This is a genomic window from Streptococcus suis (assembly GCF_002960425.1).
Lineage (GTDB): Bacteria > Bacillota > Bacilli > Lactobacillales > Streptococcaceae > Streptococcus > Streptococcus suis_S.
In genome coordinates, this window is sequence record NZ_POIZ01000052.1 from 1 (window position 1) to 225,335 (window position 225,335).

The 225,335-nt window shown below is 42.5% G+C and carries 206 protein-coding genes, 2 tRNA genes and 9 pseudogenes; 175 read left to right on the forward strand and 42 right to left on the reverse strand.

Features of this window, described 5'->3' with window-relative positions; genetic code table 11:
* The first annotated feature begins 149 nt into the window (after positions 1-149).
* The 10 genes from C1G57_RS06960 to C1G57_RS07005 all read left to right on the forward strand — a co-directional run bounded on the left by C1G57_RS06960 (position 150) and on the right by C1G57_RS07005 (position 11,126).
* Entirely contained in the window at positions 150-932 is a 783-nt protein-coding gene (locus tag C1G57_RS06960) for a TatD family hydrolase (protein ID WP_074391591.1), read from the forward strand.
* Positions 916-1,485, forward strand: coding sequence for a ribonuclease M5 (gene rnmV / locus C1G57_RS06965; protein ID WP_105114310.1), 570 nt, complete (start codon positions 916-918; stop codon positions 1,483-1,485). The genes C1G57_RS06960 and rnmV overlap by 17 nt, the downstream gene beginning before the upstream one ends.
* Positions 1,478-1,846: a hypothetical protein gene (locus C1G57_RS06970; protein WP_105114311.1), complete on the forward strand. Its 369-nt coding sequence runs from the start codon at positions 1,478-1,480 to the stop codon at positions 1,844-1,846. Before rnmV ends, C1G57_RS06970 begins: the two co-directional genes overlap by 8 nt.
* A 4-nt stretch (positions 1,847-1,850) precedes the next feature.
* Positions 1,851-2,306, forward strand: a complete 456-nt coding sequence (locus C1G57_RS06975; protein WP_105114312.1) for an 8-oxo-dGTP diphosphatase — start codon at positions 1,851-1,853, stop codon at positions 2,304-2,306.
* Between the two features lie 87 nt (positions 2,307-2,393).
* Positions 2,394-3,797, forward strand: coding sequence for an SseB family protein (locus C1G57_RS06980; protein ID WP_238595258.1), 1,404 nt, complete (start codon positions 2,394-2,396; stop codon positions 3,795-3,797).
* A gap of 1 nt (position 3,798) precedes the next feature.
* Positions 3,799-4,134, forward strand: a complete 336-nt coding sequence (locus C1G57_RS06985; protein WP_105114313.1) for a hypothetical protein — start codon at positions 3,799-3,801, stop codon at positions 4,132-4,134.
* Positions 4,131-5,003 carry a 16S rRNA (adenine(1518)-N(6)/adenine(1519)-N(6))-dimethyltransferase RsmA gene (gene rsmA, locus C1G57_RS06990; RefSeq protein WP_002939007.1) on the forward strand — a complete coding sequence of 291 codons (873 nt, stop codon included), beginning with the start codon at positions 4,131-4,133 and terminating at the stop codon, positions 5,001-5,003. The genes C1G57_RS06985 and rsmA overlap by 4 nt, the downstream gene beginning before the upstream one ends.
* Before the next feature lie 202 nt (positions 5,004-5,205).
* On the forward strand, positions 5,206-6,936 hold the full coding sequence (locus tag C1G57_RS06995; protein ID WP_161941124.1) for a hypothetical protein: 1,731 nt from the start codon (positions 5,206-5,208) through the stop codon (positions 6,934-6,936).
* A gap of 12 nt (positions 6,937-6,948) precedes the next feature.
* On the forward strand, positions 6,949-9,393 hold the full coding sequence (locus C1G57_RS07000; RefSeq protein ID WP_105114315.1) for an LTA synthase family protein: 2,445 nt from the start codon (positions 6,949-6,951) through the stop codon (positions 9,391-9,393).
* A 140-nt stretch (positions 9,394-9,533) separates the two neighbouring features.
* Positions 9,534-11,126 (forward strand): ATP-binding cassette domain-containing protein, encoded by a 1,593-nt coding sequence (locus C1G57_RS07005; protein ID WP_105114316.1) that lies wholly within the window; start codon positions 9,534-9,536, stop codon positions 11,124-11,126.
* Positions 11,127-11,176: 50 nt separating this feature from the next.
* Here C1G57_RS07005 and C1G57_RS07010 read toward each other — a convergent pair.
* Positions 11,177-11,258: transfer RNA gene (locus tag C1G57_RS07010), tRNA-Leu, on the reverse strand.
* Between the two features lie 321 nt (positions 11,259-11,579).
* On the opposite strand from C1G57_RS07010, the gene rsgA reads away from it, so the two are divergent.
* The 19 genes and pseudogenes from rsgA (at position 11,580) to C1G57_RS11670 (ending at position 25,234) form a co-directional block, all read left to right on the forward strand.
* Positions 11,580-12,455 carry a ribosome small subunit-dependent GTPase A gene (gene rsgA, locus C1G57_RS07015; RefSeq protein ID WP_044770919.1) on the forward strand — a complete coding sequence of 292 codons (876 nt, stop codon included), beginning with the start codon at positions 11,580-11,582 and terminating at the stop codon, positions 12,453-12,455.
* A gap of 14 nt (positions 12,456-12,469) precedes the next feature.
* The gene (gene rpe, locus C1G57_RS07020) at positions 12,470-13,129 is read left to right on the forward strand and encodes a ribulose-phosphate 3-epimerase (RefSeq protein ID WP_105114317.1); all 660 of its coding nucleotides are present in this window, start codon (positions 12,470-12,472) and stop codon (positions 13,127-13,129) included.
* A complete protein-coding gene (locus C1G57_RS07025; RefSeq protein ID WP_105114318.1) occupies positions 13,122-13,754 on the forward strand; it encodes a thiamine diphosphokinase in 633 nt (210 codons plus the stop codon). Before rpe ends, C1G57_RS07025 begins: the two co-directional genes overlap by 8 nt.
* Positions 13,755-14,993, forward strand: coding sequence for a DNA recombination protein RmuC (locus tag C1G57_RS07030; protein WP_105114319.1), 1,239 nt, complete (start codon positions 13,755-13,757; stop codon positions 14,991-14,993).
* Positions 14,983-15,924 (forward strand): 3'-5' exoribonuclease YhaM family protein, encoded by a 942-nt coding sequence (locus C1G57_RS07035; protein ID WP_105114320.1) that lies wholly within the window; start codon positions 14,983-14,985, stop codon positions 15,922-15,924. Before C1G57_RS07030 ends, C1G57_RS07035 begins: the two co-directional genes overlap by 11 nt.
* Positions 15,924-16,790, forward strand: coding sequence for an aminoglycoside phosphotransferase family protein (locus C1G57_RS07040; protein ID WP_105114321.1), 867 nt, complete (start codon positions 15,924-15,926; stop codon positions 16,788-16,790). Before C1G57_RS07035 ends, C1G57_RS07040 begins: the two co-directional genes overlap by 1 nt.
* A 122-nt stretch (positions 16,791-16,912) precedes the next feature.
* A complete protein-coding gene (locus tag C1G57_RS07045) occupies positions 16,913-17,182 on the forward strand; it encodes a hypothetical protein (protein WP_105114322.1) in 270 nt (89 codons plus the stop codon).
* Entirely contained in the window at positions 17,169-17,693 is a 525-nt protein-coding gene (locus C1G57_RS07050; RefSeq protein ID WP_105114323.1) for a thiol-disulfide isomerase, read from the forward strand. The genes C1G57_RS07045 and C1G57_RS07050 overlap by 14 nt, the downstream gene beginning before the upstream one ends.
* Before the next feature lie 81 nt (positions 17,694-17,774).
* Positions 17,775-18,326 (forward strand): hypothetical protein, encoded by a 552-nt coding sequence (locus tag C1G57_RS07055; RefSeq protein ID WP_105114324.1) that lies wholly within the window; start codon positions 17,775-17,777, stop codon positions 18,324-18,326.
* A gap of 3 nt (positions 18,327-18,329) precedes the next feature.
* Complete coding sequence (locus tag C1G57_RS07060) at positions 18,330-18,866, forward strand: hypothetical protein (RefSeq protein ID WP_105114325.1); 537 nt, start codon at positions 18,330-18,332, stop codon at positions 18,864-18,866.
* A 3-nt stretch (positions 18,867-18,869) separates the two neighbouring features.
* Positions 18,870-19,421 carry a hypothetical protein gene (locus tag C1G57_RS07065; RefSeq protein WP_238595278.1) on the forward strand — a complete coding sequence of 184 codons (552 nt, stop codon included), beginning with the start codon at positions 18,870-18,872 and terminating at the stop codon, positions 19,419-19,421.
* 216 nt (positions 19,422-19,637) lie between these two features.
* Positions 19,638-20,450 carry a pur operon repressor gene (gene purR / locus C1G57_RS07070; RefSeq protein WP_044674726.1) on the forward strand — a complete coding sequence of 271 codons (813 nt, stop codon included), beginning with the start codon at positions 19,638-19,640 and terminating at the stop codon, positions 20,448-20,450.
* 190 nt (positions 20,451-20,640) lie between these two features.
* On the forward strand, positions 20,641-21,486 hold the full coding sequence (locus C1G57_RS07075) for a hypothetical protein (RefSeq protein WP_105114326.1): 846 nt from the start codon (positions 20,641-20,643) through the stop codon (positions 21,484-21,486).
* Positions 21,487-21,574: 88 nt separating this feature from the next.
* A complete protein-coding gene (locus C1G57_RS07080; protein ID WP_105114327.1) occupies positions 21,575-22,405 on the forward strand; it encodes a hypothetical protein in 831 nt (276 codons plus the stop codon).
* Between the two features lie 130 nt (positions 22,406-22,535).
* The gene (locus C1G57_RS07085) at positions 22,536-23,198 is read left to right on the forward strand and encodes a hypothetical protein (RefSeq protein WP_105114328.1); all 663 of its coding nucleotides are present in this window, start codon (positions 22,536-22,538) and stop codon (positions 23,196-23,198) included.
* 73 nt (positions 23,199-23,271) lie between these two features.
* Complete coding sequence (locus tag C1G57_RS07090) at positions 23,272-23,511, forward strand: DUF4176 domain-containing protein (protein ID WP_238595279.1); 240 nt, start codon at positions 23,272-23,274, stop codon at positions 23,509-23,511.
* Positions 23,512-23,854: 343 nt separating this feature from the next.
* Positions 23,855-24,142, forward strand: a pseudogene (locus C1G57_RS07095) (cell division protein FtsK); the annotation flags it as partial.
* A gap of 68 nt (positions 24,143-24,210) precedes the next feature.
* Positions 24,211-24,660, forward strand: coding sequence for a hypothetical protein (locus tag C1G57_RS07100; protein ID WP_105114329.1), 450 nt, complete (start codon positions 24,211-24,213; stop codon positions 24,658-24,660).
* Positions 24,657-25,234 (forward strand): annotated as a pseudogene (locus C1G57_RS11670) (DUF6572 domain-containing protein). The gene C1G57_RS07100 and the pseudogene C1G57_RS11670 overlap by 4 nt, the downstream one beginning before the upstream one ends.
* Before the next feature lie 116 nt (positions 25,235-25,350).
* On the opposite strand, the gene C1G57_RS07110 reads toward C1G57_RS11670, so the two are convergent.
* Both C1G57_RS07110 and C1G57_RS07115 read right to left on the reverse strand, forming a co-directional pair.
* Positions 25,351-26,220 (reverse strand): RluA family pseudouridine synthase, encoded by an 870-nt coding sequence (locus C1G57_RS07110; protein ID WP_105114330.1) that lies wholly within the window; start codon positions 26,218-26,220, stop codon positions 25,351-25,353.
* 1 nt (position 26,221) lies between these two features.
* Entirely contained in the window at positions 26,222-27,190 is a 969-nt protein-coding gene (locus C1G57_RS07115) for an NAD(P)/FAD-dependent oxidoreductase (protein ID WP_105114331.1), read from the reverse strand.
* A gap of 217 nt (positions 27,191-27,407) precedes the next feature.
* Here C1G57_RS07115 and pbp2a point away from each other — a divergent pair, with 217 nt between their 5' ends.
* The 4 genes from pbp2a to nusG all read left to right on the forward strand — a co-directional run bounded on the left by pbp2a (position 27,408) and on the right by nusG (position 30,628).
* The gene (gene pbp2a, locus C1G57_RS07120; protein WP_105114479.1) at positions 27,408-29,606 is read left to right on the forward strand and encodes a penicillin-binding protein PBP2A; all 2,199 of its coding nucleotides are present in this window, start codon (positions 27,408-27,410) and stop codon (positions 29,604-29,606) included.
* A gap of 33 nt (positions 29,607-29,639) precedes the next feature.
* Positions 29,640-29,792 (forward strand): 50S ribosomal protein L33, encoded by a 153-nt coding sequence (rpmG, locus tag C1G57_RS07125; RefSeq protein WP_002940258.1) that lies wholly within the window; start codon positions 29,640-29,642, stop codon positions 29,790-29,792.
* 9 nt (positions 29,793-29,801) lie between these two features.
* Positions 29,802-29,978: a preprotein translocase subunit SecE gene (gene secE / locus C1G57_RS07130; protein WP_105114332.1), complete on the forward strand. Its 177-nt coding sequence runs from the start codon at positions 29,802-29,804 to the stop codon at positions 29,976-29,978.
* 110 nt (positions 29,979-30,088) lie between these two features.
* A complete protein-coding gene (nusG, locus tag C1G57_RS07135) occupies positions 30,089-30,628 on the forward strand; it encodes a transcription termination/antitermination protein NusG (RefSeq protein WP_002940254.1) in 540 nt (179 codons plus the stop codon).
* Positions 30,629-31,206: 578 nt separating this feature from the next.
* Here the strand turns inward: nusG and C1G57_RS07150 are convergent.
* Positions 31,207-31,277: transfer RNA gene (locus tag C1G57_RS07150), tRNA-Cys, on the reverse strand.
* Between the two features lie 182 nt (positions 31,278-31,459).
* Between C1G57_RS07150 and C1G57_RS07155 the strand changes: the two genes are divergently transcribed.
* The 4 genes from C1G57_RS07155 (at position 31,460) to tsf (ending at position 35,780) form a co-directional block, all read left to right on the forward strand.
* On the forward strand, positions 31,460-32,584 hold the full coding sequence (locus tag C1G57_RS07155; RefSeq protein ID WP_105114334.1) for a DUF6287 domain-containing protein: 1,125 nt from the start codon (positions 31,460-31,462) through the stop codon (positions 32,582-32,584).
* A 20-nt stretch (positions 32,585-32,604) separates the two neighbouring features.
* On the forward strand, positions 32,605-33,603 hold the full coding sequence (locus C1G57_RS07160; protein WP_105114335.1) for a DUF4767 domain-containing protein: 999 nt from the start codon (positions 32,605-32,607) through the stop codon (positions 33,601-33,603).
* A 201-nt stretch (positions 33,604-33,804) separates the two neighbouring features.
* Entirely contained in the window at positions 33,805-34,581 is a 777-nt protein-coding gene (gene rpsB / locus C1G57_RS07165) for a 30S ribosomal protein S2 (protein ID WP_012775356.1), read from the forward strand.
* Positions 34,582-34,739: 158 nt separating this feature from the next.
* Positions 34,740-35,780 (forward strand): translation elongation factor Ts, encoded by a 1,041-nt coding sequence (gene tsf / locus C1G57_RS07170; RefSeq protein ID WP_105114336.1) that lies wholly within the window; start codon positions 34,740-34,742, stop codon positions 35,778-35,780.
* Between the two features lie 97 nt (positions 35,781-35,877).
* On the opposite strand, the gene C1G57_RS07175 is transcribed toward tsf, so the two are convergent.
* Positions 35,878-36,636, reverse strand: a complete 759-nt coding sequence (locus C1G57_RS07175) for a GNAT family acetyltransferase (RefSeq protein ID WP_105114337.1) — start codon at positions 36,634-36,636, stop codon at positions 35,878-35,880.
* Positions 36,636-36,974, reverse strand: a complete 339-nt coding sequence (locus C1G57_RS07180) for a thioredoxin domain-containing protein (protein WP_105114338.1) — start codon at positions 36,972-36,974, stop codon at positions 36,636-36,638. The genes C1G57_RS07175 and C1G57_RS07180 overlap by 1 nt, the downstream gene beginning before the upstream one ends.
* Positions 36,975-37,256: 282 nt before the next feature.
* On the opposite strand from C1G57_RS07180, the gene C1G57_RS07185 reads away from it, so the two are divergent.
* From C1G57_RS07185 to C1G57_RS07210, 6 genes are all read left to right on the forward strand, one after another.
* Entirely contained in the window at positions 37,257-37,715 is a 459-nt protein-coding gene (locus C1G57_RS07185) for a CtsR family transcriptional regulator (protein WP_105114339.1), read from the forward strand.
* Positions 37,716-37,719: 4 nt separating this feature from the next.
* Entirely contained in the window at positions 37,720-40,170 is a 2,451-nt protein-coding gene (locus C1G57_RS07190) for an ATP-dependent Clp protease ATP-binding subunit (RefSeq protein ID WP_105114340.1), read from the forward strand.
* A 95-nt stretch (positions 40,171-40,265) separates the two neighbouring features.
* Complete coding sequence (locus C1G57_RS07195; RefSeq protein ID WP_105114341.1) at positions 40,266-40,757, forward strand: adenylyltransferase/cytidyltransferase family protein; 492 nt, start codon at positions 40,266-40,268, stop codon at positions 40,755-40,757.
* A gap of 198 nt (positions 40,758-40,955) precedes the next feature.
* Positions 40,956-41,339, forward strand: a complete 384-nt coding sequence (locus C1G57_RS07200) for a hypothetical protein (RefSeq protein WP_105114342.1) — start codon at positions 40,956-40,958, stop codon at positions 41,337-41,339.
* An 18-nt stretch (positions 41,340-41,357) separates the two neighbouring features.
* The gene (locus C1G57_RS07205; protein ID WP_105109046.1) at positions 41,358-41,591 is read left to right on the forward strand and encodes a hypothetical protein; all 234 of its coding nucleotides are present in this window, start codon (positions 41,358-41,360) and stop codon (positions 41,589-41,591) included.
* Positions 41,588-41,830 (forward strand): hypothetical protein, encoded by a 243-nt coding sequence (locus tag C1G57_RS07210; RefSeq protein ID WP_105114343.1) that lies wholly within the window; start codon positions 41,588-41,590, stop codon positions 41,828-41,830. Before C1G57_RS07205 ends, C1G57_RS07210 begins: the two co-directional genes overlap by 4 nt.
* A 104-nt stretch (positions 41,831-41,934) precedes the next feature.
* On the opposite strand, the gene dusB is transcribed toward C1G57_RS07210, so the two are convergent.
* From dusB to gshAB, 3 genes are all read right to left on the reverse strand, one after another.
* Entirely contained in the window at positions 41,935-42,939 is a 1,005-nt protein-coding gene (gene dusB, locus C1G57_RS07215) for a tRNA dihydrouridine synthase DusB (protein WP_105114344.1), read from the reverse strand.
* Positions 42,932-43,798, reverse strand: coding sequence for an Hsp33 family molecular chaperone HslO (hslO, locus tag C1G57_RS07220; protein ID WP_013730589.1), 867 nt, complete (start codon positions 43,796-43,798; stop codon positions 42,932-42,934). Before hslO ends, dusB begins: the two co-directional genes overlap by 8 nt.
* Before the next feature lie 78 nt (positions 43,799-43,876).
* Positions 43,877-46,108, reverse strand: coding sequence for a bifunctional glutamate--cysteine ligase GshA/glutathione synthetase GshB (gene gshAB, locus C1G57_RS07225; protein ID WP_105114345.1), 2,232 nt, complete (start codon positions 46,106-46,108; stop codon positions 43,877-43,879).
* A gap of 363 nt (positions 46,109-46,471) precedes the next feature.
* Between gshAB and C1G57_RS07230 the strand changes: the two genes are divergently transcribed.
* The 6 genes from C1G57_RS07230 (at position 46,472) to C1G57_RS07255 (ending at position 53,418) form a co-directional block, all read left to right on the forward strand.
* Positions 46,472-47,764: an adenylosuccinate synthase gene (locus C1G57_RS07230; RefSeq protein WP_105114346.1), complete on the forward strand. Its 1,293-nt coding sequence runs from the start codon at positions 46,472-46,474 to the stop codon at positions 47,762-47,764.
* 109 nt (positions 47,765-47,873) lie between these two features.
* Positions 47,874-48,194, forward strand: coding sequence for a preprotein translocase subunit YajC (gene yajC / locus C1G57_RS07235; RefSeq protein WP_105114347.1), 321 nt, complete (start codon positions 47,874-47,876; stop codon positions 48,192-48,194).
* A gap of 158 nt (positions 48,195-48,352) precedes the next feature.
* Complete coding sequence (locus C1G57_RS07240; protein WP_105114348.1) at positions 48,353-49,108, forward strand: isoprenyl transferase; 756 nt, start codon at positions 48,353-48,355, stop codon at positions 49,106-49,108.
* A gap of 21 nt (positions 49,109-49,129) precedes the next feature.
* Entirely contained in the window at positions 49,130-49,924 is a 795-nt protein-coding gene (locus C1G57_RS07245; RefSeq protein WP_161941129.1) for a phosphatidate cytidylyltransferase, read from the forward strand.
* 9 nt (positions 49,925-49,933) lie between these two features.
* Positions 49,934-51,193 (forward strand): RIP metalloprotease RseP, encoded by a 1,260-nt coding sequence (gene rseP / locus C1G57_RS07250; RefSeq protein ID WP_105114350.1) that lies wholly within the window; start codon positions 49,934-49,936, stop codon positions 51,191-51,193.
* 371 nt (positions 51,194-51,564) lie between these two features.
* Positions 51,565-53,418, forward strand: coding sequence for a proline--tRNA ligase (locus C1G57_RS07255; protein ID WP_105114351.1), 1,854 nt, complete (start codon positions 51,565-51,567; stop codon positions 53,416-53,418).
* Between the two features lie 156 nt (positions 53,419-53,574).
* Here the strand turns inward: C1G57_RS07255 and gdhA are convergent, their stop codons facing one another.
* Positions 53,575-54,921, reverse strand: coding sequence for an NADP-specific glutamate dehydrogenase (gene gdhA, locus C1G57_RS07260; RefSeq protein WP_105114352.1), 1,347 nt, complete (start codon positions 54,919-54,921; stop codon positions 53,575-53,577).
* A gap of 213 nt (positions 54,922-55,134) precedes the next feature.
* Here gdhA and C1G57_RS07265 point away from each other — a divergent pair, with 213 nt between their 5' ends.
* Together C1G57_RS07265 and C1G57_RS07270 are read left to right on the forward strand one after the other, a co-directional pair.
* Positions 55,135-56,070, forward strand: coding sequence for a dihydroorotate oxidase (locus C1G57_RS07265; RefSeq protein ID WP_105114353.1), 936 nt, complete (start codon positions 55,135-55,137; stop codon positions 56,068-56,070).
* A gap of 87 nt (positions 56,071-56,157) precedes the next feature.
* Positions 56,158-57,411, forward strand: a complete 1,254-nt coding sequence (locus C1G57_RS07270) for a CapA family protein (RefSeq protein ID WP_105114354.1) — start codon at positions 56,158-56,160, stop codon at positions 57,409-57,411.
* Between the two features lie 348 nt (positions 57,412-57,759).
* Here the strand turns inward: C1G57_RS07270 and C1G57_RS07275 are convergent.
* Positions 57,760-57,999: pseudogene (locus C1G57_RS07275) on the reverse strand (transposase); the annotation flags it as partial.
* A 112-nt stretch (positions 58,000-58,111) separates the two neighbouring features.
* The gene (locus tag C1G57_RS07280; RefSeq protein WP_105114355.1) at positions 58,112-58,978 is read right to left on the reverse strand and encodes a helix-turn-helix domain-containing protein; all 867 of its coding nucleotides are present in this window, start codon (positions 58,976-58,978) and stop codon (positions 58,112-58,114) included.
* 486 nt (positions 58,979-59,464) lie between these two features.
* Between C1G57_RS07280 and C1G57_RS07285 the strand changes: the two genes are divergently transcribed.
* From C1G57_RS07285 to C1G57_RS07310, 6 genes and pseudogenes are all read left to right on the forward strand, one after another.
* Positions 59,465-60,400, forward strand: a complete 936-nt coding sequence (locus tag C1G57_RS07285; RefSeq protein ID WP_105114356.1) for an ABC transporter ATP-binding protein — start codon at positions 59,465-59,467, stop codon at positions 60,398-60,400.
* Entirely contained in the window at positions 60,393-61,133 is a 741-nt protein-coding gene (locus tag C1G57_RS07290) for an ABC transporter permease (protein WP_105114357.1), read from the forward strand. The genes C1G57_RS07285 and C1G57_RS07290 overlap by 8 nt, the downstream gene beginning before the upstream one ends.
* Positions 61,134-61,862 (forward strand): ABC transporter permease, encoded by a 729-nt coding sequence (locus C1G57_RS07295; RefSeq protein ID WP_105114358.1) that lies wholly within the window; start codon positions 61,134-61,136, stop codon positions 61,860-61,862.
* Positions 61,863-62,242: 380 nt separating this feature from the next.
* Positions 62,243-62,743 carry a type III toxin-antitoxin system ToxN/AbiQ family toxin gene (locus C1G57_RS07300; protein WP_238595280.1) on the forward strand — a complete coding sequence of 167 codons (501 nt, stop codon included), beginning with the start codon at positions 62,243-62,245 and terminating at the stop codon, positions 62,741-62,743.
* 73 nt (positions 62,744-62,816) lie between these two features.
* Positions 62,817-63,065 (forward strand): annotated as a pseudogene (locus tag C1G57_RS07305) (peptidoglycan-binding protein LysM); the annotation flags it as partial.
* 147 nt (positions 63,066-63,212) lie between these two features.
* Positions 63,213-64,037 (forward strand): Cof-type HAD-IIB family hydrolase, encoded by an 825-nt coding sequence (locus tag C1G57_RS07310; RefSeq protein ID WP_105114360.1) that lies wholly within the window; start codon positions 63,213-63,215, stop codon positions 64,035-64,037.
* Between the two features lie 46 nt (positions 64,038-64,083).
* Here C1G57_RS07310 and C1G57_RS07315 read toward each other — a convergent pair whose 3' ends face one another.
* The 4 genes from C1G57_RS07315 to C1G57_RS07330 all read right to left on the reverse strand — a co-directional run bounded on the left by C1G57_RS07315 (position 64,084) and on the right by C1G57_RS07330 (position 67,235).
* Positions 64,084-64,866, reverse strand: coding sequence for an ABC transporter permease (locus C1G57_RS07315; protein ID WP_105114361.1), 783 nt, complete (start codon positions 64,864-64,866; stop codon positions 64,084-64,086).
* Between the two features lies 1 nt (position 64,867).
* The gene (locus C1G57_RS07320) at positions 64,868-65,647 is read right to left on the reverse strand and encodes an ABC transporter permease (RefSeq protein ID WP_105114362.1); all 780 of its coding nucleotides are present in this window, start codon (positions 65,645-65,647) and stop codon (positions 64,868-64,870) included.
* Positions 65,640-66,623 (reverse strand): ABC transporter ATP-binding protein, encoded by a 984-nt coding sequence (locus C1G57_RS07325; RefSeq protein ID WP_105114363.1) that lies wholly within the window; start codon positions 66,621-66,623, stop codon positions 65,640-65,642. Before C1G57_RS07325 ends, C1G57_RS07320 begins: the two co-directional genes overlap by 8 nt.
* A gap of 81 nt (positions 66,624-66,704) precedes the next feature.
* Complete coding sequence (locus tag C1G57_RS07330; RefSeq protein WP_105112879.1) at positions 66,705-67,235, reverse strand: TetR/AcrR family transcriptional regulator; 531 nt, start codon at positions 67,233-67,235, stop codon at positions 66,705-66,707.
* 125 nt (positions 67,236-67,360) lie between these two features.
* On the opposite strand from C1G57_RS07330, the gene C1G57_RS07335 reads away from it, so the two are divergent.
* Entirely contained in the window at positions 67,361-69,820 is a 2,460-nt protein-coding gene (locus tag C1G57_RS07335; protein ID WP_105114364.1) for a YhgE/Pip domain-containing protein, read from the forward strand.
* Between the two features lie 43 nt (positions 69,821-69,863).
* Here C1G57_RS07335 and C1G57_RS07340 read toward each other — a convergent pair whose 3' ends face one another.
* From C1G57_RS07340 to C1G57_RS07355, 4 genes are all read right to left on the reverse strand, one after another.
* On the reverse strand, positions 69,864-70,922 hold the full coding sequence (locus tag C1G57_RS07340; protein WP_105114365.1) for a DUF4097 family beta strand repeat-containing protein: 1,059 nt from the start codon (positions 70,920-70,922) through the stop codon (positions 69,864-69,866).
* On the reverse strand, positions 70,919-71,674 hold the full coding sequence (locus C1G57_RS07345) for a DUF1700 domain-containing protein (protein WP_105114366.1): 756 nt from the start codon (positions 71,672-71,674) through the stop codon (positions 70,919-70,921). The genes C1G57_RS07340 and C1G57_RS07345 overlap by 4 nt, the downstream gene beginning before the upstream one ends.
* Complete coding sequence (locus C1G57_RS07350) at positions 71,661-71,987, reverse strand: PadR family transcriptional regulator (protein WP_105114367.1); 327 nt, start codon at positions 71,985-71,987, stop codon at positions 71,661-71,663. Before C1G57_RS07350 ends, C1G57_RS07345 begins: the two co-directional genes overlap by 14 nt.
* Positions 71,988-72,168: 181 nt before the next feature.
* Entirely contained in the window at positions 72,169-72,975 is an 807-nt protein-coding gene (locus C1G57_RS07355; protein ID WP_105114368.1) for a formate/nitrite transporter family protein, read from the reverse strand.
* Between the two features lie 276 nt (positions 72,976-73,251).
* On the opposite strand from C1G57_RS07355, the gene C1G57_RS07360 reads away from it, so the two are divergent.
* Together C1G57_RS07360 and C1G57_RS07365 are read left to right on the forward strand one after the other, a co-directional pair.
* Positions 73,252-74,784 carry a helicase HerA-like domain-containing protein gene (locus C1G57_RS07360; protein WP_105114369.1) on the forward strand — a complete coding sequence of 511 codons (1,533 nt, stop codon included), beginning with the start codon at positions 73,252-73,254 and terminating at the stop codon, positions 74,782-74,784.
* A gap of 112 nt (positions 74,785-74,896) precedes the next feature.
* Complete coding sequence (locus tag C1G57_RS07365) at positions 74,897-75,502, forward strand: NUDIX hydrolase (protein WP_105114370.1); 606 nt, start codon at positions 74,897-74,899, stop codon at positions 75,500-75,502.
* A 475-nt stretch (positions 75,503-75,977) separates the two neighbouring features.
* On the opposite strand, the pseudogene C1G57_RS07370 reads toward C1G57_RS07365, so the two are convergent.
* Positions 75,978-76,745 (reverse strand): annotated as a pseudogene (locus C1G57_RS07370) (tyrosine-type recombinase/integrase); the annotation flags it as partial.
* Between the two features lie 473 nt (positions 76,746-77,218).
* Between C1G57_RS07370 and pezA the strand changes: the two are divergent.
* The 14 genes from pezA to C1G57_RS07445 all read left to right on the forward strand — a co-directional run bounded on the left by pezA (position 77,219) and on the right by C1G57_RS07445 (position 89,641).
* Entirely contained in the window at positions 77,219-77,695 is a 477-nt protein-coding gene (gene pezA / locus C1G57_RS07375; protein ID WP_105114371.1) for a type II toxin-antitoxin system antitoxin PezA, read from the forward strand.
* Positions 77,695-78,471, forward strand: coding sequence for a type II toxin-antitoxin system toxin PezT (gene pezT / locus C1G57_RS07380; protein WP_105114372.1), 777 nt, complete (start codon positions 77,695-77,697; stop codon positions 78,469-78,471). The genes pezA and pezT overlap by 1 nt, the downstream gene beginning before the upstream one ends.
* Before the next feature lie 125 nt (positions 78,472-78,596).
* A complete protein-coding gene (locus tag C1G57_RS07385) occupies positions 78,597-78,872 on the forward strand; it encodes a hypothetical protein (protein WP_238142261.1) in 276 nt (91 codons plus the stop codon).
* A gap of 163 nt (positions 78,873-79,035) precedes the next feature.
* A complete protein-coding gene (locus tag C1G57_RS07390; protein WP_105114373.1) occupies positions 79,036-79,803 on the forward strand; it encodes a DeoR/GlpR family DNA-binding transcription regulator in 768 nt (255 codons plus the stop codon).
* Between the two features lie 205 nt (positions 79,804-80,008).
* Entirely contained in the window at positions 80,009-80,431 is a 423-nt protein-coding gene (gene lacA / locus C1G57_RS07400) for a galactose-6-phosphate isomerase subunit LacA (protein ID WP_105114374.1), read from the forward strand.
* A gap of 26 nt (positions 80,432-80,457) precedes the next feature.
* Positions 80,458-80,973 (forward strand): galactose-6-phosphate isomerase subunit LacB, encoded by a 516-nt coding sequence (gene lacB, locus C1G57_RS07405; protein ID WP_105114375.1) that lies wholly within the window; start codon positions 80,458-80,460, stop codon positions 80,971-80,973.
* A gap of 9 nt (positions 80,974-80,982) precedes the next feature.
* The gene (locus C1G57_RS07410; RefSeq protein ID WP_105114376.1) at positions 80,983-81,915 is read left to right on the forward strand and encodes a tagatose-6-phosphate kinase; all 933 of its coding nucleotides are present in this window, start codon (positions 80,983-80,985) and stop codon (positions 81,913-81,915) included.
* Position 81,916: 1 nt separating this feature from the next.
* A complete protein-coding gene (gene lacD, locus C1G57_RS07415) occupies positions 81,917-82,906 on the forward strand; it encodes a tagatose-bisphosphate aldolase (RefSeq protein ID WP_105114377.1) in 990 nt (329 codons plus the stop codon).
* Between the two features lie 176 nt (positions 82,907-83,082).
* On the forward strand, positions 83,083-83,916 hold the full coding sequence (locus C1G57_RS07420) for a PRD domain-containing protein (protein ID WP_105114378.1): 834 nt from the start codon (positions 83,083-83,085) through the stop codon (positions 83,914-83,916).
* A gap of 238 nt (positions 83,917-84,154) precedes the next feature.
* Positions 84,155-84,472, forward strand: a complete 318-nt coding sequence (locus tag C1G57_RS07425; protein WP_003048451.1) for a PTS lactose/cellobiose transporter subunit IIA — start codon at positions 84,155-84,157, stop codon at positions 84,470-84,472.
* The gene (locus tag C1G57_RS07430; RefSeq protein ID WP_105114379.1) at positions 84,472-86,151 is read left to right on the forward strand and encodes a lactose-specific PTS transporter subunit EIIC; all 1,680 of its coding nucleotides are present in this window, start codon (positions 84,472-84,474) and stop codon (positions 86,149-86,151) included. Before C1G57_RS07425 ends, C1G57_RS07430 begins: the two co-directional genes overlap by 1 nt.
* Before the next feature lie 234 nt (positions 86,152-86,385).
* Positions 86,386-87,792: a 6-phospho-beta-galactosidase gene (gene lacG, locus C1G57_RS07435; RefSeq protein WP_105114380.1), complete on the forward strand. Its 1,407-nt coding sequence runs from the start codon at positions 86,386-86,388 to the stop codon at positions 87,790-87,792.
* A gap of 64 nt (positions 87,793-87,856) precedes the next feature.
* Complete coding sequence (locus C1G57_RS07440; RefSeq protein WP_105114381.1) at positions 87,857-88,750, forward strand: aldose 1-epimerase family protein; 894 nt, start codon at positions 87,857-87,859, stop codon at positions 88,748-88,750.
* 51 nt (positions 88,751-88,801) lie between these two features.
* Positions 88,802-89,641 carry a metallophosphoesterase gene (locus C1G57_RS07445; RefSeq protein ID WP_105114382.1) on the forward strand — a complete coding sequence of 280 codons (840 nt, stop codon included), beginning with the start codon at positions 88,802-88,804 and terminating at the stop codon, positions 89,639-89,641.
* A gap of 194 nt (positions 89,642-89,835) precedes the next feature.
* On the opposite strand, the gene rpmG (C1G57_RS07450) is transcribed toward C1G57_RS07445, so the two are convergent.
* Entirely contained in the window at positions 89,836-89,985 is a 150-nt protein-coding gene (gene rpmG / locus C1G57_RS07450; protein WP_002262412.1) for a 50S ribosomal protein L33, read from the reverse strand.
* Positions 89,986-90,000: 15 nt separating this feature from the next.
* Complete coding sequence (gene rpmF / locus C1G57_RS07455) at positions 90,001-90,183, reverse strand: 50S ribosomal protein L32 (RefSeq protein ID WP_002937589.1); 183 nt, start codon at positions 90,181-90,183, stop codon at positions 90,001-90,003.
* 286 nt (positions 90,184-90,469) lie between these two features.
* On the opposite strand from rpmF, the gene C1G57_RS07460 reads away from it, so the two are divergent.
* Entirely contained in the window at positions 90,470-91,171 is a 702-nt protein-coding gene (locus C1G57_RS07460; RefSeq protein ID WP_105114383.1) for a hypothetical protein, read from the forward strand.
* A gap of 113 nt (positions 91,172-91,284) precedes the next feature.
* A complete protein-coding gene (gene hisS / locus C1G57_RS07465; protein WP_105114384.1) occupies positions 91,285-92,565 on the forward strand; it encodes a histidine--tRNA ligase in 1,281 nt (426 codons plus the stop codon).
* A gap of 276 nt (positions 92,566-92,841) precedes the next feature.
* On the opposite strand, the gene adhP is transcribed toward hisS, so the two are convergent.
* Entirely contained in the window at positions 92,842-93,867 is a 1,026-nt protein-coding gene (adhP, locus tag C1G57_RS07470; protein WP_105114385.1) for an alcohol dehydrogenase AdhP, read from the reverse strand.
* Positions 93,868-94,309: 442 nt separating this feature from the next.
* Here adhP and adhE point away from each other — a divergent pair, with 442 nt between their 5' ends.
* The 11 genes from adhE (at position 94,310) to fni (ending at position 107,791) form a co-directional block, all read left to right on the forward strand.
* Positions 94,310-96,961 carry a bifunctional acetaldehyde-CoA/alcohol dehydrogenase gene (gene adhE / locus C1G57_RS07475; RefSeq protein WP_105114386.1) on the forward strand — a complete coding sequence of 884 codons (2,652 nt, stop codon included), beginning with the start codon at positions 94,310-94,312 and terminating at the stop codon, positions 96,959-96,961.
* A gap of 424 nt (positions 96,962-97,385) precedes the next feature.
* Positions 97,386-98,870: a threonine synthase gene (gene thrC / locus C1G57_RS07480; protein WP_105114387.1), complete on the forward strand. Its 1,485-nt coding sequence runs from the start codon at positions 97,386-97,388 to the stop codon at positions 98,868-98,870.
* A 127-nt stretch (positions 98,871-98,997) separates the two neighbouring features.
* Positions 98,998-99,378: an ATP-binding cassette domain-containing protein gene (locus C1G57_RS07490; RefSeq protein ID WP_330847172.1), complete on the forward strand. Its 381-nt coding sequence runs from the start codon at positions 98,998-99,000 to the stop codon at positions 99,376-99,378.
* The gene (locus C1G57_RS07495) at positions 99,379-99,972 is read left to right on the forward strand and encodes an MptD family putative ECF transporter S component (protein ID WP_105114388.1); all 594 of its coding nucleotides are present in this window, start codon (positions 99,379-99,381) and stop codon (positions 99,970-99,972) included. It begins immediately after the preceding gene.
* Positions 99,969-100,628, forward strand: coding sequence for an energy-coupling factor transporter transmembrane component T (locus tag C1G57_RS07500; RefSeq protein ID WP_105114389.1), 660 nt, complete (start codon positions 99,969-99,971; stop codon positions 100,626-100,628). Before C1G57_RS07495 ends, C1G57_RS07500 begins: the two co-directional genes overlap by 4 nt.
* The gene (locus C1G57_RS07505) at positions 100,592-102,028 is read left to right on the forward strand and encodes an ABC transporter ATP-binding protein (protein ID WP_105114390.1); all 1,437 of its coding nucleotides are present in this window, start codon (positions 100,592-100,594) and stop codon (positions 102,026-102,028) included. Before C1G57_RS07500 ends, C1G57_RS07505 begins: the two co-directional genes overlap by 37 nt.
* Positions 102,025-103,302, forward strand: coding sequence for an MATE family efflux transporter (locus C1G57_RS07510; protein ID WP_105114391.1), 1,278 nt, complete (start codon positions 102,025-102,027; stop codon positions 103,300-103,302). Before C1G57_RS07505 ends, C1G57_RS07510 begins: the two co-directional genes overlap by 4 nt.
* A gap of 346 nt (positions 103,303-103,648) precedes the next feature.
* Entirely contained in the window at positions 103,649-104,584 is a 936-nt protein-coding gene (gene mvk, locus C1G57_RS07515; RefSeq protein ID WP_105114392.1) for a mevalonate kinase, read from the forward strand.
* Positions 104,577-105,602 (forward strand): diphosphomevalonate decarboxylase, encoded by a 1,026-nt coding sequence (mvaD, locus tag C1G57_RS07520; RefSeq protein ID WP_105114393.1) that lies wholly within the window; start codon positions 104,577-104,579, stop codon positions 105,600-105,602. The genes mvk and mvaD overlap by 8 nt, the downstream gene beginning before the upstream one ends.
* Position 105,603: 1 nt before the next feature.
* Entirely contained in the window at positions 105,604-106,683 is a 1,080-nt protein-coding gene (locus C1G57_RS07525) for a phosphomevalonate kinase (protein WP_105114394.1), read from the forward strand.
* Positions 106,684-106,693: 10 nt separating this feature from the next.
* Positions 106,694-107,791, forward strand: a complete 1,098-nt coding sequence (gene fni / locus C1G57_RS07530; RefSeq protein ID WP_105114395.1) for a type 2 isopentenyl-diphosphate Delta-isomerase — start codon at positions 106,694-106,696, stop codon at positions 107,789-107,791.
* 142 nt (positions 107,792-107,933) lie between these two features.
* On the opposite strand, the gene C1G57_RS07535 is transcribed toward fni, so the two are convergent.
* Both C1G57_RS07535 and C1G57_RS07540 read right to left on the reverse strand, forming a co-directional pair.
* Entirely contained in the window at positions 107,934-109,682 is a 1,749-nt protein-coding gene (locus C1G57_RS07535) for an ABC transporter ATP-binding protein (RefSeq protein WP_105114480.1), read from the reverse strand.
* A complete protein-coding gene (locus C1G57_RS07540) occupies positions 109,672-111,414 on the reverse strand; it encodes an ABC transporter ATP-binding protein (RefSeq protein ID WP_105114396.1) in 1,743 nt (580 codons plus the stop codon). The genes C1G57_RS07535 and C1G57_RS07540 overlap by 11 nt, the downstream gene beginning before the upstream one ends.
* Positions 111,415-111,668: 254 nt before the next feature.
* Between C1G57_RS07540 and C1G57_RS07545 the strand changes: the two genes are divergently transcribed.
* The 3 genes from C1G57_RS07545 to C1G57_RS07555 all read left to right on the forward strand — a co-directional run bounded on the left by C1G57_RS07545 (position 111,669) and on the right by C1G57_RS07555 (position 114,054).
* Positions 111,669-111,935 carry an ACT domain-containing protein gene (locus C1G57_RS07545; protein WP_105114397.1) on the forward strand — a complete coding sequence of 89 codons (267 nt, stop codon included), beginning with the start codon at positions 111,669-111,671 and terminating at the stop codon, positions 111,933-111,935.
* A gap of 11 nt (positions 111,936-111,946) precedes the next feature.
* Positions 111,947-113,284, forward strand: a complete 1,338-nt coding sequence (locus tag C1G57_RS07550) for a PFL family protein (protein ID WP_044669365.1) — start codon at positions 111,947-111,949, stop codon at positions 113,282-113,284.
* Positions 113,285-113,358: 74 nt separating this feature from the next.
* A complete protein-coding gene (locus C1G57_RS07555) occupies positions 113,359-114,054 on the forward strand; it encodes a histidine phosphatase family protein (RefSeq protein WP_105114398.1) in 696 nt (231 codons plus the stop codon).
* A gap of 78 nt (positions 114,055-114,132) precedes the next feature.
* Here C1G57_RS07555 and C1G57_RS07560 read toward each other — a convergent pair whose 3' ends face one another.
* Both C1G57_RS07560 and C1G57_RS07565 read right to left on the reverse strand, forming a co-directional pair.
* Positions 114,133-114,825 (reverse strand): ABC transporter permease, encoded by a 693-nt coding sequence (locus C1G57_RS07560; protein ID WP_105114399.1) that lies wholly within the window; start codon positions 114,823-114,825, stop codon positions 114,133-114,135.
* Entirely contained in the window at positions 114,809-115,705 is an 897-nt protein-coding gene (locus tag C1G57_RS07565) for an ATP-binding cassette domain-containing protein (RefSeq protein ID WP_105114400.1), read from the reverse strand. The genes C1G57_RS07560 and C1G57_RS07565 overlap by 17 nt, the downstream gene beginning before the upstream one ends.
* Positions 115,706-115,804: 99 nt before the next feature.
* Here C1G57_RS07565 and C1G57_RS07570 point away from each other — a divergent pair, with 99 nt between their 5' ends.
* From C1G57_RS07570 to C1G57_RS07600, 7 genes are all read left to right on the forward strand, one after another.
* Positions 115,805-116,665: an Rgg/GadR/MutR family transcriptional regulator gene (locus C1G57_RS07570; RefSeq protein WP_105114401.1), complete on the forward strand. Its 861-nt coding sequence runs from the start codon at positions 115,805-115,807 to the stop codon at positions 116,663-116,665.
* 254 nt (positions 116,666-116,919) lie between these two features.
* Entirely contained in the window at positions 116,920-117,183 is a 264-nt protein-coding gene (locus C1G57_RS07575; RefSeq protein ID WP_029187635.1) for a hypothetical protein, read from the forward strand.
* 192 nt (positions 117,184-117,375) lie between these two features.
* Positions 117,376-118,056: an IS6-like element IS1216 family transposase gene (locus tag C1G57_RS07580; RefSeq protein WP_161941131.1), complete on the forward strand. Its 681-nt coding sequence runs from the start codon at positions 117,376-117,378 to the stop codon at positions 118,054-118,056.
* A 264-nt stretch (positions 118,057-118,320) separates the two neighbouring features.
* Positions 118,321-118,611 carry a helix-turn-helix domain-containing protein gene (locus C1G57_RS07585; RefSeq protein WP_105108082.1) on the forward strand — a complete coding sequence of 97 codons (291 nt, stop codon included), beginning with the start codon at positions 118,321-118,323 and terminating at the stop codon, positions 118,609-118,611.
* A gap of 330 nt (positions 118,612-118,941) precedes the next feature.
* Positions 118,942-120,909 carry an ABC-F type ribosomal protection protein OptrA gene (gene optrA, locus C1G57_RS07595; protein ID WP_105114403.1) on the forward strand — a complete coding sequence of 656 codons (1,968 nt, stop codon included), beginning with the start codon at positions 118,942-118,944 and terminating at the stop codon, positions 120,907-120,909.
* Positions 120,910-121,172: 263 nt separating this feature from the next.
* Positions 121,173-121,307: a hypothetical protein gene (locus tag C1G57_RS11515; protein ID WP_002415371.1), complete on the forward strand. Its 135-nt coding sequence runs from the start codon at positions 121,173-121,175 to the stop codon at positions 121,305-121,307.
* Between the two features lie 531 nt (positions 121,308-121,838).
* Positions 121,839-122,201: an EFR1 family ferrodoxin gene (locus C1G57_RS07600; RefSeq protein ID WP_024378353.1), complete on the forward strand. Its 363-nt coding sequence runs from the start codon at positions 121,839-121,841 to the stop codon at positions 122,199-122,201.
* Positions 122,202-122,325: 124 nt separating this feature from the next.
* Here C1G57_RS07600 and C1G57_RS07605 read toward each other — a convergent pair.
* Positions 122,326-122,754: pseudogene (locus tag C1G57_RS07605) on the reverse strand (rRNA adenine N-6-methyltransferase family protein); the annotation flags it as partial.
* A 71-nt stretch (positions 122,755-122,825) separates the two neighbouring features.
* On the opposite strand from C1G57_RS07605, the gene C1G57_RS07610 reads away from it, so the two are divergent.
* The 24 genes from C1G57_RS07610 to C1G57_RS07720 all read left to right on the forward strand — a co-directional run bounded on the left by C1G57_RS07610 (position 122,826) and on the right by C1G57_RS07720 (position 152,666).
* Positions 122,826-123,506, forward strand: a complete 681-nt coding sequence (locus C1G57_RS07610) for an IS6-like element IS1216 family transposase (RefSeq protein ID WP_161941131.1) — start codon at positions 122,826-122,828, stop codon at positions 123,504-123,506.
* Entirely contained in the window at positions 123,485-123,820 is a 336-nt protein-coding gene (locus tag C1G57_RS07615) for a PadR family transcriptional regulator (RefSeq protein ID WP_419579855.1), read from the forward strand. Before C1G57_RS07610 ends, C1G57_RS07615 begins: the two co-directional genes overlap by 22 nt.
* Positions 123,807-124,307 carry a DUF2812 domain-containing protein gene (locus C1G57_RS07620; protein ID WP_079270503.1) on the forward strand — a complete coding sequence of 167 codons (501 nt, stop codon included), beginning with the start codon at positions 123,807-123,809 and terminating at the stop codon, positions 124,305-124,307. Before C1G57_RS07615 ends, C1G57_RS07620 begins: the two co-directional genes overlap by 14 nt.
* Before the next feature lie 266 nt (positions 124,308-124,573).
* Positions 124,574-125,608, forward strand: a complete 1,035-nt coding sequence (hrcA, locus tag C1G57_RS07625; protein WP_105114405.1) for a heat-inducible transcriptional repressor HrcA — start codon at positions 124,574-124,576, stop codon at positions 125,606-125,608.
* A 12-nt stretch (positions 125,609-125,620) separates the two neighbouring features.
* Entirely contained in the window at positions 125,621-126,133 is a 513-nt protein-coding gene (gene grpE, locus C1G57_RS07630) for a nucleotide exchange factor GrpE (RefSeq protein WP_002943082.1), read from the forward strand.
* Positions 126,134-126,565, forward strand: coding sequence for a GNAT family N-acetyltransferase (locus C1G57_RS07635; RefSeq protein WP_105114406.1), 432 nt, complete (start codon positions 126,134-126,136; stop codon positions 126,563-126,565).
* 223 nt (positions 126,566-126,788) lie between these two features.
* Complete coding sequence (gene dnaK / locus C1G57_RS07640; protein WP_105114407.1) at positions 126,789-128,612, forward strand: molecular chaperone DnaK; 1,824 nt, start codon at positions 126,789-126,791, stop codon at positions 128,610-128,612.
* Positions 128,613-129,018: 406 nt separating this feature from the next.
* Positions 129,019-129,654: a DJ-1/PfpI family protein gene (locus C1G57_RS07645; protein ID WP_105114408.1), complete on the forward strand. Its 636-nt coding sequence runs from the start codon at positions 129,019-129,021 to the stop codon at positions 129,652-129,654.
* A gap of 308 nt (positions 129,655-129,962) precedes the next feature.
* Positions 129,963-131,099, forward strand: a complete 1,137-nt coding sequence (gene dnaJ, locus C1G57_RS07650; RefSeq protein WP_105114409.1) for a molecular chaperone DnaJ — start codon at positions 129,963-129,965, stop codon at positions 131,097-131,099.
* 93 nt (positions 131,100-131,192) lie between these two features.
* Complete coding sequence (locus C1G57_RS07655; RefSeq protein ID WP_105114410.1) at positions 131,193-132,641, forward strand: amidase; 1,449 nt, start codon at positions 131,193-131,195, stop codon at positions 132,639-132,641.
* A 125-nt stretch (positions 132,642-132,766) separates the two neighbouring features.
* Positions 132,767-133,648 (forward strand): transporter substrate-binding domain-containing protein, encoded by an 882-nt coding sequence (locus C1G57_RS07660; RefSeq protein ID WP_105114411.1) that lies wholly within the window; start codon positions 132,767-132,769, stop codon positions 133,646-133,648.
* Positions 133,649-133,707: 59 nt separating this feature from the next.
* Positions 133,708-134,379 (forward strand): amino acid ABC transporter permease, encoded by a 672-nt coding sequence (locus C1G57_RS07665; RefSeq protein ID WP_105114412.1) that lies wholly within the window; start codon positions 133,708-133,710, stop codon positions 134,377-134,379.
* A gap of 140 nt (positions 134,380-134,519) precedes the next feature.
* Entirely contained in the window at positions 134,520-134,969 is a 450-nt protein-coding gene (locus C1G57_RS07670) for a pyridoxamine 5'-phosphate oxidase family protein (protein ID WP_105114413.1), read from the forward strand.
* A 97-nt stretch (positions 134,970-135,066) separates the two neighbouring features.
* A complete protein-coding gene (locus C1G57_RS07675) occupies positions 135,067-136,074 on the forward strand; it encodes a sugar transferase (protein WP_193434483.1) in 1,008 nt (335 codons plus the stop codon).
* A 461-nt stretch (positions 136,075-136,535) separates the two neighbouring features.
* The gene (locus C1G57_RS11595) at positions 136,536-141,824 is read left to right on the forward strand and encodes a MucBP domain-containing protein (protein WP_105114414.1); all 5,289 of its coding nucleotides are present in this window, start codon (positions 136,536-136,538) and stop codon (positions 141,822-141,824) included.
* A 167-nt stretch (positions 141,825-141,991) separates the two neighbouring features.
* The gene (secY2, locus tag C1G57_RS07685) at positions 141,992-143,197 is read left to right on the forward strand and encodes an accessory Sec system protein translocase subunit SecY2 (protein WP_105114415.1); all 1,206 of its coding nucleotides are present in this window, start codon (positions 141,992-141,994) and stop codon (positions 143,195-143,197) included.
* 11 nt (positions 143,198-143,208) lie between these two features.
* Positions 143,209-144,771, forward strand: a complete 1,563-nt coding sequence (gene asp1, locus C1G57_RS07690) for an accessory Sec system protein Asp1 (RefSeq protein ID WP_105114416.1) — start codon at positions 143,209-143,211, stop codon at positions 144,769-144,771.
* Positions 144,771-146,339 (forward strand): accessory Sec system protein Asp2, encoded by a 1,569-nt coding sequence (gene asp2 / locus C1G57_RS07695; protein WP_105114417.1) that lies wholly within the window; start codon positions 144,771-144,773, stop codon positions 146,337-146,339. The genes asp1 and asp2 overlap by 1 nt, the downstream gene beginning before the upstream one ends.
* Before the next feature lie 14 nt (positions 146,340-146,353).
* Positions 146,354-146,899 (forward strand): accessory Sec system protein Asp3, encoded by a 546-nt coding sequence (asp3, locus tag C1G57_RS07700; protein WP_153045615.1) that lies wholly within the window; start codon positions 146,354-146,356, stop codon positions 146,897-146,899.
* Positions 146,896-149,283, forward strand: a complete 2,388-nt coding sequence (gene secA2, locus C1G57_RS07705; protein WP_105114419.1) for an accessory Sec system translocase SecA2 — start codon at positions 146,896-146,898, stop codon at positions 149,281-149,283. Before asp3 ends, secA2 begins: the two co-directional genes overlap by 4 nt.
* An 11-nt stretch (positions 149,284-149,294) precedes the next feature.
* A complete protein-coding gene (gene gtfA / locus C1G57_RS07710; protein ID WP_105114420.1) occupies positions 149,295-150,800 on the forward strand; it encodes an accessory Sec system glycosyltransferase GtfA in 1,506 nt (501 codons plus the stop codon).
* On the forward strand, positions 150,797-152,113 hold the full coding sequence (gtfB, locus tag C1G57_RS07715) for an accessory Sec system glycosylation chaperone GtfB (RefSeq protein WP_105114421.1): 1,317 nt from the start codon (positions 150,797-150,799) through the stop codon (positions 152,111-152,113). Before gtfA ends, gtfB begins: the two co-directional genes overlap by 4 nt.
* Before the next feature lie 5 nt (positions 152,114-152,118).
* Complete coding sequence (locus C1G57_RS11130) at positions 152,119-152,295, forward strand: hypothetical protein (protein ID WP_161941127.1); 177 nt, start codon at positions 152,119-152,121, stop codon at positions 152,293-152,295.
* A gap of 29 nt (positions 152,296-152,324) precedes the next feature.
* Positions 152,325-152,666 (forward strand): metal-sulfur cluster assembly factor, encoded by a 342-nt coding sequence (locus tag C1G57_RS07720; RefSeq protein ID WP_105114422.1) that lies wholly within the window; start codon positions 152,325-152,327, stop codon positions 152,664-152,666.
* Between the two features lie 27 nt (positions 152,667-152,693).
* Here C1G57_RS07720 and C1G57_RS07725 read toward each other — a convergent pair whose 3' ends face one another.
* The 5 genes from C1G57_RS07725 to C1G57_RS07745 form a co-directional block, all read right to left on the reverse strand.
* On the reverse strand, positions 152,694-153,080 hold the full coding sequence (locus C1G57_RS07725) for a DUF6176 family protein (RefSeq protein ID WP_105114423.1): 387 nt from the start codon (positions 153,078-153,080) through the stop codon (positions 152,694-152,696).
* Between the two features lie 49 nt (positions 153,081-153,129).
* Positions 153,130-154,845, reverse strand: coding sequence for a dihydroxy-acid dehydratase (gene ilvD / locus C1G57_RS07730; protein ID WP_105114424.1), 1,716 nt, complete (start codon positions 154,843-154,845; stop codon positions 153,130-153,132).
* Between the two features lie 160 nt (positions 154,846-155,005).
* On the reverse strand, positions 155,006-155,428 hold the full coding sequence (locus C1G57_RS07735) for a hypothetical protein (protein WP_105114425.1): 423 nt from the start codon (positions 155,426-155,428) through the stop codon (positions 155,006-155,008).
* Positions 155,403-156,347 carry a phosphodiester glycosidase family protein gene (locus C1G57_RS07740; RefSeq protein ID WP_105114426.1) on the reverse strand — a complete coding sequence of 315 codons (945 nt, stop codon included), beginning with the start codon at positions 156,345-156,347 and terminating at the stop codon, positions 155,403-155,405. Before C1G57_RS07740 ends, C1G57_RS07735 begins: the two co-directional genes overlap by 26 nt.
* The gene (locus C1G57_RS07745; RefSeq protein ID WP_105114427.1) at positions 156,334-157,386 is read right to left on the reverse strand and encodes a bifunctional glycosyltransferase family 2/GtrA family protein; all 1,053 of its coding nucleotides are present in this window, start codon (positions 157,384-157,386) and stop codon (positions 156,334-156,336) included. The genes C1G57_RS07740 and C1G57_RS07745 overlap by 14 nt, the downstream gene beginning before the upstream one ends.
* Positions 157,387-157,611: 225 nt before the next feature.
* Between C1G57_RS07745 and C1G57_RS07750 the strand changes: the two genes are divergently transcribed.
* The 6 genes from C1G57_RS07750 (at position 157,612) to C1G57_RS07775 (ending at position 164,229) form a co-directional block, all read left to right on the forward strand.
* Positions 157,612-159,315, forward strand: a complete 1,704-nt coding sequence (locus tag C1G57_RS07750) for an acetolactate synthase large subunit (protein WP_105114428.1) — start codon at positions 157,612-157,614, stop codon at positions 159,313-159,315.
* Positions 159,308-159,784 carry an acetolactate synthase small subunit gene (gene ilvN / locus C1G57_RS07755; protein WP_105114429.1) on the forward strand — a complete coding sequence of 159 codons (477 nt, stop codon included), beginning with the start codon at positions 159,308-159,310 and terminating at the stop codon, positions 159,782-159,784. The genes C1G57_RS07750 and ilvN overlap by 8 nt, the downstream gene beginning before the upstream one ends.
* Positions 159,785-159,975: 191 nt before the next feature.
* A complete protein-coding gene (ilvC, locus tag C1G57_RS07760) occupies positions 159,976-160,998 on the forward strand; it encodes a ketol-acid reductoisomerase (protein WP_105114430.1) in 1,023 nt (340 codons plus the stop codon).
* A 772-nt stretch (positions 160,999-161,770) separates the two neighbouring features.
* On the forward strand, positions 161,771-163,021 hold the full coding sequence (gene ilvA, locus C1G57_RS07765; RefSeq protein ID WP_105114431.1) for a threonine ammonia-lyase IlvA: 1,251 nt from the start codon (positions 161,771-161,773) through the stop codon (positions 163,019-163,021).
* Between the two features lie 27 nt (positions 163,022-163,048).
* Complete coding sequence (locus C1G57_RS07770) at positions 163,049-163,936, forward strand: SPFH domain-containing protein (protein ID WP_161941132.1); 888 nt, start codon at positions 163,049-163,051, stop codon at positions 163,934-163,936.
* An 83-nt stretch (positions 163,937-164,019) separates the two neighbouring features.
* Positions 164,020-164,229 (forward strand): hypothetical protein, encoded by a 210-nt coding sequence (locus tag C1G57_RS07775; RefSeq protein ID WP_009910800.1) that lies wholly within the window; start codon positions 164,020-164,022, stop codon positions 164,227-164,229.
* 119 nt (positions 164,230-164,348) lie between these two features.
* On the opposite strand, the gene C1G57_RS07780 is transcribed toward C1G57_RS07775, so the two are convergent.
* Positions 164,349-165,092 (reverse strand): amino acid ABC transporter ATP-binding protein, encoded by a 744-nt coding sequence (locus tag C1G57_RS07780; RefSeq protein WP_105114433.1) that lies wholly within the window; start codon positions 165,090-165,092, stop codon positions 164,349-164,351.
* Positions 165,085-166,650, reverse strand: coding sequence for an ABC transporter substrate-binding protein/permease (locus tag C1G57_RS07785; RefSeq protein WP_105114434.1), 1,566 nt, complete (start codon positions 166,648-166,650; stop codon positions 165,085-165,087). Before C1G57_RS07785 ends, C1G57_RS07780 begins: the two co-directional genes overlap by 8 nt.
* 127 nt (positions 166,651-166,777) lie before the next feature.
* On the opposite strand from C1G57_RS07785, the gene C1G57_RS07790 reads away from it, so the two are divergent.
* The 8 genes from C1G57_RS07790 (at position 166,778) to sufB (ending at position 175,029) form a co-directional block, all read left to right on the forward strand.
* The gene (locus C1G57_RS07790) at positions 166,778-167,614 is read left to right on the forward strand and encodes an undecaprenyl-diphosphate phosphatase (protein WP_105114435.1); all 837 of its coding nucleotides are present in this window, start codon (positions 166,778-166,780) and stop codon (positions 167,612-167,614) included.
* Positions 167,615-167,739: 125 nt separating this feature from the next.
* On the forward strand, positions 167,740-168,462 hold the full coding sequence (gene mecA, locus C1G57_RS07795; protein WP_105114436.1) for an adaptor protein MecA: 723 nt from the start codon (positions 167,740-167,742) through the stop codon (positions 168,460-168,462).
* The gene (locus tag C1G57_RS07800) at positions 168,459-169,646 is read left to right on the forward strand and encodes a glycosyltransferase family 4 protein (RefSeq protein WP_105114437.1); all 1,188 of its coding nucleotides are present in this window, start codon (positions 168,459-168,461) and stop codon (positions 169,644-169,646) included. The genes mecA and C1G57_RS07800 overlap by 4 nt, the downstream gene beginning before the upstream one ends.
* A gap of 79 nt (positions 169,647-169,725) precedes the next feature.
* A complete protein-coding gene (gene sufC / locus C1G57_RS07805) occupies positions 169,726-170,499 on the forward strand; it encodes a Fe-S cluster assembly ATPase SufC (RefSeq protein ID WP_002938165.1) in 774 nt (257 codons plus the stop codon).
* Positions 170,500-170,515: 16 nt separating this feature from the next.
* Complete coding sequence (gene sufD, locus C1G57_RS07810) at positions 170,516-171,778, forward strand: Fe-S cluster assembly protein SufD (protein WP_105114482.1); 1,263 nt, start codon at positions 170,516-170,518, stop codon at positions 171,776-171,778.
* 3 nt (positions 171,779-171,781) lie between these two features.
* Positions 171,782-173,005, forward strand: coding sequence for a cysteine desulfurase (locus tag C1G57_RS07815; RefSeq protein ID WP_105114438.1), 1,224 nt, complete (start codon positions 171,782-171,784; stop codon positions 173,003-173,005).
* Complete coding sequence (sufU, locus tag C1G57_RS07820) at positions 172,992-173,432, forward strand: Fe-S cluster assembly sulfur transfer protein SufU (RefSeq protein WP_105114439.1); 441 nt, start codon at positions 172,992-172,994, stop codon at positions 173,430-173,432. Before C1G57_RS07815 ends, sufU begins: the two co-directional genes overlap by 14 nt.
* Before the next feature lie 181 nt (positions 173,433-173,613).
* Positions 173,614-175,029: a Fe-S cluster assembly protein SufB gene (gene sufB / locus C1G57_RS07825; protein ID WP_002938151.1), complete on the forward strand. Its 1,416-nt coding sequence runs from the start codon at positions 173,614-173,616 to the stop codon at positions 175,027-175,029.
* A 1,284-nt stretch (positions 175,030-176,313) separates the two neighbouring features.
* Here sufB and pbp3 read toward each other — a convergent pair.
* Positions 176,314-177,573 (reverse strand): D-alanyl-D-alanine carboxypeptidase PBP3, encoded by a 1,260-nt coding sequence (gene pbp3 / locus C1G57_RS07830; RefSeq protein ID WP_105114440.1) that lies wholly within the window; start codon positions 177,571-177,573, stop codon positions 176,314-176,316.
* A 213-nt stretch (positions 177,574-177,786) separates the two neighbouring features.
* On the opposite strand from pbp3, the gene C1G57_RS07835 reads away from it, so the two are divergent.
* The 10 genes from C1G57_RS07835 to C1G57_RS07880 all read left to right on the forward strand — a co-directional run bounded on the left by C1G57_RS07835 (position 177,787) and on the right by C1G57_RS07880 (position 188,069).
* Positions 177,787-179,580 (forward strand): oligopeptide ABC transporter substrate-binding protein, encoded by a 1,794-nt coding sequence (locus C1G57_RS07835; protein ID WP_105114441.1) that lies wholly within the window; start codon positions 177,787-177,789, stop codon positions 179,578-179,580.
* Between the two features lie 221 nt (positions 179,581-179,801).
* Entirely contained in the window at positions 179,802-180,800 is a 999-nt protein-coding gene (locus tag C1G57_RS07840) for an ABC transporter ATP-binding protein (RefSeq protein WP_105114442.1), read from the forward strand.
* Positions 180,801-180,803: 3 nt separating this feature from the next.
* Positions 180,804-181,745: an ATP-binding cassette domain-containing protein gene (locus C1G57_RS07845; protein ID WP_105114443.1), complete on the forward strand. Its 942-nt coding sequence runs from the start codon at positions 180,804-180,806 to the stop codon at positions 181,743-181,745.
* Between the two features lies 1 nt (position 181,746).
* Complete coding sequence (gene opp4B / locus C1G57_RS07850) at positions 181,747-182,703, forward strand: oligopeptide ABC transporter permease (protein WP_044753831.1); 957 nt, start codon at positions 181,747-181,749, stop codon at positions 182,701-182,703.
* Between the two features lie 13 nt (positions 182,704-182,716).
* Positions 182,717-183,619: an ABC transporter permease gene (locus C1G57_RS07855; protein ID WP_044753830.1), complete on the forward strand. Its 903-nt coding sequence runs from the start codon at positions 182,717-182,719 to the stop codon at positions 183,617-183,619.
* A gap of 126 nt (positions 183,620-183,745) precedes the next feature.
* On the forward strand, positions 183,746-184,111 hold the full coding sequence (locus tag C1G57_RS07860) for an Asp23/Gls24 family envelope stress response protein (RefSeq protein WP_002939192.1): 366 nt from the start codon (positions 183,746-183,748) through the stop codon (positions 184,109-184,111).
* A 2-nt stretch (positions 184,112-184,113) separates the two neighbouring features.
* Positions 184,114-185,778, forward strand: coding sequence for a DAK2 domain-containing protein (locus tag C1G57_RS07865; RefSeq protein WP_105114444.1), 1,665 nt, complete (start codon positions 184,114-184,116; stop codon positions 185,776-185,778).
* 101 nt (positions 185,779-185,879) lie between these two features.
* Positions 185,880-186,320, forward strand: coding sequence for a tRNA (adenosine(37)-N6)-threonylcarbamoyltransferase complex ATPase subunit type 1 TsaE (gene tsaE / locus C1G57_RS07870; protein ID WP_105114445.1), 441 nt, complete (start codon positions 185,880-185,882; stop codon positions 186,318-186,320).
* Positions 186,313-186,840 (forward strand): GNAT family N-acetyltransferase, encoded by a 528-nt coding sequence (locus tag C1G57_RS07875; protein ID WP_105114446.1) that lies wholly within the window; start codon positions 186,313-186,315, stop codon positions 186,838-186,840. Before tsaE ends, C1G57_RS07875 begins: the two co-directional genes overlap by 8 nt.
* On the forward strand, positions 186,837-188,069 hold the full coding sequence (locus C1G57_RS07880) for an LCP family protein (protein ID WP_105114447.1): 1,233 nt from the start codon (positions 186,837-186,839) through the stop codon (positions 188,067-188,069). The genes C1G57_RS07875 and C1G57_RS07880 overlap by 4 nt, the downstream gene beginning before the upstream one ends.
* Positions 188,070-188,109: 40 nt before the next feature.
* Here the strand turns inward: C1G57_RS07880 and C1G57_RS07885 are convergent, their stop codons facing one another.
* Positions 188,110-188,403: a chemotaxis protein gene (locus tag C1G57_RS07885; protein ID WP_105114448.1), complete on the reverse strand. Its 294-nt coding sequence runs from the start codon at positions 188,401-188,403 to the stop codon at positions 188,110-188,112.
* A 1-nt stretch (position 188,404) separates the two neighbouring features.
* Positions 188,405-188,818 (reverse strand): HIT family protein, encoded by a 414-nt coding sequence (locus C1G57_RS07890; protein WP_105114449.1) that lies wholly within the window; start codon positions 188,816-188,818, stop codon positions 188,405-188,407.
* 61 nt (positions 188,819-188,879) lie between these two features.
* Here C1G57_RS07890 and C1G57_RS07895 point away from each other — a divergent pair, with 61 nt between their 5' ends.
* From C1G57_RS07895 to C1G57_RS07950, 13 genes and pseudogenes are all read left to right on the forward strand, one after another.
* Complete coding sequence (locus C1G57_RS07895; RefSeq protein WP_105114450.1) at positions 188,880-189,614, forward strand: ABC transporter ATP-binding protein; 735 nt, start codon at positions 188,880-188,882, stop codon at positions 189,612-189,614.
* Positions 189,611-190,648: an ABC transporter permease gene (locus tag C1G57_RS07900; RefSeq protein ID WP_105114451.1), complete on the forward strand. Its 1,038-nt coding sequence runs from the start codon at positions 189,611-189,613 to the stop codon at positions 190,646-190,648. The genes C1G57_RS07895 and C1G57_RS07900 overlap by 4 nt, the downstream gene beginning before the upstream one ends.
* A gap of 53 nt (positions 190,649-190,701) precedes the next feature.
* Positions 190,702-191,496, forward strand: a complete 795-nt coding sequence (ccrZ, locus tag C1G57_RS07905) for a cell cycle regulator CcrZ (protein ID WP_105114452.1) — start codon at positions 190,702-190,704, stop codon at positions 191,494-191,496.
* On the forward strand, positions 191,493-192,128 hold the full coding sequence (gene trmB / locus C1G57_RS07910) for a tRNA (guanosine(46)-N7)-methyltransferase TrmB (RefSeq protein WP_105114453.1): 636 nt from the start codon (positions 191,493-191,495) through the stop codon (positions 192,126-192,128). Before ccrZ ends, trmB begins: the two co-directional genes overlap by 4 nt.
* 214 nt (positions 192,129-192,342) lie before the next feature.
* The gene (rimP, locus tag C1G57_RS07915; protein WP_105114454.1) at positions 192,343-192,813 is read left to right on the forward strand and encodes a ribosome maturation factor RimP; all 471 of its coding nucleotides are present in this window, start codon (positions 192,343-192,345) and stop codon (positions 192,811-192,813) included.
* A 39-nt stretch (positions 192,814-192,852) separates the two neighbouring features.
* Entirely contained in the window at positions 192,853-194,007 is a 1,155-nt protein-coding gene (gene nusA / locus C1G57_RS07920) for a transcription termination factor NusA (protein ID WP_105114455.1), read from the forward strand.
* A gap of 16 nt (positions 194,008-194,023) precedes the next feature.
* A complete protein-coding gene (rnpM, locus tag C1G57_RS07925) occupies positions 194,024-194,320 on the forward strand; it encodes an RNase P modulator RnpM (RefSeq protein ID WP_105114456.1) in 297 nt (98 codons plus the stop codon).
* Positions 194,277-194,615, forward strand: a complete 339-nt coding sequence (locus tag C1G57_RS07930; RefSeq protein ID WP_105114457.1) for a YlxQ-related RNA-binding protein — start codon at positions 194,277-194,279, stop codon at positions 194,613-194,615. Before rnpM ends, C1G57_RS07930 begins: the two co-directional genes overlap by 44 nt.
* Positions 194,616-194,632: 17 nt before the next feature.
* Positions 194,633-194,996: pseudogene (locus C1G57_RS11675) on the forward strand (translation initiation factor IF-2 N-terminal domain-containing protein); the annotation flags it as partial.
* Between the two features lie 215 nt (positions 194,997-195,211).
* Positions 195,212-197,422: pseudogene (infB, locus tag C1G57_RS07935) on the forward strand (translation initiation factor IF-2); the annotation flags it as partial.
* 130 nt (positions 197,423-197,552) lie between these two features.
* The gene (gene rbfA / locus C1G57_RS07940; RefSeq protein ID WP_024379497.1) at positions 197,553-197,906 is read left to right on the forward strand and encodes a 30S ribosome-binding factor RbfA; all 354 of its coding nucleotides are present in this window, start codon (positions 197,553-197,555) and stop codon (positions 197,904-197,906) included.
* Positions 197,907-198,119: 213 nt separating this feature from the next.
* Complete coding sequence (locus C1G57_RS07945; protein WP_105114459.1) at positions 198,120-198,815, forward strand: colicin release lysis protein; 696 nt, start codon at positions 198,120-198,122, stop codon at positions 198,813-198,815.
* Positions 198,816-198,981: 166 nt separating this feature from the next.
* The gene (locus tag C1G57_RS07950) at positions 198,982-200,121 is read left to right on the forward strand and encodes a carbohydrate-binding domain-containing protein (protein WP_105114460.1); all 1,140 of its coding nucleotides are present in this window, start codon (positions 198,982-198,984) and stop codon (positions 200,119-200,121) included.
* Between the two features lie 36 nt (positions 200,122-200,157).
* Here C1G57_RS07950 and C1G57_RS07955 read toward each other — a convergent pair whose 3' ends face one another.
* Entirely contained in the window at positions 200,158-200,817 is a 660-nt protein-coding gene (locus C1G57_RS07955; RefSeq protein WP_105114461.1) for a trimeric intracellular cation channel family protein, read from the reverse strand.
* A gap of 232 nt (positions 200,818-201,049) precedes the next feature.
* Between C1G57_RS07955 and C1G57_RS07960 the strand changes: the two genes are divergently transcribed.
* From C1G57_RS07960 to C1G57_RS07995, 8 genes and pseudogenes are all read left to right on the forward strand, one after another.
* Positions 201,050-202,018, forward strand: a complete 969-nt coding sequence (locus C1G57_RS07960; protein ID WP_029187403.1) for a thiamine pyrophosphate-dependent dehydrogenase E1 component subunit alpha — start codon at positions 201,050-201,052, stop codon at positions 202,016-202,018.
* 52 nt (positions 202,019-202,070) lie between these two features.
* The gene (locus C1G57_RS07965; protein ID WP_002942393.1) at positions 202,071-203,066 is read left to right on the forward strand and encodes an alpha-ketoacid dehydrogenase subunit beta; all 996 of its coding nucleotides are present in this window, start codon (positions 202,071-202,073) and stop codon (positions 203,064-203,066) included.
* Between the two features lie 217 nt (positions 203,067-203,283).
* Complete coding sequence (locus C1G57_RS07970; RefSeq protein ID WP_105114462.1) at positions 203,284-204,672, forward strand: dihydrolipoamide acetyltransferase; 1,389 nt, start codon at positions 203,284-203,286, stop codon at positions 204,670-204,672.
* A gap of 196 nt (positions 204,673-204,868) precedes the next feature.
* Complete coding sequence (gene lpdA / locus C1G57_RS07975; RefSeq protein WP_105114463.1) at positions 204,869-206,629, forward strand: dihydrolipoyl dehydrogenase; 1,761 nt, start codon at positions 204,869-204,871, stop codon at positions 206,627-206,629.
* A gap of 140 nt (positions 206,630-206,769) precedes the next feature.
* Complete coding sequence (locus tag C1G57_RS07980) at positions 206,770-207,609, forward strand: HAD family hydrolase (RefSeq protein WP_105114464.1); 840 nt, start codon at positions 206,770-206,772, stop codon at positions 207,607-207,609.
* A 188-nt stretch (positions 207,610-207,797) separates the two neighbouring features.
* On the forward strand, positions 207,798-208,631 hold the full coding sequence (gene licT, locus C1G57_RS07985) for a BglG family transcription antiterminator LicT (protein ID WP_105114465.1): 834 nt from the start codon (positions 207,798-207,800) through the stop codon (positions 208,629-208,631).
* A gap of 198 nt (positions 208,632-208,829) precedes the next feature.
* Positions 208,830-210,739 (forward strand): annotated as a pseudogene (locus tag C1G57_RS07990) (beta-glucoside-specific PTS transporter subunit IIABC).
* A 191-nt stretch (positions 210,740-210,930) separates the two neighbouring features.
* On the forward strand, positions 210,931-212,616 hold the full coding sequence (locus tag C1G57_RS07995) for a carboxylesterase family protein (RefSeq protein WP_105114466.1): 1,686 nt from the start codon (positions 210,931-210,933) through the stop codon (positions 212,614-212,616).
* 126 nt (positions 212,617-212,742) lie between these two features.
* On the opposite strand, the gene C1G57_RS08000 is transcribed toward C1G57_RS07995, so the two are convergent.
* Positions 212,743-213,072 (reverse strand): putative quinol monooxygenase, encoded by a 330-nt coding sequence (locus tag C1G57_RS08000; protein ID WP_419579767.1) that lies wholly within the window; start codon positions 213,070-213,072, stop codon positions 212,743-212,745.
* A gap of 249 nt (positions 213,073-213,321) precedes the next feature.
* On the reverse strand, positions 213,322-214,236 hold the full coding sequence (locus tag C1G57_RS08005; RefSeq protein WP_105114468.1) for an AraC family transcriptional regulator: 915 nt from the start codon (positions 214,234-214,236) through the stop codon (positions 213,322-213,324).
* A gap of 110 nt (positions 214,237-214,346) precedes the next feature.
* Here C1G57_RS08005 and C1G57_RS08010 point away from each other — a divergent pair, with 110 nt between their 5' ends.
* From C1G57_RS08010 to alr, 9 genes are all read left to right on the forward strand, one after another.
* A complete protein-coding gene (locus tag C1G57_RS08010) occupies positions 214,347-215,831 on the forward strand; it encodes a family 1 glycosylhydrolase (protein WP_105114469.1) in 1,485 nt (494 codons plus the stop codon).
* Positions 215,832-215,875: 44 nt separating this feature from the next.
* On the forward strand, positions 215,876-216,259 hold the full coding sequence (locus tag C1G57_RS08015) for a VOC family protein (protein WP_044689260.1): 384 nt from the start codon (positions 215,876-215,878) through the stop codon (positions 216,257-216,259).
* A gap of 12 nt (positions 216,260-216,271) precedes the next feature.
* The gene (locus C1G57_RS08020) at positions 216,272-217,741 is read left to right on the forward strand and encodes a glycoside hydrolase family 1 protein (RefSeq protein WP_105114470.1); all 1,470 of its coding nucleotides are present in this window, start codon (positions 216,272-216,274) and stop codon (positions 217,739-217,741) included.
* An 8-nt stretch (positions 217,742-217,749) separates the two neighbouring features.
* On the forward strand, positions 217,750-218,349 hold the full coding sequence (locus C1G57_RS08025; protein ID WP_105114471.1) for a histidine phosphatase family protein: 600 nt from the start codon (positions 217,750-217,752) through the stop codon (positions 218,347-218,349).
* Between the two features lie 13 nt (positions 218,350-218,362).
* Positions 218,363-219,799: a 6-phospho-beta-glucosidase gene (locus tag C1G57_RS08030; protein ID WP_105114472.1), complete on the forward strand. Its 1,437-nt coding sequence runs from the start codon at positions 218,363-218,365 to the stop codon at positions 219,797-219,799.
* Between the two features lie 83 nt (positions 219,800-219,882).
* Positions 219,883-220,872, forward strand: a complete 990-nt coding sequence (locus tag C1G57_RS08035) for a lipoate--protein ligase (RefSeq protein ID WP_105114473.1) — start codon at positions 219,883-219,885, stop codon at positions 220,870-220,872.
* Between the two features lie 152 nt (positions 220,873-221,024).
* Positions 221,025-223,550 carry a preprotein translocase subunit SecA gene (gene secA, locus C1G57_RS08040; protein ID WP_105114474.1) on the forward strand — a complete coding sequence of 842 codons (2,526 nt, stop codon included), beginning with the start codon at positions 221,025-221,027 and terminating at the stop codon, positions 223,548-223,550.
* A gap of 79 nt (positions 223,551-223,629) precedes the next feature.
* A complete protein-coding gene (gene acpS, locus C1G57_RS08045) occupies positions 223,630-223,989 on the forward strand; it encodes a holo-ACP synthase (RefSeq protein ID WP_105114475.1) in 360 nt (119 codons plus the stop codon).
* Complete coding sequence (alr, locus tag C1G57_RS08050) at positions 223,982-225,124, forward strand: alanine racemase (protein WP_105114476.1); 1,143 nt, start codon at positions 223,982-223,984, stop codon at positions 225,122-225,124. Before acpS ends, alr begins: the two co-directional genes overlap by 8 nt.
* Positions 225,125-225,335: the final 211 nt, after the last annotated feature.

Consider the following 225,335-nt stretch of genomic DNA (forward strand, 5'->3'; position numbering starts at 1 on the left):
TCTAATGTGAGTTTCGTCGCTTTTCATTATAGGGCATATGGGACTTTTTTCTATACTCAAAAAGGCTCCATAATCTCTACAGTGGATTTACCCACTACAGAAATTATAGAGCCGGAAAAGAATGGCTTGAAATATGGTACAATAGAATCATGATACAGATATTTGATACCCACACCCACCTCAACGTTGAGCAGTTTGACGGTCGGGTCCAAGAGGAATTAGACTTTGCCAAGGAAATGGGGGTCACCCTCCACAATGTGGTCGGTTTTGACCGAGCAACCATTGACAAGGCTATGGAACTGGCTGACCAGCATCCTGAAATTTATCTGACATTGGGCTGGCATCCGACAGAGGCTGGCACCTATGACGAGGAAGTAGAAAGCTACTTGCTTGAGGCACTCAAACATCCTAAGGTCATTGCCCTGGGGGAGATTGGGCTGGACTACTACTGGATGACGGCGGACAAGGAAACCCAGGCTCGTGTTTTCAAGCGACAGATGGAGTTGGCCAAGCAGTTGGATTTGCCCTTTGTGGTTCATACTCGCGATGCCTTGGAAGATACTTACCAGATCATCAAGGAAGTCGGTGTTGGTCCGCGCGGAGGCATCATGCATTCCTTCTCTGGCACGCTGGAGGAGGCTCAGGCCTTTATGGACTTGGGTATGCACATCTCCTTCTCGGGAGTGGTGACCTTCAAGAAAGCCGTCGAACTTCAGGAAGCGGCGCAAGCATTGCCCCTAGAAAAAATCCTGGTCGAGACGGATGCACCTTATCTGGCTCCAGTTCCCAAGCGTGGTCGGGAAAATCGCACCGGCTACACCAGATATGTGGTGGATATGCTGGCCCAGCTTCGCAACCAGTCGGTCGAAGAAGTGGCGAAAGCGACCTACGAGAATGCAAGGAGCTTGTTCAGAATTGACTCAGAAAATTAAGATACAAGAAGTCCTCGTTGTTGAAGGCAAGGACGATACAGCAAACCTCAAACGGTTTTACGAGGTGGATACCTACGAAACCAGAGGCTCTGCTATATCAGACGATGACTTGGAACGCATCGAGAAACTCCATGACCTGCGTGGCGTCATTGTCTTTACTGACCCGGACTACAATGGGGAGCGGATTCGGAAGATGATTATGCAGGCCATTCCCACGGTCAAACACGCCTTTTTACAGCGGGACGAGGCTAGGCCCCAGTCCAAAACAAAAGGGCGGTCCTTGGGCATTGAGCACGCCAGCTTTGAGGACTTGGAAAAAGCCCTCGCAGGCCTGCGTGGTTACTACGATGATGAAAATAACTTTGACATCACCAAGTCAGATCTGATGCGCCTAGGCTTGCTTATGGGCGGAGACAGTCGCAAGCGGAGGGAGTATCTGGGAGAAAAGCTCCGCATCGGCTACTGCAACGGCAAGCAACTGCTCAAACGCTTGGAGCTGTTTGGGATTGGTCTGGCGGAAGTTGAGGAGGCAATGGAGAGCTATCATGGATAGGGTCTACGCTGTTAAGTGCTTGGTAAAAAACGAGTTTGAGCCTACTTATGAGAATTACTCATCTTATGAAGAAGTGACCTACTTGCTGCCTGCTAATGTTCTTGTTTGGGAGGATGAGCAGGTTGATAAGAATAAACTAGCAGCCTATTTGCGTGGTCTAGTTGAAGATGGCTATGTCAATGCGGATGGTATTTGGAAGCAGAGCCGTTTGTTTCATATTGCTGGTCTGCAAGAAATGGACGACAGGGTAGAGTTTGATGGACCGGCTGTAGAAGTTTATCGCTGGTTTTACACTTTTGAACGCTCCGTGGCAGAGGAAGAATTTTTGAATATCTATTACTTTGATGATCTGGGGAGATAGGGCAATGTCTAGACGAGAGCAAATCATCCTAACCAATATGTGTATGATTACAGACGGTCAGCAGGTATTGGTCCAGAATAGGAAGTCAGAGAAGTGGCCGGGAGTCACGTTTCCGGGTGGCCATGTCGAACGTGGCGAGAGTATTATTTCCTCTGTCATTCGTGAGGTCAAAGAAGAAACGGGCTTGACTGTATTCAACCTCGAACTCTGTGGCATTCAAAACTGGACGGACCCTACTGACCACTATCGTTATCTAGTATTTTGCTACAAAACCAGCCATTTTTCAGGAGTTCTCCAATCTTCTGATGAGGGAGAAGTCTTTTGGATTGATCGTGCGGACCTGAAGAATGTTCAGCTGGCAGACGGTTTTGAAGCTATGTTGGAAATCTTTGAACAGCCACAGCTGACGGAGAATTTTTTCTGGTTTGAAGACGGTGAGTGGAAGGTGGAGAATCGATAATGAAAAATAGCTGGAAATGGCAGTTACTGTGAGGGAGTTGAGTCTTATTTCAGAATTGAGTGAGATGTTAAATCTGGAGGATGGAAGATGGGATTATTTGATTTTTGGAAAAAGAATAAAGATGAGATGACAGAAGTGACAACAGCTACCCAGCAGCCAGTTGCTTTTGGTGTAGAAGCAGTCTTTAACTTGCAAGATTCTGAGAGTGTCATATTAGCAGGTCAGGCTTACGGTACAATAAAGGTTGGTGATAGGCTTACTTTTGTTAAGGGCAGCCGGGAACATACTGTACTAATCAAGGGGATTGAGAAATCTCAAATTTCTATGCAAGTCTTGACGAATCAAAAAGGTAGCTTGAGAGTAGCTCTGCCTGATAAAGAGTTTGCCAAAACAGGGTTAGTCCTGTATAATGCTGTTGCTAGCGTTGACTTTAAAGAAGAAGCTTATCTCAGAGCGTTAGCTGATGGTTTTATTGGCTTTCAAGAGGCAATTTTAAAACCCGAGGATATTCAGAAAGCCAGCTTAGCTGATGTTGCTGAATTGGTAGGGCTATTTATTGATTACTGTAGAAGAAACGACAAACTTTTCTCAGTAGAGGAAATTGACGAGAATCTTCAAAAAATCAAAACATTGAAAGATATTGTCAGAGACAAACTTTTAGTAGCTGATAGGATCTATGTTCTCCAATCGACACGAACCGGAGAAGCTCACCTCCATTCTGAAACCTTCCAAAGAGAAGATGGCTCATTCCTTTGTACAGATCCGTTGATACAGATTGTAGATGAGGAACGCTACGACTATGTAATGACAAAATTAACAGAAGCTAAACGGACTGATGTGACTTTACGAAAGGTTGAAAAAGGGGAAGATGGTGAAGGAATTACCAACGCTTTAGGAACTGAATTTTACCTAAATGGAGCACTTGGAGTTTTTATTGAGTCCAAAGATACAGTAGTCTGGGCGAAAGAGTTGGTTCCAAAACCCGATTTTAGTGGAATTCCAGAAATTCAAGTACCAGTAACCAATCCCAATATAGTCCGTTGGTTACTCCTGATGGGGCAGATGGGGAAACCTGAGACGAAAGATGAAGAATTGGTTTACGGGCTTTATTATGGATTTTTGTCCAGAGAAATACCAAGAGCTACCTTCCTCATTCCCATGCAGCATGATAAACATTTTTTAGAGAGATTAGATGGGAAAGAGGAGTTTACCTTTAAACAAGGATCGAAGTTTAATCTTCCGACTAGAAAAGGGAAAGAGAATCGGGAGGCTATCTCAATCTTTACAGATTGGAAGCGTCTGAGGATGGTATTTGATGAGGATTGGGATGCGATGCTTGAACCTGCTGGAAGTATGATTTCAATCTTTGACTACATTATCAATGGAACTGAGTACCATGAAGCGGGTTGTTATGTTAGTCAAGAATCTTTCGAGACCATGAAAAAAGTGAGCGAAAAGTTTGATGATTACCACGTAGAAGATGGAGAATAAAATGAAAATACAAGTAGATAGGACTTCCGTCTGTATGGGTGACGATGTTTTGCCACATTCTGGCGAAATTGACATCCCTAGTGACATTACTGTAACTGGTTTAATCAAATTTTTAGAAGCTAAGACCTATTTACCGAGTATCAGAGGAAATAATGTTGTTTGGCAAATTCTAAATAATGGTAGCGAAGTAGCTGCTTACTTTACAAAAAATCACCTGATTACAAATGCTAACCTTTCTTTGAAAAGTATGATTGATAAATCCGGCAATAATTTTTTATTTTTTAAATACTATACAAGTCCAGAGAGTTATCGGGCAAGAAAAGAGAAACACACATGAGAATTGCAGACAAAAACGTTACTCGTGCCGTCCTGGAACGCCACGGGTTTACCTTTAAGAAATCCTTCGGTCAGAACTTTTTGACCGATACCAATATTTTACAGAAAATTGTGGACACGGCAGAGATTGACCAGAATGTCAATGTCATCGAAATCGGTCCTGGAATCGGAGCCTTGACTGAGTTTTTGGCGGAAAATGCCGCCGAAGTCATGGCTTTTGAGATTGACGACCGCCTGATTCCGATTTTGGCGGACACCTTGGGTCGCTTTGACAATGTGACCGTGGTCAACCAAGACATCTTGAAGACCGACCTGCAGACCCAGATTCAGAATTTCAAGAATCCTGACCTGCCCATCAAGGTTGTGGCCAACCTGCCCTACTACATCACCACCCCTATCCTCATGCACCTGATTGAGAGCAAGATTCCCTTCAGTGAGTTCGTGGTCATGATGCAGCGGGAGGTAGCCGACCGCATTTCTGCCGAGCCAAACACCAAGGCCTACGGTAGCCTGTCCATTGCGGTCCAGTACTACATGACTGCCAAAGTGGCCTTCATCGTGCCTCGTACCGTCTTTGTGCCCGCACCAAACGTGGACTCCGCCATTCTCAAAATGGTCCGTCGCGAGCAACCCTTGGTCAGCGTCAAGGACGAAGATTTCTTCTTCCGGGTGTCCAAGGCCAGCTTTGTTCACCGCCGCAAGACCTTGTGGAACAACCTGACCAACCATTTTGGCAAGTCCGAAGAGGTCAAGGACAAGCTGACGCAGGCACTTGGCATGGCAGAGCTGGAAGCCAGTGTGCGTGGAGAAGCACTTTCCATGGCTGACTTCGCGCGTCTATCTGACAGCCTCCAGGAAGTTGGTTTATAAGTAGGTATTGATTGTGGTGAAATCTGCGATCAATATTTATTTTAATGGAAAATTGTTTTCCTGTTTGCCTTGTTCGTTGACAGTGGGTGGAAAGCTTGCTATACTGAAATGTGACTAACTTTTGAAAAATATTGTCTGCAAATTGGCAGAATATTTACAAAAACAAGAGAGGGTTTCCCTCTTTTTTTATGAAGGTATCTATATGTTAAAAACTATGCTGAAAAAGCATCCCCATTTAGTAGCCCTAGGCCTATTTGTGGGCTTTTCTTTATTATTATTGGTTCCCCACTTGCTAACTAAGGGCATGGTGACAGGTGCGGACTTGATTTTCCACTACAATCGTTTCTATGATGCGGCTATGCAGATGAAGGAGGGCAATTTCTCCTATATTATCAGTTTGTATGGCTACCAGCAGTCAGGACGGATTGTCAATGCTCTCTATGGGCCTTATTTTGCCTATTTACAGGGGGTGCTAGTTCTTTTTAGTGGAACCTGGTTCCGCTATCAGATTTTATCCAATCTTCTCTTGGGAACTCTGAGTGCCACCTCCCTCTATCTCCTCATGCGTGAGGTCAAGGTCAAGTATGCTCACTCCATCCTATTATCCATGTTCTTTGTGACCACCTATTCCATTCAATATTGGTGGGCAACCCAAGGATTTACCAGCTGGGGAGTGGCTCTTTTTCCGCTTTGTTTAATCCCTGCAGTCCGTTTCTTGCAGACAAAAAAAGTCCCCATTTTCCTTATGGCAGGTGCAGTAGGGATTATGTTACAGGTCCATATGCTATCGACCTTATTCTTGGTCATTGCCTATGGTATTCTCTTTTTCATTGGTTGGTGGAAATCAGACCAAAAAATGAAGATTATTGGACAAGTAGCCCTTTCGGTAGGGATTTTCCTGCTCCTAACCATCAATATCTGGTTGCCACTGGTTTATATCAACGCGACCAACAGTTTGGTTCCTCCATTTGTAAATAAGAAATTCGTTCAAAATACTGTCACATGGCTGAAAACAGCCTTTCTCTACTATCCCTATCCCTTGCCAATTTTCTTTGGGACCTATCTCTATTTTGTAGTGAAAAATTGGAAGAAACAATCGCTGGTTCTAGCTGGTCTTGCTCTGACCTACGCAGTATTTTTAATCTTGTCAACCAACCTTTTCCCTTGGCAATTAGTAGCTGGCAAGGGGATCGACTTAGTTGAGTTGATCCAATTTCCTTTCCGCTTCTTCCTATATGCCAATGCCTTGTTGTTAGGAGTGGTAGGGCTACAAGTATCTGGCTTGTCAGAAAAAATGCAGAAAATATTTTCTGGTTTGACTGTTATTTCTTTGTTTGTTTCGGTTGGTTTTCTCTGGAATGAAAGTTATAAGGAAATCAAAGGACATTACTATAGCGATACCTTCCTACAAAAACGAATTCATACGACTCTGTACGGTACAACGGAAGAGTTACAGGCTTCATTTCATTCTAAAGACTTGGGCGAATTTATCCACATTGCTCAGAAATCCACGCCTGACTATGTACCAGATTTATCAGAAAAGACGGGACATCTGACCAATGAAGAGTCGGACAATACCTATTTTACCTATCGTGACCAAGTGATTTTACCAAATCAAGAATTTACCAAAGAAGTTGATGGTAATCAGCTGGTGGTGACTTGGACGGCGTCAGAAGCAAAAGAGACTGCGGTACCAGTTATTGTCTACCAAGACAGTCAGCTTGTTTTGAATAATACCGTTTTAGATAGAGAAGATATGATGCTTTCCGATATCGGTGTGCCAACGGTTACCAGCCAACCGGGCCAGAATACCCTAGTCCTATCCTACAAACAACAATGGTGGTTACTTCCTGTTATCGCGATTAGCTTGACTGGATGGCTAGTCTGGTCGATGTGCTACATATTTATTTACAGAAAATCAAACCTTTCCTAAGAGAGAAATGTTATGAAACAAATCAATCCCAAGGCAAGCAAGCAATTTATTCTGGTTATGATTATGACCGTTTTGCTGGCGATGGGTCGGGCTCTATTGCTAAGTGGAGTATCTTTCCCGCTCTGGTTTATCCCCCTGCCCTTACTTGCCTATCTTATTTTTACCTTTTATGTATTGGTCTTGCTTGATACATATGAGAAGTTTGTAAAGACCAAAACCTTTGCCAAGTATGTCGGCTATTTTCTAGGCTTTCTATATCTTGTCAATCTGGTCTATCGGCTCAACGCCAAGAAGTATCAGCCCTGGAATATTTTCCGTAATAATCTCTTTCAGTTTGAACTGCTTTTGATGGTGCTTCTGCCTATCCTGTTGGCATTCTTATGGCGGAAGAATGCAGGAATCAGAGAAAAATTAAGTAAGTGGTCGGCCAGTCATCTGGTGCCAGATAGCTATTTGCTCTTGACCAGCTTACTTTCTCTCAGTCCACTAGCTATATCTTATTGGAAAGATAGCCATTATGAGAGTTTGGTTGAAAATGGCTCCTATGTGGAATTTTTTAGTCAGACACCCTTGTTTGCACCCATTCATTTTATAGGGATCTACATTTTTCTTCGCTATTTTCATAAGGCATTTGTAGAGTTTAAGGCAAATCGGACCAATGTCCACAGTATGCTCTTTATCAGCTTGGCACTGGCTACGCTATCGCATATTGGTTATCAGGCTTCTATGGCTGGGGGAACGGGTTCATATTTCACCCGTCACCTCTTTCCGGGTGCTATCGTCTTTCAAATTGCCTGCCTCTTTTTCCTCAACATCATCATTAGTCTAGTCATCAACCGTCAAATCTTGTCGGTTGCTGTCATTGCTGGTCTAAATGTGACCTTGATAGCGGCTAATTTCCTCAAATTCCGCTATCGTTCGGAGCCATTGACACCCAATGATTTCAAGTGGGTCGGGAACTTGGGGATGATTCTCAGCTTTATCAGTCTGCGTGTTGTGCTCATATCGCTATTCTTTTTAGTTCTTCTGTTCTTTCTTTATCGGAAAATTCACAAGAACTACTTCCAAGGAAGGATTGTCGCTTCTATCTGGAAACGGCTGGCAGGGATTTCAGTCATTGTGTCCTTGATTTTGGGAATGGGTTGGGCGATTCGCAATGAAAAAGACCATAAGATTGCTGGCTGGATACCTATTCTTTCTCAGGTCAATAACTGGCGTAACGTAGACTGGAAGGGCTATGCCTTTGTGGCTCGTTATCGCACTCTTTCATTCCTCTGGTTGCAACAGCTCAGCAAGACCAGCATGGAAATGCCTGAAAATTACTCTGAAAAAACTATGAAGGCGATTGTGAAGAAATACACCGCCCTGGCCGAGGAGATCAATGCGGAACGGACAGGTCAAGTGACTGACCAGACGGTTATCTACATTCTTAGTGAGAGTTTGGCTGATCCACGTCGGATTCCTGGTGTGAGCCTTAGTCAAAATGTCCTTCCAAATATCGAGTACATCATGAGCCAGACCACCAGTGGACTGATGAAGAGTGACCACTATGGCGGTGGTACAGCTAATATCGAGTTTCAGGTCTACAGTGGTTTGCCCTTCTACAATTACAACTCATCCATTTCGTCCGTCTATCTGGATGTGGCGCCGAATATGAAGAAATTGCCAAGTATCAGTGACCTCTATCCAGCAGATAATCGTGTCGCTATTCACCCCTACTACGATACTAGTTACAATCGTAATTCAATCTATAAGCAGTTGGGAATTGAGCAGTTTTACACTCTGAATAGTGCCGCTTATCCTCTGACAGTGACGGCTGAAGATTATCAGGGGAATTTTGTCAGTGATAAAAAGACCTATGACTTGATTTTGGAGCAGGTTCGTTCTACAGACAATAAATTTGTGTCTGCCATTACCATGCAGAACCATGTGCAGTGGAATTCCCTAGAGCCAGCTAGTATTACGGCTTCGGGTGAGGGCTTCACGGCTGAGGAAAATGAAAACCTCAATAGCTATGTTCGTCTTCTATCCTTTACGGACCAGGCGACCAGGGATTTCCTAGACCAGCTTAAGACCTTGAATAAAAAAGTGACAGTCGTCTTTTACGGTGACCACCTGCCAGGTCTCTATCCAGAGTCTGCCTTTGCGACGGACCCAAGTCTGCAATATAAGACCGACTATTTCGTTTGGAGTAATTTTGAAACGGAAGACTACCATTATGATTTGGTCAATTCTAGCGACATGAATGCACTGATGCTGGAGACGACCAATAACAAGGTCAGTCCTTACTATGCTTTATTAACAGAAGTGCTCCACAAGGACCGTGTAGGGCAGGCTGAGCGGGATGCGACAGTCGCAGAAGAACTCAAACTGGTCCAATATGACCTATCCACAGGAAAAGGCTACCTTTTGAAATACAAAGACTTTTTCAAGGTGGCGACTGAAACGACAGAATAAAGACAGGACCAAGTCAGAATGCTGGCTTGGTTTGTTTTATGTGAAAAAGGACACAAAAGACAAAAACATGATATAATAATAGCAAGATTTTAAACAATCAGAACCCTGTTGTCCTAAATTGAATGTAGGGGTAAAAGAACATGAAAAAAATCATCTATCAATTGAGGTTTGTTATTGCCGTTCAGTTGGTTTTCCATATCTTATATAGTTTGACCAATGTCGTTTTGCCGGAGTTAAATAAGTATCTTTTTGACCATGTTTTTCAGATGGGCTGGAGAGGGCTTGTCTGGCTCTTGTTGGCCTACGCTTTGACCATCATTGCCAATTCAGTCTTTCAGTACATTTCCCAGGTTTATGAGTGGAAGGTATCTCAGGGCTTCTATGTCAAGGCTAAAAAAGGCCTGGCAAACAGCTTGTTATCACAGCCTTTATCCAAATTTTCAGAGAAGAATGTTTCTGCCTATCTGTCCATTTTTGACAATGATTTGGAAACCATTGAGGAGAGTTATCTAAGTCCTCTTATGGACATTATTCGCTCTAGCTTGAGCATGGTCATCTATGCGGTTTCCCTCTTTCTCTTTGTTCACCCCCTGGTTGCGGTTGGGATTATTCTGTCGTCTGCCTTGGCGGTCTTCATTCCCAAGTGGATTTCTGGTCCTCTTTCACAGCGTCAACGGGTATTTTTACAGAGTTTGGAAAGTTATTTTCAGGTGGTGATGGACCTCTTTTCTGCTAAGAACCGTGTTAATACCGAAACTTTCGGCTCCATCAGCCGTGTCCATCATCAGTCAGTGGAAGAAAGTGAGCAAGCCCGTTTTCACTTTGGGCAATTCAAAACCCTGGCTAATGTCGTCAATGGATTTTCCATGTTTTTGGTGCAATTAACAGCTTTTGGCTTGGTCGGCTACCTCTTGCTACAAAATGAGTTGACCATTGGAGCTGCCATTGCGACTTTTAGCTATGTTGAAAATTTCATCTATCCCATGAAATACATCCTCTTGGATGTCAATTATATCCATTCGACTAAGGAAACGGTTGCCAACCTAGAAGACTATCTTGCTGGTCAGGTCTTGTCTGAGCAAGTGCCAAGCTATCCCAATGTGACAGCCTTGGAAGTGAAAGATGTAGCTTATCATGTGGGAGAATTAGCGGTAGCAGATGTTTCCTATCGGTTTGACAAGGGAAAAAAGTATGCCATCATTGGTCCGTCAGCCAGCGGAAAATCCACTTTTCTACGAGTGTTGGCAGGAGAACTGGCTCTGGACAAGGGAAGTGTCTCCTATCTGGAAAACGATGTTTCACATGAAATGGAAGCAGCTACCGCCTTCTATCTCAGCCAGTTTGAGCATCTTTACCATACCGATTTTGAAAACAATGTGTCTGTTTTTGGGACCTATGAGAAGGGAAGAGATGTCATGCTTGGCTTGTTAAGGAGCTTGCCAGAGAGTTTGCAGGACACCTTGTGTACAACAACAGACCCCAGTCTCTTGAGTGGTGGCGAGAAAAATATCCTGTGTCTGCTCCGTGCCCTGATGAGTGGCAAGGACATCTTGCTCTTGGATGAACCGACCGCCCATTTAGACCCTGCCTTGACCAAACAGGTCTTGACCCACCTTTTGCAGTTGGAGGACAAACTGATCATTACTATCTTGCACCAATCAGACCCAGCCATCCTAGACATGTTTGATGTGGTTTTGGAAATGCGTGATGGGAAATTGAGTGAGAAGATATAAAAATGACCCCAAGTCATCAACTTTGACTTGGGGTTATCCTTTATAAATCATGCGGAGGAAGGGATTTGAACCCTCACACCCGATGGGCACATGCGCCTGAAGCATGCGTGTCTGCCGTTCCACCACCTCCGCTTGCTTTTTATTATACTATTTTTACATTGAAATGACTAGAGTAAAGTGTAAAATCTCAGAGTCTGGGTAAAAGACCATCCCACTTCATAAGGTTAGTGTCAACATCTCAGCGCAGTGGTTGATTGCTCCAACAGTCACTACTCTGACTGTTGGAGCTATACGGGGGGGACTGAAACAGTCTGGGAATAGACTGTTTCAGCTCAACAACTTGAAACGTGAAATGGGTGACGCGCTCTTTTATTAAGGTTCGAGTTCTTTCCTGCTCCTTTTTTCCTAGGAAATTTGGTATAATAGGAGCAAGTACACACAAAGGAGTCTTCATTGCAAGGAAGAATTATCAAGGCCTTGGCTGGTTTTTACTATGTCGAGGCAGATGGACAGATTTATCAAACCAGAGCCAGAGGAAATTTTCGTAAGAAAGGCCAAACGCCCTATGTGGGTGATTTTGTGGACTTTTCTGCGGAGGAAAATTCAGAAGGCTATATTTTAAAAATCCACGAGAGAAAGAATAGTTTGGTTCGACCTCCTATCGTCAATATCGATCAGGCGGTGGTTATTATGTCTGCAAAAGAGCCTGATTTTAATGCCAATCTACTCGATCGTTTCCTAGTTCTCCTTGAACAGAAGGACATGGATCCCATTATTTATATCTCTAAGATGGACTTGGTAGAGGATCGGACGGAGATGGATGCCTTCAAGGCTATCTATGAAAAAATTGGCTATCCATTTGTCTATCATTTGGAGGAATTGACGCCATTATTGCAGGATAAGGTGACGGTCTTTATGGGGCAGACAGGGGTTGGCAAATCGACTCTTCTCAATCGCATTGCGCCAGAATTAGCCTTGGAAACAGGGGCAATTTCAGATAGTCTGGGGCGTGGTCGTCATACCACTCGTGCGGTCAGTTTCTACAATGTCTTCGGCGGGAAAATTGCGGATACGCCGGGTTTTTCATCCCTAGACTATGAAGTCAAGGAGGCGGAGGCTCTGACAGATTGTTTCCCAGAGATTGCGGAAAGCAGCCAGGACTGCAAATTTAGGACCTGTACCCACACCCATGAGCCGGATTGTGCGGTCAAGGAAGCTGTTGCCAGCTCTGCCATTTCCCAAAGTCGCTTTGACAATTATCTCCAATTCCTCAGCGAAATCCAAAATCAGCGTGAAACCTATACCAAGGTTAGTAAGAAATTCAAATAGAAAGTTGGTACTCTATGTCACATTATAAGATTGCACCGTCTATTTTAGCGGCAGATTATGCAAATTTTGAAAATGAACTCAAGCGTATTGAGCAGACAGGTGTGGAATACGTCCATATTGACATTATGGATGGTCACTTTGTGCCAAATATCAGCTTTGGTGCGGATGTGGTTGCGGCCATGCGTCCTCATAGCAAGCTGGTTTTCGATTGCCATCTCATGGTGTCCAATCCTGAAAATCATATTGAGACCTTTGCACGTGCGGGTGCGGATATCTTGACTATTCATGCGGAGGCGACCGTCCATCTGCATGGGACCCTCCAAAAAATTCGTGCTGCTGGTATGAAGGTGGGTGTGGTGATCAATCCAGGCACTCCTCTTGTGACCATTGAGCCTGTGCTCAACTTGGTGGATCAGGTTCTGCTCATGACGGTCAACCCAGGTTTTGGTGGACAAGCCTACATTCCAGAAGTGGCTGAGAAGATTGTGGATTTGGTTAAATTGCGTGAAGCCAAGGGCTTGAACTTTGACATCGAAGTGGACGGCGGAATTGACGATAAGACCATTCATTCAGCCAAAAATGCGGGTGCCAATGTCTTTGTGGCTGGATCCTACCTCTTCAAAGGCGATTTGGATGCCAACGTTGCCAAATTGAGAGCAGCTCTTCATGATTAAGATTGCTGTCATTGCAGGCGGTTCCTTTGACTGCCTTCCTGAGCCTGCCGACCTCTATGTGGGGGTAGATGCAGGCTCTCTTCGTCTTCTGGACCATTCCCTGCCTCTTGACTGGGCAATCGGAGATTTTGACTCGGTGACACCTGAAGAATTAGGGCGGATAAAGAATCTAGCAGAGCGTTTTTTGCAAGCTCCTGCTGAAAAAGATGATACAGATTTGGAGCTGGCTTTAAAGGAAATCTTCAAGGCCTATCCGCAGGCTCAGGTTCGTATATACGGAGCCTTGGGTGGTCGCATGGACCACATGATGGCTAATCTCTTTCTGGCTGCAGAGCCTGACTTGGCACCCTACATGGAGCAGATTGAATTGGTAGATGATCAGAACGTTATCCGTTTTCGACCTGCAGGTCAGCACCGTTTGTCACCGATTGCTGGTATGAAGTACATTTCCTTTATGCCGTCGGACCAGAGTCGCCTGACCATTCGTCATGCCAAGTACCCGTTGGATGCCAGCAATTATTTTTTCAAAAAATGTTATTCCTCTAACGAATTTATAGATAGAGACATAGACATTCAACTGGATAAGGGCTATGTGGTCCTTATCTACAGTAAGGATAAGGATTAGATGGATATTGTATTACTTATTTTGCTGATACTGGTCTTGCTTGCCTTGGTTTTTCTTTATGGAAAATGGCAGAGCTTGGCCCTACTTTTGCAAGATCAGGCGGAAGACACAGCAGACAACTTGTCTGATCAGCTCAGCTATCAACTGGAAAATGCAACCCTCAAACAGCAGCAGGCCATTCATCAGGAAGTGGAAAGACTTCGCACGGAGCTTTACCAACAGCTAACCGACATCCGTCAAGAGCTGAATAAGAGCCACTTGGAAACGCGAGATGCCACCGACCGTCGTTTGCAGGCCATTCAGGAGTCCAATGAAAAACGCCTGGAAGAAATGCGGCAGACGGTCGAGGAAAAGCTGGAGAAAACCCTGCAAACCCGCCTACAAGCCTCCTTTGAAACAGTGTCCAAGCAGTTGGAATCGGTCAATCGTGGTCTGGGTGAAATGCAGACGGTGGCGCGTGATGTGGGTAGTCTTAACAAGGTTCTGTCTGGCACCAAAACCCGTGGCATCATGGGCGAATTGCAGCTGGGACAGATTATCGAGGATATCTTGACACCTAGCCAATATGAGCGAGAGTTTGCCACGGTTTCAGGCTCGAATGAGCGCGTGGAGTATGCGGTCAAGCTACCGGGACGGACGGAAGGCGACTATATCTACTTGCCAATCGATTCCAAGTTTCCGCTGGCGGATTACTATCGCTTGGAAGATGCCTACGAAAGTGGGGATAAGGAGCAGATTGACCTCCATCGCAAAAATCTCCTGGCAGCTATCAAACGTTTTGCCAAGGACATTCAGAGCAAGTACCTCAATCCGCCTGAAACCACCAACTTTGGTGTCTTGTTCTTGCCAACCGAAGGGCTGTATTCAGAAGTGGTCCGCAATCCCATTTTCTTTGATGAGCTTCGCCGTCAGGAAAATATCGTAGTAGCAGGACCGACCACACTTTCTGCCTTGCTCAACTCTCTCTCCGTCGGCTTTAAGACCCTCAACATTCAACGGTCGGCTGATGATATTTCCAAGGTCTTGGGCAATGTCAAGCTGGAATTTGGCAAGTTTTCTGACCTCTTGGTCAAGGCTCAGAAACAGCTCAATCAAGCCAGCAGCAATATTGACAAACTCCTAACCACTCGCACCAACGCCATTGAGCGTAGTCTTCGCACCATTGACCTGTACGAAGATGACCAAACCAAGGGACTGCTTGGCCTGTCCCCATTAGATGAGGAAGATAATGAAAATTAACCAAATGAAAAAAGATGAATTCTTCGAAGGATTCTATCTGATCAAGACTGCTGAAGTTCGTCAAACACGAGCTGGCAAAGACTACCTAGCTCTGACCTTCCAAGATGATACGGGCGAGATTGAAGGCAAGGTCTGGGATGCCCAACCAGGGAAAATCAAGGACTTTACTGCGGGGACAGTTGTTCACATGCAGGGTCGTCGTGAGGTTTACAACAACACACCTCAGGTCAACCAGCTTGTTCTTCGTTTGCCAAAGGCAGGCGAGCCCAATGACCCTGCTGATTTCAAGGAAAAACCACCTGTGGATGTTAAGGACACCAAGGACTATCTGAGCCAGATGATTTTCCGCATTGAAAATGCCACTTGGCAGCGGATTGTCCGTGCTCTCTACAGCAAGTACGACAAGGAATTTTATTCCTATCCAGCGGCCAAGACCAATCACCATGCCTTCTACTCAGGCTTGTCCTTCCATACAGCGACCATGGTCCGCTTGGCTGATAAAATTGGTGATATTTATCCTCAGCTCAACAAGAGCCTGCTTTTCGCAGGGATTATGCTTCATGACCTAGCCAAGGTTATCGAACTGACAGGACCTGATAACACTGGCTATACGGTGCGTGGCAATCTGATTGGGCACATTTCCTTGATTGATGAAGAGATTACCAAGGTCTTGATGGAATTGGGTATCGACGATAGCAAGGAAGAAGTGACTGTTCTGCGCCATGTTATCCTCAGTCACCATGGTTTGCTGGAGTATGGAAGCCCTGTCCGTCCGCAGATTATGGAGGCGGAAATCCTCCACATGATTGACAACATTGATGCGGAAATGATGATGATGCTATCGGCCTTGGACAAGGTCGGCCCAGGTGAGATGACTAACCGTATCTTTGCCATGGACAACCGTGCCTTCTACAAGCCTAATTTAGACTGATGGCAGTTGCGATTGTATCTCGTCAGCCCCTCACCAAAGGCTGGTCCACAGACCGAAAGTATAAGGTCCAGCTAGAAGATGGTCGCCTTGGTCTTTTGAGAATAGCAGAGCGACCAGTCTATGAGGTTAAGCGATTAGAGTTTCAGTTAGTTGAAAACCTGTTTGGTCTAGGTTTGCCTGTGGCAGAGCCAATCGCCTTTTGGACGGATGAGAAGTCGGTCCATAGCCTCTATGAATGGATAGAAGGTCAGGATATGAATGATTTGGCTACCAGTATGTCAGAACAAACCTTATATGAACTGGGCTGTCAGTCAGGTCAGTTCTTGCGAACCTTACATGCCCTGCCTATTGACCAAAGCCAACGGGACTGGAACAACTACTATCAGGCTAAGATTGACAATAAATTAGTTGCCTACCAAGCAGCTAGTCATTCCTATCCAAATGGTCAAGCCATGATAGACTTTGTCCAGGCCAATCGTCACTTGCTGGCAGGAAGACCAATTGCCTACCATCATGGTGATTTTCATACAGGAAACTTTCTACGGAGCCAGGATGGAAGACTGAAAATTTTAGACTTTGATCGCTACGATATAGGAGATCCTTGGGAGGAGTTCAACCGTCTGATTTTCACGGCAGACTTGTCGCCAGCCTTTGCGCGTGGTCAGGTGGATGCCTATTTTGCAGGAGCTATTCCAGAGGAATTTTGGAGGCTTTTAGCCCTTTATCTGACCGTGAACAGTCTGGGGGCTCTTTCTTGGGCGGAGCAGGTGGATCCCCTCCAAATCCCCTTGATGAAAGAACAGGCTGATGCTGTTTGGACTTGGTATCAAGGCTATAGCAGGCTTCGACCATCATGGTATTTGTGAAAAATGAACAAAATACGAAAAAAGCGGACTTTTTAAAATAAAAAAGTTCGCTTTTTATAGTTTATAGATGGAATGTATACTGAACAAGGGAGTCGTCATATATTGTGGTATAATTAGAGAGCATGACGTTTTGGAAGAAGATTCTCTATGAGTGGGACAATCAAATCAATCGTGTTGAAGAGTTTTATACAGTGATGGGAAATGGAAATAGAGAAAATGGAAAAGAGAACGTAAAATATCTCATGGAGAACCCTACAATCGGAGGTAATTTTATCAAATATGGGGTTGGTCTAGATATTATTTTCGGAAAAGAAAGTGATGCTGATGATAAAGCTTTAAAAGATTTTTATGATTACCTAAATAGAGGAGAGAAGCAAAATGTCGGTACTTAAAAAAATAATGATCGGTCTTTTTACAATCATACTCATAGTGATGGGGTTTATCAGCTATAGTCGCTATCAAAGTGCACAAGAGCTAAAAACGGCATTTAAAAATGACGATAAGATTCAAGTTTTCTATCACCTAATGGCTTCGGAGAGATATGCGAAAGTTATCCGCCAAGCTGGTTTTACGATTCCACCGGATAGCGCTATTCGATTTGATGGAGCTATTGACCCCTTGGAAATCGAGGGGGATTTGCATTTAAAAATTCATCCACCAGGTGAAGCCGATGAGGAACTTAGTATTTCATTTTTAGTGGAAAAGAACGATGCTACTATTGAAGCGTTTTTTGTCATGGATAGGCAACTGAATTTGCTCCGTAGCTATTATCAGATAATGGAACAAAATGAGAGGAAAAACTTAACACTTCACGAATCAGAAGAAAAGCGTCTTTTGAGTATTGTCCAAAAAGAAATCAATGTTTTTTTGGACACGATGGAGGAGACTTTGTATAATCAGTGAGTTATGCTTGTTGAGATGTCCATAAAGATATGCTGTGTGATATTTCCGAATAAATGGTAATCTCATGAGGAGAAGAAATCAATGTTAAATAATCTGCGAAAACATAAAAAAATCATGGTCCCTATTCTTGTAATGTTCACCGTAGTCATTTCCTTTTTTGGTTACCGACTGTATTGTTACGGTGATTTTAAGCGAACCTATGAGAGCGGAGCTTCTACCTATGAACAATTTTATTCTCTGACAAGATATGACAGATTTTTTGGGAAACAATATGTGGACGATGTAAAGAAAGCGGGCTACGACCTAGATGATTACAATTTGAAGATGATGGATCGAATTCCTGCAATAACTTCTAAAAAGTTAGGGATAAAATTTATTCCAGAAGAGATACATATCACTGTCAGTTTTAACTATGAATTGAATGGCAGACAGATTAATGTATTCCAGCAACTTAACAAGGATATGAATCGGGATGGTAAAGGCAGCTACTATTTACAGGATGAAAACGGTAATCTGATTGAGAGTGTAGAGTTGACAGAAGCTGAGGAGCAAGAGTTGACAGAAATCGCTATTGCGGAGCTGGAAGATCTACTGGCAGATGTCTACCACTCCATGTATCCTGAGGAGAAGTAAGTAATGTTGAGTAAGAAAAGCCGAGTGACTGTCCTCATAGTATTGACTTTGGTGCTATCGTTTTTCGGTTACCGTCAGTATTGTTACGGTGATTTTAAGCGAACCTATGAGAGCGGAGCTTCTACCTATGAACAATTTTATTCTCTGACAAGATATGACAGATTTTTTGGGAAACAATATGTGGACGATGTAAAGAAAGCGGGCTACGACCTAGATGATTACAATTTGAAGATGATGGACCGAATTCCTGCATTAATATCTAAAAAGTTAGGGATAAAATTTATTCCAGAAGAGATACATATTACTGTTAGCTTTGACTATGAATTAAATGGGAAACGTATTAGTGTCTTCCAACAACTTGATAAGAATTTGAAGCGGGATGGTGAAGGAATTTATTTTCTTATAGATGAAAATGGGAATGATATAGAGAGAATAGAGTTAACGGATGCTGAAAAGCAAGAGTTGACAGAAGTTGCTATTGCGGAGCTTGAAGCTCTACTGGCAGATGTCTACCACTCCATGTACCCTGAGGGGAAATAACCAATGTTAAATAATCTGCGAAAACATAAAAAAATTATGTTCCCTATTCTTGTAATGTTCACCGTAGTCATTTCCTTTTTTGGCTACAGAGAGTATGATTATGGAGCTTTCAAGAGAGCTTATGAGAATGGTACGGTCTACGAGCAGTTGAAGGTCATAACGGGTTATGGTAGAATAATTGGTGGCAAACGTTATGTTGAGGCCGTTCGGAAGGCGGGTTACGAGATTGATGAGTATAATTTGAGGATGAACGATAACATCACCAGTTTAACTACCAAAAAAATAGAAATAAAAGTTATTCCGTTAAACAATAGAGTTGACCTTCATTATAGCTACATTTTGAATGAACAACCATTAGGTGTCAGTCAAATACTTAATGAAAAAATGGAGTTGGATAGAGATGGAATATACTATCTCCTTGATGAATCTGGACAGGATAAGGAAAGAATTCAATTGAGTGAGGATGAACAAGAGCAACTAAGGGAAGTCGCTGAGAATGAACTCAAAGCCATGTTAAAAGATATCTATGATTCCATGTACCCTGAAGGGAAGTAAGCAATAGGCGGAGCAGGTGGATCCCCTCCAAATCCCCTTGATGAAGGAACAGGCTGATGCTGTTTTTACTTGGTATCAAGGCTATAGCAGGCTTCAACCATTATGGTATTTGTGAAAAATGAACAAAATACGAAAAAGATGGACTTTTTAAAATAAAAAAGTTCGCTTTTTGCATAGATTGTGCTATAATAGGAAAAAGCCAAAAAGGAGAACGATATGAAATTAAGAAGAAGTGAACGAATGGTTGTTATCTCTAACTACCTCATCAATCACCCTTACGAATTAACAAGCTTGAATACCTTTGCGGAAAAGTATGAGTCTGCCAAGTCTTCAATTTCAGAAGATATTGCAATTATTAAAAAAGCCTTTGAAGAAAGCTCGATTGGTCAGATTGAAACCATCACAGGAGCTAGCGGAGGGGTTGTATTTACGCCTTCTATTTCTAAGGAAGAGTCCATCGAGATTGCCCAAACTCTTCGTGACCAGATGGCTGAAAGTAATCGGATTTTGCCAGGTGGTTATATTTACTCATCTGACCTTCTTTCAACACCTCATGTCTTGAAAAACGTTGGTCGTATTATTGCCAATGCTTTTAAGGAAGAAAAGATTGATGCTGTCATGACGGTTGCGACAAAGGGTGTTCCTTTGGCCAATGCCGTTGCCAATGTACTCAATGTTCCATTTGTTATTGTTCGTCGGGACCTTAAGATTACAGAGGGTTCAACCGTTTCGGTTAACTATGTGTCAGGATCTAGCGACCGCATTGAGAAAATGTTCCTATCCAAGCGTAGCTTGAAGGCAGGAAGTCGTGTCTTGATTGTTGATGATTTCTTGAAAAATGGTGGTACCATCAATGGTATGATCAGCCTACTCTCTGAGTTTGATTCAACCTTGGTTGGCGTAGCTGTCTTTGCGGAAAATCAAAAAGGTGACCGCAACGTAGCCAACTATAAATCGCTTCTAGCCGTGACCGACATCAATGTCAAAGAAAATCGCGTGGATGTTGAGTTGGGTAATATTTTTGAGTAACTTTTACTGGTCAGCACTTCAAGAGATGTAAGCTGCCCCCTATTTAGATTATGCGTGCATAAAAAAGCTGAGTGTTCAGCTTTTTTTGGTGGCTTCAAACTCATATCTGAACGACATTTTTAAACATGCTATCTTATCTAGAATTTTGGTATAATAGTAGAGCAGGATGATTTGATAAGGATGAGAAAATATGAAAAAAACAGTATGGAATGCCTCTTTAGAAGAGAGTTTGAATCTTGTAACGGATAAATATATACAGACTTCCCTAGAAGATATTGAAAAAAATGGTTATGGAAAGAAAATCTTGGGATTTTTGACAGTTGAATTTTTTATCTTTCTTATATCATTTATCGGACCGTATTCTGACAAAGAAGTTGGAAAGATATTATTTGTGGAGGCGAAAATCCTATTTTCAATCCCCGTATGGCTCGGCTTATTAGTAATCGTTCATTACTTAATGGACGCTAGAAAGATACGCCATAATCGAATTTTGTCGTATTACTATTTCAATCGGAATATGTTCTTGATGGTGAGTCTTCTGAATTACCAAGTATTTGTTCTATGTGCGATTGGTTCGGCCATGTTTTTTGGTTCGCTAATTGCAGTCATTCTAAACCTATCTATCATAATCTTTGTAATCGCAGAAAGATATCTATGGTTTAAGAAAGAGGTTTTGAATGGCTTATATGGAAATCAATCTGTTTCTAATCCATTGAATGACGTGTTAGAGAAGTTTGTCGTCTTAGGGAGGAAATATGGTGGCTTAATCGTCTTTCCCTTTGTTGTACTTCGTCTCTTTTTACCCAATCAGGGTAAAGGGATTTATGAGAATGATTTTCTAAGAAGTTTAGTCATGATTTTTGGGATTGGTGGGCCTATATTACTTTTCTATTTTATCGTAGCAATAGTTTTTAGTTGTATTCAAGGATTTTATATAAATAAATATATGGAAGACTATCGTATTCTCTCAGGATATAGCATTGAAGACTGGTATGGTAAAAAGTCCAAGCGATATAAGGAAAGTTTGGGGAAGTGATAAATATAAGCAGGAAATATTAAAATTAGTAGCAAAAAGTGTATTTAACTAAGAGCTAAGACTATTTGCTATTGGTTAAGGAGAAAACATGAAAAAAACACTTTTAGATGCAAGCTTTGAAGAGAGCTTAAATCTATATGATGATCCATCTTATAAAAAATTTGGGAAACCAAATTTTGAATCAGCGCAAGAGACTGAGAAATATAGAGGAACCTTTAAAGGAAATTGGAATACTTTCTGGTGGAGTCTTCTTCTTATTTTTGGTGTCAATTATTTATTTGCTGTCATATCTAATATGATCTATCATCTCCCAAGTGAAAAAACATCCATTACCGGTTCTCCAATCAATTTTTTTCCGTATTGGATCTTTTATCTCTTGGCATTTCTATGGTTACTGATCGTTATTTTGGGAAAAAGATTCAAATTCAAGTTTATTCTAACTTATCGTACTCAGTTTCATATTTTTGTAACCTATTTTATTTGGTTATTGATTGAATTTAATTTACTTTTATTGAATGTATTTTATGGAACCCTCGGTATATTAGGGGTTGGCGTGATTTATTTTTCTCAAGCTGTTATTATTGGCAATCTGTTCAATCATAAAATTAAAAGTCTTAGTCAGTTGCTATATGGTCAATTTTTGCCATCACGATTAGACAGAGCTTTCAGTTTTCTGGCACGGTATTTTTGGATTGTAGTGATTATTTTAACCGTTTTAAAATGGATACTAGAAGGTTGGAAGGGCATGGATGGATTAGGTGTTTTAGGAACCCTGTCTATATGGTTTATTACCAATATAGGAATTTTGACCTTGCAAATCTATCTTTTTCTTCCGTTCTTTCTTCAGGGCTATTATAAATGGAAATATCCTGAAGAATATCGTGAGTGGGAAGGGAAAACAAAGGAAGAATGGTATTAGAAATGGAGAAATTATTGATGAAGAAATATTTACCAATTGGCTCAGTGGTTCAGCTCAAGAATGGGAATAGGAAAATTAATGCTTTTGATTCGGGCATAAAATCAATTCAACATGTGTTTGGGTGGTGAAGATGGAAGTGGTATTTAAAGAGTCTAACAGAGTATTTCACAAAGTTATTTTAGTTAATGGGGACAAATATCTACTAGATTTGACAACAGTTATCCCAAAACTTTTCTTTTGGCAATTTAAAACTCAGATAATTACTGTGAGTATGATAAAGCTAGAAGAAAAAGATTCTAGTTTTGAGGGTCTAGTTAAAACTGTAAATAAGTCCTTTGGACCAGCTTTAGGAGTAGTTATTTCGGGTATTTTGTATAGCTTAATGGATGATATTTTTTTAAAGTATAATATTAGTCAGAATTTCTCTTTAAAGATTTTCCTACTTGCTTTCTCTGTTCTGTTAGCCTTTATCGTTTTTAAGGTGATTGTGGTTGCGATAAGATACAATGTAAATCGTAGAATTCCAGATAAGAGTGCTCACCATCGAATAACATTTAAGGTACTGACACAGAAAAGTCATATCAATTTGTATAAGACACTCCCTTTTATAGTTGGTATTTACTTAATCATTTTTTGTATGTATATGCTTACTAATAATGGGACGGAAGGAGGTTTTCTGATTATTAATAGTATTGTTACGTTAGGTATTTTTACGTTATTTTTAGGCATGTTGCCACTAAGAGAAAGCTTTGAAAAGAATGAAATTCTTTTTGAAGCAATCGAGGAACTTTAGAATGAGAGGGACAGAGATGTCAATACTACCAATTGGAACAATTGTATATTTGAAATAGGGTAGCCAAAAACTAATGATTTTGAATCGTGGAGTTACCTTGGAAAAAGACGGAGAAAAGGTTATTTTTGACTATTCAGTAGCACTTTATCCAGAGGGGTTGAATCCAGATAGGCTTTTCTATTTTAATAGAGATGATGTGGATTCCGTGGTTTATAAAGGTTTTAGTGATATTGATGAGGAACGATTTGTATATTTATATCAAAATTGGCTTAATGAGAATAGCTCTATGCTCAAAAAGGGAATATCAAAATAATATTATTGATAGCTCGAACGGAATTCATTTAAGTGCTTCCCTTGCAAGTATTGTACGCAAGAAGTATTTTTAAAAATAGGTTTTTATATGGCTTCTATCAATGTAAACCACTATAATATTTTTAGATATGATTGATTAGATTTCTTCCCAGTTAGTGTGAACTAGCTGGGTATTTTTGGTATAATGGAAAGGTATATTCTTCCTTGATACATAAGATGTCAAGCTAAGCTCGGTCTAAAGCGGAGCTGGAGGATGAGATGGAACTAGAATCGCTTTACTTTATTTCTGTTTCGAAATGATGTGAACAGCTCTGCTATTTTTCAAAAAACTCAAGAAAGGTATGAAGCCATCTGGTGTGGTGGATGACCAGATTTGGTCCAATTACCGCTTCAAGCTGGCGCTCAAGGTGGCAGATCGGAGCGACTCCATGGAGATGCTTAAGACGCCAGATGTGGCTGAGATTACTCAGGTGGGTCGTGGCTACCTCCAGGTCGGAAATAATGAAGTGTATGAACTCTTCCAGTCTGACTGGTCTGGGGCTGATTACCAGCCAGATAAGGATGAGCAGGGGATTGAGGACCATACCATCTATGCCATCAATGACATTGGTCAATATGAGATTCTTGATGAGTTACCTCCATTATCAAGACCAACAAATCAAGTTGAAAATTCCCAAAGAAATAGAATAGGAGAGTTAGGATGCAAAAAGAAAAAATGACAGTAGAAGAGTTCGTACAACTGAAGAAGGATGCTCAGGTATCCTTGATTCTATTTATTGTTTTTGGGCTTGTCTTGTTTTCAAGTATGTTTTACATAACAGCGATTGGGGCGAGAACAGAAATGTACAGTTCTATAGGGATTACAGTATTTTTATCTGTGGGCATGACAGCTTTTAGACCCTATTTTTTACCCAAAAATATCTTAGAGAAAAAACAACCTGAGCTGAAGCAGTATTCGACAGAGGGTTACTCAGTTTCTAGTGCCTTTCTAAAAAGGGTTTTTCTAGTTTATTCGGTTGCGATTATTGTGGTTGTTTTTGGTTTTGCCTCTGCCTACGCAACTCGGGTTGAGACCATCCTTCCCGATGATACCTTACCAAGTCTGGAACAGAAGTCTATTATTGAATTAGAGCTTGAGGAAGATCAATGACAAAGCAAGAATTACTGAATTTTGTGGAAGCTCACCAATCTGAAATAGGGGCATTTACTATTATGCCAGGAAGAAAATTTGGAGGGCAGTTTACTCTCGGCTACTATTTTGATGAGGAATCACAAAAGTATAAATTTTATGAAGTAAGTGAGCGTCAAGATTTTAAAATAAGGGCTGAATTTAATACGGAATCTGAAGCAATAGATAGACTATATCGAAAAATAGTTTTTCGTTTTAATTTAACTGCTCCATCTATATTTATATTAATACGGACTCTATCGACTCTCTCGGCGTTGTAGACGGTCATCTTGAACTATTACTAGCAGATGGGAACGAATGGCTTCCTGACACTGAACAAGACCACTTGCTCAAACTCCAAGAAAAGTTGAACAACTACATTCACTTTATCGAAAGTAAGCAGTATGTGGACAGCTATGGGGATGACTTTACAGAAAAAGTTATCAATCTGACTTTTCAGTATGCCCCATCGGATAACGGTCTGGCTTTCCTAGTACAGGTTCAAAAAGTTCTACAGCCGACAGATATTCGTTTGAAGGTTGTTGTGCCAGAGTAGAGTTTTAATTCCAGACAAGATCAACTTGTCTGGATTTTTTGGTTAGTGGAAACATAAAAAAATTCACTGGATTAGTCCAGTGAAATAGGGATATAGAACTCTAAGGGTGCAGCTGTTTATTTCATACTTCTCACTACTTTCTCAAAACTCTCCGATCGTGCTTCCACGCTGATTTCTTCAAGTGTCAGCGGGTGGGTCAGGCTGAGTTTTTGGGCATGGAGCATGAGGCGGGGGGCAGAAACTCGACTGTAAAGAGGGTCACCGATCAGGGCATGCCCATGATGAGCCAAATGCACCCGAATCTGATGGGTTCGCCCTGTTTGGAGACGACAAGAGATCAAGCTACTTTTGCCAAGGGTCTGCAAGAGTCGGACTTGGGTCAGAGCTGCCTGTCCCTTGCGGTTATCGACCACCCGCTTTCTGCGGTCGTGTCGGTCCCGTCCGATTTTATCGGTAATGGTCCAGTCAGTCTTTCTTAGCTGCCCTTGGCAGAGGGCCAGGTAGTCACGGTAGATGACCTTGTCCTCCAAAAGCCGATTGAGAATGGGCAGGATAAAGGGATTTTTGGCAAAGAGAATGGCTCCGCTGGTTTCCATATCGAGCCTGTGGACCACATAGCAGGTCTGGCCGACATAGGCAGATACATGGTTGAGCAGGGCAATTTCCGTCGGCTCATTTCCATGCGTCTTCATGCCTTCAGGCTTGTTGACGATAATCAAATGCTCATCTTGATAGAGTTCCTCCACCAAGTCTGCCTGTCCTAGAGGAATACTTTTTTCAGGATAATCTTCCTGGTCAAAGGTCAATTCTAACAAGTCGCCTGCGGTAATCGGGCTCTGCCAATTAATCAGCTCGCCATTGACACGGACATGTTTCTTGGTGCGGAGGAAGTGGCGGATTTTTCTGGGAATGAGAAAATAATCTTCCAAGACTTCCTTGACAGTCAGTTGGGGAAAGGCTTGGGGAATGCGAATATCAATTTTCATCTTATAGGCTGGTCGAGTGCTTGGGTTGTACTTTTTCATTTGGATTGAGGTAGTTCATGGCATTGTTAACAGCGGTTGGGGCTTCGCCCAATCCAGTCGCAATCAGGTCAATCTTGCCTTCGTAGAAGCAACAGTCACCGATGGCATAGATACCAGGGACAGAGGTTTCTTGCTTGCTGTTGACCACGATGCGGTGGCGATTGAGTTCCAAGCTCCATTCTTTCAGCGTTCCGACAGATGACTTGAAACCGTAGTTGACAAAGAGGTGGTCAAAAGATAGGGTCAGCTTGTTCTCGCTCTTTACCTTGTCAAAATCAATGGCAGAAGCTCTGCCATTTTCCCCAGAAAGCCCTTTAGGGATAAAAGGTGTGTGAATAGTAACGTTGGACTGCTTGAGCTCTTCCACGCTGTGCTCGAGGGCTCGGAAGTTGTCGCGACGGTGGACGATCTGGGTGGTTTTGGCGATTTTTTCAAAGGCCAGTGACCAATCGACCGCAGAGTCGCCGCCCCCCAAAACGACGATGTCCTTGTCGGCATACTGCTGGATGTTAGAAACGTGGTAGTGAACGTTATCAAAGCTGTCAGCACCATCAATTTCCAGCGGACGTGGCTTGAAGGCCCCGCCACCCATAGCGATAATTAGGGTCTTGGTCTGGTGGCTACCTTTGGTGGTTGTTAGGGTAATGGTTTCCCCAGGTTCGATAGCAGTCAGGGTCTCATTGAGGCAGATGGTGGTGTCAAATGGTGCCAGCTGGGCAAGAAGGTTGTCGGTCAACTCTTGTCCTGTCAGGCTGGGAAAGGCTGGAATGTCCAGAATAGCCTTCTCAGGATAGAGAATGGCAGGTTGGCCACCCAGTTGGGGAAGGGAGTCAATGATTTTGACCTTGGCTTGACGGAGGTGGGCGTAGAAGGCGGCAAAGAGACCGACTGGTCCGCCACCGATGATGGTAATGTCATATACTTGTGTCATGGGAATCCTCTTCTTTGTTCAGAATGACCCTATTTTATCATATTTTTGGAAAAAATTCCCCCTCACTCTCTGCTGTCACAAGGGGCAAGGGGGGCTTTTTCTTAGGGAAATGTGTAAAATGTAGTATAATGGAAAAAATTCACATAGAAAGGAAGAGACGATGGACCAGGATTTACAAGAAACCATCCAGTTAAAGGGATTAGATGAAAAAGAAAAAATGGATAAACCAGACCAGTCTGGACAAGACAGTCTAGGACAAGAGGGATTTTCCCGTCGTAGCCGTCGGGGAAGTGGCAAGTCTTTAGAAAAAAATAAGAAGAAATCCCGCATACCAGAGCCTATCCGCAAGTTCTGGCGTCGCTACCAGCTAACCAAGATTTTGATGATTGTGATTGGGGTCATGGTGTTGACCGTTGGTGGCTATCTCTTCTTCCTAGCCAAGACAGCTAATGTTGGGGATTTACAGGAAGCTCTCAAGGCTACCACCATTATCTACGATAAGGATGGAGCGGAAGCAGGCACCTTGTCTGGCCAAAAAGGGACTTATGTGGAGCTGGATGCGATTTCGGATCATATGGAAAATGCCATCATCGCGACGGAAGATAGGAGTTTTTATAAAAACTCAGGAATTAACTATCAGCGAACTATTCTAGCAGTCTTGACCTTGGGGCGTTCAGGTGGTGGTTCAACCATTACGCAGCAGTTAGCCAAGAATGCCTTTTTGACCCAGGACCAAACTATCAGCCGTAAGGCTAGAGAATATTTCCTTGCCCTTGAAATCAATAAAAAATACAGCAAACAGGAAATTCTGACCATGTACCTCAACAATGCTTACTTTGGCAATGGGGTTTGGGGAGTTGAAGATGCTAGTCAAAAGTATTTTGGTATTTCTGCTAGTGACTTGACGATCGAGCAATCTGCTGTTTTAGCAGGGATGCTTAAGGGTCCAGAAATTTATAATCCCTATTATTCCTTAGAAAATGCAATCAATCGCCGAGATACCGTCTTGCAAAATATGGTCAACGCTGGCTATATTGATCAGGCAACTGCCGATGCAGGTTTTCAAGTCGATTTAGCGAGCCAGTTAGCAGATACCTTTACTGGTAAACAAGATAACTATTCTTATCCATCTTACTTTGATGCGGTTATTGCTGAAGCGATTGATCGCTATGGCCTTAAAGAATCAGATATCATCAATAACGGCTATCGAATATATACCGAAATGGACCAAAATTCTCAAGCGAGTATGCAGGTTATCTTCAATGATGAAACTATGTTCCCGACTTCAAGTTATGATGGAACCTCGGCTCAAGCTGCAAGTGTAGCTTTGGATCCTGCAACTGGCGGGGTTCGAGCCTTGGTTGGGCGCGTGAATAGTTCGGAAGATGCTGTGTTTCGAACATTCAACTTTGCGACCCAAGCTAAGCGTAGTCCCGGTTCAACTATTAAGCCCCTTGTTGCCTATGCGCCAGCGGTAGCAGCGGGTTGGGCAATTGATACACCATTGGATAACCATACAGAAACCTATGGGGATTATACCTTACACAACTATGACTATTCAACTTCGGATACCATTCCAATGTACCAAGCTTTAGCTTTATCTTACAATCTGCCAGTTGCATATATTGTAAATACCTTTGGGATTGACAAAGCTTTTGAATTTGGTCAAAAGTTTGGTCTTGATATGGAAAATGTTGAAAAGGTACTTGGTGCGTCAATCGGATCAGGTGTGGAAACGAACCCCTTGCAAATGGCTCAGGCCTATAGTGCTTTTGCGAATGATGGTGTAATGAAGGATGCTCATCTAATTACACGTATTGAAACAGCGAGTGGAAAGGTATTGGCTCAGCATCGCGAGACAAGTACAAAAGTAATTGACCGCTCGGTTGCAGATAAAATGACCTCTATGATGCTTGGGACCTATACGAATGGTTTAGGTGTATCTGCAGATGCGACGAATTACTATCTTGCAGGAAAAACGGGAACAACCGAAACAAGTTTTGATGTAAATCTTGTTAATGACCAGTGGTATATTGCTTATACACCTGATTTGGTTATCAGTCAATGGGTTGGTTTTGAACAGACGGATGAGAATCATTACATTGATAGCAGTGGCTACTGGATGGCACCGGCCGTCTTTCAAACGGTTGCTAATTCGATCTTGCCTTACACAGCTGGGACACAGTTTGATGTAGAGAATGCCTATGTTCAAAATGGAATTGTAGAGGTTGCTGAAGAGTCCGTAACACAGTCTGAATTTGGAATCAATCAAAAGCAGGTGCAGGAGATTTCTGACCAGGCGCGAAACTTGATTGAGCAGACTAAGCAAAACTTGATTGATGCACAGTTGCCAGAGCGAGCAAAGACCTTGTGGGATAATATTACGTCTTGGTTTGAGGAGTTGTCAAATCCATAGAAACATGATAAAATAAAACAGATGGAGGGCTTTATGGCACTAAAAAAAGCAAGCCTAGCCTGTACTGTTTGTGGTTCTCGCAACTATTCGATTAGTCTGTCGAGTAATCCCAAGCCAACACGGTTAGAAGTAAATAAATTTTGTAAACATTGTGGACAATACACCGTTCACAAGGAAACCAGATAGGAGTAGCGCGTGAAATTTTTGAAAGATATTTTCCAGATTTTAAAAAAGACCGCTTGGCCAACTCGTAAGCAGAGCTGGAAGGACTTTGCCTCTGTTGTACAATACACAACATTTTTCGTGGCAATTGTTTATCTCTTTGACTTGATTTTGTCACGTGGTATCATGAGTTTAATCAATCTTTTCTAGAAAACACTTGCCATTTGTAAAATGGAAGTGATATAATAAAGAAAAGCGAAAGCCTTCGGGCTTTTTTTAGCGTCTAAAAATGCAGTGGTTCCATAGAAAGGAAGATAAAAATGTACGATAGTTTTGATAAGGGCTGGTTTGTTCTGCAAACTTATTCAGGATATGAGAACAAGGTCAAGGAGAATTTGCTCCAACGCGCCCACACTTACAATATGTTAGAAAATATCCTTCGTGTAGAAATTCCAACACAAACTGTTCAGGTTGAGAAGAACGGTGAGGTTAAGGAAGTAGAAGAAAATCGTTTCCCAGGTTACGTTTTGGTGGAAATGGTCATGACCGATGAAGCTTGGTTTGTAGTGCGTAACACACCAAACGTTACAGGTTTCGTGGGTTCACACGGTAACCGTTCAAAACCAACACCGCTCTTGGAAGAAGAAATCCGTCAAATCTTGGTGTCTATGGGTCAAACCGTTCAAGAATTTGATATTGATGTCAAAGTTGGCGACACTGTTCGTATCATTGACGGTGCCTTCACCGACTACACAGGTAAAATCACAGAAATTGACAACAACAAGGTCAAAATGGTCATCTCTATGTTTGGTAATGATACCATTGCTGAAGTTAACTTGAGCCAGATTGCTGAGTTGTAATTTATTCATGCTCCTCCTAGGTAATAGCCTGGGGGAGTTTTTTGATGGTTTATCGTCATTTAGTTTTTCTTTTATTACTTCGACGATCGAGGAAACGTCGTTTCCTTATTTCCAACTTCAAACACTCCACTGGAGTGTTTGAACTCGCCTTGCCTGATTTTGCAAAAGCGACTTGCTCCGCAAGTTTTATCTCCAACCTTGGACAGTTCATTGACTGTCCAAGCAGTCTGGGGGATACGAATAGTCCGGTGGAGTGAAACAGTTTGGGGAACTGTTTCAGCCTGAGCTTGAAAACAAAAAAGCGAAGTACATCAGCTGGTCACTTAGAAACAAGAAAGCATTGAGTTATGCCTGCAGCTGTTGACACAAACTTCGTTTGTTTCATCTCCAAGCTTCAAAGGCTCCCCGAACCTTTGAAGCGAGTACTAAAAGTAAACTAAAAGACTATAAAAAGACCCTGTCCAAAATCTGCCCACCAACTTTACCCGATTTAACCGAATTTAACCGAATGAAAAATCAAAAAAGCCCGATTTCTCGGGCTTTTGACTTGTATAAATTCGGATAAAATCCTATAATAAAGGCGGTAGACGGATTTGAACCGACGATCAAGCTTTTGCAGAGCCGTGCCTTACCACTTGGCTATACCGCCATAACAAAGAATATTGTACCTTAAATAGTGAAATTGGTCAAGTGGAAAAATGAACATTTATGGATAATGTAAATGCTAGTCACTAGCCAAAGGTTTTCCATAGTGGCAGGAAGGGGCTGTGAATATGGTCCAAGAGTGTCTATTTGTATTTTTGTAATCTATATTTTCATTTGGAGGTTTTTATGAAAAAATATCTAGCTTTTGCACTTGTCTGTGTAGCGATCTTATCAGCCTGTAGCAAGGTGAGTGTTCAGACGGAACAATCAGCTAGTTCGTCATCGACAACTCAGCAAAGTTCGACCAGTTCGAGTGAAGTCAAGAAGGGCGATAAGGAGCTTTATCAATCAGTCTTTTCTGATTATCAAGCCATTTTTGACTTTGCTGGTAGTGCGAATAAGAACAATGTAGAAAAGATGCTGGCGGTTTTGAAAAACTTACATACTCCTGTCAATTCTTGGGTGATGGAAAGTGCTGTATATGCACCATCCAACCTAGTCTACACCTTTTATGATCTCAACCAAGATGGTCAGAATGAACTGTTTATTGGTTCTGAAAATCCAGACGGCTCAGTATTTGTGACGGGCTTTTACGGGATCGTTGATGGTCAGGTTTCCTTGATTGCGGAAGGCTTTGTGGCTGGACATGGTGGTGCAAGGAGCGCGGTAGCCTTGTTCAATGATGGAGAATTTATCAGTTATGGCTGGAGCTCGGGAACAGGCGATGCTATTGGGATGCTGAAGGTTTTGGATGCAAATGGGCAAGTCACACAAGTATCTGAAAAAGAATTTCATATTCAAGATGAGATTGCAGCTGTCTTTGGTAAGAATGAATCTGACCTCTTAGCTCCTCGTCAGTTTGACTGGGAAGATTTTGAGTTTGACATGGCGGAAACAGAAACCAGCAGCTCAGACCAAGCGTTTGGTGTTCAGTCCATGAATTTAGAGCAGATCCAAGCAGGGAATTTTGCTAGTTTGGAAGGTGACTGGGTCAATGCGCGTGGTGATCGGATGGAGATTGATGGTCAGGGGAATGTGACCTACAACGGCGGAAGCAATACAGGTTTTGTCGATACGCAGGGTGCTAAATATGAAGGACAAGTGCTTATGGTCGGCATTACAAATCCCAATGCAATGGCTTCACCCACTATACCGACTTTGTTGATTCCAAAAGGAGTTCAGAATACCTATGGATTTTTAGACGGACATAGTGATCAGACGGATACTAGCAAGGATAGATTATTTAGTACCCAAAGCGTTACGACAACGGAAGGCTTTAGCCAGGGGGTCTTTTATCGAGTGGATGATTAGTTCAAGATAGGAGAGATAAAATGAAAAAGAATAGATTTATTTCAGGCTTGCTTTTGGGAGCCAGTGTCTGCATCTTGGTAGCCTGTGGCAGTCAGAAGCAAGAAGCAACTACGGCCTCTTCATCGACGTCATCTTCTAGTGCTAGCTCGACAAGTACTAGTTCCACGACATCAACCACAACTACCACTAGCTCTACATCAAGTAGTTCAAGTAGTCAGGTAGGTCCTTGGGATGCTGGCAAGGCAGAGGCCTTGAGGACGTTTGTGATTGACCAGTGGGGACCTTCTTTCTCGCCACCCCAATATTATGTATCCTATAGCCCAAGTCGTGCAGGGAACTTTTTTGGTGTGACCTTGCCGTCTGGAGTTTTGAGCGGTCCAGGTCAGCAAATGACACCTGATTTTCTAGGAGAAACCCCTGAACTTGTTTGGAGTGAAAATGGTCAAGTTGGAGCAGGGAAGATAGCCGTTGTAGGCATTTATTCGGATATTGAGAATACAAAATACCCAAGTGCCCACCTCTACCTCTTTACCATCAAGGACGGTCAGGTTATTGCTTGGATTACCGAGCAGAACCAGGGCAATCCAGAAAAACGACTTTATTTCCGACCAACTAAGAACCAGGAATTACAAGCCTTCTTTGAAAACTTGGTCCTCGGTGGAAGTTCAACAACAGCAACTGAAACCAGTTCAGCTACTGCTGTGAATGGATCAATAGACACCAAAAACTTGACAGTCGAACAGGCAGCTAATTGGGCCAAGGCACATGCGGCTACAAGATATGGCGCACCTTTCACGAAAGATGATTTTCTGTCACATGTGGTTACAAATGTTCAGTCATCTGACGGTCTGGTCTACATTGAAGTTAGAGAAGACCACAGTAGTCCGAATATGCAAGGTACCGATCCCAATGTAGCTCCAGCAGCAGGTTTTTACAGGATCAATGCTAACGGTCAGTTGGAAAAAATGGATGTTGTTGCAGGGACCTATACTGTAGTAGCTGAAACTTATTTTGAGTAGGGAATAGAAACAGCAAAGCATAGTAGATTTTTCAAGAATTTCTCTGCTATTTTACTTGAAAATAGTCAGGTATTCTGATATACTAATAGAGTTGCTGTGCAACAAATACTCATCTCGGACCAATTGTGGTCTTGTTGCCGAAAGGTTGGGCTGCAAGTCGAAGTCTGGGAGAGGAGAAAAAAACAAAAAGGAGAAATACTCATGGCAGTAATTTCAATGAAACAACTTCTTGAGGCTGGTGTACACTTTGGTCACCAAACTCGTCGCTGGAATCCTAAGATGGCTAAGTACATCTTCACAGAGCGTAACGGTATCCACGTTATCGACTTGCAACAAACTGTAAAATTGGCTGACCAAGCTTACGAATTCATCCGTGACGCTGCAGCAAACGACGCAGTTATCTTGTTCGTAGGTACTAAAAAACAAGCTGCTGAAGCTGTTAAAGACGAAGCTATCCGCGCTGGTCAATACTTCATCAACCACCGTTGGTTGGGTGGAACTCTTACAAACTGGGGTACAATCCAAAAACGTATCGCTCGTTTGAAAGAAATCAACCGTATGGAAGAAGATGGAACTTTCGAAGTGCTTCCTAAGAAAGAAGTAGCATTGTTGAACAAACAACGTGCTCGTCTTGAAAAATTCTTGGGCGGTATCGCTGACATGCCACGCATTCCAGACGTAATGTTCGTAGTTGACCCGCACAAAGAACAAATCGCTGTTAAAGAAGCTAAAAAATTGGGTATCCCAGTTGTAGCGATGGTTGACACAAACACAGATCCAGATGATATCGATGTAATCATCCCAGCTAACGATGACGCTATCCGCGCTGTTAAATTGATCACAGCTAAAATGGCTGACGCTATCATCGAAGGTAACCAAGGTGAAGATAGCGTAGCAGCAGTTGAAGCTGAATTGGCAGCTGAACCAGCATCTACAGAATCAATCGAAGAATTGGTTGAAGTTGTAGAAGGTAAATAAGTAACGAGGACCTTAAGAAAAGCCTTAGATTTGTCCAAATCCTAGCTTTTTAGTCCGAGTTCCATTTTACATCAGTTAGTAAACAAGAAAAAACAATCCTAGAGGGGCAGGGCTGAGCCCGCTCCTCTATTTTATAAATACAAACAAGGAGAATAGACATGGCAGAAATTACAGCAGCTCTCGTTAAAGAATTGCGTGAAAAATCAGGTGCTGGCGTTATGGACGCGAAAAAAGCATTGGTTGAAGTAGAAGGCGATATCGAAAAAGCGATTGAATTGCTTCGCGAAAAAGGTATGGCTAAGGCAGCTAAGAAAGCAGACCGTGTAGCAGCTGAAGGTTTGACAGGTGTTTACGTTGATGGTAACGTAGCAGCAGTTGTTGAAGTGAACGCTGAAACAGACTTCGTTGCGAAAAACGCTCAATTCGTTGAATTGGTAAACACTACTGCGAAAGTAATTGCAGAAGGTAAACCAGCTGACAACGAAGCAGCTCTTAAATTGACTATGCCTTCAGGTGAAACGCTTGAAGAAGCATACGTAAATGCAACTGCAACAATCGGTGAGAAAATCTCATTCCGTCGCTTTGCTTTGGTTGAAAAAACAGATGCTCAAGCATTTGGTGCATACCAACACAACGGCGGCCGTATCGGTGTTATCTCAGTTGTTGAAGGTGGCGACGAAACTCTTGCAAAACAAATCTCAATGCACATCGCTGCGATGAAACCAACTGTTCTTTCTTACACTGAATTGGATGAGCAATTCGTTAAAGATGAGTTGGCACAAATCAACCACAAAATCGAACAAGACAACGAAAGCCGTGCAATGGTTGACAAACCAGCATTGCCACTCTTGCAATATGGTTCAAAAGCTCAATTGACTGACGAAGTGATTGCTGCAGCTGAAGAGGCTATCAAAGCAGAATTGGCAGCAGAAGGCAAACCAGAAAAAATCTGGGACAAAATCATCCCAGGTAAAATGGATCGCTTCTTGCTTGACAACACTCAAGTTGACCAAGCTTACACTCTTCTTGCTCAAGTGTACATCATGGACGACAGCAAAACAGTTGAGGCTTACTTGAACTCAGTGAACGCTTCAGTTGTAGAATTTGCTCGTTTTGAAGTAGGTGAAGGTATCGAGAAAGCTTCAAACGACTTTGAAGCAGAAGTTGCAGCTACGATGGCAGCAGCTCTTGGTAAATAATCATATATAGAAGAACTTCCGAAAGGGAGTTCTTTTTGTAAAATCAGTCTTAGGGCTGATGTCTGAGCAGGTTGAGTGAGTTATACTATACTCAATCCTAAATATTTTTCATAATCTCCTTAAAAAGCACCGGCCTTGTGGTCGGTGCTTTTTGCTGGCTTTTTAAAATATAAGTATCCCAGCTAGACTTGTTTGGATGTCGGAATTGGTCAGCCAAGCGCATGGCGATAGGATCGCAGTCATCAGCTTCAAAGCTAATTTGCTGGTATTGTTCAAATAAGGAGCCAATAACTTGCTGAATGAAGTTATCAAAACTTCCACAATCTTTCCCACAGACATAGGCTATTTCATTGTTTTCTACAAAGGCCCAGTTTTCTGAGTCTGTATAAATCAGGTCAGGTAAATCTTTCTCGAAGTCTTCTTGACTGGCAGCCCAAGGATTGATGTCTTGGTGAACTGTTTGATAGTGGTCAAAAATTTGCTGACAGGCTATTTGATAAGGTGCGGTGCCTTTGCGGGCTATGTTTAGGTTGGTAGTGCCTGCTTGACCAAGGAAGTCTTGTTTGGTCACTTCAAACTCATAACATTTCCGCTTGCAGACAAAGCCAGATGCGGTGAGGAAATGGATTTTTTCCTGCTCTGCAGAAGAGAGCATAACCTGAAGAGGTTTTCCGCCTAAGGAAGTCTGTAGGGACTGGAAGAGTTGCTCTGCTATGGTGCAATCGTAATCGGCCAAATCCAGTCGAAGATAGGTATTGGTTTGGTGGTAGGGATTGTTGTAGCTGTGAATCTTGCCTAGTGGCCTTCCTTGATAAGAGATGTGGAAGGTGTTGGCTTGGTAGGAAATGTCTAGCATTAGTCCTCAATAAAAGCTGCAATCTCGTCTTCCGTCATGCTGGAGTCGCAACGGACTTGAACCCCAGAAGTTTTTGCGACGAGGAGGCCTGGTACAGTAGGGACTTGGTAGTGGTCGCGGAGGGCCTGGAGTTCAGGGCTGACTTGGCTGGAGTCAAGGAAGTGGACGGTCACTTCCTTGTCTTGGGCAACCTTGTGGAGTTTTGGGGCAAAACGGTTGCAGTAAGGGCAGGTGGCACGTCCGATGAAGAGAACGCCGCCTTCTTGAGCAGTGAGGAGGCTCTGTGCCTGCTCCACGGTTACGCTTGTAAAATCTTGGATGTAGTCTTGAAAGTTCATGATATAAGATATAAAGGGCGTTCAGCGGACACAGACAAAATAGGAAACAGAACGACGACGCAAGCGTCTAGTTCTCGTTTATCTTTTTGGCCCAGTCCGTAGCCCGTATTCAGTTCAACTAAATACGGAAGCCCTAGTCCTTTCTGTTTTTTCTTTTTATTATAGAAAATTTCGGAAGAGATTTCAAAATTCTGCTACGGCTGGGGCTAGGCTTTCGCTTTCAAATTTGGTGGATTTAAGGTATAATAATGGTCAAAGATAGTCAAAGAAAGAGGCGATACTATGGCGATGAAGAATACATCAGATTATATCGAAGAGCATATCAAAGCCATCTTGGACCAGGTCAATGTGGCAGAGTTGCGCCGCAGTGAATTGGCCAGTCGGTTTGAAGTGGTTCCCAGCCAGATAAACTATGTCATCAAGACCCGTTTTACAGCCAGCCGTGGTTATATTGTGGAAAGCAAGCGTGGTGGCGGTGGCTACATCCGCATTGGACGGATTACCTTTTCGGACAAGCACGAACTGGTCCATGATTTGTTAAAGAATATGGGAGAGCAACTGTCTGCAACAGTCTATGCAGATATTTTGCAGTTGCTGTTTGATGAGGACTTGATGACAGAACGGGAAGGTAATCTCTTTTTGGCAACGGGTTCGGATGAGGTCTTGGGCAGGGATGCGGATAGCATTCGCGCTCGGATGATGCGTCAAATATTACGGCGTTTAGATAGGAAAGAGGATTAAATTCATGAAAATTTCAACTGGTTTACAAAGGGTATTTGAAGATGCCCAGTTGGTCGCCCAGCGTTATGCCTGTGAGTATTTGGAAACCTGGCATATTCTCCTGTCCTTTGTCATCAATCACGATACGGTTGCAGGAGCTGTCTTGGCAGAATATCCTGTTTCGATTTCGGATTATGAACATGCGACCTTTGTCGTGACAGAGAAGGTCTATCGTGAAGACTTGGAGAGCTTCCGTATCTTGCCATCTTCGAAACGTTTGGATGAAACGGCAAGCTTGGCTAAAAAGATTGCGGAAGTGGTCAAGGCCAAGGAGCTGGGAACGGAACATCTTTTCCTAGCCATGCTCTTGAACAGACGGTCGACAGCCAGTCTGATTTTAGACAAGGTCGGTTTTCACTTTGAAGACTCTGATGATAAGATTCGTTTTGTGGACTTGCGTAAGAGTTTGGAAAGCCGTGCTGGTTTCACCAAAGAAGATATGAAGGCTGTTCGTGGCTTGATGAAGGTGGGTAAGGCCAAGCCTGCCAATGTTGGACAGATGATGGGCATGCCTCCAGGTCCGCAAACAGGTGGATTGGAGGACTATACCCGTGACTTGACTGCTCTGGCCCGCGAAGGCAAGATGGAGCCAGTCATTGGCCGTGATGCTGAGATTTCACGGATGATTCAAATCCTTTCCCGCAAGACAAAAAACAATCCAGTTTTGGTGGGGGATGCGGGTGTCGGTAAAACAGCCCTTGCTTTAGGTCTTGCCCAGCGTGTCGCTGCTGGAGATGTACCTGCTAGTCTGGCTCGGATGCGCGTCTTGGAGCTAGATTTGATGAATGTCGTTGCAGGGACTCGTTTCCGTGGTGACTTCGAAGAGCGGATGAACAATATCATCAACGACATTGAGGAAGATGGTCAAGTTATCCTTTTCATTGACGAGCTGCATACCATTATGGGTTCTGGCTCTGGGATTGATTCGACTTTGGATGCGGCCAATATTCTCAAACCAGCTCTGGCTCGTGGTACCCTACGTACAGTTGGGGCGACTACTCAAACGGAGTATCAGAAGCATATTGAGAAGGACGCGGCCTTGGTTCGCCGTTTCGCCAAGGTGACCATTGAAGAACCAACAGTTGAGGACAGTATTACCATTTTGACAGGCCTTAAAGGGACTTTTGAGAAATACCATAGGGTCCGTATTGGAGATACTGCTGTTGAAACTGCTGTCATCTACGCTAAGCGATATTTGACCAGCAAAAATCTGCCAGATTCTGCCATTGACCTGCTAGATGAAGCCAGTGCGACAGTACAAAATCGGGTGAAAGGTCAGGCAGAAGAAACAGGTCTGACCAGCATTGATAAAGCGCTGATGGCTCGAAAATACAAGACCGCCAGCAAGCTCTTACTTGAGGCAAAAGAAGCTGCGAAGACAAGTCAACACTATGACTTAGAAGTGACGGAGGAGGATGTTTTAGAAACCCTCAGTCGCTTGTCTGGTATTCCTGTAGCCAAGCTTAGTCAGTCAGATACCAAGAAGTATTTGAACCTGGAAGCAGAATTGCATAAACGTGTCATCGGCCAAGAAGAAGCCATTTCTGCAGTCAGCAGGGCCATTCGCCGTAATCAGTCAGGTATTCGGACGGGTCGCAGACCGATTGGTTCCTTCATGTTCCTGGGGCCAACAGGTGTCGGTAAGACAGAGCTTGCCAAGGCATTGGCTGAAGTCCTCTTTGATGATGAGTCAGCCCTTATTCGCTTTGACATGTCTGAATACATGGAGAAATTTGCAGCCAGCCGTTTAAACGGTGCCCCTCCGGGCTACGTGGGTTATGAAGAGGGTGGCGAATTGACAGAAAAAGTTCGGAACAAACCTTATTCTGTTCTTCTCTTTGACGAGGTTGAAAAAGCCCATCCAGATATTTTCAACGTGCTCTTACAGGTCTTGGATGATGGTGTCTTGACGGACAGTAAGGGACGCAAGGTTGATTTCTCCAATACCATTATCATCATGACCTCAAACCTTGGAGCAACAGCCCTTCGGGATGATAAGACAGTTGGCTTTGGTGCCCTTGATTTGTCTAAGGACCACAAGGAAGTGGAGAAACGCATTTTTGAGGAATTGAAAAAAGCCTATCGTCCAGAATTTATCAACCGTATTGACGAGAAAGTTGTCTTCCATAGCCTGACGGAAACGCACATGCAGGATGTGGTCAAGGTCATGGTTAAACCGTTGTTAGCTGTAACAGCTGAGAAAGGAATTACCCTTAAACTGCAACCGTCCGCCCTCAAGTTATTGGCTAAACAAGGTTACGATCCAGAAATGGGTGCTCGTCCTCTTCGTAGACTCTTGCAGACCAAATTGGAAGACCCATTGGCAGAACTCTTGCTCCGTGGTGACTTGGCTACTGGTTCGACCTTGAAGGTTGGGGTAAAGGGCGAAGAACTCAAATTTGATGTGGTCAAATAGGAGGAAAAATGGTAGAACTAAGACCGCTTTTAGAAGCAGATTGTGAGGACTTTATCTGCCGCAATAAAATGGTTTTCGGGTGTGAAAGGTAAGGTATGAAACAAACCGTAGCAGTCGTTTTTGGAACCTTTGCTCCCATGCACAAGGGGCATTTGGATTTGATTGAACGAGCAAAGTTGGCTTGTGGTCAGGTTTGTGTGGTGGTTTCAGGATATGACAAGGATCGTGGGGATAGGATAGGTTTAGACCTGGCCAAACGTTTTCAATTTGCTCAAGAGCAGTTTAAGAAAGATGATTTGGTGAGAGTTTATGCGCTTGATGAAACCGACTTGCCAGCCTATCCAGATGGCTGGGATCTTTGGTTAGACCGCTTGCTTGCTTTGTTGGACCTGTCTGAAAATCAAGTGCCAGTCTTCTATGTGTCCGAGGAAGAATACGCTCAGGAACTGCATAGGCGAGGCTATCAAGCCCATTATAGTCCTAGAAAATTTGGTATTTCAGCCACCCTCATTCGTGAACATCCTCAACAATACCATGATTACATTGCCCCTGCCTTTCTGGCCTTTTTTGGAAAGGAAAGCATGTAAAACAGTATAGAAAAAACGCATAAAACCAGGTCATAACCTTGGTTTTATGCGTTTTTTATTACTGATTTTTACGAAAGTTCCATGTATTTTAACGAACGTTCGGAGATGCCTTGTATATGTACAAGAAAATACAATTTTTTTTGACTATTTTAATTTTATTTGTTACTATATACTCATCAAAAAAAGGAGGTGGTTCTTATGAAAAAGAATCTTTTGGAAAAAACTATCACTTGTTTTATTTGCTTGTTTACTGTATTGATTACAGTTATGTCATCAATGTCATCTGTTCAGGCTGCTAGTCGGATTGAAACACCTATCGAAACTAGGTCTATTCATAACTCAAACCTTGAAGGTGGTGGTAGATTATCTCATATAAATCTATCAGGATTTTCAAATAGATTTGGAACAGCAGCATCTGGTAGAGCTGGTACATATTTCGGACCAAGAGGAACTTATGTTGTGAGAGATTGGTCAGTCAATTCCGGAAATGGACCTCATGGAGGGAGCTATTGGAAACTATTCAACAGAAACGGTAAACCATTAGGTACATACGACAAGTATGGAAACTATCTACGACCATAGTTCAATTAGGAGGATTTAATGAAATCATTTCAACTAAATCATTTTGAAATTAAGATTTCTGAAAAACTACACCCAGTTTATGATGGAAATGATGAGATATTAGTTATCTTTCCAGACCATACTGCAATCTGCTGTCAGGTAAAACTTTCTAAAGAGGGTAGACTTTTGGTAGATACATTTTGGGGTGTGGAGCATGAAATCTCAGGTAACTCGGTAACTATTTATTCTATGGAAGAGGAGGGAGTTGAGTGAAACAGTATTCATTTAGACAGTATACTATCCATGTTCATCCAAATTTAAATGTGTTCATCGGAAATGATGAAACAGAACTGGTTCTCTATAGCAAAGAACCAGATTGTACACTTTTAGCCTTGCTAAGATGGTTACCAGATAAAAATTCTATTCGTATTATCAACCGTTGGAAATTAACCTACGAATACGACGATAAGAATAGTATCTACATTCATTACGACCCCGATTATCGTTACTAAACATGTAGTAATCTATACGAAAAAACGCATAAAATCAGGTCATAACCTTGGTTTTATGCGTTTTTCTGTTTCATTGTTAGCGAGTTTTAACCTGCCAGTTTATCTTATTTAGCAATCCGTTCTTGATAGGCTTCTCGTGCCTGGTCAAATAGTTCTTGGACCTGCTCAATGGTTTCTGCCTTGGCAACGGCTCCACGGATCTTGGCAGCCCCTGCTGAACCACGGAGATAGTGGGGAGCAAGACCACGGAATTCGCGGACGGCAACTGACTCGCCCTTGAGATTGGTCAATCGGGTCAGGTGGTCGAAGGCGACATTGAGTTTGTCATCGAAGGAGAGGTCGGGCAGGACTTCTCCAGTTTCAAGATAGTGGTTGATTTGGTTGAATATATAAGGATTTCCCATAGCAGTTCGTCCGACCATGACAGCATCAGCACCGACTTCCTCGATTCGCTGGCGGGCATCTTCTACATTGCGGATGTCTCCGTTTGCGATGAAGGGAATCTTGGTCAGGCTGCCAGCTACCTTGTTCAAGGTCTCTAGGTCAACTGTTCCTGTGTACATCTGCTCGCGGGTCCGTCCGTGCATGGCTAGGGCAGCCACACCGGCACTTTCTGCGGCCAGGGCATTTTCGACCGCAAGGTCGGTATTGTTCCAACCGGTCCGCATCTTAACGGTCAAGGGAATATCGAGGACTGAGGTCACTTCCTTGATGATGTGGTAGATCTTGTCGGGGTCCTTGAGCCACTTGGCACCTGCCTCGTTCTTGATGACCTTGTTGACAGGGCAACCCATGTTGATATCTACGATATTAGCTTTGGTGTTCTTCTGGATGAAGTCGGCAGCCCGTTTCAGTCCTTCGGCGTCGCCACCAAAAAGCTGGATAGACATAGGGTATTCGTTGTCGTCGATATGGAGCATATGGAGGGTCTTCTCGTTGTTGTAGAGAAGGCCTTTTTCAGAAATCATTTCCATAACGACTAGACCTGCGCCCATTTCTTTGGCAATGGTACGGAAGGCCGAGTTGGTCACGCCGGCCATTGGGGCTAGCACGCAGCGATTGGGGATTTCCACATCACCAATCATGAAAGGGGTATTGAGATTAGCCATTGATGAGTTCCTCCAAATCGTTTTCGTCAAAGTGGTAATGGGTCTGGCAGAATTGGCAGGTGATGTCCACGCCCTTGTCTTCTTCTTTCATCTCTTGCAGGTCTGTTTTGGGCAAGCTGGCTAGAGCATCGAGGAAGCGGTCTTTAGAGCAGTCGCAGACAAAGCCGATTTCCTCTTCTGACAGGCGTTTGAAGTCGTCGTCGCCATAAATGGCGGATAGCAGAGCTTCTATGTGGTTTTCAGAAGCCAGCAAGCTGGAGATGGCAGGCATTTCTTGGATACGTTTTTCGAAACGGGCAATCTCAGCCTCAGTCGCACCTGGCAGAACTTGCAGCAAGAATCCGCCAGCCACCTTGACCTTGTCTTCCTCGTCCAGCAATACATTGAGCCCCACCGCAGAAGGCGTCTGCTGGCTGTCTGTTAGGAAGTAGGCAAAGTCTTCACCGATTTCACCAGAAATCAAGGGTGTCATGGAGTTGTAAGGATGACCTGTTCCGTAGTCTGTGATGACTAGGAATTGTCCGTTCCCCACAAGAGGTCCAACGATGACTTCGCCAGTCGCTGTCCGTTTGTAATCCAAGTCTGGATTTTGAATGTAGCCCTTGACCTGACCTTTGGTATTGGCAACGGAGATGATAGCCCCAACAGCACCGCTGGCCAAGATTTTCAGGGTGATCTTGGTGTCGCCTTTTTCATTGGCAGCTAAAATTTGATTGGCAATGAGAGTGCGGCCCAGTGCAACGGTGGACGATGCCATAGTATCGTGTTTTTCTTGGGCTGTTTTCACGGTTTCTGTGCTGTCCAGCACAAAGGCACGAAAATGCCCGCTTTTTGATAGTGTCTTAATAATTTTATCCATAAGGACTATTATAGCACAAGTGGGGAAAATGGGGAAAGGGAGTGACCGAAAGTAAAAAACTGACTATGACTAGCCAGTTTACAGTTCAGGAAACAATTTCCGCAATATCTTCGGCGTAATGCTCTGACCAGGTCCTGCGTAGGTATAGGTATGCAGGTACATGCCAGGGTTGAAGTTGAGTTCGATGCAGGTACAGTTGGGCTCGTCTTTGCTGGCTGGCTTGGTGCAGTCAGGAATAATCAAATCTACACCGCAGGCCCAAGCTCCCATAGCAGTCGCCATATCGGCAGCCAGTTGCTTGTAGGTCTCGTCCATCTGATCGGTCATATCAATAGAGTCGCCACCGGTAGAGATGTTGGAATTGCCACGCAGAAAGGCTTGAACTCCCTCAGGCAAGACCGTATCAGGTGTGTAGCCCTGTTGCTCTAACATAAGCAGTTCGATGTCGCCCAAGTTAATGATTTCAAGCGGTGAACGGTGATCACGGCCACGCAGGGGATCTTGATTTTTTTGGTCCACTAATTCTCGGATGGTTGACTGCCCATCCCCAACGACATTGGCTGCGACGCGGAGCAGGACAGCCTCGCACTTGCCGTCCAAGATGAAGAAGCGGTACTCAGTTCCCGCTACGAACTCTTCCACCAGCACATGGCTATCTTCCGAAAAAGCGATGTCAAGGGCTTTTTCATAGTCTGCAAGGCTGGCAGGCTCTTGGAAGATAGAGATGCCTAGGCCGAAGTTGGTCGATTTTGGTTTGACAACAATAGCAGAGCTGGCTACCTGTCCGTAATGCCGCAGGGCATCTTCCTTGTTAGAAAATTCAGCTCCCGCAGGCACTGGAAAACCAGCCTGGTCCAGAATCTTCTTGGTTACGACCTTGTTGGCCATGGCGAGAGGAATGACATAGTTGTCCTTGGAGGTCATGTTGCCATTTTTGATGTACTCGATATGGTCACCATGCCAGAGTTTGAGAAACTGGTCTTCTTCATCCAAAATCTCGACATGCAAGCCCATTTGAATGGCGTCAAAGAGAATCATCTGGGTGGAGAGTTCCATGTTTTCATAGCCCTTGAGGGCGTATGGGGCTGTCCAAGCATAGTCATGGAAAGTCTTGCCTTGCTGCTGGCCAAATCGTTCCAAAGACCCGTCTTCAACCTGCTCTGCTATTTTTCCAGAAAGGGTCAGACGAGGGTCTCGAAGAGCTGCCTCTACCTGAGCAATGAGCTGGCTATAGTAGTCGTCCAGTCCGAAATGCTGAACGATAGCCTTCATGGCGGTCAGGATAGGGCTGGCGTCTGCCTCTGCTGGTAGGGGAGTGTGGGGATGGCTGAGGGCGATGCGGTTGTTGAGGTCTGCTGCCTGAGCCAATTCCTTGTCAACCTGCTCCATGTCATCAAGCCAGAGCAGAGCTAGAGCAAAGAGGTGGGTGGTGTCCAGCGTTTCTTGGCTAATGGCCAGAGGCTCGAGGGGGTTGAGGTCGAAGTTGCGGAACTCCAAGTAGGTAATGCCCTTAGTCAAGAAGTCCCGGCTGGTCTTGGCACCGCGGAGGCGAACCGCAGAGTAAAATTCCTTTTCGGCAGACAGTTGACCGCTAGCAACCGCCTGCTCGATGTCGGTCACATATTGCTCCAAAGAAGAGAAGGAGATGTGGACATCAGGGGTGTTGACATAGCCGTAGTTGGAATTGCGGATGGACCGCACGCAGCCGATTTCATCTGTCAAAAATCCTTTTTCAGCCAGACTGCTAGCTCCGTAGAGGTAGGTCAAGAGCCAGCGGTAGCGTAGGAAATTCTGAGCCAGCTTGAGATAGAGGGCATTTTTGAAGGTGATGAGGTCGTCGTAATCGCTGGCTTCAAAGAGTTGCTGGGTCAGGTCCTTGCCGAGCTCGAAGTTGTAGTGGATGCCTGACATAGACTGGAGCAACTTACCATAGCGTTCTGCCAAGCCGACACGGTACTGATACTCATAGTCACTTTCCAGTTGAGCAATTTGGATTTCTTCTTCTGAAATCACAGGTGGCATGGATAGGGGCCAGAGGTATTCCGTTTTTTCCATAGACCGCACCGCTACATCTGTGATGGCTCCGAGGAAACGACGTGCTTCCTTGGTCGAATGAGCCACGGGTGTAATCAGTTCTAGTTGTGGCTCGCTGTAATCGGTCTGAATATAGGGGTGAAAACTGCGTGAGCCCAGTTTTTCAGGATGTGGTGTCTGAGCCACGCGGTTGTCGCTATTTATTCGTAAGGATTCCCGTTCCAAACCAAAGGTGGCTTGGAGGATGGGACTATTTTGGGATAATTTCTGTAACATAAGCAATCCGTCCAATTTCTGATAGTGTCTTATACCAATTTTATCTAGTTTGTAAAACAAATACAAATTTCTGCTACGTTTTGAAAGAAAAAATGAAGTTGGTAAGAGGACAGGATTGGGAGGCTTCGGAAATTCCTGTCAAAAACAATTTTAAAAATGTTCAAGATAAGCGTTTGTTCGTATTTTGAGATTGAAAATAATGCAACAAGAAACAACATCCGATATAAACGAAAATATTGGAAATTCTTGAAAAAACGTTCGTTTTTTGATAGAATAGATTGTAAAACGAAACTTGCAGGTGAGATTCCTGCCAGAAGTAGAAGAAAGGCTGGACTGGTCAGCCAGTTCAGAGAAAGAGTGAATATGACATCAGTAGTTGTTGTAGGAACCCAATGGGGCGACGAAGGTAAGGGTAAAATTACAGACTTCTTGTCTGCTAATGCTGAAGTAATCGCGCGCTATCAAGGTGGAGATAATGCAGGACATACTATCGTTATCGACGGCACCAAGTATAAGTTGCACTTGATTCCGTCTGGAATTTTCTTCCCAGAAAAGATTTCGGTTATCGGAAATGGTGTAGTTGTCAATCCAAAATCCTTGGTTAAGGAAATCAACTACCTCCACGATTCAGGTGTGACGACAGATAATTTGCGGATTTCAGACCGCGCACATGTCATCTTGCCATATCACATCAAATTGGACCAGTTGCAGGAAGAATCCAAAGGTGAGAACAAGATTGGTACAACCAACAAGGGTATCGGTCCAGCTTACATGGACAAGGCTGCACGTGTTGGTATCCGTATTGCAGACCTCTTGGACAAGGAGATTTTTGCAGAGCGTTTGAAAACAAACTTGGCTGAGAAAAACCGTTTGTTTGAGAAAATGTATGAGTCAACGCCAATCGAGTTTGATGAAATTTTTGAAGAATACTACGCTTACGGTCAAGAAATTAAAAAATATGTAACAGATACCTCTGTTATCTTGAACGATGCTTTGGACCAAGGCAAACGTGTCTTGTTTGAAGGTGCCCAAGGGGTTATGTTGGATATTGACCAAGGTACTTATCCATTCGTTACTTCTTCGAACCCAGTTGCTGGTGGTGTGACCATCGGTAGTGGTGTCGGACCAAGCAAGATTGACAAGGTAGTTGGTGTATGTAAGGCCTACACTAGCCGTGTTGGTGACGGACCATTCCCAACTGAATTGCACGATGAAATCGGAGACCGTATCCGTGAAATCGGTAAAGAATACGGTACGACAACTGGCCGTCCACGCCGTGTCGGTTGGTTTGACTCTGTTGTCATGCGCCATAGCCGCCGTGTGTCAGGTATTACCAACTTGTCCCTCAACTCGATTGATGTCTTGTCAGGTCTTGACACCTTGAAAATCTGTGTGGCTTATGATTTGGATGGTGAGCGTATTGACCACTACCCAGCAAGCTTAGAACAACTCAAACGCTGCAAACCAATCTACGAAGAAATGCCAGGTTGGTCTGAAGACATCACAGGTGTACGTAGCTTGGATGAATTGCCAGAAGCGGCTCGCAACTATGTTCGTCGTATCAGCGAATTGGTCGGCGTGCGTATCTCAACCTTCTCGGTCGGCCCAGGTCGTGAACAGACTAACATCCTTGAGAGTGTGTGGAGTGCAAAATAAGATGGATAAAGGCTGAACGAGAGTTCGGTCTTTTTGCGCGACCGAATTTTGCTTTCTAGGCTGGAATTTGGTATAATGATGTTTATAAACTAAAAGAAGAGGTAAAAAAATGCCAGATTTACAAGGATTGTTATTTCCTGTTTTGATGCTTGCTATGATTGGTTTTATGTTCTATAGCCAGCGCAAACAACAAAAACAGCGCCAGGATGCACTTAGTCAGATTAAAAAAGGTGACGAGATTGTTACTATTGGTGGTCTGTTTGGTATTGTTGATGAAATCGATGAGAAGAAGGTTGTCTTGGACGTGGATGGGGTTTACCTGACCTTTGAACGTGGGGCTATTCGCAACCGTGTAGCCAGTGCTCCAGCAGCTTCAGCTATCGTGGAAGAAGCAAGTAAAGAAAAAACAGAAACAGCTATCGAAGAATAGATGACTGAAAGCCGAGGAAAGCCTCGGTTTTTTGCTTGACTGTGCTAGCTGATTTTTGCTTAACAGCCTATAAATATGGTATAATAGACTGATTATATCCTTATTTTTTGTCAGTATGACGGAGAAAATAGAGTAAATAACATCTTAAGGAAACTACCATGTTCAAATTTCAATTTAAAAAGAAGGAAAGCATTGAAACAGCTATTGAGGTACCCAAGCATATAGCGGTCATCATGGATGGCAATGGTCGCTGGGCCAAGAAGCGGATGCAACCTCGGATTATGGGGCACAAGGCTGGAATGGATGCCCTTCAAAAAGTGACCAAGACGGCATCAGATTTAGGTGTGAAAGTCTTGACGGTCTATGCTTTTTCAACAGAAAATTGGTCCAGACCAGAGAAAGAAGTGAAGTTTATCATGAACTTGCCTGTGGAATTTTATGATAAATATGTGCCAGAACTCCATGCCAATAATGTTAAAATCCAGATGATTGGGGATCATTCTAAGCTTCCAGAGGCTACTTTGAATGCCTTGTACAAGGCAGAGCAAAAAACCAAGAATAATACGGGTTTGATTTTGAATTTTGCCCTGAATTACGGTGGGCGTGATGAGGTGACCCGAGCAATAAAGGCCATTGCACAAGATGTCTTGGATGCCAAGTTTAATCCAGGGGATATTGATGAGAAGCTGATTGCAGACTATCTCTATACTGGAAGTCTATCGCCTGCTCTTCGTGATCCTGATTTGGTTATTCGGACCAGTGGAGAATTGCGCTTGAGTAATTTCTTGCCTTGGCAGACAGCCTATAGTGAGCTGTATTTTACAGATATTGCTTGGCCAGATTTTGATGGTGAGGCACTGAAATTAGCTATTAAAGAATACAACCGTCGCCACAGGCGTTTTGGTGGCGTGTAAGGAGAGGTTATGACAAACGATTTGCAGAAACGAGTGGTATTTGGAGGGATTGCTTTTGCGGTCTTCCTTCCCTTTTTATTGCTAGGAGGAACTGCCTTTCATTTCTTCGTAGGCCTATTAGCGATGATTGCTACGGCTGAATTGATTAAGATGCACGGTTTAACTCCCTACTCTATTGAGGGGACTTTGGCCATGTTGGCAAGTTTGGTTTTGACCTTGCCCTTGCAGAATTACCTGACTTTTTTACCAACGGATGGCAACTACACAGCCTATGCCATTGTCGTATTCCTTCTTCTCGGAACGACCGTTTTTAATTTGGGAGAGTACAACTACTCGGATGTTGTTTTTCCGATTGCCTCCAGTTTTTATGTAGGGATTGGTTTTCATAATCTCTTGTTGGCACGGACGGATGGCTTGAATAAGGTGTTCTTTGCACTTTGTATTGTATGGGCAACGGATATTGGGGCTTATCTGGTTGGTCGCCAATTTGGTCGAAGAAAGTTATTACCAAAAGTATCACCCAATAAGACGGTGGAAGGATTTTTTGGTGGGATTGGCTCCGCTCTCGTCTTGTCGATTATTTTCTTATTGGTTGATGAAAGCCTTCGAGCAGGTTATCCCTTCTTCTTGATGTTGGTATTGGTGGCCATTTTCTCTGCTTTTGTTCAATTTGGTGATTTAGTAGAAAGTGCTATTAAGCGCCACTTTGGTGTTAAGGATTCTGGCAATCTGATTCCAGGTCATGGTGGTATTTTAGACCGCTTTGATGGTGTGATCTTTGTCTTTCCTATCATGCACTTCTTTGGACTGTTTTAAGGAGGGACTATGAAGGGAATTTTAGCCTTTATCTTTATATTTGGTGTGATTGTAGTTGTTCATGAATTTGGGCATTTCTACTTTGCCAAAAAATCCGGCATTCTTGTCAGAGAATTTGCCATTGGTATGGGCCCTAAAATCTTTGCTCACATTGGTAAAGATGGGACGGCTTATACTATTCGTATCCTTCCGCTCGGTGGCTATGTTCGTATGGCTGGTTGGGGTGAAGATAAGACGGAAATTAAGACGGGGACGCCAGCTAGCCTGACCTTGAATGCAGATGGAGTTGTTACTCGTATTAATCTTTCCGGCAAACAACTTGATAATCTGAGTTTACCTATGAACGTGACCGGTTTTGATTTTGAGGAAAAACTAGAAATCACAGGCTTGGTGTTAGATGAAAACAAGACTTACAAGGTTGACCACGATGCTACGATTGTAGAGGAAGATGGAACGGAAGTTCGGATTGCTCCGCTGGATGTTCAATATCAAAATGCGACTGTCTGGGGGAAGTTGATAACCAACTTTGCTGGTCCTATGAATAACTTTATTCTAGGTACCTTTATTTTCATCATGCTTGTCTTTGCTCAGGGTGGGGTTGCTGACCCAACGAGCAATGCGGTTCGTGTAACGGATGGAGGGGCTTTACAAGCGGCAGGCATTGTTACTGGCGATAAAATCTTGTCTATCAATGGTCAAGCAACGGACAATTACACAGAGATTGCCGGCATCATCAGTCAGGCAGCTTCAGAAGCTACTACAGCTCCAAGTTTTGATTTGGTCGTAGAGCATAAAGGAACTGAAAAATCGCTCACGGTTACGGCTGAAAAGGTTGAGGATAGTTACCGAATTGGCGTTTCCCCCATTTTAAAAACAGGTTTCTTTGACATGATTGTTGGAGGTTTCCAGCGAGCAGGAGAAACAGCCCTTATCGTTGTAACAGCCTTGAAGAATTTGATTGCCAACTTTGATGTCAAGCAGTTGGGCGGACCAGTTGCCATTTATTCTGTCAGCAATCAAGCTGCCGCAAATGGCTGGTTCTCAGTCTTTAATCTGATGGCTATGTTGTCGATCAATATCGGTATTTTCAACCTTATCCCAATACCAGCTTTGGATGGTGGTAAGATTGTCATGAACATTTTAGAAGGCATTCGCAGAAAGCCGCTTAAACCAGAAACAGAATCCTATATCACTCTAGCAGGAGTTGCCATTATGGTTGTTCTCATGCTAGTCGTGACCTGGAATGACATTATGCGTGTCTTCTTCTAAATAAAAACTACGAAAGGAATTGAACACGGGCTGAAACCGTGTCTTCCTGACAAACAAATGATGAAAGGAACTGAATGCGTGCTAAACGCAGGATGTTCTGAAAAATACGAAAGGAACTGAACACGGGCTGAAACCTGTGTCTTCCTGACAAACAAATGATGAAAGGAACAAAGGAGGTTCGTAATTGAACTCGGTCTAAAAACTCGGAAAATAGATTGAGAGCTACGCCTCTGGATTTCTAATCAAGTAAACTACGAAAGGAATTGAACACGGGCTGAAACCTGTGCAAAAAAGATAAATCATTTTGTGTGTTAGCACACTGCAATGATTTCCTATTTTTGCTTTGGTTTCCACGCCCTTTGTATCTTAATATGAAACAGTCTAAAATGATTATCCCTACTTTGCGGGAGATGCCTTCGGATGCGTCGGTGATTAGCCACGCTTTGATGTTGCGTGCGGGTTATGTCCGTCAGATTTCTGCTGGTATTTACAGCTACTTGCCATTGGCTAATCGTGTGATTGAAAAAGCAAAAAATATCATGCGGGAGGAGTTTGATAAGATTGATGCTATTGAATTTTTGGCACCAGCTCTCTTATCAGCGGACATTTGGCGCGAGTCAGGTCGTTACGAAACATATGGCGACGATCTTTACAAGCTCAAAAACCGCGAAGGTTCTGACTTTATCTTGGGTCCAACCCACGAAGAAACGGTGACACTATTGGCGCGTGATGCGGTGCAATCTTACAAGCAGTTACCACTCAACATTTACCAAATCCAGCCAAAATACCGTGATGAAAAACGTCCTCGTAACGGGCTTCTCCGTGGTCGTGAGTTTATCATGAAAGATGGTTACAGCTTCCACGCCAGCTATGAAAGCTTGGACCAGACCTATGACGACTACAAGGCAGCTTATGAGGCTATTTTCACTCGTGCAGGCTTGGAGTTCAAAGCTATTATCGGTGATGGTGGTGCCATGGGCGGTAAGGACAGCCAGGAATTTATGGCTATTACCCCAGACCGTACTGACCTGGATCGTTGGGTTGTATTGGACAAATCTGTTGCTTCTTTTGATGAAATTCCAGAGGATGTTCTTGAAGCGATCAAGGCAGAACTCTTGGCTTGGTCTGTGTCTGGTGAAGACACCATCGCCTACTCTAGCGAATCTGGCTACGCTGCCAACCTGGAAATGGCAACCAGCGAGTACAAACCAAGTACAGCAGTTGTCGTCGAAGAAGACTTGGTTAAAGTGGCTACACCTGATGCTAAAACCATCGACGAAGTTGCTGCCTTCTTGAATGTCGCTGAAGAGCAAACCATCAAAACCATGCTCTTTATGGCAGATGGTGAGCCAGTTGTTGCCCTCCTTGTTGGCAATGACCAGGTCAACGATGTTAAATTGAAAAACCACCTTGGTGCAGATTTCTTTGATGCTGCTAGCCCAGCGGATGCGGAAAACATTTTCGGTGCAGGATTTGGTTCCCTTGGCCCAGTTGGCTTGCCAGAAAATATCAAGATTATTGCAGACCGCAAGGTGCAAGATGTGAAAAATGCTGTAGTCGGTGCCAACGAAGACGGCTTCCACTACACAGGTGCCAATGCAGGACGTGATTTCCAAGTGACTGAGTATGTGGACATTCGCGAAGTCAAGGAAGGTGAGCCTTCTCCAGACGGACACGGGGTTCTCAACTTTGCCCGTGGTATCGAGATTGGTCACATCTTCAAACTCGGTACACGCTATTCAGACAGCATGAATGCCAACATCTTGGATGAAAATGGTCGTTCTATGCCGATTATCATGGGATGCTACGGAATCGGTGTTAGTCGTCTCTTGTCAGCCGTTCTTGAGCAACACGCTCGCCTCTTTGTTAACAAGACGCCAAAAGGTGAATACCGTTACGCTTGGGGGATCAACTTCCCTAAAGAATTGGCTCCGTTTGATGTGCATCTAATCCCAGTCAACGTAAAAGACGAAGAAGCTATGGCATTGACTCAGTCAATCGAAGCCAGCTTGGTTGGCGCAGGCTACGAAGTCTTGACAGATGATCGTAATGAGCGTGTCGGTGTGAAGTTCTCTGACAGTGACTTAATTGGTTTGCCAATCCGTGTGACAGTTGGTAAGAAAGCTGCTGACGGCATTGTTGAAGTGAAAATCAAAGGTACAGGTGATACGGTTGAAGTCCACGTGGATCAACTGCTTGAAACCTTACAAATTTTGACTAAGTAATAGTAAATTAAGCAGATAACCTGTCCAGTTTAGTTTGGGCAGGTTTTTGCTTGTATCGATCAGGACTTATATATTTTCAGAGCAAAGAAAAACTCCCAAATTGGCACGTCAATCTGGGAGTCATTTTCATTATAGTAAGGGAAACTAAAGGTTTCCTTACACTAATCCTTGAGCAATCATTGCGTCAGCAACTTGCTCGAAGGCTGCGATGTTGGCACCTGCAAGGTAGTCAGTACCAAGGTTGTATTTTTCAGCTGTTTCTTTGGCTGTGTTGAAGATATTAGCCATGATGTCCTTGAGGCGACCGTCCACTTCCTCACGAGTCCATGACAAGCGGAGGCTGTTTTGGCTCATTTCAAGAGCAGACACAGCTACACCACCAGCGTTGGCTGCTTTTGCAAGACCGTATAGAACGCCGTTTTCTTTGTAGACTTTGATAGCGTCAAGGTCAGATGGCATATTGGCACCTTCAGCAACACAGTAAACACCATTTTTTACGAGGGCAGTAGCTTGTTTACCGCTGATTTCGTTTTGAGTTGCACATGGAAGGGCAATATCAGCTTTTCCATCGTAGTTCCATACAGAACCTTCGAAGTATTGAGCAGTTGCTTTTTCAGCAGCATATTCTGTCAAACGAGCACGACGGTTGTTTTTGATGTCGCAAAGAAGGTCAAAATCGATACCTGTTTCGTCAATGATGTAACCATTTGAATCAGACACAGAGATAACTTTTGCTCCAAGTTCAGTGGCTTTTTGTACTGCAAATTGAGCTACGTTACCAGAACCTGAGATAAGTACAGTTTGGTCTTTGAAGGATTTACCGTTTGCAGCCAACATATTGTCAGTGAAGTAAACCAAGCCGTAACCAGTTGCTTCTGGGCGGATGAGTGAACCACCGAAGCCAAGAGGTTTACCAGTCAAGACACCTGCATCAAACTGACGAAGGCGCTTGTATTGACCGTACATATAACCAATCTCGCGACCACCAACACCGATGTCACCGGCAGGAACGTCAAGAGAAGGACCGATATGTTTTTGCAATTCTGTCATAAAGCTTTGGCAGAAGCGCATGATTTCAGCATCAGTCTTGCCTTTAGGGTCAAAGTCTGAACCACCTTTACCACCACCGATTGGGAGACCAGTTAAAACGTTTTTGAAGATTTGCTCAAAACCGAGGAACTTCAAGATAGATTGGTTAACAGTTGGGTGGAAGCGAAGACCGCCCTTGTAAGGACCTACTGCTGAGTTGTATTGTACACGGTAGCCGCGGTTCACCTGTACCTTACCGTCCTTGTCAGTCCATGGTACACGGAAGCTGATGATACGCTCAGGTTCTACAATACGAGCTAAGATATTTTCTTCAATATACTCTGGGTGAGCTTCAATAACAGGCTCAAGAGTGTTGAAGAGTTCTTCAACAGCTTGAAGGAACTCAGTTTCATGTGGGTTGCGGGCTTTGACTGCTTCAAAAGAGGCTTGGATATAAGCTTTTGCATTTGACATAGGGTCACCTGATTTCTATTTTATTTATTAAATTGTCTGACAATTTAATTTATCTGATAATTATTATAGCACTCGATTTTTTTCTTGTAAAGTAAAAAATGCACTATTAAGAAAAATTGTTGGAAAAATTCCGAACATTGACAGCAATCTATTGGGTTGGCTACCAAGATGTGATATAATCAGTCAAAATGAGCAATTATTTAGGAGGAAATCATGGTTTCAACAGCAACAAGACTAGGCGGATTTTTGTTTGACAACTGCTTGATGAATGCGGCAGGGGTTTGGTGTATGACTAAGGAGGAATTGGAAGCCGTCAAGAATTCTGCGGCGGGGACCTTTGTGACCAAAACAGCAACCTTGGACTACCGAGCTGGCAATCCAGAACCGCGTTATCAGAATGTGCCACTTGGTTCCATTAACTCCATGGGCTTGCCAAATCAGGGCTTGGCTTACTATTTGGATTATCTACTAGAATTACAGGAAACGGAACCAAATAGAACCTTTGTTTTGTCTTTGGTAGGCATGTCGCCTGATGAAACACATGAGATTTTGAGAAGGGTGGAAGCCAGCGACTTTAATGGCTTAATTGAGCTAAATTTATCCTGTCCAAATGTGCCAGGTAAGCCGCAGATTGCCTATGATTTCGAAACGACAGAAACCATCTTGCATGAGGTATTTAGCTACTTCACCAAGCCTCTGGGTATCAAGTTGCCACCTTACTTTGATATTGTTCACTTTGATCAGGCTGCAGCTATCTTCAATAAATTCCCACTCAAGTTTGTCAATTGTGTCAACTCTATTGGGAATGGCTTGTACATTGAAGATGAGCAGGTGGTTATCAAGCCTAAAAATGGTTTTGGTGGCATCGGGGGTGAATATATCAAACCGACTGCCTTGGCCAATGTCCATGCCTTTTATCAGCGTTTGAAACCAGAAATTCAGATTATCGGAACAGGTGGCGTTTTGACGGGACGTGATGCCTTCGAACATATCCTTTGTGGCGCCAGCATGGTCCAAATCGGTACAACTCTTCAAAAGGAAGGGCTAGCTGCCTTTGAGCGCATTACTGCTGAATTGGAGGCTATTATGGCAGAAAAGGGCTATGAAACCATTGACGATTTCCGTGGAAAGTTACAGTGTATTGACTAGGAGGAAGCGGGGGTTTATCCCCGTTTTTCTATAGATTTTTTAGGATAAAAAGCGTATAATAAGGATAAGGAAAGAGGAGGTGAGAAGATGTCACAATCTAGGACATATAGCCGTTCTAAGAGAGTATCCTCAATAAGAAGCCGACAACAATTAGTATTTATTGCTTGTCTAGCACTGTTTTTGTTGGGGCTTATTTTTGTCTTGGAACAATTTACACCTAGCTCGGAAATTCAGTTACAAGAAGAGACTGGTCAAACCCAAGGAGACAAGGGAGTAAGGACTGCTCGCATTATGGCTCACGGAGACCTACTTTACCATTTGCCGATTCTCTGGGGGGCAGAGCAAGTGGATGGAAGCTATGATTTTTCTGAGAATTTCACCTATGTTAAACCCTGGATTGAGCAGGCTGATTTTGCCATTGCAGACTTTGAGGGAACCATTTCTCCGGATATGGAGTTGGCAGGCTATCCGCTCTTTAATGCTCCTAGTATCGTTGCTAGTAACATCCGTGATGCAGGCTATGATGTGGTGGATTTGGCCCACAATCATATCTTGGATTCTCACCTGTCTGGTCTGGTTTCTACAGTTAATACATTCAAGGAAGTTGGTGTAGATACTGTTGGTGTTTATGCGGAAGGAAATCGGTCAACTGCTCCGATCTACATTCGAGAGGTCAATGGTATCCGTATAGCTGTTTTAGCCTATGCTTATGGTTTTAATGGATTGGAAGTCTTACTTAGTCAGGAGGAGTATGATGGCTACCTGTCCGATTTTCATCAAGAAAAAATGCGTGCTGAGATTGAACGGGCAGAGCAAGAGGCTGATATAACCATTGTCATGCCTCAAACTGGAGTGGAGTACCAGTTGGAACCAACAGAGGAGCAGACCACTCTGTATCGTCAAATGATTGATTGGGGGGCTGATATTGTTTTGGGAGGACATCCCCATGTGGTCGAGCCGGCTGAAATTCTTGAGAAAGATGGGCAGAGAAAATTGATTATCTATTCTATGGGCAACTTCCTGTCAAACCAGCGTATCGAAAGCATGGAAGACACACCCAATGCCCAGTGGACAGAACGGGGTGTTTTGATGGATATTACCGTTCAGAAAGAGAATGGGCAGACCAGCATCCAGACAGCCCAAGCTCATCCGACCTGGGTCAATCGCTTGTCCAAGGGGACGTATTCGTCAGAAGGTTATGAACAATTTGCGTATCAAACCTATATCTTGCAAGATTGGGTAGAAGGCGGTCAGTATTATGGGCAGTTGGATCCAGATACCCAGGCGCGTGTGGACACAGCCTATCAAGAAATGAAGGATTTTGTAAATCTAAATTGGTAAGGAGAGAATATGGTAGTTCGATTAGTTGCAACAGATATCGGAGTAAGGAAATTGATACAATAGAATACAGAAAAAGCCTTGGAACTAGCTGTTTCCAAGGCTTTTTAGCTGTCCGTAGATATAGTTTCAATGCTATTAAAGATGATGCATTTTGTTTAGACACCTTTGATTCGTGAATCGTTAAATTGTATGTTACCAAAGACAGACCACGTCGAGTGTGTAGCATTGCTCGTAATAGTTTAGAAATCTTGGAACGAAAGGGATAATGAAAAGCCTTAGTTGCAAGGCTTTTTGTCATATAGGGGGTAAGTATCAGAGTGAGAGCACAAGTTGAGTGTTTTGATGTGATAGGATGTCTAATTGCATTTCTAGCTCTTTATTTCTCTTTCTTAGGGCAATGAGCTCATGCTGCTCGTCGATCAGATTATCAACAGACTTGAAGGAACCGGCTGTTTTGGCTTGTCTTACCCACTTGTCAAAGGTTGAAGGGGTCAAGTCATACTCCTTGATGAGTTCACTCCGCTTTCTTCCTGCTTAGTGAAGCTCAACAATCTGTTGCTTAAAGTCATCGGTGAAGTGACGGCGAATTCTTCAAGACATATAGTTTTCTCCTGTTTTTCTCAGTATAGAACACTTTATAATTTCTGTCCAGTCTAGTGTAACAGATTCAAGTAATCTCATTTTTTAGGATTTAGAGTATTTAATCTGCAAAATTTTTATTTAAAGCTTCTTCGAGTTGAAGATACATAAGATCATTATCGTAGATTTTACAAAGGTTCTTTGCATCTGTGTAATATTCTTTTCTTTTATCTTTAGGGAGAAATTTCTCTCCAGCGTTTGCAACAATCGTTAATAGGGGGGCGAGTTGGTAACTAGTGTGATGTAGTTTGCATAATTCAATCGTTTGCATTGCTATTTTTATAGCAGAGAGTGTTTCTCCCTGTTTCCATAAGTGGTAGGAGTAGTTATACTGAATTTTTATATAACCAAAGAGATAGGTAGAAACGGAAAGATTCTTGTTTTGGTATTCTTTTACTAGTTTTTTGTAATTTGTTTCATATTTGATAATTTGATTAGTTAAAGAGTAAAAGTTGGATAGTGTATTTAGAATATTTAAGTAAGTTATTTCATGATTGTTTACCTTATATAGTAAAGTTTCTAATTGAGAAATAGCTTCTTCTTTTTGATGATAGTTGTAGAAAAGAAGGATTGCATCAATCCATTCAAGATAACAATTATCATCATTTGAAAGCACGGAATTATTATTGCGTTCAAGAATAGTGAGATATTCAAGTTCTCTATAGTTTCTATCTTCTAACAATTTTGTCGCAATTGACTTAAAGGATTCGAGGTTTGAGTGAATAACGATATCTTCATCAAAAAAGTACTCCATAGAAATTTCTAATCGTTTAGCAAGTTTGTTGAGTAATTTTGAGGAAGGATTCACTAAGCCACGTTCGAACTTGCTAAGTTGACTGGGTTCACAAATTCCCTCAGCTAATTCTTTTTGGGATAGATTTTTTTGTTTTCTTAAAATTTTTAATCGTTCACCTAGTATATTATTCATATGTTCCCTTTTCAATTTAAAGTTTTAGAGCTATTATATCTACTTTTTGCTAAAAATGCAAATAGCAAAAATGTCAGATAGTAATTTTTTTGAAAATAAAGTTCAAAAAAAACTTGATACTTTTTAGGAAAATGATAGAATATATTTAAGAACTAAGAAAGGGTTTTCAATATGATGTGAAAATTAAACTTAATGCCAAAGATGGCTCTCGCTTTAATTTTTGTGTTTGGTTTCGTATCTAAAGTGTCGAATACTCAAATTATTGATGATAAAACTTTTATTTCTCACTATTCCTACCATTCTAACATTGTAAATTTTGATGTTGTGGATGTAGGTATGGCTGATTGAGGCATTTCGATATTTTAATTCTGAATAGTAGAGAAATGAAGAAAATAAACGTTTAGACTGACGAGGTTGACCGTTGCTCTAAAGATTAACTCGTGTTATCTCTAAATACGAATGTATGTGTGCTAGGAGGAATATAAAATGCAACATCAAGTAATACAGACATCCAATTTATCGAAATCGTATGATGGGAGAATTATCCTTGAAAAGATAAATTTTACGCTAAATCAAGGAGAAATTTATGGATTACTAGGAAGAAATGGTGCTGGTAAAACAACTTTTATCAAGGCTATTTTAGGGTTGATAGAGATGGATAGCGGTGAAGTGAGGATTCTATCCGAAAAACTGTCAGGGGAATTTTCTAAGGATTTATTATATCGAGTTGGTGTGGTACTAGATAGTGCAGCTTTTTATCCCAACTTAACAGGTAAAGAAAATCTCTCTATTTTTGCAAGACTGAGAGGTATTTCTCTAAAACAGGTAGACCAAGCTTTACAAGTTGTTGGGTTATACGGAGAGGATAGGAAATTATTCAAGCAGTATTCTCTCGGAATGAAGCAACGCTTGGCAATCGCCAATGCGATTATGCACCACCCGCAAATTCTGATACTAGATGAACCAACAAATGGTTTGGATCCTATTGGCATCCTTGAAATGCGTCGTTATTTAAAAGAACTTAGTACTAATCAAGGCATTTCTATTTTAATATCCAGTCACATTATTTCAGAGCTCGAAAAAATTGTTGACAGAGTGGGAATATTGCACAATGCTCATTTAATAGCTGAAAAGAGTATGAAAGGACTAGTAAATGAGACAGAGCAAAATAAAGTTCATCTAACCGTTTCTGATGCCCACCAGGCTAAGGAAGTTCTTTGCAAATGCAAACTGAAAGGAGTCGTAAGTATTCTTTCTGATGTAGACCTTGAACTTCAGGGAGGTCCATCTGATTTTGATATTGCAGCTGTTTCTGCTATTTTAAAGGAAAATGGAATAGTCCTAAAAGAATATTTCTATAGAAACCACGAAAGTTTGGAGGATTATTTTGAGCGAATAACTGGAGGTGAGGGAATTGCTTGAGTTAGTAAAAATCGAATTTCTCAAACAAAAGCATCAAAAACTGAATCTGGTTGTATATGGTGTGATTGCTCTCTATCTAGCTCTTATCTTTTATTATGTAAATGATGCACGAGGTTTGTTTGACTCTTTTCCATTTGTTTATAAATTTTCCTTGTCTTATTTGAATTTTTTAATTCTCCCCTTGTACTGTGTCTCTTATACTATACAGGCGTTTGGTGTGGAATATCGCTATAATATAATAAACAATTTGCAACTTGCTTCAGCGAATATGCTCAAGACCTTTTGGGCTAAGGTATTGTACATAGAAATCAATGCTCTGTTGATTATGATGTTTACATATGTTTCCGTTTCCTTATTTGCATTACTATCCCGATTTTCTTCAACGGTCACATTGTCTTTATTGCTAAGATTTTTATATCTATGTATTAGCAGCGGTTTGTTGATTCCTGTGGGTGTATTTCCTTTAGTTGCTTTCGTGATTATTAAAGGAAAAGGAAAGGATATCATTGGGAATTTGGTAGGAGTCATCTATGTTTTGGTATCCTTCTTTCTAGCAAGGACAAGCCCAAACATCAGTCCAATTACAAGTGCTACTAGTTTAATCTGGGAAGGAAATAGCGAAGGAGTAGTTCTACAACAGCCGGCTTTCGTATCAAGTATTGTCTTAGGTTTATCTTTATTTGTCTTATCTTTTCTATCCATTAAATTCTGGTTAAGAAAGGCGGAAAATTAAATGTTTATGCTCGAATTAAGCAAGCTACGACGTCGCAAATTCCTATATAGTCTGCCTTTAGTTGTCATTTTTCTCTTTTTGTTGGAATTTGTGATGGGTAATCAGCTGTATCAAGGACATCGATATGGTAGTGTAAATGGTTGGTATTTGGAAAATGGCTTCTTCTTTTTGAACTATTATTTCCTCCTTCCTTTTGCAAGTATGATTTTAGTGGATTTGATAAGAATAGAGCAAGACTCTAAAACGATTGAGAATCTTAGGCTGATTCCAGTGGATTTAAAAAGATTCATTCAATCAAAGTTTATTCTTGCTTTGCTGATGAATCTCTTACTCAGTGAGCTAATCTTTTTTGCAATGCTTGTACTCGAGATGATAGATGGTGAACTTGTTTTTTCTAATATTACTCTGTTATCGTGGGTGATTGGATATGGAGTAGTAGCTTTTGTTTATACACTATTTGCTAATCTTATTGTCCTCTTTTTAGGAAAATGTAGGAGGGAACTTATCCTTGCGGTCCCTTTTGCATTCCTACTGTCATTTGCAGGCTTGTTTACCTTGTCAACGGCTTTTGGGCAGTATTATCTGGTAAATTTACCATTGCTCATCATGAAGGAGTTTACACTTTTGACAGTTTTTGTATATGCTATTTGGTTTTTTGTCTTACTGTCCTGTGTCTGCTATTTTTTAGCAGATAGAGGGATGATAAAGATTATTTTCGCTTATAAATGACTGTATTAGCCTATAAATTAGGGAATACAGCGTATTTAAATATGTGTTACTGGTATCTCTTTTAAATTTTTAATCCCAAAGGTTTAAGATGTCACTATGTTTAATCAGGGATAACAGTAGCTAGAAAGGAATTTAGCTATTGAAAGAATTAAATCCGAAATAGTGCTTTTGCTTGACACCAGTAGTGTTTCTGGTATAATTTAATTAAAGGTAGTCGGAGAGTGATACCGACTCTAAAAAGAAAATACTCTTATGGAGATTCCGTGCCTTACTGGAAGTTTTAATTTTGGAGATTCCGTGCCTTACTGGAAATTTTAAAAGGGGTTGTCGACGGGCAACCCTATTTTTTGTAAGTGAGTGTAATATCAACTATGCATGAAATGAAATTTTATCAAATTGATACTAATTATCTGAATATGCTCCGTCAAATTGATGGAAGAGTTCCGCATAATAAAGAATTTATTGGTCGTAAAGGGAAATCAAGACCGTATATTGGAGTGATGTTGTCGATTGACGGCATTGACTACTTTGTTCCTTTAAGTTCCCAGAAAAAACGTTCTTCCTATGTAATGATGCCAATTTATGATGACAATAATAATCAAATCGCCACCTTGATGCTCAATAATATGTTACCAGTACCTTCGAAGTATAGAAAGCTATTAAATATGGATGGTGTAAAAATGACAGACCCGAAATATTTTGATTTGCTGATGAATGAATTAAATTTCTTACGTCCAAGGAAAGACAGCATAAAATCAAGATGTGCCATCATTCGTTCTGTTAAGGTGGAAGGAAAAAATAAGCCACAGATAAATGAGAGGACAAAAGAATTTTGTTTGGAGCTTACTGAGTTGGAAAAAGCCTACAAAGAAAATGAATAAGAAACGGTTCATGACCATTTTAGGTTGTGATCCGTTTTTTGTCTAGTCTTTCTGGTAGAAAGAACATCTAGTCATTTGTGGTCATTGACAAGGGCGAACAGGCTATGATCCTGGAGCAGTGAATGCCAAACTAAGCATCGCAGAAGCAGGAAAGGTTCGAGAATTAGCCAAATTAATGTCTAAGTACAGTGGACAACAGATTGATTTTATTACCGAACAAAATGTTTATGATTATCGGAGTATTACTAGTATTGGTAAGGGATACGACTCAATTACTGAATTGCATTTCAATGCCTCTAATGGCAGTGCCAAAGGAACAGACTTCGGTAGCATTAAAAAGCCTCTCTTCATTTTTGGGTATTATGTTTCATGTTAACTGTGTGGTATAATAAAAGAAATTATACTAGGATTTTAGATTCACACCCTACTTGGTTTTTGCACCCCCTTGAAAGGGAAAAGGTTAGATTGTATGATAAAGTTAATCGCAACAGATATGGACGGGACCTTCTTAGATGGTCAGGGCAGTTTTGACAAAGAGCGATTTTCGCGGATTTTGGATAGACTGGAGGAGAAACATATTCCATTTGTCATCGCCAGTGGCAACGGAATAGCTAGGCTACTTCAACTCTTTAAAGGATTTGAGCAACGACTAATTTTTGTAGCGGATAATGGTTCCCATGTCTATCAAGCTGGTAAAACAGTGATTCGTCGGTCCATTCAACAAGGAGAAATCAAAGCAGTTTTAGAGTTTTTCCAAGGCCGTTGGGCAGAGGTCTGCCTAATGCTGTCTACGGAGAAGAACATTTATATGCAGGATGGAGCTGGAGTGCCTTTTGAGGGAACGGATTTGCCGATTGAACCGACACAGATGGCTGCTTTCCAGAGCCGTGTAACCTACTTAGACGACCTCAGTGCCTATCCAATAACTGAATCGATTTATAGGCTTGGGCTCTGGGTGCCAGAGGAGCAGGTGGTTCAGCTAATAGAACCCTTTAATCAGGCTTTCCAGGGTCAGCTGGTGGCTGTTACCAGTGGCTATGGCTCTATTGATATCTTGCCACAGGGTATTCACAAGGCTTGGGGCTTGGAACAGGTTTTGACTAGTTTGGATATCGAACCTGAACAGGTAATGGCCTTTGGGGATTCGGATAATGATATCGAATTGTTGTCCTATGTTGGTGTTTCCTATGCCATGGAAAATGCGACAGACAAGGTCAAGCAAGTTGCCAAATACATGGCACCTAGCCATTTGGAAGCTGGTGTGTTTCAGGTGCTTGAGGAACTTGTTTTATAGGTATATAAAAAAGCTAGCATTCTCTGGATGAAGAATGCTAGCTCTTTTAATTTCCTACGCTGGTGAACTTGGTCATACCATAGCGGAAGAGTTTATAATTGATAGAAAATAGGACCACTACCACCAGAGGTAAAGCTAGTCCCCACATGGACAAGTCTAGGAAGTAGAGGGCTGGGAAATAAGCGGTAAAGGCGTAGGGGAAAACAAAAATCAGCAGGATTTGAATGATTTTTGGATAGATGTTGAGGGGATACTGAGCCATTTGATTGAGGGAGAAAATCCCCATGGTCATAGGGAAAGATTCAACAATCCAAAAGGCTAGGGCCGTTGGCCCTAATTGAATGGCTGCATAGAGTAGGCCGATACAAATGGCCACAAAGATTAGTAACATCAGTTTTCCCAAGCTCCACTCTAAGCCTAGTTCACTGGAAGCTTGTACAAGAGCGATAGAGCCGATAATGGTTGTTCCGATTCCTTGTGGTTGAATTCGTTCACAGATAAGTTGAAAAAGAGGGTTGACAGGCATGAGGAGGAGGCGTTCAAATTCGCCTTGTCGGATGTAGCGACTGCCAAACATCCAGAGATTATCAAAGAAAATCAAGTGAATGGAGCGTCCGACGGTCGCTATTCCATAGATAAAAAGCATTTGACCGTAGTTGAAACCAGCGATTTCCTTGATGTTTCCAAAGAGAATATTGAGGAAAATCAAGTAGACAATTTGTTCAATCAAAGAGGAGAAAAGCCCGATGAAGAAGTCCACCCGAAAGGACATCTGGGCCATCATGTAGACCTTGATGTTATATAGATAGAGGTTGATATATTTCTTCATGTTAACCTCCAAAAATGACAATACGACGCTTGGCCTGAGACCAAAGAGCAGCGATGAAGCAGGCTAGAATGGGTATCCAGACAACTTGCAACCCCAAAGCAGTTAGATCGCTTTCCTGTCCCAATAAAATGGAAACTGGGACGTTAACCGCATAATTATAGGGAAGGAGTTTCAAAAAGTTTTCCACAGCCTGTGGATAGAAGCTGAGTGGCAATAGTGCCCCCGAGGCTAGATTGAAAAGTCCCATTCTCAGAAGCATGACTCCCCAGGCGTTGACTGTAAAAAATGCCAAAAAACCAAAAGCCATATCCAGTAGTTGAACGATAAACATCCCGAGGATGGAGCTGACTAGAAAGAGCAAAATAGTTTTTCCGTCAGGTAGATAAAAATCCTGATGAACAAGTAAGATGCCGATAAATACGATGGCAAATTTTATCAGTTCCAAGAGCTTATTTCCAAGGTCTTTGAAAAAGAGGGCTAGAATAAAGGAATAGGGTCTGAGAAATTCTCCAGCAATGCTTCCTTTTAAAATGCTATGGGACAAATCTTCTCCGAGTGAGAAAGAATTTAAACTGGCTAGTAGATTAGCAAAGATAATGTAGGTGGTAAAGGTTTGTAGGGTAAAGCCATTGACTTCTGGTTGAGTGAAGAAAATGGTTTTCCAGACATAGAGAGCTACCATAATCTTCACTGCCAGTGAAACGAAGGTAGCCAGAAAGAAAGCCTTATACTGCATAGCATTCATCATGGTCAGGCGGGTCATGTAGAGATATTTACGCATGGATACCCTCCTCATAAATTTGGCGGACCATGGTTTCGATTTCCAATTCTTTCATGGTAACATCCTCAATGGCATAATGATTGAATACTTGCTCAATTACCTGGGCACTGGTCCAAAGCTTGCTTTGATAATGGATTTCAAAATGGAAGTCATCCAATTGCTCAAACTCCCAGCCATCCACTTGCAAGGCTTTTTCAATTGGTTTTTCTGTGGAGAAGAGAATGGTTTTCACTGTGGAAAAGCGTTCCTTGAGGACGGTCAGTGAACCATCGTAGACCTTCTTGCCCTTATCAATGATAAAAATCCGCTCACAGAGGCTTTCGATGTCCTTCATATCGTGGGAGGTAATCAGAAAAGTTGTTTGGTATTGCTGGTTCATATAGCGAATGAAGGAGCGAATGGTCTCCTTGACGCTGGCATCCAAGCCAATGGTTGGCTCATCTAAAAAGACAACAGCAGGCTGGTGGATAAAGATAGCCGCAAATTCACAGCGAACCCGTTGGCCAAGTGAAAGATTACGAATGGGTTGTTTCATGATATCTGCCAAGTCCAATAGGTCAATCAAGACAGCTAATCTTTCTTTGAAAATCTTATCTGGGACATCGTAGATTTTTGCGTGAAGGATAAAAGATTCCTGAACAGGCAAGTTCCAGTCCAAGTGAGATTTTTGTCCAAAGAGAACGCCGATTTGCTTATTGACAGCTTTACGGTTTTCTTGAGGGTTGAGCCCATTGATGCGGACTGAGCCTTGGTCTGGGAAGAGAACGCCGGTCAGCATTTTGATGGTGGTGGATTTACCAGAACCGTTGGAGCCGATATAGCCGATAATTTCTCCTTTTCCTACCTGTAAGGAAATGTCTTGAACAGCAGGAATGGCCTTTTTCTTGGGCTTGAAAAAGGCCTTAATCGAACCTTTTAGCCCGACTTCCTTATCAATGATGGAATAGGTTTTGGATAAATGCTGCGCTTCTATCATATCTATCTCCTTTTAAGAAAACGTTTGCACGATATAGCTATTATACCATATTTCTTAAGTTGTGAAGGCAGAAAATAATGTTTACGGTAACATTTTGATTAGAAAATCCGTCATGAATTGAGGTGATTCTTGCTTCCCATTTTTTATCCATACCTGCATGATACCGAAGAAGGCATGTGAAAAATAAATACTACGGTATTCTTTTTCCTTTTCTGATAATGGTTCTTTGAAATATTCTTTCAAATCCCTTGCAATCAATATGCGGACCTTATGGATTAGAAATTGTTGAATTTCTTGTGTACCATGATGACTGAGTAAGGCAGAAAGGAGTTGTTCTCGATAAAGTAATTGAAAAATTTCTAAAAAAACTTGTGTTCTATTCTGCCCATGACGGTCAAAAATGTATTCGAATTGATGAAATAAATCTTTTTGATAGGCCTCAATCAATTCATATTTATCCTTATAATGTGTATAAAAACTGGAACGGCTGATGCCGGCTTGACTTGCCAGGTGTGTGGTTGTAATTTCGTTAAAAGGTTGCGATTCAAGACAAGTAATCATGGCTTCTAAAATTGCCTGACGTGTCCGTTCTTTTCTATTATCTGTTCCCATAATTTCTCCTTTTGAACATTTTTAGACACAGTGTCTAAAAACAGTTCTTCTGACTTGATTTTGAAATTGATACTTGTATAATGTATTTTATCAGTTTTTGGACAGTATGTCTAAAGGAGTTGTTTATGTTACAAAAAGTAAAGAATATTTTCAAAAAACCAATGACTTTGGTTACCATTATTGGTGTTGCCTGTGTCCCAGCCTTATATAACATTAGTTTCCTAACCTCAATGTGGGACCCTTACGGTCGACTAGACCAGCTGCCTGTAGCAGTTGTCAATCAAGACCAATCGGCGAGCTTTCAAGATAAAACCCTCACCATTGGTGATGATATGGTGGACAATATGAAAGAGAGCAAGAGTCTGGATTTCCACTTTGTATCAGAAAAAGATGCAGAAAAAGGTTTGGAAGAAGGGGACTATTATATGGTCATTACCCTACCAGAAGATTTGTCAGAAAAAGCTTCTAGTCTCTTGACGAATCAGCCTGAACCGATAACGATTTCCTATCAAACATCTAAAGGTCACAGCTTTGTTGCTTCTAAGATGGGCGAATCAGCTATGGAGAAATTAAAGACATCTGTTTCAGAGACAATTACCGAAACATACACAACTGCTGTATTTGACAGTATGAGAGAAATTCAAAACGGCATGGTCGAGGCGGCAGATGGTAGCCAACAATTAACAAATGGTGCTAGTCAATTGGAATCAGGTAGTGAAACACTTTCAAATGGACTGACTACTTTAACGACTTCGGGCCAATCACTCGTGTCAGGAGCAAATCAATTGGCCACCGGAGTAGTGTCTTACACAGATGGAGTTAATCAAGCTGCAACAGGTAGTCAAACACTTGCCAGTGGCTTAACGACTTACACAAATGGGGTAGCTAGTCTTGCTTCAGGTGCGGAGCAATTAAATGCCAATTCCTCTCAGCTCATCGCTGGAGTGGGACAATTGCAATCAGGAGCCAGTCAGGTTGAACAACTGGTAACAGGGGCCAATCAATTGCAGGCAGGCTTGGAGCAACTCGCTAGTTCAACCAGTTTGTCTGCTGAACAGTCTAGTCAAATACAGGCCTTATTGACTGGACTTCCTCAGTTGCAGGCGGCCATCAATCAATTAAATGATAGCCTATCAAGTATCGGAGGACTTGCAGTTGATACCTCTACTCTATCTAGCCTCTTGACGGAGATGGGGGCCCAGGCTCAAGGCTTGTTGACAGCAGCCCAAGCTGATAAAACAGCCGGCATTGAAGCCTTGCAAGCAACGGCTACCTATCAACACTTGCCAGCTGATCAGCAAGCTGAATTGGTTGGCGCCCTCCAAAATTCACCTTCGGCAACAGCGGCAGTAGCCCAAACGATTTTGATTCAATTGTCTCAGCTCAGTCAAACTCTTTCTAGCTTACAAAGTCTTTCTGGCATGGAAACACAAATGAGCCAGCTACAATCAGCTGTCGGTCAGATCAACACGGCTGCCAATCAAGCATTGCCAGGTGCCACAACAGCCATTGAAAACCTATCAAGTGGCTTGAGTCAGGTTAACACCGCCTTGAACCAACAAGTTCTACCAGGAACTCAAGCCTTGACGAGTGGTGTGAGTCAACTTCAAACGCAATTATCAAATGGAGCGAGTCAACTCATGTCAGGAGTAACAGCCTATACCGCAGGTGTTGCCCAATTAGCAGAGGGTGGAGCCCAGTTGGTTGCGAATAATAGTAGTATCCAATCAGGAGGTGGCCAGTTAGCATCAGGATTGGCAACTTTAACATCCAACTCCAATCAGCTTGTCAGTGGTTCAGGACAACTGGCTTCTGGAAGTCAGCAATTGATTTCTGGTGCAGATCAGTTGGCCAGTGGCGGACAAACCCTTACAAGCGGTATTTCCAGTCTTCGTACAGGTAGTGAAACCCTAACGAATTCACTCAGCTCTGCCAGTCAACAACTATCAGTCGTATCTGTAGAAGATAAAAATGCACAAGCAGTTTCTCAACCAGTCACCTTGGAACACAGTGACCAAGATGATGTGAAGACCAACGGTGTTGGAATGGCTCCTTACATGGTATCTGTTGCCCTAATGGTTGCAGCTTTATCTGCGAATGTTATTTTTGTCAAACACATTGATAATCGTTCCTACAAAAATCGTTGGGATTGGGCTAAAGGGAAACTCTTATTGAATGGCGCAATTGCCAGTCTGGCAGCACTGATTTTATATGGAGTTCTTCTGTTAATTGGGGTTGAACCGGCTCATCCAATGGCAACCTTGGGATTAATCCTCTTGGCCTCATGGACCTTTATGGTACTCGTTACAGCCTTGGTGGGTTGGAACAATCGTTTCGGATCCTTCGCAAGTTTAATTATCTTGTTACTACAGCTTGGATCAAGTGCAGGTACCTACCCAATTGAACTCAGCCCACGCTTCTTCCAAGTCATTCAGCCCTATCTTCCAATGACCTATTCTGTTTCAGGTCTTCGTCAAACCATTTCTATGGTTGGAAATAGTAGTCATCAAGTTTGGATACTGATCTTCTTCTTAGTAGGCTTTATGGGACTAGGTCTCTTGATTTATAATCAAAAAGATGAATAATAAGCAAACCAACTGCTCTATATGAACAGTTGGTTTTATTAATTTATTTTGATTCTTCGAAAGCTATGCTTGCATTGACAGCATCAATGGTCAGGCTATTTTTACTGTTTTTGTTTTCTAGGGTCAGACTGTGCTTGCTGTCTTCTTTTTTGATAGGGAGTTTCTCATACACTCCGCTGGTGTAAATTCCCATGCGCTCCATTGCTTCCTTGAGATAGGTGATGTCCCCCATTATTTCTTCTAGTTCTTGTTCCGTTTCTGCGTGGAAGCCCTGTTCTTGAGCCAATGCCATTAGATCAAACTGCGTGTTAATATTGAGATTGATGTCTTGTAGGCTTTGCTCTGTCAAGTCAAGTATGGTATGAGTGGATGAACCGACCTTAGCAGGGGTGAAGCTATTATTTCCTTTTAGACTGATTTGGATAGTCTTCAATTCGTAGTAATTCGTAATCTTGACATTTTCAAGATTGGTTTCAGAAAGGCTACCGCCATTATCTGCAGAAATGTCAAGATTTTTCAGACTAGAGTTGGTGACATGAAAGGATCGGCTATATAGCTTGCCGCTGTCGATCTGGCTATTGGTGAGATCGACATTACCTTCTAGATTGATTTCTTTGATATGAACATTCTCTATGCTGAAGATACTACCGTAATAGAAATCTATGCTATGACCTTCCAAACTATTCAAGGTCTTTCCTTTTGGAATTTCAATGGTAACGGTGTTGACATCAATACCTCGTTGGGCTAAGAGTTCCCCAAAAAACTGCATAATTCCTTCGATTTTAAGCTCTCGTCTTTGAGAGGTAAGTGTTAATGTCCCATCTTTTTCGGATAGACTTAGTGGGCTCTGCATATTGTTGTCAGAATTAGAATAGGTCACATGGTAGTTGCTATCACTAGATTCTTTGATGTAGACGCTATGAGGGATAAAGTCAACTTTAATGCTATTCAGGTCAGTGTAAGTTTGATGAATTTTCTTGGGAGCAGCTACATCTACCAAACCAGTAATGCCTCCTGTAAAAAATCCAATTCCAGCTAGAATTAAGCCTGTAATCAGGCTGACAAAGCCGATAATAATGGCCATGGTTAGTTTCTTTTTCATGCTCGTTTACCTCGTTTCAAGATCCATTTGAAGCAAGCCTTGACCAAGCGCCAAGACCAGTAGGCAAAAAATCCAGTCAAGATGTAGATAAGAATGGCGCCACCAATCAGTGACAATCCTGAGCCAAAGCCCATGAGGAAGATGTTAAATCCTTCAGACAGAAGGCTAAAGGCTTCCCAAATCAGATAGCCACCGCTGGTCAGCATTCCGACACCCAAAGCAAAGGCTCCGACAATGAGGGCTAGGATAAGGGCTGTCAATCCGACTAGACTAGCTAGGAGAATGAGCAGGAGAGGAATGGCGATTGGTAGGGAAATAACAGCAAGGATGGCTAACCAGAGTGTTCGCTTGGTCTGGCTAAAATTGCGGAAGTAGCGACCGAGGAAAAAGGCTCCAAGGATAAGGGTCGCAAACAATGGAATAAATCCGATAAATTCTCCCATGATAAAGAGCAGGAAGAAGGAGAATAAACCCATCATACTCAAAGCACCCAGTCCAGCCCAGTGCTTCCAAGTCAGCTGGAGCGGTTCTTTTCTTTCTTTATCCTCTTGAATTTGCTTATTGAGAATATTGTTAATCAGTTCGCTGGCAGCTTCTTTTGGTGAGCCTAGTTCTTCGATAATGTCTGCTTCCTGTTCTGGACCAGCCTCGTCAAAATATTCATTAAAGAAGTTAATGGCTTCAAAGTATTCCTTGTGGGGCAACTTTTTCAAATGTTTTTCAAGTTGCTCCATGTACTCAGTTCTTGTCATGGCGGACGCTCCCTTCTATAATACCGTTGATGGTTGCTGTGTAGGTGTCCCAATCATCTTTGAGCCGAACCAGTTCTTCATGGCCCAGCTGGGTCAGGCTGTAATACTTGCGCATGCGGCCTTGGTATTCTTGGGAGTAGGTGGTCAAAAAGTCATTTTGCTCTAGCTTTTTCAGGATAGGATAGAGGGCTGACTCCTTGATATTGGCAATCAGTTTGATGGTCTGACAGATTTCGTAGCCGTAAGAATCATCGGATTCTAAAATAGCCATGATGAGAAATTCCGTCAGCACTGCGGGGACTGGAAAATGCATAGGACACTCCTTTCTTTGATAGTTGGGTGATTAGGTTTAGATTTGGCATATATTTTTCATTTGTTATATATCAAATCTTAGCATATAACAAATATACACCTAAACAAATATTTTGTCAAGAATATTTGTGCAAAAATTACCAAAAAAAATACGGCTGGAAGTCCAACCGTACTCATTCGGATTAGTCGATGTAAAGTTTTGATTTGTTGCTGAGCCAGCTATAGAGCAGACCGATTAGAAGTCCTCCACCGACGTAGTTTCCAAGACCTGAGAAGAGGAAGTTCACAAGGACACTGGCCACAGACATACCTTCTACAGCTCCGCCATTTGCAAAGAAAGCAAGAGAGAAGGTAGAGAAGTTAGCGATCACGTGCTCGAAGCCAAGGAAGGCAAAGATGAAGATGATGAAAATCAAGGAAATAACACGTCCAGCATCATCCTTCATACGCATAGAGATGAAGACTGCGATGTTTACAACGATGTTAGCAAATATTCCTTCGATAAATTGAGTCAATGGTGTTTTCATCAATTTTGCAGTGGTCGCTTGGATTAGGTAGCTATGCTCATCCAAATGCCCAACTTGGTAAGGCTGGGTGTAGGAGAGCAAGAAGCAGACGATAACCGCGCCGACAAAGTTGAAGAAAATACATGTTGCCAAGATTTTCAATGCAGTCTTAGTAGGGATGACCTTGCGGTGAATAGCTGATGTCATATACATCATGTTTGATGTACCGAGCTCGGCATTCATATACAAAATCATGACCAAGCACCAGCCGAACATAAGACCGTAACCGAATTTACCCAAACCATCTACGATGTGGTTGAGTTTGTCAGCCACATAGGCTGAGATGGCCAAACCAATTGCCAAATAAACGCTGGCCATTGCGGCACGGATGGCATAGGCAAAGTAGTTGCTTTCGATCAAGTCGGCTTTTTTCTTGATACTCTTGTCGATATTATAAATCAGCGAATCTTGTTGTGCTGCCATAATAATCCCCTTTATATAATCATATTTGATAGTGTTCTCACAATAAAAGAGTATAACAGAAAATAGCTAAAAATGTAAGTGTTTTTCGGTAAAAAACTCAAGTAACCGTTATCAATTAGTGCTAGTTATGGTCGACCTACTTCATTCTCCTGAAAAGAGTGTGTCAGCTGCTCTCTCTAAAAAAGATTTTCCATCTGTTGAAAGGTGTCTGCTCAGCTATTTTCCAAAAAACTATGCTACAATAAAGCTAGAAAAAATCGGAAAAGAGGCTAGTATATGTCAGATATTATTGCTTTTGGTTATGGTCGTGAGCGTGCAGAGATGAAGCTTAAGCGGCTCAATCGTCATGGAATTATAGCAGGTGCTACGGGTACGGGTAAGACAGTGACCTTGAAGGTCTTGGCGGAGCAGTTGAGTGACGCGGGCATTCCTGTCTTTCTATCAGACATCAAGGGTGATTTGAATAGCTTGGTTGCGGCGAATACCAAGGAAATTGATCCAAGTCGTTTGGAGAAAACCCACTATCCTGACTATAGTCCAGTTGGCTATCCTGTGGAGTTGTGGGATGTTTTGGGTGAAAATGGAACCCCTGTCCGCATGACCATTTCAGAGTTGGGACCTGTCTTATTGACACGCCTTTTGGGCTTGAATGACACCCAAGAATCTATTCTGAATATCGTATTTAGTGTAGCAGATGAGCGTGGGCTTCTCTTGATTGATTTGATGGACCTGCGGGCCATGCTCAATTTTGTGGCTGAAAATGCGGCAGAGCTGAGCCAGTATTATGGAAATATTCCAGCTCGTTCGGTTGGTGCTATCTTGCGTAGTCTGGTTGTTTTGGAGCAACAAGGTGGTAAGATTTTCTTCGGTGAGCCAAGCCTGGAAATTGCTGACTTGATGCGTACGGAGGAGGATGGCCGTGGGGTTATCAACGTTCTCCAAGCTACTCAGTTATTTAATCAGCCGACACTGTATTCAACGGTTCTTCTCAGCCTTTTGTCTGAGCTTTATGAAGTCCTACCTGAGGTGGGCGATTTGGACAAGCCTAAGATGGTCTTCTTCTTTGATGAGGCTCATGTTCTCTTCAAAGACGCACCGAAAGTTCTCCTTGAAAAGATTGAGCTAATTGTCCGTTTGATTCGTTCAAAAGGTGTAGGGGTTTTCTTTGTCACCCAGAATCCAACGGACATTCCTGATAGCATCGCAGCCCAGTTGGGTAATCGTATCCAACATGGTCTTCGTGCCTTTACACCAAAAGAGCTCAAGACAGTTGCGACTGTTGCCGAAACCTTCCGCCAAGAAGGCAGTGAGGACTTGGCCAAGGTCATTCAGGAGTTGCAAGTAGGTGAAGCAGTAGTGTCCACCTTGCAAGCCGACGGAACACCTAGCTTTGCGGACCGGGTGACTGTTTATCCTCCAAAAAGTATGCTAGGAACCGTGGAGCCAAGTGCCCTCTTGTCAGTTATCAATAATTCTCCTTTGATGGAAAAATATGCTGACGCGGTTAACCGTGAATCAGCCCACGAGCAGATTTTGGCCATGACGGAGGCCAAAGAAGCCGAACTCATCCAAAAAGCAGAGCAGGCCGAGGCGGAAAAACAGGCAGAAAAAGAAGCTAAGGCAGCCGCAAAAATGGAAGAGAAAGCCCAGAAAGAAGCAGCTAAAGCTGCACAAAAAACTAGTCAGCCAGCCGGTCGCAAAACAGATTCCATGATGGATCGCTTTACCAAGAACCTGATGAGTCAGGTCGGACGGGAAGTTGGGCGCGTGGTGACTCGTGGTATTATGGGCATGCTAAAAGGAAAGTAAAGGACTAAACTGGGAAGGGAACTTCTCAGTTTTTTTATCGAAACAAAGTTCTTGCCAGATGCTAAAAAAATCGTTAAAATAGACACAAATCACTAACTAGTAAGGAGTTGCCATGACTGATCAATTACAGGCATTATTGAAAGACTATCAGCCTCAGCCCTTGGGTCAAAAACGTTCTTATGCAGTCTTCTTGCCCTTAGTCTGGTCAGACAATCAGTGGCAGGTCTTATATGAGATTCGGAGCGAGTCCATTTCTCAACCGGGAGAAGTCTCCTTCCCAGGTGGTGGAATTGATGAAGGCGAGACAGCAGAAGAAGCTGCCATTCGTGAGGTTATCGAAGAACTTGACATTCAACAGGAACAAATTGAGTTGTTAGGGGAAATCGATTATCTAGTTTTTGGCCGCTTGACGATTCGCTGTTTTGTCGGTCGACTTCACTTGGACTGGCAGACTCTTCAACCCAATGATGAAGTGGCTCGATTCTTTACAGTTCCACTGGAAACCTTGCTGAAAACGGCCCCTGTCTATTATCAACTGGATTCACAGATTGTCCCAGATTGTGACTTTCCCTTTGAACGCTTGAGAGGTGGGGTTGACTATCCTTTCAGTCATCACAAACGCTCCGTCCCCTTTTATGAAAATCTACCAGAAAATATCTGGGGAATGACTGCCCAATTTACCCATCGATTTGTGGAGATAGTGAACGGAAGTCGATGAGCTTGACTTTGTCATCTATTTGTTTTTGAATGAAAAAGTGTAGAAAAAAATGTATAGATTGTATGGCTTTATTCAGATGGTTTGGGAGTGGGAAAGAACTCGACAGAGCTAAAAAAGAGTTCGTCTTCCCACCCCCGCACAGTTGATTAGGTCAGATTTGGAGTGTGAAACACGAACAAATCTGCCAATCAACCACTGCGCTGAAATGTTGACACGAACTCTGAGAAGCGAGACTGGACTTGAGCTCAGCATCCTTTGTTAATTTGGATAACTGTTTTTCTTTCAAAACCAGTCACACCAAGCAAAAAGCACCTGAAATCATTGATTTCAAGTGCTTTTTCAATTTAATTATTTCACCTCAGTAAAGGTTAAATATTATCTTATCCCAGTTGTTGAAAATCCTTTTATAATAAGGATTTTCGAAAAATTGTGACGATCATTTTTGTAAAAGGTAGTGACAAGGGTAGTGATGTAATTAAGCTGTCAGTTCTTTCATTTTTTGAGTAAAGATGTTCACAGCGTTTTGAATTTTTTTAGGAGCTAGTTCAGCGTAGGTATCCATTGTTGTAGATATTGATTTGTGCCCTAAACGTGTCTGCAATTCCTTCCAATTTGCTCCTGCATTCAACATCAATGAAGCATGTGTATGCCGAAAGAGATGAAATCCATACTTAGGTAAGTTGATTGATTCCAATCTTTTTTCTAGAGTTGTACGCTCGTTCCTATCGCACATATAGTTTCCGTATATTGTTGGGAAAATTAACGGGCTTTCTGGCAACCCTTTCTTGGTGAAATATGCATTCATTTCCAGATGAAATTCTCGGAGCTCCTCAAGAACCTGTCTAGGGACGGAGACATTACGATTGCTAGCATCAGTTTTCGGTGTTTGCTTACAGACAACCTCACCTTTAATCCCTAATTTTTTATTTCCAGCCTTCCACATTAATGTTTTATTGACTTGAATCTCATTTGTATCAAACAGTAAATCATCAATATCAAGAGCAAGTAGTTCATTAATTCGTAAGGCAGATGCTAGTAATGTGTTACAAATCGTTTTAAAACGGCGATTAGCACGTGTATTTTGAAGACTATTAAGGAATTGTAACCATTTTGCTAAATCTTCATCATGCAATACCATCACACGTTTTTTATGAGCTTTAGGTTTTGGAGGAATTTTAACTACTTTAGCAGGATTAGTCGTCAAGATTTCCAATGTAATCCCGTAGTCGAATATATCACTCAATTATTTTATTGATACTAAGATGGATGGTTGAGGTAATCCATCTTTGAGTACAAATTGGATATGTATGAAGTCCATTAATAGTTGAAAAATGGTCTAAATTTATAAAGTCCATGTTTGACCAATAAATGGACAAAGTATAACTCCATTTTTATTATGAAACTGAAGATTCATGCTCGATTGCCCGAATGACGGGCAACAGCGGGGCGCATTGCTATTCCCCGCTGGCCTATGTTCGATATTTTTGAGCTGTAAGATAAACAATTGACTTCGATTCAAGATAGATTTTTGTTACTTTTTGCCAAAAAGTAAGTTTTTGTAGTTTTGACAGCCCTGTGGTCCATCAAAACTACAAACGCTCTCCGAGGGGTCTTGCAGACGGCTAATCAAAAAATAAGAAAACAAAAACGCACCAAAAATGGTGCGTTAATCGTTTATGTGTTATAATGAAAGCAAATATGAGGAGGTCTTTATCTATGATTGGAGACAATATAAAATCACTACGCCAGACACACGATTTAACACAACCAGAATTTGCGAAAATGGTCGGTATTTCACGCAATAGCCTGAGTCGTTATGAAAATGGAACCAGCACCGTTTCAACAGAGCTTATCGACCGTATTTGTCAGAAATTTAATGTCTCTTATATCGATATTGTAGGGGAGGACAAGATGTTAACACCTGTTGAAGATTACCAATTGACCTTAAAAGTAGAAGTGATAAAAGAACGTGGAGCAGCTATTTTATCACAGCTTTATAGATACCAGGATAGTCAAGATATTGCTTTTGATGATGAATCCAACCCTTGGATTCTCATGAGTGATGACTTGGCCGAATTGATTAACACGAAAATTTACCTTGTCGATACTTTCGATGAAATAGAGCGTTACAATGGCTATTTAGACGGTATCGAGCGGATGTTGAATATGGTGCATCATCGGGTGGTGGCATAATGAGATTGGAAGAATTCAGTGAGGCTGCATTTCAGAAGGCCTTACAGCGAACCATTCGGGCCTTAACCCGAGGAAAGACGATTCCAGATAAACCGAAAGCTATCTTGCTTGGTGGACAAAGCGGAGCAGGTAAGACAACGATACATCGTATCAAGCAAAAGGAATTTCAAGGCAATATCATTATCATCGATGGTGATAGCTACCGTTCTCAGCATCCCAATTACTTAGCCCTGCAAGAAAAGTATGGCAAGGACAGCGTGGACTATACCAAGGGATTTGCAGGAAAAATGGTAGAGCATCTAGTTGATGAACTTAGCACACAAGGTTATCATTTGCTGATTGAAGGAACCTTACGAACCACTCAAGTTCCTCGTCAGACTGCTCAATTATTAGCTTCGAAAGGATACCAAGTTTCTTTAGCTGTCATTGGTACTAAACCAGAGCTTTCTTATCTCAGCACCTTGATTCGTTACGAAGAGCTTTATGCCATCGATCCCAATCAGGCCAGGGCAACACCAAAAGAACACCATGATGGGATTGTAGAGCATTTGGTTGGTAACTTAAAGGAGCTTGAAAGCGATAAACTCTTTGACCAGATTCAGATTTATCAAAGAGATAGGACTTGTATCTATGATTCTGAAACTGATGAAGGTTCCGCGGCAGAAGTATTACAAGAATGCCTCTTCGGAAAATGGAGTAAAGTCGAGGAAGAGATGATGAAGGTGGGGAAAGAGCGGTTGAGGGAGATGAGTAAGAGTAATGGAAACGATGTATAGTTATATGCAGTATCTAATTCAAGAAGAATTCCTATCATCGTTTAAAACAGGAGAAGAAAATTCAAATTAGACAACAACAGCTTCAAAAATAGGTTTGAAGGTTTTGATTATCTAGTTGAAATGAAATGGGAAAAAATCCAGTAAATTCTTTGAAAATTGCCTCTTTAAAACAAAAAGTTGATACAAAACTAACTTCAACTCGAGGACAGTTTCTTTCAATAAACGGTTTTAGAGATGAGGTAATTCAAGACTTTGCAAATAGAGATAAAATTTTATTTATGGATGGCCAAGAGTTGTCTTATATTCTAGAAAATAGAATTACTTTATACGAAGCTTTAAAAGTCAAGATAGTTGGCGCTTCTAAAACGGGTAATCCCTATGTATCAATTGTTAATCAATAGTAACCTTTATCAAAGAAGGGCTTGGCTCTATCTTAATGATGTAAAAAATTTCTGAACTGAGATTTGGATAAGAAGCTTCAATTCACCTAGTATAAATGTTCAAAATTCCAACATCTTCTTGTTGATTTTTGATATAATGTAAAAAAACAACAAAGGATTAAACATGAATAAACGAGAACGACTAGAAGAAATTACACGATTGGTAAATAAAAAAGGTACGGTACGAATTTCTGAGATTGTTGAATTGCTAAATGTTACTGATATGACTGTTCGACGTGATTTCATTGAATTGGAAGAGCAAGGCGTTTTAACAAAAATCCATGGCGGTGCTAGAAGTAATAAGGCATTTCAATATCGGGAATATTCCCATTCTGAGAAACACATTCAAAATAAGGAAGCCAAGCAAGAGATAGCAGAAAGGGCGGCACAACTGATAGAAGATGGAGACACGGTATTTTTAGGTCCAGGAACAACAGTGGCCTTTCTGGCTGAGGCCATTAAAAATACTCGTCTAACTGTCATCACAAACTGTATGCCAGTTTTTACCATCTTATCACAAAAGAAGACAGAGGATTTTCAAGTCTTTCTTCTGGGGGGAGAATATCGCCAAGTGACAGAATCGTTTGTAGGAGAAATTACCAATACAAGTTTAGAAAAAATGCGATTTAGCAAGATTTTCTTTTCAGGTAATGGACTTAAGGGGACTGATGTCATGACCTCCACCCTCGCTGAAGCCTATACGCAAAATATTGCCATTAAACATTCTTTAGAAAAATATCTACTGCTAGATGCCTCGAAAATTGGAAAAGATGATTTTACTTCCTTTTGTGATTTGAACGATGTAACTGCTCTAGTGACAGATATAAATGCAAAGGATGAAAATTACCAATTATTACATAACCACATTGAAATTATTTCTACAAAATCATAAAATTATCAAAACCAACAGTAAAATGTTGGTTTTTTGTTTATATACGAAAAAAATAAACAAAAATAAAACAAAATATGTTGACTTTATGTTTGTTTAGTTGTATAATTTAAACATAAAAAGCGAAAACGCTTTTTCTAAGTTTTGCAAAACACAGATTTTCTGCCACATATGGCTACAACTTTCTATTTTTGTTAGGAGATAGGTTATGACAATCATTATCGGTGCTGATCCAGCGGGCTCAAAATTAAAAGACCTTATTAAAGATTATTTGCTAGAGAAATCATATGACTTTAAAGATGTCAGTGATGGAAGTGATTTTGTTGATACAACTTTGGCAGTAGTTGCAGAAGTTAATCAAGAGGAAGGAAATCTTGGCATTGTGATTGATGCTTATGGTGTTGGTCCATTTATGACCGCAACTAAAGTCAAAGGCATGATCGCTGCAGAAGTTTCAGACGAACGCTCTGCCTATATGACAAGAGGACACAACAATTCGCGTATTATTACAATCGGTAGTGAGATTGTAGGAGATGGAATTGCTAAAAATATCGTTAAAGGATTTGTTGAAGGTGAGTATGATGGCGGCCGTCACCAAATTCGTGTCGATATGCTAAATAAAATGTGCTAATTGTTGTAATCAAAGGAGAATAAGAGATGAAAATTGCAATCGGTTGTGACCACATTGTAACCTATGAAAAAATCGCTGTGGTAGATTATTTGAAAAATCAAGGATATGAAGTATTGGACTTTGGGACTTATGACAATGTTCGTACTCATTACCCAATCTTTGGTAAAAAAGTTGGTGAAGCAGTTGTGAGCGGGCAAGCAGATTTGGGAATTTGTATTTGTGGAACAGGTGTTGGAATCAACAATGCTGTAAACAAGGTACCTGGTGTTCGATCAGCCCTGGTTCGTGATATGACCTCTGCACTCTATGCAAAAGAGGAGTTAAACGCCAACGTCATTGGTTTTGGAGGAAAGATTACAGGTGAGTTGCTCATGTGCGACATCATTGAAGCCTTCATTAAAGCAGAATACAAACCAACTGATGCAAACAAACGTTTGATTGAAAAGATTGCTGCAGTTGAAACGCTCAATCAAGAGCAGGCTAATCCAGAGTTCTTTACGGAATTTCTTGAAAAGTGGGATCGTGGAGAATACCACGACTAGGAGGTTCTCATGATTTTGACAATCACTTTAAATCCGTCAGTTGATATTGCCTATCAATTGGATACCTTTCATTTGGATACGGTCAATCGAGTAGAAAAAGTTCAAAAAACAGCTGGCGGTAAGGGGCTCAATGTTACACGAGTTTTGAAACAAATCGGTGAAGATGTTGTAGCAACAGGCTTTATTGGCGGTGAGATTGGCAGTTATGTAAAGAAACAACTCACTCGAAATGATATTAAAAATTCCTTTGTAGAAATAGGGAACGAAACACGTAATTGCATTGCGGTCCTTCATGATGGCAAACAGACGGAGATTTTAGAACAAGGACCAACTATTCAAGAACATGAAGCCATGAATTTTATTGAACACCTTGAAATCATCCTGAACAATGTAGATGTAGTTGTTATTTCAGGAAGTTTGCCTAAGGGACTTGCTAGCAATTATTATGTTGAGATTGTAGAACTTTGTAAAAAATACGGTGTAGCTGTTGTTTTGGATTGTTCTGGTGAGGCGCTGAAAAACGTTTTAGAAAGCCAGCAGAAGCCGACCGTTATCAAGCCAAATACAGAAGAGTTATCACAGTTAATTGGCAAAAATGTCACAGATGATATTCAAGAATTGAAAGCAGTTCTATCTGGTCAATTATTCCAAGGAATTGAATGGATAGTCGTATCATTGGGGGCAAAGGGGGCTTTTGCCAAACACAATGACAAGTTCTATCGTGTGAAAATTCCAAAAATAAATGTCGTCAATCCAGTAGGTTCAGGTGATTCAACCGTTGCAGGTATTGCAGCCAGTTTGGCACATGCATTACCTGATGTCGAACTACTAAAAAATGCAAATGTTTTGGGCATGTTAAATGCTCAGGAAGAACAGACAGGTTATGTCAACTTAGAACATTCAGAAGTATTGTATTCTCAAATTGAAGTCGAGGAGGTTTAAGATGGTAGTAACAGCAGAAAAAAGAAAATATATGGAAAAAGTCAGCAATGAAGCAGGAGTCATTTCAGCTCTTGCCTTCGACCAACGTGGAGCCTTGAAAAAAATGATGGCAAAACATCAGGCAGAAGAACCTACTGTGGAGCAGATGGAAGAGCTAAAAACGCTAGTTTCTGAAGAACTAACACAGTTTTCTTCTTCTATTCTTTTAGATCCTGAATTTGGTTTACCAGCTTCACGCGCTCGCAATGAACAATGTGGTTTACTTTTGGCTTATGAGAAAACTGGCTATGACACCAGCTCTACCAGTCGTTTGCCAGATTGCCTGGTAGAATGGTCTGTAAAACGACTAAAAGAAGAGGGCGCGGATGCCATTAAGTTTCTACTTTACTATGACGTTGATGGTGATTCATACGTTAATCTTCAAAAACATGCTTATATCGAACGCCTAGGTTCAGAATGTCAGGCAGAAGGTTTGCCATTCTTCTTGGAGATTTTGAGCTATGATGAAACGATTGAAGACAATGCTAGTGTTGAGTTTGCTAAAGTTAAACCTAGAAAAGTAAATGAAGCCATGAAAGTATTTTCTGACGAACGCTTTGGAGTAGATGTTCTCAAGGTAGAAGTACCTGTGAACATGAATTTTGTAGAAGGCTTTGGAACAGGGGAAATCGTTTATACAAAAGAAGAAGCAGCCGAATATTTCCGTCAACAAGAAGCATCAACTCATTTGCCATACATTTATCTAAGTGCAGGTGTTTCTGCAAAACTCTTCCAAGATACACTAGTGTTTGCACATGAAGCAGGTGCTAAATTTAACGGTGTTCTCTGCGGTCGTGCAACATGGGCGGGTGTTGTGCCAGTTTACATTGAACAAGGAGAAGAAGCAGCACGTGAATGGTTACGAACTATTGGTCGTGAAAATATTGAAGGACTTGATGCAGTCTTGTCTCAAACTGCAACATCCTGGGTAGAAAAATTTTATAAAAAATAACCATTTTTCTTAAAGAAAGGGTTTACATTTTCTGAGAATATGCTATAATAATCTCATCAGCAAGAATAGAGTGGATTGTAACTAATTCGATTAGGCAAGACTACAAATGGATTTGAGAGTAGGATATTCTCGGTTTGTTTGTAGTCTTTTTTTGCTTAAAAATATAGGAGGAATATATGTTTAGGATTATACAGTCACTAAATAATAACGCTGCTCTGGTGAAAAATGAACATGGGGAACAGGCAGTCGTGATGGGATTAGGTATAACCTTTCAAAAGAAGAAAGGGGATTTAATTGTTAAGGATAAGATAGAGAATATCTTTTCGCTAAAAAATGATGAGGCCAAAGAAAATTTTCTAACTTTATTAAAAGATATTCCCTTAGATTTTATTTCTGCAACCTACACGGTTATCAACCATCTAGTAGCAACCTATCATTACCCTGTACAAGAATATCTCTATGTGACACTGACGGATCATATCTATTGTGCATATCAGGCGGTTTTAAAGAATACTTATCAAGAAAGTAGGCTACCCAATATTGCAGCCGAATATCCATTGGAATATAAAATGGCGCGTGAAGCCTTAGCTATGTTTCGTGAAAAGTTGCTAAAAGATTTTCCAAATGATGAGATTGGTAGAATTGCCCTTCACTTAATTAATGCAAAGGGTGAAACCATTCATCCCACAAGTGAAGAACAGGACATCAGCAAAAAAATTATAACAGATGTTGAACAAATCTTGACGGAGAATGGGATTAAACGCTCAAAAGAAAATAGCAATTTTTATGATCGCTTTATGATTCATCTGTCCTATTTTCTGAATTACTTAGATAGGTCCCATCAGTCAAATGAATCGATTGCTAGTTTGGAACAGTATATCAAGCTCCAGAATCCAAGAGCTTACCAGATTGGAAGTCAGATTTTTGAGATGATCACAACATTGGTTGATGAACCCGTAAATGACAGTGAAAGGTTCTATATTGTATTACATATTCAACGGTTATTGTAAATCATACTCTTCGTAAATCCAATTCAGACGTTGTTGCCTCAACTTGATGAGTGAAAAGCTCCAGTGGAGGTTTTCAGCCTGTTCCATTGAGATGAGAGGGGAACAGAGTTCTATCCGCGTTATATCGATACGAACTCGTTCGTCTTATTTCCAACCTTCAATAGTCTATTCCTAGACTGTTGAAGCTAGTCTGAATTGAATTTCCATTGAGTACATAAAAAAATAGGAGGTTCATATTATGAACAGAGAAGAAATTACGTTATTAGGTTTTGAGATTGTTGCGTTCGCTGGTGATGCTCGTTCTCGTTTGATGGAGGCCCTGGCTGCTGCTCAAAAAGGTGATTATGCAAAAGCAGAAGAACTAGTTGAAGCTGCCAATGCTTGTATTGTTGAAGCCCATCATGCTCAGACTAGCTTGTTGCAAAAAGAAGCTGCTGGTGAGGATTTAGCCTTTAGTGTGACGCTCATGCATGGTCAAGACCATCTCATGACAACATTATTATTGAAAGATATGATGAGTCATATGATTGAATTGTACAAACGAGGTGATAAGTAATGAATAAATTGATTGAATTTATTGAGAAAGGGAAGCCTTTCTTTGAAAAGATTTCGAGAAACCCTTATTTAAGGGCTATCCGTGATGGTTTTATCGCAGCCATGCCAGTTATTTTGTTCTCAAGTATCTTCCTATTGGTAGCTTTCGTACCGAATATCTTTGGATTTACTTGGTCTGATGAAGCGGTTGCAGCCATCATGAAACCTTACGGTTATACAATGGGGATTGTAGCTGTCCTAGTTGCAGGAACGACCGCAAAATCTTTGACAGACGCTTTTAACCGTCAATTGCCAAAAACCAATCAAATCAACTTCATTTCAACCATGATCGCCTCAATTTCAGGTTTCCTATTACTGGCTTCTGATGGTATTGAAGGTGGGTTTGCCAATGGTTACATGGGAACTAAAGGACTTTTGACAGCCTTTCTAGCAGCCTTCATTACAGTTAATATCTATAAGGTCTGTGTAAAAAACAATGTCACCATTCGTATGCCAGACGAAGTTCCACCGAACGTATCCCAGGCATTTAAAGATGTGATTCCATATGCATTGTCTATCTTTGTCTTATATGGAATCGATCTTGTAACACGTCACTTCCTTGGAACAAACGTTGCTGAGGCGATTCTAAAATTATTTGAGCCATTATTTACAGCAGCAGATGGTTATGTTGGTATTACCATTATCTTTGGTGCCTATGCCTTGTTCTGGTTTGTAGGGATTCATGGTCCATCAATTGTTGAGCCAGCAATTGCAGCTATTACCTATGCCAATATTGAAACCAACTTCCAACTTTTACAGGCGGGTCAACACGCGGACAAAATCCTGACTTCAGGTACTCAAATGTTTATCGTGACAATGGGTGGTACAGGTGCTACCTTGGTTGTGCCATTCATGTTTATGTGGTTGACTAAGTCTAAACGAAACAAAGCAATTGGACGTGCTTCAGTTGTTCCAACATTCTTTGGTGTAAATGAACCAATCTTGTTCGGTGCACCACTTGTACTTAACCCAGTATTCTTTGTGCCATTTATTTTAGCTCCAATTGCTAACGTATGGATTTTCAAATTCTTTGTTGATACGCTAAAAATGAACAGTTTCAGCGTCAACTTGCCATGGACAACTCCAGGTCCGTTGGGGATTGTCATGGGAACAAACTTTGCTCCACTCGCCTTTGCACTAGCTATCTTGTTGGTTGTTGTCGATGTACTTATCTATTATCCATTCTTGAAAGTTTATGATGAGCAAATTCTTGCTGAGGAACAATCAGGGAAAGTTGAAAATAGCTTAAAAGAGAAAGTGGCAGCTAACTTTAATACTGCCAAAGCAGATGCTATTCTTGAAAAAGCAGTAGTCGATACCGAAATTTCTGAACAAACCAACGTTCTGGTACTTTGTGCAGGAGGCGGTACAAGTGGATTGCTTGCTAATGCTTTAACTAAGGCTGCCAAAGAATACGGTGTTCCAGTCACAGCAACAGCAGGAAGCTATGGTGCTCACCGTGAGATTTTACCAGAGTATCAATTAGTCATCCTTGCACCTCAAGTAGCATCGAACTACGATGATATAAAACAAGAAACTGATGCATTGGGCATTAAACTCGCCAAAACTGAAGGAGCTCAATACATTAAACTCACTCGTGATGGTCAAGGTGCTCTTGACTTTGTCAAACAACAGTTCTAGAACCTGTATTCACAGTTCAGCACTTCCATCTAAGGCTAGTTTTTCAGCTACTCATCGTTAGTTTTTTTCAAAATACAGTCAGTATTCCCTCAAAAACTGCCTTGATTAGCGAAAAACTATCTCTTATATACAAGCACTTCACTTGTGAATACAGGTTCTTAATCAAAAGGGGAGGGAGTTATAAATCTCCAACTCCTACCCCTTTATTTATTTTTGATAGAAGAAGGTAGGCATATGGTTAAAACATTACCAAAAGATTTTATATTTGGTGGAGCAACTGCTGCATATCAAGCAGAGGGTGCCACAAAGACAGATGGAAAAGGTCGTGTTGCATGGGATAAGTATCTAGAAGATAATTACTGGTATACTGCGGAACCAGCTTCTGATTTTTATAATCGTTATCCAGTTGATTTAGAACTAAGTGAACAATTTGGGGTAAACGGCATTCGTATTTCAATTGCGTGGTCTCGTATCTTCCCAACAGGCTTTGGAGAAGTGAATCCAAAGGGAGTGGAGTTTTACCATAAATTATTTGCGGAATGTCATAAACGTCACGTAGAACCATTTGTAACGCTTCACCATTTTGATACACCAGAAACGCTACATTCTAATGGTGACTTTCTAAATCGAGATAACATTGAACACTTCGTCAATTATGCAGCGTTTTGCTTCAAAGAATTCTCAGAAGTCAACTATTGGACAACCTTTAATGAAATCGGCCCCATTGGTGACGGTCAGTATCTTGTTGGGAAGTTCCCACCAGGTATTCAGTATGATTTAGCTAAAGTATTCCAATCTCATCACAATATGATGGTTTCACATGCCAAGGCAGTTAAGCTCTACAAGGATGCTGGTTATAGCGGAGAAATTGGAGTCGTACATGCATTGCCAACGAAATATCCTTATGATCCAACCAATCCAGACGATGTCCGTGCAGCGGAACTTGAAGATATTATTCACAATAAATTTATCCTAGATGCAACATACTTGGGTTACTATTCAGAAAAGACCCTTGAAGGTGTTCGCCATATTCTGAAAGTAAATGGTGGGGAATTAGACCTTCGTGATGAAGACTTTGCTGCCTTAGATGCCGCAAAAGATTTGAACGACTTCTTGGGCATCAATTACTATATGAGTGATTGGATGAGAGCACATGATGGAGAAACTGAAATTATCCATAATGGTAAAGGTGAAAAGGGAAGTTCTAAGTATCAAATCAAAGGAGTTGGTCGTAGAGAGTCCCCAGTTGATATTCCAAAAACGGACTGGGATTGGATTATCTATCCGCAAGGTCTTTATGACCAAATTATGCGTGTGAAAAATGACTATCCAAACTATAAGAAAATCTACATCACTGAAAATGGTCTAGGTTATAAAGATGAATTTGTAGATGGTACAGTCTATGACGATGGTCGAATTGATTATGTGAAAAAGCATTTAGAAGTGATTGCAGATGCTATCTCAGATGGTGCCAATGTTAAAGGGTATTTCATCTGGTCCTTGATGGATGTATTTTCTTGGTCAAATGGATACGAGAAACGATATGGTTTATTCTATGTTGACTTTGAAACTCAAGAACGCTATCCAAAGAAAAGTGCTTATTGGTATAAAAAAGTAGCAGAAACACAGGTTATTGAATAAAAATAATACAAGGATGCCTAGCTCAAGTTAGCATCCTTGTTTTCATATAAGGGAGGCAGTTTTTATGCTCGAATTAAAAAATGAGAACTTAACAGTACAATTTTCTGAACTAGGTGGGCAAATTATTTCAATAAAAGATACTGATGGTGTCGAGTATCTCTGGCAAGGAGATCCGACCTATTGGAGCGGTCAAGCACCAGTTCTATTTCCGATTTGCGGAAGTTTACGAAATGATTGGGCTATCTTTGAACCTGCAGAAAGACCGACATTTACAGGCACAATTCCAAGGCATGGACTCGTGAGAAAAATGATGTTCAAAAATGTAAGAAGAACCGAAAATTCTTTGGAATTTTCTGTTTCATCAAATGAGGAAACTGTAAAAAATTACCCATTTGAATTTGAACTTTCCATTAACTACTCACTACTTGGCAATACAATTCGAACTGAATATCAGGTGAAAAATCTTGAAGGGCATAGAAAGTTACCTTACTTTATTGGGGGTCATCCAGGTTTTAATTGTCCTTTGTTGGATGGTGAGAATTATGAAGACTATTATCTAGAATTTGAAAAAGTAGAATCTTGTACAGTACCTAGAAGTTTTCCAGAAACTGGTTTACTTGATCTGCGAGATCGCCGTCCATTCTTGGAAAATCAAAAGACCTTGGACTTGTCCTATCAACTGTTTGAGCACGATGCTATAACATTGGATCAATTAGCATCACGAAAGGTAACTTTGAAATCTAAAAATCATCAGAAAAAACTTTCGATTGCATTTTATGATTTTCCATATCTAGTGATTTGGTCAACTACAAATCAGAGTCCCTTTATTGCATTAGAACCTTGGAGCGGACTCTCTACTTCACTGGAAGAATCTGACATATTCAATGCCAAACGAAATATTAGTTACGTCGCTCCAAAAGAAGTTGATACAAAACATTTTGATATTATTATTGAGTAAACTTTTGAAAATGTTTGCTCGTTACAGAAATTTGGTAAAATAGTTCATATAATGAAAAAACTAAAAAATAGTAAGCCACGATGGTTTATTCTTATTTGTATCCTAATTTTTCTTGCTTTAGGTTTTGACAGTCGGCTTCAAGTAACTCATTACAGGCTTGTTAGTCCCAAAATATCTCGACCAGTCAGACTTGCTCTAATTACTGATTTACACTCATCAAATTACGGTAAAAATCAGATACAAATCTTGGAAGTATTAGAGAAAGAAGGCCCAGATATCATTTTATTAGGTGGAGATATTTTTGATGATGAACTTTCTGACAGAAAAACTCTAGAATTGTTGAGCGGGCTAAGTAAATTTAATCATACTTACTATGTGTCAGGTAATCATGAAATATGGAGTAATCGATATGACCAGATGCTAGAACATCTGCGACAACAGAATGTAGCCATATTATCTGGAAACACTAGTAGAGTTGATATACGGGGGCAGTCAATCACTATTTCAGGCATTGACGATCCCGAATATTTTCAAAAGTATGATACTAGTGTGAATTTGCTAGACCAACTTGAAGACATAAAAGGGAAGCAAATAAGTACCGACTTTCAAATTTTACTAGCGCACCGCCCAGAACTAGTTGATACATATCAAAAGTATGGATTTGATTTAGTGTTATCAGGTCATGCGCATGGAGGACAATGGAGAGTGCCTTATTTGGTTAATGGTGTATTTGCGCCTAATCAAGGATTTTTTCCGAAATATGCAGGTGGTTTATATGAATTTGAAAACTCGCATTTTATTGTAAGTAGGGGTCTGGCCAAAGAATCTACACGAGTACCAAGATTTTTTAATCGCCCAGAAATTATCGTTGTAGATCTTGTTAATCAGTAACTTTGCTCTTTCCCAATCACTCAAAAACCCACTGACTTTCATTAGCCAGTGGGTTTTATTACTTATCCGAATCAAAATCTTATTTCAAAAAAGGTAGTGATTCGACTGATTTGTACTGCAATGTAATGAAAGTTCATCTTTCAAAAATCGCATTAAATCAAGGTTTCTACCGTCTATTGACGTGTAGTGAATCCTTATTTCACCTCAGTAAAAATCACGTGCTTACGCAATTTTGGTGAGTATTTTTTCAATTGAAGGCGGTCTGGAGTGTTACGTTTGTTTTTTGAAGTAAGGTACAAACGCTCACCAGATTCTTTGTGTTCAAGTGTAATATTTACGCGCATGGTATCTCCCTTCTATTATTCAGCTGAAGCAGCCTTAGCGATTTTACGTCCTTTGTAGTATCCTTTCAAAGATACACGGTGAGAACGTGAGTAATCTCCAGTAGTTTCGTCAAATTTCACAGTTGGAGCTGCTACTTTATAGTGAGTACGACGTTTGTTTTTCTTCGCTTTTGAAGTGCGACGTGCAGGTACTGCCATTTCTTTCTTCCTCCATTAAATTCAGGGCATAGCCCTTTTTACATCTAAAATAGTGTGTATGACTTTTGTCAACTGTAACAGTATAACAAAAGTTTTTTGTAAAGTAAAGTTACTTGACAGATTTTTTTAAAAATTTTTTGCCTCAAACACTTCGAGTGAACAGAATTCCCCAAACTTTGCTAAAATAGTCAAAAAAGATAGAAAAATACTTGACAGCATATATATATATATATATATATAATGGTTATAGGACGAGTTCCGATTATTAAATATGAAGGAGAACTGTATGAAAACAGTTGGAAAGTTTTTTGCGAAAAAGTTGGCTAGCCTCTTGGTCTTTTTGCTGGTGTTAGGTATAGGGATTTTCTGGTTTAGAAATAGCATCCTAGCATGGTTCCAAGGAACCCACAAGGTTCAATATGAGTTTGTCATTAAGAAATTTGAAACGGAAAGCAAGCTGGTTGTAGCAGGTGCCGAGGTGGACACGACTGCCAATCAGACCTTTGAAAATAATCAATTAAAAGAATGGCCAGACTGGACAGAACCGATTACCAAGCTCTTTGTAGGACGTGAAATGTCTGTTGATATTCCTGTTCAGACGGAATTCAAGCTGGTCTTGGAGGGCATTGGTCAGTCAGATGTTCAGATTCAAAACAATACCTTAACCTTCAAGAAACCTGTGCTTGTCGAAGTTGATTCGCAGCAACATGGAGAAATCAAAATCAGCAATAATAGCAATGGTATCGTAGATAAGGCGGTCGATGTCTTCACTTCTGGACAAAAGGCTCAGGAATTTCTAAATGATAAATCCCAAGAAGCCATTTACAAGACAAGTGAGGAAGTATTGAATGACGCGGAACGCCAAGAAAAAGTAGCGGCCTTTGCAGAAACAGCCTTAGAAAACCTCCTCAATCTCAACTCAGAAGAAAAACTTGAGGTTGAGATTGAAGTGGCCGACTTGAATTTCCAGATTGTAGACAAGAAATAGCTTTTTAAACAAGGCTGTGTCAGTAGACACGGCTTTTTGTCTGATCTGCCATTTCCAAAAATGCCCAAAATATGATAAAATAAAGGACAAGATTTAGAGAAATGAGAAAGCCCATGAAACTTCAAAAACCCAAAGGCACCCAGGATTTACTACCACAGGATACGGTCAAGTGGCAGTATGTGGAAAACTTTACCCGCAGCATTTTCAAGCAATACAATTACGCTGAAATTCGCACACCGATCTTCGAGCATTACGAGGTCATCAGTCGTTCGGTAGGCGATACGACAGATATTGTGACCAAGGAGATGTACGATTTCTATGACAAGGGAGAGCGTCATATCACCCTCCGTCCAGAAGGTACGGCACCGGTTGTTCGTTCTTATGTAGAAAACAAGCTCTTTGCTCCAGAAGTGCAAAAGCCAGCTAAGTTCTACTACATGGGCCCAATGTTCCGCTATGAGCGTCCGCAGGCAGGTCGTCTCCGTCAGTTCCACCAGATTGGTGTGGAGTGCTTTGGTTCCAATAACCCAGCGACAGATGTGGAAACTATTGCTATGGCCTATCACTTCTTTGAAGAGTTAGGGATCAAGGACATTCGCCTCCATCTCAATAGTCTGGGAAATCCAGAGAGCCGTTCTGCCTATCGCCAGGCCTTGATTGACTATCTGACACCGCTCAAGGACCAGCTATCTAAGGACAGCCAACGCCGTCTGGAAGAAAATCCTTTGCGTGTGTTGGATTCTAAGGAAAAAGAAGACAAGGTTGCGGTGGAAAATGCACCGTCCATCTTGGATTACTTGGATGAGGAAAGTACAGCTCACTTCAAGGCAGTCAAGTCCATGCTGGACAGCTTGGGGATTGCTTACACCATCGACACCAACATGGTGCGTGGTCTGGACTACTATAACCACACTATTTTTGAGTTTATGACAGAGGTTGGTGGCAATGACCTGACCATCTGTGCCGGCGGTCGTTACGACGGTTTGGTGTCCTATTTCGGTGGACCAGAAACACCAGCCTTCGGCTTTGGTATGGGGATTGAACGCCTCATCCTCGTCCTTGAAAAGCAAGGAATTGAACTTCCTCTCGACACCCAGTTAGATGTCTACATTGCTGTTTTAGGTCAGGAGGCCAATGGCGGAGCGCTCGAGTTGGTTCAAGCCATCCGCAAGCAAGGCTTCCGAGCAGAGAGAGATTACCTTGACCGCAAGCTCAAGGCCCAGTTTAAGTCAGCAGATGTCTTTGGCGCTAAGACCATTATTACACTTGGTGGAAGCGAGCTGGAAAGCGGACAAGTCGTGGTGAAAAATAACCAGACAAGAAGCCAGGTCGAAACAAATTTGGAAACACTCAAAACAGATTTTGCAAGCATTTTAGAAGAATTAGAGAAGTAGTAGCTCGGGCTACTACTTTTTTTATAGTCGAATAAAGAGCTATCAGACAAGTCACTTTCGTAGAGTAGGGCAAGGCGAAAGTGACGATCTATCAAAGCGCTTCAAATGACTATATTAAAGTAAAAAAAGAGAAGCGACTGTCGGGTCGCTTCTAGCTTTAGTGGAGAATATAGTCATTTAGTTTTTCTTTTATTACTTCGTTAACTCGCTTTGCCGTACTCCAGTACTGTCTGCAGCTCGTTGCCTAGTACTAAAAGTAAACTAAAAGACTATAAATTAGTGATGGTGGCAGAAGTCAAGGACCATACGACCTTGGATGGTACCAGCGGCCATTTCATCAAAGACTGCTTCGGCATCGTCCACAGGACGTTTTTGAACGACAGGAACAACCAAGCCCATAGCACCGAAGTGGAAGGCTTCTTCTAGGTCTTTACGAGTACCAACCAGAGAGCCGACTACCTTGATACCATCTAGCACAGTCTTGACAATGCTGAGGTCCATGTATTCAGATGGAAGTCCGACAGCCACGACATAGCCACCTGCACGAACGCTGTCAATAGCCTGGTTGAAGGCAACCTTAGAAACAGCCGTTACGACAGTTGAGTGGGCACCGCCACCCGTTACTTCCTTGATGTAGCCAGGCACATCTTCCACTTCAAGACCATTGATGATGACATCTGCACCGACTTCCTTGGCTAGTTCTAGCTTGTCATTGTTGATATCGACAGCAATAACGTGGGCATTAAAGACTTTCTTAGCGTATTGGACTGCAAGGTTGCCCAGTCCACCAGCACCGTAGATGACAATCCATTGACCTGGTTCTAGGTGTGCTTCTTTGATAGCCTTATAGCAGGTTACGCCAGCACAGGTGATGGAGCTTGCTTGCGCAGGGTCCAGACCTTCTGGAACTTTTACCGCGTAGTCAGCAGTTACGATACATTGCTCAGCCATACCGCCATCAACAGAGTAGCCAGCATTTTTAACAGTACGGCAAAGGGTTTCGCGACCAGTTGTACAGTATTCACACGTGCCGCAGCCTTGGAAGAACCAAGCAACGCTGACACGATCGCCGACTTTTAAGCTGGTTACGTCAGGAGCAATTTCAGTCACAATACCGATACCTTCGTGACCAAGAACACGACCAGGAACCTTACCAAAGTCACCTTGAGCAACGTGTAAGTCTGTGTGACAAACACCGCAATACTCAATCTGTACCAAAGCCTCGCCAGTTTCAAGTGGACGAAGTTCTTTTTCAACAACGACAACACCAGTAGATTCTGGATTAACAACAACTGCTTTCATGGCAGACCTCCTATGTATGATTGCACATCTCTTTGGATGTGTTAATATAGATTATTTTTGTTAATAATATCACAAAAACTAAAAGAAAGCAAGTATATCAATAAATGTAGATTCGAGTATCGGTTTGGAAACAATCAGAAATCTATCTAATTATTTTCATAAAAAGCTATTTACTTGTAAGCGTTTTCTTGATAAAATAGAAGCTACAGAGAAGTTTGAGTTGATTTTTGCTCAGTGATGAGTCGATGAGGGCATTTTCGAACATTTACTGAAAACAGTCAGAAAAATATCAGAAAGCAGGTATAAAGTAAGCGTTTTCAAAAACAAAACAGAAAAAATGTGAAAAAATTAACAATTTCTCTTTACAAATAAAAATAAAAGTTGTAGAATAACATTGTGAAAAAGTTAACAAAATGTTAATAAGAAAATTTGGAGGAACACAATGGCTGATAAAAAAGTTGTATCACCAGAAGAAAAATTAGTAGAAGCTCGCAAACACGTTGATGAGCTTGTTCAAAAAGGTTTGGTTGCTCTTGATGAGTTCCGCAAACTTGGTCAAGAAGAAGTAGACTACATTGTGGCTAAGGCTTCGGTAGCTGCTCTTGACAAGCACGGTGAATTGGCAATGCACGCTTTTGAAGAAACCAAACGTGGTGTATTCGAGGATAAGGCAACGAAAAACTTGTTTGCCTGCGAGCACGTTGTTAACAATATGCGCCATACAAAAACAGTTGGTGTTATTGAAGAAGATGAAGTAACGGGCTTGACCTTGATTGCTGAGCCAGTTGGTGTTATCTGTGGTATCACACCAACTACCAACCCAACGTCAACAGCTATTTTCAAGTCATTGATTGCTTTGAAAACGCGTAACCCAATCGTCTTTGCCTTCCACCCATCTGCCCAAGAATCTTCAGCCCATGCAGCGCGTGTTGTCTATGAAGCAGCTGTGGCAGCTGGTGCTCCAGAAAACTGTATCCAGTGGGTAACAAAACCATCTATGGAAGCAACTTCTGAATTGATGAAGCATGATGGTATTGCAACGATCCTTGCAACTGGTGGTAACGCAATGGTGCGTGCGGCCTACTCTTGTGGTAAACCAGCTCTTGGTGTAGGTGCAGGTAACGTTCCAGCCTATATTGAAAAATCTGCAAACATCCGTCAGGCAGCACACGATATCGTCATGTCTAAGTCATTTGACAATGGTATGGTCTGTGCGTCAGAGCAAGCAGTTATCATTGATAAAGAAGTATACGATGAGTTTGTAGCAGAATTCAAATCTTACAAAACCTACTTCGTTAATAAGAAAGAAAAAGCTCTTCTTGAAGAATACTGCTTCGGTGTGAAAGCCAACAGCAAAAACTGTGCAGAAGGCAAATTGAACGCTGACATCGTTGGTCGTCCAGCAGCATGGATTGCTGAACAAGCTGGTTTCTCAGTACCAGAAGGTACCAACATCTTGGCAGCAGAAGTAGCTGAAATCGGTGAAAAAGAGCCATTGACTCGTGAGAAATTGTCACCAGTTATTGCAGTCTTGAAGGTTGAAGGCCGTGAAGAAGGTCTTGAAGCAGCGCGTCAAATGGTAGAATTCCACGGTCTAGGTCACTCTGCTGCTATCCACACTGAAGATGCTGAACTAGCTAAAGAATTTGGTACAATCGTGCGTGCTATCCGTGTTATCTGGAACTCTCCATCTACTTTCGGTGGTATCGGTGATGTTTACAATGCCTTCTTGCCATCATTGACACTTGGTTGTGGTTCTTACGGACGCAACTCAATCAGTGATAACGTAAGTGCTATGAACTTGCTCAACATCAAGAAAGTAGGAAGACGTAGAAATAATATGCAGTGGTTTAAAGTTCCTTCTAAAACATACTTCGAACGTGATTCTATCCAATACCTCCAAAAATGCCGTGACGTTGAACGTGTCATGATCGTTACAGACCATGCCATGGTAGAACTTGGTTTCTTGGATCGTATCATCGAACAGTTGGATCTCCGTCGTAATAAAGTGGTTTACCAAATCTTCTCAGACGTTGAACCAGATCCAGATATCACAACAGTTTACAAGGGTACAGAATTGATGCGTACCTTCAAACCAGATACAATCATCGCCCTTGGTGGTGGTTCACCAATGGATGCTGCTAAAGTAATGTGGCTCTTCTACGAACAACCAACTGTTGACTTCCATGACCTAGTCCAAAAATTCATGGATATCCGTAAACGTGCCTTCAAGTTCCCAGAGCTTGGTAAGAAATCTAAGTTTATCGCGATTCCAACAACATCAGGTACAGGTTCAGAAGTAACACCGTTTGCCGTTATCTCTGATAAAGCAAACAACCGTAAATACCCAATCGCTGACTACTCATTGACACCAACTGTGGCAATCGTTGACCCAGCGCTTGTATTGACAGTACCAGCACACGTTACTGCCGATACTGGTATGGACGTATTGACCCACGCTACAGAAGCATACGTATCAACAGTAGCCAACGACTTCACGGACGGTTTAGCTCTCCAAGCTATTAAACTTGTTTTTGAAAACCTTGAAAGTTCAGTGAAGAATGCGGACTTCCACTCACGTGAGAAAATGCATAATGCTTCAACCATTGCAGGTATGGCCTTCGCCAACGCTTTCTTGGGTATTTCTCACTCAATGGCCCACAAGATTGGTGGACGTTTCCACACCGTTCACGGTCGTACCAACGCTATCTTGCTTCCATACGTAATCCGCTACAACGGTACACGTCCAGCTAAGACAGCGACATGGCCTAAATACAACTACTACAAAGCGGATGAAAAATACCAAGACATCGCACGTATGCTCGGTTTGCCATGCTCAACCCCAGAAGAAGCAGTTGCTGCTTACGCACAAGCTGTTTACGACCTCGGTGAGCGCATCGGTATCCAAATGAACTTGAAAGCACAAGGTATCGACGAGAAAGAACTCAAAGAACACTCTCGCGAATTGGCTCTTCTTGCCTACGAAGACCAATGTACACCAGCAAACCCTCGTTTGGCTATGGTTGACCATATGCAAGAAATCATCGAAGATGCCTACTACGGTTATAAAGAACGTCCAGGTCGTTTGAAATAATTTTTCCGTCGAGCCTCTGCGTTGGCTTGGCTAGGTGAACTTGAGTTCAACCGTCGCCTTCGCCGCCTAGACTCTCTTAGGAAAAACTGATTTCAAAGCTGGATAGGATTAGCCTTCGTCAATCTGTCTAGATAGCTTTTGGCTTAGAATGATTATAGTAGTAAGTTTAGGAATGTATGGTAGATTCTGTCTCGGTTAGTTGACCGACATATGATTTACAGGAAAAATGCCTCCAAACTTTCATATATACCGGTCTATCTTGGGATAGGCTGGTATTTTTGATGGAACTTGGTAGGACTAGAACAATAATCTGGGTAATATTGTTAGGAAACTAGGGTTAAAGCCTGACTTTTCCATCATATCTTGCCAATTTTCTGTCAATTTGTGGTAGAATAGAAAAAATAGATTTTTTATGAGGGATACCATGACACTAGTTTATCAATCAACACGCGATGCACAAAATACTGTATCGGCTAGTCAAGCTATTTTGCAGGGCTTGGCGACCGATGGTGGTTTGTTTACACCGATTGCTGTTCCGACAGTTGACTTGGATTTTTCTGTTTTGAAAGATGCTTCTTATCAAGAAGTTGCCAAGTTGATTTTATCGGCTTTCTTGGATGATTTCACGGCAGACGAGCTGGACTACTGTATCAACAATGCCTACGATAGCAAGTTTGACACGCCAGTTATTGCCCCAGTTGTCAAGCTAAAAGGTCAGTATAACTTGGAGCTCTTCCGAGGCTCAACTATTGCCTTCAAGGACATGGCTCTGTCCATCCTCCCTTACTTGATGACGACAGCAGCGAAAAAACACGGTTTGGAAAATGAGATTGTCATCTTGACCGCGACTTCAGGCGATACAGGCAAGGCAGCTATGGCTGGTTTTGCGGACGTTCCTGGCACGCAGATCATCGTCTTCTACCCACGCGACGGGGTGTCTAAGGTCCAGGAATTGCAGATGACCACGCAAACAGGGGCTAATACCCACGTGGTAGCTATTGACGGAAACTTTGACGATGCCCAAACTAACGTCAAGCACATGTTCAACGATGAGGCCCTTCGTGCCAAGTTGGCGGCTAAGAAACTCCAGTTTTCATCAGCCAACTCCATGAACATCGGCCGCTTGGTGCCACAGATTGTTTATTATGTCTATGCCTACGCTCAGCTGGTTAAGACTGGTGAGATTAAGGCAGGAGACAAGGTCAACTTCACCGTTCCGACAGGCAACTTCGGTAACATCTTGGCGGCTTACTACGCTAAGCAGATCGGTCTGCCAGTTGGCAAGCTCATCTGTGCTTCCAACGACAACAATGTCTTGACCGACTTCTTCTCAACTGGCGTTTACGACAAGAACCGCACCTTCCGTGTGACAACCAGTCCGTCCATGGACATCTTGGTGTCCTCTAACTTGGAGCGGTTGATTTTCCACCTCTTTGGCAATGACGCTGCAAAAACAGCTGAGCTCATGGAAGCTTTGAGCACAGCTGGTCAGTATGACATTCAAGGAGCTGACGCGGATATCTTATCACTCTTTGCTGCCGCCTTTGCGACGGAAGAAGAAACCGCTGCGGAAATCAAGCGTGTCTATGACGAGTCAGACTACATTGAAGATCCACATACGGCTGTTGCCTCAGCTGTCTATAAACAGTATGTGGAGCAAACAGGGGACCAAACTCCGACAGTGATTGCTTCTACAGCAAGTCCGTACAAGTTCCCAGTAGTTGCGGTTGAAGCGGTGACAGGTCAATCAGGCTTGACCGACTTTGAAGCCCTTGCCAAACTGCATGAGATTTCAGGTGTAGCCCTGCCACCAGCTGTGGACGGCTTGGAAACAGCACCAGTCCGCCACAATACCGTTGTTGCAGCTGCAGATATGCAGGCTGAAGTAGAACGTTATTTGGGTGTGTGATAAAAAATGACTTATGACAAACTGCTTGAAACAGGCAGTTTGTTTTCTTTTTTTAATACAAATTAAAATTTACAGACAATTCAAAAAATGATATACTATATATAATTACTTAAGAGTGAGGTGGGCGATGGCACAGGAACAAGAAAAGGTTTCCCGTGAGAAGAAAAAAGCCCTCTTGAAGCGGCTCAAAGAACGCATCAAGCCCAAGATGAAACTGGTCTATTTGGTAGCACCGCAGGGCTTGGATACGATTGTGGAAGCCAGTGACTTTTCAGCAGGAGAAGGACAACGCTTGGAACTCATGCGGGACCTGCTCAAAAATGCGGATTGCTATATCTTTGATGAGCCGACCAGTAACCTGGATTCGCTCAACGAAGCTCGCTTTATCCAGCTGGTCAAGGCACACTGTCAGGGCATGGTCTTCTTGATTTCCCATAGAAGCTCGACCATGGCCTGTGCGGATACCATCTTCCACTTAGAAGCTAGACAATTAGTAAAGGAAAAATAAATGAAGAAATTACAAGTAAAAGATCTGATGGTCACAGGGGCTTTTGCTTCCCTCTACTTTGTTTGTGTTGGTTTGGGAACTCTGCTGAGCCTGGTATTTGATCGGTCGGGCAACATGATGTATGCTCCTGCTGGAGCAGCTCTTTTAGCGGGCCCGGTTTATATGCTCTTGATAGCCAAGGTTGGTAAGCCAGGTTCAATTAGTCTGGTCGGTGCGGTCATGTCCTGTTTCTTTTTCCTATCAGGCTATATGACGGTAGCCTTTCTCCCAAGTTTGACCTTTGGCTTGTTGGCAGAAATGGTAGCGAAGTCAGGTCACTATAAACAAAAATGGATCAACCTTCTTAGTTACATTGTATTTTCCTTTGGAAATTTAGGTCCCATTATTCTCATGTGGCTCATGCGGGATGCCTATGAAGCTAGTTTATTGGCGCGTGGGAAGTCGGCTGAGTATGTGGCCCGCGTTATGCTGGACTTTACACCAGGGAATGTCCTCTGGGTGTCAACCACCATCATTTTAACAGCCCTTGTGAGTGGTCTATTTGGTCAATATATGGTCAAGCGTTATTTTAACCAATCGGGATTTCTTTCATGAAACTAGATGCGCGTACAAAAATCATGTTAGTTGTTTTTGCCAGCCTTACCTATGGTTTGCGCCTGACTATCCTAGAAAATGCAGTGCTGGTCTGTGGATTTAGCCTGCTTTTCTGGTTTTCTGGCAATCCAAAGATGGCGCTCATCGGCCTGCTAGCCTATGCCATGTTTGGCGGCTTATCCTATCTTTCATTTTTGCCATCCTGGCTGACGCATTTCTTAGTCGTTCTAACTTATACATGGCCCCCGCTGTTAGCAGGGCATTTCTTATTGATGACGACGAGTGGATACGAACTGATTCATGGTCTGCGCAAATGGCACTTACCGGAGACCTTTCTCTTGACCTTGGGGGTGATGTTTCGCTTTCTACCAGCCATCAAAGAGGATGCACGGACCATTGGTGCCTCTTTACAGGTGAGGGGGATTTTTCTGCGAAAAAGAGATCTTGTTTGTAGACCAGTTCAGTACCTGGAATGTTTCTTGGTGCCCCTGATGATGTCCCTCTTGCGAACAGCTCAGGAGTTGACAGTGGCCAGCTTAACAAAGGGCTTGGCTGTATCTGTAAAACCAGCTGAGTATATTCAGTCGTCCTGGACCATGCTAGATTGGAGTATTTGCTTATGTTGTTTCAGTTTTCTCATCCTGGTCCAGCTGTGACGGTAAAGGATTTGGAATTGACCTATCCAGGTGCAGACAAGCCTGCCCTGTCTATTTCAGAATTGACCATACCAGCTGGTCAGTGTGTCGTACTCTGTGGTCAGAGTGGCTCTGGAAAATCTAGTTTTCTCAAGGTCTTGAATGGTCTAGTTCCCGAGTATTATCCAGCCCAGCTATCTGGTCAGGTTTATCTAGGTGATCAGGAGCTGAGAGGGACAAGTTTAGAGGAACTATCCCGTCAGGTTGCTTCGGTTTTTCAACATCCCTCTACTCAATTCTTTCATAGTCAGGTCCTGCAGGAATTGGTGTTTCCCTGTGAAAACCAAGGTCTATCCAGAGAAGAAATCACACAGCGTTTGGCTTGGGTCAATGACTTGTTTGGTTTAGAGCCCTTGTATGAACGACGGGTTTCCAGCCTATCAGGTGGTCAGCAGCAGGTCTTGGCTTTGGCTGTTGCAACCATGCAGGGCTCAGATGTGCTGGTCTTGGATGAACCGACGGCTCATTTGGACCAGCAGGGGATTTCAAGGATTCAACACATTTTGCAAACCTTGAAAAGACAGGGGAAAACCATTATCATCGCTGAACACCGCCTGTCCTATCTCAGTCACTTAGCTGACCGGTATTTGTATTTTCAGGATGGGCACTTAGTGACGGACTATCTGGCAGAAGAATTTTTAAATCGAACAGATGCCTGTCGTCAAGACATGGGTTTGCGGTGCTACGATGCTGAGCCTTATCGACGGGCAATAGCAGAGCGAGCCAGTCAGTTTGTCAGTGATGAGCAAGGCTTGCTTGTTGAGAATTTGTCTGTCAGCCAGTCTGGGACCCTTCTTTATCAGATTGAAAAACTCTGCTTGGCACCAGGTCAGGTGGTTGGTCTGGTTGGACCAAATGGCTCTGGTAAGACGAGTTTGGCTCAATTTTTGGTTGGTCTGGCAGATGATAAGAAGGCTAGGATTTCTTGGTATGGTCAGTCCCTGTCCAGCCGCCAACGCCTTGAAAAAACAGCCTTTGTCATGCAGGAGGTCCGACTGCAACTCTTTTCTGAAACAGTTGCTAGGGAACTGACCCTGGGGCAAAAAGATAAGAAAATTGATGAGGATTTGGTCAGCCGTTTTCGCTTGGAGGACTTGCTGGATAGGCACCCAGTCAGTTTGTCTGGTGGTGAGCAGCAACGTTTGATGATGGTGGCCAGCTTATTGGCGGACAAGGAGATTCTTGTCTTTGATGAGCCAACCAGCGGTTTGGATTTAAGGCAGATGCAGGAAGTAGGAAGGGCACTTCTGGATGTAAAAAAGAAAAATAAATTAGTGCTATTGATTTCCCATGACGAAGAACTCTTGGAGCTGGTTTGTGATAAAATAGTAGATATCGAGCGATTGAGATGGGGAGCATGAACAAACAGAGGAAAGAAATACTAAGGATTGCCCTGCCTGCCATGGCAGAAAATATTCTTCAAATGCTGATGGGGATGGTGGATTCCTATCTGGTAGCTAGTCTTGGGCTTGTTGCCCTGTCTGGAGTGTCTTTAGCCAACAATATCTTGGCGGTCTATCAGGCTATATTTATTGCTCTAGCGGCAGCCATTTCTGCACGCTTGGCTCAGATGCTGGGGCAGGGGGAGACTGAGAAGGTGGGCTACCTTGCTAGTGAAAGTCTCAAAGTGACCCTATTTGTCAGCTTGGTTTTGGGGGCTGTTGCAGTTTTGGCAGGTCCTTCCTTGCTGATAGGTTTGGGAGCTGAAGCTGCTGTTGCCAAGGCAGGTGGTCTTTATCTCATCTTGGTTGGTGGAGGCATTCTCTTTCTCGGTCTGATGATGAGTTTAGGAGCTATGTTAAGGGCTTTAGGACAACCTCGTTTTCCTATGTATATCAGTCTGCTTTCCAATCTCCTCAACGCTTTCTTTTCAGCTTTTGCTGTTTTCGTGCTTCATGCTGGCGTGGCTGGAGTTGCACTTGGAACAGTCTTGTCACGGCTGGTCGGCTGCTTTCTGCTGTGGGCAAAGCTGTCTATCCCTTTTGAAAAATGGAACTGGTCTTGGGACATAGAACTCATCCGACTTGCCTTACCAGCTACTGGTGAGCGCTTGATGATGCGGGCTGGAGATGTGGTTGTTGTCGCTTTGATTACTGGTTTAGGTACAGCGGTTGTGGCAGGTAACGCCATTGGAGAAACGCTCACTCAGTTTAACTATATGCCGGCTATGGGAATTGCAACGGCAACCATTATCTTGACAGCCAAGCATAGACAGAATCAGTCTGCGGTAGAGGACATCTTGAAAAGGAGTTTCTTTCTTTCACTCCTCTTTATGCTACTGGTAGCTGTTACAACCTATTTATCTGGTCCACTTTTAATCGGTTTGTATTCAAAAGAACCACAGGTTGTTCAGGCCAGCCAGACAGTTTTGCTCTATTCCATGTTAGGAGTTCCCTTTACGGCTTCTACTCTTGTTTTAACTGCCTTGTGGCAAGGTCTGGGTAATGCTAAGCTACCATTTTATGCAACCAGTCTAGGTATGTGGATAGTCCGAATTGGTCTTGCCTATCTACTTATTGGAGTATTTCATCTAGGTTTACAGGCTATTTGGATAGCAACTATAGCAGATAATGCCTTTCGTGCAGGATTTTTGTATGTCCAATATAGGCGAGAAAGAAAAGTTAAAATTGATTAAGGAATGTCTAAGAAATCTTTCAGTTTCGCTTAAGTTTGTTCTTGTATACTATCTTCAAGCTAGAAATAGCGAATTTCTTTTTCATATAATCTCCAGAGAACAGTCGACTGCGGTCGGCTGTTTTCGCGTCAAGTGTTAAGAAAATAAGTATGAGAACTCGCTTTAGAAAAATCTAAGAAAACTTTCAGTTTCGCTTAAGTTTGTTCTTGTATACTATCTTCAAGCTAGAAATAGCGAATTTCTTTTTCATATAATCTCCAGGAAACAGTCGACCGCGGTCGGCTGTTTTCGTCTATTATTCTTATGAAAAATGGTATAATAGTTGTGATTGTGTAAGGAGAAGAATATGTCAGTAGTAGGAAAAGCAAATGGGAAAATCATTTTGATGGGCGAGCATGCGGTTGTCTATGGCCAGCCAGCAATTGCTATGCCTTTTTCTGCTGTTGAAATTACCGCTCAGGTAAGGGCGCAGGGTCAGGCTCTGAGTGTGGCCTGTGACTTCTACGAAGGCTTGGTTCACAAGATGCCAAAAATCTGGGAAAGCCTCAAACATGCCATTCGCTTTTCCCTCTACCGTATCGGCGCTCCGACAGATCCGGCTATTCACATCGAAATCAGCTCCACCATTCCCGCCGAACGAGGCATGGGCTCCAGTGCTGCGGTGGCAGTAGCCGTTGCCCGCGCCCTCTTTGCCTATTATGAAAAAGAGCTGACAGACAGTGAGCTCTGGGACATTGTACAGTCTTCGGAAAAAATTGCCCACGGCAATCCCTCGGGCATTGATGCGGCAACCACCAGCGGCAAGTCTCCCGTCTTTTTTATCAAGCACCAGCCCATCGAGCCCTTGGAGCTGAAACTCCGTGCCCACTTGGTAGTGGCTGATACAGGCGTGACGGGCAACACCTTAGAGGCCATTTCAGACGTGGCGGCTTTATTGGAGAAAAAGCCAGAGGCTATCAAGCTAGTAGAAGAACTGGGCAACTTGACCCGACTGGCTAAGGAAGATTTGGCCACAGACCAAGCAGAGCTTCTAGGCAGCAGAATGAACCAAGCTCATGCCCTCCTGCAAGAATTAGGCGTGTCTGATCCTAGCCTAGATAAGCTAGTCAGCCTTGCCCAAGAAAATGGAGCCCTCGGAGCCAAATTAACCGGTGGCGGCCGAGGAGGCTGCATGATTGCCTTGGCAAGAACAGCTCAGGATGCCCAAAAACTTGCACACATCCTTGACCAAGCAGGCGCCCGCCAAACCTGGATACAGTACTTAGGAGAAACCAATGACTAAACAAATAGGTATAGCCCGTGCCCATACCAATATTGCCTTGATTAAATACTGGGGAAAACGAGATAAGGAATTATTTCTACCTATGAATTCCAGTTTATCCCTGACTCTTGACGCATTTTATACGGATACCAAGGTTGTTTTTGACCCAGAATTAACTGCTGATGAGTTCTATCTCAACGGAATGTTACAAAAAGAAAAAGAAATTTTAAAAATTTCTCGATTTTTGGATTTGTTTTGCGAATATATAGGTGAAAGGGCATTTGCCCGAGTGGAAAGTCTAAATTTTGTTCCGACTGCAGCTGGTTTAGCCAGCTCAGCATCAGCCTTCGCAGCACTTGCTCTGGCAACTGCGACAGCCTTGGATTTAGATTTGTCACCAGCTACCTTATCAACCCTAGCCCGTAGGGGATCAGGTTCTAGTACCCGTAGCCTATTTGGCGGCTTTGTCGAGTGGGACATGGGAACAGGTTCGGAAGATTCTATGGCTCATCCCATTGACGATGCCGATTGGGATATTGCTATGATTGTCTTAGCCGTCAATACAGGACCGAAAAAGATTGCTAGTCGAGAGGGAATGGACCACACAGTTGCCACTTCACCATTTTACACAGCCTGGGTAGAAACCGCCAAACAAGACTTGGCGGACATCAAGGCAGCTATTGTTAGCCGTGATTTTGAAAAACTTGGTCAAATCACAGAACACAATGGTATGAAGATGCATGCAACAACTCTCTCAGCCAATCCCCCCTTTACCTACTGGTCAGCCGATAGCCTAGTGGCTCAAGAGGCAGTCCGTCAGGTTCGTGAAGCAACTGGCTTATCAGCCTACATGACCATGGATGCTGGACCAAATGTCAAGGTTCTCTGCCGAGCAAGTCAAATGGATGAATTGGTAGATGAATTGGCCAAAGTCTTCCCAACAGAAAAAATCATTACCAGTAAGCCTGGACCTGCTGCTTATGTTCTCAGTGAGAAGGATTGGCAGGCATCACAAGCAGCGTTTGAAAAGGGCTTGTAGCATGAAAGTACAAGTAAAGATACCAGGAAAACTCTTTCTGGCAGGGGAATATGCAGTTGTTGAGGCCGGTTATCCTGCGGTGATTGCAGCAGTCGACCAATACCTGACCGTCACCATTGAAACAAGTGACCAAGGCAGTCTTCATTCCAGTCAGAAGGCAGACCTCTATCTGACCTGGGAGCGTAAGGAAAGTGTCGCTCATGTCCAAGATGACCATCCCTATGCCCTGATTGAGACAGCCATGCAGGTGACAGAAGCCTATCTGACTGCCAAGGGCTATGCTTGTCATGGAACCTATAGCCTATCTGTTCAGTCCGACCTAGATGACCAAGCCTCTGGTGCTAAGTATGGTCTGGGGTCGTCAGGGGCAGTAACGGTTGCGACGGTCAAGGCCCTGTTGACCTACTACGGTCACCGACCAGATGCCCTCCTGACCTACAAGCTGGCAGCTCTGACCCAGACCAAGCTAGGCATGACCGGTTCCTTTGGGGATTTGGCTGCTTCCAGTTTCAGTGGCTTGATCGCCTATCATTCCCTGGACCGTTCTTGGCTTTTAGGGAAAATGGCAGAGCTGTCCCTGCTTGATCTGGTGGAAAGTGATTGGCAAGGTTTGTCTATCAGCCCTATCCAGTTACCCCAAGGCTTAGACCTCTTGGTGGGATGGACAGGATCGGCGGCTTCGACGGACAGGCTAGTTTCCCAGATGGAAGACCAAAAAAGTCAGGCTGAAAAAGAGCAAATTCACAGCCAGTTTCTGGCCGACTCTATGACCTGTGTAGAGCAGTTGATAGTAGCTTGTCAGACAAATGACTTGGTATCAGCTAGACAGGCTATTACTCAAAACCGCAAGCTCTTACAGGATTTTGCGAGAGGAATGGGATTGGTCATTGAAACGCCTCAACTGAGTCAACTCTGTGACCTGGCCCAGACTTATGGAGCGGTGGCCAAATCATCTGGCGCAGGCGGAGGTGACTGTGGCATTTGCCTAGTTGATAGTACGGAACAAAAAGCAGCGATAGAGACGGCTTGGCAAGAAGCCGGCATTCTTCCACTCGCCCTAAACATCGCAAGTAGAGAATAAGGAGAACCCTATGTTTTATCTAGGAGAATTTGGTTTAGACCGCAAGGATCAACACGTTGGCTTGGCCAACCAACAATATAGTGCCACACCGGCCAAGGACTTTACGGAGACCTTGTTTGTCCATCATTCCCTGCCTCAAACCAAGGTGGATGAAGTGGATATTTCGACCAGCGTAGCTGGTTTGGACTTTGCCTTTCCTTTCTTCATCAATGCAATGACTGGTGGAAGCAAGAAGACGCGGGAAATCAATCGCCTATTGGGAATTATGGGGCATTTTGGGAAGATTGCTCTGGCTTCAGGTTCGGTTAGTGCGGCGATCAAGGATCCGTCTGTTGCGGAAACCTTCTCCGTGATGCGTCGGGAAAATCCTTATGGCATTATTTTTGCCAACCTAGGTGCCCATCATAGTGTGGAGAATGCCAAGCGGGCGGTGGATTTGTTGGAGGCCAATGCCATTCAGATCCATGTCAATGCACCCCAGGAGATTGTCATGCCTGAGGGAGACCGTGATTTCACTATGTGGTTGAAGAATATTGAAACTTTGGTGCGGGAGCTGGAAGTACCGGTTATCGTCAAGGAAGTTGGTTTTGGCATGAGCCGAGAAACAGTAGCCCAGCTGGCTTCTGTCGGTGTCAAGACCATTGATGTTTCTGGTACTGGGGGGACGGATTTCGCCAAGATTGAAAATGCCCGTAGGACCTTCAATGACTATGCCTATTTAGAGGGGTGGGGTCAGTCAACCGTGACATCTTTGGTGGAAGCTATGTCTGTCCCTGAAGAAGTTCGCCCAAGCCTGATTGCTTCTGGTGGTATTAAGACGCCACTAGATATCGTTAAATCCTTGGCACTCGGTGCAGACCTTGTCGGTATGTCCAACCATTTCCTCCAGTATGTCAAGGATGGAAAAGGGCATCGTTTTGACGACGGCTTGCAAGCTATTAAGACCTATCAATGGCAGATTGCTGAAATCATGACCATGTTGGGTGCTAAGAATATTGCGGAACTTCGCAAGAAAGATTTGGTCTTGGCTCCCAATGTACAAAACTGGTGCGAAGCGCGTGGGATTGATTGGAAAGCCTATGCCCGTCGGTCACGAGGGGTGAAATAAATTGAACAGGCATGACGGCGGCTGATTACAAGAAATGCTATAGAAAACAGTCAGCAATTAACAAAGACTCTAAAAATGTAAATAAGAAAAAAGCCAAGTTCTCAAAGAACTTGGCTTTTGTAATGGAGTGGTGTTTAGGTCTTTAGGTCCCTGCCAACTGTCCTGCTTGTAATTGGTACATGCGGTGGTAGTGACCCTTGAGGGCTAGAAGTTCTTCGTGATTGCCTGACTCGATGATTTTTCCCTTGTCCAAGACATAGATGCAGTCGGCATCTTGAATAGTTGATAGGCGGTGGGCGATAGCAATGGTTGTCCGCCCTTTTCGCATTTTTTCCAGAGAAGTCTGGACTGTTTGCTCCGTCTCCGAATCGATATTGGCGGTTGCTTCGTCTAAAATGAGAATCTTAGGTTGACTGGCCATGGTGCGTGCAAAGGCCAGTAGTTGCCGTTGACCTGTCGAAAAGGCGGTGCCCCGCTCGGTGACCAGGTGGTCATATTTCTCAGGAAGTTTCTCAATAAAGGGAGCGGCATCCACAAATCGAGCCGCGTCTTCAATCTCCTCTCGGGAAATATCCTGATACATCTGGATATTGGATGCAATGGTTCCATGAAATAGAAAGGGATCTTGCAGAACTAGGCCAATCGCGGACCGTAATTCTTCCTGCGAAAAGCTACGAATATCCTGACCGTCAATCAAAATCCGTCCAGACTGGAACTCATAGAAACGTATAAAGACATTGATGATAGAAGACTTTCCAGACCCTGTAGCACCCACAAAGGCGATGGTCTGGCCCTGTCTCACTTCAAAGGAAACCTTATCCAGAATTTGCCGCTTGCCGTCATAGGAAAAACAAACATCCTCAAAGACAATGTGCCCCTTGTCAATCTTGGTCCCTCGGTCCAGCTGTAGTGGCTCCTCGATAGTCTGGTCCATGAGCGTAAAGACCCGTCCGGCAGACACCATAGAGGTTTGGAGGGTGGAAAAATGCTGCGTGACATCCAGCAAGGGATCGAAAAGGCGATTGACATACTGGATGAAAGCGTAGATCAGACCAGCAGAAATGCCAGCATGTGACCAATCCAAACCAAAGTAGGTCATGAGAAGAGCATAGGCTAAAATCTTAACAAGTGACAGGGCAGGGCGGAGAAAGAGACTGTCCAAGGCCATGGAACGACTGGCATAGTTCAGATGTTCCTGGTTGATAGCTTCGAACTCTGCTTTTAAGCGGTCCTCCTGAGAAAAAGCCTGGATAATCCGAATTCCTTCAATACTTTCAGCCAGTTTGCTGTTGATAGAACTCAGCAGGCTCCTGGTCTTAGCCACAATGGGAGCAGACCGCTTCCGGTACTGATCAACCAGGACGAAAATTACGGGCAGAAAGAGAACGATTAGACTGGTCAATTTCCAATCCAGAGCAAACATGGTCGAAAGAGTCGTGATGATAATAAAGAGAGCTGAGATAAAACTAGATAGAATCCCTGAAAACATCTCTGAAATGCTCTCGGTATCGTTGGTGATTCGCGAAACAATGGAGCCACTTGGAGTCTGATCAAAATAAGCCATTCCCAACTTTTCCATTCTCCCAAAAGCATCCCGACGAATGTCTCTGACAATGCTATAGGAAACCTTGGCAAACCAGAGATTTCCAAAATATTGGAGCAGCATTTGAAGCAGGTAGAGAGCAAAGTAGGCGGCTAGAATAGCCACAGCTGTCTCAGAAATTGAAGAAATATAGTGGTCGATAAAGTAAGAAGCCAGAAGGGGAATCAAACTGCGAACAAGAGTCGTCAGCAACAAAAAGCTGAGGGCAAGGATTGTCAGCAGTCGATAGGATTTAAGATAGGACAGGAGTCGCCAAAAAACACTGGTTTGCTTGTTCTTAGTCACGATCGCTTTCCTCACTTTCTAACTGCTGCATCATATAGGTGTCGTAATACCAGCCTTTTTCATCCAGTAGGTCTTGATGATGACCTCGCTCTACGATTTTCCCGTCTTCAAGGACCAAAATCAAATCCGCATGGACAATGGCTGACAGACGATGGGCAGTGATAATGGTGGTCTTATCAAGGCGTTCTTGCTTGATGGTTTCAAGAATAGCGTGCTCTGTCTTGGCATCCACTGCCGAGAGCGAATCGTCCAAGAGTAGAATATCTGGATTGAGAATCATAGCACGAGCCATAGCCAACCGTTGCTTTTGTCCACCAGACAGGGAAATCCCCTTCTCACCAACCATGGTGTCAAAGCGATCTGGCATATCCTGGATATCCTCATAGAAATGGACAGCTTTGGCAGCCTCTTTCACCTGGTCTAGTGAGAGGTCTGGATTGCCAAAGCGGATATTCTCAGCCACGCTGGTTGCAAAGAGGAACTGGTCTTGGGGAACATAGCCCATCAGCTGCCGTAGGTCACCGAGCTTGTAGTGCTTGATGTTTTCCTGATTGAGCAAAATTTGCCCATGTGTCACATCGTATTCTCGCATGAGGAGCTTGAGTAGGCTTGTCTTCCCAGAGCCTGTCGGACCCACCAGGCCGATTGTCTGCCCTTTTTTGATCTGAAACTGGATGTCTTGGAGGACTGGTATGTTATCATAGGCAAATTCGCTAATCTCATAGACGATCTCTCCATTGCTTGGTGCAGGCAGCGGTTGATCTGTTTCAATGACCTCTGAGGAAATGCTGAGAAGGGTCTGGATGCGATTGTAGGACACATCACCACGCTGGCTCATATTGACCAAGAAACCGATGGCCATAAGAGGCCAGACGAGGAGATCTAAATAGGTCATGAAGGTTACTAGTTGGCCCAGACTGACCTGACCTTGCGAGATGAAGTGAGAGCCGACCAACAAGGTCAGCAGGTAGGACAGGCCAATAAAAAATAGGACGGCAGGGTTGAACAGGGCATCGTACCGCATGGTTTTGATATTCTGCAAGAAGGCGGCTTGATTGACCTGCTGAAAAGCAGCTGTTTCTTGTTCTTGGTAGCCAAAGGATTTGGTGACTTTAATACCTGAAACAGCTTCCTGGACCTTGTTGTTGAGTTCTGAAAAGGCAGCCTGTGAGGCCTTGAAATTTTCATGGGTTCTACGACCTAAAAAATTAGTAGTGAGTGTCATGAAGGGCAGGGGTAGGATTGCAACCAGGGTCATTTGCCAGGAAATGCTCACACTCATGGTGATCAGTGTAACCAAGGCTGTGACCGTTGCATCGACAAAGGACATGACACCGCCTCCAGCTAGTCGGGTTAAGGCATTGATATCATTGGTCGCGTGGGCCATTAAATCCCCTGTTCGATGTTGCTGGAAAAAGGAGGGAGACAGGTGCATGAAGTGGTCAAACAGGCGAGCCCTCATGATTTTTCCCAGTCGATAGGAGGTCGCCAGGATATTCATCCGCCAAACATAGCGGAGACCGTACATAGCAAAGGCTGATAAAACTAGCCCAGCGACACCGAGTAGCAGGTTGCTGTCCGTCAACTGATTGCTGGCAATCCGATCGATTAGATGTCCCATGATAAAAGCTGGAAACAAGTTGAGAATACTAACCAGACAAAGGGATAGGATACCAATCAGGTAGGCCTTCTTTTCCAAGGAGAAGAACCACCACAATTGCTTGATGATTTTCATAGATGTCCTTTCTGAACAAAAGAAAGGTTGGCAGCATGTTACCACCAACATTAGTAAAATTCTTTGACACTAGTGTATCATAGAATGACAGAAATAGAAAGTTTGTTACTTCAAATAATAGTCAAACATGGCTATGATTTGCAAGAAGAACAAGTAAACGATAAATACGTATAATAGGGGTAGAAACTAAATGATTTCTACCTTTTTCTGTCTATTTATGATAAAATAAATGAAAATTTAGAAGAGGTGTTCAGATGAAAGCAATTGTTACTGTTGTAGGAAAAGATAAGACAGGTATCGTGGCAGGTGTTGCGACTAAGATTGCGGAGTTGGGGCTTAATATTGATGATATTTCCCAGACTGTTTTAGATGAGTATTTTACCATGATGGCGGTGGTGTCATCAGATGAGAAGCAAGATTTCACGCAACTTCGTGCGGAATTGGATGCCTTTGGTCAAAGTTTGAACGTGAAAATCAACATTCAAAGTGCGGCGATTTTTGATGCTATGCACAACTTGTAAGGAGAACAATCATGGATATTAGACAGGTTAGAGAAACCATTGAGATGATTGAGGAGCAGCACTTCGATATTCGGACCATTACCATGGGGATTTCCCTCTTGGACTGTATTGATGCGGATATTGAGAAAGCTGCTGAGAAAGTTTATACCAAGATTGTCACCAAGGCCAAAAACTTGGTAGCCGTCGGCGATGAGATTGCGGCAGAACTGGGGATTCCTATTGTTAACAAACGGGTATCGGTGACGCCTATTGCTTTGATTGGTGCGGCGACGGATGCGACGGATTACCTTCCTCTAGCTCATGCCTTGGACAAGGCGGCTCATGAGATCGGAATTGATTTTATCGGAGGTTTTTCAGCTCTCGTTCAAAAGGGCTACCAAAAAGGAGATGAAATCCTCATCAACTCCATACCGCAGGCATTGGCCCAAACCTCTAAGGTCTGCTCGTCGGTCAATATCGGCTCAACCAAGACGGGTATCAATATGACGGCTGTGCGGGACATGGGGCGGATCATCAAGGAGACGGCGGAGGCTTCTGATATGGGGGCTGCCAAGCTGGTGGTCTTTGCCAATGCGGTTGAGGACAATCCTTTCATGGCGGGTGCCTTCCATGGTGTCGGTGAGGCGGATGTGGTCATCAACGTCGGCGTATCTGGGCCTGGTGTGGTCAAGCGTGCCCTTGAAAAAGTGCGTGGTGAGAGCTTTGATGTGGTGGCGGAGACCGTCAAGAAGACCGCCTTCAAGATTACCCGTATCGGTCAGTTGGTCGGCAATATGGCCAGTGAACGCCTGGGGGTCAAGTTCGGTATCGTGGACCTGTCCCTTGCTCCAACGCCAGCTGTTGGCGACTCAGTAGCACGGGTTTTGGAGGAAATGGGCTTAGAAACCGTTGGTACGCACGGAACGACTGCTGCCCTGGCTTTGCTCAATGACGCAGTCAAAAAGGGTGGAGTTATGGCCTGCAACCAAGTAGGTGGCTTGTCAGGTGCCTTTATCCCTGTGTCTGAGGACGAGGGCATGATTGCGGCGGTGCAAAATGGCTCGCTCAACCTTGAAAAATTGGAAGCCATGACGGCCATCTGTTCTGTAGGTTTGGATATGATTGCTATTCCAGAAACAACGCCTGCTGAAACGATCGCAGCTATGATTGCGGATGAGGCGGCTATTGGGGTTATCAATCAGAAAACAACTGCGGTCCGTATTATTCCTCTCGGAAAAGAAGGAGACATGATTGAATTTGGCGGCCTTCTGGGAACGGCTCCTGTCATGAAGGTCAATCAGGCTTCGTCTGTGGACTTTATCAACCGTGGCGGACAGATTCCAGCACCGATTCATAGCTTTAAGAACTAAAAAACGTAGACCGATTGCCACAAGCAGTCGGTTTTTTGTTATACTATATAGTAAGAAATGACAAGGAGAATACTATGGCAGACGTAAGATTATATATTTCTCGTCACGGGAAAACCATGTTTAATACCATCGGGCGCGTGCAGGGCTGGTGTGATACACCGCTGACCAAGGTCGGTGAGGAAGGAATTCGTGAACTGGGCTTGGGGCTAAAGGATGCGGGTCTTGATTTTAAGCTGGCTGTTTCTAGTGACTTGGGACGAACTGTTCAAACTATGACCATCGCCCAGCGTGAGTTAGGAATTTTAGGGAAAATCCCTTATTACCAAGACAAGCGTATCCGTGAATGGTGTTTCGGTAGTTTTGAAGGCATGTACGATGCCGAGCTTTTCCAAGGTGTCCTGCCTCGTTTGAAAGGGACAGTTGATGCGACGGGTATGTCCTTTGCGGAAATCGCAGCAGGTATCCAAGAGGCAGACACCGCTGGCTGGGCGGAATCGTGGGAGGTTTTGAGCAATCGTATCTTAACAGGTTTTGAATCCATCGCCCAAGACTTGGAAAAACAAGGCGGAGGCAATGCCCTTGTGGTCAGCCACGGTATGACTATTGCAACCCTGGCTCATCTGTTGGAGCCAGAGCGTGGTGCCAATGTCTTTCTCGATAACGGCTCGATAACCGTCCTCAAATACGAAAATGGCAAGCTCTTGATTGAAGCGGTTGGGGATATGTCCTACCGCAAACGTGGGGCAGAATTGATTGCCCAAGGGAAATAAAGAAATGAAATCAGGTATGTCATACGTTTTTTCGGATGTGTGACATACCTGTTTTTTATATATGAAATCTAAGTTACATCATTTTAACTCTTTCCTGCTGAAGATAAAGTAACTCAGATAGAGATATAGTATAGTAGCCATAAAGCTAACACCCATGGATAGCCTTGAAATATTTTCCCCTTGTTGGAGGGAAAGAAATAGAAAATAATCTGTTGGTAATTTTATATGGAGTAGGTTACTAGTAATGAGGTTGGTGACATTGTCAAAAAGAAGGCTAATTAAACTAAAGGCAAGATAGGCTTGATTGACCTTATTAGACTTGACAAATATCAGGATGGACAAAAGAGAGATACAGATAAATAAAGGTGTTTGAGCAATGAAACTTTGTACTATCACTGCAATATCAACACGATCACTTAGAATGAAGCCAACACTGCTACTCAATAAATAGGCTAGAAGGATATAAGCGAGATCTAGCACAAGGGTTGTTAAGACTTTATAGAAAAACACCCTTTTTCTTGTTTGTTGCTTGATAATAATATTATTGATGGTACGGTAAGTAAAATCTTCTCCAAAGAATAGGTTGGCTGGAACGATAAAAAATAGTGTGATAAATTGAGAAAGCAATTGAATCAGAGAGCTAGTGAAGTCTTCGTTGCCATGTAACAAAAAAGCGGATAAAAAGGACAGTAAAGCCAATATTCCCAATGAAATCGTTAATCTCTGTTCTTTTTGAATCTTAAATAAATCAGCTTTAAAGTAATGTATCATGCTCTTCTCCTTCTTGAATCAATGTCAGGTAATAATCTTCAAATGACATTTGTTGTTTAACAATTTCTTTGACCTCAATCTCATGGTTTATCAAGAGATGAATGAGGCTCATAACATTCGTATCTGATGACAGACTGATATAATCCTTATCTATTTTGTAAGCGATGCCCTGCTCTTCAAGGATAGTAAAGGTCTTAGGATGGTTGTTTGTTTGTAGATAGAGTTGTTCCTCTAAAGTTTGTTCAAGCTCTTGCTTTGAGAATTCTTTGACGATAAGGCCCTTATGCATAATAATGTATCGATCAACCACCATCTCAAGCTCTGATAGGATATGACTGGAGATAAGGATGGTCATCCCATATTGATTTCGAAGATTTAAAATAATACTTCTCATCTCTTTGATTCCAACAGGGTCAAGACCATTAATCGGTTCGTCTAGGATTAAAAAATCAGGGTCATCTAGGATAGCTAAGGCAATGGCTAAACGTTGACGCATTCCCAGTGAAAAATCTTTAGATTTTTTCTTAGGATCAATATCCTCTAAACCGACAATTGCTAGTGTTTCTAAGATTTTTTCATCAGCTTGCTTGAGATTTAATTGCAGAGCCATGTAACGAAGATTATCGATCGCAGATAAATTGGGTTGTAGAGCAGGGGATTCAATTAAAGCTCCAATACGACAATCTTTTGAACTATTAATGGTACCTGAAGTTTGGGAAATGAGGCCCGATAACATTCTGAGAAGCGTTGTTTTCCCAGCACCATTTTCACCGACTAAGCCACAGATTTCTCCTTTATTAATAGTCAAGGAAACCTGCTGAACGGCCTTTTGTTTCCCATATTGCTTTGATAATTCTTGGGTAGATAAGAGAGATGACATAACTACCTGCCTTTCTATAAAAAAAATGATAAATCTATGATATACTAGATTCAAAAGTTAGCAAATTTCGTTACATAAATGTAACTCGTGGAGAATATAATGGGAACTTACGGAAAAATTTTTAAACTCATTCGTGAATCAAAAAATATGTCTCTAAAAGAAGTGGCAGGGGATTTCGTGACACCTGCTCAGTTATCACGCTTTGAAAATGGAAAGAGTAATCTTTCTGTAGATACATTTTTTAATTGTTTGAGACGGATGAATGTGGTAGAGGGCGAATTTTCTACCCTCTACCAGTCCTACTTTCAGATAGATAATTTGTTTTCATCAGAGCGATTTGTCCGTGCAGTTTATAGTCACAATACTCAGTATATGGATGATAGAATTTTGTACCATCAAGCAGAGTATGATAGGGATGGACGTCCGTTTGATAGGGTGATGGTCGCAGCCTTTCATATCTTCAAGCAGCAATGGTGCGATCCTGATTATGATGTTTCTGAGGATGAAAAAGCTATTCTATCGGACTATTTAATGTCCATAGATGATTGGGGGAAATTTGAACTCTGGATTTTCGGAAATTGTAGCAGAGGTCTTCCTAGCAAGATGTTGGAAGTTCTGGGAATGGAAGTTCTCAATCGAACAAATTTTTATATGGATATCACAGAAAACAGAGATAATGTCTATAAGGTACTCATCAATATTTCGAGTAGTTTGTTAGATAGGGGAGAGGAGACTGCTGCGATTCGCTTTCTCAAAATTCTTGACTCTGTCAATATCATGGAAAAGAATATGCGGGATCGCTTGCTGCTTAAGCTCCTAAAAGCACGCTTGTCCTACATGAATGGAAATGATGGTGGCCTAGAAATAATGAAGGAATGTCTGCATATTGCCAAATTTTTAGATTGCTATGATTTAATCCACCAGATCAATAAGGAAATTGAGAAAGTTACAGATATGTAATGAATTTTAAGAGGCTCGTCATTTCCTGTAAGATAATACTTGTAAGTTTTACAACTTTACAAAACAATGTTTAGAAACTGTATTCACAAGAAAAGTGCTTTTAGAGAAGAGATGGTTTTTCGCTAATCAAGGCAGTTTTTTGAGGGAATACTAACTGTATTTTGAAAAAAACGAGCGGTGAGTAGCTGAAAAGCTAGCCTTAGCTAGAAGTGCTGAACTGTGAATACAGGTTCTTAATTATCTTGGAGGAAATAATGATGAAGAAATTACTTGTTTTAGGTGCTCTTGCAATGCTAGGTTTTGTAACTTTTGGGCTTCTAACAACTAATAGCAGTTCAGCAAGTGCTGAAACGGAGGGCAAGGTAGTTCTGTTTGGAAAAGTCGATCTTTCAGACGATGAAGAACAGGACACGGATGAGGAAAGGGAAGAAGTAGCGACGGAGAGCGATGATGCTAGCTGGCTTGAAAACTTTATCACGACACATAAAACACCATTTTCTAAAACAATCAAGAAATGAAATCAGGGACTTTTCTCTGATTTTTTTCTTGATTTATATATCGAGATGCGATACACTTTATGTATCGAAGTTCGATGTATCGTAGTGCGAAAGGAGTTTTATGAACGATAAGTTAAAAGGTTCTGTTGCAAAGTTTTAAATCTACTATCAAATAAGGTAGAATAATAGAAAAAGATAGCAGGAGGAATGACGATGAATCATTTTAAAGGAAAGCAATTTCAGCAGGATGTGATTATTGTAGCCGTGGGCTACTATCTTCGTTATAACCTTAGCTATCGTGAAGTTCAAGAAATCTTATATGATTGTGGCATTAACGTTTCTCATACGACGATTTATCGTTGGGTGCAAGAATATGGCAAACTACTCTATCAAATTTGGAAAAAGAAAAATAAAAAATCCTTTTATTCATGGAAAATGGATGAAACGTACATCAAAATTAAAGGAAAATGGCATTATTTGTATCGAGCCATCGATGCAGATGGTTTAACCTTGGATATTTGGTTACGTAAAAAACGGGACACACAAGCAGCCTATGCTTTTCTTAAGCGGTTAGTGAAGCAGTTTGATGAACCGAAGGTTGTAGTCACAGATAAAGCCCCCTCTATTACAAGTGCCTTTAAGAAACTAAAAGAATACGGCTTTTATCAAGGGACAGAACATCGTACCATTAAATACCTGAATAATTTGATTGAACAAGACCATCGTCCAGTAAAGAGACGCAATAAATTCTATCGAAGTTTACGCACTGCCTCTACCACGATTAAAGGTATGGAAGCCATCCGAGGATTATATAAGAAAACCCGAAAAGAAGGCACTCTCTTCGGGTTTTCGGTCTGTACTGAAATCAAGGTATTATTGGGAATCCCAGCTTAAATCATAGATACCGTAAGGGATTTTATTCTTTATTTAAAACTTTGCAACAGAACCGGTTTTACTATTTTTGAAATAAGTACCTTCCACTTCAAATACATGTATTCAAAGTGAAAGTATTGATTTAAATGATTCTTTTGTAATTTACTCTTGATAAGATCCTTTAACCATAGTATAATAAATAACAGTATTTTGGAGCATTTCGCTTTAAGTACTGCAGATTATAGAGTATCTGGTGTCTCTTCAGACATAGCAAAAGCAGTCAGGATGATTAAAAGAAATATCAACCGTCAGCTCACCATTCAGTCAATATGCACAGAAATTGGTCTAAGTCAGTATCACTTCATGCGTAAATTCAAGATAGATATAGGTATGACTGTTGGTGCATACATTAAGAAGGAGAAAATAGCATATGCCAAATTTCTATTGGTATATACGAATCAGTCAATATCAGAAATTAGTGAATATCTTATATTTAACTCACAAAGTTACTTCACATCCGTGTTTAAAAAAGAAACAGGAAAAACGCCTTTTGAATATAGAAAGAGTGATTTGTAAAGCTGATGGCTAATGCAAAGAATCAATTGCGGCAATCCTTTTGTATCTTTTTCCAGTGTGGCTGCGGTTTCTGTTGACGGGAACAGCAGGGTTTATCGGGAATCTGGTGCCAGATGAGATAACAGATCAGTTACTTTACTTTTACCAGAAAGGGTGTAAGCTAAAACTTAGGCTAGCCATTGCGCTAGCGATTTGGTACAACAAGGGGGAAGTTGAATTATATTTGAAACGATAGGAGGGAGAAGCAAATGAAATCTACAACTAAAGTAACATTTAAAGAACTCCATGTATAGGTGGCTGTGACAAGCTTTACATGGAGTAGAATAATTATTGTCCAAAGCCACCTTTGCAATTGCTAGTACTAACGCAAAGGAGGATATGAAAATGCAATACAAAATAATTAATGGTGCCGTTTACTATGATGGTAATATGGTGTTGGAAAACATCGATATTGAAATCAATGATAATGAAAAGATTGCTATTGTTGGTAGAAATGGATGTGGAAAAACAACCTTGCTAAAAGCTATTATAGGCGAAATTGAATTAGAAGAAGGAACTGGTGAAAGTGAGTTTCAAGTAATAAAGACCGGTAACCCTTATATTAGCTATTTAAGACAGATGCCTTTTGAAGATGAAAGTATATCAATGGTGGATGAAGTCCGTACGGTATTTAAGACGCTTATTGATATGGAAAACAAGATGAAACAGCTGATAGATAAAATGGAGAATCAATATGATGATAAAATCATCAATGAATACTCTGATATCAGTGAAAGGTATATGGCTCTTGGAGGTCTAACCTACCAAAAAGAATATGAAACGATGATTCGTAGTATGGGTTTTACTGAAGCAGATGATAAAAAACCCATTTCTGAATTTTCAGGTGGTCAGCGAACTAAGATAGCTTTTATAAAAATACTTTTAACAAAGCCAGACATTCTATTACTTGATGAACCTACTAACCACCTTGATATAGAAACAATACAATGGTTGGAGAGTTATTTGAGAAGTTATAAATCTACATTGGTTATTATTTCCCATGATAGAATGTTTCTTAATCGAATTGTGGATAAGGTTTATGAAATCGAATGGGGAGAGACCAAATGTTATAAAGGTAATTATTCAGCCTTTGAGGAGCAAAAACGAGAAAATCATATCAAACAGCAAAAAGATTACGACTTGCAACAGATAGAAATTGAAAGGATTACACGCTTGATTGAACGTTTTCGTTATAAACCTACGAAAGCTAAAATGGTGCAATCTAAAATTAAATTATTACAGCGTATGCAAATATTAAATGCACCAGACCAATACGATACAAAAACTTATATGTCTAAATTTCAACCGAGAATCAGTAGTTCAAGGCAAGTATTAAGTGCTTCAGAACTTGTGATAGGCTATGATACTCCTCTTGCAAAGGTTAATTTCAACCTTGAAAGGGGACAGAAGCTTGGAATTGTTGGGAGTAATGGTATTGGTAAATCCACGTTGCTTAAAACACTTATGGGTGGTGTGGCAGCATTGTCTGGAGATTTTAAATTCGGATACAATGTTGAAATTAGCTATTTTGACCAACAGCTTGCTCAAATCAGTGGAGATGATACACTATTCGAAATTTTTCAAAGCGAATACCCTGAGCTAAATGACACAGAGGTCAGAACTGCTCTTGGCTCATTTCAGTTTAGTGGAGATGATGTTTTTAGACCGGTGTCCTCTTTGTCAGGTGGAGAAAAGGTTAGATTGACATTATGTAAATTATTATATAAACGTACTAATGTTTTAATCTTAGATGAACCGACAAACCACATGGATATTATTGGAAAAGAGAATTTAGAGAATATCTTATGCAGTTATCAAGGTACAATTATTTTTGTGTCACATGATAGATATTTTACTAATAAGATTGCTGACAGATTACTTGTTTTTGATAAGGATGGTGTAGAGTTTGTACAATCTACTTATGGTGAGTACGAGAAAAAAAGGATGAATTCTGAAAAGCCATTTAATAACATTAAAGTTGAGCAGAAAGTAGAGAAAAATAACACAGTAAAAGGCGATCGTAACTCCATTGAGAAGGAGAAGGTTAAGAAGGAGAAACGAATTGAAAAGCTTGAAGTGTTAATAAATCAATATGATGAAGAATTAGAAAGATTGAATAAAATCATTTCTGAACCAAACAATTCTTCTGATTATATAGTACTGACGGAAATACAAAAATCAATTGATGATGTTAAAAGGTGTCAGGGTAATTATTTTAATGAATGGGAACAGTTGATGAGAGAATTGGAAGTTATGTAATCTTTGAGTTATGCAATAAGGATGTAAAAGTGTTAATGATACATTCTGGTTGTTGAAAATGTAAAAAAATTAATGAATTTTTATTAGATATAATCGCTATGTGAAGACCTTTTGAGTTTGCCGCATAGCGGTTTTTATTATCTATACTTTGGAATTGTCAAGAAAAGTGTAGTCGTATAAACTCACTAAATTTCCTTTGATTGTTATGCTGCCAGAAGTTGTTCTTCCAGTAGCCCTCTGTATATAACAGGAGGATTGAGCAGGTGGTTTCTGTCGTTGCAGAACCAGATTCTAAATATGGGACTGAAGTATTTGATGAATATGTCATAAGTAAAGAATTTGAAAATGTTCAAGAGGTTATGACGTCTCAAATACAGCAGAAAGGAAGGTTAAGATAAGAGAAACTGAAGTTCAACAATAGTATTTAGATATAGGGTGATAAATCAGATTATATTGTGATTTGTAGAATTGCTTGCCTTGGTGCTAAATAGGTATGGTAATAATGTACTAATCGATTGTTTTGTAGTAAAAAAGCAACAGATAATTAGGATATTTTTCTTGTATTGTTCGTTAAAAAGAGCCAAACGAAGTATATTTTCTCATAGAAGTTGAACATAGTAGACTGATTATTGCCACTGTAAAAAATGAGGAATGTATCCTGTGTTACAGTTATTCCATTAATGAGAGATGAGGATAAAGATAGATTTGTACAGGGAATTGAGAAATTTAACGTTTAAACAAAATCTAGTTCATCCTTTACACTATCCGTTGGGATAGTATACGTCACAAATGTGCGTACTTACATTTTGAATTTTCTTAAGTATAATACTCATTATGATGACACCTAGATAACAATTCAAACCCGATGCAAGTGTAACTGCATCAAAAATCAATTTTGAATCCTAATTAGTTAAAGAGAGGTAGCAGAAATGACAATTTTGTATTTTACCGCAACAGGAAACAGTCTTTATGTTGCGAAAAGACTTGGTGGAAAACTAATATCCATCCCACAAATGATAAAAGAGAATAAATATGAGTTCTCAGACGAGAGGATAGGTATTGTATTCCCGGTTTTTCACGTTAATATCCCGCCATATATTAGAGATTTTTTAGAACGCTCTATTTTTAATTGCAAATATCTATTTGTTATTGCAACATATGGAGAATATGCAGGTTCAACTGCAGATGAAGTGAAAAAGATTTTAGACAAACGTTCAATACCAGCCAATTATATAAATAATATACAAATCGTTAAGTATATGAAAAATTCTATAGAAACTTCTCTCAATTAGGCTAATTTTATTGCAATAACAGGTGCCTACTTTTAAAACAACCGATTTATTAATAAATATTGAAAATTTTTAGGAAGAATAAAGCGTTCTCTTGTGAAATTAGAGAACGCTTTATTACTTTAATTTACTGAAACAATTTGTAACTATTGAAAATAGAAAGAAATTGTTCCTTCGATAGTTTATTAATATTAGTGACATTTGCATGCTTCAAAGCCTGTCGGAATTGGTTTTTAGTAAAAAGAACGCGATATTCACGGTTTACCCACTTATAAACAAAAGATTGATACTCTTTGTAGTCCTTCTTTAAAATCAATGGTTGATGTCGTTCAAGAACAATCAATACAGAGTCTACATTCGGTTTAGGGTGAAAATATGCTCGTGGCACTTTTTTGAGAACTCTTATGTCCAATTCCACCATCAATAGCAAACCTAAAGCTCGTTTCGTATTTTGTAATCTTTTTGCAAAACCATTCTCCACAATAAGGTAACTATATTTCGAATTGCTTTCAAAAGCAATTTTTTTGACAATATCAGTACTGATGTTAAAGGGGGTTCTGTTGCAAAGTTTTAAATCTACTATCAAATAAGGTAGAATAATAGAAAAAGATAGCAGGAGGAATGACGATGAATCATTTTAAAGGAAAGCAATTTCAGCAGGATGTGATTATTGTAGCCGTGGGCTACTATCTTCGTTATAACCTTAGCTATCGTGAAGTTCAAGAAATCTTATATGATTGTGGCATTAACGTTTCTCATACGACGATTTATCGTTGGGTGCAAGAATATGGCAAACTACTCTATCAAATTTGGAAAAAGAAAAATAAAAAATCCTTTTATTCATGGAAAATGGATGAAACGTACATCAAAATTAAAGGAAAATGGCATTATTTGTATCGAGCCATCGATGCAGATGGTTTAACCTTGGATATTTGGTTACGTAAAAAACGGGACACACAAGCAGCCTATGCTTTTCTTAAGCGGTTAGTGAAGCAGTTTGATGAACCGAAGGTTGTAGTCACAGATAAAGCCCCCTCTATTACAAGTGCCTTTAAGAAACTAAAAGAATACGGCTTTTATCAAGGGACAGAACATCGTACCATTAAATACCTGAATAATTTGATTGAACAAGACCATCGTCCAGTAAAGAGACGCAATAAATTCTATCGAAGTTTACGCACTGCCTCTACCACGATTAAAGGTATGGAAGCCATCCGAGGATTATATAAGAAAACCCGAAAAGAAGGCACTCTCTTCGGGTTTTCGGTCTGTACTGAAATCAAGGTATTATTGGGAATCCCAGCTTAAATCATAGATACCGTAAGGGATTTTATTCTTTATTTAAAACTTTGCAACAGAACCATTTACAGAAAGAACGACATGGTTACGATATTACACAGAAGACTAAGGAAGTCACGGCAGGGCAAGTCGTGATTAGCCCTGGAACCATGTACGGCACCCTGTCGAAAATGGAAAAGGACGGCTTGATTCGGTTTGTCAGGGAAGAAGATAAGCGGAAGTTTTATCGGATAACAGAAACAGGTCGAGAAATCCTAGACATAGAATTGGCTCGGATTGAACGGCTCTATCGAAATAGCAAGGGAGAAAATGATGGAGACTAGGACAGAGTTCAAGGTATTTTTTATCACAGATTTCAGTCAGCAAGCAGACTATCTCAGTGAGATGCATCAGCAAGGGTGGAAACTAGTTAAGATTAGCTGGCTCTTGTTTTATCATTTTGAAAAATGCCTGCCAGAAGGGGTTGTGTATCAGGTTGATTTCAAGAAAGCAAAAAATAAAGATAGAGAAAACTATCTGCATATGTACGAGGAATATGGATGGGAGTTTGTCGTATCCTGCCAAAATTTCAATATTTTTAGGAAACCTGCGAAGATGGGAGAGCTTGAATTATATGGTGATAGAGAAAATAAAGTGGAGTTTGTGAAAACAATCTTCCAAAGACGCTATTTGCCATCTTTGGGACTGTACGGCATTCTACTGGGAACAAGTTTGCGTTCGCGTCCAGGTTTTATCTTAGGTATTTCTATCATTTATATTCCGCTTTTATTATTACTAGGCATCCGTTTTTATCGTATGGTAAAAGAGTAACTAGGTCCTCAGACTGATTTTTAGCACTCTAAGCAAAAGAGTGCTAATTTTTTGGTTTTTTCTCTTGACAATCCATTTTTTCGGCGTATAATGGGAGTATATAGGTTAGCACTCGACATCATAGAGTGCTAACGCTCTTCGAAAATCAACACTAACCGTTGTCAGCTTGCCTTTGTGAACCACAGTTCTACATTCGGCCTCGCTTCCTAGGCTACTGTCGATTTTCATTGAGCGTAACTAAAACAGTGTTCATGAAAGGAGCGGAGATGATTACCCAACGTCAAAATGATATTTTGAATCTGATTGTTGAATTGTTTACGCGCCATCATGAGCCAGTTGGTTCTAAGGCCTTGCAGGAGATGATTGCTTCTAGTTCAGCGACCATTCGTAATGATATGGCTAAGCTGGAGCAGTTGGGCTTGCTGGAAAAGGCCCACACATCAAGCGGACGGATGCCCAGTCGGGCTGGTTTTCAATACTTTGTCAACCACTCGCTTAACTTGGAACACATCAATGAAGAAGATGTTTATCAGGTAGTCAAGGCCTTCGATTTTGAAGCCTTCAAGCTGGAAGACATCTTGGAGCGAGCCAGTACAGTCCTAGCTGACTTGACAGGCTACACTTCGGTCATTTTAGATGTGGAGCCGACCAGTCAGCAGTTGACTTCCTTTGACATCGTGCAGCTCAGTAGCCACGATGCCTTGGCAGTTTTAACCCTGGACCAGTCCAAACCTGTTACCGTCCAGTTTGCCATTCCCAAGAACTTTTTGACCAGGGACTTGGAGGTGCTCAAACGCTTGGTGGATGAACGCTTCGTTGGACAGACGGTTTTGGCAATCCACTACAAGCTGCGGACGGAGATTCCCCAGGTGGTGCAGCGTTACTTTACCACGACGGACAATGTCTTGGATCTCATGGACTATATTTTTTCCAATCTCTTCCAAGAATCGGTCTTTATCAGTGGAAAAGTCGCTTCGCTGACCTATGGCAATCTCGCTACCTACCAACTCTTGGATAGTCCTCAGCTATTGGCACCAGAGTTGCGGCAGGGCTTGGCGCCAGACCAGCAGACCAGTATTTCCGTGGCGGAACATAGAGAACCTGCTCTTGCAGATGTGACGGTCATTCATCATCGCTTTCCAATCCCCTATCGGGGCATGGCCCAGATGAGTTTGCTTGGTCCTGTTGACATGAACTACCGCAGGCAGATGAGTTTGATCAACATCATTAGCCGCGTCCTATTTATGAAATTAACCGATTATTACAGATATTTAAGTAGTAATCATTACGAAGTCAATTAGAAGGAGAATGCTTTGTCAGAAGAAATCAAAAACGAAGAAATCGTAGAAGAGGTTGAAGCAACAGAAGAAGTTGTGGAGACACCTGAAAAATCAGAATTGGACTTGGCAAATGAGCGTGCAGAGGAATTTGAAAACAAGTACCTCCGTGCCCACGCTGAAATGCAAAATATCCAACGCCGTGCCAACGAGGAACGCCAAACCATTCAGCGTTACCGTTCGCAAGACTTGGCCAAGAAAATCTTGCCAAGTTTGGATAACTTGGAGCGTGCCCTTCAAGTCGAAGGTTTGACAGAAGATGTCAAAAAAGGCTTGGAAATGGTACAGGAAAGCTTGATTCAAGCCCTCAAAGAAGAAGGGGTGGAGGAAGTCGCAACAGATGTCTTTGACCCAAATCTTCACATGGCTATTCAAACTGTTCCAGCTACAGACGACTGCCCAGCAGAACACATTGCACAAGTCTTCCAAAAAGGATACAAGCTGCATGAACGCTTGCTGAGACCGGCTATGGTGGTGGTGTCAGAATAAATGATAGAGCTACGCGAAATTAGCGATGAAAATTTTTACGATTGCTTACATATTGATTCTGGTATATCTAAAGAAGATTATGTCGATTCAGTTGAGTTTTCATTGGCAGAGGCTTGGAGTCTCCGACCGTTCTCGCATCCGAGAGCCATTTATAATGGGATGGATTTGATAGGCTACGTTTCGCTTTACTGCAAAGACAGAAATGGTGAAATCATCAATTTTGTAATTGATAAGCAACATCAAGGGAAAGGGCTGGGGAGAAAAGTAGCAGAAGTCTGTATAGATTATCTGCAAATAGAGTACAGCGTGACTCAAATTTCACTACCAGTTCATGAAAAACATTTGGAAGCTAGAAAATTCTGGAAGAAGTTAGGCTTTCAAGAATCAAATAACATTGAAGATGATTATATCTTCATGCGTCGAACACTCTGACCGAAATGTCACAAAACTATGAAATTGTAAAAAAAGACAAGCCTTGTGCTTGCGGGCTGGCGAACATCGTGAGCCCATTCGATACTCTCCGCCGTGGCGGTAAATACGCACAGTTTGAGACTAGAGGCTCAAACTTTAGTCAAAGAGACCGCAAAAGCGGGCTCTGACGGCGTCGCCACTTAAGGAGAGTATCACTAAAAGAAATTAATAAGAGGTAACACACATGTCTAAAATTATCGGTATTGACTTAGGTACAACTAACTCAGCTGTTGCAGTTCTTGAAGGAACTGAATCAAAAATCATTGCAAACCCAGAAGGGAACCGCACAACTCCGTCTGTTGTATCTTTCAAAAATGGTGAAATCATCGTTGGTGACGCGGCAAAACGCCAAGCAGTGACTAACCCAGATACCATCATCTCTATCAAATCAAAAATGGGAACTTCTGAAAAAGTTTCAGCAAACGGCAAAGAATACACACCACAAGAAATCTCAGCTATGATTCTTCAATACTTGAAAGGCTACGCTGAAGAATACCTTGGTGAAAAAGTAACCAAAGCGGTTATCACAGTCCCTGCTTACTTCAACGATGCTCAACGTCAAGCAACAAAAGATGCTGGTAAAATCGCTGGTCTTGAAGTAGAACGTATCGTCAATGAACCAACTGCAGCAGCTCTTGCTTACGGTTTGGACAAGACTGACAAAGATGAAAAAATCTTGGTATTCGACCTTGGTGGAGGTACTTTCGACGTATCTATCCTTGAGCTTGGTGACGGTGTCTTTGACGTACTTGCAACAGCAGGTGATAACAAGCTCGGTGGTGACGACTTTGACCAAAAGATTATCGACCACATGGTAGCAGAATTCAAGAAAGAAAATGGCATCGACTTGTCAGCTGATAAGATGGCTCTTCAACGTTTGAAAGATGCGGCTGAAAAAGCGAAGAAAGACCTTTCTGGTGTAACATCAACTCAAATCAGCTTGCCGTTCATCACTGCAGGTGCAGCTGGTCCGCTTCACTTGGAAATGACATTGACTCGTGCGAAATTTGACGAATTGACTTACGACCTTGTAGAACGTACAAAAGTTCCTGTTCGTCAAGCCCTTTCAGATGCTGGACTCAGCTTGTCAGAAATCGACGAAGTTATCCTTGTCGGTGGTTCAACTCGTATCCCAGCCGTTGTAGAAGCTGTTAAGGCTGAAACTGGTAAAGAGCCAAACAAATCTGTCAACCCTGATGAAGTTGTTGCTATGGGTGCAGCAATCCAAGGTGGTGTCATCACTGGTGATGTGAAAGATGTTGTCCTTCTTGACGTAACACCATTGTCACTTGGTATCGAAACAATGGGTGGTGTCTTTACAAAACTCATTGACCGCAACACAACGATCCCAACTTCTAAATCACAAGTCTTCTCAACTGCTGCAGACAACCAGCCAGCTGTTGACATCCACGTGCTTCAAGGTGAGCGTCCAATGGCAGCAGACAACAAGACTCTTGGCCGCTTCCAATTGACTGACATCCCTGCAGCGCCTCGTGGTATTCCACAAATCGAAGTAACATTTGACATTGATAAGAACGGTATCGTTTCTGTAAAAGCCAAAGATCTTGGTACGCAAAAAGAGCAAACAATCGTTATCCAGTCTAACTCAGGTTTGACAGACGAAGAAATCGACCGCATGATGAAAGATGCAGAAGCAAACGCTGAAGCAGATAAGAAACGTAAGGAAGAAGTGGACCTTCGTAACGATGTTGACCAAGCAATCTTTGCGACTGAGAAAACTCTGAAAGAAACTGAAGGCAAAGGCTTCGACGCAGAACGCGACCAAGCCCAAGCAGCTCTTGATGAGTTGAAAGCAGCTCAAGAAGCAAACAACTTAGACGACATGAAGGCTAAACTTGAAAACCTCAACGAAAAAGCCCAAGCTCTTGCAGTGAAACTCTACGAGCAAGCCGCAGCAGCACAACAAGCAGCCGCAGGCCAAGAAGGTGCCCAAACAACTAACAATGCAGGCGATGATGTGGTAGACGGCGAGTTTACTGAAAAGTAACACACCAAAACTGATGGCTACTAAAAGTAGCTCATCAGTTAACGGTTACCGCTATTGCGGCTAACCTAGGTGTCTTACTAGCTCGAAAACAAAGTATTATCGACTTTGTTTTCTCACGTCGTAAATGGTTTAGGAGACCTTTTTATCCCGAGCCACGAAATTCTTCACTAGGCTTCGTTAACTCTCCTAGATGAACTCCAGTTCAATCTTCGTCCAGTTGCCTAGCCTAGTCTTGAATTTCTTTGAGTATCTAGAATTTGGAAAGTTATCTTTTTTCCGAAGTTCTTAGCTCGAACTCAGTTCTCATCTTCTCGAGAATAGAAATCATTATTAAATCAAGATTCCAATCACAGAGGTTGCAACCCAGCCTCTGTTTTTGGGTAAATAACTGATGAGGAGGCTTTTCATGAAAAAAGTTGCTTGTTTGCTCTATCCTAATTTTTCTCTCTATGAGATAGCTCCTTTGACTAGCACATTGGTGTTGAATTTTGGGAGAAAGATTGATTTTATTGCTTCCACTAAGGAAACGATTTATTCGGAGGACGGTCTACCTTGTCATGCTAACAAAATCTTAGAAGAGGTAAATATAGAGGAATATGATTGTATTCTTTGTCCAGGGACGATTGACTTCACTCCGGCTTTGAGAGATGAGCACCTCATTCGATTTCTGGCTGGCTTAGATGGTAAACCAATCAAAATTGCAGCGATTTCCTCTGCTCCGATCCTGCTTGCTAAGGCTGGATTATTGGAGAATACCTTATATACAGGCGGTATTTGGCAAAATTTCATGGACTATTTTGACTTTCTACCTGGAGAAAATTTTCGTCCCTTACCAGTCTGTGAAGATGGCAATATCATTACAGGAACAGGTTTTACAGTCAATGCCTTTTCGCGTCAGGTTCTTACCAGTCTAAGATTGGTTGAAGATGCGACTATGTACTTCAAAGAAAAAGATGATTACTCTACGGAAGACTTTATTTTCGAATTGTCTGACGAGGAATTTGAAGAGTTCAAAGCAACATTTGAGAAAGATCCTAACTAATTTTACAGAAAGGAAAGTGTTCGTAATCGAACACGGGCTACTTTCAATATTTCAAAGAAAGGAATACAAGTTCGTTTATTCGAACACAGTCTAAAAACCTAGTGAAAAAGATAAACTTCCTAGTGTGTTAGGCACACAGCGTCAGTTTTCTGTTTTCACTTTTCCAAAACCATGATAGAAAGGAAAGTGTTCGTAATCGAACACGGGCTACGGACTGTGCCAAAAAGATAGTTTTTCCTAGGACGGTGAGGTCCTACGTCAAAACTCCTATTTTGGCTGTGTCCGCTTAACGCCCTTAGTATCTTAATATGAACAACACAGAATTTTACGATCGTCTGGGGGTTTCTAAGAATGCTTCGCCAGACGAGATTAAGAAGGCTTATCGGAAGCTTTCAAAAAAATACCATCCAGATATTAACAAGGATCCGGGTGCGGAGGATAAATACAAAGAAGTTCAAGAGGCTTATGAAACCTTGAGTGATCCGCAGAAGCGTTCTGCCTATGACCAGTTTGGTCCAGCTGGGGCAAACGGTGGCTTCGGTGGCGGAGCTGGTGGCTTTGGTGGTTTCGACGGAGCTGGTTTCGGTGGCTTTGAAGACATCTTCTCAAGCTTCTTTGGTGGTGGCGGTGCGACACGTAATCCTAACGCTCCGCGCCAAGGGGATGACCTCCAATACCGTGTCAACCTCAAGTTTGAAGAGGCAATTTTCGGTGCAGAGAAAGAAGTTTCCTATCACCGTGAAGCGACTTGTCGGACCTGTACGGGTTCAGGTGCTAAACCTGGTACTAGCCCAGTAACTTGTGGACGCTGTCACGGTTCAGGGATTATCAATGTGGACACGCAAACACCACTTGGTACCATGCGCCGTCAAATGACCTGTGATGTCTGTCATGGTCGTGGTAAACAAATTAAGGATCCATGTACAACTTGTCGCGGAACCGGTCATGAGAAACAAGCCCATACAGTAACAGTGAAGGTGCCAGCAGGTGTGGAAACTGGTCAGAAAATCCGTCTGGCAGGTCAGGGGGAAGCAGGTTTTAATGGTGGTCCTTACGGAGATCTCTATGTGGTCATTCAAGTCCAGGCTTCAGATAAGTTTGAGCGTGAGGGGACAACAATTTATTATAAATTAGACCTCAACTTTGTTCAGGCAGCCTTGGGTGATACAGTCCATGTGCCAACCGTTCACGGTGATGTGGATATGGTGATCCCTGAAGGAACACAGACAGGTAAGACCTTCCGTCTGAAAGGCAAGGGAGCTCCAAGTGTTCGTGGCGGGGCTATCGGTGATCAGTATGTGACGGTCAATATTGTTACTCCTACAAGTCTGAACGACCGTCAACGTGCAGCTCTTAAAGAATTTGCAGCAGCAGGAAACATTGATATCAAACCTCATAAAAAAGGCTTCTTTGACAAGGTAAAAGATGCTTTTGAAGAGCTGTAATTTGCTTTTATCGGAATACTCAAAATCAGTAAGCGTGGCTTGCTGATTTTTTACTTTCATGATAAGCTAATAAAAAAATACAAGGAGAAGCCTATGGAATGGAAAGATGCGACAGCCATGGCTCAGGCTGTCAATCAAAAACAGGTTTCTGCCAAGGAATTGGTACAAGAAACCATTGACAGAATAGAAAATCTCAATCCCACCCTCAATGCAGTCGTCAGCAAGCAATACGAACAAGCCCTGCAAGAAGCAGAAAGAGGGAACTTTCAAGATAAGCCCTTTGGTGGTGTTCCTCTTTTGTTGAAAGATTTGGGGCAAAATGAAGCAGGTCAAATATCAACGGCAGGCTCCCGTTTGTTCCAAAATTATCGAGCAGGCCATACAGACAAATTGGTACAGGCTTTCAAGGATCTGGGTTTTATCATCTTGGGCCGGACCAGTACGCCAGAGTTTGGTTTTAAGAACATATCAGACTCCAGCCTACATGGGCCGGTCAAGCTACCCCTAGATTTGAGCCGCAACGCAGGTGGATCCAGTGGAGGAGCAGCAGCTGCGGTGGCTTCTGGCATGATACCCTTAGCGGCAGCTTCAGATGGTGGCGGCTCTATCCGTATTCCCGCCTCCTTCAATGGTTTGATCGGTCTCAAGCCTAGTCGGGGCCGCATTCCTGTTGGCCCAACTTCCTATCGTGGCTGGCAAGGAGCTTCCAGCAACTTCGCACTGACCAAGTCGGTTCGAGATACCCAGCGTCTGCTCTATCATTTGCAAGCCTATCAGGTAGAGGCTCCCTTTCCACTGGCTCTCCTCTCTGAGCAGAGTCTCTTTACACCACAGCATAAAGCTATGAAAATTGCCTACAGTCTGGAATCGCCGATTGGCAGTCCGGTTTCCGCTGATGCCAGACAGGCTGTTCTATCCCTCCTGCCACACTTAGAAGCACTGGGACACCAGATTATCGAGCTAACAAGCCCTATTTTGGACGGGATAGAAGTCATGCAGGCCTATTACTTGATGAACAGTGTTGAAACAGCCCAGATGTTTGACGAGATTGAAGCGGGGCTGGGTCGGTCCATGACGGTTGATGATATGGAACTGATGACTTGGGCCATTTACCAGAGTGGGCAGACTGTTCCGGCTAAGCTCTATTCTAAGGTCTTGCAGGATTGGGACCGCTACAGTGCCATCATGGCGGACTTCCATCAACACTATGATTTCCTACTGACGCCGACCGTATCGGATGTAGCTCCCAAGCTAGACCAGTTCACTCACTCGCAAGAGATGCTGGACCGCTTGTTGCACACACAGGAGTTGACAATAGCAGAGCAGCAGAGCTTAATTTGGGAGATGTTTGCAGAAAGTCTAGCCTGGACACCCTTTACCCAACAGGCAAACATCACCGGCCAACCTGCAATCAGCCTGCCAACTTATCAGACTCCACAAGGCCTGCCAATCGGTGTTCAATTCACAGCAGCCAAGGGGCGAGAGGATTTGCTCTTGCAATTGGCAGACCAGTTGGAGCAAGCAGGTCTGCTTCACAAATAATGTCTCCATTTTTCGGTTCAATAATTTGCTAAAACGCCTCGGAAATGTTACCCTGTAAAAGTTGGTGGGTTAACACCAAGAAAAAGAATAAGAGAAGTTCAAACTTCTAAAGGAGATTAGACCTTATGTTGAAAAAATTGTTGGCAACAGCCCTTCTTGTTTCATCCGTTACACTTGCAGCTTGCTCAAGCAATTCTAGCACAAGCACGGAAAGCTCTTCCTCAGCAAGCCAAACCCAGTGGGAAAAAATCAAAGAGGCTGGAGTCTTGAAAGTCGCTACACCTGGAACCCTCTTCCCAACTTCTTATTACAACGATGCTAAAGAATTGGTCGGATATGAAGTCGATATGATGAATGAAATCGGTAAGCGATTGGGTGTGAAAATTGAGTTTCAAGAAGTTGGGGTAGCAGAAGCCTTGACATCAGTTGATTCAGGAAAGGTTGATGTATCTGTAAACAACTTGCAACCAACAGCTGATCGTAAAGAAAAATATAACTTATCAGAAGCCTACAAATATTCTGTTAGCGGTATGATTGTCCGTGAGGACGGCTCTTCAAATATCACTGCAGCAGATCTTTCGGACTGGAAAGGTAAAAAAGCGGGTGGTGGTGCTGGGACTACCTTTATGAAAATTGCTGAAAAGCAAGGGGCAGAACCAGTTATTTATGATAACGTTACAAACGATGTCTATCTCCGTGATGTTTCAACTGGACGTACAGACTTTATCCCTAATGACTACTATACACAGGTTATCGCTGTTAAAGTGATTACTGCAAAATTCCCTGATATTAAAGTAAAAATGGGTGACGTAAAATACAATCCAAATGAATCTGTGATTGTAATGAGCAAAGAAGATGACAGCTTGAAACAAGAACTTGACAAAGTGATCAAAGAAATGAAGGAAGATGGTAGCTTGAAAGCCATCTCTGAAAAACACTATGCTGGTCAAGATTTAACAAAACCTGTCGAAGGTGCAGATGAATTGCCAGTAGTAGAAGTTGATTAACACTCGAGGAAAAGATTGCTCTGCAATCTTTTCTTTCAATTGAGAAGAAAGGCGAAAAAATGAACATCAATTGGGATGCTATATTTGATCCGAACTTAGCTGCAGAAGCAATTCCTCTTATTTTAGAAGGTCTCCCCTATACCTTATCCTTGTCCTTAATCGGATTTGCTCTAGGGACCTTCCTTGGCTTCTTTGTTGCCCTACTTCGCATGTCCAAGTTAGCGCCGCTGCGCTGGCTCGCCATGACACATATTTCTCTCATGAGGGGCATTCCTCTTATGGTTCTCCTCTTTTTCATCTATTTTGGTCTGCCCTTTATGGGTCTACAGCTTGATGCTATTTCGGCTTCCATTATTGCTTTTACTTCCATGTCCAGCGCCTATATTTCTGAGATTATTCGGGCTTCCCTTTCAGCAATTGATAAGGGACAATGGGAGGCGGCACGTTCCCTAGGTCTGCGAACCAATGTTATTTACAGGAAAATTATCATTCCCCAGGCCTTTCGAATTGCCCTGCCGCCCCTCAGCAATGTGCTTTTGGACATGGTCAAAAGTACCTCGTTGACAGCCATGATTACGGTGCCAGAGATTTTCAATAAGGCCAAGATCGTCGGCGGAGCTAAATCTGACTACATGACAGTCTATATTTGCGTAGCTCTCATTTATTGGGTTATTTGTACCCTCTATGCTGTCGGACAGGTGCATCTTGAAAAAAGCCTGGCAACCTATTAAGATTGAGATTGGAGGAAATTTTCTTCAATCTTTTTTTCATACTTACAGATTTCCAGTTTGATAAAATAGAAAAGCTTTTTCTTAACTTTCACTGTGGAATTTGCTATAATCAAGAGAGAAATATGCCTAGGAGGCGCATTATGGAATTTAAACAGATTATGGAAATTCTAGAGGGAATGAAGGTTGGAATCTTTGCGACAGTTGATCAGACGGGAGCTCCTCATGCCAGACCGATTCATATCACGGCTGCTACGGAAGAAGGAGTATTCTTTATGACAGGATCAGAAACTCATTTTTACCACCAATTGATGGGAGATGAGCGCCTAGCCGTCACAGCCTTATCGGAGGAAGATTATCTTATTCAAGTCATCCGAATTGAAGGTAAGGCCAGACCAGCAAGCCAAGAACTCTTGGAAAAGGTTTTTGCAGATAATCCCTATGTTCAACACGTCTATAAGGACGAAGAAAGTCGCAAAACCATGCAAATTTTTCAACTCTATGAAGGGAAAGGTTTCTATCATAGCTTGACCCAGGGTCATAAGTATGTCTTTGAAATAGCCGACCAATCAGGAGCGGTAAGAACCATCTAACCAGACTGGTAGGACATTCTGATAGTGTTGCAAAGCAAAAGCTTGGGCGGATTGGGAGACGCTAAGCCAATCTGTACGTTATAGAAAGAGGAAATGTGTGAGAGTATATATTACGAATCTAAATGGGCATGCACCATCATCGACCGCCCAAATCGGACAGAATATGGTAACCGATATTGCAATAAGCTTGGGTTATCGTGAGATGGGGATTTATTCCTATGATATGTCTGTGGACAATCCTGCCGAATTGAGCAGACGCATGGACGGAATCATAGCAGGTTTGAGTCATGGAGATGTGGTCATCTTTCAAACCCCAACCTGGAACGCCACCGAATTTGATGAACGTCTGATAGCTAAAATCAAAGCCTATCGAGTCAAGTTGGTCATCTTCATTCATGATGTGGTGCCTCTCATGTTTGAAAGTAATTATTATCTAATGAAGCGGGTCATTGACTACTATAATCAGGCAGATGTCATTGTGGCACCTAGCCAGCAAATGATTGATCTGCTGCGAAAAGAAGGCCTGACTGTAGAAAAAACGTTGGTACAAGGCATGTGGGATCATCCGACTGACTCTCCCCAACTCCCAGCAACCTTCCAGCACCTGATTCATTTTCCTGGTTCGCCAAACCGCTTTGGCTTCATCAAGGAGTGGAACTACCCTGTCAAGCTCAATGTCTATACAAATGAATTACTGGACTATCCAGAACAGGTGAACAGGCTCGACTACCGACCTGACCAACAGCTGCTCATCGAAATGTCCAGAGGTGGTTTTGGTTTGGTCTGGATGGATGATCATGACAAAGGCTATCAACAGATTTACTGTCCCTATAAGCTAGGAGCCTTCATCGCAGCGGGAATCCCGGTTATCGTACAAAAAGGCATTGCCAATCAAGACTTGATTGAGCAGCATGGACTGGGTCTAGTGGTTGAAAGTTTAGAAGAGGCAGTCGAGCAGATTCGCCAGATGGACCAAGCTACCTACCAAAAATTAGTGACGCAGGTCCGAAACTACAGTCCTTTAGTCCGTCAAGGTTACTTCACCAAGAAACTCCTGGTCAATGCCATCTTTGAAGCCCTAGGAATTAACCAGGTAGCAAACTAGCCTACCACGAAATCAAACTCCAACTATAAGGGAATGAACTTAAGAGTTGGAGTTTTTTTGTAAGCAATTTTGAAAACAAGATTATTCTTTTTAGGACGAAAATAGATAACCAGGGACAATTATGCAAATAATGCATAACCATAAGGCTTGCTCAAGAGTAAATTTGGTTTCGCTACATATCTCATAGTTCGGTTAAATTCTTCAATTTGTCGAATATAAGGAGAAGATTGTTCGTGTTTATGTCTAAAAACGCCCCTAAAATAGTCGGGGGGGGGGTAGAAATGCGAATGATTAAATTATTAACTGAATTTTATCCCAATCAATGAAAACGAGTAAAAATAAGTGAAAAAATACAAGCAAAATACTTGAAAAAATTAAGGAAAATGATAAACTGATAAACAGACTGATTCTAGATTTTTAAGTCTGGGGTCATGGAATAAAAAAAAGGAAGTATATCTATAGTGAATAAAAAAGTAAACAAGAACTTTACAGAGATTTCACGTAATAGTCGTGTCAAGATGCACAAGTCAGGTAAGCACTGGGTGCGCACGATTATGACAAGTCTAGGTTTGTTTAAAGTAGCAGGTGGTACTGCTACAGAAACCGTTAAAGTTGATGGCGCAATGGTAGCCCCAAAGTCTAACCATGTTGTTCGTGGTTTGGTTGCAGCAGGTGCCCTCTTGGGAGCGCAGGTATCAGCAGAGCAAGTACTTGCAGAAGAAACAACCGTCGTTGAAAAAACAGTTTCAGCGACAGCCTTGTCAGAAACAGTTGAGTTGAGCGGAACAAGCTCAGAAGTAGTTAGCGAATCAGAAACAGAAGCTGTAGTAGAACTTGAGTCAGACACAACGTCTCAATCTCTCTCAACATCAGAATCTGTTTCAGAATCAGTATCACTCTCTGAGTCAGCTTCAGTATCAGAATCTGTTTCAGAATCTGAATCAACATCTGTATCAGCCTTGTTGAGCGAAGCAGCGTCAGAAGCAGCTCGTGTAGCGACCTCAGAATCAGCAGCTGTAGAAGCTCCAGCAGCAGAAGCAGTCACTCCAGCAACAGTGCTTGAGCAAGTAACCTCAGAAGCAGAACTCTTGGTTGACCTCGGTCAAAAAGAATTGGCAGAGGAAGAAGATGCAGCCCTTTCTACAGCAGTAGCAGCAAGCAAGTCTGAAATTGCAGCTGCAAAAGTTGTCTTGGCAGACAAATCAGCGACGACCGAGCAAGTAGAAGCACAAATCGTAGCAGTAAAAGCAGCCAACGAAGCCTTGTCAGCAGAACTCTTAAAACGTGATGAAGACGGCAACTTGACAGCAGTATTGTCAGAGAGTGTGAGTTCAACACTGTTAATTGGAGAAGGTGAAGGTACACTTGTTGATGCTACAACTACTTATCCAAACATACAAAACGGGAATAAAGGTTCTGTAGATTCGCGTACACAAGGTACTATGCAAGCGACTTCAGAAACAGGTTACATGACCTTCAGTTATGCACCACTCTCATCATGGTATGATATTACAGTTAAAAACTCATACGGTGGAACATCAACTGGCGGTGGTTACTTCCGTATGTCTCTTCATCCTGCCACAGCAGAACAGTCAGTGCTTGTTGAGTTAGTAGATGCCAAAAATAATGTTCTTGAAAGTAAAGTTGTAGCTCTAGGTGGAACAGAAGCATTTACAGCTATTCAACCAACTTCAGGTAAAAACTTACCTATCATTGCAAGTTATGAAACCGATACTGCTTCATCAACTGCTGTTGGTAACATCCGCCTAAATATCGATGGAAATACAATCAAAGCCAGTGAGTTGATTGCCGTTCCAATAACTAATACCACTTATTATAAAACTGAAGACGGCACAACCCTTGCAACCTATACTTTTAAAACACTACCTGGTTTGGCAGTAACACCATCAGATGTCCGTGACATTCCTGGGTATGACTATGTTAGGACAGAAACAAGCACAGAAGTGACTCCAGTTGTTGCTGGACAAACATATATTGACGGAGCTCGTAATGTTGGTAAAGTGGGGCTTAAAACAGAAGTTGTTCCAGTTGGAACTGATGGAACTATCTATAAGAATGTTTATGTTGTAGATGCATCATACACTGGAGAGCGCGACTGGACAGGTCTCAATATGGATGGATTCTTTAAGTTTATCACAACTGGTGAAATTACTTATGGTGGTAAGAGTAATTCACAAACGATTAACCCAGAAATTTTAGATAAATTTAATGTTTACTATATGCCTGTTGGGTGGACGTTCAAGGATGGATTTAATCCTGATGCGATGGAACAAATTACCTCAGCATCTGATTTGGTTCTCAGAGGTAATCAAACGCTTATAGTTGATATTAATCCAACTCTTCCATGGTCAGATACTAATGGGCAATTGAAGTTCTTAGGGGTAAGACAACCTACTGGCACCGTTAATACGACTCGTCTTGATTTGACTTACTATGTAACCCCAACGGGGTCAGGTACTGTTACTCAACCGGATGATCCAGATTATGGAAAACCATTATCGTTTACAGGTATTAACCAAGGTATGTCGTTTACCAATGCAGAAGTATCGCAAACAATTACCACACACATTTATAAGGTTAATACTTCTGAATCAGAGTCATTGTCAACATCTGTGTCAGTATCAGAAATAGAGTCAGCGTCAGCATCTGAATCAGCATCTGAGTCAACATCAGCATCTGAGTCAACATCAGCGTCTGTATCAGCATCTGAGTCAACTAGCGCATCAGTATCAGCGTCTGAGTCAACTAGCGCGTCTGTATCAGCATCTGAGTCAACTAGCGCATCAGTATCAGTGTCTGAGTCAACTAGCGCATCAGTATCAGTGTCTGAGTCAACTAGCGCATCAGTATCAGCTAGTCAATCTGAATCATTGTCAGCATCAGCATCTGAGTCAGCATCAGTATCAGCTAGTCAATCTGAATCATTGTCAGCATCAGCATCTGAGTCAGCATCAGTATCAGCTAGCCAATCTGAATCACTTTCAGCCTCAGCGTCTGAGTCAGCATCAGTATCAGCTAGCCAGTCTGAATCACTTTCAGCCTCAGCGTCTGAGTCAGCATCAGTATCAGCTAGCCAGTCTGAATCACTTTCAGCCTCAGCATCTGAATCGGCATCAGTATCAGCTAGCCAATCTGAATCACTTTCAACATCAGCGTCTGAATCAGCATCAGTATCAGCTAGCCAATCTGAATCAAACTCAGTAAGTGCATCAGAATCAGCATCAGTATCAGCTAGCCAATCTGAATCACTTTCAACATCAGCGTCTGAGTCAACTTCAGCGTCAGTATCAGCATCTGAGTCAACTTCAGCATCAGTATCAGCGTCTGAGTCAACTTCAGCGTCAGTATCAGCATCTGAGTCAACTTCAGCATCAGTATCAGCATCTGAGTCAACTTCAGCATCAGAATCTACATCGACATCACTTTCTGAAAGTGTATCATTGTCAGAAGCTGCTAAGACAGGTTCAGTTATCGTTAACTATGTAGATACAGAAGGTAACGTCATTAAGGCGCCAGTTAAAGATACAACAGATGCTCCTGTAGGAACAGACTACTCAACTACAGACAACAAGCCAAATACTATCACAACAGCAGATGGAACTACTTACGAGTTGGTTGCAACAGTTGGTGATGAAACAGGTACTGTTGTTGAGGGTGAAACTTCAGTAACTTATGTCTATAAGAAAGTTGAGAAGACTGGTTCAGTTGTCGTTAACTACACAGACACAGAAGGTAATGTTATTGCAACTCCAGTAACAGATACATCAGATGCAACTGTAGGTACATCATACGACACAACTGACTACAAACCAGAAGTAATCAAGAGCAATGGCGTAACCTACTACTACAAAGAAGTTGCTTCAACATCAGCTTCAGAAACTGGTACAGTTGTAGAAGGTACTACAAATGTAACTTACGTTTACCAACCAGGTGGTTCAGTAACAGTTAACTACGTAACAACTGATGGAACAGTTATCAAGTCACCAGTTAAAGATGAAGAGAATGCAGAACCAGGCACATCTTACAGCACAGAGGACAATAAAGTAACGACTATCACAACAGAAGATGGTAAGACTTACAAACTTGTTCCAAATGCTACAACAGGTGATGAAACTGGAACAATCACTTCAGGTGAAGATAAGCAAGTAACTTATGTTTACGAAGAAGTGAAAGGCTCAGTTGTCGTTAACTACATCGACACAGAAGGTAATGTTATCAAGGCACCTGTAACAGATGTAGCAGATGCTTCAACAGGTACAGCATACGATACAACAGATAACAAGCCAACAACTATCACAACAGAAGACGGTACAACATATGAGCTTGTTCCAGTCTTGACTAAAGGTGATGAAACAGGTACTGTTGTTGAAGGTGAAACTACAGTAACGTACGTGTATAAGAAAGTTGAAACTGTGAAGACAGGTTCAGTTGTAGTTAACTATGTGGACTCTGAAGGTAATGTGATCAAAGCACCAGTAACTGATACAGCTAATGCTGCAGTTGGTACAGATTACGATACAACAGATAACAAACCAACTGAAATCGTTACTGAAGACGGTACACGCTATGTTCTTGTTCCATCTAAGACTGTTGGTTCAGAAAACGGAACAGTTGTAGAAGGTGAAACATCAATCACTTATGTTTACCAAAAAGTAGCGAACTGGATTCCACAAATCCCAGGTGTTCCATCAACAGAATACCCAGAGATTCCATATCCGTTTGATCCAAACAATCCAGATGTACCAGTAACACCAAACCCAGGTACAGTGATTCCTTACGTTCCAGGTTACACACCAGTAGATCCTAAGGATAATACACCGTTGACACCAGTAGATCCAGAAGATCCAACTAAGGGTTATGTACCACCAACACCAGAAAATCCTGGTATTGACACACCAATCCCTTATGTACCAGCTGAAACAGCTAAGACAGGTTCAGTTGTAGTTAACTATGTGGACTCTGAAGGTAATGTGATCAAAGCACCAGTAACTGATACAGCTAATGCTGCAGTTGGTACAGATTACGATACAACAGATAACAAACCAACTGAAATCGTTACTGAAGACGGTACACGCTATGTTCTTGTTCCATCTAAGACTGTTGGTTCAGAAAACGGAACAGTTGTAGAAGGTGAAACATCAATCACTTATGTTTACCAAAAAGTAGCGAACTGGATTCCACAAATCCCAGGTGTTCCATCAACAGAATACCCAGAGATTCCATATCCGTTTGATCCAAACAATCCAGATGTACCAGTAACACCAAACCCAGGTACAGTGATTCCTTACGTTCCAGGTTACACACCAGTAGATCCTAAGGATAATACACCGTTGACACCAGTAGATCCAGAAGATCCAACTAAGGGTTATGTACCACCAACACCAGAAAATCCTGGTATTGACACACCAATCCCTTATGTACCTGTAACAACCCCAACTCCGACCCCAACTCCGACCCCAACTCCGACCCCAACTCCGACCCCAACCCCAACTCCAGAGAAACCACAACCAAATACTCCAGGTTCTGAAGCGCCAAAACCAGAAGTACCTGTTGCACCAAATACTCCAGGTTCTGAAGCGCCAAAACCAGAAGCACCTGTTGCACCAAAAGCTGCAGCTAAAGCAACACTTCCAAACACTGGTGAAAACTCTTCAGCACTTACAAGCGTACTTGGTCTAGGTCTTCTATTTGGTGCCCTTGCTTCACGTCGTGAGAAGAAAAACAAATAAAGACTAAATTGAGTTGGAATAAACTTATTGACATATCGATGAGTAAAAGAGAGAAGTTCAAATGAACTTCTCTTCTTTTTGGGTTTAGGCAGCAATATTTATAATAGATAGTAAGTGCTATTTATCATGTATTATGATAAAATAGAAAGAAAAAATATCGGAGTTTCATGAAAAAAATACTATTTTCCAGTCTTACGCAACGTATTCTTTGGACTGTGCTTGTTCTCTTTATTTATATGTTAGGTAAGTACATACCATTGTCGACCTATCCTCAAAACCTGAGTCAGCATCAGTCGGCTTTGGCGCAAACCTTGAATAGTTTTGCCTTGGTTACTGGTGGGGAATTTTCTAGACTCAATTTGTTTTCACTTGGCTTGAGTCCGTGGATGACCAGTATGATTTTATGGCGTTTTGTGACAGTATTGAAGGTGAATGATGGCTTTACTCAAGTACAAAACCATGTTAGTCAGATGTTCATCATGCTCTTGGTTGGTCTGATACAGTCATTTGGCTTTTTGGCAGCCCAGTCGGAATTTACAGCGTCCCCATATCGCCAGTTAGTAACAATTCTTATCTTGTTAGCAGGTTCATTTGTCTTGATGTGGCTAGGGAACTTAAACAACCAAAAAGGGTTGGGAGGTTCATCGGCTATCATTGTGACAGGGATGATACTAAGCTTCATTACGAGTATCACTGCGCTTGATGGTTCTGCCTTGGCGTATCCACTTGTGTGGGCAGGACTTCCAATTCTTGTTCTTTTCTTGGTTTGGTTAACTGTCTATATCTACAAGGCAGAGTATCGAATTCCGATCAGAAGGATTATGATCAATAGTGATTTGCTCAAATCCTCTTATATTCCGATTCGATTGACACCTGCTGGTGGAATGCCCTTTATGTATGGGATGACCTTGATGACCTTGCCGGTCTTGTTATTACAGGGTTTGATGGGGTATTTTCCTCAGTTAGCATTTTTAAAAGGATACGAGGGGCAATTGTCAATCACTGCTCTGCCTGGTATTCTTTTGTATAATGTCATTCTCTTCCTACTATCCTATGGATTTGCTTATTTTAACATGGACCCGACGGATGTTGCAGAAAATATGCAGAAGAATGGCGATTATATTGAAGGGGTTCGTCCAGGCAAATCGACTCAGAAATTTTTAACAATAAAATTAAATAGAATGGCCTTTATCGGTGCTATTTATACCTGTTTCATGGGTGGTCTACCGCTCTACCTGACCTGGTATTTTAATGCAGATACAGGTCTGGGAATGATGGTCAATAACATTTATATTATTACAACCTTGATGTTAACCATTGTAGAGCAGGTTGACATTATCCAGTCTTGGAAGAAGTATGACCATATCATTTAAAAGGAGAAAACATGTATTATTTTGTACCGTCTTGGTATAGTAAGGAAAGAAAGTGGAGTGCGGACACGCCTGTTTGGTTTAGAACCTTTGAACAGATGAGTTTTGATGATACTGTAAACCAGGTCAAAATGTTTGAACAAGCTGATGAGGAGGCTGGGTTGATATTGTTAAGTTACCAGCCGCAACTGCATTATTTTTTCCATAAGCATGGTCTACATAGAGTTTCCTACTGGTCTTTCTTTGATGATATTCAAAATATTTCCGTTACAAATCAGGTAGCCATTCATTTCAAGGACTTGAACTGGCCTGAGGGGACTCAATTTGTTTATTCACCATTTGCAGTAGTTGCACAAACAGAAGCTGGGAAGTTGGCTGAAATCCACTTTGCAGAGAATGGCAACTTGCTCTTTATACAGTTCTACCAGCAGGACCAACAGGATAAAAAATATATCTTTGATGATCGTGGTTTCTTGTCTAGCTTGATTTATTTCCGTGACAATAAGCCGTTTTATCAAGACTACTTAAATACAAATGGTGTTTGGCAGGTACGAGAATGGTTGGTTGAAAATGATTATTTGTTGGAAATCAATCCTGTATCGGATAAGTCTATGGCTCGTTCCTTTTATCAATCTTGGGAAGAGTTGATGCTAGAAAGGTTAGAAGTTTTCAAGAGCTTACATGTTAAAGAGTCGGATGTGCTAGTGATTACCGCAGACCAACAGCATGCTTCCATGTTCTTGAGTGTTTTTCCTCATCACCATAAGATGTTTTCATTCTTTGGTCAGCGTTTTGATATGGAAGACAAGGAATTGCTTTCGTCTATCCTACTCTTTTCTAAACATATTTTGGTTGATACCAGCACAAGAGAAGAAGAACTCTTGCACTTTATTGCCTATCAGGGTTTGACAGATGTCTCCCTGCATAGAATCACTCCCTTTGATACTCGCTTGCGGTTGGGACAGAGTCAGCTTTTGCGGGAAATTATCCTCTATTGCTTGGTTGACGGCGTTGAGGATATATCAAAGCTCTACCCGCTTCTGTTAGATATCATGGAAAAAAATCCGAATATTCAATTGCATTTTGTAACCTATCAAAAGGATTATCCTTTGCAATATTTGGAAAATCAAATTGTCAACCATATTTATGAAGCTCGGGATGTTAATCGTTTTTTCACTGCAAAATCACTGATGGGAGAAAACCAAATTGATGAGGGTGAAGATGATTTTAAATTGAAATCGATTCAGTTTGACTGTTTGACAAATGAGAATCAGATTATTCAACAATTGGATACTGCCCGTCTGGTATTAGACTTATCTCCGCAACCCGATCTTTATACACAGATTGCGGCGATTAGTGCAGGGGTACCGCAGATTAACCGTGTTCAGACAGCATATGTTGAACATAAGGAAAATGGTTGGGTACTGAAGCATACTGGAGATTTAGAAGCAGCCGTTCAGTATTTTTGTGACGGTCTGGCGAATTGGAATCGTTCCTTGGTTAAGTCTGTTGAGATGATGGCAGACTATACTGGTGGAAACTTGATAAAACAATGGAAGGAATTTTTTGAGAACTGATGGCAAAAGTTAGAATTGTACAAGTTGGAAAGCAAAATTGGGCGGATGCTGTCGAATTGCCTGCGGATGTCGAATGGTTTTTCACTGACCAGTCCTCGATCGAATTTCTTCTAGAAGATTGGCAAGTTCAAGGCTTGATCTGGGATGAGGCCAGTGAATTGCCAAAACCGAAGAAACCCTTTCAATTGGCTGCTTTGGTTGTTAGCGAATCCGTTTCTGAAGCAACTCTTGAGGTCTTTAAACAGTGGCTAGATCCCTACTCTATCTTTCTTGACCGAGATGTGGTGATTACAGACCAGCAAGAAGATGGACTTGTTCGTTCCATGTGTCCACAGATGTTGCCTCAAATGGCCCAAGCGGGCGATAAAGCCTTGTTCTTGGTTAAGAATTTGTTTAATGGACAATATGGTGAGAAGTTGAAAGTGGCAGATATTGATATCCATCCTCAATTTACAGGAAGAATGGAATATGACGGGAATGTCGGTGTCGAGTTTGAAGGGGACTTTGGTCAAGATTTTACCCAACTCTTCACTTTTCGTTATAATATCATGGCGGTCGAGAAACTGATTGAGATTTGGCCTGAGTATGAAAAACAAGCGAATATCTCTCTTCGTTTAGAGATTTCGACTATTCGAAAAGGAAGTATTTCTGATGTGATGGATCGTCGATATCTTGAGGAGCAGGAATTTGCCGAGCCTGTTCAATTGCCGGACTTAGACGATGCAGGTTACTATACAATTTCATTCTATGTTAAGGGAAAAGGCAAGGTAAAATTCGGTCCTTGTCACTGGCGTTTCTCACGGAGTGGACTTGGACGCTTCATTTTAGGTGGACAAAGGATGGTAGATAGTAGAAGGCAGGAAATTTTTTCCTATTTCTATCCAGGTGACTTGAAGCCGCCACTGAATGTTTATTTCTCTGGTTATCGTTCTGCGGAAGGTTTTGAGGGCTTCTACATGATGAAAAATCTAGGTTGTCCTTTCCTGCTTTTGGCAGACCCAAGGCTTGAGGGGGGTTGCTTCTATTCTGGAACCAAAGAGTTAGAGGAGCAGATTGTAGAAAAAATTAGAACAACTTTGGATTACCTTGGTTTTTCTAAGCAAGATTTGATCTTATCAGGCTTGTCCATGGGGGCTTATGGTGGACTTTATTATTCGGCTGTCTTGGAACCCCATGCGGTTATTGTTGGGAAGCCGTTTACAGATTTAGGAGATGTTGTAACGAATTTAAAGTTACGACGTCCAGATGAATTTGAGACAAGTATAGACATGCTACGAAATGTTGTTGGTCATTTTGCCAAGGAACCGATTAAGGAATTTAACCTTCGATTCTGGGAGAAGATAGCTCTGGCAAATTTGAAGGATACTCGATACGCGATTGCATATATGGAACATGATGATTATGACCCGTTAGCTACAACTCGCTTGATTGACTTTTTTGCGGAAGATGAGGTCCATATTTTTACCAAGGGCTATGAGGGACGACACAATGACAATAGTTTCTCTATTAATAAGTGGTTTTTGACCCAATATAATCGGATATTATTCCATGATTTTGGAAGGAGTTAAGTTTGGAGAATAAGTTGATAGATAGAATCTACTGGGGAGATATGGCCAGTCATTCAAATTATCTTTATGGTTCAACAATCAAGTATTCAGGTTCTAGTGTTCGCTTTGAAAATCCCTACTTTGCTGCTGGAAAAGCGATAAAAACCTGGCGGTCTAAAACTCATTATCAGGCTCACCGTGTTTCACCTAGTTTGCCAATCTTGGTTCCTGGTGCAAGCTACCGTGTGGAGAAGGATTTTAGTTCGGTTCCGGAGAATACTTGTTATTTACAAATACAATACTTCAATCGGCAAGAGGAAGTGATTGGAACGGATATTTTGAGGAATGATGATCATTCCTTTACCTATCCGAAAGATGCCTACACCTATATGATAAAGTTAGTGGGGGCGGGTTGTCATCAGCTGACCTTCCATTCTCTTGCACTTTATGGGGTAGAAAACAGTACTACCATTCATTTATCGGTGAAAAGCAAGCACCTCTATAAGACGAGCACTCTTCCCCCTGAACTTGATTTAGTAAGAAATATAATCCAAATTGTAGATGATGAAGGAGTTCAATGAAAACAATATCCACTTCAACAATTCTGAATGCGGTGAGGTTGGCAGCTATTAAGCGACAGATGAAGAAAATCAATCAGTTGCGACCTCGCTATGCAGAGATGACGGATATAGAATTGCAAGAACAAACAACTATTTTTAAACAACGTCTGTCAGACGGAGAGACCTTGAACGACTTAATGGTGGAAGCCTTTGCTGTATGTAGGGAGGCTTGTTTCCGTATTTTAGGGAAGTTTCCTTATGATGTTCAGGTTATGGGGGCCATTGCTCTTCATCAAGGCAGCATCGCTGAGATGAAGACTGGTGAGGGGAAGACTCTTACAGCGACTATGCCTTTGTACTTGAATGGATTGTCAGGAAAAGGAGCCATCCTTGTGACGACAAATGATTACTTAGCCAAGCGTGATGCAGAGGAGATGGGAGAGGTTTATCAATTCCTGGGGCTCTCTGTCGGTATTGGTGTTTTTGAGGAAGGCTACGATCCGAGCATCGAGGAAAAACGTGCAGTTTATGCAGCGGATATTACCTACACAACGGGTTCTGGTTTAGGATTTGATTATTTAGCAGATAATTTGGCTGCTTCCGTTCACCATAAGTTTATGCGTGATTTCAATTTTGTTATTGTGGATGAGGCAGATGCGGTCTTGTTGGACATTGCTCAAACACCATTGATTATTTCAGGTACACCACGTGTCCAGTCCAATTTATTTGATGCCTGCAATCAATTTGTGCTAGGTCTGAAAGAAACGGAAGAGTTCTATTTTGACTTTGATAAGCGAGAAGTCTATTTGACGGAACAGGGGATGACTGAAGCTGAGCGCTATTTTGGTGTTGAGGACCTGTATGGTCAACAATCCTGGGAGTTGAATCGCCAGATTAACCTGGCGCTACGGGCTCACTATATCTATCGCAAGGATTATGATTATATCGTTCATGATGATGAAGTCAAGCTCTTAGACAACCGTTCGGGTCGCATTTTGGAAGGGACACGTCTGCAGTCGGGTATCCATCAAGCTATTGAAGCGAAAGAAGGTGTGACCAAGACCACTGAAAATCGTGCTATGGGTTCCGTCACCTACCAAAGCTTGTTTAATATGTTTCCGACCTTATCAGGTATGACTGGTACAGGTCGTGATGCGGAAGATGAACTCATCCGTACTTACAAGGTTCCGGTTATTTCAATCCCTACCAATCTGCCTATTCAGCGGATTGACCATCCAGATAAGGTTTATGCTACCTTACCTGAAAAGATTGTGGCTACAATGACCTTGGTCAAGGAATTGCATGAACAAGGGCGACCTATTTTGTTGATTTCAGGGTCAGTTGATGTGACGAAAATTTATTCACAATTGCTCTTGCAAGAAGGGATTGCCCACAACACTTTGACTGCTAATAATGTGGCGAAAGAAGCCTTGATTATCAAGGAAGCTGGTCGTTATGGTGCGGTGACTTGTGCAACTGTTTTGGCTGGTCGTGGTACGGATATTAAGTTAGGTGAGGGTGTAGCAGAATTAGGCGGTCTAGCTGTTATTGGTACAGAACGGATGGCCAATAGCCGAATGGATGGTCAGCTAAGAGGTCGTGCAGGTCGACAAGGTGAGCCAGGGATGTCTCAATTTTTTGTTTCCCTAGAAGATGAATTGTTGGTCAATTTTGGTCCAGAGTGGGCTAAACGCTATTTACGTAAGCACAATGATCCTGAGAGAAGAGGCTATGGTAAGCCTTTGCGAAGCGGACGTTTTCGTAATATGATTAAAACAGCCCAGACTCGTTCAGAGGATGTGGCTATTCAATCGCGTCATTCGACAGTTCAGTTTGACGAGAGTATGCGTGTTCAGCGGAATATGATTTATGATTTGCGTAATCGCCTGATGCAGGAAGGTGGCGGTTATGAAGAGAAGATTCGTAAGATTTTTGAAAAGGTTGTGAAACGGTTTATCGCAGAGACGCCAGATTGTACAACCCATCAAGTTCGACGGTTTATTTTAGATAACATTACCTATTCTTTCAAATCCTTTCCTTCTAATTTCAATGTTCATGACCATAAGCAAGTGAGTCGTTTCTTACTCAATCTCGTTGACAAAGAACTACAGGTCAAGAAGGACATTTTTGATAATGAGGAAGAATTGTCGGAGTTTTACCGTATTTCTATTTTGAAGGCGATTGATGAATGTTGGGTTGAAGAGGTAGATAGTTTACAACAGTTGAAAGGGATTGTTCATTCTCGGGCCCTTGCTCAGCGCAATAACATGTATGAGTATTATAAGGAAGCCTTGGATGCCTATGGCAATATGACCAAGGAGGTCCAGGAGCAGATCGTAAGAAATATTCTTTTGAGTAGTATTGAAACCATGCCAAATGGCAAACGATCTGTTTATTATGTGTAAAAGGATGTAATATGACGATTTATAATATAAATAAGGGTATCGGCTGGGCAAGTAGTGGCGTTGAATACGCCCAAGCCTATCGTGCCAGTATCTTCCGTAAGTTAGGGATAGACGCTAAGTTTATTTTTACGGATATGTTTCAAAATGAAAATCTTGCCCATTTCACTGAGAATATTGGATTTGAAGATAGTGAAGTAATTTGGTTATATAGTTTTTTCACAGACTTGAAAACTGCACCGACGACATACAGTCTGGAGGAGTTTCAAAAAACCTTAGTACCAGGTGCTCAATTGGAAACAAAATCGGATACGGCCATCCGCTATGCTTATCCAAACAATGCTGGCCATGTGGTTGCTTTCTTTAAGAAAGACTCGCAGTCGGTAGTGCAACGCGTTGAGTATTTAAGCCAAGGAAAATTACTTCGTAAAGATTATTATAGCTACACGCGGATGTTTTCTGAGTACTACGCACCAAATCAATCCAGTCCAAAACTCTATCGACGGGTATTTTATAACGAAGATGGCAGTTTTGCCTACGAGGAAAATTGTTCAGATGATAAGAGCCTCTTTCGTTTTCCTGATGCACTCTTGTACTCGAAGGAAGAACTCATTGAACGGATGCTTAAAGAGCTAAACTTGACTGGTCAAGACCTTATCCTAGTGGACCGCGCTACTGGAATTGGTCAAGCAGTTCTGAGACATCGAGGTGCAGCAAAAGTAGCTGTCGTAGTCCATGCAGAGCATTACAGTGATAGCTTGATTACTGAGGATACTATTCTTTGGAACAATTTCTATGACTATCAATTTACGAATGGAAGAGTGGTTGATGCCTTTATTACCTCAACAGATGCTCAAACCAGGGTTTTAGAAGAACAGTTTGAAAAATACCAAGGCTATGTTCCGAAAGTTGTAACGCTACCAGTCGGTAGTTTGGACAGTCTTCAATACCCTGCTGGTCAGAGAAAGCCTTTCTCTATGCTGACGTGTTCGCGTTTGGCGCCTGAAAAGCATATTGATTGGTTAGTAAAAGGTGTGCTTCTTGCTCGTGAAAGTCTGCCTGAATTGGAGTTTGATATTTACGGGGAAGGCGGTCAACGCTCTCTTCTTCAAAAAATGATTGATGAACATAGGGCTAACGATTTTATTCGTTTAAAGGGCCATCAAGATTTGACAAACATCTACAAAGACTACCAAGTTTACCTCTCGGCTTCTACAAGTGAAGGATTTGGTCTGACTTTGATGGAGGCGATTGGCTCTGGATTGGCTATGATTGGTTTGGATGTCCCTTATGGAAACCAGACCTTTATTGAGGATGGTAAGAACGGTTACCGCTTCACTCGTTCTCAACCAGATGATGGGGACTCTTACGCGAAGGTATTTGCTGAAAAGATTCTTGCCTTTTATCAGTCGGCTGATAAGGAAGAGTTTTATCAAGCCTCTTACAAACGAGCAGAGGACTTTTTGACGGTACGACTGGAAGAAAAGTGGTTGGATTTTATCAAGGAGGTTAGTCAGTGATATATATCTTTGATAGATATGATACGAATGCAAAAGATTTGCATCATTCATTAAAAGTGTCAGGTATAGACCATCCAGCGATTGTTGTTCAGGATGATGGTTTTTTACCTGAGGGGGTCATGTCGGCCTACTCCTATTTTTGTGGCTATTACGATGGCTCCGGTAGTCCCTTGTATTTTAACCAAGTTCCTGTTCAAAACTTTTGGGAAATTACTGGAAACAGTAAGGAAGCGGAAATTTGGGATTACGATGTATTAAGAGGGAAAATCTATTATATCGAGCCTGGTTACAAACGGTTGGTGAAAGCAGTCGATTGGTATGATCGGAATGGGAAGGTTCGTTTTACTGATCATTATAACCGTTACGGTATTCTATTCTCTCGAACTGCTTTCGATGAGCAGCAGATTGCTAATACCCGCTCTTACTATAACAAAGATGGTCAAGAAGTTATTGTAGAAAATCTTTTGACAAATTCCATTCTCTTAAATTGGCAGAATGGTACACATATTTTCACAGACAAACCATCTTTTTTCAGATATTTTATTGAACGGTCAGGTTTGTCAACGGAGAAGGTTATCTACAACTCACTCTCTTATCCGTTCTTTATTACCTATTCTCTGTCAGGTCCAGGAGAAGATATTTTGTTTTGGCAGGAAAAAATTTACGATGCCATTCCAGGTAATATGCTAGTGGCCTTGGGGAAACAGTCTAGAAAACAGCGCATTATAGTGCAAGATAAGGCTACCTATTCTCAAATGTTGCCTTTATTGCCAGAGGAACATCGGTCAGTCGTTTCTTATCTGGGAATGATTTATCCAGAAAGAAGACAAAATAAGGCCGGAAAAGATATTCTGATTGTGACGAATTCGGATCAGATTCAACATTTTGATGAATTATTAGCCTTCTTACCAGATTATCATTTTCATGTTGCAGCCTTGACAGAAATGTCTTCACGCTTGATGGATTACGGAAGTCGTCAGCAAGTAACCCTTTATCCTAATGTTCGCCCAATGGTTTTGGAAGACTTGCTCCAGAAATGTGATATTTATCTAGATGTTAACCATGGTAGTGAAGTGGAAGGAATTGTTCGGAAGGCCTTTGAGCACAATCATGCAATTTTTGCCTTTGAGAATACAGCGCACAATCGTCAACTGACATTACCGGAAAATATTGTCCTGTTCAGCCAATTCAAGCGTATGGTGGAAGCTATCAAAGAATTTAGCAAGTCTCCGGGAGCCTTTATTGAGCGTCAGCGTAATGGATTGGGACAAGAGACTCCTGTCGCTTATAGAAAAGCATTGTTGGAGGAATAACAGAAATGGCAAAAGAGAATCAATTACTCAAGAATGACATTGATGAGCGTATCCAAAGAGCGCGTTACGTGGAGCCTACGAAGGAGAAGAAACGAAAGCCTATTCTTTATATTATCTTGATTTTGGTAATGACACTGGCAGTTCTATTTTCACTGTTGAGTCAACTGAGCGTACTTTTCTAGGTAGGCTCTAATAGAAAGTGGTGTGATTGATGCGAGAAGATATAAAATTAAACGACCGAGCGGCTGCTCTATCAGACCAGTTGGTTCAAGTGCTTGAAACCATTTATGATCCAGAGATTGAGCTGGATATTTATAATCTGGGTCTGGTCTATGAGATTGATGTGGATGAAGCTGGTTTTTGTAAGGTCGTCATGACCTTTACAGATGCAGGCTGTTCTTGCGCGGATACCATGCCAGGAGAGTTGGTTGCAGCCTTGAAAACCATTGAGGGCATTGAGGATGCCCAGGTCCAAATCGTCTGGTCGCCAGCCTGGAAGATGACCCGCATTAGCCGTCTGGGACGGATTACCTTGGGAATTAGTCCTAAATAAGAAAACTGAGTTGCAAGAGTTTGCAACTCAGTTTTTATATGTGTCATCGTATTGTCTATCCAATTCCTCCATGGTTTCATAGATTGGTTTCGGAATCATGACAACTTGAGGGGTTAGGTCTACCATACCATAGCTTGGGTCGATGCATTCTTCCCAGTATTCCAAGTGCTTTTTATCGATGTAGGACTCAGAAGTTTCTACCTCAATACCTCCGTCAGCTTGAACGGAGTACCAATAGAGGTATTCGCGACCATCTAAGACCTCACGAAAGATGGTTTCGACATACATTTTTTCTCCCTCTAAGGTGAGAAGGGTGTCTGCCATGTGCTCGTTAAGAAAGGTCATCCATTCATCTACTTGAGTAGTTTTGCCTTCTTTGACACGAAAGCGGGAGAGTTCGACAGTTAGTTTCATTTTGTCTCCTTTTGGAAAACCCTGCCGCGAGGACAGGGTCGTTGAATTCTTATTTTTTGCCAGTACGTTCTGGTCTCCAGAAGTCGGTAACGGCTCCTTTTGAGGCAGACGATACGATGTGGGCATATTTTCCGAGAACACCACGAGAGTAGAGTGGTGGGATAACAGTTTCTGCTTTTCGGCGTTCGATTTCTTCTTCAGAAACTTCCATGGTCAATTCCTTGGTATCTTGGTCGACGATAACCGTATCACCATCACGGAGATAGGCGATTGGACCGCCGTCTTGAGCTTCAGGTGCGATGTGTCCCACAACCAAGCCATAGGTACCACCAGAGAAGCGGCCGTCTGTTAGAAGGGCAACCGATTCGCCCTGTCCCTTACCGACTAAGATGGACGAAAGGGAGAGCATTTCAGGCATACCAGGTCCACCTTTTGGTCCAACGTAGCGGACAACGACAACATCGCCATCAACGATTTCATCAGCCAAAACTGCTTCAACAGCAGCCTCTTCTGAATCGAAGACACGGGCTGGTCCAACGTGGCGACGGACTTTTACACCTGAAACCTTGGCAACTGAGCCTTCAGGTGCGAGATTGCCATGGAGAACGATCAGTGGACCGTCAGCTCGTTTTGGATTTTCAAGTGGCATGATGACATCCTGACCTGGTGTCAAATCTGGTGCATCGGCCAAGTTTTCAGCGACCGTTTTACCTGTACAGGTCATACAGTCACCATGTAGGAATCCGTTTTGGTAGAGATATTTCATGACAGCTTGGACCCCGCCGACATTGTAGAGGTCTTGGAAGACATAGCGGCCAGACGGTTTCAGGTCAGCAAGGTGAGGAACTTTTTCCTGGAAGGTGTTGAAGTCGTCCAGGGTCAATTCTACATTGGCAGCGTGAGCCATGGCCAGCAAATGCAGGGTTGCGTTGGTGGAGCCACCAAGTGCCATGACAACGGTAATGGCATTTTCAAAGGCCTTACGGGTCATGATGTCAGACGGTTTCAGACCGAGTTCCAACATACGAACAACTGCACGACCAGCTTCTTCGATGTCGGCCTTTTTCTCTGCTGACTCGGCTGGGTGTGATGAGGAGCCTGGTAAACTCATACCCAGCGCCTCGATAGCAGAGGCCATGGTGTTGGCAGTGTACATACCGCCACAACCACCAGGACCAGGGCAGGCATTACACTCCAAGCGTCGGACTTCTTCAGCAGTCATATCACCGTGGTTCCATTTACCAATCCCTTCAAAGACTGAAACCAGGTCGATGTCTTTTCCATCCAAATTACCAGGGGCAATGGTGCCACCGTAGGCAAAGATAGCAGGAATGTCCATATTGGCAATGGCAATCATCGAACCGGGCATGTTTTTATCACAGCCACCGATAGCGACAAAGGCATCCACGTTGTGCCCCCCCATAGCTGCTTCGATGGAATCGGCAATGATGTCACGAGAGGTCAGGGAGAAGCGCATGCCAGGAGTTCCCATGGCAATACCATCCGCAACCGTAATGGTCCCGTATTGGACTGGCCAAGCACCAGCAGATTTGACACCTTCCTTGGCTAATTTTCCAAAGTCATGAAGGTGGATGTTACAAGGAGTATTTTCAGCCCAAGTGGAAATCACTCCGACAATGGGTGCTTCAAAGTTTTCATCCTGCATACCAGTAGCACGGAGCATGGCACGGTTGGGTGACTTGACCATCGAATCGTAGACAGAACTACGGTGACGGAGGTTTTTTAGTGTATCTTTTTCGGTCATTTCTCTTCTCCCTATCTTTCTGATGAATGTTTTTCTTATTATACCATAGTTCCTAGGGAAATGAAAAAGGATTTGTTAAATGATGTGAAATTTCTGAATTTTACAAAAACAAACCAAAGCAGCCCTGGATTGTCCAAAGGCTGCTCTAATTTTGTTTGTGTTACTGAGCGCTTGCTCTGCCCTGTGTTCTCTTGTTTCTAGTAAAGAAGAGGCTTATCAAGGCAAGGACTAGGAAACCTGCACCGACAAACCAATAGGGTTGGTCCAAGGTTGTGGAACGACCAGACAGGTTAATAATACCTCGGAGCAGGAAACCTGCTGTGATGGTTGCCACACCTGAATTCCAGAGATTGAAGGTCAGACGTGATAGGTTTGGCTTGATAGTGAGCAAGCCAAGGAGCAAGGCTCCGCCAACCAGGGTCACGCAGAACATGTAGTGCATGAAGATGGATACTTCGCCATAACTAAGGCTTTCATAGATACGGCTGAAGATGAAGAGGAAGGCTGTTGTAGCCAAGTAGGTGATGAAGGTGCGTGCAGTACGCCCTGATGTTTGATTAGTAACCGATGTAGACAATGTCACTCACCGCCCTTTCTGAGATAGTATTTCCGTTTGTTGTTGGATTGTTAATAACTTGACCGTTGAAGTAAAGAGTAGATGAACCACCACCGTCAAGGTTATAGGCTGTTTGTGCACCATATTGTTTCATGACTTCAGCCATTTGATAGAGTGATAGTCCTTGACTTTCTGAAGTACGTCCGTCTGCAACAACGATAATGTAGTGGTTTTCATCAATGATACCGATAGCAGAGCGTGGATTAGATGACATAGTTCGACCGACCTCAGTAGAAGTATCTACGACAATTTCACCGTTTTCGACCAATGATGGTCCGAAGGCTAAGAGGTTGACAACACCTTGGTCAATCAATTCTTGAGCAGTTACTTCGTTTTCATAAATGATTTCAAATGAGCCGTCTGCGTAGATAGCCAAGTCACCGTAAGATGCGTTGTCGCGAACAGTATCACGGTAGAGAACGCCGTTTTTAATAACATAACCAGTTGAGTTGGCGCCGTAGTAGTCACCGTTAACTGCTAGGATAGCATTGTTTGCAGCAGCTGTTTCGGAGGTTTTGGCTGTCACGTTGGTACCGTAGGTATTTTGAGCCAAGGCTGTTTTTAAATACTCTGGTGAGCTAACTTGGATATCTGCTACATAGACAGTGGTATTGTTGGTTGTGATGGTTTCTAAGTTGATTTGGATATTGTCATCCCTATAGCTGGTATCTGTAGTAGACACATTGGTTGCTGTTGAAGCAGCGGTGGATGATGAGGCAGTTGTGTCGGTAGTATCTTGACTGCTTGATGTAGTCGTACTGCTTGCAGCGACGGTGGAAATTGCTTCGGAAATGACAAAGGTTTTTAACATAGAGTAGGAAAATCCACTGGTTAAGAGCATTCCGAAGATTGAGGCATAGGCAAAGGGTTTTTTAAGCAATTTCATGGGAAAATGATTTCCTTTCTTTAAAGATGATGTTTTTTTGAATAAACCAAGAAGCTAGGAAGAGGAAGAGACCAACGGCAAGTTTGACAAGGTAGATGTTTAGACCGAGGACTTGGTGGAAGAGGTAAAGCAGGGTTGTGTCAGCTAGGAAGAGGATGAGGGCTAGGGTGAAGTAGCCAGCACCTGTCCGAGTGATGCTTTCTTTATTCTTAAAGACTAACTTCTTGTTAAGGGCAAAGTTACAGCTAGCACTGCAAATGCGAGCAAGGGTATTTGCGACTAGTAAGCGTACCGCAGTCGGTAAGCCAGTGAGGAGTAACAAGGCTAGGGCATAGACACCGTAGTCAACTAGGAAGCCACCAAAAGATGCCAGGGCAAACTTAAAGAGATTTTTATAAATCAGTAATCCGTCTTTGATGGGACGAAAGTGTGAACTGGCATTGTCATCGATATAGATGGTTTGGATGGGGACTTCCGTAATTTTATAGCGTTGACTGGCCTGGGTCAGCATGTTCATCTCGTATTCATAGCGGTCGCCCTCGATTTCTAGCATAAAGGGAATCAAATCGGTATGGAAACCACGCAATCCGGTTTGTGTGTCGGATACATTGACACCAGTTTGTAGTCGGAACAATACTCTGGTCAGTTTGTTGCCAAAGCGGCTGCGGAGAGGGATGTCCTTGGTAAATTGACGGACACCAAGGATGAGGCGACTTGGCAGGTTCATGGCTGCGCGTGCGACCCGGTCAATATCATTGACAGCGTGTTGGCCATCCGCATCAGCTGTAACGATGACACCTGGCTTTCTCAAATCTTGGATAAAGCTAAAGGCTGTTCGTAGGGCTTGTCCCTTTCCTTTGTTGACATCGTGGTGGAGAACGATGGCATAAGTCTTGGCGATTTCAAGAATGTCTTTGGCTTGACCTGTACTGCCATCATCTACAACAATGACTTGGCAATTTAGTCTGTTCTTCATGACTTCTAAGAGTTGGATTAATTTTTCATCTGGCTGGTAGGCGGGAATAACAATATAATACATATCCTAAACCTCGTATGTTTTTCTTGATGAGTCTACTATACGGGACTTTCCTAAAAGCAAGCTAAAACGAGACAGGGCTTGCGATTTGCTTAAGTTTGCTTTAAGAATTTTTTTGGAAATGTTTAAGAATCCGAACAAGTGTAGGAATTTTCAGAAAATTTCTTGACATTCTATCATCGTGTGTTATTATAGTAGATAACATATTTGCAGAGAGGAGGAATATTCGTGCAAGAAATCCAATTAGACCAACCACGTTCGGGGTCTTATCTTATTTTAGACACCTTGCATCAACTGGGAGTTGACCTTGTTTTTGGTTATCCAGGTGGTGCAGTTTTGCCGTTATACGATGCTATTTATCAGTATGAGGGTATCCAACATATTTTGGCGCGACATGAACAAGGGGCGGTTCACGAGGCAGAAGGTTATGCCAAATCATCAGGAAAGGTGGGCGTAGCCATTGTCACATCTGGTCCAGGAGCAACGAATGCCATTACAGGTATTGCGGATGCTATGGGTGATAGCGTGCCTTTGTTGGTCTTTACAGGTCAAGTGGCTACACGGGGTATCGGTAAGGATGCCTTTCAAGAGGCAGATGTCTTGGGTATGACCATGCCCATTACCAAATACAATTATCAGATTCGGGATACAGCAGATATTCCTCGTGTCATTACAGAGGCTCTGCATATTGCAACGACAGGTCGTCCAGGTCCTGTAGTCATTGATGTTCCAAAAGATATTCAAGAGAGAATCGTTGATGTTTACTACGACCCAACTGTTCAACTTCCAAGTTATCAGCCGACTGTTGAGCCAAATGGCTTGCAGGTCAAGAAAATTTTGAAACAACTCAGCCAAGCCAAACAGCCACTTATCCTAGCTGGTGGTGGCGTTAACTATGCGGATGCCAATCAAGAGCTGATTGCCTTTGCAGAACGTTATCGTCTTCCTGTAGTTTCAACTCTGCTTGGTTTGGGAGCCATGCCGATTGAGCATGAATTGGCGCTGGGGATGGGGGGCATGCATGGTTCTTATGCTGCCAATATGGCTATGAACGATGCGGATTACATCATCAATATCGGTGCCCGTTTTGATGACCGTTTGACTGGTAATCCTTTGACCTATGCACCCAATGCAACGGTTGCCCATGTTGACATTGACCCTGCAGAAATTGGCAAGGTAGTGAAGACAGCCATTCCAGTCGTAGGCGATGCCAAAGCAACCTTAGAAGTCCTGTTAAATCTTGAAACAGTAGATACGGACTATGCCGAATGGACAGCGCATGTCTTGGACAACAAACGCCGGGCGCCATTCTGGTACGAAGAAGATGATACGGTTATTAAACCGCAACAGGCGATTGAGTTAATCGGACAGCTGACAAATGGAGATGCGATCGTCGTAACGGATGTTGGTCAACACCAGATGTGGACGGCTCAATTCTACCCTTATAAACACGCTCGTCAGTTGGTGACGTCAGGCGGCATGGGGACCATGGGCTTCGGTATTCCAGCAGCTATCGGTGCCAAATTGGCCAATCCAGATAGAGAAGTCGTTGTGTTTGTTGGAGATGGTGGCTTCCAAATGACCAACCAAGAGTTAGCTATTTTGAATGGATATGGCGTGCCGATTAAGGTGGTCTTAATCAATAACCACTCACTTGGTATGGTTCGTCAGTGGCAGGAATCCTTCTACGACAAGCGTCGCAGTCAGTCCGTCTTTGATGCTGAACCAAATTTCCAGCTTCTAGCCGAAGCCTACGGCATTGCCCATTACAGTTTTGACAATCCAGCAACCTTGTCTGAGGATATGAAGGTTATTTTAGAAGACAAGCCAATGTTGATTGAGGTTCATATTTCTAGAACAGAGCATGTTCAACCAATGGTGCCCGCTGGTAAGAGCAATGCAGAAATGTTGGGGGTGAAGTTCAATGCGTAGAATGTTAACAGCAAAATTACGGAATTCATCCGGCGTCCTCAACCGCTTTACGGGTGTATTATCTCGTCGCCAAATCAATATTGAATCTATCTCCGTCGGTCCAACAGAAATAGATGGGATTTCCCGCGTTACCGTGATTGTTGACGTGGTTAGCCAGGATGAACTAGAGCAAATCATCAAACAGCTCAACCGCTTGATTGATGTGGTCCGTGTCCGTGATTTAACGGATATTCCACATTTGGAGCGGGAAGTTATTTTGGTCAAAATCGTTGCTCCACCAGCAAAACGTGCAGAGATTTTGGCTATTATTCAACCCTTCCGTGCTAGCGTTGTCGATGTGGCCCCTCATTCCATTACCATTCAAATGACAGGTGATGGAGATAAGATTGATGCTCTCCTGCGTGTCATTCAGCCTTACGGAATCAAGAACATCGCAAGGACGGGGGCAACTGGCTTTAGCCGCGACTAACCTAGTCGCACACTTGTCTTTTACTTCGTCGTTAGCTCGGCTTGGCATACCATTAGTATAGCCTTTGCCTCGCTGCCTAGAATTAAAAGAAAGATGAGCAACTAGGAATGTACATGATAGACCATGTTAAAGAGCCTTCATTTTCCTAGACCGCTCAAAACCACAAATAAAAAAATAGAAAAGAGAATTTTATGACAGTAGCAATGCAATATGAAAAAGATGTAACAGTAGCAGCACTTGACGGTAAGCGTATCGCCGTTATCGGTTATGGTTCACAAGGTCATGCCCATGCGCAAAACTTGCGTGATACAGGCCATGATGTTATCATCGGTGTGCGTGCCGGCAAGTCATTTGACAAGGCAAAAGAAGACGGTTTTAAAACCTTTGAAGTGGCAGAAGCAGCCAAACAAGCGGATGTCATCATGATTTTGGCTCCAGACGAAATCCAAGCAGACCTTTACAATGAAGAAATCGCTCCAAACTTAGAAGCAGGGAATGCCCTTGGTTTTGCCCATGGTTTCAACGTTCACTTTGAATTTATCAAGGTGCCAGCAGATGTGGATGTTTTCATGTGTGCACCAAAAGGTCCAGGTCACTTGGTTCGCCGTACCTTCGAAGAAGGCTTCGGTGTGCCAGCTCTTTACGCAGTGTACCAAGATGCAACTGGCAATGCCAAGCATATCGCTATGGACTGGGCAAAAGGCGTTGGTTCAGCTCGCGTTGGTCTTTTGGAAACAACCTTCAAGGAAGAAACAGAAGAAGACTTGTTTGGTGAGCAAGCAGTTCTCTGCGGTGGCTTGACAGCTCTTATGCAAGCAGGTTTTGAAGTCTTGAAAGAAGCGGGTTATGCACCAGAATTGGCTTACTTCGAAGTGCTTCACGAAATGAAGCTCATCGTTGACCTTGTTTACGAGGGTGGCTTCAAGAAAATGCGTCAATCAATCTCAAACACTGCTGAATTCGGTGACTATGTATCAGGTCCACGCGTGATTACAGACCAAGTTAAAGAAAACATGAAAGCAGTTCTTGCGGATATCCAGTCTGGTAAATTCGCCAACGACTTCGTCAACGACTACAAGGCTGGTCGTCCACGCATGGAAGCCTACCGCAAAGAAGCAGAAGGACTCGAAATCGAAAAAGTCGGAGCAGAACTCCGCAAAGCAATGCCATTCGTCAGCCGCAACGACGACGATTCGTTCAAGATTTATAACTAAAACAGTCCAGTGGACTGTTTTAGCCCTCGCCTAAAAACGAGAAAGCGAGGAAAGTCCGGGGGAGTGAAAGAGTCTGGGGATAGACTCTTTCAGCTGGTCGCCTAGCAATGTGAAAGCGACCATATGCCCTCGCTTGACAACAAGAGAGCGAGGTAAGGTCTACGGATAGGCTATGAGACACTTGCTGTCGCAAGTTTTATTTCCTGCTTCCAACAGTTCCCCAAACTGTTGGAACCCTCGCCCAGAAATTGAAAAGCGAGGCAAGGGAAGTGGACTATTTTAACCCTCGCCTGAAAACAAGAGAGCGAGGTCAGACCGGGGGAGTGAAAGAGCCTGGGGATAGGCTCTGTGACACTTGCTATCGCAAGTTTTATCTCCAACCTCTGACAGCTTCAAAGGTTTGGGGAACCTTTGAAGGAAGTAATTGCTCGCCCAGAAACTCGAGAGCGACCATAAAAAACGAGCTTAAAAATCGGAGAGTGAGTTTTAGCTAATGGCTAGGAATTCAAGTCTTTCGATTATTTCCATGCTATTTCTAACATGATTTATTAGAAGTGCAAGGAAGCAAGTCATGAAATCCCCAGAATGATAGGAATAAAAGAGCTGGTTGAGCCAGCTCTTTTACCCATTATTGCTTCTTATTATGGAAAGTGGGGGCTTGAACATTGTATGTCAAGAGATTGCAAAATAATATGATGAAAATGCGCATAAATGTTAGTATTTTTAAAAAAATATTGATACAATATACTTATAGAAAGAAATTAGTGCAAATATGATTACAGCAAAAAATGTAGAACAGGCTTACGAAGTTCTGAAAAGAGTTGTCGTTCGAACGCCATTAGATTACAGTCGCTACTTATCAGAAAAGTACGGAGCCACCATCTATATCAAGCGTGAGAATGAGCAACGCGTTCGTTCATTTAAAATACGTGGAGCCTACTATGCCATTTCTCAATTATCCGATGAAAAAAAGGCGCTAGGTGTGGTCTGCGCTTCTGCCGGCAACCATGCCCAAGGTGTTGCCTATACTTGTCAAGAGATGCAGATACCAGCAACCATCTTTATGCCTGTTACAACACCACAGCAAAAGATTGGACAGGTTCGTTTCTTTGGCGGTGACTATGTAGATATTCGTTTAGTGGGCGATACTTTTGATGAATCTGCTCAGGCAGCACAGGAATATACCAAAGAAACAGGTAAGACCTTTATTGATCCCTTTGATGATGACGATGTTCAGGCAGGTCAAGGAACCGTCGCCTATGAAATCCTAGAAGAATCTCAAGAGCAGAGCATTAGCTTTGATCAAATCCTTGTACCCGTAGGTGGAGGCGGTTTGATTGCTGGTGTTTCTGCCTACCTCAAAGAACACGCACCAGAAATCAAGATTATCGGTGTCGAAGCAAATGGTGCTCGATCTATGAAGGCAGCTTTTGACAAGGGACGTCCGATCAAATTAGCAAGCATTGATAAGTTTGCGGATGGGATTGCAGTTCAAAAGGTTGGAGCCGCAACCTATGCTGTAGCCCGTAAGCATGTCGATAAGCTGATTGGAGTAGATGAGGGATGGATTTCAGGCACCATTTTGGATCTCTATTCAAAACTTGGGATTGTGGCTGAACCTGCTGGAGCGGCAACTGTAGCAGCTCTAGAAGTCGTTAAAGACAAGATTAAGGGGCAAACCATTTGTTGCATCATCTCTGGTGGTAATAATGATATCAACCGTATGCCAGAAATGGAAGAACGTGCCCTCATTTATGAAGGAATTAAACATTACTTCGTTGTGAACTTTCCGCAGCGTCCAGGTGCTTTGAGAGAATTTGTAAATGATATTTTAGGACCAAATGATGATATTACCCGCTTTGAGTACATCAAACGTGCCAATAAGGGAACGGGGCCAGTCTTGATTGGAATAGCTTTGGATAATAAAGAAGATTATGATCAATTTCTTTCTCGTCTTGAAGATTTTGATCCCCAATATATCAATCTTCATGAAAATGACTCGCTTTATAAAATGCTTGTTTAGGAGGTAAATATGGAAGCTGGTTTTATGATGGTTCTCATTAGTTTCTTATTTATTGTATTGCTTGCCTTGGTTTTGGTTGTTTCGGGGCTATATGTGGTCAAACAGCAGACAGTTGCCATTGTAGAGCGGTTTGGGAAGTACCAAAAGACTTCTACCTCTGGTATTAACTTTAAAATCCCCTTTGGTGTAGATGTGATTGCGGCCCGTATCCAACTGCGGATGCTACAGAGTGAGATCGTGGTAGAAACCAAGACTCAGGACAATGTTTTTGTGACCATGAATGTGGCTACGCAGTATCGTGTCAATGAAAATAATGTCACAGATGCCTACTACAAACTCATGCATCCAGAGGCACAGATTAAATCCTATATTGAAGATGCCTTGCGGTCATCCGTTCCGAAATTGACCTTGGATGAACTCTTTGAGAAGAAAGATGAAATCGCCCTTGAGGTACAAAAGCAGGTGGCGGAAGAGATGTCGACCTACGGTTATGTTATTGTCAAAACCTTGATTACCAAGGTCGAACCAGATGCCGAGGTTAAGCAATCAATGAATGAAATCAACGCAGCTCAGCGAAAACGGGTTGCGGCCCAAGAATTGGCAGAAGCCGACAAGATTAAAATAGTCACTGCTGCTGAAGCAGAAGCTGAAAAAGACCGCCTACATGGTGTGGGGATTGCCCAACAAAGGAAGGCAATTGTAGACGGACTAGCAGACTCTATTCGTGAATTGAAAGAGTCCAACATCAGCATGACGGAAGAGCAGATTATGTCTATCTTGTTGACCAACCAATACTTGGATACATTAAACAATTTTGCGCAAGGAGGTAATCAAACAATCTTTTTACCAGCTAATGCTGGCGGAGTGGAGGATGTACGTACACAAATATTGTCTGCTCTACAGGTTAAAAATTGAGTAAAATCCGAACATTTTACTTGACAATTCAAAGCAATTTGTATTATACTTAATTGCACGAATAAATTGGAAAGGGGTTCCTAATGACTAGTTACGAAAAAGTTGCCGCTGTTGTCGGCTGGGTACGCGAAAAGAAAATCACTGGCTACCGTATCAGCAAGGAAACAAATGCTCGTGAGATGTCAGTTATCGCTCTTGCACAAGGACGCGCTAAAATTGACAACATTTCATTTGCGACTGCCTTGGGGTTGATTGACTTTTACGACAAAAACCACAAGAAATTTGAAAACTAATCTAAATCATAGTATTTAGACGATTTGATGAGAAGACGGCTGGTCTTCTCTTTTTTCTTGCAAAAAAACTTACCAGCCTAGAAGACTGGTAAGTATGGAATGGAACATAGAATGAAAGATTATCCAAGGAAACGTTGTAGGAATTCGCGGGTCCGCTCTTCTTGTGGATTTTCAAAGATTTGTTGTGGAGTGCCTTCTTCAGCGATGACGCCCTTGTCCATAAAGATGACGCGATCTGAAACATCGCGGGCAAATTCCATTTCATGCGTAACGATGATCATAGTCAAGCCAGACTTGGCAAGATCTTGCATGGTTTTGAGCACCTCTCCGACCATTTCAGGGTCAAGGGCTGAAGTTGGCTCGTCAAAGAGAATGACTTCTGGATCAACAGACAAGGCGCGGGCAATGGCGACACGCTGTTTTTGGCCACCAGAGAGTTGGCTTGGTTTGGCCTGCCAGTATTGCTCGGTCATGCCGACCTTGTTGAGGTTCTCTTTGGCAATCTTTTCGGCTTCTGCACGGTCGCGTTTCAAGACAGTCGTTTGTGCCACGACAGCATTTTCTAAGACGTTGAGGTTGTTAAAGAGGTTGAAGGATTGGAAAACCATACCCAATTTTTCACGATAGGTGGTCAAGTCATAGCCTTTGGCCAAAACATCTTGGCCATGGTAGAGGATTTGTCCTTCACTTGGTGTTTCCAAAAGGTTGATAGAGCGGAGGAAGGTTGATTTTCCAGAACCTGATGAACCGATAATGGAGATGACTTCCCCTTTTTCCACTGTCACAGAAATGTCCTTGAGGACCTGGTTTTGTCCATAGGATTTTTTTAGGTTTTTAATTTCAAGAATTACATTATTAGTCATGAGGCACCTCGATTTGCATTTGGTTGGCACCAGTTGTATAGGTGTCTGTGTCAAAGCGTTTTTCAACTGCGCGCAAGATGCGGGTCACAGTGAAGGTCAAGATAAAGTAAATGATGGCAATGACGGTAAAGGTTTGGAAGTACTGGTAGGTTTGTGTCGCTACAGTATTTCCTGAGAAGTATAATTCTACAACGGAGATAACGTTCAATACAGATGTGTCCTTGATGTTGATGACAAACTCGTTACCAGTTGCTGGCAAGATATTGCGGATAACCTGCGGAAGAACAATCTTGCGCATGGTTTGGTTGTGGGTAAAGCCAAGAGCTGTTGCGGCTTCAAATTGTCCCTTATCAACGGCGAAGATACCACCGCGGACAATTTCACTCATGTAGGCACCGGTATTGATGGATACGATGAAGATGGCAGCCAGAGTGCGGTCAAGGTTAAGACCGAAGGCTTGGGCAGTACCGTAGTAGATAACCATAGATTGTACAATCATCGGTGTACCACGGAACACTTCGATATAGATATTGATCAACCAACCGAGAACTTTTTGACCGATAGCAAGAGCCTTGTTGGCTGCTTTTGGAGCGGTACGGAAGACACCAATTAGAAGACCAATAAGGGTACCGATGACAGTTCCTAAGATAGAAATCAGCAAGGTCATTCCAGTGCCACGAAGTAATTGTTGCCAGTTGTTAACGATGATATTCCACACTTGTGCAAAGAAGCTTGGTGTTTCCCCTTCGCTGGCTTCTTCAACAGGCTGGTTTTCAATCATCTTGTCCATGAGGGCAATTTGGTCAGCTTCAGTAAGAGTTGCCAAGACTTGATTGACTTGGGTGATACGGCTGTCGTCCTTGCGCATACCGACTGCAATGGTCACATCCTCAGCGTTGGTTTCAAAGCTATCAGTCAACTCCACCATTTTGAAGACCTTGTTGGCAGCTTCGGCTGTTCGACCTTCTGGACGCTCTGAAACGTAGGCATCAATAATACCAGATTCTAGTGCTTGGCGGATTTGAGAGAAGTCTCCCATAGCTGTTTGTTTGTCAGCACCTTGGATTTGGTCGATTAAGTCGTAGAGATAGACACCTTGCTGGGCAGTGATTTTTGCCCCAGCAAATTCAGCTAAGCTAGTCGCCTTAGCATACTGGCTGTCTGAACGAACGACCAAGGTTGGAATGGACGTATAGTAGCTGTCTGAGAAAGCTATTTCTTTCTTACGTTCTTCGGTCGGACTCATACCAGCGATAATCATGTCAATCTTACCAGAAGTCAGGGCTGGAACAAGACCTTCCCATTTTGTTTTAACTACCAAGAGTTCCTTGTCCAAGGATTCGGCAATTTTTTTAGCGATTTGGACATCGTAGCCATTGGCATACTGGTTGGTTCCTTCGATAGGAACAGCTCCGTTACTGTTGTCCTCTTGAGTCCAGTTAAAAGGGGCATAAGCAGCCTCCATACCGACTCGGAGGTATTCATCTGCTTTTACGCCTGTTGCCATAGAAAAAATAGCAATCAGTGTCAGCAGAAAGATACTAAATTTATGTTTCATGATTTCTCCTTATTAAATGGTATTACACCATTTTATTAAAAATTCTGACAAATTTCAATATCCTTGTACTATGAAAGGAACTTTTTTTTATGATATAATAAAAAGACTTACAATAAAGGAGTGTAATATGTTACTCGAATTACTAAAAGCCATCTTTTTAGGGATTATCGAAGGTGTGACCGAGTGGTTGCCAGTGTCATCTACAGGGCATTTGATCTTGGTTCAAGAATTTATGAAACTCAACCAAAGTGCTAGCTTTGTAGAGATGTTCAATATTGTCATCCAGTTGGGAGCTATTCTTGCGGTTATGACCATCTACTTCAAAAAGTTAAATCCTTTCCAGCCTGGTAAGACCAAGCGTGAAATTCAGTTGACCTGGCAGTTGTGGGCCAAGGTTGTTCTTGCCTGCATTCCGTCTATTCTGATTGCGGTGCCATTGGACAGTTGGTTCGAAGCCCATTTTAACTTTATGGTGCCCATTGCCATTGCCTTGATTGTTTATGGTATTGCATTTATCTGGATTGAAAATCGTAATCGGGATGTAGAGCCACAGGTGACAGATTTGGCGAAAATGTCCTATAAGACAGCTCTCTTAATCGGTTGCTTCCAGGTCTTGAGTATTGTGCCAGGAACTAGTCGTTCTGGTGCGACTATTCTAGGTGCGATTATCCTGGGGACCAGTCGGACAGTTGCTGCAGATTTCACTTTCTTCCTTGGAATTCCGACCATGTTTGGTTACAGTGGTCTAAAGGCGGTCAAGTATTTCTTGGATGGAAACAGTTTAAACCTAGAGCAAGGTCTTATTCTCTTGGTTGCCAGTCTGACAGCCTATCTTGTTTCCTTGGTGGTGATTCGCTTCTTGACGGACTTTGTTAAGAAAAATGATTTCACCGTATTTGGCTACTATCGCATTATCTTGGGTGCGATTCTGCTAGTCTATTCCTTTATCACATTTTTATTTTAAGAGCAGGGGGACCTGCTTTTCTTTTGTCTTTCAAGCAGTCATTTAGTATAATGGAAAGAGATATGTATGAGAATTGAAAATGAATGGTAAATTTTTCGAAAGCTGTTCATCAATAAGAGGTAAGTATGAAAGTAAAACAAATTAGTGATTCGACCTTGAAAATCACTATCAAAATGGATGACTTAGAAGAAAGAGGGATGGAATTGGCAGACTTCTTGATCCCTCAAGAAAAGACAGAAGAATTTTTCTATACAGTTTTAGATGAATTGGAGTTGCCTTTAACCTTCCGTGAAAGTGGTATGCTTAGTTTTCGTGTGACTCCTAAGCCGGATCGGGTGGATATTTTTGTGACCAAGTCTGATTTGGATCAGAATTTGAATTTTGATGAGTTTGCAGATATTTCAGAACTTGGTGATGTTACAGGAATGAGCCCAGAGGACTTTTTCAAGAGCTTGGAGCAGACTGCTCGAGAGCGAAGCAGCAAGGATATGGATGCTGTTCGTCATTTGGAAGAAGTTGAAAAAGCTGAAGAAGCTGAGGAGAGCGAGTCAGAAGGCTACATCTACTATATCCTTGATTTTCCTAACATGGATGAACTGATGGCTTTTGTAGGAACAGTAGATTACCCTATCGAAGAGTCAGAGCTCTATAAGATGGACGGTCATTACTATATGACTGTCTTGATCAATATCGAGGAACGTTCTAAGCGTTACCCGGACTATCTTTTGGCGCGTATGTTGGAATTTGCCAATGATACTAAGTTGACTAGACCTGTCTTACAGGAACATGGGGTGACCCTCTTGCCAGTTGCAGCCCTAGAGGAACTTAGGAAGGTTTCCTTGCTATGATGCCTTTTGCTTTAAAATATATAATGGTCATCATTTCGACCATGGTTGTAGCAGCGATAGCAACTCCTTTGGTGCGTTTTCTATCCTTCAAGGTTGGAGCAGTGGATAATCCAAACGCGCGTAGAATCAACAAGGTGCCCATGCCATCGGCTGGAGGCTTGGCTATCTTCATAGCTTTTGCCTTGGCTGCCCTGGTATTTTTGCCAGGAATTGTTACCCATGTTCATTATCATGGAACCTACCTACACTATGTTCTTCCCTTGATTTTATCTTCGCTCATTATTGTTATTACTGGCTATATTGACGATGTGAAGGAGTTGGGACCGGCTCCAAAAATGTTTGGAATTGTTCTTGCTGCGACTTTGATATGGTTTTTTACAGAATTCCATTTCGATAGCTTTAAAATTCCATTCGGTGGTCCTTTGCTTATTTTCCCGACCTGGTTGTCTTTCTTTTTAACGGTCTTGTGGATTGTTGCCATTACTAATGCGGTCAACTTGATTGATGGTCTGGATGGTTTGGTGTCAGGGGTGTCTATCATTTCATTGACGACTATGGGAATTGTTTCCTACTTTTTCTTACATGATAGCAATATCTTTTTGACCCTGACTATTTTTATTCTGGTAGCGGCTATTATAGGCTTTCTACCTTATAATTATAATCCAGCTATTATTTATCTGGGAGATACCGGAGCTCTCTTTATTGGTTTCATGATTGGGGTGCTATCTCTGCAAGGTTTGAAAAACTCAACAGCTGTTGCGGTAGTTACTCCCATGATTATCTTGGGGGTTCCAATTACAGATACTGTTGTAGCCATCATCCGTCGAAAATTGTCTGGAAAAAAAATTTCAGAGGCGGATAAGATGCATTTACACCATCGTTTGCTATCTCTGGGCTTGACCCATCGTGGTACAGTTTTAGTTATCTATGCCATTTCCTTCCTATTTTCTTTGACTTCGCTCCTGCTTAATGTTTCCAGTCGTCTAGGTGGTGTTCTCTTGGTTCTAACCATGGGTCTGGGTGTAGAGGTCTTATGTGAGTTGATAGGTATTTTTGGTGAAAATCGCATGCCCCTGCTCAATCTCCTTCGTTTCATTGGAAATAGCAGTTATCGTCAGGAACGCATAGCGGATTGTAAGGAAAAGCGCTGTCTTCGTAAGCAGCAAGCCAAGAAAAGAAAATAAGAATCTTTCTAAACAAGAAGAGAGCTCTTAGGCTCTTTTTTTGATATAATGAGAAAGATAATAAATAAAGGAGTATAAGATGTCAGTATTAGAAATCAAAGACCTTCATGTTGAAATCGAAGGTAAAGAAATCCTCAAAGGTGTCAATTTGACCCTCAAAACAGGTGAAATTGCAGCCATCATGGGACCGAACGGAACAGGCAAGTCCACCCTTTCCGCAGCTATCATGGGCAATCCAAGTTATGAAGTGACCCAAGGTGAGATTCTGTTTGACGGTGTCAATATTTTAGAATTAGAAGTCGATGAACGTGCCCGCATGGGACTTTTCTTGGCCATGCAATATCCATCAGAAATCCCGGGTATTACTAATGCAGAGTTCCTCCGTGCCGCTATGAATGCTGGCAAGGAAGATGAAGACAAGATTTCTGTTCGCGATTTCATCACCAAGTTGGATGAAAAGATGGAACTCCTCAACATGAAAGAGGAAATGGCAGAGCGTTACCTCAACGAAGGCTTCTCAGGTGGTGAGAAAAAACGTAATGAAATTCTCCAGTTGCTCATGTTAGAGCCAACTTTCGCTCTTCTTGACGAGATTGACTCAGGTTTGGATATTGATGCCCTTAAAGTGGTTTCAAAAGGTATCAATGCCATGCGTGGTGAAGGCTTCGGTGCCATGATTATCACTCACTACCAACGCTTGCTCAACTACATCACTCCTGATGTTGTCCATGTCATGATGGAAGGTCGTGTTGTTCTTTCAGGCGGACCAGAATTGGCGCAACGCTTGGAAAAAGAAGGCTATGTCCAAGTTGCAGCTGAGCTTGGCATCGACTACAAAGAAGATGACATTTAAGTCTTTGGAGGAAGCTATGACCAAAGAAAAGATTCAAGAATTTTCAGCCTTGCAGGCAGAACCAACTTGGTTGACAGACCTGCGTCTTAAGGCTTTTGACAAAATAGCAGAGCTGGCCTTGCCGGTTATCGAGCGGGTCAAGTTTCACCGTTGGAATCTAGGTGATGGAAGCCTTGCTACAAATGATGAAATCGGAGCTGTTCCAGATTTTACAGCTATCGGTGACAATCCTATGTTGGTCCAGGTTGGCAGCCAAACGGTTCTAGAGCAGTTGCCAGTTGACCTGGTAGAAAAAGGTGTGGTTTTTACAGACTTTGCCTCAGCTATGGACATCATTCCAGATGTGCTTGAAAAGTACCTCGGATCTGCCGTAGCCTACGACGAACACAAGTTAGCAGCTTACAACACAGCTTATTTTAACGCAAGTGCGGTCCTCTATGTGCCAGATAATGTTGAAATTGACCAGCCAGTTGAGGCCCTTTTCTACCAAGACAGCACTAGTCCAGTTGCCTTTAACAAACGCGTCCTCATCATCGCTGGAAAAAATGCCAAGCTTAATTACCTGGAGCGTTTTGAAAGTTTAGGCGACGGCACAGCAGCGACTTCAGCCAATATTGTCGTTGAAGTAATCGCCCTTGCTGGTAGCCAAATCAAGTTTGCGGCTATTGACCGCCTTGGTAAGCATCTGGATACCTACCTCAACCGTCGTGGCTATCTCGGAAACGATGCAACGATTGACTGGGCGATTGGTCTGCTCAACGAAGGAAATGTGGTTGCCGATTTGGACAGCGAATTAAAAGGAAACGGCAGTCATGCCAACCTCAAAGTTGTCGGCCTTTCATCTGGTCGTCAGGTACAAGGTGTGGATACGCGCGTGACCAACTACGGTCATAATTCGGTCGGTCACATCCTGCAACATGGGGTTATCTTAGAAAGCGGAACCTTGACTTTTAATGGTATCGGACATATTGTCCGTGGTGCTAAAGGTGCAGATGCCCAGCAAGAAAGCCGTGTCCTCATGCTGTCTGACAAGGCTCGCTCCGATGCCAACCCAATTCTCCTCATTGATGAGAACGAGGTCACAGCTGGACACGCAGCCTCAATCGGTCAGGTGGATCCAGAAGACATGTACTACCTCATGAGTCGTGGCCTGGACCGAGCAACTGCTGAACGCTTGGTTGTTCGCGGTTTCCTTGGCGCAGTCATTACCGAAATTCCTGTCAAGGAAGTTCGTGATCAACTGATTGCCGTGATTGAAGAAAAACTAACAAAGAGATAAGATATGGATTTGGAACGCATTCGCAAGGATTTTTCAATCCTAGACCAAGTTGTTAACGATGAGCCGCTGGTCTATTTGGACAATGCGGCGACCACTCAAAAACCGCAGCAGGTGCTAGACGTGCTAGCGGATTATTACCAGAATGACAATGCCAATGTCCACCGTGGCGTTCACACTTTATCTGAGCGGGCAACGGCTCGCTATGAGGCAACTCGGCAGAAGGTGGCAGATTTTATCCAGGCCAAGTCTAGTAAGGAAATTCTCTTTACCAGAGGAACGACCACCGGTCTTAATTGGGTGGCTCAGTTTGCAAAGGACATTCTCCAGCCAGACCAGGAAGTGATCATCTCGGTCCAAGAGCACCACTCCAATATCATCCCTTGGCAGCAAGCCTGTCAGCAAACAGGTGCCAAGCTCCGCTATGTGACCCTAAAAGACGGCGAGCTAGACATGGACCACCTGCGGTCGCTACTGTCTTCCAAAACCAAGTTCGTCTCCCTAGCCCACGTATCCAATATCCTAGGCAGCGTGTCTCCTATTGGGGAAATAGCAGAGCTGGTGCATCAGGTCGGTGCCTACTTGGTGGTGGACGGAGCCCAGTCAGTTCCCCACATGGCCGTCAACGTGCAAGAATTAGATGTGGATTTCTATGCCTTTTCAGGTCATAAGATGTTAGGTCCGACAGGAATCGGCGTTCTCTACGGCAAGGAAGAATTGCTCAATCTCATGTCGCCAGTTGAATTCGGCGGTGAGATGATTGACTTTGTCTATGAGCAGTCAGCTACTTGGAAAGAATTACCTTGGAAGTTTGAAGCTGGAACGCCCAACATTGCAGGTGCCATTGGTCTGGGAGCAGCCATTGATTACCTGACTGAAATTGGTATGGACGCTATCCAGGCCCACGAGGCGGAACTGGTTGACTATGTCTTTCCAAAATTGCAGGCTATTCCAGGCTTGACCATTTATGGCAGTCAGGACCTGTCCAAGCGGACGGGGGTTATCGCCTTTAACTTGGACGACTTGCATCCACATGACGTGGCAACGGCTCTGGACTATGAAGGGGTTGCTGTGCGGGCCGGTCACCATTGTGCCCAACCGCTTCTCAGATATTTGCAGGTGCCAGCTACAGTACGAGCAAGTTTTTACATCTACAATACCAAGGCTGACTGTGATAAGTTGGTTGACGCAATCATCAAGACAAAGGAGTTTTTCAATGGCCCTAACTAGATTAGATTCTCTTTATATGGCAGTTGTGTCTGAACACTCCAAGTCGCCTCGTCACCGCGGAAGCTTGGACGGAGTGGAAAAGTTAGAACTCCACAACCCAACCTGCGGCGATGTGATTGAACTATCAGTCAAGATTGAAAATGAAGTGATTACCGATATTGCTTTTGACGGAGTTGGGTGCACCATTTCAACCGCATCGGCGTCCATGATGACCGAGGCAGTCCTTGGCAAAGAAATCAGTCAGATTCAAGAACTGGCGGAAATCTTCTCACAAATGGTCCAAGGACAAGAAGATGCACGCCAGAAGGAACTGGGAGACGCCTCACTTCTCGCAGGCGTTGCCAAATTCCCCCAACGCATCAAATGTGCCACACTACCATGGAATGCCATTAAGAAAGCAATCGAACGGAGTGAAAGTGCTGACTGAGCACCATCGAATAAACAAAAAACGAAAATCATACAGAAAGGATTGTTCAGTTTCTGATTGGAAATGAAATTGAACTCGCCCTAAAAGCTTTTGAAAAGAGATACATCTCCTCGTGTGTTTGCACACGAAGTCGATTTCCTATTTTTCATTTGCTTTCTTAAGGGGCTTAGTATCTTATATTATGTCAGAAGAAAGAATTGAACCAACCCCGATTGACCTTGGGGAATACAAATTCGGTTTCCATGACGAGAACGTGGAACTGGTGGCTTCGACTGGTAAGGGTTTGAACGAAGAAGTCATTCGTGAAATGTCCCGTATCAAAGGCGAGCCCGAATGGATGTTGGAATTCCGTTTGAAATCCTACGAAACCTTTAAGAAAATGCCGATGCAGACTTGGGGAGCCGACTTGTCTGAACTGGATTTTGATGATATTGTTTACTATCAAAAACCGTCGGATAAGCCAGCACGTAGCTGGGATGATGTACCAGACAAAATCAAGGAAACCTTTGAACGCATCGGTATCCCAGAAGCTGAGCGTGCTTACCTGGCAGGTGCTTCTGCCCAGTACGAATCAGAAGTGGTCTACCACAACATGAAAGAAGAGTACGATAAGCACGGTATTATCTTTACAGATACCGACACGGCTCTCAAGGAACATCCAGAACTCTTCAAAAAATACTTTGGAAAACTCGTTCCGCCGTCAGACAATAAACTAGCTGCTCTCAACTCAGCGGTTTGGTCAGGCGGGACCTTCATCTACGTACCAAAAGGCGTTAAGTTGGATATTCCACTCCAAACCTATTTCCGTATTAACAACGAGGGAACAGGTCAGTTTGAACGCACCCTCATCATCGTGGATGAAGGAGCGAGTGTCCACTATGTAGAAGGCTGTACCGCTCCGACCTACTCAACGGCTAGCCTCCACGCAGCTATTGTGGAAATCATTGCCCACGAAGGTGCCTATATGCGTTATACGACTATTCAAAACTGGTCAGACAACGTTTATAACCTGGTAACCAAGCGTGCCCGTGCTGAGAAAAATGCCACTGTCGAGTGGATTGACGGAAACCTTGGTGCTAAGACGACTATGAAATACCCGGCGGTTTACCTAGAAGGCGAAGGAGCTCGTGGAACTATGTTATCCATTGCCTTTGCCAACAAGGGTCAGGTACAGGATACCGGTGCTAAGATGATCCACAATGCACCACGGACTTCATCGTCTATCGTATCTAAATCCATTGCCCGTGGCGGTGGAGAAGTCAACTACCGTGGCCAAGTGACTTTTGCTAAAAACTCAGCCAAGTCAATCAGCCACATCGAGTGTGACACCATTATCATGGATGATATTTCCAAATCAGACACCATTCCATTTAATGAAATCCACAACTCACAAGTGGCCCTCGAACACGAAGCCAAAGTATCAAAAATCTCAGAAGAACAGCTCTATTACCTCATGAGCCGTGGCCTATCCGAATCCGAAGCCACAGAGATGATTGTCATGGGCTTTGTCGAACCATTCACCAAAGAACTCCCAATGGAATACGCAGTCGAACTCAACAGACTGATTGCCTATGAAATGGAGGGGTCGGTTGGTTAGATTTTTGGCAATTTAGCAAACATGAGTTTGCTAAAAGCCCAAAAATCTCCAACCGACGTTGGAAATAGTGAGCGATGGAAATCGCTCTTCTTTGTAATTTTAATAACCTTATCACAATTCCGTGCCTTCCACGCTCGTCATTTTCTGCAAGAAAATGATATGTAGTAAGGAGTTCCGCAGGAACTCTCTCCAACTTACTATCCAACCGAGCTAGGAGATAAGGAGTAGCGAATGCTACTCTACATTGCAATGCCAACGCTCGTTGGAAATGGGGAGCGACGTAAGTCGCTCTTCTTTGTAATTCAGATAACCTTGTGCCCCAAACAGCCTTAAAGCTGTTCAAGCCCGTCAAACTCCCCACTGAAGTAGGAGATGCGGAGCGACGACAGTCTTCTTCTCTATAACTAACCTAGTCTGGGAGACTAGATTATCCTACTGACGTCGCTTCCTTACAGGAAGCGATATGTAATAAGGAGTTCCGCAGGAACTCCCTCCAACTCAATCTCCAACTGACGTTGGAAATAGGTGCGACGGCAGTCGCTCTTCTTTGTAATCACAATAACCTTATCACAATTCCGTGCCTTCCACGCTCGTCATTTTCTGCAAGAAAATGATATGTAGTAAGGAGTTCCGCAGGAACTCTCTCCAACTTACTATCCAACCGAGCTAGGAGATAAGGAGTAGCGAATGCTACTCTACATTGCAATGCCAACGCTCGTTGGAAATGGGGAGCGACGTAAGTCGCTCTTCTTTGTAATTCAGATAACCTTGTGCCCCAAACAGCCTTAAAGCTGTTCAAGCCCGTCAAACTCCCCACTGAAGTAGGAGATGCTGAGCGACGACAGTCTTCTTCTCTATAACTAACCTAGTCTGGGAGACTAGATTATCCTACTGACGTCGCTTCCTTACAGGAAGCGATATGTAATAAGGAGTTCCGCAGGAACTCCCTCCAACTCAATCTCCAACTGACGTTGGAAATAGGTGCGACGGCAGTCGCTCTTCTTTGTAATCACAATAACCTTATAACAATCCCGTACCTTCCACGCTCGTCATTTTCTGCAAGAAAATGATATGTAGTGAGGAGTTCTTCAGGAACTCTCACCAACTCTCACCAACTCAACCTCCAACCGACGTTGGAAATAGAGAGCGACGGCAGTGCTCTTCTCTATTATTAACATAGTCTGGGGACTGGATTATCCTACAGACATGGTTTCCTGCAAGGAAGCGACATCTAACAAGGTATTTCCTCTATCACTTGTAAAGCAAAAATACTATGCCCTTCAATCAGTTGGCATAGTATTTTTGTATTTGCTCATTTACATATCGAACGAAATTGTTCCACCAGGAGATTGGCCAAGCAGCTTCCTTCATATCGTTGGCTAACACCATATCAACAGAGGCTTGGTCTTCGATATACCCTTTTCCGATTAAATCTTGGTCATCCAATTGTAGTTTACCGATGTAGGTTCCAGCTGTTAACGGCGCATCAATCTCAGTCAGCTCACTTGTGAATGTAGCAGTGACAGTTTTGTCTGTTTGGTTTCGTTTCACGACATATAAGTCTGCAGCAGCAACTACTGGGCTAGTTTTCTTCTCGCCATTAAAGACCATAATCTTACTATTGTTGAAAGGCTTGTCTTTCTCAGCGATGGCTATACGTGAAAAATTAGCATAGACGTAGTTCATCAAATCATTGGTTGCAATAAAGCGATTTTCAGGAGAGGTTTGACCGTCAGTTGCATTCAGGACAACCGTAATGATGCGCATACCAGCTTCCTGGGTTGTAGCCAAGAAACTAGCTCCAGCTGAATCAGATGTACCGGTCTTTAGTCCATCAACTCCGATACGAGCGTGAGTTCCCCCACTCAGCATTTGATTAGTATTGTTGTAAGCATTGCCGCCAAAATCATAGGTTTTGAGAGATGTAATTGCGAGAACTTGGGGATAGTCTAGAATTAACCGACGTGCGATGATGGCTACGTCAAGGGCAGAAAACAGGTTGCTATCTTCAGTGCTGGAACCTGGATAAATGTTGGTGCCTAAATCAGAATTGTCCAGACCAGAAACGTTGACAATTTTAGTATCAGTAATACCCCATTCCTGTACTTTTGTTTTCATGCGATCTACAAAAGCAGCTTCGCTACCTGCTATTTTTTCAGCCAAAGCGATAATGGCGCTATTGGAAGAGGTGATGAGAGAGGCGTTTAAGAGATCGCGGACAGAATAGGAGCGTTCATCCATATTGACATTGCTGAGCTCGGGATTAACAGATAAGTCATAAGCATAGTCAGAAATGTCCACCATGGTATCTAAGGTGATTTCACCTTTTGCCAGAGCCTCGTAGACCAAATAAACGCTTAAGATTTTACTAATAGAGGCTACACTAGCCTTGGTTTCGGCATCCTGTTGAAAAAGAATTTTTCCTGATTCAACCTCAACGGCGATAGCGTGCTTGGCAGCAATTGAAAAGTCTTCTGCTAGTGCAGAAGGACTCCCAATAAAAAAACTAAAAATGGCTATCAGTAATAGAAAAAACTTACGCATAAACATTCCTTTGTCTGTCATTTCTTCCATTATATCACATGGTTTGTAAGAAAAATAAGGAAAAAACGTGAAAAATAATAGAAAATAATGAAAATTTATGTTTTTACAAAATTTTCTGACAAAAAGACTTTATTTAAGAAAATTTTATGATATAATAAGTTTCATAACGACATAAGATTATGTGTCATAGAAAAAGAAAAACAGAGGTGTTTTATGAAAAAGACAACAAAACTCTTTGCTCTAGCAGGTATTACTCTTTTATCTGCATCTGTTTTGGCAGCTTGTGGCTCTAAGTCATCTTCTAGCTCACAATCGCAAGAATTGTCATTCCCGTCAGAAGTGAAACAAGATGGTTCAGCTGTTGCGGACGCACAATTGAAATACGCGTTGGTGTCAGCTACAACTTCATCTGGTCTCTTGATTGATGAATTGACTGAAAATAATATCGATTCAACATTTGGTGGAATGGTTGATATTTCAATGTTCGGTTACGATGGAGATCGTAAGTTGGATGATTCAGGTCTTGCAAAAGCTGAGTTTGATGTAGAAGGCAAGAAAATCACTGTTAGCTTGACTGGTAAAGACTACAAGTGGTCTGATGGTCAGCCATTTACTATCAATGACTACATCTTCACTATCAAGTCAATGGCAAGCAAAGACTATACTGGTGTTCGTTTTGACGATAAATTCTTGAACATCGTCGGTATGGAAGAGTTTGTTGCTGGAACAGCATCAGACATCTCTGGTATTAAGAAAGTTGACGACTACACAGTAGAATTGACTGTGAAAGAAATGTCTCCTTCTATGATGTATGCGGGTGGTGATGTACCTGCCTATATTCAACCAGAACACATCTACAAAGATATTCCTGTGGCTGATTGGGAAAAGAGCGAGTACTCACGTACTGCTAAACTTGTAGGTATGGGTCCATGGAAGATTAAAGAAATCGTTAACGGTGAGTCTATCACTTACGTTCCAAACGAACACTTCTTCAAGGGAACAACTCCAAAAACAAGCTCATTGAAGATCGATATCGTATCACCTGATACTATCGTTTCTGAGATGAAAGCTGGTAACTACGATATCGCAGATATGCCGGTTGACCAATTGGACTCATACAAAGACTTGTCTAACTTGAACATCGTTGGTTCACTTAACTCAGCTTACGAATATATTTCATTCAACCTTGGTAAATTTGATGAAGCAGCGGGCAAAAACGTTATGAACGAAAACGCTAAGATGAACGATGTGAAACTTCGTCAAGCGATTGCCTATGCAATTGATACCAAGACAGCTGGTGAGAAATTGTACAACGGTTTGTACCACCCAGCAAAATCATTGATTATCTCATTCTTTGGCGATCTTCATGATTCTGAATTAGCAGGTTATACATACGATCCAGAAAAAGCTAAAAAACTCTTGGATGAAGCTGGCTACAAAGATACAAACGGCGACGGTATCCGTGAAGGCAAAGACGGTAAAGAATTCAAGATCACTTTCGCAGCTCGTAAACGTACAGAAGCTAACGAAGCCCTTGTACAACAATACATCGCTTGGTGGAAAGAAGTTGGCTTGAATGTTGAATTGTACACAGGTCGTACTGTTGAAGTAAATACATTCTACGATGCGATTCAAGCAAATGATCCTGCTATCGATATGTATGCTGGTGGATGGTCAACAGGTTTCGATCCAAACCCTAACGGACTTTGGGGAGAAGTTGCTCCATTCAACATGTCACGTTTCGTATCTGAAGAAAACACTAAATTGTTGGATGCAATTGGCTCAGTTGAATCATTTGATGAGAAGAAAAACCTTGAAAGCTACAAGGCATGGCAAAAATATGCTGCTGAACAAGCATTTGCGATTCCAACATTTGAATCCGAAGAAATCACAGCACTTAACAAGCGCGTGAAGAACTACGATTCTAACTACGGTTCAGCTTCAGGAAAAGGTATTGCACTTGAAAATATCGAATTGACAGCTGACAAAGGTGTAGCAGCAGAATAATCCTATTTAATTTGAATAGTGTCTGAAAAAGCCAACTTGCTTGGCTTTTTTCAGATGGCTATTGGAATTTTCAGATAATTATGGTATAGTAGAACCAGTACACAAAAAAATGCTGCATGCATGTTTATTTAGAATTAGCTGATTGAAAATGTGATGATGTTGATATTAGAGAGTTTCACTTGATTGACTCCAATTAGCTAATAGACAAAGGAGGACGAAGCGTGGCTACTGAAAAACCGCTTTTAGATATTAAAGATTTACACGTCGGATTCCGTATTGCTGATGATTATTTTGATGCTGTTGATGGCGTTGATATTTCATTGCAGAAGAATGAAATTCTTGCAATCGTTGGGGAATCAGGATGTGGTAAATCGACTTTGGCAACGACCATTATGGGCTTGCACAATCCATTAAACACAAAAATCACAGGAAGTATCCAGTACAACGATATGGAGTTGATTGGGATGGATGAGACCAAGTACAATACTGTACGTGGAAATGATATTGGGATGATTTTCCAAGATCCCTTGGCTTCTTTGAATCCCTTGATGACCATCGGTGCGCAGATTGATGAGGCACTCTTCTATCATACTGATTTGGATGCAGCGGCTCGTACGGAGCGTGTATTGGAACTCCTTGCCCAAGTTGGTATTCCAAATCCTAAGCGGACTTTTAAACAGTATCCACATGAATTGTCAGGTGGTATGCGTCAGCGTATCATTATTGCCATGGCCCTTTCTTGTAAGCCACCAATTATTATTGCCGATGAGCCTACAACAGCCTTGGATGTGACCATTCAGGCGCAGATTTTGGATCTCCTGAATGATATTCAGGCGGAAACGGGTTCTGGTATTATCTTGATTACCCACGACTTGGGTGTAGTGGCAGAAACGGCTGACCGTGTAGCCGTTATGTATGGTGGTCAGTTTGTTGAGGTGGCTCCTGTTGAGGAACTCTTTACCAATCCAAAACATCCATATACGCGTTCACTCTTGAAGTCAAATCCGCAATCAGGTAGCGAAGGTGGGGATCTTCACGTTATCGAAGGTATCGTACCACCGATTACCAAAATGTTACGTCAAGGTTGCCGTTTTGCACCACGTATTCCTTGGATTGAAGCAAGTGCTCACGAGGAAAATCCAGGTATGCACGAAGTAGGACCAAATCACTTTGTGCGTTGTACTTGTCACGAAACATTCTATTTTGAAGGGGAGGCCTAAATAGTGGGATTTATTGAAGTAAAAGATTTAAAAGTCCATTATCCAATTCGAAGTGGCTTCTTTAACCGTGTCACAGACCATGTTTATGCCGTGGATGGCGTCAATCTTGAGTTTGAAGAGGGAAAAACCTATGGTTTGGTAGGTGAGTCAGGTTCTGGTAAGTCAACAATTGGTAAGGCAATCATTGGTTTGGAACGTGCTACTTCAGGACAAATTATCTACGAAGGTCAAAATGTGACCAACAAATCACGCAGTAAAAAAGGTAACTTTAACCGTGATGTTCAAATGATTTTCCAAGATTCGCTTTCTAGTTTCAACCCTAAAAAACGTATCTTGGACATCATTGCGGAGCCTATTCGTAACTTTGACCGTCTTTCTCCAGATGAGGAGAAGAAAAAAGTTCTTCAACTCTTGGATACCATCGGTCTGAACGAAGAAGCCTTGATTAAGTATCCTCATGAATTTTCAGGTGGTCAGCGCCAGCGTATCGGCGTTGCCCGTGCCCTAGCAAGTAATCCACGTTTGATCATTGCCGATGAGCCTGTTTCTGCCTTGGACTTGTCTGTTCAAGCTCAGGTTTTGAACTATATGAAGCGTATCCAGGATGAGTTTAAACTCAGCTACCTCTTTATTTCTCATGACCTTGGCGTTGTGCAACATATGTGTGATGAATTGTTTATCATGTACCGTGGTCGTTTCGTCGAAACGGGTAACAAGCAGGACATCTATAACAATCCACAGCATATCTATACCAAACGTCTTTTGTCAGCTATTCCATCGATTGATCCAGTGAATCGTTTGAAAAACAAGGAAAAACGCTTGGCTGCTGAAAAAGAGTATCAAGAAAAACAAGGTCAATACTATGATGAAAATGGTCGAGTTTACGATTTACAAACCTGCTCAGCAACTCATCAGGTAGCCCTTCCAAAAGGAGGTCAGAACTAAGATGTGGAAAACAGTTTTACGTCGTTTGCTCATGATGATTCCTCAAATTATCATTTTGAGTATTATCGCTTTCTTCGTGGCTAAGATGATGCCAGGGGATCCTTTTACGGGTATGATTGATCCCAATATCGATCCAGCCATTATCGAACAAAAACGGATTGCAGCCGGATATTATGATCCAATTCATATTCAATACTTACGTTGGGTTGGTAATCTCTTGCAGGGTGATTTTGGTCAGAGTTTCCTCTTTAAGCAACCAGTTTTGGATGTTATCATGCAACGCTTGAACAATACTATTTGGTTATCGCTGTTGACGATGATTTTGACCTATGCTATCGCTCTTCCTTTGGGGATGATTGCTGGTCGCTACCAAAACTCTCTGGCTGATAAGGTGATTGGGGTTTATAACTTCTTGACCTTCTCAACACCAACTTTCGTTTTTGCGATTCTTATGTTGTGGTTGTTTGGTTTTAGCTTGGGCTGGTTCCCAACTCGTGGTTCAATCGGTGGTGGTGTCGAAGGTTTTGCAGCGGTACTCAGCCGTCTTCATCACATGATTTTGCCGGCGATTACCATGGCTATCTTATCTACAACTGTAACTATCCAGTATCTCCGTACAGGGATTATTGATGCTAAGAGTCAAGATTATGTCCGTACGGCGCGTGCTAAGGGTGTTCCTGAGCGTGTGGTTTACAACCGTCATATCTTCCGTAACTCTATTCTGCCAATCGCATCATTCTTGGGTTATGAATTGACTGGTTTGATCGGTGGTTCGATCTTTATTGAGAATATTTTTACCTATCCAGGTATCGGTCAATTGTTCTATAACTCTATTTCTAGTCGTGATTATAGTGTTATCTTGGCCCTCTTGTTGATATTTGGTATGGGAACTCTCTTGGGAACCTTGATTTCAGATATTATCATGAGTATTGTAGACCCACGTATCCGTGTGAAATAGAAGGAGGAGTAAGGTGAGTAAAGAAAATAAAAAACAAGTACAATCTACTTCAACTCCTCCAGGTGGCTTTCGTGTCATCGCGCGGGAGTTTTTGAAGGATAGATTAGCTTTAGCTTCATTGGTCATTTTGGTGACAGTTCTTTTGACTGTTTTCATCGGAGCCTTGGTCTTAGATCAAGAGCAAGTGATGAAAGTCAATCTTTTGGGACGTTACTTGGAGCCTGGAGTTGATGGCTATATCTTGGGAACTGATGAAGGTGGTAAAGATATCTTCGGTCAGTTGATTATTGGTGCTCGTAACTCCATTGTCATCGGTTTTACTATTACCATTATTACAAGTATTGTTGGTATCTCGGTCGGATTGATTTCAGGCTACTATGGAGGTCGTTTGGATGGTTTCTTGATGCGGATTGTAGACTTCATTATGATTCTTCCAGTAACCATGTTGATTATCGTTTTCGTAACGGTTATCAAAGACTACACCATCTATCACTTTATCCTGATTATGAGTGCTTTCTATTGGACAGCTAAGGCGCGTCTCTTCCGTACAAGAACCTTGTCAGAGGCGAGCTTGGATTATGTCAATGCATCTAAAACACTTGGAACAAGCGACTTCATGATTATGTTCCGTGAAATCTTGCCAAACTTGAGTTCCCTGATTATTGTTAACTTGACCCTCAACTTTGCAGGGAATATCGGTATTGAAACATCATTGACCTATCTTGGATTTGGTCTTCCATCGACAGTTCCAAGTTTGGGTACCTTGATTGCCAATGCCCGTAATGCAGACATCTTAGAGAACAAGACTTGGATTTGGTTGCCAGCAGCTATCTTCATCCTTGTCATGATGCTTTGTATTAACTATGTCGGTCAAGCCTTTCAACGTGCTGCCGATGCCAAACAACGTTTGGGGTAAGCAACCTATAAGAAGAGTTCCTTCGGGAGCTCTTTTTTTCTTCTTTCAGCTGTCACAGGCTTGTTTTTTACAGAATTTGGAAAATATGGTAAAATGGAGTGATAAAACTATTTGAGGTAAGGAATTATGACTGTTAAAATCAATACAAAAGACGGCCAAATTGAATTGACTGATGACGTGATTGCCACAGTTGTCGGTGGTGCTACGACTGAGATTTTCGGAGTTGTGGGCATGGCTAGTAAGTCTGCGATTAAGGATAATTTTCAGGCTCTTTTGCGCAAGGAAAATTATTCCAAAGGTGTTGTCATTAAGACCCTAGAAGATGGTCGCATTGCAGTCGATGTTTACACTGTTATGAGCTACGGTGTAAAAATCAGTGAAGTATCTCGCAATATCCAAGAACGTGTGAAATTCAACTTGGAAAATCAATTAGGTATCTCTGTTGATGCCGTTAATGTTTTTATCCAGAATATTAAAGTCGTAGGAGAATAATTGTGTCTAAAATTACTACTAGTTTATTTCAAGAAATGGTGCAGGCAGCATCCACTCGTCTGAATAAACAAGCTGAATATGTAAACTCATTAAACGTCTTCCCAGTGCCAGATGGCGATACTGGAACCAACATGGGCATGACCATTACCAATGGTGCCAAAGAAGTAGCTGATAAGCCAGCCAACACAGTCGGTGAAGTTGCTCAAATCCTGTCTAAGGGCTTGCTTATGGGAGCTCGCGGAAACTCTGGTGTGATTACCTCACAGTTGTTCCGTGGTTTTGGTCAGTCTGTCAAAGGCAAGGTTGAATTGGATGGTAAGGACTTGGCGCAAGCCTTCCAACATGGTGTCGAAGTGGCTTATAAGGCTGTAATGAAACCAGTTGAAGGTACCATTTTGACGGTTTCTCGTGGCGCAGCTACAGCAGCTCTTAAAAAAGCAGAAGAAACTGATGATGCCGTTGAGGTCATGCGCGCGACTCTAGAAGGTGCCAACCGTGCCCTCAAGAAAACCCCTGAGATGCTTCCGGTCTTGAAAGAGGTTGGGGTTGTCGATTCAGGTGGTCAAGGTCTTGTTTATATTTACGAAGGCTTCTTGTCAGCATTGACAGGTGAGTACATTGCGTCAGAGGATTTTGAAGCGACACCAGCTGTTATGTCAGAAATGATCAATGCAGAGCACCACAAGTCAGTTGCCGGTCATGTGGCGACTGAGGATATTACCTTTGGTTACTGTACAGAAATCATGGTAGCTCTTCGCCAAGGTCCTACTTATGTCAAGGACTTTGATTATGAAGAATTCCGCAACTATCTTAATGACCTTGGGGATTCTCTCCTAGTTGTCAACGATGATGAAATTGTTAAAGTCCATGTCCATACAGAAGATCCAGGTTTGGTCATGCAAGCAGGGCTTCAATACGGTAGCTTGGTCAAGGTAAAAGTGGACAATATGCGTGAGCAACATGAGGCTCAGGTTGAGAAAGAAGAAGCCTACCAAAAACCAGCTGAGCAAAAAGAATACGGCATTATCGCTGTTGCGGCAGGTGAGGGTTTGACAGAAATCTTCAAATCACAAGGCGTTGATTATGTGATCTCAGGTGGTCAGACCATGAACCCATCAACAGAAGACTTTATCAATGCTATTGAATTGGTCAATGCCCGCAATGTCATCTTGTTGCCAAACAACAAGAACATCTTGATGGCGGCTCAGACGGCTGCTGAGGTGGCAGAAGTGGCGGTTAAGGTTGTGGAAACCAAGACTCTGCCACAAGGTTTCACTAGCTTGCTTGCCTTTGATCCAAGTCGTGATTTGGACAGCAACTTTGAAGCTATGACGGCATCTCTTGCAGAGGTGAAGAGCGGTAGTGTGACAACTGCCGTCCGTGACACAACCATCGATGGTCTTGAAATCCATGAAAATGACAACCTTGGTATGGTAGATGGCAAGATTGTGGTTTCTAATCCAGATATGATGGAAACACTTGTCGCTACCTTTGAGAAAATGCTGGATGAAGACAGCGAAATCGTGACCATCTACATCGGTGAAGACGGTGATGAAGAATTGGCGCAGACACTTGCAGAACAGCTAGAAGAACAATTTGAAGATGTCGAGGTCGAAATCCATCAAGGAAATCAACCGGTTTATCCATATCTTTTTAGCGTAGAATAAACAAAATCGCAGGCCAAGGCTTGCGATTTTTTTCTGTAGATTTGTCTACAATTTCCAGTAGACCTATGACAAAGCCGAATGGCTATGGTATAATAACAAGTATGTATAGTCAAAATGAAAATGAATTGATTGCCATTGGCGAGCGAATTGGTAGGGCTTGTAAGGCCAATCAAGTGCTAGTCCTGTCGGGCGATTTAGGTGCAGGCAAGACCACTTTGACCAAGGGTTTGGCTAAGGGTTTGGATATTGACCAGATGATTAAAAGTCCGACTTATACCATTGTTCGAGAGTATGAAGGTCGAATGCCTCTCTATCACTTGGATGTCTATCGGATTGGTGACGATCCGGATTCTATTGATTTAGATGATTTTCTCTATGGTGGTGGTTTGACGGTTATCGAATGGGGAGAATTGTTGGATGCTAGTCTGTTGGATGATTATTTGCTCATTCGGATTGAGAAAGAGGCTGATGGCCGCCGTCTGACCTTTGAGGCCCATGGGCCTGCCAGTCAAGTCTTAGCCGAGGAAATAGTACATGACTAAGAAGGAAATTTATTTTAGCGAAGCTGAACCAGCTGATGCGGTAGCCTTTATTGATTTTATGAATCAAGTGGCTAGGGAAACGGACTATCTGGTCATGGATGAAACAGGTTTTCGTTTTAGCCCTGAAGAAATGGAAAGGATTTTTGAAGCGAGCATTGAAAATCCTGGTGAACTGTGCTTGCTGGCCAAAGTTGGTTCAGAAGTGATTGGTGCCATCTCTGTCAAGTCCTCCAAACAATTTCGGATCAGCCATATTGGAAATATTTTCATTGCTATAAAGAAAGAGTATTGGGGACACGGCTTGGGTACCATTTTGCTAGACGAGGTTATTGAGTGGGCTCAGGAAATGGAGGTGCTCAAACGTCTTGAATTAACCGTTCAGGTGCGCAATCAAGCAGCAGTCCGCCTCTATCAGAAGATGGGTTTTGTGATTGAAGGGACCCAGGTGAGAGGGGCTAGAACAGATGAAGGGGAATGGCTTGACCTCTATTACATGGGCAGGCTGATTGGTGAAGTATGACAATTGGAAAAAAAATAGTCTTGATGTCTTTGGCAATAGTAGCCCTCACGCTTGGAGCTGGTTTTGCCTATGGAATTAGTTTATTGAACTTTTCAACAGATGCGATTTCCAAAACATTTAAGCAGCTAGATGGAGAGGAAGAAATCACTCCTATTGATGCGACGGAGCCCTTGACTATTCTCTTGATGGGGGTAGACATGGATCAGGCTACTCGTGGCGGTGCTTGGGAAGAAGGTCGAAGCGATTCCATGATCTTGGTGACAGTCAATCCTAAGACCAAGGAAACAACTATGATGAGTTTGACACGTGATATTATGGTGGAGATTGCTGAAGCTAATGGGGAATCAACAGGAACAGTGGAAAAACTCAATCATTCCTATAGCTACGGTCAGGCTCCTATGGCGATTGCCACTATTGAGAAGATGATGGATATTGACATTGATCGCTACATCGAAATCAATATGGATGGCTTGGTCGAGCTGGTTGATGCGGTTGGTGGGATTGAAGTTAATAACACATTAGGTTTCCCGATTTCTATTTCCGAGTATGAGCCAGCCTATACGGCTATTGTTCCAACAGGTAAACGTCTGGTGAATGGAGATCAAGCTCTTGTTTACGCTCGGATGCGCTATGATGATCCAGAAGGAGATATTGGTCGTCAACGCCGTCAGCGTGAGGTTATTACGGCTATCGTCAAGAAATTGCTGCAACTAGATGGCTTCACTCAGTACAAGAAGATTTTAACAGCCATTTCCAATAATATGCGGACGGATATTGAAATCAGTACGGCAACCATTCCAAGTCTTTTGGGCTATAAGGATTCCATTAGGAATTTACATTCCTATCAATTAAGAGGGATTGATGAGCTTGTTGAAGAGGTTTACTACCAGTTGCCTCCGACCCAGCATTTGCTGGAGATGCAAAATGTCTTGAAAACGTCTATTGGTTTGGATGAAGTGACAGAACTTACCACCAATGTAAAGGTTTATGAGGGGCAGATGGGCTTGCCTACTACCATCAATGTTTATAATGCTTATACAGATTTACTAGAACTTGAGGCCAATCCTTTGGCGGAGGCTGTAGATATTGAGGCCTTTACGGGAACATCTGCCAGTGATTTGCCAGAAGGGACAGCGAGTTCAGGCTCTCTTCCATCGGTTTCTGCTGAAACTGGAGAATCTGGAACAACTGAGGTTGGAACAGAAACGCAAACAGAAGAAGGACAATAAAAAAATGAGGTTGGATTTCCAATCTCATTTTTCATTAACTTTAGTTTTCTTTTTTATATTTTTCAACTATTTTTTGGATTTCATCTAGATTTCCTGAGATATTTTGCTGGTAAACACGACTTTTATATTGTAAATCGGCTGCCAAATCCTGTAAAGGCTTTTGGAAACTTTGAATAATCTCGAGTTGGTCTTGGATATTTCTTCTACTTGCTTCCATATCCGTCACTAGTTGCTTGGTATCCTTGACTTCTTTGGCGATTTTTTCTCGGTTTGAAATGGCTAGATAGGTAGCACTAGCAGCGGATAGGGTTAAGAGGAGGTGGCGAAGTTTCATCTTATTCTCCTAGATAGAGGTCTTGAGCCAAATTGGCTAGGGCAGGGAAATCGGGTTCATTGGCCTTAAATTGAATGTCCAGACCATCACTCTTGTCAAAACGTGGCAGGAGGTGGATATGGGTATGGAAGACTGTTTGTCCAGCAGCTTCTTCATTGTTATTGACGATATTCAAGCCGCTAGCGCCCAATTTTTCCTTCAGGTGACGAGCAAGGGCAGGGATGACTGTAAAGACTTGCCCAGCTACTTCGGCATCCATATCCAAGACATTGCGGTAATGTGTTTTAGGGATGACAAGGGTATGTCCCTTGGTGACCTGGGTAATGTCTAAAAAAGCTAGCACTTGGTCATCCTCATAGACCTTAGAGGCTGGGATTTCTCCGGCTACAATTTTACAAAAAATACAATCTGACATAATACGCCCTCTTTCTAGGATTTCTGTTATAATAATTATATCAAATTATAGGAATAAATGTATGTTAGAAGTTAAAAATGTCACAGGGGGCTATGTCAATATCCCTGTTTTGAAAGATGTATCTTTTACGGTTAAAGATGGAGAACTGGTCGGTCTAATTGGTTTGAATGGTGCCGGTAAATCAACCACTATCAAGGAAATTATCGGCCTCTTAACTCCTTACCAAGGGCAAATTTTGATCGATGGCCAAGGTCTTTCTCAGGGAGCAGAAAGCTATCGGAAAAAGATTGGCTTTATCCCAGAAACACCTAGTTTATACGAGGAGTTGACACTAAAAGAGCACTTGGAAGTGGTGGCAATGGCTTACGATTTGCCATGGGAAGCTGCTTGGGAGAGAATCGAGAGATTGCTGAAAATCTTCCGGTTGGACGAGAAGTTAGACTGGTATCCGGTCAATTTCTCTAAGGGAATGAAGCAGAAGGTCATGATTATCTGTGCTTTTATGGTGGAGCCAAGTTTATTGATTGTTGATGAGCCTTTTTTGGGCTTGGATCCAGTAGCTATTGCGGATTTGATTGCTCTCTTGGAGGAGGAAAAGGCAAGGGGAACTTCTATTCTCATGTCTACTCATGTCTTGGATTCGGCGGAAAAAATGTGTGATTCTTTTGTGATTTTGCACCAAGGACAGGTGCGAGCGACAGGGAATTTGGCGGACTTACAGACCCAATTTGGCATGGCAGGGGCTAGTTTGAATGATATTTACCTAGCCTTGACCCAAGAAGGAGCAGTTGGATGAAAGCATTGTTCCAAAAACGCAGACGTGATTTTCTAGAACGGTGTTCCAAGTACCTGCGCTATGTTCTGAATGACCATTTTGTCTTGGTTCTCATGGTCTTTTTGGGCTTCTTGAGTTTGCAGTATCGACAACTCTTAATAGCTTTTCCTGAAAATACCTGGCCCATTATTCTGATTGTTCTTGCTATTAGTTTCTTGATTTTGTTTTCTGGCAGAATTGCCACCTATTTGGAGGAAGCAGATCAGATATTTCTGCTGACAAAAGAAAAGGAAGTCTTAGAAGAACTGGCTGCTGCAAGTCGTCGTTCATACCTGCTCTGGTCTGGACTACAGGTCTTAGTCCAGCTCCTGCTCTTGCCCATCTATCTGAAGTTGGGTTTGGCCGTTTGGATGGTGGTTGTTTATATAGTGGTCTTGCTTGTTGCCAAATATTTTCTAGTAAAATACCAGCTAGCAACCTACCAACAACAAGGTGTTTTGAACTGGTCGACAGCCATTCAGGATGAGCAGAAGAGAAAACAGACTATCCTGCGCTTCTTTGCCCTCTTTACGACCGTTAAAGGAATTAGTACGACTGTCAAGCCAAGAAAGTATCTCAATGGGATTTTGCGTTTGCTTCATTCTCGTCAAACCTGGTTCTATCTCTACTTGAGAGCATTTTTACGGGCTGGAGATTATTTTGGTCTCAGTTTGCGCCTCTTCTTGCTCATCCTTTTGTCCTTGATAGCTATTGAAGAGGCTTGGCTCTCTATTGGTCTGGTATTGGTCTTTCATTATCTACTCCTCTTTCAACTTTTGGGGCTCTACAAGCACTATGATTACCAGTATTTGACCCATCTCTATCCCTTGGACAAAAAAGGTAAAATAAGAGATTTTCAGCGCCTGCTTCGGGTCATTTTATACGGGCTCTTGTTGGTGGAAATGCTGGTCGCTCTGCTATTTATCCAAGAAAAAATGCTGATTGTGATTCTCCCTATCGTCTGTCTTTTCTTACATGAAGTCTATTTACCTGCAAAATTGAAAAAAATTGATTGACTAAATAGATGAAAATTAGTAAAATAGTAAGGAATTTTTAATGGAGGTAAGGCATGCAGTTTGATACCAGTGGGCTACAGTTACAGTCTATTGCAGGAAATAGTGGCAAAGCGTTTAAGGGCCTACGGTCAGACGGAACGCAAGTCTTTGTAAAATATGAAATGCCTCCCATTGTGTCCGCACTAGCTCGTGAGCAGATTACACCACCTGTTTTGTCTGCAAATCGGGAGGTAGGCATGGGGCACCGTGTGGAGCAGGAGTGGTTGAATGGTCGTACCTTGGAACGCCATGATATGACCAGTAAGCAGGTTCGACAAATTTTAGTGCGTATGCATTTTTCACGGATTTTGCTTAACCAGGCCCTACAAATGAATTATACTTATATGGAGCCGAGGGATTTGGTTCGTCGTTGGCAGGAAGAAGTGCCACCGATTTTGCTTCAAAATTCCTATTTGCAATCCGTGTGTCAGGATTTGTTGAACACTGTACCTAGATTTCGTCAGGAACTAGCTACCTTTGTGCATGGGGATTTGCACCATAGCAACTGGGTTGAAACGACTTCAGGTTTCATTTATCTGACGGATTGGGAAACGGCCTGTGTGACCGATCGTATGGTCGATGTGGCCTATATTTTGACCCACTACATTCCACGTCAGGCTTGGGAAGAATGGCTTCGTGCCTATGGCTATAAGTACAATCAGACCGTTTTGAATAAGATTTATTGGTATGGTCAGTTGGCCTACCTCAATCAAATTGCCAAGCATGTTGAGAGTTACAATACCTTGGCGGCTAATAGAGAAATTTACGCTCTGCGTCAATTCCGCCAGAGTTTTTATAGGGAAGTATGAGAGTTAGAAATCGTAAGGGAGCCAGTGAGCTCCTAGCAAATAATCCCCAGTATGTTATCTCCAATCCAGAGGAGTGCAAGGGGAGATGGGCTGAAATTTTTGGAAATGATAACCCCATTCATATCGAGGTTGGGTCTGGTAAAGGTCGTTTTGTAACAGGAATGGCTGCACAAAATCCAGATATTAACTACATCGGTATTGATATTCAGATGACGGTTTTGAGTTATGCCTTGGACCGAGTTTTAGAAGCAGGTTTACCAAATATCAAACTCTTGCAGGTGGATGGTTCTAGTTTGACCAATTATTTTGCCCCTGCGGAGATTGATCAGCTCTACCTAAACTTCTCTGATCCATGGCCCAAGAAACGTCATGAGAAACGCCGCTTGACCTACAAGTCCTTCTTGGATACCTATAAGGAAATCCTGCCTGAAAATGGTGAAATTCATTTCAAGACGGACAACCGTGGTCTATTTGAATATAGCTTGGCTAGCTTTTCCCAATACGGCATGGTCTTGAAGCAGGTCTGGCTAGACCTACATGCAGCTGGTTTGGAAGGCAATGTTATGACAGAGTATGAGGAAAAATTCTCAAACGAGGGTCAGGTTATCTATCGTGTGGAAGCGCGATTTTAATAAGATAAGCAAATAAGGAATCCAGATGGACTCCTTATTTTTGTTTGAAGTGATAGGTAACGTTTACAAGGTCTATTCTTATCGTTTTCCTTTACAGGTGGTAGAAATTGTGGTAGAATACAGGGTAGAAATAAAGAGAAAAGGGGGTTGACGTCAGTCAACCCTTTCCCTGTATGCAGATTGTAGCAGGTTAGAATTGCAAAAGGAGGTGCCTATGTCATCAATTATTGATTTAGTCACGGCTACCATTGAACCAGCTATCCAAGCTCCTTATGAGTTGGTAGATGTGGAATATGGCAAAATGGGTGGTGACTACGTCTTATCGATTTTCATTGATAAGGAAGGAGGGATTTCCCTTCAGGATACGGCAGATTTATCAGAAATCATTAGTCCGCTTTTGGATACGATTCAGCCAGATCCATTCCCAGGGCAGTATATGCTTGAAGTGACCAGTCCAGGTTTGGAACGTCCCTTAAAGACAGCAGAAGCAGTTGCCCAGGCTGTTGGGAAATACATTCATGTCAAGCTCTATCAGGCTATTGACAAGGTCAAGATCTTCGAGGGAACCCTTCTGTCCTTTGATGGAACAGATTTGGTCATGGAATATATGGACAAGACCCGTAAAAAAGAAGTGACCATCCCATATTCAACAGTAGCTAAGGCACGTTTGGCCGTTAAAATTTAAGTGTAAGAAAGGACCTTTTGACATCAAAAGGAAATCAAGATGAGTAGAGAAATGCTAGAAGCCTTCCGTATTTTAGAGGAAGACATGGGTATTAACAAGGCGGATATTATTGATGCAGTGACAGAATCACTTCGTTCTGCTTATAAGCGCCGCTATGGACAAGCTGAGTCAGCAGTTATCGAGTTTGATGAGAAGAAGGCTGACTTCCATGTATTTACTGTCCGTGAAGTAGTGGATGAGGTCTTTGATAGTCGTTTGGAAATCAGCCTCAAGGATGCCTTGGCCATCTCAACTGCCTACGAAATGGGTGACAAAATTAAATTCCCAGAAGATCCAGCAGAATTTGGCCGTGTGGCTGCCCAATCAGCTAAGCAGACTATTATGGAAAAAATGCGCAAGCAAAAGCGTGCCATTACCTTCAATACCTACAAGCAACATGAGAATGAAATCATGTCTGGTACCGTTGAACGGTTTGATAATCGCTTTATCTATGTTAACCTTGGTAGCATTGAAGCCCAGTTGTCCAAACAGGACCAAATTCCTGGCGAAGTTTTCCAGTCACATGACCGTATTGAAGTCTATGTCTACAAGGTAGAAGACAATGGTCGTGGGGTTAACGTATTTGTCAGCCGTAGCCATCCAGAAATGATCAAACGCCTCATGGAGCAGGAAATTCCTGAAGTGTATGATGGGACTGTTGAGATCATGAGTGTTGCTCGTGAAGCGGGTGACCGTACGAAAGTCGCTGTTCGTAGCCACAATCCAAACGTGGATGCTATCGGTACGATCGTTGGTCGTGGTGGTTCAAATATCAAGAAAATCACGAGCAAATTCCACCCAGCTCGTTACGATGCTAAGAATGACCGTATGATTCCGACTGAGGAGAATATTGATGTCATCGAGTGGGTAGCAGATGAAGCGGAATTTATCTACAATGCTCTTGCACCTGCAGAAGTTGACCAAGTATTGTTTGACACGGAAGATGGCAAGCACGCTACAGTCGTTGTGCCAGATGATAAATTGTCATTAGCAATCGGTCGCCGTGGACAAAACGTTCGTTTGGCAGCTCATTTGACAGGATTCCGTATCGACATCAAGTCTGCTTCCGAATATGAGGCATTTGAGGCTGCTCAATATGCGGCAGAAGAGCTTGTAGAAGAAGTCGCGGAAGAATTTACAGAAGAACAAGAATAGAACAAAAGGAGCAACCATGGCAAAAGCTAGAAAAATACCCTTGCGCAAGTCTGTGGTGTCCGGTGAAATCATCGACAAACGGGATTTGCTCCGTATTGTAAAAAATAAAGAAGGTCAAGTATTTATCGATCCAACAGGCAAGGCCAATGGGCGAGGAGCCTATATCAAACTAGATAATACTGAAGCTGCCCAGGCTAAAAAACGCCGTGTCTTTGACCGTTCCTTTAGCATGGAAGTACCTGAAGAGTTCTACGATGAATTGATTGCCTATGTTGATCACAAGGTCAAGAGGAGAGAACTTGGACTGGAATAAGAAACAGAAAATCTTAAATTTATTGGGCTTGGCTCAACGGGCAGGTCGCTTGGTTTCAGGTGAAGATCTGGTTGTTGAAGCCATCCAAAAAAAGCAGGCAAAGCTGGTGTTTCTAGCTGACGATGCTGCTGGAAATTTAAGTAAAAAAGTAACAGATAAAAGTCATACCTATCAAGTAGAAGTTGTAACAGTGTTTTCAACACTGGAATTGAGTGCAGCTGTCGGCAAGGCTAGGAAAGTTCTTGCAGTGACAGACGCTGGATTTACAAAGAAGATGAGGTCTATTATGGAATAGAACAGGAGGACAAGGCATTGTCTAAGAAGAGATTGAATGAAATTGCCCGAGAATTAGGCGTAAGTAGCAAGGAAGTTGTTGCTAAGGCGCAAGAATTGGGTTTTGAAGTCAAAAGCCATGCTTCAAGTGTAGATGAAGCAAGTGCCAAACGTTTGGCGGATAGCTTTAGCAAAAAAGTAGAAGCACCTAAACCTGCAATGAAAGTGCAGCCGGTCGAAAAGCCCGTTGAAAACAAGGTTGAAGTTGTAAAAGAAGAAGCACCTGCGCCAACGCCTAAGGAAGAAGCAAAGGTGGCTGCACCAGCAACACCTCACCGTCCACAGAGCCGTAACTTTAAGGCAGAACGGGAAGCGCGTGCCAAGGAGCAAGCTGCTAAACGAGCACAAGGTAAAGGTGGTCAAGGCAAACAGAATCAAGACCGTCGTGATAATCGTCAACAAGGTCAAAACCGTCCAAATAATGACCGTAATGACCGACGCGATAATAGACGTGAGCAAGGTTCAGATAAACGCAAGGACAATCGTTTTGGTGACCGTCGCGACAATCGTCACCAGGATAACCGTTCAGGCCAGTCAGCTCGCTTTGAGCAAAGAGAGGCTGCAAAACCTGCGGCACCTAAAATTGACTTCAAAGCGCGTGCAGCAGCTCTAAAAGCTGAGCAGAATGCAGAATATGCTCGTACTAGCGAGGAGCGTTTCCGCCAAGCTCAAGAAGCGAAGAAGCAACCGAAAAAACCGAAAGAAATCAAGTTTGAAGAACCGGTGATTGAAAGCAAGCCATTTGTTAAACCAACACCAGTCGCAGCGGTACCTGAGAAAGTTGCAGAAAGCGCTGTAGATACCCGTCGTAAGAAACAAGCTCGACCAGATAAAAAACGTGACTTTAACAGTGACGAAGAAGATGGTCCACGGAAACAACAAAGAAATCGAAATAGTCAAAATCAAGTGAGAAATCAAAGAAATAGTAACTGGAATAACAACAAGAAAAATAAAAAAGGCAAGAATAACCAGCCTGCTAAACCAGCAACCGAACGCAAGTTCCATGAATTGCCAACTGAATTTGAATATACGGCTGGTATGACCGTTGCAGAAATTGCAAAACGGATCAAGCGTGAGCCTGCTGAAATCGTCAAGAAACTCTTCCTCATGGGTGTCATGGCAACGCAGAACCAATCTCTTGATGGCGATACCATTGAACTCCTAATGGTTGATTATGGAATTGAAGCCAAAGAAAAAGTAGAGGTCGACAATGCCGATATCGAACGTTTCTTTGTCGAAGAAGGCTACCTCAATGAAGAGGAAATGGTGGAGCGTCCACCAGTTGTGACGATCATGGGTCACGTTGACCATGGTAAGACAACGCTTTTGGATACTCTTCGTAATTCTCGTGTCGCAACAGGCGAAGCGGGAGGGATCACCCAGCATATCGGTGCCTACCAAATTGAAGAAAACGGCAAGAAGATTACCTTCTTGGATACGCCTGGACACGCTGCCTTTACATCTATGCGTGCTCGTGGTGCCTCTGTTACCGACTTGACCATCTTGGTCGTTGCAGCAGATGACGGTGTTATGCCACAGACCATCGAGGCGATCAACCACTCAAAAGCGGCCAACGTTCCAATCATTGTTGCTATCAACAAGATTGACAAACCAGGTGCAAACCCAGAGCGTGTCATCGGTGAATTGGCTGAACATGGTGTTATCTCAACTGCTTGGGGCGGTGAGTCTGAGTTCGTAGAAATTTCTGCCAAATTCAACCAAAATATCGATGAATTGTTGGAAACGGTTCTTCTTGTAGCTGAAATCCAAGAACTCAAGGCAGACCCTACAGTTCGTGCCATCGGTACAGTTATCGAAGCGCATTTGGATAAAGGTAAAGGTGCTGTCGCAACCCTTCTTGTTCAACAAGGAACACTGAATGTTCAAGACCCAATCGTTGTCGGAAATACCTTCGGTCGCGTTCGTGCTATGACAAATGACCTTGGTCGTCGTGTCAAGGTTGCTGGTCCATCAACGCCAATTTCGATCACTGGTTTGAACGAAACACCAATGGCTGGTGACCATTTTGCAGTCTACGAAGATGAAAAATCTGCGCGTGCAGCTGGTGAAGAACGTGCCAAACGTGCACTTCTCAAACAGCGTCAAGCTACCCAACGTGTTAGCCTTGAAAACCTCTTTGACACTCTTAAAGCAGGTGAAGTTAAGTCAGTTAATGTGATCATCAAAGCTGACGTACAAGGCTCTGTTGAAGCACTTGCTTCATCTCTTCAGAAAATCGAAGTGGAAGGTGTGCGTGTTAATATCGTTCACTCAGCAGTTGGTGCCATTAACGAATCAGACATCACTCTTGCGGAAGCATCAAATGCGCTTGTCATCGGTTTCAACGTTCGTCCAACTGCCGAAGCCCGCAATCAAGCGGAAGCGGATGATGTAGAAGTTCGTCTTCACAGCATCATCTACAAGGTGATTGAAGAGATGGAAGATGCCATGAAAGGGATGTTGGATCCTGAGTACGAAGAAAAAATCATCGGTGAAGCAGTTATCCGTGAAACCTTCAAGGTATCCAAAATTGGTACTATCGGTGGATTTATGGTCGTACGTGGTAAGGTTACCCGTGATTCAAGTGTCCGTGTCATCCGTGACGGCGTTGTGATCTTCGATGGTAAATTGGCAAGCTTGAAGCGTTACAAAGATGACGTGAAAGAAGTCGGAAATGCCCAAGAAGGTGGTTTGATGATTGAAAACTACAATGACATTCGTGTAGATGATACCATCGAAGCCTACATCATGGAAGAAATTAAGAAATAGTCAACCTGAAAAGGTGCTATTTCAACCAACATATAAAATAAGGTGGATAGAAAGTACTTGCTTTCCTTCTACCAGCAAGAAAAGCTGAGGAAACTCAGCTTTTCTATCATTCAGTTAGAAAGGAAAGACTATGGCAAACCATTTTCGAACAGACCGTGTAGGGATGGAAATCAAGCGTGAAGTCAATGAGATTTTACAAAAGAAAGTCCGCGATCCTCGTGTGCAAGGTGTGACCATCACCGATGTCCAGATGGTTGGGGATTTGTCTATGGCAAAGGTTTACTATACTATTATGAGTAACCTGGCTTCTGACAACCAAAAAGCCCAAACAGGTCTTGAAAAAGCAACGGGAACGATTAAGAGAGAACTTGGCCGCAAGCTCACTCTTTATAAAATTCCTGATTTGGTTTTTGAAAAAGACCAATCGATTGAGTACGGCAACAAGATTGACCAAATGTTGCGAGCCCTAGAACAAAAAGATTAATACTCTTCGAAAATCAACATCAGATTTTCATTGAGTATAAGATAGGAAAGTCGAGTGGAAACATTCGGCTTTTTCTAATTTGACTCTTGTTTCGGTAAGATACTGTCTGTTTTTTAGGGTACCTCTAAATATGATTTATTACATCGTGTAAACGTGTACAAATAACAATAAAGATGGTATACTTAGATAAAAGAGAAGGTGGAGTAGTATCATATGAAAAAAGTTCTTACCAAGTTCATCCTGGTATCAAGTCTTGTTTTGTTGGCTGCTTGTCAATCGAATCAGACAAAGGAAGTGGAAAATTCTAGTTCGTCTACCAGTAGTTCAGTTCAAACTTCAACAAGCTCAAGTCAGGAAATTTCAACCAGTACAGAAACTTCGTCTAGTTCCGAAGCACAAACTGACACTTCATCTACGGTTGCTCAAGCGGTACCGACGATTTATCAATCCGTTATTGAGCGCTATCAAGCAAACCTAGGTCAAGCGGCAGAAGCAATAAATCAAGATGAGGTCAGTAGCTACCTGAGTTTATTAACTAGCCAAGGGAAAGAATATAGCGGACTATTTTATAGTTTGTATGATATCAATCATGATGGAGCAGAGGAGTTGCTTTTAGCTTTAGATAAATCAGGAGAATATGTTTTAATTGATCTCTACACCCAGCTCTCTGGAGAGAGTTTGCGACTAATAGATAATTTCAGGAATACCGGCTTGGAGATCGGTCCAGATGCGCAGCTCTATCCCTTGCAGGACGGAACCTATTTATTTGAAGGGAATGGTGTGTATCGTACTTACCAATACAATGCCATGATTCCTGGTTTGAAGAAAGTTGCGGAGTATGACAGTAGACCAGAAACGGGTGCCTTACTGGATTTGACAAGCTTAACTTGGACAAAGTTAGAAAAATAAGAGATGTTAAAGACTGGCTATCAGTCTTTTTTGCTGGCTTTACTGAAAATTTACTTTAAGTTTTCTTTTTGTTATCTTTAATCTTTCTTTTAGGAATGGGGAGTAAACTGAGAGCATATCAGGAAGGCAAACAAAACTTCCTAAAGAAAGAAAAGGAATCTACATTATGAAAACAAATCTAAAAAAACTTCTCTACTCTGGTGTTACTCTTATGAGTCTTGGTGTCTTGGCGGCTTGCTCGACAGCTTCTAGTTCGACAACAACATCAAGTTCTGTAACTACGAGTCAGTCAGCGACAGGTTCAAACAACTCGACAGCATCTAATTCAAGTTCTTCATCGATTGACTGGTCAGCTCTTCCAACAACAGAAGTAACCTTGTCAAATGATGGTTTGAAGATTACAGAAGGTGGTACTTACATCCTGACTGGTTCAACAACAGCAGGTGTGACGGTTGAAACAGATGCTAATGTTCGAATTGTTTTAGCTGGAGCTGACATTTCAAGTTCGGACACTGCAGCTATTAATGTGATTAAGGCGGATAATGTTGAGTTGGAAATCAAGGACGGGACAAGCAACACAGTAAAAGATACCAGCAACCATTCGGATACAAACATCGAAGGAGCTATCCATGTTGAAGCGGATTTGACCATCACTGGTAATGGTAATTTGACAGTTGAGGGTAATTTCCAAGACGGTATCGTGTCCACAGATGACCTAGTTATCAATGCAAGCAACATCAAGGTGACGGCGGTGGATGATGGTATTCGTGGTAAAGATTCATTGACCATCAATGGCGGTACTATTGACGTGACAGCAGGTGGTGATGGTATCAAGTCAACCAATGATACAGATACAACCAAAGGATACACAACGATTACAGGTGGTGATATCACGGTTAAGGCAGGCGATGATGCTATTAAAGCAGAAACTGCATTGACCATCGACGGTGGTACCATTACAGTACCGGAATCTCTTGAGGCCCTTGAAGGAACCAATATTACCATCAATGGTGGTACATTAGATGTCTACGGTTCAGATGATGCCATTAACGCAGCAAGCACAACTTCAACAGACATCTTTATCAAGGTGACAGGTGGTGACTTGAAAGTTGCAGTAGGTAGTGGTGATACAGATGCCTTCGATGCTAATGGAGATATCTACATCTCAGGTGGTACCATTGATGTGACAGCTCCAACATCAGCCTTCGACTTCGATGGAACTGCTGAATTGACAGGTGGTACAGTAAGGGTTAATGGTGAACAAATTAGCCAGATTGTAGCAACAGGTCCTGGTGCTCGATGGTAAGATTGACTAAAAACAAAAAGGTCTGAGTTGGGCAACTCAGGCCTTTCGTTTTCTATCCATATTTGGGAGGTTGATTTTATACTTGATGACCAAGAGCCGAATAATCAGACTAATGGTAAAAATACTGATAAAGGTCGGAATTTGTGGTAATTGCCAATCGACAATGCAAAGGTGGTAGAGAACACCAGAAAAGAAGGCTAGAACAGCATAAACATCTTCCTTAAGGACAATGGGAGTTTCATTGACCAATAAATCACGGGCAATCCCGCCGCCAACACCTGTCAGGGCCGCTAGTATTCCAGTTGTCATGGCGTTTAGTTGAAGGTCAACGCCAGTATTGGCACCGATAAGGGCGAAGATAGCTAGTCCGATAGCATCAAAGACTAGATTAATCTGGGAAAGAAAATGAACCATCTTTTTATCAAGTGGCTGATCCTGCTTTAGATTGATGACAATGATATACATGATAATGGCCACACCTATAGAAAGGTAGATGGCTTTTGGGTCTGTTAAAGCTGCTGGAATACGATTGGCCATGGTGTCGCGGATAATGCCGCCGCCCACAGCTGTAATAATACTGAGCAGGCTAATCCCAAAAATATCTAGATTTTTCTTAAAACCTTTTATGGCACCTGAAACAGCAAAAGCGATAGTACCAATGTAGTTGCAAATGATAAGAAATAGATCGAATTCCATACGCACCTCCTTCTTTATATTAACAGAAAGGATGGAGGCTGACAAGTTTAGATTATAGTTTGTGAAATTTATTTCAAAAGGTGTTGGCAAGAAAATGTTGAATTGTGAAAAAACGCACTAAATCAGGCTTTTTCACAAAAATTTCAGTAAGTAGAAAACGGTTCAATTATTTGCCATTTGTGAAATATTGGTCTATCATATTACAGAACGAGAAAAACCTTTGGAGGAAATTATGGTATCTATCTCAAAAGAACAACACTTGGATATGTTCCTAAAAATGCAACAAATCCGTGATGTTGATATGAAATTGAACAAATTGGTGCGTCGTGGCTTTGTACAAGGGATGACTCACTTCTCAGTTGGTGAAGAAGCGGCGGCTGTTGGTCCAATCGCTGGTTTGACAGACCAAGACATCATCTTCTCACACCACCGTGGTCACGGTCACGTTATTGCAAAAGGTATTGATATTAACGGTATGATGGCTGAGCTTGCTGGTAAAGCAACTGGTACATCTAAAGGTCGTGGTGGTTCCATGCACTTGGCAAACGTTGAAAAAGGAAACTTTGGTTCAAACGGTATCGTAGGTGGTGGTTATGCCCTTGCAGTAGGTGCCGCCCTTACTCAACAATACCTTGGTACAGATAATATCGTTATTGCTTTCTCAGGTGACTCAGCGACAAACGAAGGCTCATTCCACGAGTCAATGAACTTGGCAGCTGTTTGGAACTTGCCAGTTATCTTTTTCATCACCAACAACCGTTACGGTATCTCAACAGATATTTCTTATTCGACTAAGATTCCTCACCTCTACCAACGTGCTGCTGCATACGGTATGCCAGGTCACTATGTTGAGGATGGTAACGATGTCATTGCTGTTTATGAGAAAATGCAAGAAGTCATCGAATACGTTCGTGCAGGAAACGGACCAGCAATGGTTGAGGTTGAATCATACCGCTGGTTTGGTCACTCAACTGCCGATGCAGGTGTTTACCGTACCAAAGAAGAAGTTAACGAGTGGAAAGCAAAAGACCCACTTAAGAAATATCGTAAATACTTGACAGAGAATAAGATTGCAACTGACGAAGAATTGGATGCCATCGAAGCACAAGTTGCAGAACAAGTAGAAGCATCTGTGAAATTCGCACAAGAAAGCCCAGATCCAGACATCTCAGTAGCTTACGAAGACGTTTTCGTGGATTAGTCTACTGTCCAGATTGAAGAAAATTTTTGATATAAGTAGGAGAAATTTTAAAATGGCTGAAACAAAAGTAATGGCCTTGCGTGAAGCGATTAACTTGGCTCAAAGCGAAGAAATGCGTAAGGATGAAAAAGTATTCTTGATGGGTGAAGACGTAGGTATCTACGGTGGTGACTTCGGTACATCTGTTGGTATGTTGGACGAATTTGGTCCAAAACGCGTTCGCGACACGCCTATCTCTGAGGCAGCAATCGCAGGTTCTGCGGTTGGTGCGGCTCAAACAGGTCTTCGTCCAATCGTTGACTTGACTTTCATGGACTTCATCACAATTGCCCTCGATGCGATTGTTAACCAAGCGGCTAAAACCAACTATATGTTTGGTGGTGGCTTGAAAACACCTGTAACCTTCCGTGTGGCATCTGGATCAGGTATCGGTTCAGCGGCACAGCACTCACAATCTCTTGAAGCTTGGTTGACCCACATCCCAGGTATCAAAGTTGTTGCACCAGGTACAGCGAACGATGCAAAAGGTCTCTTGAAATCATCTATCCTTGACAACAACCCAGTTATCTTCTTGGAGCCAAAAGCTCTTTACGGTAAGAAAGAAGAAGTGAACTTGGATCCTGATTTCTACATTCCACTTGGTAAAGGTGAAATCAAACGTGAAGGTACAGATGTAACTATCATTTCATACGGTCGTATGTTGGAACGTGCCTTGAAAGCTGCTGAAGAAGTAGCTGCTGAAGGCATCAGCGTAGAAGTGGTTGACCCTCGTACCCTTATCCCATTGGATAAAGAATTGATCATCGAATCTGTGAAGAAAACTGGTAAGGTTATCTTGGTCAACGATGCTTACAAAACAGGTGGTTTCATTGGTGAAATCGCATCAATCATCACAGAAAGCGAAGCCTTTGACTACTTGGATGCACCAATCATCCGTATCGCTTCAGACGATGTACCAGTTCCTTACGCAAACATTCTTGAAAACGCAGTATTGCCAAACGTAGAGAAAATCAAGGCGGCAATCTATAAGCAAGTAAACAAGGGTTAAGAAAGATGAAAGGACGGGCAACCGTCCTAGCCCTGTTTGAAAGAGTGTAGCCAGAATTTGACCTGACTTGATGAAACAGTCTGGTTTAATGGTTACGTAAGAAACTGAAAGAAAGGAATTGAACCCGTCCGGAAGACTTGGAAAAAAGATAAATCGCTACGAAAAGGAGGATTTTCTATTTTTCAATCGTTTTCTGTTCGGACTTGGTATCTAAAAAATGGCTATTGAAATCATTATGCCTAAGCTCGGTGTGGACATGCAAGAAGGTGAAATCATCGAGTGGAAAAAACAAGAGGGCGATTTCGTCAATGAAGGCGATGTCATCTTGGAAATGATGTCTGACAAGACCAGCATGGAGCTGGAAGCAGAAGAGTCAGGCGTCCTATTGAAAATTGTTCATGGAAACGGTGCTACTGTTCCCGTAACAGAAGTTATTGCCTACTTGGGTGCTGAAGGTGAGACGGTTGAAGCCGGCGCTTCATCTGCACCTGCTGTTGAACCAGCAGCGGCTATTGAAGAAGTACCTGCAGGTCGTACACCAGTCATCGTTGCTCCTGCAGTTGCTGCCAAGCCACAAGGTGGTGGCAAGGTTCGTGCGACTCCTGCAGCACGTAAATTGGCGCGTGAGCTTGGAATTGACTTGGGTCTTGTTCCAGGAACAGGTGCTAACGGTCGTGTCCATAAGGTTGACGTTGAAGACTTTAAGGGAGCAGCTCCAAAAGCAACTCCGCTTGCAGCCCGTATTGCAGCCGACCAAGGTGTTGACTTGTCAACTCTTACTGGTTCAGGTGTCAATGGTAAGATTGTCAAGGACGACGTTCTTGCAGTACTTGCTCCTGCAGCTGTAGAAACTGTTGCACCAGCACCAAAAGCTGAAGAGAAACCTGCTAAAGAATTGCCAGAAGGCGTTGAAATCATCAAGATGAGCCCAATGCGTAAGGCAATTTCAAAAGGTATGGTCAACTCTTACTTAACAGCTCCAACCTTTACGCTTAACTACGATATCGACATGACCAACCTCATGGCATTGCGTAAGCAAGTCCTTGAGCCAATCATGAACAAGACTGGTTTGAAAGTAACCTTTACAGACTTGATTGGTCTTGCGGTTGTTCGTACTTTGATGAAAGAAGAACACCGTTACATGAACGCATCTTTGATTAACGATGCCCAAGAAATCGAGTTGCACAAGTTCGTCAACCTTGGTATCGCAGTAGGTTTGGATGAAGGCTTGGTGGTGCCAGTTGTCCACGGTGCAGATAAGATGAGCTTGTCTGACTTTGTGGTGGCTTCAAAAGATGTCATCAAGAAGGCTCAATCTGGTAAGTTGAAGGGTGCTGAAATGTCAGGTTCAACCTTCTCTATCACCAACTTGGGTATGTTTGGTACTAAAACCTTTAACCCAATCATCAACCAACCAAACTCAGCAATCCTTGGTGTTGCGGCAACTGTTCAAACACCAGTTGTCATCGACGGCGAAATCAAAATTCGTCCAATCATGGCACTCTGCTTGACCATTGACCACCGTATCGTTGACGGTATGAATGGTGCTAAGTTCATGGTTGACTTGAAGAACTTGCTGGAAAACCCATTGGAATTGTTGATCTGATAAGGTTTTGTTGGTCAAAAATAAAGGAATGTAGATTTCTGAATAGAAAATAAAGAAAGGGAATAAGAGCGAGAGAGTTTTAGCAATTGAACCTGAGCGGAAAGCTCGGAAAAAAGATAAATCGTTTAGAAAATCAGGATTTTCTAAACGATTTCCTAGATTCAGTAGCTTTCTCTTCGCTCTTGGTATCTTAACTATGGCAATTGAAATTATTATGCCTAAACTTGGTGTAGATATGCAAGAAGGCGAAATCATCGAGTGGAAAAAACAAGAGGGTGATTTTGTCAACGAAGGTGATGTTATCTTGGAGATGATGTCAGACAAGACAAGCATGGAATTGGAAGCGGAAGAATCAGGTGTTCTTTTGAAAATCGTTCACGGTAACGGTGCAACAGTTCCTGTAACTGAAGTCATTGCTTACCTTGGTGCAGAAGGTGAAACTGTTGAAGTGGGTGCTGCACCTGCTCCAGCAGCAGTTGCTCAAGCAACTGCTGACTTGAAAGCAGCTGGTTTAGAAGTGCCTGCAGCTCCTGCAGCAGCTCCACAAGCTCCTAAGGCTGAATTGGCAGCTGACGAGTACGACATGGTTGTTGTCGGTGGTGGTCCTGCCGGTTACTACGCTGCTATTCGTGGTGCTCAATTGGGCGGTAAAATCGCTATCGTTGAGAAATCAGAATTTGGTGGTACCTGCTTGAACAAGGGTTGTATCCCAACTAAGACTTACCTTAAGAACGCTGAAATCCTTGACGGCTTGAAGATTGCGGCTGAGCGTGGTATCAACCTTGCTTCAACAAACTACACCGTTGATATGGACAAGACAGTTGACTTCAAGAACAAGGTTGTCAAGACATTGACTGGTGGCGTTCAAGGTCTCTTGAAAGCTAACAAGGTAACCATCTTCAATGGTCTTGGTCAAGTAAATCCTGATAAGACTGTTGTTATTGGCGACAAGGTTATCAAAGGTCGTAGCATCATCCTTGCAACAGGTTCTAAAGTATCACGCATCAACATCCCAGGTATTGATTCTAAGCTGGTATTGACTTCTGATGATATTCTTGATTTGCGTGAAATTCCTAAGTCACTCACTGTTATGGGTGGTGGCGTAGTCGGTGTGGAACTTGGTTTGGTTTACGCATCATACGGCACAGAAGTAACAGTTGTTGAAATGGCTGACCGTATCATTCCAGGTATGGACCGCGAAGTGTCTGTTGAGTTGCAAAAAGTCCTTTCTAAGAAAGGTATGAAATTCTTGACATCTGTTGGTGTATCTGAAATCGTTGAAGCTAACAACCAGTTGACAATCAAGTTGAACGACGGTTCAGAAATTGTTTCTGAAAAAGCCCTTCTTTCAATCGGTCGTGTACCACAATTGGCTGGTCTTGAAAATCTTAACCTTGAATTGGACCGCGGTCGTATCAAGGTCAACGAATACCAAGAAACATCTATCCCTGGTATCTACGCACCAGGTGATGTCAACGGTACTAAGATGTTGGCACACGCTGCTTACCGTATGGGTGAAGTGGCAGCTGAAAATGCGATCCACGGTAACCACCACAAAGCTAAATTGGACTTCACACCAGCAGCGGTTTACACACACCCAGAAATCGCGATGGTTGGTTTGACAGAAGACCAAGCTATCGAGAAATACGGTAAAGAAAACATCCTGATCGGTCGCAACAGCTTCACTGGTAACGGTCGTGCCATCGCTTCTAACGAAGCACATGGTTTTGTAAAAGTTATCGCTGAGAAGAAATACCATGAAATCCTTGGTGTTCACATCATCGGTCCAGTTGCAGCCGAAATGATCAACGAAGCAGCAACCATCATGGAATCTGAGTTGACAGTTGACGACGTGGCAGCATCAATCCACGGTCACCCAACCTTCTCAGAAGTGATGTACGAAGCCTTCCTTGATGTTCTTGGTGTTGCGATCCACAACCCACCAAAACGTAAATAATCAGATAAGTAAAAAGAAAGCCCGTGTGGCTTTCTTTTTTTGCATGTTCATACAATAGTATCAATCTTTCGCAGTTTTTGACTGTTATTTGGTAGAAAAACAGACTATACTTGTAGTAGAAAAAGGCAAGGAGAATAAAGATGCGCAAGATTATTTTTTTAGATGTGGATGGGACCTTGGTAGACTATCACAATCGAATTCCAGAATCAGCTATTCGTGCTATCCGGCAGGCTAGAGAAAATGGGCATTTGGTCTATGTCTGTACTGGTCGCAGTCGGGCAGAAATGCAGCCAGAACTATGGGAAATTGGCTTGGACGGAATGATTGGTGGCAACGGCTCCTATGTAGAGCATCAGGGCAAAGTCGTCATGCACCAACTCATATCAGAAGAGGATAGCCGAGCGATTGTGGACTGGCTTCATGAACGCGGTCTGGAATTTTACCTGGAAAGCAACAACGGCCTTTTTGCCAGTGAGAATTTCCGTGAACGGGCTCGTGAAACCTTGAAGATTTATGCCATGAACAAGGGAAAAACAGCTGAGGAGGTCGCTAATCAAGAGGTAGAAGATGTCATGCATGGAATGGTATTTGATGGAGAATTGTACCGAGATGATTTGAATAAAATCAGTTTTGTGCTCGATTCCTATCAGGATCATTTGGACTCCAAGGAAGCTTTTCCCAACTTGGTCGCAAATACTTGGGGTGGCCGCGGAGAGTCAGCTCTATTTGGTGACCTAGGAGTGAAAAACATCGACAAGGCGCATGCGATTGATGTTTTGTTGGACTATTTAGGAGCCAGTCAGAAGGATACCATCGCTTTTGGAGATGCTAAGATTGATATTCCCATGCTGGATTACTGTGCGGTTGGGGTCGCTATGGGAAATGGCGGAGCGGAGATCTTGGCTATGGCTGATATGATTACAGACGATGTTGAAGAAGACGGCCTTTACAATGCCTTTGACAGATTAGGGTTGCTATAAGATTTTTGAATTAGAATAATTTGTTCTAAAGTATTGCCAAACCGCTTACAATCTGATAAGATAAGAATAGGATTGTTACTGATAAGCAGGCAAAACCTAGGTAGATAGTAAATGGTCTGGAAACAGCCTTATTTGCTATATGCTTGGGTTCTTTTTTATCAGTCAAGTGAAATAGGTGGTGAGAACAAATGCAGATAGAAAAAGTCTATAACAATAATGTTGTTCAAGCAGTTGATAACCAGGGACGTGAATTGATTGTAATGGGGAAGGGTCTGGGATTTCAGAAGAAAACTGGTGAACAAGTAGATGCCAGTAAGATTGAAAAGACTTTTGTTCTTCAAAACGATAATCAACAGGCAGATCTAACCAATCTCTATCTTCAAATGGGGAATGGAGAGACTGAGGTTGTCAATACTATTATTGCTAAGGCAGAAACAGTTTTGGGTGTTTCCTTTGATCTATCACTTTACCTTGCATTAGGTGATCACCTCCACTTTGTTTTCCAAAGAAGTCGAGAAGGATTAAGCATTGAAAATCCTTTGGCTTGGGAAATTAGAAAATTTTATCCACAAGAATATCAGTTGGGACTAGCGGCGCTTGCTTATATCAAGGAAAGCTTGGGACTGGACTTGGAAAAATCAGAAGCATCATCTATTGCTCTTCACTTGATCAATGCTCAGAAAAATGGTGCTTTTGGAAAAGATAGTCAGATTATAAGTAAAATTGTCACACAGATCTTAGACATTGTCCGCTTGCATTTTGGCTGTGTAGCTTATGAAGAAGATACCAGCTACCACCGTTTTGTGACCCATGTGCAGTATTTTGCCCAGCGGGTGGCAAATGGGATTGTAGAAGGACAGAACGATGCCTTCCTTTATGAGCAGGTCAAAGCTAACTATCCGGATTCCTTTGCCTGTACACAAAAGATTCAGCAATATATTGCTCAGGTCTATCAATTTGAAATGTCCAAGGATGAACAAGTCTATTTGACCATTCATATCCAACGTTTAAAAACTAGTTAGAAAAAAATCAAAAAAACTTCAGAAAACGCTTGCAAAAGTTTTGGCAATGTGTTATTATAATTTTAACAAAAGGATTGTTACTGGTTAGCAGGCAAAACCTAAATATATACAAGACATGATTGTTGGCGTATGCTATCAACTGTGTTTGGTATATGTTTAGGTTTTTCTGTTTATCAGAAAAAAGAAAGGAGCCGAAAAATGGCAAAGGATTATACAGATTTAGCTACAGATATCGTAGCTCACGTCGGAGGAAAAGAAAACATCAGCAGTCTCAAACACTGTGTGACTCGTCTTCGTTTTGGTCTCAAGGACGAAAGCAAGGCAGACACTGATTACTTAAAGGCGCGTGATGGTGTTGTGACAGTTGTACAAGCTGGAGGTCAATACCAGGTAGTTATTGGCAACCACGTACCCGATGTCTATGCAGCGGTGCAAAAAGTTGCGGGGATCGCAGGGGACGGTGCTTTGGATATTGACGAAGGTGACGGACCAAAAGGCAATCTCTTTGACCGCTTCGTTGATTTGGTTTCAGGTGTATTCCAACCCTCACTCGGTGTTTTAGCAGCTGCCGGTATTATCAAAGGAATCGTTGCCATTTTAGCTGCAACACTTGGCTGGAGTAGTACCAATAGTGCATTATATGTAATCTTGAATGCCGCAGGTGATGGTTTCTTCCAATTCCTACCAATTGTGCTGGCTTATAATGCAGCTCGCAAATTCAGAATGAATGAATTTACAGGTATGGCAATTGCCATGGCCCTAGTTTATCCAACACTTCCTACAACAGTTGCAGGTCTTGCAGAAGCAGGTTTAGATAAAGTATTTGGAATTACTCTTCAATTACCAGCGTCTGGTAGCTATTTGCAAACAGTAATGCCAGTTTTACTTGCTGTATGGGTGGCATCCCATGTTGAGAAGTTTATGAAGAAAATCACGCCCGATGTGGTCAAAGTCTTCATCGTTCCATTTGCAACACTACTTATTACAGTACCTCTTACTTTCTTGGTAGTTGGACCAGTTGCAAACTATATTTCAGATTTACTATCAGCAGGATTTACTGCAGTTATGGGCTTTAGTCCACTACTTTATGGTATCCTTCTAGGTGCATTGTGGCAGGTTATGGTTATGTTCGGTCTTCACTGGGCATTGGTTCCGCTTGCGATTTTGCAGTTCTCACAAAACGGTTGGTCTAATATTTTATTAGCAGCTGCACTTCCAAACTTTACTCAAACTGGTGTGTTGTTGGCTATTATGATGAAAACTAAAGAATCGAAAGTTAAGTCGGTTGCTATGCCAGCATTTATATCTTCTATCTTTGGTGTTACTGAGCCTGCGATTTATGGTGTTACACTTCCGATGAAAACCCCATTCTATATCTCTTGTGCTGTATCTGCAGTAATTGGTGCAGGACTTTCCTTCTTCGATTTGAAAAACTACGCTATGGGAGCTCTTGGTATCTTTATGTATCCAGGCTATGTAAGTCCTGAACTTGGTGTCACACCAATGTGGATTATGATGGGCTTCTCTCTAGCAGCAGTTGTTCTATCATTTGCAGTCCAAATGGCTCTTCCAGTTCCTTACTTGTACGGAGAGCCTACTGAAAAAAAGTAGTTGAGACTCCACAGGAGTCTATCCCAACATTAAAAGAAATCAAGCAAGAAATTATTGCTAGTCCTCTCATTGGTAAAATTGTCAAATTAGAAGATGTTCCAGATGCGGTGTTTGCTTCAGGAGCTATGGGGAAAGGGATTGCCATCGACCCCCTAGACGGTATCCTAGTTTCCCCTGCTAAAGCAGAAGTTACACTTGTCTTCCCAACCAAGCATGCTATCGGTCTACGGACGGAAAATGGAGCAGAGCTTCTCATCCATATCGGCATGGACACCGTTTCCCTCGCAGGTAAAGGTTTTGAGTCCTTTGTCCAAGTAGGGGATATGGTAGAAGCAGGTCAGAAGTTGTTAGAATTCGATCTTCATCAAATCAAAGCAGCAGATTTACCGGTCATCACTCCAATTATCGTGACCAACACAGCTGACTACGAGGACATCTTGGTAACCCAAGAAAGCCAGATCAACAGTGGTGATTACCTGTTGACGACTGTGAAATAATTAAATTGAATAGAGAAAGGGTAAATTAATATTTCTATACAAGACTAGAAAAACAGATAATTTTGTATAGATCATTGTAATAAATCTAAATAGATGCTAATCAGAACGTATTTTCCACGGATTTTGCGAATAAGTTAGTATTTATTTAGATTTTTTTGTGGTAAAAACATATTAAAATATGGGTGATTATTATGAAAAAGATACTATTTTATATACTTACCGTTCTATCCTTCAGCACATTAGCTGCTTGTGGCCAGACTGATAATGCACAGACTTCTATTTTTGATAATAAAGTAACTAAGGTGATCGCTAGTGGAGAAGTCACGGGTCAAAAAGATGATACGACTTCAACAATTGAATGGCTAGGTATCCCTTATGCAGCGGAACCAGTAGGAGAGTTGCGTTGGAAGGCACCGCAACCTGTAGAAAAATGGGAAGGTAGTTTTGATGCAACTGAAACAGGTTCTCCCTTTATTCAAATTTCCAAAGGTGAAGTAATTGGAACGGAAGAAGCTTTGAATCTTGATATTGTAAGACCAGATACAACAGATACCAATTTGCCTGTTGTCGTCTTTCTACATGGAGGCAATAACCAAACTGGTCATGCACAAGAAATCAAAGGAAACGGCTTTGTAAATGATCTCAATGCAGTTTACGTTTCAGTTAACTATCGATTAGGAGCTCTTGGTTTTAATCCTTTAGATGCTCTCAAAAATGGGACTGATGAAGAGAATTCTGGAAACTATACACTTCTAGATATTGCTGCTGCTTTGGATTGGGTTGAAGAAAATATTGAAGTTTTTGGTGGAGATAAGGATAATGTGACCTTAGCAGGCTTTTCGGCTGGTGGTCGTGATGTAATGGCAACATTAATTTCTCCACTATTTAAAGATAAATATGATAAAGCAATCTCCTTTAGTGGAGGAATGACTTTAGCAGATGAAACAGAGAGCCAAGATATTTTTGCAACTGCGATAGCGCCATTAGTTGTTGAAGATGGTATAAAGTCAACAGAGAGTGAAGCAAAAGAATGGTTACTATCTAATGATGATCAAGTAACTGATTATCTCTATGGTCTACCTGCAGAGCGACTGGCTTCTTTGATGGGAAATGCTGGTATTCGTATGTCTGTCTTTCCGCACCTGTATAAAGATGGGGTAGTCATTCCGAAGGAAGGATTTGATACGTCAAATTATAATGATGTGCCTCTTCTTTTAATAACAGGAACTAGCGAATTTTCTTTATTCACAGCTTTCGATCCCTATTTTGCAAATTCTGTGACAGATGGCAGTCTATTTTCAGATGCTGACAAATTAAAAGAATTTATATTTACCGAAACATATGGTAGTGCTCTGTATCGTCTCTCTAACACTGTAGATAGTGCTAGAAAAATGCAAGGAACATATAATTCACCAATATACATTGGAGAAATTTCTTATGGAGATAATGCAGAGACTGCTCCAAAAACAGCTCAGCTGTTAGGTGCCTTTCATGGCGTATTTGAACCTTTACTTCAACAACCATCAAATTATGCTACCTTCATCGGTGAAGATTTCAATTCTGAAGGTGCTAAACAACTAAGCCAACAGTTTAAAGCATATCTGAAAGGATTTATCACAAGTGGTAACCCTGAAGGAGAAAAATTACCACAATGGGAAGAGTGGACAGCTGACGGCAGTCAGGTAATGAAATTTGATGCTAGTTTAGAAAAAGCTGAAATTGAAATGGGTGAAGATTCTCAAACTGCGGAGGACATTGTTATGGACCTTCGAGAAGATAGTAACTTAACTGCAGATAAAAAACAGATTTTAATTGACAATGTGTTGAATGGTCGCTGGTTCAGTCAACCATTGGATGGATTAAAAGTCAACGAATAGTAATTGAATTATTTTTGATAGATTCCATTAAAAGTTTACCAAAGAGTGGTTATTACAGTTGAATAACAAAAAAACATCTGTCTACTAATTAAATAGAGGCAGATGTTGTTTTGTATGATATTGATATTACTTCTCTATAAAATTTCGGTCTCTATCCGGAATCCCATCTTCATCACTGCAATATCGTTCTGCTGTCACAGTCAGCTGGTACTTGCTCCGTAGATCTAGGATTTCCTGCATCATAGGGGAAGCATGGTGGATATCTAGAGCAGCTTGGTCTGTCCAACTATCAATCAAGAGAATGGAATGGGGATCGTCGAGCGGTGCAAAGTATTGGTAACGCTGGTTACCAGCCTGCTGGCGAATGCGGTCTGCAATGCCTCTAGCCTCCATTTCCTGAGCGAAAGCACGTGCATTATCAGCTGATCCAGTATAGTAGAGGTGCATGGTGATCATAATCTAAGATATAAAGGGCGTTCAGCGGACACAGATAAAATATAGTCTTTTAGTTTACTTTTAGTACTAGGCAATGAGCTGCAGGCAGTACTGAAGTACGGCAAAGCGAATTAACGAAGTAATAAAAGAAAAACTAAATGACGTAGGAAACAGAACGACGACGCAAGCGTCTAGTTCTCGTTTATCTTTTTGGCCCAGTCCGTAGCCCGTATTCAGTTCAACCAAATACGGAGGCCCTAGTCCTTTCTATTATTTATCAAAATTGGTATAGGTCCTATTCTTCCGCAATTGCTTGCGGTAGTTGCTAGGGGTGGTGTGGTAGTATTGCTTGAACTGGCGGTTGAAGTTGGACAGGTTATTAAAGCCAACTTCGGTGGCGATTTCCAGTACTGGTTTGAGGGTGTTAGTCAAGAGCTCGGTTGCGGCTCGCAGTCGGACTTGGATGATAAATTCCATACAGGAAGTCCCTGTTTGTTGCTTGAAGACTGTCATAAAGTGAGTTTTGGTATAGCCCATTCGGCCTGCCAGCTCTTCAATGGTCAAGTTATCGGCATAATGTTGCTGGATGTACTCGATCAACAACCGCAGTTTTTCATTCTTCCGATACATATCATCGGTATTTTTTCGGACAATGTAGCGGTGGCGGTAGAGCAGGTAGAAGAGGTCAAATAGTCGACTCTTGAGTGGCAATTCGAAGTAGGGTGGCTGGTGTCTGACCAATTCGAAAATGGTTAGTAAGCACTGTCTGATTTCTGCATAGCCTGGGTCTTGGGCTTGGATGCGTGGAACACACTTGAAGACATCCGTCTGCAGGGGTTGGAGATAGAGCATACTGGTTTTGTCCAAGTGAGAAGCCCCCAGCATATCCAGATGAAAGAGTAAAGTATCCGTCTCGTGCCCCCGTTGCTCAATCGGGTGAATGGAATGCGGAGCATTGGGCCGAATAAGGATTATATCACCAGCCTGACTATTGAAATAATCATAGTCGATATGGTAGCGGGCTGTCCCTCCGTAAACATAGTTGATTTCAAATTCATTATGCCAATGAAAAAGAACATCAGGAATCCCGTTCATGACACTGGTATGGTAATACTTATAGGGCAACAAACGGCTGTCGTAGTCAACGGCGTGTTTGAAGTTCTTATCCGTCAATGGTGGTTGCATACAATTCTCCAATTCGTAGGATAGTACCATTATAGCATATTATTTGAGAAGAAAAGGGTTTCAAATCTGTTTATACTATATTTATCAGAAAAAAGATAAGGGAGAAACTTATGTCACGATTTCCAAAAAATTTCCTCTGGGGAGGAGCTATTGCAGCCAACCAGGCAGAAGGTGCCTATAATGTAGACGGACGCGGTTTGGTCCAGACAGACGTTACAACAGGAGGTTCTGTTAACAGCCCTCGCTATACAACCTACATTGACAAGGATGGCAAGCCAGGCAAGTATGCTTCCATGGGCCATGCTGGTGGTCATCTGCCAGAAGGGGCAACCTATGCAGTTCTAGAAGATCATTATTATCCAAACCATAAGGCTGTGGATTTCTACCACCGCTACAAAGAAGACATCAAGCTCTTCGCAGAAATGGGCTACTCTGTTTTCCGCTTGTCCATTTCATGGGCACGGATTTTCCCAAATGGTGATGATGCAGAGCCAAACCAAGCAGGTCTTGATTTCTACCGTTCTGTTTTTGAAGAATGCCGCAAGTACGGTATTGAGCCCCTGGTTTCCATTTGGCACTTTGATACACCACTTAGCCTAGAACAACGTTTTGGTGGCTGGAAAAACCGCAAGCTTGTTGATTTCTATGTCAAGTATGCGGAAACTATTTTCAAGGAATACAAGGGGCTTGTTAAATACTGGTTGACCTTCAATGAAATCAACGGTGGCATCATGTTCTTGGATCTCTTTGGTGATGACATGACGGACCAGGATTACCAAGATGCCTACCAAAGTCTCCACCACCAATTTGTTGCCTCTGCCAAGGCCGTTCAAATTGGGCATGAGATTGACCCAGAAAATAAAATCGGGAACATGATTTGCGGTATCACCTTCTACCCAGGAACCTGTGATCCAGCAGATATTCTTGCTAACCAACACGCTTGGGAGCAAAACATCTACTATTGTGGCGACGTGCAGGCCAAAGGAAAATACGGCACCTATGCCAAACGCCTCTGGGCAGAGCACAATGTGGAGCTTGAAATGGCAGAGGATGACCTAGAAGTCCTGGCCAAAGGGAAAGTCGATATGTACACCTTCTCTTACTATATGTCAACCGTTGTAACGACTCACCAGTCAGATGATACAGTATCAGGAAACTTCTCTGCAGGTGCCAAAAACCCTTACTTGACTTACTCAGACTGGGGTTGGGCACATGATCCGTCTGGACTCCAATACTATCTTGAAAAAATGTACGACCGCTATGAAATTCCACTCATGGTTGTGGAAAATGGCTTGGGAGCCTTTGATACGGTGGAAGAAGACGGGGTTATCCACGATGATTACCGCATCGACTACCACCGTGCCCATGTTAATGCCATGGCAGATGCTATTGCAAATGGTGTTGACTTGATTGCCTACACGACTTGGGGCTGTATCGACCTCGTGTCAGCAGGAACAGGTGAAATGCGGAAACGCTACGGCTTTATCTACGTGGATATGGACGATGCTGGAAATGGAACACTGGACCGAACACCAAAAGACTCATTCTACTGGTACAAGAAAGTCATTGCCAGCAATGGTGAAGATGTGGAATAAGGAAGACGGCACTTTGCCGTTTTTCTTTAAGGAAGGAGTACAACATGAGGATAGAACATATAGCAATCTACACTCAGGATTTGGAAGGTATGCGTAATTTCTTTGAAACCTATTTCCATGCTCAATCGAATCAACTCTACCATAATCAGAAAACCAGTTTCAAATCCTATTTTCTTACCTTTGAAGACGGGGCTCGACTGGAAATTATGACCAGAGACGATGTAGTAGACAAACCAAGCCAGCTCAATCATCTAGGTCTCATTCATCTAGCCTTTAGTCTAGGAAGTGAGGAAGCTGTGAATGAGTTGACAGAGCGACTCGTTGCAGCAGATTACCCACTTCTCAGTGGGCCAAGAGTAACTGGAGATGGTTACTATGAATCGTGCGTTTTAGGATTTGAAGGTGTTCAAATTGAGTTAACAGTGTAAAGGAGCCAAGTAATGTCAGAAAAACAATTTCCAAAAGGATTTCTTTGGGGTGGTGCAACAGCAGCCAATCAATATGAAGGTGGTTGGAACTTGGGTGGTCGTGGTCCAGCCACCTCCGATACCTATGTGGCAGTCGATCCCGACAAGCGCAAGGACATGAGCCACTTTGGTAAGCCTGTTTCGCGGGCGGATGTAGAATTTGCCTTGGCAGACCAGGAAGGACTCTATCCAAAACGTTGGGGCTCTGATTTCTATCATCGTTACAAGGAAGACATCGCCCTCTTTGCAGAAATGGGCTTCAAGACCTTCCGACTATCGATTGCCTGGTCCCGTATTTTCCCCAAAGGAGATGAAGTAGAGCCAAATGAAGAAGGTCTGGCCTTCTATGATGCGGTTTTCGAGGAGCTCAATAAATACGGCATCGAGCCGCTAGTGACCCTCTCACATTACGAATTTCCCCTTCATCTTGCTCTGGAATACGGTGGCTGGAAAAATCGCAAGGTTATTGACTTCTTTGTCCGCTATGCCGAGACCGTTTTCAACCGCTACAAGGGCAAGGTCAAGTATTGGCTGACTTTCAATGAAATCAATATCTTGGGTATGGTTGGCTATCTGTCAGGAGGTCTCCTCTTTGAAGATGGCAAGAATGACCTGGAGGCTATGTACCAAGCTGTCCACCACCAATTTATCGCCTCTAGTTTGGCAACAAAAGCAGCCCATGAGATTGATCCAGAAAACAAGGTTGGCTGTATGCTAGCCCGTATGGAGAACTATGCGGCCACTTGCAATCCAGACGATGTTTTGGCGGCCTTGAAAAAAGATCAGGAAAATCTCTTCTATTCAGATGTGCAGGTGCGTGGTGCCTACCCAAGCTATATGAAACGTTTCTTCAGGGAAAACAACATTCAGGTCGTGTTTGAGCCAGGTGATGAAGCGATTTTGAAACAGTATCCCGTTGACTTCATGAGCTTTTCTTACTATATGACATCCATTACCCATGCTCTTCCAGACGAGGACAAGGCAACGGCAGGCAATCTGATTTTAGGAGAATCCAATCCTTATCTGCAAGCATCAGACTGGGGTTGGCAGATCGACCCTGTTGGACTGCGGATAACCCTCAACAAGCTCTATGACCGCTACCAAGTTCCACTCTTTGTGGTGGAAAATGGTCTGGGAGCCTTGGATAAAGTGGAAGAAGACGGCAGTATACAGGACAGCTATCGAATTGACTATCTTGAGAAACACATACAAGAAATGTACGAAGCCCTCGAAGACGGAGTGGAGCTCATGGGCTATACACCTTGGGGCTGTATTGATATTATTTCTGCTTCCACCAGCGAGATGTCCAAACGCTACGGCTTTATCTATGTGGATGCAGATGACCAAGGAAATGGTAGTTTTGATCGTTCACGGAAGGCATCATTCTACTGGTACAAAGATGTCATTGCCAGCAATGGAGCCAGTCTATTGGCAGAAAAATAGGAGGTCTTATGACAAAAACGATTTACTTAATGCGTCACGGTGAAACCCTCTTTAATACGCAAAAACGAGTGCAGGGTTGGTCGGATTCCCCCTTGACGGAACGCGGTATTGCCCAAGCCCAAGCAGTTGGTCGATATTTTGAGGAGCAGGGAATTGTCTTCACAAGTGCCTATTCCTCAACGCAGGAGCGGGCAACGGATACCTTGAAGTTGGTTACTGACGCTCCTTACCAACAGCTCAAAGGACTCAAGGAAATGAACTTTGGGATTTTTGAAGCCAGAGAAGAGGAGTTGCTTCCTAAGCATCGGCCAGGTGCTCGCTCCTTTGAAGACCTCTTGGTTGCCTATGGGGGTGAGGACATTCGAGTGGTTGGCGAGCGGGTCAAAGAGGCAATTCTCTCTGTTGCGGAAAGCGATCCAGCGGATCCCATTCTCATGGTCAGCCACGGTGCTGCCATTTGGGGTTTGGTGCAGGTTTTGGATGTCGCCTTCCCACCAGGTGTCTTTCTACCCAACTGTGCCATTTGCCAACTGACTGTTGAGAATAATCAGATACGCTTTGACAAACTGATTGATTCAGCACATGATTTTAAGGTCTATGATTTTTAGAGGAGGAGAAAATATGCCAACTAAAGTATTTCCAGAAGGATTTTTATGGGGTGGTGCAACAGCGGCCAACCAATGCGAGGGTGCCTATGATGTGGACGGGCGTGGACTTGCCAATGTTGACGTAGTTCCAATTGGTGAAGACCGTGGTGCCATTATCACTGGACGTAAAAAGATGTTTGATTTTGAGGATGGCTATTTCTACCCAGCCAAAGAGTCTATTGACATGTACCACCATTTCAAGGAGGATATTGCCCTCTTTGGTGAAATGGGCTTTAAAACCTATCGCCTATCCATCGCCTGGTCTCGTATTTTCCCTAAGGGAGACGAGCTAGAGCCTAATGAAAAAGGCCTGCAATTCTACGAAGACTTGTTCAAGGAGTGCCACAAGTACGGTATTGAGCCACTTGTGACCATTACCCACTTTGATTGTCCAATGCACTTGATTGAGACCTACGGCGGCTGGCGCAATCGCAAGATGCTTGAATTTTATGAACGCCTTTGCCGCACCCTCTTCACACGTTTCAAAGGCTTGGTCAAATACTGGCTGACCTTCAACGAGATCAACATGATTCTCCATGCACCATTTATGGGGGCTGGTCTCTACTTTGAAGAAGGTGAAAATGTGGAGCAGGTCAAATACCAGGCTGCCCACCACGAGCTTGTTGCCTCTGCCATTGCCACAAAATTGGCCCATGAAATTGACCCAGAAAACAAGGTTGGCTGTATGTTGGCCGCAGGTCAATACTACCCACACACCTGTCACCCACGTGATGTCTGGGAAGGTCTGCAAGAAGACCGTGAAAATTATTTCTTCATCGATGTTCAGGCGCGTGGCTATTATCCAAACTATGCCAAGAAGAAATGGGAACGTGCAGGTATTAACATTGAAATGACCGACGAAGACCTAGCACTCCTGAAAGATCATACGGTGGACTTTATTTCCTTCTCTTACTACTCTAGCCGTGTCGCATCTGGCGATCCAGCAGTCAAGGAAAAGACAGCAGGTAATATCTTTGCTTCTATTAAAAATCCTTACTTAGACGCATCGGAATGGGGCTGGCAGATTGATCCGCTCGGTTTCCGCATTACCCTCAATTCTATCTGGGATCGCTATCAAAAACCGCTCTTTGTGGTGGAAAATGGTCTGGGAGCAGTTGATACGCCAGACGAAAACGGCTATGTGGAAGACGATTACCGTATCGACTACCTCCGTCAACACGTCTTAGCTATGCGCGACGCCATTGTCGAAGATGGTGTTGAACTCTTGGGCTACACTATTTGGGGCTGTATTGACCTAGTTTCTGCTGGAACGGGCGAAATGAAAAAACGCTACGGCTTCATTTATGTTGACCGTGACAATGAGGGAAATGGCACCCTCAAACGCTCTAAGAAAAAATCATTTGATTGGTATAAAAAAGTCATCGCTACAAACGGAGCTGATGTGGAATAATGTTTGAAAGACAGGTCTTCGGACTTGTCTTTTGTTATCGTTTCCACTATAATAAAAATTAGTTAACAATAAAGGAGTTTTGCATGAAATACATCGTAAACAACAGCAATGACCCAGCCTATAACATTGCCCTCGAAGCTTATGCCTTCAAGGAATTAACAGATATTGACGAGATTTTTATTCTCTGGATCAATGAGCCTGCCATCATTATCGGTAAGCACCAGAATGCTATTGAAGAAATCAACAAGGAATTCACAGACGAAAAGAGCATCCATGTTGTTCGCCGTCTGTCAGGTGGTGGCGCTGTCTATCACGACCTCAACAACCTCAACTACACTATAATCTCTAACAAGGCAGACGAGGGAGCTTTTGACTTCAAAACCTTCTCCAAACCTGTGATTGATACCCTTGCGACACTTGGTGTTGAGGCGAATTTCACCGGCCGTAATGATCTGGAAATCGACGGCAAGAAAATCTGTGGTAATGCCCAAGCCTATGCCAAAGGCCGTATGATGCACCACGGTTGCCTGCTCTTTGATGTGGATATGTCAGTCTTGGCAAGTGCCCTCAAGGTCAGCAAGGACAAGATTGAGTCCAAGGGAGTTAAGTCAGTCCGTGCCCGCGTGACCAATATCAACGACGAATTACCAGAGAAGATGACGGTCTTGGAATTCAAAGATGCTATCCTCAACCAGATGAAGCAAGAATATCCAGACATGGACGAGTATGTATTGTCAGAAGACGACTTGGCCCGTATCCAAGAAATCCGTGATACCCAGTTTGCGACCTGGGATTGGACCTACGGTCAGACACCAGAATACACGGTTGAGCGTAGCGTTCGTTACCCAGCTGGTAAAATCACAACATACATCAAGGCCGAAAAATCTGTCATTGAATCCATCAAGATTTACGGAGACTTCTTCGGTATTGGTGATGTGTCAGACATCGAAAACTTGTTGGTCGGCACTCGCTACGAGTACGCAGATGTCCTAGCGAAACTCCAAGAAATCGACACCACACACTACTTCTCACGCATGACAACAGAAGAAGTAGCCAAAGCAATTGTGGCTTAATCTATCAGACTATCCATGAACTTGGATAGTTTTTCGTTTGTTAATACTTTCCACTTGTTCCCGTCTGTGGATTTTTAGGGTTATATCTTGATAAAACATAAGTATTATCTTATAATAGATTATTGATTAAAACTTGAAATAGGATGAAATATATGTTAGCAAATAAACTTCGTTCTCTTATCGAAAATGACAAGGGAGAACAAAGAAAACTTGAAAGAATGGCAGACAAGGTCTTCTCTTATGCAGATGAGATGGAAGCCCTGACCGACGAACAATTACAAGCCAAGACTAATGAGTTCAAAGAACGATACAAAAACGGAGAGACCTTGGATGAATTGCTCTATGAGGCCTTTGCCGTTGTACGTGAAGCAGCAAAACGTGTCCTAGGTTTGTATCCATATAAAGTTCAGGTTATGGGTGGGATTGTTCTCCACAATGGTGACGTGCCAGAAATGCGTACAGGTGAGGGAAAAACTCTAACTGCGACTATGCCAGTTTACTTAAATGCACTTTCTGGAGAAGGTGTACACGTTGTTACAGTCAATGAATACCTGTCAACTCGTGACGGAGAGGAAATGGGGCAACTCTATTCTTGGCTAGGTCTATCTGTTGGAATCAACTTGGCAGCAAAATCATCTTTTGAAAAGCGTGAAGCCTATAACTGTGATATTACCTATTCCACCAACTCTGAAATCGGTTTTGATTACCTTCGTGATAACATGGTTGTTCGTGCGGAAGATATGGTTCAGCGTCCACTTAACTATGCCTTGGTTGATGAGGTAGACTCCATTTTGATTGACGAAGCGCGTACGCCTCTGATCGTTTCCGGTCCTCATGGGTCAGAAACCAACCAGCTCTACTTCTTGGCGGATAAATTAGTTAAATCTTTGAATAGTGATGATTACATCATTGATGTTCCGTCTAAAACGATTGGTCTATCCGATTCGGGGATTGATAAGGCTGAAAAATTCTTCAAGTTAGATAACTTGTATGATATAGAAAATGTAGCCATTACACATTTCTTGGACAATGCCCTTCGTGCCAACTATATCATGATCTACGATGTGGACTACCTTGTGAATGACGAACAAGAAGTCATGATCATTGATCCATTTACAGGTCGTACCATGGAAGGTCGTCGCTATTCTGATGGACTTCACCAAGCTATTGAGGCTAAGGAAGGCGTCCCAGTTCAGAATGAATCAAAAACCAGTGCCTCTATCACTTACCAAAACCTATTCCGTATGTATAAAAAATTGGCAGGAATGACTGGTACAGGGAAGACAGAAGAAGAGGAATTCCGCGAAATTTATAATATCCGTATTATTCCAATCCCTACTAACCGTCCAATTCAACGTATTGACCATGAAGACTTGCTTTACCCAAGCTTGGAATACAAGTTCAATGCAGTTGTTGCGGATGTGAAGCGACGTTATGAAAAGGGGCAACCAGTTCTTGTCGGTACAGTGGCAGTGGAAACGTCTGACTATCTATCTCAACGCTTGGTGGCTGCTGGAATTCCTCACGAAGTATTGAATGCTAAGAACCATTACCGTGAGGCACAAATTATTATGAACGCTGGTCAGCGCGGAGCAGTTACCATTGCGACCAACATGGCGGGACGTGGTACAGATATCAAGTTGGGCCCTGGCGTCTTAGAGTTAGGTGGTCTATGTGTCATCGGTACAGAACGTCATGAGAGTCGTCGTATTGACAACCAGCTTCGTGGACGGTCTGGTCGTCAGGGTGATCCAGGTGAGTCACAATTCTATCTTTCATTGGAAGATGATTTGATGAGACGTTTTGGTTCAGAACGAATCAAGGTCTTTATGGAACGCATGAACCTGACAGAAGAAGAGTCTGTTATTAAGTCTAAGATGCTGACCCGTCAAGTTGAAGCGGCTCAAAAGCGTGTTGAGGGAAATAACTACGATTCCCGTAAACAAGTTCTTCAATACGATGATGTCATGCGTGAGCAACGCGAGATTATCTACCGCCAACGTCAGGATGTCATTACATCTAATCGCGACTTATCACCTGAAATCAAGGCTATGATTAAACGTACCATTGAGCGTCAAGTCGAAGGGCATTTCCTTGGTTCTAACGAAGAAGCTATCGAAGGAATTCTAAAATTTGCTCATGCTAATTTGATTGATGAAGGCTCTTTGAGTTTTTATTACTTTGAAGGACTGAATAAAAAAGAAATCATCGATGAACTCTATGAACGCGCCTTGAAAGTATATGCTTCACAGCTTGAAAAACTACGTGATGAGGGAAGAATACGGGAGTTCCAAAAAGTTCTAATTCTCCGTGTGGTAGATAGCAAGTGGACAGACCATATCGATGCCTTGGATCAATTGCGTAATGCGGTTAGCTTGCGTGGCTATGCTCAAAATAACCCAATTGTTGAATACCAATCAGAAGCCTTTACCATGTTTAATGATATGATTGGCGCTATTGAGTTTGAAGTGACCCGCTTGATGATGAAAGCCCAAATTCATGACAATATTGAGCGTGAACGTGCTACTCAAGAGGCCCATACAACAGCAGCAAAAAATATTATGCCGGTTCAATCACAAGCTGAACAAGAACAAGTATCTTTTGAAGATGTGGATCGAAATGACCCATGTCCATGCCAATCTGGTAAGAAATTCAAAAATTGTCACGGCCGTAAATAGAAAGAACGAAAAGGACTGGACGGCTGTCCACTCCTTTTCGTCGTTCTTGAGAAAGATTTTGATAGGGAGAAGCACTTCAATGATAATTGGACATGGAATAGACCTTCAGGAAATAGAAGCGATTGAGCGTGCTAGGCAGAAACATGATGGTTTTCCAAAACGAATTCTCACAGAAAGAGAATTGGAACGCTATCAAGAGCTACAAGGGCGTCGTCAACTGGAATATCTGGCAGGACGATGGGCAGCAAAAGAGGCTTTTGTAAAGGCGTTGGGGACTGGTATAGGCAAGGTGACCTTTCGGGACATTGAAATTTTAAATGCTAGCAATGGAGCACCTTTTGTCGTTTGTAGCCATTTTTCAGGGAAAGTATGGCTGAGTATTAGCCATTCAGGGGATTTTGTCCAGGCTAGTGTTATTTTGGAGGAGAAAAATGATTGAAAGTGAACATCGACCCACACAAGTTCGAGTCAATTTAGATGCTATCGTTGGAAATCTTGAGCAGGTGATGACGCGCTTGCCAAACAAAACAGAAGCCTTTGCGGTTATTAAGGCCAATGCCTATGGTCACGGTGCTGTTGCGGTAGCTAAAAAATTATCCAGTAAAGTAGCGGGTTTTTGTGTATCGAATTTGGATGAGGCTTTAGAATTGCGCTGGGCAGGTATTGAAGACCCAATCTTGATTTTGGGTATCGTTCCTCCGCACTTTTTACCCTTAGCCCATCAGTTAAATATCAGCGTGACCGTTGCTAGTTTAGAATGGCTGGAGCAAGTGCGAAATGTAAATGCGGACTTATCTGGCTTAGCAGTTCATTTAAAAGTAGATACGGGTATGGGTAGAATTGGTTTTCGAAGTGAGGAAGAAATTCTACAAGCACTGGACCTGCTAGGTAGCTTAGAATTTGACTTGGAAGGTATTTTCACCCACTTTGCAACAGCGGATGAGGCAGATGACAGGCAATTCCAAGAGCAGCTAGCTAGCTTTAATGCTTGTTTGGCTCTCTTGCCAACATTACCTCGCTGGATTCATGCCAGTAATTCTGCGACAAGTATCTGGCATGCAGATACAGTATTCAATATGGTCCGTCTGGGTAACATTATTTATGGAATGAACCCAAGTGGAACTACCTTAGATCTACCATTTCCAGTGGAACCAGCCTTGTCTTTAGTGTCAGAAATTGTCCATGTCAAGCAGGTTCAGGCTGGAACTGTAATTGGTTATGGAGCTACTTACACTAGTCCCGAAAAGGAGTGGATTGCCACCATTCCGATTGGTTATGCGGATGGAATGATGAGGAGCTTGCAAGGCTTTCATGTCTTAGTTGATGGGCAGGCTTGCGAGATTGTTGGTCGTATTTCCATGGATCAAATCACCATTCGCCTACCTGACTATTATCCAATTGGTGAAAAAGTTACCTTAATCGGTCGGGATCAGGAAGCTAGTATTACTGTTCAAGATTGGGCAGCCTATATTGGCACAATTAACTATGAAATAGTCTGCCTGCTAACTGACCGCCTGCCTCGCATTTTTGATACTCTTCGAAAATCAAACTCAGCCGTTGTTGACTTGATTTGATGACTGAAAAGCTCCTGAGGAGGTTTTCAGCCTGTTCCCTTGAAATATAAAAGGAACAGAGTTCTATCTGTGTAAGTAGAAACGAACTACGTTTGCTCTATCTCCAACCTCCAAAGGTTCCCCAAACCTTTTTGTAGCGAACTTTGTTCGCCTTATCTCCAACCTCCAAAGGTTCCCCGAACCTTTTTGTAGCGAACTTTGTTCGCCTTAT

Coding starts and splice junctions, on each gene's coding strand:
- C1G57_RS07440 (WP_105114381.1), top strand. CDS start 87,857: ATGCTCGAATTAAAAAATGAGAACTTAACAGTACAATTTTCTGAACTA.
- C1G57_RS07040 (WP_105114321.1), top strand. CDS start 15,924: ATGGCAGTTGCGATTGTATCTCGTCAGCCCCTCACCAAAGGCTGGTCC.
- C1G57_RS07060 (WP_105114325.1), top strand. CDS start 18,330: ATGTTGAGTAAGAAAAGCCGAGTGACTGTCCTCATAGTATTGACTTTG.
- licT (WP_105114465.1), top strand. CDS start 207,798: ATGCAGATAGAAAAAGTCTATAACAATAATGTTGTTCAAGCAGTTGAT.
- hslO (WP_013730589.1), bottom strand. CDS start 43,798: ATGGATAAAATTATTAAGACACTATCAAAAAGCGGGCATTTTCGTGCC.
- C1G57_RS07960 (WP_029187403.1), top strand. CDS start 201,050: ATGGTATCTATCTCAAAAGAACAACACTTGGATATGTTCCTAAAAATG.
- rpsB (WP_012775356.1), top strand. CDS start 33,805: ATGGCAGTAATTTCAATGAAACAACTTCTTGAGGCTGGTGTACACTTT.
- rpmG (WP_002940258.1), top strand. CDS start 29,640: ATGGCACTAAAAAAAGCAAGCCTAGCCTGTACTGTTTGTGGTTCTCGC.
- C1G57_RS07495 (WP_105114388.1), top strand. CDS start 99,379: ATGAAGAAATTACAAGTAAAAGATCTGATGGTCACAGGGGCTTTTGCT.
- C1G57_RS07525 (WP_105114394.1), top strand. CDS start 105,604: ATGAAAGTACAAGTAAAGATACCAGGAAAACTCTTTCTGGCAGGGGAA.
- rimP (WP_105114454.1), top strand. CDS start 192,343: ATGTCATCAATTATTGATTTAGTCACGGCTACCATTGAACCAGCTATC.
- C1G57_RS07155 (WP_105114334.1), top strand. CDS start 31,460: ATGAAAAAATATCTAGCTTTTGCACTTGTCTGTGTAGCGATCTTATCA.
- C1G57_RS07560 (WP_105114399.1), bottom strand. CDS start 114,825: ATGATACATTACTTTAAAGCTGATTTATTTAAGATTCAAAAAGAACAG.
- C1G57_RS07775 (WP_009910800.1), top strand. CDS start 164,020: ATGACTAGTTACGAAAAAGTTGCCGCTGTTGTCGGCTGGGTACGCGAA.
- C1G57_RS07295 (WP_105114358.1), top strand. CDS start 61,134: ATGTTTATGCTCGAATTAAGCAAGCTACGACGTCGCAAATTCCTATAT.
- C1G57_RS07180 (WP_105114338.1), bottom strand. CDS start 36,974: ATGAACTTTCAAGACTACATCCAAGATTTTACAAGCGTAACCGTGGAG.
- C1G57_RS06980 (WP_238595258.1), top strand. CDS start 2,394: ATGGGATTATTTGATTTTTGGAAAAAGAATAAAGATGAGATGACAGAA.
- gshAB (WP_105114345.1), bottom strand. CDS start 46,108: ATGTTACAGAAATTATCCCAAAATAGTCCCATCCTCCAAGCCACCTTT.
- C1G57_RS07670 (WP_105114413.1), top strand. CDS start 134,520: ATGGAATTTAAACAGATTATGGAAATTCTAGAGGGAATGAAGGTTGGA.
- C1G57_RS07160 (WP_105114335.1), top strand. CDS start 32,605: ATGAAAAAGAATAGATTTATTTCAGGCTTGCTTTTGGGAGCCAGTGTC.
- ilvD (WP_105114424.1), bottom strand. CDS start 154,845: ATGACCGAAAAAGATACACTAAAAAACCTCCGTCACCGTAGTTCTGTC.
- C1G57_RS07340 (WP_105114365.1), bottom strand. CDS start 70,922: ATGAAAAAGAAACTAACCATGGCCATTATTATCGGCTTTGTCAGCCTG.
- C1G57_RS07420 (WP_105114378.1), top strand. CDS start 83,083: ATGTTTAGGATTATACAGTCACTAAATAATAACGCTGCTCTGGTGAAA.
- C1G57_RS07875 (WP_105114446.1), top strand. CDS start 186,313: ATGACTAAGAAGGAAATTTATTTTAGCGAAGCTGAACCAGCTGATGCG.
- thrC (WP_105114387.1), top strand. CDS start 97,386: ATGACACTAGTTTATCAATCAACACGCGATGCACAAAATACTGTATCG.
- mvk (WP_105114392.1), top strand. CDS start 103,649: ATGTCAGTAGTAGGAAAAGCAAATGGGAAAATCATTTTGATGGGCGAG.
- C1G57_RS07635 (WP_105114406.1), top strand. CDS start 126,134: ATGATAGAGCTACGCGAAATTAGCGATGAAAATTTTTACGATTGCTTA.
- C1G57_RS07965 (WP_002942393.1), top strand. CDS start 202,071: ATGGCTGAAACAAAAGTAATGGCCTTGCGTGAAGCGATTAACTTGGCT.
- secA2 (WP_105114419.1), top strand. CDS start 146,896: ATGAAAACAATATCCACTTCAACAATTCTGAATGCGGTGAGGTTGGCA.
- ccrZ (WP_105114452.1), top strand. CDS start 190,702: ATGCAGTTTGATACCAGTGGGCTACAGTTACAGTCTATTGCAGGAAAT.
- C1G57_RS07510 (WP_105114391.1), top strand. CDS start 102,025: ATGAACAAACAGAGGAAAGAAATACTAAGGATTGCCCTGCCTGCCATG.
- C1G57_RS07955 (WP_105114461.1), bottom strand. CDS start 200,817: ATGGAATTCGATCTATTTCTTATCATTTGCAACTACATTGGTACTATC.
- C1G57_RS07175 (WP_105114337.1), bottom strand. CDS start 36,636: ATGCTAGACATTTCCTACCAAGCCAACACCTTCCACATCTCTTATCAA.
- C1G57_RS07445 (WP_105114382.1), top strand. CDS start 88,802: ATGAAAAAACTAAAAAATAGTAAGCCACGATGGTTTATTCTTATTTGT.
- rseP (WP_105114350.1), top strand. CDS start 49,934: ATGAAGGGAATTTTAGCCTTTATCTTTATATTTGGTGTGATTGTAGTT.
- C1G57_RS07950 (WP_105114460.1), top strand. CDS start 198,982: ATGAAAACAAATCTAAAAAAACTTCTCTACTCTGGTGTTACTCTTATG.
- C1G57_RS07835 (WP_105114441.1), top strand. CDS start 177,787: ATGAAAAAGACAACAAAACTCTTTGCTCTAGCAGGTATTACTCTTTTA.
- sufB (WP_002938151.1), top strand. CDS start 173,614: ATGTCAGAAGAAAGAATTGAACCAACCCCGATTGACCTTGGGGAATAC.
- C1G57_RS08000 (WP_419579767.1), bottom strand. CDS start 213,072: ATGATCACCATGCACCTCTACTATACTGGATCAGCTGATAATGCACGT.
- C1G57_RS07430 (WP_105114379.1), top strand. CDS start 84,472: ATGAATAAATTGATTGAATTTATTGAGAAAGGGAAGCCTTTCTTTGAA.
- C1G57_RS08025 (WP_105114471.1), top strand. CDS start 217,750: ATGACAAAAACGATTTACTTAATGCGTCACGGTGAAACCCTCTTTAAT.
- C1G57_RS07085 (WP_105114328.1), top strand. CDS start 22,536: ATGGAAGTGGTATTTAAAGAGTCTAACAGAGTATTTCACAAAGTTATT.
- C1G57_RS07035 (WP_105114320.1), top strand. CDS start 14,983: ATGAAAATTAACCAAATGAAAAAAGATGAATTCTTCGAAGGATTCTAT.
- C1G57_RS07780 (WP_105114433.1), bottom strand. CDS start 165,092: ATGACTAATAATGTAATTCTTGAAATTAAAAACCTAAAAAAATCCTAT.
- C1G57_RS07065 (WP_238595278.1), top strand. CDS start 18,870: ATGTTAAATAATCTGCGAAAACATAAAAAAATTATGTTCCCTATTCTT.
- tsaE (WP_105114445.1), top strand. CDS start 185,880: ATGTATAGTCAAAATGAAAATGAATTGATTGCCATTGGCGAGCGAATT.
- C1G57_RS07665 (WP_105114412.1), top strand. CDS start 133,708: ATGAACATCAATTGGGATGCTATATTTGATCCGAACTTAGCTGCAGAA.
- mvaD (WP_105114393.1), top strand. CDS start 104,577: ATGACTAAACAAATAGGTATAGCCCGTGCCCATACCAATATTGCCTTG.
- C1G57_RS07255 (WP_105114351.1), top strand. CDS start 51,565: ATGAAACAGTCTAAAATGATTATCCCTACTTTGCGGGAGATGCCTTCG.
- C1G57_RS07100 (WP_105114329.1), top strand. CDS start 24,211: ATGCAAAAAGAAAAAATGACAGTAGAAGAGTTCGTACAACTGAAGAAG.
- C1G57_RS07240 (WP_105114348.1), top strand. CDS start 48,353: ATGTTCAAATTTCAATTTAAAAAGAAGGAAAGCATTGAAACAGCTATT.
- C1G57_RS07610 (WP_161941131.1), top strand. CDS start 122,826: ATGAATCATTTTAAAGGAAAGCAATTTCAGCAGGATGTGATTATTGTA.
- C1G57_RS08015 (WP_044689260.1), top strand. CDS start 215,876: ATGAGGATAGAACATATAGCAATCTACACTCAGGATTTGGAAGGTATG.
- C1G57_RS07300 (WP_238595280.1), top strand. CDS start 62,243: ATGAAATTTTATCAAATTGATACTAATTATCTGAATATGCTCCGTCAA.
- C1G57_RS07575 (WP_029187635.1), top strand. CDS start 116,920: ATGATGAAGAAATTACTTGTTTTAGGTGCTCTTGCAATGCTAGGTTTT.
- C1G57_RS06995 (WP_161941124.1), top strand. CDS start 5,206: ATGTTAAAAACTATGCTGAAAAAGCATCCCCATTTAGTAGCCCTAGGC.
- rbfA (WP_024379497.1), top strand. CDS start 197,553: ATGGCAAACCATTTTCGAACAGACCGTGTAGGGATGGAAATCAAGCGT.
- secY2 (WP_105114415.1), top strand. CDS start 141,992: ATGAAAAAAATACTATTTTCCAGTCTTACGCAACGTATTCTTTGGACT.
- mecA (WP_105114436.1), top strand. CDS start 167,740: ATGAAAGTAAAACAAATTAGTGATTCGACCTTGAAAATCACTATCAAA.
- ilvA (WP_105114431.1), top strand. CDS start 161,771: ATGATTACAGCAAAAAATGTAGAACAGGCTTACGAAGTTCTGAAAAGA.
- hrcA (WP_105114405.1), top strand. CDS start 124,574: ATGATTACCCAACGTCAAAATGATATTTTGAATCTGATTGTTGAATTG.
- dusB (WP_105114344.1), bottom strand. CDS start 42,939: ATGGCTAATCTCAATACCCCTTTCATGATTGGTGATGTGGAAATCCCC.
- yajC (WP_105114347.1), top strand. CDS start 47,874: ATGCCAGATTTACAAGGATTGTTATTTCCTGTTTTGATGCTTGCTATG.
- C1G57_RS06985 (WP_105114313.1), top strand. CDS start 3,799: ATGAAAATACAAGTAGATAGGACTTCCGTCTGTATGGGTGACGATGTT.
- C1G57_RS07745 (WP_105114427.1), bottom strand. CDS start 157,386: ATGTATTATATTGTTATTCCCGCCTACCAGCCAGATGAAAAATTAATC.
- lacA (WP_105114374.1), top strand. CDS start 80,009: ATGACAATCATTATCGGTGCTGATCCAGCGGGCTCAAAATTAAAAGAC.
- C1G57_RS06970 (WP_105114311.1), top strand. CDS start 1,478: ATGGATAGGGTCTACGCTGTTAAGTGCTTGGTAAAAAACGAGTTTGAG.
- C1G57_RS07815 (WP_105114438.1), top strand. CDS start 171,782: ATGGATTTGGAACGCATTCGCAAGGATTTTTCAATCCTAGACCAAGTT.
- sufU (WP_105114439.1), top strand. CDS start 172,992: ATGGCCCTAACTAGATTAGATTCTCTTTATATGGCAGTTGTGTCTGAA.
- rpmG (WP_002262412.1), bottom strand. CDS start 89,985: ATGCGCGTAAATATTACACTTGAACACAAAGAATCTGGTGAGCGTTTG.
- C1G57_RS07045 (WP_105114322.1), top strand. CDS start 16,913: ATGACGTTTTGGAAGAAGATTCTCTATGAGTGGGACAATCAAATCAAT.
- C1G57_RS07725 (WP_105114423.1), bottom strand. CDS start 153,080: ATGAAACTAACTGTCGAACTCTCCCGCTTTCGTGTCAAAGAAGGCAAA.
- C1G57_RS07075 (WP_105114326.1), top strand. CDS start 20,641: ATGAAAAAAACAGTATGGAATGCCTCTTTAGAAGAGAGTTTGAATCTT.
- adhP (WP_105114385.1), bottom strand. CDS start 93,867: ATGAAAGCAGTTGTTGTTAATCCAGAATCTACTGGTGTTGTCGTTGTT.
- rpe (WP_105114317.1), top strand. CDS start 12,470: ATGTCACATTATAAGATTGCACCGTCTATTTTAGCGGCAGATTATGCA.
- C1G57_RS08030 (WP_105114472.1), top strand. CDS start 218,363: ATGCCAACTAAAGTATTTCCAGAAGGATTTTTATGGGGTGGTGCAACA.
- C1G57_RS07540 (WP_105114396.1), bottom strand. CDS start 111,414: ATGAAAATCATCAAGCAATTGTGGTGGTTCTTCTCCTTGGAAAAGAAG.
- dnaK (WP_105114407.1), top strand. CDS start 126,789: ATGTCTAAAATTATCGGTATTGACTTAGGTACAACTAACTCAGCTGTT.
- nusA (WP_105114455.1), top strand. CDS start 192,853: ATGAGTAGAGAAATGCTAGAAGCCTTCCGTATTTTAGAGGAAGACATG.
- gdhA (WP_105114352.1), bottom strand. CDS start 54,921: ATGTCAAATGCAAAAGCTTATATCCAAGCCTCTTTTGAAGCAGTCAAA.
- C1G57_RS06960 (WP_074391591.1), top strand. CDS start 150: ATGATACAGATATTTGATACCCACACCCACCTCAACGTTGAGCAGTTT.
- C1G57_RS07330 (WP_105112879.1), bottom strand. CDS start 67,235: ATGGGAACAGATAATAGAAAAGAACGGACACGTCAGGCAATTTTAGAA.
- C1G57_RS07970 (WP_105114462.1), top strand. CDS start 203,284: ATGGCTATTGAAATCATTATGCCTAAGCTCGGTGTGGACATGCAAGAA.
- ilvN (WP_105114429.1), top strand. CDS start 159,308: ATGCGTAGAATGTTAACAGCAAAATTACGGAATTCATCCGGCGTCCTC.
- C1G57_RS07270 (WP_105114354.1), top strand. CDS start 56,158: ATGTCACAATCTAGGACATATAGCCGTTCTAAGAGAGTATCCTCAATA.
- C1G57_RS07885 (WP_105114448.1), bottom strand. CDS start 188,403: ATGAAACTTCGCCACCTCCTCTTAACCCTATCCGCTGCTAGTGCTACC.
- C1G57_RS07350 (WP_105114367.1), bottom strand. CDS start 71,987: ATGCATTTTCCAGTCCCCGCAGTGCTGACGGAATTTCTCATCATGGCT.
- C1G57_RS07280 (WP_105114355.1), bottom strand. CDS start 58,978: ATGAATAATATACTAGGTGAACGATTAAAAATTTTAAGAAAACAAAAA.
- C1G57_RS07570 (WP_105114401.1), top strand. CDS start 115,805: ATGGGAACTTACGGAAAAATTTTTAAACTCATTCGTGAATCAAAAAAT.
- lacB (WP_105114375.1), top strand. CDS start 80,458: ATGAAAATTGCAATCGGTTGTGACCACATTGTAACCTATGAAAAAATC.
- C1G57_RS07000 (WP_105114315.1), top strand. CDS start 6,949: ATGAAACAAATCAATCCCAAGGCAAGCAAGCAATTTATTCTGGTTATG.
- C1G57_RS07230 (WP_105114346.1), top strand. CDS start 46,472: ATGACATCAGTAGTTGTTGTAGGAACCCAATGGGGCGACGAAGGTAAG.
- C1G57_RS07895 (WP_105114450.1), top strand. CDS start 188,880: ATGTTAGAAGTTAAAAATGTCACAGGGGGCTATGTCAATATCCCTGTT.
- hisS (WP_105114384.1), top strand. CDS start 91,285: ATGAAACTTCAAAAACCCAAAGGCACCCAGGATTTACTACCACAGGAT.
- C1G57_RS07995 (WP_105114466.1), top strand. CDS start 210,931: ATGAAAAAGATACTATTTTATATACTTACCGTTCTATCCTTCAGCACA.
- C1G57_RS07355 (WP_105114368.1), bottom strand. CDS start 72,975: ATGGCAGCACAACAAGATTCGCTGATTTATAATATCGACAAGAGTATC.
- asp2 (WP_105114417.1), top strand. CDS start 144,771: ATGGCAAAAGTTAGAATTGTACAAGTTGGAAAGCAAAATTGGGCGGAT.
- C1G57_RS07460 (WP_105114383.1), top strand. CDS start 90,470: ATGAAAACAGTTGGAAAGTTTTTTGCGAAAAAGTTGGCTAGCCTCTTG.
- fni (WP_105114395.1), top strand. CDS start 106,694: ATGTTTTATCTAGGAGAATTTGGTTTAGACCGCAAGGATCAACACGTT.
- C1G57_RS07860 (WP_002939192.1), top strand. CDS start 183,746: ATGACTGTTAAAATCAATACAAAAGACGGCCAAATTGAATTGACTGAT.
- C1G57_RS07080 (WP_105114327.1), top strand. CDS start 21,575: ATGAAAAAAACACTTTTAGATGCAAGCTTTGAAGAGAGCTTAAATCTA.
- C1G57_RS07325 (WP_105114363.1), bottom strand. CDS start 66,623: ATGATAGAAGCGCAGCATTTATCCAAAACCTATTCCATCATTGATAAG.
- alr (WP_105114476.1), top strand. CDS start 223,982: ATGATTGAAAGTGAACATCGACCCACACAAGTTCGAGTCAATTTAGAT.
- adhE (WP_105114386.1), top strand. CDS start 94,310: ATGGCTGATAAAAAAGTTGTATCACCAGAAGAAAAATTAGTAGAAGCT.
- C1G57_RS07190 (WP_105114340.1), top strand. CDS start 37,720: ATGAAAATTTCAACTGGTTTACAAAGGGTATTTGAAGATGCCCAGTTG.
- C1G57_RS07030 (WP_105114319.1), top strand. CDS start 13,755: ATGGATATTGTATTACTTATTTTGCTGATACTGGTCTTGCTTGCCTTG.
- C1G57_RS07410 (WP_105114376.1), top strand. CDS start 80,983: ATGATTTTGACAATCACTTTAAATCCGTCAGTTGATATTGCCTATCAA.
- C1G57_RS07320 (WP_105114362.1), bottom strand. CDS start 65,647: ATGCGTAAATATCTCTACATGACCCGCCTGACCATGATGAATGCTATG.
- pezT (WP_105114372.1), top strand. CDS start 77,695: ATGAGATTGGAAGAATTCAGTGAGGCTGCATTTCAGAAGGCCTTACAG.
- C1G57_RS07785 (WP_105114434.1), bottom strand. CDS start 166,650: ATGAAACATAAATTTAGTATCTTTCTGCTGACACTGATTGCTATTTTT.
- C1G57_RS07265 (WP_105114353.1), top strand. CDS start 55,135: ATGGTTTCAACAGCAACAAGACTAGGCGGATTTTTGTTTGACAACTGC.
- C1G57_RS07550 (WP_044669365.1), top strand. CDS start 111,947: ATGGATATTAGACAGGTTAGAGAAACCATTGAGATGATTGAGGAGCAG.
- lacD (WP_105114377.1), top strand. CDS start 81,917: ATGGTAGTAACAGCAGAAAAAAGAAAATATATGGAAAAAGTCAGCAAT.
- C1G57_RS07490 (WP_330847172.1), top strand. CDS start 98,998: ATGGCACAGGAACAAGAAAAGGTTTCCCGTGAGAAGAAAAAAGCCCTC.
- C1G57_RS08035 (WP_105114473.1), top strand. CDS start 219,883: ATGAAATACATCGTAAACAACAGCAATGACCCAGCCTATAACATTGCC.
- C1G57_RS07800 (WP_105114437.1), top strand. CDS start 168,459: ATGATGCCTTTTGCTTTAAAATATATAATGGTCATCATTTCGACCATG.
- C1G57_RS08005 (WP_105114468.1), bottom strand. CDS start 214,236: ATGCAACCACCATTGACGGATAAGAACTTCAAACACGCCGTTGACTAC.
- C1G57_RS07645 (WP_105114408.1), top strand. CDS start 129,019: ATGAAAAAAGTTGCTTGTTTGCTCTATCCTAATTTTTCTCTCTATGAG.
- C1G57_RS07980 (WP_105114464.1), top strand. CDS start 206,770: ATGCGCAAGATTATTTTTTTAGATGTGGATGGGACCTTGGTAGACTAT.
- sufD (WP_105114482.1), top strand. CDS start 170,516: ATGACCAAAGAAAAGATTCAAGAATTTTCAGCCTTGCAGGCAGAACCA.
- C1G57_RS07500 (WP_105114389.1), top strand. CDS start 99,969: ATGAAACTAGATGCGCGTACAAAAATCATGTTAGTTGTTTTTGCCAGC.
- secA (WP_105114474.1), top strand. CDS start 221,025: ATGTTAGCAAATAAACTTCGTTCTCTTATCGAAAATGACAAGGGAGAA.
- C1G57_RS07720 (WP_105114422.1), top strand. CDS start 152,325: ATGCGAGAAGATATAAAATTAAACGACCGAGCGGCTGCTCTATCAGAC.
- C1G57_RS07945 (WP_105114459.1), top strand. CDS start 198,120: ATGAAAAAAGTTCTTACCAAGTTCATCCTGGTATCAAGTCTTGTTTTG.
- C1G57_RS07880 (WP_105114447.1), top strand. CDS start 186,837: ATGACAATTGGAAAAAAAATAGTCTTGATGTCTTTGGCAATAGTAGCC.
- opp4B (WP_044753831.1), top strand. CDS start 181,747: ATGTGGAAAACAGTTTTACGTCGTTTGCTCATGATGATTCCTCAAATT.
- C1G57_RS07385 (WP_238142261.1), top strand. CDS start 78,597: ATGGGAAAAAATCCAGTAAATTCTTTGAAAATTGCCTCTTTAAAACAA.
- C1G57_RS07565 (WP_105114400.1), bottom strand. CDS start 115,705: ATGTCATCTCTCTTATCTACCCAAGAATTATCAAAGCAATATGGGAAA.
- C1G57_RS07390 (WP_105114373.1), top strand. CDS start 79,036: ATGAATAAACGAGAACGACTAGAAGAAATTACACGATTGGTAAATAAA.
- C1G57_RS07090 (WP_238595279.1), top strand. CDS start 23,272: ATGATTTTGAATCGTGGAGTTACCTTGGAAAAAGACGGAGAAAAGGTT.
- C1G57_RS07110 (WP_105114330.1), bottom strand. CDS start 26,220: ATGAAAATTGATATTCGCATTCCCCAAGCCTTTCCCCAACTGACTGTC.
- C1G57_RS07200 (WP_105114342.1), top strand. CDS start 40,956: ATGAAAAAGAATCTTTTGGAAAAAACTATCACTTGTTTTATTTGCTTG.
- C1G57_RS07655 (WP_105114410.1), top strand. CDS start 131,193: ATGGAATGGAAAGATGCGACAGCCATGGCTCAGGCTGTCAATCAAAAA.
- sufC (WP_002938165.1), top strand. CDS start 169,726: ATGTCAGTATTAGAAATCAAAGACCTTCATGTTGAAATCGAAGGTAAA.
- C1G57_RS07365 (WP_105114370.1), top strand. CDS start 74,897: ATGACTGATCAATTACAGGCATTATTGAAAGACTATCAGCCTCAGCCC.
- C1G57_RS07545 (WP_105114397.1), top strand. CDS start 111,669: ATGAAAGCAATTGTTACTGTTGTAGGAAAAGATAAGACAGGTATCGTG.
- asp1 (WP_105114416.1), top strand. CDS start 143,209: ATGTATTATTTTGTACCGTCTTGGTATAGTAAGGAAAGAAAGTGGAGT.
- C1G57_RS07585 (WP_105108082.1), top strand. CDS start 118,321: ATGATTAAAAGAAATATCAACCGTCAGCTCACCATTCAGTCAATATGC.
- gtfA (WP_105114420.1), top strand. CDS start 149,295: ATGACGATTTATAATATAAATAAGGGTATCGGCTGGGCAAGTAGTGGC.
- C1G57_RS07930 (WP_105114457.1), top strand. CDS start 194,277: ATGTTGATCACAAGGTCAAGAGGAGAGAACTTGGACTGGAATAAGAAA.
- rnpM (WP_105114456.1), top strand. CDS start 194,024: ATGGCAAAAGCTAGAAAAATACCCTTGCGCAAGTCTGTGGTGTCCGGT.
- trmB (WP_105114453.1), top strand. CDS start 191,493: ATGAGAGTTAGAAATCGTAAGGGAGCCAGTGAGCTCCTAGCAAATAAT.
- C1G57_RS07740 (WP_105114426.1), bottom strand. CDS start 156,347: ATGAAATTGCTTAAAAAACCCTTTGCCTATGCCTCAATCTTCGGAATG.
- nusG (WP_002940254.1), top strand. CDS start 30,089: ATGTACGATAGTTTTGATAAGGGCTGGTTTGTTCTGCAAACTTATTCA.
- C1G57_RS11130 (WP_161941127.1), top strand. CDS start 152,119: ATGGCAAAAGAGAATCAATTACTCAAGAATGACATTGATGAGCGTATC.
- lacG (WP_105114380.1), top strand. CDS start 86,386: ATGGTTAAAACATTACCAAAAGATTTTATATTTGGTGGAGCAACTGCT.
- C1G57_RS07555 (WP_105114398.1), top strand. CDS start 113,359: ATGGCAGACGTAAGATTATATATTTCTCGTCACGGGAAAACCATGTTT.
- C1G57_RS07195 (WP_105114341.1), top strand. CDS start 40,266: ATGAAACAAACCGTAGCAGTCGTTTTTGGAACCTTTGCTCCCATGCAC.
- ilvC (WP_105114430.1), top strand. CDS start 159,976: ATGACAGTAGCAATGCAATATGAAAAAGATGTAACAGTAGCAGCACTT.
- dnaJ (WP_105114409.1), top strand. CDS start 129,963: ATGAACAACACAGAATTTTACGATCGTCTGGGGGTTTCTAAGAATGCT.
- C1G57_RS06975 (WP_105114312.1), top strand. CDS start 1,851: ATGTCTAGACGAGAGCAAATCATCCTAACCAATATGTGTATGATTACA.
- C1G57_RS07580 (WP_161941131.1), top strand. CDS start 117,376: ATGAATCATTTTAAAGGAAAGCAATTTCAGCAGGATGTGATTATTGTA.
- C1G57_RS07660 (WP_105114411.1), top strand. CDS start 132,767: ATGTTGAAAAAATTGTTGGCAACAGCCCTTCTTGTTTCATCCGTTACA.
- lpdA (WP_105114463.1), top strand. CDS start 204,869: ATGGCAATTGAAATTATTATGCCTAAACTTGGTGTAGATATGCAAGAA.
- C1G57_RS07115 (WP_105114331.1), bottom strand. CDS start 27,190: ATGACACAAGTATATGACATTACCATCATCGGTGGCGGACCAGTCGGT.
- C1G57_RS07185 (WP_105114339.1), top strand. CDS start 37,257: ATGGCGATGAAGAATACATCAGATTATATCGAAGAGCATATCAAAGCC.
- C1G57_RS07345 (WP_105114366.1), bottom strand. CDS start 71,674: ATGACAAGAACTGAGTACATGGAGCAACTTGAAAAACATTTGAAAAAG.
- C1G57_RS08010 (WP_105114469.1), top strand. CDS start 214,347: ATGTCACGATTTCCAAAAAATTTCCTCTGGGGAGGAGCTATTGCAGCC.
- C1G57_RS07050 (WP_105114323.1), top strand. CDS start 17,169: ATGTCGGTACTTAAAAAAATAATGATCGGTCTTTTTACAATCATACTC.
- C1G57_RS07505 (WP_105114390.1), top strand. CDS start 100,592: ATGTTGTTTCAGTTTTCTCATCCTGGTCCAGCTGTGACGGTAAAGGAT.
- rpmF (WP_002937589.1), bottom strand. CDS start 90,183: ATGGCAGTACCTGCACGTCGCACTTCAAAAGCGAAGAAAAACAAACGT.
- C1G57_RS07310 (WP_105114360.1), top strand. CDS start 63,213: ATGATAAAGTTAATCGCAACAGATATGGACGGGACCTTCTTAGATGGT.
- C1G57_RS07285 (WP_105114356.1), top strand. CDS start 59,465: ATGCAACATCAAGTAATACAGACATCCAATTTATCGAAATCGTATGAT.
- C1G57_RS07890 (WP_105114449.1), bottom strand. CDS start 188,818: ATGTCAGATTGTATTTTTTGTAAAATTGTAGCCGGAGAAATCCCAGCC.
- purR (WP_044674726.1), top strand. CDS start 19,638: ATGAAATTAAGAAGAAGTGAACGAATGGTTGTTATCTCTAACTACCTC.
- C1G57_RS08020 (WP_105114470.1), top strand. CDS start 216,272: ATGTCAGAAAAACAATTTCCAAAAGGATTTCTTTGGGGTGGTGCAACA.
- C1G57_RS07315 (WP_105114361.1), bottom strand. CDS start 64,866: ATGAAGAAATATATCAACCTCTATCTATATAACATCAAGGTCTACATG.
- pbp3 (WP_105114440.1), bottom strand. CDS start 177,573: ATGCGTAAGTTTTTTCTATTACTGATAGCCATTTTTAGTTTTTTTATT.
- C1G57_RS07900 (WP_105114451.1), top strand. CDS start 189,611: ATGAAAGCATTGTTCCAAAAACGCAGACGTGATTTTCTAGAACGGTGT.
- C1G57_RS07055 (WP_105114324.1), top strand. CDS start 17,775: ATGTTAAATAATCTGCGAAAACATAAAAAAATCATGGTCCCTATTCTT.
- C1G57_RS07620 (WP_079270503.1), top strand. CDS start 123,807: ATGATGGAGACTAGGACAGAGTTCAAGGTATTTTTTATCACAGATTTC.
- C1G57_RS07425 (WP_003048451.1), top strand. CDS start 84,155: ATGAACAGAGAAGAAATTACGTTATTAGGTTTTGAGATTGTTGCGTTC.
- C1G57_RS07335 (WP_105114364.1), top strand. CDS start 67,361: ATGTTACAAAAAGTAAAGAATATTTTCAAAAAACCAATGACTTTGGTT.
- C1G57_RS07005 (WP_105114316.1), top strand. CDS start 9,534: ATGAAAAAAATCATCTATCAATTGAGGTTTGTTATTGCCGTTCAGTTG.
- C1G57_RS07600 (WP_024378353.1), top strand. CDS start 121,839: ATGACAATTTTGTATTTTACCGCAACAGGAAACAGTCTTTATGTTGCG.
- acpS (WP_105114475.1), top strand. CDS start 223,630: ATGATAATTGGACATGGAATAGACCTTCAGGAAATAGAAGCGATTGAG.
- C1G57_RS07205 (WP_105109046.1), top strand. CDS start 41,358: ATGAAATCATTTCAACTAAATCATTTTGAAATTAAGATTTCTGAAAAA.
- C1G57_RS07360 (WP_105114369.1), top strand. CDS start 73,252: ATGTCAGATATTATTGCTTTTGGTTATGGTCGTGAGCGTGCAGAGATG.
- C1G57_RS07025 (WP_105114318.1), top strand. CDS start 13,122: ATGATTAAGATTGCTGTCATTGCAGGCGGTTCCTTTGACTGCCTTCCT.
- C1G57_RS07790 (WP_105114435.1), top strand. CDS start 166,778: ATGTTACTCGAATTACTAAAAGCCATCTTTTTAGGGATTATCGAAGGT.
- tsf (WP_105114336.1), top strand. CDS start 34,740: ATGGCAGAAATTACAGCAGCTCTCGTTAAAGAATTGCGTGAAAAATCA.
- pezA (WP_105114371.1), top strand. CDS start 77,219: ATGATTGGAGACAATATAAAATCACTACGCCAGACACACGATTTAACA.
- C1G57_RS07770 (WP_161941132.1), top strand. CDS start 163,049: ATGGTTCTCATTAGTTTCTTATTTATTGTATTGCTTGCCTTGGTTTTG.
- rsmA (WP_002939007.1), top strand. CDS start 4,131: ATGAGAATTGCAGACAAAAACGTTACTCGTGCCGTCCTGGAACGCCAC.
- pbp2a (WP_105114479.1), top strand. CDS start 27,408: ATGGATAAACCAGACCAGTCTGGACAAGACAGTCTAGGACAAGAGGGA.